The organism is Sphingomonas sp. BL-S-28 (assembly GCF_055521515.1).
Genome location: NZ_CM145483.1, coordinates 862,501 through 1,092,583, shown reverse-complemented (window position 1 = coordinate 1,092,583; position 230,083 = coordinate 862,501). Strand labels below are relative to the sequence as shown.

Annotated in this window: 197 protein-coding genes and 2 pseudogenes (1 of these 199 cut by a window edge); 115 read left to right on the top strand and 84 right to left on the bottom strand. The window is 61.8% G+C overall.

Translation table 11 applies throughout. From position 1 onward, the window contains the following. Together ACZ1JC_RS04685 and ACZ1JC_RS04680 are read right to left on the bottom strand one after the other, a co-directional pair. Positions 1-3,109, bottom strand: the 5' portion of a protein-coding gene (locus ACZ1JC_RS04685; RefSeq protein WP_465139075.1) for a glycosyl hydrolase. Its footprint begins 227 nt before the window's first position; only the first 3,109 of its 3,336 coding nucleotides appear in the window; it begins with the start codon at positions 3,107-3,109; its stop codon lies beyond the left edge, outside the window. Between the two features lie 197 nt (positions 3,110-3,306). Then, positions 3,307-4,101: a sterol desaturase family protein gene (locus tag ACZ1JC_RS04680; RefSeq protein ID WP_465139076.1), complete on the bottom strand. Its 795-nt coding sequence runs from the start codon at positions 4,099-4,101 to the stop codon at positions 3,307-3,309. A 262-nt stretch (positions 4,102-4,363) separates the two neighbouring features. Here ACZ1JC_RS04680 and ACZ1JC_RS04675 point away from each other — a divergent pair, with 262 nt between their 5' ends. Then, positions 4,364-5,200: a LytTR family DNA-binding domain-containing protein gene (locus ACZ1JC_RS04675; protein ID WP_465139077.1), complete on the top strand. Its 837-nt coding sequence runs from the start codon at positions 4,364-4,366 to the stop codon at positions 5,198-5,200. A 28-nt stretch (positions 5,201-5,228) separates the two neighbouring features. Here the strand turns inward: ACZ1JC_RS04675 and ACZ1JC_RS04670 are convergent, their stop codons facing one another. The 9 genes from ACZ1JC_RS04670 to ACZ1JC_RS04630 form a co-directional block, all read right to left on the bottom strand. Beyond that, positions 5,229-5,903 (bottom strand): TetR/AcrR family transcriptional regulator, encoded by a 675-nt coding sequence (locus tag ACZ1JC_RS04670; RefSeq protein ID WP_465139078.1) that lies wholly within the window; start codon positions 5,901-5,903, stop codon positions 5,229-5,231. Positions 5,904-6,087: 184 nt separating this feature from the next. Then, positions 6,088-7,260 carry a family 43 glycosylhydrolase gene (locus ACZ1JC_RS04665; protein ID WP_465139079.1) on the bottom strand — a complete coding sequence of 391 codons (1,173 nt, stop codon included), beginning with the start codon at positions 7,258-7,260 and terminating at the stop codon, positions 6,088-6,090. Positions 7,261-7,360: 100 nt separating this feature from the next. Next, positions 7,361-8,137, bottom strand: coding sequence for a FadR/GntR family transcriptional regulator (locus tag ACZ1JC_RS04660; protein WP_465139080.1), 777 nt, complete (start codon positions 8,135-8,137; stop codon positions 7,361-7,363). Positions 8,138-8,161: 24 nt separating this feature from the next. Beyond that, on the bottom strand, positions 8,162-9,382 hold the full coding sequence (locus ACZ1JC_RS04655; RefSeq protein ID WP_465139081.1) for a phytanoyl-CoA dioxygenase family protein: 1,221 nt from the start codon (positions 9,380-9,382) through the stop codon (positions 8,162-8,164). A gap of 267 nt (positions 9,383-9,649) precedes the next feature. Then, positions 9,650-10,465, bottom strand: a complete 816-nt coding sequence (locus ACZ1JC_RS04650; RefSeq protein ID WP_465139082.1) for a helix-turn-helix domain-containing protein — start codon at positions 10,463-10,465, stop codon at positions 9,650-9,652. 135 nt (positions 10,466-10,600) lie between these two features. Continuing rightward, on the bottom strand, positions 10,601-12,991 hold the full coding sequence (locus ACZ1JC_RS04645; protein WP_465139083.1) for a TonB-dependent receptor: 2,391 nt from the start codon (positions 12,989-12,991) through the stop codon (positions 10,601-10,603). A gap of 219 nt (positions 12,992-13,210) precedes the next feature. Further along, a complete protein-coding gene (locus tag ACZ1JC_RS04640; RefSeq protein ID WP_465139084.1) occupies positions 13,211-14,686 on the bottom strand; it encodes a GH39 family glycosyl hydrolase in 1,476 nt (491 codons plus the stop codon). A gap of 47 nt (positions 14,687-14,733) precedes the next feature. Then, positions 14,734-15,783, bottom strand: coding sequence for an alginate lyase family protein (locus tag ACZ1JC_RS04635; protein ID WP_465139085.1), 1,050 nt, complete (start codon positions 15,781-15,783; stop codon positions 14,734-14,736). A 191-nt stretch (positions 15,784-15,974) separates the two neighbouring features. Beyond that, positions 15,975-17,540 carry a glycosyl hydrolase family 79 N-terminal domain-containing protein gene (locus ACZ1JC_RS04630; RefSeq protein ID WP_465139086.1) on the bottom strand — a complete coding sequence of 522 codons (1,566 nt, stop codon included), beginning with the start codon at positions 17,538-17,540 and terminating at the stop codon, positions 15,975-15,977. 187 nt (positions 17,541-17,727) lie between these two features. Here ACZ1JC_RS04630 and ACZ1JC_RS04625 point away from each other — a divergent pair, with 187 nt between their 5' ends. Further along, positions 17,728-18,423 (top strand): TetR/AcrR family transcriptional regulator, encoded by a 696-nt coding sequence (locus ACZ1JC_RS04625; protein WP_465139087.1) that lies wholly within the window; start codon positions 17,728-17,730, stop codon positions 18,421-18,423. 38 nt (positions 18,424-18,461) lie between these two features. Here ACZ1JC_RS04625 and ACZ1JC_RS04620 read toward each other — a convergent pair whose 3' ends face one another. From ACZ1JC_RS04620 to ACZ1JC_RS04605, 4 genes are all read right to left on the bottom strand, one after another. Next, the gene (locus ACZ1JC_RS04620; RefSeq protein ID WP_465139088.1) at positions 18,462-20,387 is read right to left on the bottom strand and encodes a sulfatase family protein; all 1,926 of its coding nucleotides are present in this window, start codon (positions 20,385-20,387) and stop codon (positions 18,462-18,464) included. A gap of 298 nt (positions 20,388-20,685) precedes the next feature. Beyond that, entirely contained in the window at positions 20,686-22,062 is a 1,377-nt protein-coding gene (locus ACZ1JC_RS04615; protein ID WP_465139089.1) for a sulfatase family protein, read from the bottom strand. A 26-nt stretch (positions 22,063-22,088) separates the two neighbouring features. Next, entirely contained in the window at positions 22,089-24,497 is a 2,409-nt protein-coding gene (locus tag ACZ1JC_RS04610) for a TonB-dependent receptor (protein ID WP_465139090.1), read from the bottom strand. A gap of 243 nt (positions 24,498-24,740) precedes the next feature. Beyond that, positions 24,741-25,934, bottom strand: coding sequence for an ROK family protein (locus ACZ1JC_RS04605; protein WP_465139091.1), 1,194 nt, complete (start codon positions 25,932-25,934; stop codon positions 24,741-24,743). Between the two features lie 93 nt (positions 25,935-26,027). On the opposite strand from ACZ1JC_RS04605, the gene ACZ1JC_RS04600 reads away from it, so the two are divergent. After that, positions 26,028-26,210 (top strand): antitoxin Xre/MbcA/ParS toxin-binding domain-containing protein, encoded by a 183-nt coding sequence (locus ACZ1JC_RS04600; RefSeq protein ID WP_465139092.1) that lies wholly within the window; start codon positions 26,028-26,030, stop codon positions 26,208-26,210. Between the two features lie 100 nt (positions 26,211-26,310). On the opposite strand, the gene ACZ1JC_RS04595 is transcribed toward ACZ1JC_RS04600, so the two are convergent. Then, complete coding sequence (locus ACZ1JC_RS04595) at positions 26,311-27,375, bottom strand: SDR family oxidoreductase (RefSeq protein ID WP_465139093.1); 1,065 nt, start codon at positions 27,373-27,375, stop codon at positions 26,311-26,313. Between the two features lie 100 nt (positions 27,376-27,475). Here ACZ1JC_RS04595 and ACZ1JC_RS04590 point away from each other — a divergent pair, with 100 nt between their 5' ends. The 4 genes from ACZ1JC_RS04590 to ACZ1JC_RS04575 all read left to right on the top strand — a co-directional run bounded on the left by ACZ1JC_RS04590 (position 27,476) and on the right by ACZ1JC_RS04575 (position 32,703). Beyond that, entirely contained in the window at positions 27,476-27,874 is a 399-nt protein-coding gene (locus tag ACZ1JC_RS04590) for a winged helix-turn-helix transcriptional regulator (RefSeq protein WP_465139094.1), read from the top strand. Positions 27,875-28,124: 250 nt separating this feature from the next. Next, entirely contained in the window at positions 28,125-29,090 is a 966-nt protein-coding gene (locus ACZ1JC_RS04585) for an alpha/beta hydrolase (RefSeq protein ID WP_465139095.1), read from the top strand. A 291-nt stretch (positions 29,091-29,381) separates the two neighbouring features. Next, positions 29,382-31,649 carry a TonB-dependent receptor gene (locus ACZ1JC_RS04580; RefSeq protein ID WP_465139096.1) on the top strand — a complete coding sequence of 756 codons (2,268 nt, stop codon included), beginning with the start codon at positions 29,382-29,384 and terminating at the stop codon, positions 31,647-31,649. Between the two features lie 136 nt (positions 31,650-31,785). Next, positions 31,786-32,703, top strand: a complete 918-nt coding sequence (locus ACZ1JC_RS04575) for an SDR family NAD(P)-dependent oxidoreductase (protein WP_465139097.1) — start codon at positions 31,786-31,788, stop codon at positions 32,701-32,703. Positions 32,704-32,807: 104 nt separating this feature from the next. Here ACZ1JC_RS04575 and ACZ1JC_RS04570 read toward each other — a convergent pair whose 3' ends face one another. Next, the gene (locus ACZ1JC_RS04570) at positions 32,808-33,557 is read right to left on the bottom strand and encodes an SDR family NAD(P)-dependent oxidoreductase (protein WP_465139098.1); all 750 of its coding nucleotides are present in this window, start codon (positions 33,555-33,557) and stop codon (positions 32,808-32,810) included. A 146-nt stretch (positions 33,558-33,703) separates the two neighbouring features. Further along, entirely contained in the window at positions 33,704-34,879 is a 1,176-nt protein-coding gene (locus tag ACZ1JC_RS04565) for an FAS1-like dehydratase domain-containing protein (protein WP_465139099.1), read from the bottom strand. Between the two features lie 198 nt (positions 34,880-35,077). Here ACZ1JC_RS04565 and ACZ1JC_RS04560 point away from each other — a divergent pair, with 198 nt between their 5' ends. After that, on the top strand, positions 35,078-35,950 hold the full coding sequence (locus ACZ1JC_RS04560; protein WP_465139100.1) for a LysR family transcriptional regulator: 873 nt from the start codon (positions 35,078-35,080) through the stop codon (positions 35,948-35,950). A gap of 75 nt (positions 35,951-36,025) precedes the next feature. Here ACZ1JC_RS04560 and ACZ1JC_RS04555 read toward each other — a convergent pair whose 3' ends face one another. Both ACZ1JC_RS04555 and ACZ1JC_RS04550 read right to left on the bottom strand, forming a co-directional pair. Further along, positions 36,026-36,871, bottom strand: a complete 846-nt coding sequence (locus tag ACZ1JC_RS04555; RefSeq protein ID WP_465139101.1) for a sterol desaturase family protein — start codon at positions 36,869-36,871, stop codon at positions 36,026-36,028. A 333-nt stretch (positions 36,872-37,204) separates the two neighbouring features. Next, positions 37,205-37,981 carry a LysR family transcriptional regulator gene (locus tag ACZ1JC_RS04550; RefSeq protein ID WP_465139102.1) on the bottom strand — a complete coding sequence of 259 codons (777 nt, stop codon included), beginning with the start codon at positions 37,979-37,981 and terminating at the stop codon, positions 37,205-37,207. 355 nt (positions 37,982-38,336) lie between these two features. Here ACZ1JC_RS04550 and ACZ1JC_RS04545 point away from each other — a divergent pair, with 355 nt between their 5' ends. The 7 genes from ACZ1JC_RS04545 (at position 38,337) to ACZ1JC_RS04515 (ending at position 50,348) form a co-directional block, all read left to right on the top strand. After that, positions 38,337-39,152, top strand: coding sequence for a helix-turn-helix domain-containing protein (locus tag ACZ1JC_RS04545; protein ID WP_465139103.1), 816 nt, complete (start codon positions 38,337-38,339; stop codon positions 39,150-39,152). A 345-nt stretch (positions 39,153-39,497) separates the two neighbouring features. Beyond that, on the top strand, positions 39,498-42,281 hold the full coding sequence (locus ACZ1JC_RS04540; RefSeq protein WP_465139104.1) for a TonB-dependent receptor domain-containing protein: 2,784 nt from the start codon (positions 39,498-39,500) through the stop codon (positions 42,279-42,281). 80 nt (positions 42,282-42,361) lie between these two features. After that, entirely contained in the window at positions 42,362-42,967 is a 606-nt protein-coding gene (locus tag ACZ1JC_RS04535) for a TetR/AcrR family transcriptional regulator (protein ID WP_465139105.1), read from the top strand. A gap of 845 nt (positions 42,968-43,812) precedes the next feature. Beyond that, entirely contained in the window at positions 43,813-44,556 is a 744-nt protein-coding gene (locus ACZ1JC_RS04530) for an RNA polymerase sigma factor (protein WP_465139106.1), read from the top strand. Between the two features lie 28 nt (positions 44,557-44,584). Next, positions 44,585-45,544 (top strand): FecR family protein, encoded by a 960-nt coding sequence (locus tag ACZ1JC_RS04525; protein WP_465139107.1) that lies wholly within the window; start codon positions 44,585-44,587, stop codon positions 45,542-45,544. Between the two features lie 143 nt (positions 45,545-45,687). Beyond that, positions 45,688-48,192 (top strand): TonB-dependent receptor domain-containing protein, encoded by a 2,505-nt coding sequence (locus tag ACZ1JC_RS04520; protein WP_465139108.1) that lies wholly within the window; start codon positions 45,688-45,690, stop codon positions 48,190-48,192. A gap of 5 nt (positions 48,193-48,197) precedes the next feature. Further along, positions 48,198-50,348, top strand: coding sequence for an Atxe2 family lasso peptide isopeptidase (locus tag ACZ1JC_RS04515; RefSeq protein WP_465139109.1), 2,151 nt, complete (start codon positions 48,198-48,200; stop codon positions 50,346-50,348). Here ACZ1JC_RS04515 and ACZ1JC_RS04510 read toward each other — a convergent pair. The 7 genes from ACZ1JC_RS04510 to ACZ1JC_RS04480 all read right to left on the bottom strand — a co-directional run bounded on the left by ACZ1JC_RS04510 (position 50,335) and on the right by ACZ1JC_RS04480 (position 55,231). Then, positions 50,335-52,020, bottom strand: coding sequence for an asparagine synthase-related protein (locus ACZ1JC_RS04510; protein WP_465139110.1), 1,686 nt, complete (start codon positions 52,018-52,020; stop codon positions 50,335-50,337). The two genes, ACZ1JC_RS04515 and ACZ1JC_RS04510, sit on opposite strands and share 14 nt — an antisense overlap. Positions 52,021-52,076: 56 nt before the next feature. Continuing rightward, positions 52,077-52,748, bottom strand: a complete 672-nt coding sequence (locus tag ACZ1JC_RS04505) for a lasso peptide biosynthesis B2 protein (protein ID WP_465139111.1) — start codon at positions 52,746-52,748, stop codon at positions 52,077-52,079. A 65-nt stretch (positions 52,749-52,813) separates the two neighbouring features. Then, positions 52,814-52,933, bottom strand: coding sequence for a benenodin family lasso peptide (locus ACZ1JC_RS04500; protein WP_465139112.1), 120 nt, complete (start codon positions 52,931-52,933; stop codon positions 52,814-52,816). Positions 52,934-53,033: 100 nt separating this feature from the next. Further along, positions 53,034-53,633 (bottom strand): GntR family transcriptional regulator, encoded by a 600-nt coding sequence (locus tag ACZ1JC_RS04495; RefSeq protein ID WP_465139113.1) that lies wholly within the window; start codon positions 53,631-53,633, stop codon positions 53,034-53,036. A 150-nt stretch (positions 53,634-53,783) separates the two neighbouring features. After that, positions 53,784-54,038: a hypothetical protein gene (locus ACZ1JC_RS04490; RefSeq protein WP_465139114.1), complete on the bottom strand. Its 255-nt coding sequence runs from the start codon at positions 54,036-54,038 to the stop codon at positions 53,784-53,786. After that, entirely contained in the window at positions 53,999-54,346 is a 348-nt protein-coding gene (locus tag ACZ1JC_RS04485) for an acyl-homoserine-lactone synthase (protein ID WP_465149793.1), read from the bottom strand. Before ACZ1JC_RS04485 ends, ACZ1JC_RS04490 begins: the two co-directional genes overlap by 40 nt. A gap of 111 nt (positions 54,347-54,457) precedes the next feature. Next, a complete protein-coding gene (locus tag ACZ1JC_RS04480) occupies positions 54,458-55,231 on the bottom strand; it encodes a LuxR family transcriptional regulator (RefSeq protein WP_465139116.1) in 774 nt (257 codons plus the stop codon). A 176-nt stretch (positions 55,232-55,407) separates the two neighbouring features. On the opposite strand from ACZ1JC_RS04480, the gene ACZ1JC_RS04475 reads away from it, so the two are divergent. Further along, a complete protein-coding gene (locus ACZ1JC_RS04475; protein WP_465149060.1) occupies positions 55,408-55,746 on the top strand; it encodes a transcriptional regulator domain-containing protein in 339 nt (112 codons plus the stop codon). Continuing rightward, positions 55,712-56,221, top strand: coding sequence for a DNA -binding domain-containing protein (locus tag ACZ1JC_RS04470; RefSeq protein ID WP_465139118.1), 510 nt, complete (start codon positions 55,712-55,714; stop codon positions 56,219-56,221). The genes ACZ1JC_RS04475 and ACZ1JC_RS04470 overlap by 35 nt, the downstream gene beginning before the upstream one ends. Positions 56,222-56,256: 35 nt before the next feature. Here ACZ1JC_RS04470 and ACZ1JC_RS04465 read toward each other — a convergent pair whose 3' ends face one another. The 4 genes from ACZ1JC_RS04465 to ACZ1JC_RS04450 form a co-directional block, all read right to left on the bottom strand. After that, on the bottom strand, positions 56,257-56,757 hold the full coding sequence (locus ACZ1JC_RS04465) for a Ros/MucR family transcriptional regulator (RefSeq protein WP_465139119.1): 501 nt from the start codon (positions 56,755-56,757) through the stop codon (positions 56,257-56,259). Positions 56,758-57,041: 284 nt separating this feature from the next. Then, the gene (locus tag ACZ1JC_RS04460; protein WP_465139120.1) at positions 57,042-57,560 is read right to left on the bottom strand and encodes a lipocalin family protein; all 519 of its coding nucleotides are present in this window, start codon (positions 57,558-57,560) and stop codon (positions 57,042-57,044) included. Positions 57,561-57,918: 358 nt separating this feature from the next. Then, entirely contained in the window at positions 57,919-58,320 is a 402-nt protein-coding gene (locus ACZ1JC_RS04455; protein WP_465139121.1) for a hypothetical protein, read from the bottom strand. Positions 58,321-58,388: 68 nt separating this feature from the next. Next, positions 58,389-59,066, bottom strand: coding sequence for a heavy metal-binding domain-containing protein (locus tag ACZ1JC_RS04450; protein ID WP_465139122.1), 678 nt, complete (start codon positions 59,064-59,066; stop codon positions 58,389-58,391). 97 nt (positions 59,067-59,163) lie between these two features. Here ACZ1JC_RS04450 and ACZ1JC_RS04445 point away from each other — a divergent pair, with 97 nt between their 5' ends. Continuing rightward, positions 59,164-59,355, top strand: a complete 192-nt coding sequence (locus ACZ1JC_RS04445) for a DUF6771 family protein (protein WP_465139123.1) — start codon at positions 59,164-59,166, stop codon at positions 59,353-59,355. A gap of 171 nt (positions 59,356-59,526) precedes the next feature. On the opposite strand, the gene ACZ1JC_RS04440 is transcribed toward ACZ1JC_RS04445, so the two are convergent. Together ACZ1JC_RS04440 and ACZ1JC_RS04435 are read right to left on the bottom strand one after the other, a co-directional pair. Further along, a complete protein-coding gene (locus ACZ1JC_RS04440) occupies positions 59,527-61,596 on the bottom strand; it encodes a radical SAM protein (RefSeq protein ID WP_465139124.1) in 2,070 nt (689 codons plus the stop codon). Between the two features lie 31 nt (positions 61,597-61,627). Next, the gene (locus ACZ1JC_RS04435) at positions 61,628-62,095 is read right to left on the bottom strand and encodes a Nif11-like leader peptide family natural product precursor (protein WP_465139125.1); all 468 of its coding nucleotides are present in this window, start codon (positions 62,093-62,095) and stop codon (positions 61,628-61,630) included. Between the two features lie 713 nt (positions 62,096-62,808). On the opposite strand from ACZ1JC_RS04435, the gene ACZ1JC_RS04430 reads away from it, so the two are divergent. From ACZ1JC_RS04430 to ACZ1JC_RS04415, 4 genes are all read left to right on the top strand, one after another. Then, complete coding sequence (locus tag ACZ1JC_RS04430; protein WP_465139126.1) at positions 62,809-63,900, top strand: ArdC family protein; 1,092 nt, start codon at positions 62,809-62,811, stop codon at positions 63,898-63,900. Further along, a complete protein-coding gene (locus ACZ1JC_RS04425; RefSeq protein WP_465139127.1) occupies positions 63,897-64,301 on the top strand; it encodes a DUF2958 domain-containing protein in 405 nt (134 codons plus the stop codon). The genes ACZ1JC_RS04430 and ACZ1JC_RS04425 overlap by 4 nt, the downstream gene beginning before the upstream one ends. 103 nt (positions 64,302-64,404) lie before the next feature. Beyond that, positions 64,405-66,297, top strand: a complete 1,893-nt coding sequence (locus tag ACZ1JC_RS04420; protein ID WP_465139128.1) for a ParB/RepB/Spo0J family partition protein — start codon at positions 64,405-64,407, stop codon at positions 66,295-66,297. A gap of 167 nt (positions 66,298-66,464) precedes the next feature. Continuing rightward, entirely contained in the window at positions 66,465-66,689 is a 225-nt protein-coding gene (locus tag ACZ1JC_RS04415; protein WP_465139129.1) for a hypothetical protein, read from the top strand. 72 nt (positions 66,690-66,761) lie between these two features. Here ACZ1JC_RS04415 and ACZ1JC_RS04410 read toward each other — a convergent pair whose 3' ends face one another. Beyond that, positions 66,762-66,983 carry a hypothetical protein gene (locus tag ACZ1JC_RS04410; protein ID WP_465139130.1) on the bottom strand — a complete coding sequence of 74 codons (222 nt, stop codon included), beginning with the start codon at positions 66,981-66,983 and terminating at the stop codon, positions 66,762-66,764. Between the two features lie 112 nt (positions 66,984-67,095). Next, entirely contained in the window at positions 67,096-67,296 is a 201-nt protein-coding gene (locus ACZ1JC_RS04405) for a hypothetical protein (protein ID WP_465139131.1), read from the bottom strand. 543 nt (positions 67,297-67,839) lie between these two features. On the opposite strand from ACZ1JC_RS04405, the gene ACZ1JC_RS04400 reads away from it, so the two are divergent. From ACZ1JC_RS04400 to ACZ1JC_RS04385, 4 genes are all read left to right on the top strand, one after another. Then, entirely contained in the window at positions 67,840-68,160 is a 321-nt protein-coding gene (locus ACZ1JC_RS04400; RefSeq protein ID WP_465139132.1) for a DUF736 domain-containing protein, read from the top strand. Between the two features lie 97 nt (positions 68,161-68,257). Next, a complete protein-coding gene (locus ACZ1JC_RS04395; protein ID WP_465139133.1) occupies positions 68,258-69,163 on the top strand; it encodes a HEPN domain-containing protein in 906 nt (301 codons plus the stop codon). Between the two features lie 71 nt (positions 69,164-69,234). Next, complete coding sequence (locus ACZ1JC_RS04390; RefSeq protein WP_465139134.1) at positions 69,235-70,134, top strand: nucleotidyltransferase and HEPN domain-containing protein; 900 nt, start codon at positions 69,235-69,237, stop codon at positions 70,132-70,134. A 49-nt stretch (positions 70,135-70,183) separates the two neighbouring features. Then, on the top strand, positions 70,184-70,468 hold the full coding sequence (locus ACZ1JC_RS04385; protein ID WP_465139135.1) for a cold-shock protein: 285 nt from the start codon (positions 70,184-70,186) through the stop codon (positions 70,466-70,468). Here the strand turns inward: ACZ1JC_RS04385 and ACZ1JC_RS04380 are convergent. Further along, complete coding sequence (locus ACZ1JC_RS04380; RefSeq protein WP_465149058.1) at positions 70,440-70,835, bottom strand: hypothetical protein; 396 nt, start codon at positions 70,833-70,835, stop codon at positions 70,440-70,442. The two genes, ACZ1JC_RS04385 and ACZ1JC_RS04380, sit on opposite strands and share 29 nt — an antisense overlap. Positions 70,836-71,177: 342 nt before the next feature. Between ACZ1JC_RS04380 and ACZ1JC_RS04375 the strand changes: the two genes are divergently transcribed. The 5 genes from ACZ1JC_RS04375 (at position 71,178) to rlxS (ending at position 75,432) form a co-directional block, all read left to right on the top strand. Further along, complete coding sequence (locus ACZ1JC_RS04375) at positions 71,178-71,408, top strand: helix-turn-helix domain-containing protein (protein WP_465139137.1); 231 nt, start codon at positions 71,178-71,180, stop codon at positions 71,406-71,408. 74 nt (positions 71,409-71,482) lie between these two features. Beyond that, on the top strand, positions 71,483-71,971 hold the full coding sequence (locus tag ACZ1JC_RS04370) for a S26 family signal peptidase (RefSeq protein WP_465139138.1): 489 nt from the start codon (positions 71,483-71,485) through the stop codon (positions 71,969-71,971). A 5-nt stretch (positions 71,972-71,976) separates the two neighbouring features. Next, complete coding sequence (locus tag ACZ1JC_RS04365) at positions 71,977-72,609, top strand: lytic transglycosylase domain-containing protein (protein WP_465139139.1); 633 nt, start codon at positions 71,977-71,979, stop codon at positions 72,607-72,609. Between the two features lie 233 nt (positions 72,610-72,842). Next, a complete protein-coding gene (locus ACZ1JC_RS04360; RefSeq protein ID WP_465139140.1) occupies positions 72,843-73,205 on the top strand; it encodes a hypothetical protein in 363 nt (120 codons plus the stop codon). Between the two features lie 259 nt (positions 73,206-73,464). Then, entirely contained in the window at positions 73,465-75,432 is a 1,968-nt protein-coding gene (gene rlxS, locus ACZ1JC_RS04355; protein WP_465139141.1) for a relaxase/mobilization nuclease RlxS, read from the top strand. 338 nt (positions 75,433-75,770) lie between these two features. Here rlxS and ACZ1JC_RS04350 read toward each other — a convergent pair whose 3' ends face one another. Further along, a complete protein-coding gene (locus tag ACZ1JC_RS04350; protein ID WP_465140298.1) occupies positions 75,771-76,424 on the bottom strand; it encodes an SOS response-associated peptidase in 654 nt (217 codons plus the stop codon). 296 nt (positions 76,425-76,720) lie between these two features. Here ACZ1JC_RS04350 and ACZ1JC_RS04345 point away from each other — a divergent pair, with 296 nt between their 5' ends. The 7 genes from ACZ1JC_RS04345 to ACZ1JC_RS04315 all read left to right on the top strand — a co-directional run bounded on the left by ACZ1JC_RS04345 (position 76,721) and on the right by ACZ1JC_RS04315 (position 85,889). Further along, positions 76,721-77,482, top strand: a complete 762-nt coding sequence (locus ACZ1JC_RS04345; protein WP_465139142.1) for an ImuA family protein — start codon at positions 76,721-76,723, stop codon at positions 77,480-77,482. Further along, complete coding sequence (locus ACZ1JC_RS04340) at positions 77,397-78,932, top strand: Y-family DNA polymerase (protein WP_465139143.1); 1,536 nt, start codon at positions 77,397-77,399, stop codon at positions 78,930-78,932. Before ACZ1JC_RS04345 ends, ACZ1JC_RS04340 begins: the two co-directional genes overlap by 86 nt. Positions 78,933-79,100: 168 nt before the next feature. Further along, complete coding sequence (locus tag ACZ1JC_RS04335; protein ID WP_465139144.1) at positions 79,101-79,700, top strand: hypothetical protein; 600 nt, start codon at positions 79,101-79,103, stop codon at positions 79,698-79,700. Between the two features lie 278 nt (positions 79,701-79,978). Continuing rightward, positions 79,979-81,064, top strand: coding sequence for a DNA polymerase IV (gene dinB, locus ACZ1JC_RS04330; RefSeq protein ID WP_465139145.1), 1,086 nt, complete (start codon positions 79,979-79,981; stop codon positions 81,062-81,064). A gap of 28 nt (positions 81,065-81,092) precedes the next feature. Further along, complete coding sequence (locus tag ACZ1JC_RS04325; RefSeq protein WP_465139146.1) at positions 81,093-84,368, top strand: error-prone DNA polymerase; 3,276 nt, start codon at positions 81,093-81,095, stop codon at positions 84,366-84,368. 525 nt (positions 84,369-84,893) lie between these two features. Continuing rightward, positions 84,894-85,163, top strand: coding sequence for a hypothetical protein (locus ACZ1JC_RS04320; protein WP_465139147.1), 270 nt, complete (start codon positions 84,894-84,896; stop codon positions 85,161-85,163). 324 nt (positions 85,164-85,487) lie between these two features. Then, positions 85,488-85,889, top strand: coding sequence for a hypothetical protein (locus ACZ1JC_RS04315; RefSeq protein WP_465139148.1), 402 nt, complete (start codon positions 85,488-85,490; stop codon positions 85,887-85,889). Between the two features lie 93 nt (positions 85,890-85,982). On the opposite strand, the pseudogene ACZ1JC_RS04310 reads toward ACZ1JC_RS04315, so the two are convergent. Then, a pseudogene (locus tag ACZ1JC_RS04310) lies at positions 85,983-86,090 on the bottom strand (IS6 family transposase); the annotation flags it as partial. 20 nt (positions 86,091-86,110) lie between these two features. Here ACZ1JC_RS04310 and ACZ1JC_RS04305 point away from each other — a divergent pair. Next, positions 86,111-86,929, top strand: a complete 819-nt coding sequence (locus tag ACZ1JC_RS04305; protein WP_465140299.1) for a hemagglutinin repeat-containing protein — start codon at positions 86,111-86,113, stop codon at positions 86,927-86,929. A gap of 317 nt (positions 86,930-87,246) precedes the next feature. Beyond that, entirely contained in the window at positions 87,247-89,937 is a 2,691-nt protein-coding gene (locus ACZ1JC_RS04300) for a glycoside hydrolase family 3 C-terminal domain-containing protein (RefSeq protein ID WP_465139149.1), read from the top strand. Between the two features lie 248 nt (positions 89,938-90,185). Here the strand turns inward: ACZ1JC_RS04300 and ACZ1JC_RS04295 are convergent, their stop codons facing one another. The 3 genes from ACZ1JC_RS04295 to ACZ1JC_RS04285 form a co-directional block, all read right to left on the bottom strand. Then, on the bottom strand, positions 90,186-91,523 hold the full coding sequence (locus ACZ1JC_RS04295) for a family 1 glycosylhydrolase (RefSeq protein ID WP_465140300.1): 1,338 nt from the start codon (positions 91,521-91,523) through the stop codon (positions 90,186-90,188). 70 nt (positions 91,524-91,593) lie between these two features. Further along, positions 91,594-92,619, bottom strand: a complete 1,026-nt coding sequence (locus ACZ1JC_RS04290; protein ID WP_465139150.1) for a nucleoside hydrolase — start codon at positions 92,617-92,619, stop codon at positions 91,594-91,596. Between the two features lie 237 nt (positions 92,620-92,856). Next, entirely contained in the window at positions 92,857-93,783 is a 927-nt protein-coding gene (locus ACZ1JC_RS04285; RefSeq protein ID WP_465139151.1) for a LysR family transcriptional regulator, read from the bottom strand. A gap of 105 nt (positions 93,784-93,888) precedes the next feature. Between ACZ1JC_RS04285 and ACZ1JC_RS04280 the strand changes: the two genes are divergently transcribed. Further along, on the top strand, positions 93,889-94,920 hold the full coding sequence (locus tag ACZ1JC_RS04280; RefSeq protein WP_465139152.1) for a Rieske 2Fe-2S domain-containing protein: 1,032 nt from the start codon (positions 93,889-93,891) through the stop codon (positions 94,918-94,920). Positions 94,921-94,975: 55 nt separating this feature from the next. Here the strand turns inward: ACZ1JC_RS04280 and ACZ1JC_RS04275 are convergent, their stop codons facing one another. Next, a complete protein-coding gene (locus ACZ1JC_RS04275) occupies positions 94,976-96,307 on the bottom strand; it encodes a glycoside hydrolase family 1 protein (protein WP_465139153.1) in 1,332 nt (443 codons plus the stop codon). A gap of 12 nt (positions 96,308-96,319) precedes the next feature. Next, on the bottom strand, positions 96,320-98,650 hold the full coding sequence (locus tag ACZ1JC_RS04270; RefSeq protein ID WP_465139154.1) for a TonB-dependent receptor: 2,331 nt from the start codon (positions 98,648-98,650) through the stop codon (positions 96,320-96,322). Between the two features lie 171 nt (positions 98,651-98,821). Between ACZ1JC_RS04270 and ACZ1JC_RS04265 the strand changes: the two genes are divergently transcribed. The 9 genes from ACZ1JC_RS04265 (at position 98,822) to arsH (ending at position 106,050) form a co-directional block, all read left to right on the top strand. After that, positions 98,822-99,457: a TetR/AcrR family transcriptional regulator gene (locus ACZ1JC_RS04265; protein ID WP_465139155.1), complete on the top strand. Its 636-nt coding sequence runs from the start codon at positions 98,822-98,824 to the stop codon at positions 99,455-99,457. A gap of 159 nt (positions 99,458-99,616) precedes the next feature. Continuing rightward, positions 99,617-101,383 carry a DUF1963 domain-containing protein gene (locus tag ACZ1JC_RS04260; RefSeq protein ID WP_465149055.1) on the top strand — a complete coding sequence of 589 codons (1,767 nt, stop codon included), beginning with the start codon at positions 99,617-99,619 and terminating at the stop codon, positions 101,381-101,383. A gap of 127 nt (positions 101,384-101,510) precedes the next feature. Next, a complete protein-coding gene (locus ACZ1JC_RS04255; protein WP_465139156.1) occupies positions 101,511-102,074 on the top strand; it encodes a hypothetical protein in 564 nt (187 codons plus the stop codon). Positions 102,075-102,123: 49 nt separating this feature from the next. Continuing rightward, the gene (locus ACZ1JC_RS04250) at positions 102,124-102,678 is read left to right on the top strand and encodes a hypothetical protein (protein WP_465139157.1); all 555 of its coding nucleotides are present in this window, start codon (positions 102,124-102,126) and stop codon (positions 102,676-102,678) included. A 308-nt stretch (positions 102,679-102,986) separates the two neighbouring features. After that, on the top strand, positions 102,987-103,316 hold the full coding sequence (locus tag ACZ1JC_RS04245; RefSeq protein WP_465139158.1) for an ArsR/SmtB family transcription factor: 330 nt from the start codon (positions 102,987-102,989) through the stop codon (positions 103,314-103,316). Between the two features lie 10 nt (positions 103,317-103,326). Then, positions 103,327-103,740: an arsenate reductase (glutaredoxin) gene (gene arsC, locus ACZ1JC_RS04240; protein WP_465137965.1), complete on the top strand. Its 414-nt coding sequence runs from the start codon at positions 103,327-103,329 to the stop codon at positions 103,738-103,740. Further along, the gene (locus ACZ1JC_RS04235; RefSeq protein ID WP_465137966.1) at positions 103,737-104,273 is read left to right on the top strand and encodes an N-acetyltransferase family protein; all 537 of its coding nucleotides are present in this window, start codon (positions 103,737-103,739) and stop codon (positions 104,271-104,273) included. The genes arsC and ACZ1JC_RS04235 overlap by 4 nt, the downstream gene beginning before the upstream one ends. 5 nt (positions 104,274-104,278) lie before the next feature. Then, entirely contained in the window at positions 104,279-105,307 is a 1,029-nt protein-coding gene (gene arsB / locus ACZ1JC_RS04230; RefSeq protein WP_465137967.1) for an ACR3 family arsenite efflux transporter, read from the top strand. Continuing rightward, complete coding sequence (arsH, locus tag ACZ1JC_RS04225) at positions 105,304-106,050, top strand: arsenical resistance protein ArsH (protein ID WP_465139159.1); 747 nt, start codon at positions 105,304-105,306, stop codon at positions 106,048-106,050. Before arsB ends, arsH begins: the two co-directional genes overlap by 4 nt. 38 nt (positions 106,051-106,088) lie before the next feature. On the opposite strand, the gene ACZ1JC_RS04220 is transcribed toward arsH, so the two are convergent. Continuing rightward, positions 106,089-106,748: a cation efflux transmembrane domain-containing protein gene (locus ACZ1JC_RS04220; RefSeq protein WP_465139160.1), complete on the bottom strand. Its 660-nt coding sequence runs from the start codon at positions 106,746-106,748 to the stop codon at positions 106,089-106,091. Between the two features lie 65 nt (positions 106,749-106,813). Between ACZ1JC_RS04220 and ACZ1JC_RS04215 the strand changes: the two genes are divergently transcribed. Beyond that, complete coding sequence (locus ACZ1JC_RS04215; RefSeq protein ID WP_465139161.1) at positions 106,814-107,215, top strand: MerR family transcriptional regulator; 402 nt, start codon at positions 106,814-106,816, stop codon at positions 107,213-107,215. A 626-nt stretch (positions 107,216-107,841) separates the two neighbouring features. Continuing rightward, positions 107,842-108,825: a hypothetical protein gene (locus ACZ1JC_RS04210; protein ID WP_465139162.1), complete on the top strand. Its 984-nt coding sequence runs from the start codon at positions 107,842-107,844 to the stop codon at positions 108,823-108,825. Between the two features lie 425 nt (positions 108,826-109,250). On the opposite strand, the gene ACZ1JC_RS04205 is transcribed toward ACZ1JC_RS04210, so the two are convergent. The 3 genes from ACZ1JC_RS04205 to ACZ1JC_RS04195 form a co-directional block, all read right to left on the bottom strand. Then, positions 109,251-110,147 carry a 3'-5' exonuclease gene (locus tag ACZ1JC_RS04205; RefSeq protein WP_465139163.1) on the bottom strand — a complete coding sequence of 299 codons (897 nt, stop codon included), beginning with the start codon at positions 110,145-110,147 and terminating at the stop codon, positions 109,251-109,253. A 168-nt stretch (positions 110,148-110,315) separates the two neighbouring features. Then, complete coding sequence (locus ACZ1JC_RS04200) at positions 110,316-111,458, bottom strand: Ros/MucR family transcriptional regulator (RefSeq protein WP_465139164.1); 1,143 nt, start codon at positions 111,456-111,458, stop codon at positions 110,316-110,318. 73 nt (positions 111,459-111,531) lie between these two features. Beyond that, on the bottom strand, positions 111,532-111,873 hold the full coding sequence (locus ACZ1JC_RS04195) for a hypothetical protein (RefSeq protein ID WP_465139165.1): 342 nt from the start codon (positions 111,871-111,873) through the stop codon (positions 111,532-111,534). Between the two features lie 196 nt (positions 111,874-112,069). Here ACZ1JC_RS04195 and ACZ1JC_RS04190 point away from each other — a divergent pair, with 196 nt between their 5' ends. The 13 genes from ACZ1JC_RS04190 to ACZ1JC_RS04130 all read left to right on the top strand — a co-directional run bounded on the left by ACZ1JC_RS04190 (position 112,070) and on the right by ACZ1JC_RS04130 (position 124,212). Continuing rightward, positions 112,070-114,136 carry a conjugal transfer protein TraG gene (locus tag ACZ1JC_RS04190; RefSeq protein ID WP_465139166.1) on the top strand — a complete coding sequence of 689 codons (2,067 nt, stop codon included), beginning with the start codon at positions 112,070-112,072 and terminating at the stop codon, positions 114,134-114,136. Positions 114,137-114,138: 2 nt separating this feature from the next. After that, complete coding sequence (locus tag ACZ1JC_RS04185; protein WP_465139167.1) at positions 114,139-114,537, top strand: CopG family transcriptional regulator; 399 nt, start codon at positions 114,139-114,141, stop codon at positions 114,535-114,537. Continuing rightward, positions 114,534-115,535 (top strand): P-type conjugative transfer ATPase TrbB, encoded by a 1,002-nt coding sequence (gene trbB, locus ACZ1JC_RS04180; protein WP_465139168.1) that lies wholly within the window; start codon positions 114,534-114,536, stop codon positions 115,533-115,535. Before ACZ1JC_RS04185 ends, trbB begins: the two co-directional genes overlap by 4 nt. 4 nt (positions 115,536-115,539) lie before the next feature. After that, positions 115,540-115,893 carry a TrbC/VirB2 family type IV secretion system protein gene (locus ACZ1JC_RS04175; protein ID WP_465139169.1) on the top strand — a complete coding sequence of 118 codons (354 nt, stop codon included), beginning with the start codon at positions 115,540-115,542 and terminating at the stop codon, positions 115,891-115,893. Beyond that, positions 115,890-116,162 carry a VirB3 family type IV secretion system protein gene (locus ACZ1JC_RS04170; protein ID WP_454798652.1) on the top strand — a complete coding sequence of 91 codons (273 nt, stop codon included), beginning with the start codon at positions 115,890-115,892 and terminating at the stop codon, positions 116,160-116,162. Before ACZ1JC_RS04175 ends, ACZ1JC_RS04170 begins: the two co-directional genes overlap by 4 nt. Further along, complete coding sequence (trbE, locus tag ACZ1JC_RS04165) at positions 116,156-118,585, top strand: conjugal transfer protein TrbE (RefSeq protein WP_465139170.1); 2,430 nt, start codon at positions 116,156-116,158, stop codon at positions 118,583-118,585. The genes ACZ1JC_RS04170 and trbE overlap by 7 nt, the downstream gene beginning before the upstream one ends. A 52-nt stretch (positions 118,586-118,637) precedes the next feature. Next, positions 118,638-119,408, top strand: a complete 771-nt coding sequence (gene trbJ / locus ACZ1JC_RS04160) for a P-type conjugative transfer protein TrbJ (protein WP_465148471.1) — start codon at positions 118,638-118,640, stop codon at positions 119,406-119,408. A 167-nt stretch (positions 119,409-119,575) separates the two neighbouring features. Continuing rightward, a complete protein-coding gene (gene trbL / locus ACZ1JC_RS04155; RefSeq protein ID WP_465139172.1) occupies positions 119,576-120,877 on the top strand; it encodes a P-type conjugative transfer protein TrbL in 1,302 nt (433 codons plus the stop codon). 3 nt (positions 120,878-120,880) lie between these two features. Next, positions 120,881-121,672, top strand: coding sequence for a conjugal transfer protein TrbF (trbF, locus tag ACZ1JC_RS04150; protein WP_465139173.1), 792 nt, complete (start codon positions 120,881-120,883; stop codon positions 121,670-121,672). Further along, positions 121,669-122,487 (top strand): P-type conjugative transfer protein TrbG, encoded by an 819-nt coding sequence (gene trbG / locus ACZ1JC_RS04145; protein ID WP_465139174.1) that lies wholly within the window; start codon positions 121,669-121,671, stop codon positions 122,485-122,487. Before trbF ends, trbG begins: the two co-directional genes overlap by 4 nt. After that, positions 122,484-123,758 (top strand): TraB/TrbI/VirB10 family type IV secretion system protein, encoded by a 1,275-nt coding sequence (locus ACZ1JC_RS04140; protein ID WP_465139175.1) that lies wholly within the window; start codon positions 122,484-122,486, stop codon positions 123,756-123,758. Before trbG ends, ACZ1JC_RS04140 begins: the two co-directional genes overlap by 4 nt. After that, a complete protein-coding gene (locus ACZ1JC_RS04135; protein ID WP_465139176.1) occupies positions 123,755-123,970 on the top strand; it encodes a DUF2274 domain-containing protein in 216 nt (71 codons plus the stop codon). Before ACZ1JC_RS04140 ends, ACZ1JC_RS04135 begins: the two co-directional genes overlap by 4 nt. Then, positions 123,970-124,212: a helix-turn-helix domain-containing protein gene (locus ACZ1JC_RS04130; RefSeq protein ID WP_465139177.1), complete on the top strand. Its 243-nt coding sequence runs from the start codon at positions 123,970-123,972 to the stop codon at positions 124,210-124,212. The genes ACZ1JC_RS04135 and ACZ1JC_RS04130 overlap by 1 nt, the downstream gene beginning before the upstream one ends. A gap of 261 nt (positions 124,213-124,473) precedes the next feature. Here the strand turns inward: ACZ1JC_RS04130 and ACZ1JC_RS04125 are convergent, their stop codons facing one another. The 4 genes from ACZ1JC_RS04125 to ACZ1JC_RS04110 all read right to left on the bottom strand — a co-directional run bounded on the left by ACZ1JC_RS04125 (position 124,474) and on the right by ACZ1JC_RS04110 (position 132,518). Further along, complete coding sequence (locus tag ACZ1JC_RS04125; RefSeq protein WP_465139178.1) at positions 124,474-126,405, bottom strand: UvrD-helicase domain-containing protein; 1,932 nt, start codon at positions 126,403-126,405, stop codon at positions 124,474-124,476. Next, entirely contained in the window at positions 126,402-128,453 is a 2,052-nt protein-coding gene (locus ACZ1JC_RS04120; RefSeq protein WP_465139179.1) for an ATP-dependent nuclease, read from the bottom strand. Before ACZ1JC_RS04120 ends, ACZ1JC_RS04125 begins: the two co-directional genes overlap by 4 nt. Before the next feature lie 350 nt (positions 128,454-128,803). Continuing rightward, the gene (locus tag ACZ1JC_RS04115) at positions 128,804-131,308 is read right to left on the bottom strand and encodes a S8 family peptidase (RefSeq protein WP_465139180.1); all 2,505 of its coding nucleotides are present in this window, start codon (positions 131,306-131,308) and stop codon (positions 128,804-128,806) included. A gap of 13 nt (positions 131,309-131,321) precedes the next feature. Further along, a complete protein-coding gene (locus ACZ1JC_RS04110) occupies positions 131,322-132,518 on the bottom strand; it encodes an AAA family ATPase (protein WP_465139181.1) in 1,197 nt (398 codons plus the stop codon). A gap of 454 nt (positions 132,519-132,972) precedes the next feature. Here ACZ1JC_RS04110 and ACZ1JC_RS04105 point away from each other — a divergent pair, with 454 nt between their 5' ends. The 3 genes from ACZ1JC_RS04105 (at position 132,973) to ACZ1JC_RS04095 (ending at position 136,459) form a co-directional block, all read left to right on the top strand. After that, on the top strand, positions 132,973-134,193 hold the full coding sequence (locus ACZ1JC_RS04105; protein ID WP_465139182.1) for a PDDEXK-like family protein: 1,221 nt from the start codon (positions 132,973-132,975) through the stop codon (positions 134,191-134,193). A 461-nt stretch (positions 134,194-134,654) separates the two neighbouring features. Further along, positions 134,655-135,815 carry an AAA family ATPase gene (locus ACZ1JC_RS04100; RefSeq protein WP_465139183.1) on the top strand — a complete coding sequence of 387 codons (1,161 nt, stop codon included), beginning with the start codon at positions 134,655-134,657 and terminating at the stop codon, positions 135,813-135,815. Beyond that, positions 135,812-136,459: an HNH endonuclease gene (locus ACZ1JC_RS04095; RefSeq protein WP_465139184.1), complete on the top strand. Its 648-nt coding sequence runs from the start codon at positions 135,812-135,814 to the stop codon at positions 136,457-136,459. The genes ACZ1JC_RS04100 and ACZ1JC_RS04095 overlap by 4 nt, the downstream gene beginning before the upstream one ends. 416 nt (positions 136,460-136,875) lie before the next feature. Here ACZ1JC_RS04095 and ACZ1JC_RS04090 read toward each other — a convergent pair whose 3' ends face one another. The 3 genes from ACZ1JC_RS04090 to pdxR form a co-directional block, all read right to left on the bottom strand. Further along, positions 136,876-137,616, bottom strand: coding sequence for a sulfite exporter TauE/SafE family protein (locus ACZ1JC_RS04090; RefSeq protein WP_465139185.1), 741 nt, complete (start codon positions 137,614-137,616; stop codon positions 136,876-136,878). A gap of 15 nt (positions 137,617-137,631) precedes the next feature. Then, on the bottom strand, positions 137,632-139,125 hold the full coding sequence (locus ACZ1JC_RS04085; protein ID WP_465139186.1) for an aldehyde dehydrogenase family protein: 1,494 nt from the start codon (positions 139,123-139,125) through the stop codon (positions 137,632-137,634). Between the two features lie 99 nt (positions 139,126-139,224). Next, a complete protein-coding gene (pdxR, locus tag ACZ1JC_RS04080) occupies positions 139,225-140,811 on the bottom strand; it encodes a MocR-like pyridoxine biosynthesis transcription factor PdxR (RefSeq protein ID WP_465139187.1) in 1,587 nt (528 codons plus the stop codon). 17 nt (positions 140,812-140,828) lie between these two features. Between pdxR and aptA the strand changes: the two genes are divergently transcribed. From aptA to ACZ1JC_RS04060, 4 genes are all read left to right on the top strand, one after another. Beyond that, a complete protein-coding gene (gene aptA, locus ACZ1JC_RS04075) occupies positions 140,829-142,163 on the top strand; it encodes an omega-aminotransferase AptA (RefSeq protein WP_465139188.1) in 1,335 nt (444 codons plus the stop codon). Positions 142,164-142,267: 104 nt separating this feature from the next. After that, positions 142,268-143,578 carry an amino acid permease gene (locus ACZ1JC_RS04070; RefSeq protein ID WP_465139189.1) on the top strand — a complete coding sequence of 437 codons (1,311 nt, stop codon included), beginning with the start codon at positions 142,268-142,270 and terminating at the stop codon, positions 143,576-143,578. A gap of 266 nt (positions 143,579-143,844) precedes the next feature. Continuing rightward, on the top strand, positions 143,845-146,031 hold the full coding sequence (locus ACZ1JC_RS04065; RefSeq protein ID WP_465140302.1) for a TonB-dependent receptor: 2,187 nt from the start codon (positions 143,845-143,847) through the stop codon (positions 146,029-146,031). Between the two features lie 16 nt (positions 146,032-146,047). Beyond that, positions 146,048-147,760 (top strand): amidohydrolase, encoded by a 1,713-nt coding sequence (locus ACZ1JC_RS04060; protein ID WP_465139190.1) that lies wholly within the window; start codon positions 146,048-146,050, stop codon positions 147,758-147,760. Positions 147,761-148,178: 418 nt separating this feature from the next. Here ACZ1JC_RS04060 and ACZ1JC_RS04055 read toward each other — a convergent pair whose 3' ends face one another. From ACZ1JC_RS04055 to ACZ1JC_RS04045, 3 genes and pseudogenes are all read right to left on the bottom strand, one after another. After that, positions 148,179-148,454 carry an HU family DNA-binding protein gene (locus ACZ1JC_RS04055; RefSeq protein ID WP_465139191.1) on the bottom strand — a complete coding sequence of 92 codons (276 nt, stop codon included), beginning with the start codon at positions 148,452-148,454 and terminating at the stop codon, positions 148,179-148,181. A gap of 146 nt (positions 148,455-148,600) precedes the next feature. Then, entirely contained in the window at positions 148,601-149,476 is an 876-nt protein-coding gene (locus ACZ1JC_RS04050) for a recombinase zinc ribbon domain-containing protein (protein WP_465140303.1), read from the bottom strand. A 3-nt stretch (positions 149,477-149,479) separates the two neighbouring features. Then, positions 149,480-149,722 (bottom strand): annotated as a pseudogene (locus ACZ1JC_RS04045) (recombinase family protein); the annotation flags it as partial. Between ACZ1JC_RS04045 and ACZ1JC_RS04040 the strand changes: the two are divergent. The 3 genes from ACZ1JC_RS04040 to ACZ1JC_RS04030 are packed head-to-tail and all read left to right on the top strand — an operon-like array spanning position 149,679 to position 150,629. After that, on the top strand, positions 149,679-150,032 hold the full coding sequence (locus ACZ1JC_RS04040; protein WP_465140313.1) for a hypothetical protein: 354 nt from the start codon (positions 149,679-149,681) through the stop codon (positions 150,030-150,032). The pseudogene ACZ1JC_RS04045 and the gene ACZ1JC_RS04040 overlap by 44 nt on opposite strands. Beyond that, the gene (locus ACZ1JC_RS04035; protein WP_465139192.1) at positions 150,022-150,402 is read left to right on the top strand and encodes an NAD(P)-binding protein; all 381 of its coding nucleotides are present in this window, start codon (positions 150,022-150,024) and stop codon (positions 150,400-150,402) included. Before ACZ1JC_RS04040 ends, ACZ1JC_RS04035 begins: the two co-directional genes overlap by 11 nt. 5 nt (positions 150,403-150,407) lie before the next feature. Beyond that, complete coding sequence (locus tag ACZ1JC_RS04030; protein WP_465139193.1) at positions 150,408-150,629, top strand: S-adenosylmethionine decarboxylase family protein; 222 nt, start codon at positions 150,408-150,410, stop codon at positions 150,627-150,629. A gap of 1 nt (position 150,630) precedes the next feature. On the opposite strand, the gene copC is transcribed toward ACZ1JC_RS04030, so the two are convergent. Continuing rightward, positions 150,631-151,014: a copper homeostasis periplasmic binding protein CopC gene (gene copC / locus ACZ1JC_RS04025; RefSeq protein WP_465139194.1), complete on the bottom strand. Its 384-nt coding sequence runs from the start codon at positions 151,012-151,014 to the stop codon at positions 150,631-150,633. Between the two features lie 191 nt (positions 151,015-151,205). Here copC and ACZ1JC_RS04020 point away from each other — a divergent pair, with 191 nt between their 5' ends. The 3 genes from ACZ1JC_RS04020 to ACZ1JC_RS04010 are packed head-to-tail and all read left to right on the top strand — an operon-like array spanning position 151,206 to position 152,489. After that, positions 151,206-151,481: a hypothetical protein gene (locus ACZ1JC_RS04020; RefSeq protein ID WP_465139195.1), complete on the top strand. Its 276-nt coding sequence runs from the start codon at positions 151,206-151,208 to the stop codon at positions 151,479-151,481. A gap of 3 nt (positions 151,482-151,484) precedes the next feature. Further along, entirely contained in the window at positions 151,485-151,922 is a 438-nt protein-coding gene (locus ACZ1JC_RS04015; RefSeq protein WP_465139196.1) for a Spy/CpxP family protein refolding chaperone, read from the top strand. A 6-nt stretch (positions 151,923-151,928) separates the two neighbouring features. Beyond that, positions 151,929-152,489 carry an RNA polymerase sigma factor gene (locus ACZ1JC_RS04010; protein ID WP_465139197.1) on the top strand — a complete coding sequence of 187 codons (561 nt, stop codon included), beginning with the start codon at positions 151,929-151,931 and terminating at the stop codon, positions 152,487-152,489. 61 nt (positions 152,490-152,550) lie between these two features. Here ACZ1JC_RS04010 and ACZ1JC_RS04005 read toward each other — a convergent pair whose 3' ends face one another. Next, complete coding sequence (locus ACZ1JC_RS04005) at positions 152,551-153,357, bottom strand: glycine zipper 2TM domain-containing protein (RefSeq protein WP_465169063.1); 807 nt, start codon at positions 153,355-153,357, stop codon at positions 152,551-152,553. Positions 153,358-153,557: 200 nt separating this feature from the next. Continuing rightward, positions 153,558-154,793, bottom strand: coding sequence for a glycosyltransferase family 4 protein (locus ACZ1JC_RS04000; RefSeq protein WP_465139199.1), 1,236 nt, complete (start codon positions 154,791-154,793; stop codon positions 153,558-153,560). 621 nt (positions 154,794-155,414) lie between these two features. On the opposite strand from ACZ1JC_RS04000, the gene ACZ1JC_RS03995 reads away from it, so the two are divergent. Genes ACZ1JC_RS03995 through ACZ1JC_RS03980 form a run of 4 tightly spaced genes read left to right on the top strand, consistent with a single transcriptional unit; the run spans position 155,415 to position 161,808 of the window. Further along, a complete protein-coding gene (locus tag ACZ1JC_RS03995; protein ID WP_465169066.1) occupies positions 155,415-156,827 on the top strand; it encodes an efflux transporter outer membrane subunit in 1,413 nt (470 codons plus the stop codon). Further along, entirely contained in the window at positions 156,824-157,915 is a 1,092-nt protein-coding gene (locus tag ACZ1JC_RS03990; protein WP_465139200.1) for an HlyD family secretion protein, read from the top strand. Before ACZ1JC_RS03995 ends, ACZ1JC_RS03990 begins: the two co-directional genes overlap by 4 nt. A 16-nt stretch (positions 157,916-157,931) precedes the next feature. Then, positions 157,932-160,667, top strand: a complete 2,736-nt coding sequence (gene rbbA / locus ACZ1JC_RS03985; RefSeq protein ID WP_465139201.1) for a ribosome-associated ATPase/putative transporter RbbA — start codon at positions 157,932-157,934, stop codon at positions 160,665-160,667. 1 nt (position 160,668) lies between these two features. Beyond that, complete coding sequence (locus ACZ1JC_RS03980) at positions 160,669-161,808, top strand: ABC transporter permease (RefSeq protein ID WP_465139202.1); 1,140 nt, start codon at positions 160,669-160,671, stop codon at positions 161,806-161,808. A 319-nt stretch (positions 161,809-162,127) separates the two neighbouring features. On the opposite strand, the gene ACZ1JC_RS03975 is transcribed toward ACZ1JC_RS03980, so the two are convergent. Further along, positions 162,128-162,454, bottom strand: coding sequence for a UrcA family protein (locus ACZ1JC_RS03975; protein ID WP_465139203.1), 327 nt, complete (start codon positions 162,452-162,454; stop codon positions 162,128-162,130). A gap of 295 nt (positions 162,455-162,749) precedes the next feature. On the opposite strand from ACZ1JC_RS03975, the gene ACZ1JC_RS03970 reads away from it, so the two are divergent. Continuing rightward, positions 162,750-163,811, top strand: a complete 1,062-nt coding sequence (locus ACZ1JC_RS03970) for an NHL repeat-containing protein (RefSeq protein WP_465139204.1) — start codon at positions 162,750-162,752, stop codon at positions 163,809-163,811. Beyond that, positions 163,811-164,764 (top strand): MBL fold metallo-hydrolase, encoded by a 954-nt coding sequence (locus ACZ1JC_RS03965; protein ID WP_465139205.1) that lies wholly within the window; start codon positions 163,811-163,813, stop codon positions 164,762-164,764. The genes ACZ1JC_RS03970 and ACZ1JC_RS03965 overlap by 1 nt, the downstream gene beginning before the upstream one ends. Positions 164,765-164,835: 71 nt before the next feature. On the opposite strand, the gene ACZ1JC_RS03960 is transcribed toward ACZ1JC_RS03965, so the two are convergent. Next, positions 164,836-165,531, bottom strand: a complete 696-nt coding sequence (locus ACZ1JC_RS03960) for a hypothetical protein (RefSeq protein WP_465139206.1) — start codon at positions 165,529-165,531, stop codon at positions 164,836-164,838. 93 nt (positions 165,532-165,624) lie between these two features. After that, entirely contained in the window at positions 165,625-166,617 is a 993-nt protein-coding gene (locus ACZ1JC_RS03955) for a sterol desaturase family protein (protein ID WP_465139207.1), read from the bottom strand. Between the two features lie 324 nt (positions 166,618-166,941). Here ACZ1JC_RS03955 and ACZ1JC_RS03950 point away from each other — a divergent pair, with 324 nt between their 5' ends. From ACZ1JC_RS03950 to ACZ1JC_RS03935, 4 genes are all read left to right on the top strand, one after another. Next, complete coding sequence (locus ACZ1JC_RS03950; RefSeq protein WP_465139208.1) at positions 166,942-169,416, top strand: TonB-dependent receptor; 2,475 nt, start codon at positions 166,942-166,944, stop codon at positions 169,414-169,416. Positions 169,417-169,869: 453 nt separating this feature from the next. Further along, entirely contained in the window at positions 169,870-170,211 is a 342-nt protein-coding gene (locus ACZ1JC_RS03945; protein WP_465139209.1) for a 2Fe-2S iron-sulfur cluster-binding protein, read from the top strand. Between the two features lie 204 nt (positions 170,212-170,415). After that, a complete protein-coding gene (locus tag ACZ1JC_RS03940; RefSeq protein ID WP_465139210.1) occupies positions 170,416-171,930 on the top strand; it encodes an ATP-binding response regulator in 1,515 nt (504 codons plus the stop codon). Next, a complete protein-coding gene (locus ACZ1JC_RS03935) occupies positions 171,914-172,873 on the top strand; it encodes a response regulator (RefSeq protein WP_465139211.1) in 960 nt (319 codons plus the stop codon). The genes ACZ1JC_RS03940 and ACZ1JC_RS03935 overlap by 17 nt, the downstream gene beginning before the upstream one ends. Positions 172,874-172,954: 81 nt before the next feature. Here ACZ1JC_RS03935 and ACZ1JC_RS03930 read toward each other — a convergent pair whose 3' ends face one another. Then, complete coding sequence (locus tag ACZ1JC_RS03930) at positions 172,955-174,154, bottom strand: mechanosensitive ion channel family protein (RefSeq protein WP_465139212.1); 1,200 nt, start codon at positions 174,152-174,154, stop codon at positions 172,955-172,957. A gap of 309 nt (positions 174,155-174,463) precedes the next feature. Here ACZ1JC_RS03930 and ACZ1JC_RS03925 point away from each other — a divergent pair, with 309 nt between their 5' ends. Together ACZ1JC_RS03925 and ACZ1JC_RS03920 are read left to right on the top strand one after the other, a co-directional pair. Further along, positions 174,464-176,164 carry a thiamine pyrophosphate-binding protein gene (locus ACZ1JC_RS03925; protein WP_465139213.1) on the top strand — a complete coding sequence of 567 codons (1,701 nt, stop codon included), beginning with the start codon at positions 174,464-174,466 and terminating at the stop codon, positions 176,162-176,164. Positions 176,165-176,217: 53 nt separating this feature from the next. Next, positions 176,218-176,475 (top strand): hypothetical protein, encoded by a 258-nt coding sequence (locus ACZ1JC_RS03920; protein WP_465139214.1) that lies wholly within the window; start codon positions 176,218-176,220, stop codon positions 176,473-176,475. 171 nt (positions 176,476-176,646) lie between these two features. Here ACZ1JC_RS03920 and ACZ1JC_RS03915 read toward each other — a convergent pair whose 3' ends face one another. Beyond that, entirely contained in the window at positions 176,647-177,333 is a 687-nt protein-coding gene (locus ACZ1JC_RS03915) for a hypothetical protein (protein ID WP_465139215.1), read from the bottom strand. Between the two features lie 159 nt (positions 177,334-177,492). Further along, entirely contained in the window at positions 177,493-178,422 is a 930-nt protein-coding gene (locus tag ACZ1JC_RS03910; protein ID WP_465139216.1) for an alpha/beta fold hydrolase, read from the bottom strand. A 249-nt stretch (positions 178,423-178,671) separates the two neighbouring features. Between ACZ1JC_RS03910 and ACZ1JC_RS03905 the strand changes: the two genes are divergently transcribed. After that, the gene (locus ACZ1JC_RS03905) at positions 178,672-179,778 is read left to right on the top strand and encodes an NAD(P)/FAD-dependent oxidoreductase (protein WP_465139217.1); all 1,107 of its coding nucleotides are present in this window, start codon (positions 178,672-178,674) and stop codon (positions 179,776-179,778) included. Between the two features lie 37 nt (positions 179,779-179,815). On the opposite strand, the gene paoC is transcribed toward ACZ1JC_RS03905, so the two are convergent. The 3 genes from paoC to paoA are packed head-to-tail and all read right to left on the bottom strand — an operon-like array spanning position 179,816 to position 183,615. Then, the gene (paoC, locus tag ACZ1JC_RS03900) at positions 179,816-182,005 is read right to left on the bottom strand and encodes an aldehyde oxidoreductase molybdenum-binding subunit PaoC (protein WP_465139218.1); all 2,190 of its coding nucleotides are present in this window, start codon (positions 182,003-182,005) and stop codon (positions 179,816-179,818) included. A 6-nt stretch (positions 182,006-182,011) separates the two neighbouring features. After that, entirely contained in the window at positions 182,012-182,962 is a 951-nt protein-coding gene (locus ACZ1JC_RS03895; protein ID WP_465139219.1) for an FAD binding domain-containing protein, read from the bottom strand. Beyond that, entirely contained in the window at positions 182,959-183,615 is a 657-nt protein-coding gene (paoA, locus tag ACZ1JC_RS03890; RefSeq protein ID WP_465139220.1) for an aldehyde dehydrogenase iron-sulfur subunit PaoA, read from the bottom strand. Before paoA ends, ACZ1JC_RS03895 begins: the two co-directional genes overlap by 4 nt. A gap of 231 nt (positions 183,616-183,846) precedes the next feature. Here paoA and ACZ1JC_RS03885 point away from each other — a divergent pair, with 231 nt between their 5' ends. From ACZ1JC_RS03885 to ACZ1JC_RS03875, 3 genes are all read left to right on the top strand, one after another. Beyond that, positions 183,847-185,682, top strand: coding sequence for a GGDEF domain-containing protein (locus ACZ1JC_RS03885; RefSeq protein ID WP_465139221.1), 1,836 nt, complete (start codon positions 183,847-183,849; stop codon positions 185,680-185,682). A 65-nt stretch (positions 185,683-185,747) separates the two neighbouring features. Beyond that, positions 185,748-187,340, top strand: a complete 1,593-nt coding sequence (locus ACZ1JC_RS03880) for an EAL domain-containing protein (protein WP_465139222.1) — start codon at positions 185,748-185,750, stop codon at positions 187,338-187,340. Between the two features lie 277 nt (positions 187,341-187,617). Then, a complete protein-coding gene (locus tag ACZ1JC_RS03875; protein WP_465139223.1) occupies positions 187,618-188,031 on the top strand; it encodes a hypothetical protein in 414 nt (137 codons plus the stop codon). 90 nt (positions 188,032-188,121) lie between these two features. Here the strand turns inward: ACZ1JC_RS03875 and ACZ1JC_RS03870 are convergent, their stop codons facing one another. After that, positions 188,122-189,198, bottom strand: coding sequence for a DUF2252 family protein (locus tag ACZ1JC_RS03870; protein WP_465139224.1), 1,077 nt, complete (start codon positions 189,196-189,198; stop codon positions 188,122-188,124). A 39-nt stretch (positions 189,199-189,237) separates the two neighbouring features. Between ACZ1JC_RS03870 and ACZ1JC_RS03865 the strand changes: the two genes are divergently transcribed. The 3 genes from ACZ1JC_RS03865 to ACZ1JC_RS03855 all read left to right on the top strand — a co-directional run bounded on the left by ACZ1JC_RS03865 (position 189,238) and on the right by ACZ1JC_RS03855 (position 191,148). Further along, positions 189,238-189,375 (top strand): hypothetical protein, encoded by a 138-nt coding sequence (locus ACZ1JC_RS03865; protein WP_465139225.1) that lies wholly within the window; start codon positions 189,238-189,240, stop codon positions 189,373-189,375. Next, positions 189,350-190,306, top strand: coding sequence for a LytTR family DNA-binding domain-containing protein (locus ACZ1JC_RS03860; RefSeq protein WP_465139226.1), 957 nt, complete (start codon positions 189,350-189,352; stop codon positions 190,304-190,306). Before ACZ1JC_RS03865 ends, ACZ1JC_RS03860 begins: the two co-directional genes overlap by 26 nt. Positions 190,307-190,497: 191 nt before the next feature. After that, positions 190,498-191,148 (top strand): hypothetical protein, encoded by a 651-nt coding sequence (locus ACZ1JC_RS03855; RefSeq protein WP_465139227.1) that lies wholly within the window; start codon positions 190,498-190,500, stop codon positions 191,146-191,148. A 9-nt stretch (positions 191,149-191,157) separates the two neighbouring features. On the opposite strand, the gene ACZ1JC_RS03850 is transcribed toward ACZ1JC_RS03855, so the two are convergent. Beyond that, positions 191,158-191,850: a pentapeptide repeat-containing protein gene (locus tag ACZ1JC_RS03850; RefSeq protein ID WP_465139228.1), complete on the bottom strand. Its 693-nt coding sequence runs from the start codon at positions 191,848-191,850 to the stop codon at positions 191,158-191,160. A gap of 255 nt (positions 191,851-192,105) precedes the next feature. Between ACZ1JC_RS03850 and ACZ1JC_RS03845 the strand changes: the two genes are divergently transcribed. Further along, positions 192,106-193,707, top strand: a complete 1,602-nt coding sequence (locus ACZ1JC_RS03845; RefSeq protein WP_465140305.1) for an inorganic phosphate transporter — start codon at positions 192,106-192,108, stop codon at positions 193,705-193,707. Positions 193,708-193,723: 16 nt separating this feature from the next. Here the strand turns inward: ACZ1JC_RS03845 and ACZ1JC_RS03840 are convergent, their stop codons facing one another. Next, positions 193,724-194,836: an ROK family protein gene (locus ACZ1JC_RS03840; RefSeq protein WP_465139229.1), complete on the bottom strand. Its 1,113-nt coding sequence runs from the start codon at positions 194,834-194,836 to the stop codon at positions 193,724-193,726. A 147-nt stretch (positions 194,837-194,983) separates the two neighbouring features. Here ACZ1JC_RS03840 and ACZ1JC_RS03835 point away from each other — a divergent pair, with 147 nt between their 5' ends. From ACZ1JC_RS03835 to ACZ1JC_RS03825, 3 genes are read left to right on the top strand one after another with little or no spacing between them, the layout of a single operon-like run. Beyond that, positions 194,984-197,482 (top strand): TonB-dependent receptor, encoded by a 2,499-nt coding sequence (locus ACZ1JC_RS03835; RefSeq protein ID WP_465139230.1) that lies wholly within the window; start codon positions 194,984-194,986, stop codon positions 197,480-197,482. Next, positions 197,482-198,663, top strand: coding sequence for a YdcF family protein (locus ACZ1JC_RS03830; protein ID WP_465139231.1), 1,182 nt, complete (start codon positions 197,482-197,484; stop codon positions 198,661-198,663). The genes ACZ1JC_RS03835 and ACZ1JC_RS03830 overlap by 1 nt, the downstream gene beginning before the upstream one ends. Before the next feature lie 19 nt (positions 198,664-198,682). Next, on the top strand, positions 198,683-199,666 hold the full coding sequence (locus tag ACZ1JC_RS03825) for a phospholipase C/P1 nuclease family protein (RefSeq protein WP_465139232.1): 984 nt from the start codon (positions 198,683-198,685) through the stop codon (positions 199,664-199,666). Here ACZ1JC_RS03825 and ACZ1JC_RS03820 read toward each other — a convergent pair. Continuing rightward, entirely contained in the window at positions 199,635-201,008 is a 1,374-nt protein-coding gene (locus ACZ1JC_RS03820) for an MFS transporter (protein WP_465139233.1), read from the bottom strand. The genes ACZ1JC_RS03825 and ACZ1JC_RS03820 overlap by 32 nt on opposite strands. 597 nt (positions 201,009-201,605) lie before the next feature. Between ACZ1JC_RS03820 and ACZ1JC_RS03815 the strand changes: the two genes are divergently transcribed. The 5 genes from ACZ1JC_RS03815 to ACZ1JC_RS03795 all read left to right on the top strand — a co-directional run bounded on the left by ACZ1JC_RS03815 (position 201,606) and on the right by ACZ1JC_RS03795 (position 207,304). Further along, positions 201,606-202,130, top strand: coding sequence for a hypothetical protein (locus ACZ1JC_RS03815; protein WP_465139234.1), 525 nt, complete (start codon positions 201,606-201,608; stop codon positions 202,128-202,130). A gap of 151 nt (positions 202,131-202,281) precedes the next feature. Then, on the top strand, positions 202,282-202,896 hold the full coding sequence (locus tag ACZ1JC_RS03810; RefSeq protein ID WP_465139235.1) for a hypothetical protein: 615 nt from the start codon (positions 202,282-202,284) through the stop codon (positions 202,894-202,896). Between the two features lie 58 nt (positions 202,897-202,954). Next, complete coding sequence (locus ACZ1JC_RS03805; RefSeq protein ID WP_465139236.1) at positions 202,955-203,743, top strand: fimbria/pilus periplasmic chaperone; 789 nt, start codon at positions 202,955-202,957, stop codon at positions 203,741-203,743. A gap of 4 nt (positions 203,744-203,747) precedes the next feature. Beyond that, positions 203,748-206,348: a fimbria/pilus outer membrane usher protein gene (locus tag ACZ1JC_RS03800; protein WP_465139237.1), complete on the top strand. Its 2,601-nt coding sequence runs from the start codon at positions 203,748-203,750 to the stop codon at positions 206,346-206,348. Beyond that, complete coding sequence (locus ACZ1JC_RS03795; RefSeq protein WP_465139238.1) at positions 206,345-207,304, top strand: hypothetical protein; 960 nt, start codon at positions 206,345-206,347, stop codon at positions 207,302-207,304. Before ACZ1JC_RS03800 ends, ACZ1JC_RS03795 begins: the two co-directional genes overlap by 4 nt. A 12-nt stretch (positions 207,305-207,316) precedes the next feature. On the opposite strand, the gene ACZ1JC_RS03790 is transcribed toward ACZ1JC_RS03795, so the two are convergent. Continuing rightward, positions 207,317-207,751, bottom strand: a complete 435-nt coding sequence (locus tag ACZ1JC_RS03790; RefSeq protein WP_465139239.1) for a hypothetical protein — start codon at positions 207,749-207,751, stop codon at positions 207,317-207,319. A 617-nt stretch (positions 207,752-208,368) separates the two neighbouring features. On the opposite strand from ACZ1JC_RS03790, the gene ACZ1JC_RS03785 reads away from it, so the two are divergent. From ACZ1JC_RS03785 to ACZ1JC_RS03775, 3 genes are read left to right on the top strand one after another with little or no spacing between them, the layout of a single operon-like run. Next, positions 208,369-208,707 carry a hypothetical protein gene (locus tag ACZ1JC_RS03785; RefSeq protein WP_465139240.1) on the top strand — a complete coding sequence of 113 codons (339 nt, stop codon included), beginning with the start codon at positions 208,369-208,371 and terminating at the stop codon, positions 208,705-208,707. After that, positions 208,704-208,946: a hypothetical protein gene (locus tag ACZ1JC_RS03780; protein WP_465139241.1), complete on the top strand. Its 243-nt coding sequence runs from the start codon at positions 208,704-208,706 to the stop codon at positions 208,944-208,946. The genes ACZ1JC_RS03785 and ACZ1JC_RS03780 overlap by 4 nt, the downstream gene beginning before the upstream one ends. Positions 208,947-209,004: 58 nt before the next feature. Further along, complete coding sequence (locus tag ACZ1JC_RS03775; protein ID WP_465139242.1) at positions 209,005-209,280, top strand: hypothetical protein; 276 nt, start codon at positions 209,005-209,007, stop codon at positions 209,278-209,280. A gap of 56 nt (positions 209,281-209,336) precedes the next feature. Here the strand turns inward: ACZ1JC_RS03775 and ACZ1JC_RS03770 are convergent, their stop codons facing one another. From ACZ1JC_RS03770 to ACZ1JC_RS03760, 3 genes are all read right to left on the bottom strand, one after another. Beyond that, positions 209,337-210,341 carry a dipeptide epimerase gene (locus tag ACZ1JC_RS03770; protein ID WP_465139243.1) on the bottom strand — a complete coding sequence of 335 codons (1,005 nt, stop codon included), beginning with the start codon at positions 210,339-210,341 and terminating at the stop codon, positions 209,337-209,339. 1 nt (position 210,342) lies between these two features. Then, entirely contained in the window at positions 210,343-211,362 is a 1,020-nt protein-coding gene (locus ACZ1JC_RS03765; RefSeq protein WP_465139244.1) for a DUF1611 domain-containing protein, read from the bottom strand. Between the two features lie 123 nt (positions 211,363-211,485). Further along, positions 211,486-212,373, bottom strand: coding sequence for a LysR family transcriptional regulator (locus tag ACZ1JC_RS03760; protein ID WP_465139245.1), 888 nt, complete (start codon positions 212,371-212,373; stop codon positions 211,486-211,488). Positions 212,374-212,505: 132 nt separating this feature from the next. Between ACZ1JC_RS03760 and ACZ1JC_RS03755 the strand changes: the two genes are divergently transcribed. The 4 genes from ACZ1JC_RS03755 to ACZ1JC_RS03740 all read left to right on the top strand — a co-directional run bounded on the left by ACZ1JC_RS03755 (position 212,506) and on the right by ACZ1JC_RS03740 (position 218,488). Further along, the gene (locus ACZ1JC_RS03755; protein WP_465139246.1) at positions 212,506-214,860 is read left to right on the top strand and encodes a GH92 family glycosyl hydrolase; all 2,355 of its coding nucleotides are present in this window, start codon (positions 212,506-212,508) and stop codon (positions 214,858-214,860) included. A gap of 189 nt (positions 214,861-215,049) precedes the next feature. Next, entirely contained in the window at positions 215,050-216,399 is a 1,350-nt protein-coding gene (locus ACZ1JC_RS03750; RefSeq protein ID WP_465139247.1) for a dienelactone hydrolase family protein, read from the top strand. Between the two features lie 86 nt (positions 216,400-216,485). Then, complete coding sequence (locus ACZ1JC_RS03745) at positions 216,486-217,151, top strand: response regulator (protein ID WP_465139248.1); 666 nt, start codon at positions 216,486-216,488, stop codon at positions 217,149-217,151. After that, on the top strand, positions 217,148-218,488 hold the full coding sequence (locus ACZ1JC_RS03740; protein WP_465139249.1) for a sensor histidine kinase: 1,341 nt from the start codon (positions 217,148-217,150) through the stop codon (positions 218,486-218,488). Before ACZ1JC_RS03745 ends, ACZ1JC_RS03740 begins: the two co-directional genes overlap by 4 nt. A 421-nt stretch (positions 218,489-218,909) precedes the next feature. Here the strand turns inward: ACZ1JC_RS03740 and ACZ1JC_RS03735 are convergent, their stop codons facing one another. From ACZ1JC_RS03735 to ACZ1JC_RS03705, 7 genes are all read right to left on the bottom strand, one after another. Continuing rightward, positions 218,910-219,086 carry a hypothetical protein gene (locus tag ACZ1JC_RS03735; protein WP_465139250.1) on the bottom strand — a complete coding sequence of 59 codons (177 nt, stop codon included), beginning with the start codon at positions 219,084-219,086 and terminating at the stop codon, positions 218,910-218,912. Positions 219,087-219,092: 6 nt separating this feature from the next. Beyond that, a complete protein-coding gene (locus tag ACZ1JC_RS03730; protein ID WP_465139251.1) occupies positions 219,093-220,313 on the bottom strand; it encodes a PepSY-associated TM helix domain-containing protein in 1,221 nt (406 codons plus the stop codon). Between the two features lie 309 nt (positions 220,314-220,622). Next, positions 220,623-222,203, bottom strand: coding sequence for a tannase/feruloyl esterase family alpha/beta hydrolase (locus ACZ1JC_RS03725; RefSeq protein WP_465139252.1), 1,581 nt, complete (start codon positions 222,201-222,203; stop codon positions 220,623-220,625). Beyond that, a complete protein-coding gene (locus tag ACZ1JC_RS03720) occupies positions 222,200-223,396 on the bottom strand; it encodes a lactonase family protein (RefSeq protein ID WP_465139253.1) in 1,197 nt (398 codons plus the stop codon). The genes ACZ1JC_RS03725 and ACZ1JC_RS03720 overlap by 4 nt, the downstream gene beginning before the upstream one ends. Positions 223,397-223,419: 23 nt before the next feature. After that, the gene (locus ACZ1JC_RS03715) at positions 223,420-223,881 is read right to left on the bottom strand and encodes a nuclear transport factor 2 family protein (RefSeq protein ID WP_465148473.1); all 462 of its coding nucleotides are present in this window, start codon (positions 223,879-223,881) and stop codon (positions 223,420-223,422) included. A 5-nt stretch (positions 223,882-223,886) separates the two neighbouring features. After that, the gene (locus ACZ1JC_RS03710) at positions 223,887-225,095 is read right to left on the bottom strand and encodes a PepSY domain-containing protein (protein ID WP_465139255.1); all 1,209 of its coding nucleotides are present in this window, start codon (positions 225,093-225,095) and stop codon (positions 223,887-223,889) included. Positions 225,096-225,171: 76 nt separating this feature from the next. Then, positions 225,172-227,568, bottom strand: a complete 2,397-nt coding sequence (locus tag ACZ1JC_RS03705; protein ID WP_465139256.1) for a TonB-dependent receptor — start codon at positions 227,566-227,568, stop codon at positions 225,172-225,174. 246 nt (positions 227,569-227,814) lie between these two features. Here ACZ1JC_RS03705 and ACZ1JC_RS03700 point away from each other — a divergent pair, with 246 nt between their 5' ends. Together ACZ1JC_RS03700 and ACZ1JC_RS03695 are read left to right on the top strand one after the other, a co-directional pair. Continuing rightward, entirely contained in the window at positions 227,815-228,480 is a 666-nt protein-coding gene (locus ACZ1JC_RS03700) for a response regulator transcription factor (protein ID WP_465139257.1), read from the top strand. Between the two features lie 10 nt (positions 228,481-228,490). Further along, on the top strand, positions 228,491-229,855 hold the full coding sequence (locus tag ACZ1JC_RS03695) for a sensor histidine kinase (RefSeq protein ID WP_465139258.1): 1,365 nt from the start codon (positions 228,491-228,493) through the stop codon (positions 229,853-229,855). The last annotated feature ends 228 nt before the right edge of the window (positions 229,856-230,083 follow it).

Here is a 230,083-nt window from a genome sequence, read left to right as displayed (position 1 = left end):
GATAGGGAGCATGCCAGAGCCCGCCGACGTAATGGCCGTTTACGGTGACACTTCCGACATCTCGTAGATCCCCCAGGTCTATCCAGGTTTTCATGCCGGGGCGCCAATCCGAAGGGGCGGAAAAGCTTTGCGAATACGTGGCCACACCGGAGAAGTAACGCACCCCCGGATCCTGGCTTTCGCTGAGCGATACGAGGTGCTCCAGACTGATTGATTTTGGCGCGCCGCGATCGGCTTGGAAGCCGACTTTCCACGGCCCGCTGAGCTCTCCTAGCATCACAGGAGCCGGAGATGACACCGTGCGAGCTGTCGTCGTTGTCGGTTGGCGAAACACGATGAAGACGGCGTCTTCCTCTGCCAACTGCAGGGGGACAATCGTTTTCCCTTGCTCGATACGATACGAGAGCGGCTCCGTCTTACCGGTCGTCGCTCGCCACAGCTCGGGGGCCATGCCGGTGACGCGGAAGCTTGCCTCGACAGTTTCCGGTCGGTTTTGCCGGTTTGTGACGAAGTAGGCGTCACCATCGTGAAGTTTGCGATGTAGGAAAAGCAGCTGGGTGTCGGCGAGAGGGGACTTGTACTCGAAGTCCGGCACGAGCCCCAGGGTGCTGAGCGCGCCAGCGACGTCAGATCCAGTGATGACCTGTCCTTTCCCTACCCGCGTGATCGGTGCGCCCGACCATAGTCTTCGCACCAAGAACGCAAATTGGGCGGGATCATCTGCAAGGCTGGGCGAGCTCGTGGGTCGAGTGCCGATTATGGTGGCGCCCTCTGCTGCTAAGGCAGCAATTCGCTTCAGAACTGGAAGAGTCATTCTGGAGCTCGAGCCGCCGAGATAGAGCACGTGGTATCGCGCACCGGTCGGCGTGATCAGATCCTTTCCGTCGACTTTCAGGAGGCGCAGCACGGCATCTGGATTGACGAAATCGTACGCGTATTGGCGAGGGACCTCGGAGGGTAAACCGCCCGCGAAGAGGCTCGTGAGCGGCGCTTCTTCGCCATAGAAATAGGCAACGTCGGCGACGTTGCGTCCCTGCTGAAGCAACAGGGAGCTTCGAGAGATGTAGTCGATCCAGGGCCGTGCCATTTCAGCCCAGGTTTCGTGGCGAGTAAAATACTGGCCGAACATGCCAAGCGACAAGCCCGGTACCTTGTCGTCAACGGGCTGATGAACGGAAGTATGGATGACCGGCCGGTTGATCCCGAGCACAAATTCGAAATCGATGATCCGCTTAAGCTCGTTAGGCCCCGTGGCCCAAGGCATCATGATCGAGGTGAGCGATTCTGCCGCTGCAATGTTCTGACCATAAACGTGGGCGACGGACGCAGCGCCTTTCACATCTGCAATGAACGGGCCAGGGATGGATGCGTTGCGGGGGACATACCACATGGCGGACATGGGGTAGTCTGTGAAGCTGCGCATTCGCATGTCGTCGCCCAATGTGCTTCGCGCATTCTCGAGGGCTTCCCCGTAAAGCTTGAGGCCGTTTTGATGACCGACCTCGGCGATCGTGCCGTAGTGCGCTGTAGCGTGGAGTTCCCCGATTGTGCGGCGGAAGTCGTAGAGGAAGGCGTCGGTTTGTTGGCGTGATCCAACAATCGCTCCAGTCAATGCAGGAAGCCACGGCGTAAGGTCATAGCCGCGCAAACGGCGGAATTCGGCGGGCAATGCCGGGGTCCAATTGAACGGTCCAACCTCAGTGGAGTCGTTGACTAGTGCCCGGACGCCGGCAGATCCAAACAACTGGCTGCCTGTGGTTTCCCGGTAGGTTCCGAGATAGTGGTCGAGATAGCGGCGCACGGCTGCGGGGTCGAGCTTGTCCACCTCTAGCCCGGTCGCCTCAGGGCTGGCGGGGTGGTTCGTCTTGCCGATCAAGGACCACCCCAGCCTCACAATTCGCCACGTCCCGGAGAGGGGTTTCCAGTCGACCGTGCCGTCCGATTTGACCCGTTTCGTTAAGTCGACGATATCTGAGGCCGCGAGGCCCTTCGCGTCCTTATCTACCCCAGCGTCGAGCGCGTAATAATCGGGTACCGTGGCGAAACCGGCCTTCGCTTGAAACAGATTGACTCGGCTCTCCCCCGACAACGTAAGCTGCCGAACCTCGAGCTTGCCCGGAACACCGCTGCCGAAAGCGCTGCTGGCACCGGGTCGTTGTGCGAAGATCACGCGAAAGTGCGCACCGGTCACAGGCGCGAAGCTTGATGTGCTGGGGGCATCGCTGACCGGGATGTCGATCACTTTCGTCCAGGCCTGCCCGTCCTCGCTGACCTCAAGGCGAGGAAGGAGGCCGGGCCCGCGGGGGTTGGGGGCTATGCCGGGTACGAAAAGGGTGAGCGATCGCACGATCTGAACGGACGGGAAATCGATGTTGATGGTACCAGGAGCCTCCCGCGAGCCTGCCTTCAGCGGCGCGAACGACGTGAGGCTGTCATCGGCAAGGGCGTCGCCGTTAAGCAACTGACCGTCAGCGGAATGATAGACCGGCACCGGGAGAGAGTTCGGGTGGTTCACGCGGTAGGCAAAGACGGCGATATCACGGTACATCGTGGCCGCGTCGGCCGTCTCGGCCGACAAGTGTTGATACGGACCGGTCGTCTCTGCAGGTGCTGGAAGCTGGATAGGGCTGCCGGCTCCCGCAACGATCAGCTTTTCCGACCATGACAGCTTCTTCATTGCGTCTGCCGGAGGTACCCATGGTCCGCCGGTTTCCGACCAGCCCGGCGAAGATGCGATAGCGAGCTCCAAGCCGGACGCCTCAGCTTTTTCAGCGGCGAACTTGAACGCATGTCGCCAGTCCGGGGAAATATAGGGGAGACGTTTGGCGACGATCTGGGGGGTATCCTGGTTTGCATCGAAGTTCTGCAGTCCACCAAGCCCGATACGCTGCATCCACTCGATGTCTTTGGCGATTCCGTCTTCTGTGATGTTGCCGTTCATCCAGTGCCACCAGACGCGCGGCCGCGCAGCGGCGGGTGGATTTTCGAACTCTTCGTCGAGAGCAGGCCTATCGGACTGAGCAGGTTCTGCCCGCGAGGCATGAGCGTTGCCGAGCACTGCGATTGAACCCGCCAACATGAGCGCCGCCCGTATCCGCAACCCGGTCATTCTTCTCTCCCTGCTAACTTGAATTTTGTAATGTTCTGGCACTGGCATTGGACGCCCGAGCACGCTGTGCAGCGCGCTTATACGTTTCGGTAGGCGACTGTTTTTGCGTATGATTCACGCTCACAGCGAGGATCGCAGCCGATGTCGCATCGGCGGCAATCCTCTTTGTTCATCACCCGGTTCTTTCCGGGTCTACGTCATTCGGCCGCTGCAGCTTGAGTTGCCACTGGGGCATCCAGGGGCGGCCGAACCGTACGGGACCGGTCCTTGATCGCAGCGAAGTCCGCCTCATACTTCTTGCGTACCGTACCACACAGATGGTCCCAGATCGTCGTGTAGCCGCCGTAGTTGCCGTTGAAATAGCGATGGTGCTGGTCGTGGAAGGTCGTGGTGATGAACCACTTCGTTGCCCAACTTCGGTTCCACCAGCGCGGCAAGAATTCATAGCCGGTATGGACGTAAAGACCCATGATGATGTTGGTCGGCGCAATCAGCGCCATTGTTGCGTCGTGCACCGTGAAAAGGGTCAGGAACAGCGGTACGAAGCCACCGTTGATGAGCGATTCCAACGGGCTGACCGACAAAGTGGTCAACAGGTTCGGCGATGTGGAACGGTGATGGAGCTTGTGAACCCACGTGTAGAAAGGTTCTTTGTGCATCCAACGGTGAAGCCAGTAGAAGTAAGTGTCGAATAGGAAAAAATAGAGCGCATATTCCAGTGCGATCACCCACCAACTCGCGGGGCTTGAGGCAAACGTGATCCAGCTTTGTGCTTTGAGCCAACCGGTGGTCGGCCCCAGCAGAAACGCGGTGACAGTCAGGTTGACCGTTGCGAACAACACTTCGTTGCGGAATGTCTTCCACTTGAAGCCCCTGGGCTGAATTTTCCGGGCTTTGAAAAATCCGCTGGCAACCCCCCAGACGAATCCCGTGGCCAGGAATGCCCAAAGCCACAATGACAAAGCATGTTCCGCGCTAAACCAGGAAAACATTTTGGACCTCAGCTCAGAGCAATCGCGAAGGCAACGATATGAGCAACGACAGCAAGGGTGCCTGCGAACAAAACGGGGCGATATTGGGCGGTAGCCATGATCAAATCTCCATTGCCGAACCGAAGTGTTCAGCTGTTGGCGACTAAGTGGCATGCCGCGATTGGCCCGCAACCGGGTTTACGTTACGGTAGCAAAAATGACGTGAAATCGGCGCCGTATCGGTATTTTCCGGTTCGCGCATCGCCAATCGGCAGGAGAAGACGTGAACAGGATACGCCGCATTGTGATTGAACTCTGGGCGATGATCGTGTTCGCGGCGATTGTCGGATTCCTCGGCCCCTTCGGGACATACCTTCAAGCCGATTTTCCCGAACGGGTCCTAAACTGGTGGATCCATTTAATGGGCGCCTACGTTCTCGTTCGGCCGTCGATCGTATTGTGGAGCATGGTCGCCTCAGCGATGGATTTACCCAAGAGCACTCTTGTTTTCTGGGGCGTGGCTATCTCGAGCTTCCCTCTCGCATTGATATGGAGATGGGGCGCCAGCGTATTTTTTCGGGAGTTGGGAGGGTTCATCGGAATTCTCCCCTTTGCGTTGCTCAGCGCGATGACGGTGCTTGTCGTCGTCTGGTGGGCCAGACGTACGGATGCCCACCTTTCAGAAAAACGACCAGCTGATCGACCAAATGTTATGCTCCCCCACAGCCTTGCAGAGCCGGTTGGGGAAATACAAATCGTCGCCCAGGAGATGTCTTCAACCTCGGCCGCACTCAGCGAAACGCGCCTGATGAAGCGTCTGAGTTCAAAGTTTCAAGGGCCGGTCAGCGCCATTCAAAGTGAGGACCATTACGTGCGAGTCCACGGTACAACGGGCAGTGAGCTTCTATTCATGCGGCTGCGCGATGCTATCGCTGAGATGGAGGGGACGCCTGGCCAGCAAGTTCATCGGAGTTGGTGGGTTGCCGATTCCGGTGTTTCAGAGGTCAACGTCGACGGACGCAACCGCACCATTCAATTGCCAAATGGCGAGATAGCACCGGTTGCCCGCGATTCCGTGGCGCGTCTCGAACGGCTAGGATTCCTGCCTGTGGCTAGGTAGGAACGAGCCGCACTGCAGATCTGACCCGTCACCAGACTTCGGCACCCTGCATAAGAATGCCGACGATAAACTCGGCCTGCTCGCGGGCTTGTGCCGCGGTCAAAGGCCGGTCAATTCCCTGGATATTCAACCATCCGGATATCATCGCCATGATCGCCTGCCCGACCTTTTCGGGGTTTTTGGCGTTGATGTTGGCCGCTGGGCCGTAGGTTACGACTTCATCTCGGAGGTATGCGACCATCTCGATATAGCCGAAAAACTCGGCGCTAATGCCGCTGTTGCCGCGCCCCACGGCGCTTAGTGCCAGGCGTGTGAAGTCGCGAACCTCTTGTTTCGTGGTCCACACCAGCATGGTGGTCGTGTGATGGATCAGCCGTTCGCGCAGGTCGCTGCCCAATCGCGCGGACTGCTGGGTCGTTTTTCGAGACCAGGTTGCGATCCTGGAGTGGAGTACGGCATTGAGAACGGCCAACTTATCCGGAAAACGCTTGTAGAGCGTCGTTTTGGGGACAGGGACGGCGAGCGCTATGGCGTCCATAGTCGTCGCGTCGAAGCCGTCCGTGAGAAACATCTCAGTGGCGACTTTTATGATTGCTTCGGTAATTGCAACTGATTGCGCGCGAGACGGCCTTCCACGACCCGTAGGCCGTCCGTCACTCCGAGTCGGCGTGGCGGTGGGTTCGGCCTGTGTTGCGTCGATCACGTTTCAATCCTCTCGCGTCCCCATCGCTCGTCTCACCCGATCGTGGGGCATGACGAACGGCACCGGAGGGATGAGATCGGTTAAAACGGTGCGACAATCCAGCGATGCGGGGGGAAGCGGCCTCCTGTCAAGATCAACGCCAGACCGGACGCCGTGCTAGACGGCGTATGTTTCCGCCGAGGACCTACGCAAATTCATCCAGCGACCACTGCGTGCGCCACGCGATGGTAGGGCGATCACCCTGGAAGATCAGAGGCAACCAGACGTAGCGGGCTTTCGACGTATCCACGTTGGCCGTCAGTATGGGCATTACCCGGCGTTCTTCGGCAGTCAGTTCGCCGCGCGGGCGTTGCATGGCCTTGGTTATGGCACTTTGAAGGAGAACAGAGGTCTCACCGCTCGTGAAGGCGACGCTATCTTGTGGCCCCATCCAGCGGTCCGCCATCGCAATGTACAGGTCCTGTTTGGATGGGACCTTGAAGATACAACTGATCTGCGAGTTGAAGGAGGTCCGGGATCTATCCTGGGGGTGCAGATCGCCCAGGTTGGCCCACGGCCCGTGATATGTGTCCGCGATCGCGATCTGCGAAGGGTTGGGGAAGTAGCCGGAGGTCCCTGATGTCGCGAGATAATATTTACCTCGACGCGCGAAAAACGCAGGACCTTCCCGAACCAACGGTGGTGCACCGTAAGGGAAATGTGTCGAATAATAGCCTGTCACGTCCGTGTAATCGTCCGTCAGATCTGCGCAAATGAGTTCGCTGTGAACCCGTTCGAAGTACATATAGGCTTTGCCATCGGCGGGATGAGCGACCAGATCGAAATCGCCCGCGCTCATGCCTAGCGGCCGTAACTCGCTGCGGACGATCGTGTAGGGGCCCGTGATCTTGTCCGCCGTCAGGATTGTGCGTGTTTGGTCCGTCTTGCCCATGATCTTGAGCCAACACACGAATTTGCGTGTTCGCTGATTGTAGAGGATGTGTGGGCGGTCCAGTTTGACGGTTCGCGGGTTGAGAGGTGAGGCGGGGTCGTGCTCATCAGGCGCGATGATCAGCCCTAGGTCCTCCCAGTTGTAGAGATCCTGCGAGCGGTAGCAGCGAACGCCCCACGTCCAGACATCGCCGGTTGCGCTCGTGAATTCCTTGTTTTCGCCGTACCAGTAGAATGCGTCGCCGACGCGCATGACGGAGCCGCCGTGGGCCTGGATGGGTTTGCCGGCCGTGTCGAGCCACTCCGCACCGGGTAGAAATGAGCTGTTCCGTGAAGAAGTTCGGGGTTGCGCGAGGACAGGAATTGCCTGGCTCGCGGCGATTGCGGCGCCGCCGGCGAGCACCCCACGGCGAGACAGGTTCCTCATCTGATCTATCCTCTCTTAAGCGCTCTGTGGCGATGCAAACAAACAAGGTTGGAATAGCTGCGGCACGACACCGAAGGCGTATGAACTGCCCCTCTTTGGATTATCTTGGAATCGCCGCATCAGCCAAAGTAGCCGATGCGCTGCGTGTATCTTCCAAGGCCCGCTCAATTAACCGCTTCATATGCGCATGTGCTTGTTCTGGCTCTCGAGCTGCAATGGCGCGATATACGGCCACGTGATCCGGGATCGAGTTTCGCGGCAAGACCGTGGCCCGTTCTTTGTAACGGGTTGTCCATGTGATCACCGCATCGATGCTGGCTTGCAGGCCCAGCAGGGCTGAATTGCGGGTTGCACGAAGTATCGCGTGGTGAAACTCGCGGTCGGCGGTGCGCCCCCTCGTGCCAGCCATCGACTCTCGCATTACCGCAAGAGCGTTCCGCATTGCCGTCAGGTCCTCACTGGTCCGGCGCTGTGCGGCCAATTGTGCGGCCGCTGGTTCAACAGCGCCCCGTAGCTCGAAAATGTCACGAACAAGCTCCTGATCGGGTTCTACCGAAAAGGCCCAAGCGATGACTTCGGGATCGAGAATATTCCACCGATCCCGCGAGAGGACGCGGGTTCCGCATTTGGGCTTGCTCTCGATCAGCCCTTTGGAGGCGAGAACTCGCATCGCCTCACGCACTGCCCCCCGCGAGATATCCAATTGATCTGCCAAGACCAATTCGCCAGCAAGAATACTGCCTGCTGGATAGTGGCCCGAAATGATATCTTGGCCGATCTTGTGAATGACTGAGCCTTGTAGGCGCCGTCCGGGAGAGCGGAGAGACGGCGCAACACTGCCTTCGTCTAGCCCCCCTTCGATGTTATGTGCCCGCATGGTTACCCCTCCCCGGGCAGCGATCTAGTTGCTTGAATCGCGAATTAGATCGCTGACCTGTTCCCGCAACTCACCGACGCTGGTGTCGATCAAACGGCCATCGTCTTCCCGGAGCGGAATTTCGGTGTAGAGGACGCGGCGCTCCGAAGTGAGCGGCGGCGTCGCTTCATGCAATGTGCAAGAGAGGTGAACGGTCAGATCGCCGGGCGCTGTAACAAGGGCGACAATCGGGAGGTACGGGGCGCTTTTTGCTACTTCGACCGGCATTGCGAGCCGGTGGGAACCCGCTGCGACGCGAAGCTGGCCGTTTTCAGGGCTGGAGGCGCTGATAGCTACCCCAACCGTCATCCGAGCGCACGCATAGCTATGGCGCCCCAGATGGCAGTCACGGTGAAGGGACAGGTCTGAAGGCCCTGATACGACACCTACAGGCTTGAACAACGCTTCAATGATGCGCCCTTCGGCCGGCTTACGGGCGAGCGCGTCGTTAGCTTCCAGAACGGTTATGAGCCGTTCCCAAAGTTCGCTCGTCAACAACTCGCGAGTGGATGGTGAGCGCTCGACAAATTCCTGCAGGCGCACGCAAACGCGTTGGCCATCGGCGAGCTGCGCCCACCACGATTTTCCATCACCCTCCGCATAGGCGCTTCGCGCTTCATCCATCTCCCGCGAGATTTTCTCGATTAGGCTTGGCGGGACCCAGCCTCGGAGGTGGACGAACCCTGCTTCTCTTAGAAAATGACCAATTTCCTCAGCGGAATCTTCCGGTCCAAAGCTGCGCTTCAAATCGAGTGTGGCGCCTCGCTGATCCCGGAAGCCAAGCTCGCCGGAGACCAATGGCCACCCTTCGAGTATGGAGATCCAAAGGGAGTCCCAGATTGACAAATCGAGCAACGAGCCGCCTTCGAATTGTAGCGCGCGAGCGGTAAGCAAGCCGTTGAATGAAATCTCATTTTGCGCAAGCTCGGTAAATTGCTGAGCCGTCAGCGTGACAATCAAGGCATCGCTGGTTTCCCCGGGTTCGACGACAATCCGCTCGCCCAAAAAAGATAAGGACAGCGTCCAGGCTTCATCCGCCACTCTGATTGTCAGCGCACGGGGGCTCATCGCTTGATAACCAGCGGTAGCAACATCACCATGAAGCTCAAGGAGCGCCGGCAAGTCCTCGCTAAAAAATTGGCCCGGGGCGATGGCCGATTTGCGATCCTCGTCGCGACGGGTGCGTCGGTCTAGTTGAAAGCTCATAACGTCCTTACCCAAGCTAGCTTATATTTCTTGATCTCGGTCGGGCCAATTCGTCGGGGGAGGGCATAAAACAGCCTGCCGGTTCCCTCGACCAAAAACTACTAACAGTTTCTTTTATGGAGCAGGCCGCGTCTGTCAATTGCGATCCATCGGTGATCGCGGTGGCGGCCTCGATCCAAATTCGGAGCCAACCGAGAACCATTCTCAAGATTATCGTGCGAGGTTGCAGCTTGAATAATCTTCTCGATCTAATGCATGTTGGAAAATTCAACGATCAATCAGAAACTCAACCGAGCCACCATCGTCTGGATGAATAGAATGACCATGTTCATTTTTAAGACATTCTTGGATCGAATTATCAAGGACATCGAGTAGGTCTTGGATTTCTGCCACTCCTGATTTGTCTGGCAGGATACTAATTACCAAAGGGTGTTCGCTGTCCTGCTGCGGGATCAAGCGCGAGACTGAGTTCGCAGATATTCCATAACCAGCTGGTCCCACGCAGTAGCCGTTCGCGCGAACGCGTGAGATCCTTCCCAACATTTCCGAGATTTGGAATTTGGTTTCGGCCGTTGCTTCATGGTTTAAGCGCCGGAGCAATCCTTCCCAGGTCCCCTCCGCTGAGGCCGCGAGCATTAACCATCCCGGTGCATTGTTGGAAAGACGCTCCTTTACTCCATTGGTGATGCCTCGATTTATCGCGACTGAGCGCTCCCCATGCCGGCAGGCAATAAGCTGCGCGTCGATTCCAACGCGTGAGCTGAGCATGACCGTCAGGCCGTTTTGCTCAACGATGTGGTCGATGAGGCGAACGATCCGTCCATCACGGATGATTCCCGATTGACCGCAGGTTCCCATAATTGCCGCCCGGGCAGTCAGTCGATAGGTTCGTAGCTCAGGATCTCTATAGAGTAGTCCAAGCTCGACGAGGCTCGTCAGCAGTTCTGACGTACTAGATTGCGGACGGTTATAGCGTCGAACGATATCCATCACGGTCAAGTCACGATGTTCGGCGTCGAAATATTCCAGGACTTCAATAAGCCGGCGCGCGATTTTAGCCTTGTTCGAGCTTTGCAAATTCATGCTTCAACTCCCTTCAGGGGCTCCAGATCTAAGTCCGTCCAGCAAATTAGTGTCAGCTGTGGCAAACAAAAAATGGCGGGGCCGCAAGGGCACCCGCCAAGGTTGGGAGCTCGGAGGGAGCTCATTCAAAACTAGTTAGCGCGAGCCGAAAGCATAACGGACGTTGATACCGAACTCGCGAGGCGTGGTCGTCGTGACGCCCGTATAGGTGCTGGTTGCCGTAGCTGCGACCGTGGACGTGGCGCCCGTGGGGATCAGGTAGCTCGTGAAGAGCGGGTTGGTCCGCGAGAGCGTCTTGGTCGTGCCGATGATGTTCTTGGCGAACAGCGATACTTCCCACGCCCCCTTCGGATCACGGATGCCCGCGAACAGGTTGAGCAGGCCGTAAGCACCGACATCGTCGAACCTGTTGGTCGGGTCGGTTTGCGAGCTGCCATTGAAGCTGAACAGACCGCGCAGGTAGGAGTCGACCTTGTCCGAGATTGGCAAGGTGTACTCGCTGGTTACCGACGCGCTGAACGGAGCCTGGAAGCCCGAACGCTGAGTGACCTTGCAGGAGGCCAGATTGTTGGCGCCGACTGCGGCCTGCAGTTGAGCCAAGCTAGGCGCCGAGGTAACCGAGTCCGGGATGCCGTCGCCGTTCAGATCGTTGCACGGCACGGTGCCGTTTTTGATCTTACCAAGCGAGTAGCTGCCGACGACCCCGATCGACCACTGCGGTGTCACGCTGAAATTGAGGTCGCCTTCCAGGCCGTTCACTTCGACGGGAACTGCGCCGACGAAATTGAACTGCGAAACCTGCTGCGCGATACCAGTTACGGCGCCGGCGGCATTCCGGACGGCCACGGTGTTGACGAAATAGACGCCCTGACCGCCAACGCGGTACGGGTAGTTTTTGAACTTCTGATGGTAGGCGGTCAGGTTTGCGCGGAGCCTACCGTCGAGGAAGGTGCTCTTCACACCAACTTCGTACGACTTGGAGGATTCCGCCGGAAGATTGGTGAACGAGTTCTCAAGCGCCGAGCGGGCGAGGCTGAAATCGCCGACGACATTGATCCCCGGGCGCCAGGAGCTTCCCGTGCTCGCGTAGACCATCAGGTCGCGATTGATATTGTACTTCGCCGACGCGGAGTAGATCCACTTCTTGGCATCCTGCCCGTCCGTGGAAATGGTGGTTCCGTTGACGATCGTCTCGTCATGCGAGGTGTAATCGATATGACGCAGGCCACCGGAGAGCTCGAAAGCATCGCCGATATGGCCGGTCAGGTTGCCGAAGAACGACTGCTCATGCGAGTTGCCGACGCGCGCGACGGGCGTGTAGACAACCGTAATCAGCCGTCCAGTGGGCAAGCCGATCATCGTTGGGCTGGTCAGCTCGGTTGGCGAGCTGTTCTTATAATCGAAGAAACCTGCCACGTAGTCCAGGAAGCCGAACATGCGTTCGCTGTTCTGGAGGCGCACTTCATGTGAGGTCGAGGAAGGGTGCGAGAACGTGGTCTGCCAGACGTCCCCCGGGAAGAAGTTCGCACCGTCCTGGTTGGCCGTAGAGGAGATCTTCTGAGTGTAGTGCTGACCCTGATAGATCAGGTTCTGGCCGGCGAACGTTGCTTCTGCACGCCAGTTGTAGATGTCATAGACCTGATGGATGCGGCGGGCGGTTTCCTGATTGGAAAGGCGATCCTTAGTCGAAATGAAGACCGGGCTCGGCAGAGCGTCCGGGTTGGCTTCGCTGAACGAGGCAACCTGGTCGTAGGCGTACGACAGTCGGTCGAGGCGCTGATAGAGCGCTTCAGCCTTGAACCAGTCAGTCGGCTGCACGAGCGCCGAAATGCGGCCGCTTTTGGTGCGGGCATATGGATCGCGGCCGCTGTAGATGGTGCGCACGCGGTCGCCGTCACCTTCATCCCAGACGCCGGCCGCGCGGATGGCGGCGATGCCCTCGATGATCGGGATATTGACAGCACCCTTGAAGTTGGTCGTGCCGATATTGTTGGCGGTCAGGTCCACCACACCGCCATAGGAATAGAGATCCGGCTTCTTCGCGGTGACAGTGATAGCCCCCGACGGTGCCGCTCGTCCGCGCAGGGTACCTTGCGGGCCGCGCTGAACTTCGATCTGCCCGATATCGTACATCTGCTGCAGAATGACGCCGGCGGTGATCGGAGCATCGTTGAAGTAGAATTCGACGGTGGGATTGTTGCCGCTCGCCGTGATGTCGAAGTTCACGCCGCGCATGCGTGCATTGCCGCCGGTGCCGTTCGATTCCGTGGTCAGTTGGAGACCCGGAACGATCGACGAAACATCCTTGAAGTCGCGGAGGTTGAGTTTGGCGACTTCCTCAGAGGTGACAGTGTCGATGACAGCCGGAACGTCCTGCACGTCCTCGTCGCGGCGTCGTGCCTGGACAATGATGACATTGGTCGGATCGGCTTCGTTGGCGACAGGCTGTGTCTGCTGCTGAGCCATTGCTGGCGTGGTGAAACCCGCCATCGCGGCTGAGCACAGCCATAGCGTATGGACCTTCATTCAATCCCTCCCATTTATTGTACGATTAGTGTAATTGGTCTTGGCCAGATGCCCCCGAGAGTCAATTTTTTGTACGACATTTGGGCGTCGAACCGTCTGTTTTTCGCTGCGGCGATGGACGAGCAGTTCGGGGCAGGCGGAATGCCTGAGAGCCTTAGGAAGGTTAGGATTTTGGCGACGCTATCGCGGGCTCGACGGCATGTCGTCTGGTTCTGGAACCTATTTGGATTCGATGAGGGCGATGCCCTCTGGCGGCAGTGTCAGTGACAGCTGCCGAGCGCCATTAAGCCGGTAACGCTGTGGGGGCGGAAGCTGGCCCGCCTTCCGCAGTGCTGCGATTTGAGCAGAGGTCGGAAGTTTGGGTGATCCCATTGCTCGCCAAGCAGGGAACGGAGATCCTTGCGTTTGGTCGACTTGGGTGACCAGGAGTTCCTGTCCCGGCTTGAGGTCTTCGATTGTGATCTGCAACTGCTTCTGCGTTCCCACGACATTGCGCGTTGCATCGGCCCCAGGGATGCCGGCTGCTTGCGGAACTTCAGCCAGGTTCCAGACCAGCGCTGCAAACGATCCATTCGACTTCCGCGACGCCAGCGCCGGACCTTCGGAGAATACTCGCCTGTCGCCCAGAGCGTGGAGGAGGCGGTAGGTGTTATATCCCGGTCGCGGGATCCCGCGCTGCAGGAGGGACCAACCCATAGCGCCATCCTGCAGCAGATAGTCTGCCGGGCCAAGCTCCTCATATGTCCCGCTGAGAACCCAATGGGACATGATCTGCGCTTCTCCCAAAGCGCTCTTTAGGACATGGGCGATCATAGCCGGGCTGTCTGCCGACCATTCACTTATATAGAGGGGCAACTTGGCCATTTTGCTGGCCGCTATCGAGGCCCGTGCGCTTTTGATCGCATCAGGAATGATGTCGTTGACGGAGAGACCGGGGGCACCCTCCTTTTCCGGGCCGATGCCACCGGCATAACTATGGGTTGAGACGAAATCCACTGGCGCATTTTCGGCCGCGCAGAAGTCTAGGAACTCAGGAATCCACTTAGTGCCCGACGTCGCGGGCCCGCCCACGCTAAGCCTCGGCGACACCGACTTCACTGCGACGGCGGCGTGCTTGTAGAGCTCGAAGTAGTCGGACTGTTTGCCGGTGAAAAAGAATGGCAGGTCGGGCTCGTTCCAAATCTCGATCGGCCATTTCGCCACGGCTTCAAGGCCGTACCGATCGACGATAAAACGGGTGAAGTCACCGATGAACTGGCCCCACGCCTCCATCGATTTCGGAGGTGTAATGTTGCCCTTATAAAACCCGAACGCAGCCGTGCCTGATGCAAGTTCGCTGGGCATGAAACTGAGCTCGACGAACGGTGACAGCCCGCGGTCAACCAAGCCGTCATAAACCTCAGCGACATCGCGGAAATTAGCGGTACCGGACCGATGCTGCGGATAGCGGGTGAGTACTCCGAGCTCATCATTGAGAATGCCATGGAAGCGAACCTGTCGGACACCGATTTGCTCCCGCGCCAGGTCAATATCTTCCCGCCAGCTCTCTCGCATGGTGATCGCGGCTCGGTCCGAGCCGACGCAGCTCCAGATATGTGGCAGATCTCCAATGTCCTCACGAGATCGGATCCGGATTGGCACTGTCTCGAGAGGCAGGGCAGCCAGCGCAGGAAACGATGCGGCAGTTGCGGTCACTGCGGATCCCACAAGGAAGCCTCGCCGTCCTATGGTCATGTCGTCCCTCACCTTTGAGCTTCCCTTTCCAGCACCATCAGCCACTCGCCTGGACCGTCCTCATCCTGATCCGGGCCGGGCGTTACGGCAGCCTGACGCGCAAGTTGGGTGGCCAGTGCGTCCCATTTAGGGTCAAGGCAGGCAGCCATCAGGTACGCGTGGCTGGCGGTCGCCGGATTCCACGGCTTATTCTGGTAAGTTTCTCGACCGGCAGCGGCACGCTGCCGGTCGAACGGGACAACCGACTTCACGAATTCGATGTGGGTTTCGGCGCCGCTCGCGAACTGGCTCAACCAGTTGAGAGTGGTCGGCAGATTTCGGCCATCGGCGCCGTGGTAACCGAACCAATCCTGCCCGTGCGCTTTGCCAGCCAAGGCGGCGAGAAGCTGGGAAGTGAGGCTGTAACTCACATAATGCAGTGCATCCCGCTGGGCGAAATCGAGTGTGGATCCGTCAGGACGAAGATTGGCGTCGACGTGCCGCTCAAATAGTTTGTGCGCGCGTTCAACCAGATCCGCATCACCGATTTGAAAGGCAGCCATCGCCGCGAGCTTGATGCGGTGGCTTTGCCAGTTGTTCGTCAGGGTGGGCTTGATTGGGACATTGCCGGTCTCCATGGCGTCGATGTAGCCGACAGCCATGTTACGCAGGAACGTGTCGACTTTGGTGCGCGTCGGACGAGGCAGATCTCTTTCGACGAGATCGTACGCGAGGATCAATCTGTCGAAGCGACCCTCGTCGATGGGATTAAATGACAGCTCGTAGGTGGTAACCCAAGCATCAAGATAGCGGTCGGCCTGCTTGAGATATGCCTTCTGACCAGTGAGCCGCCAGGCGAATGCCAGATCGAACATGATCGGCATGTCCTCAAGGCTATCCCGGGCATCCCTGATCGCTCCCACGTTCGAAGGCGCCGGATTTGCGGCCCCCGGCGCGGCTGTCTGACCAGAGCTTACGCCTTCGATCCGGATATGCGCCGCAGGTCGAGGTGGGCGATTGAGATAGCTCTTGGCGCGCGCCAGCACTGTGGCCTTCAGCGCGGGATCGATAGTGCCCATTCCGAATGTCGGGGGAAGCACGGCGAAGTCTGGTGCCGCGGTACGCGGTTCGCGCGCGGCTTGGTGTGCCTTCGCCGGTAAGGGCGGGCAAAAGATGAGGGTTATCGCCAACATTGCGGTTACCGTCGCAGTTGTGCGTGGCACCCGGCGATTGCGAATGGGGAGCATCGGCATGTGATCCACCCCAGGCACTAACGACAAGCCGGATTTCGGGCATCCGGGATTTGCAGGAAGGAGATGCTCGTTGCTGGCAGCGTTGCCGATCCCCTGCTTAGGCCCAGAGGGCGTAGCGACGGAAGGCTGTCTTCACTGCCAAGTTCGAGCGCCTTGCCATTCAGGAGGACCGACTTCGATTGTAGTTCGGGTGCGGTCAGCGTGTAGATTTGGCTCCCCTTCGAGACCTGTAGCGTTTCCCCGGCACTGCTCGCGTTGATTGCCACCAGGGTCACGCCGCCTTTGCTTTGAGCCGAGCAATGAGCGTAGACGTGCAGACCCGGTTTCTGTTGGTCGCCAGCGTCGAGGACAGTCGATCCGACGAGCCGATTCCACAACAAAGCGGCCCAATAATTCGGGCGGGGTGCAAACGTTTCGGGTTCGAGCAGGCCGTAGTTGCCGCCCACAAGTGTCTGGTGGAACACCACATCTGCCCCGAGTTTCGCCAGTCGCCCCAACTGGTCGACATAGCGGAAGCTGTCCACGAACGTGCTGCTCCAAGGAGCCCCGCTGCAAGCGGCTCCAGCGGTCTCGGTATTCCAGATCGGCGCTCCAGGCGCGAAGCGGTCTCGCAACGCCTTGTGCTCAAGGAACGACTTCTCCGTTCGCGCGAACCATGCGTCCGTCATGGAAAGTTCCGGGGTTGTGCTCACCGGGGTGTCAGCAGGGGCGCACCTTGGCGCCACCGCCGGATAGAAGTGGTAGGATATGACGTCGAACTTGGGAGTTGGCGTACCCGACATGAGCGCGCTGGCCGTAATGTTGCCGGGAAGTGGCAGATTGGCGACATTCACGTCGCCCGGCCCCACAATCTTCATCTTCGGCAGCGTTTTAGCGACAAAGGCGTGGAACGCGACCTGATCGCGAGCAAACCAGCTTCCATCGTAGCCTTTGGGGGCGCCGCCGTAGTTGGGCAGATTAGGCTCATTTACGAGTTCGGCGGCGTCAATTTCTCCACCGAGGCTGTGCGTGTAATCAGCCAACGGCTGCGCAAGCAGTGGAGTCCAGGTGCCTTGGGCATCCCTGACAGCCGAATTGATCGTGAACGACATGAGCAGCTTGGCGTCGACAGCCTTGGCAAAGTCGATCACGCCCTTCCATTGCTGGCGGGTCAGGACGGTGTTGTAGCCGGTAGGGGGAGGGGACGCGGGCTTGTCGTCGTTCTGGAAAAACACCGAGTTCGCCGAGGTGCCGCTCGTTCGCAGATATGCTGGGCCAAGGCCGGCTGCGAGGGCACGCAAGCGGTGATTGTACAAATTGAGCGGTTCTTCGAGTTTGACGCCGCTCATCACGGTATTCACGCGCTCGTCGCTATGGTCCGCGTCTGAACTGCCCTTGGGTGCCGCCTTTGCGGGCTGGCTCGACATTCCCGTGATGGCAATCAGGTCAAGGTTGTAGGATTGGTAGCGCCGGTCGACCTCACCGATCTTCTGCATTTTAGCCGCGTTCAGGGGTGCCTGTTGGGCTGCAAGATTGGCAGGACAAACTGCGACCGCCGCGATGCAAGTCGTCAGAACCACCGGTTTGCGGAGCGACATCCCCATTAAACTCTCCCTGCATTTGTATCGCCACATCCGCTCATCGCGGATGGCTCGCTGCTCTCGTCAGCATTGTTCTTGAAGGCTGATAATCTGAACGACAGGGCTCATCGTCAATTAAATATACCGTCGGTATGATTCCATCGCCACGGCGCTTGCTTGACACTGATGATCGGTCCAGTGATCGAGGAGAATGGAAAACAGTCCGCAATTAGAGCTCGAAATGAAACCGAAGGATCCCGAGAATGGCCGTTTGGCGGGAGCAAGCCGTTCTCGTGGCCGTCCTTCACGTGCCGAGGCTGCGGCCATCGACAAACGGGTTCTCGATGTCGCTAGAAGTAGCTTTTTGGCCGACGGAATTTCGGCGACGACTATGGACGCGATCGCCGCAAAGGCCGGTGTAACAAAGGCCACGCTGTACCAACGCTACGATGACAAGGCTGCGCTTCTGCGTGCCGTGATGCATGACCGTGTAGCGGCATGGTCAGCGATATCTGATGCCCGGCCACAACCTCGCGGGGATACACTTCGGGAACGCCTGCAGCATTATGCGCGCTCCTTGACGCGCTGGAGGCGAGATCCGGAAGTCAAAGCTTTCGGCGACTTGATCCGAGAAGCTTGGGGCAATACCCGCGCGGTGGCTGAGGAAATCCAGTCGATCCGCTACAATCGGATGGTGGATGTGATCCAGAGCGACATCGAAAAATTCGGTGCTCTCGACGGCATGAACGTTTTGAATTCGCGCTTGGCATCCGAGATGTTCCTAGGACTCATCGGCGGAGTACATAGCTATCTCGCCGATCGTGATGATCTGGAATTGGAAGGCGAAACGGCCGAGCACCTTGAGCGGGCCGTGGACGTATTTTTGGCAGGGAAGAGCATCTGGTAGAAGGCCGCAGACAGCAGCGTCTGCGGTGGCAGCCGGGGTTAGAGCGTTGGCGGCGGAAACTTTACCGCGGGCCACTTGCCGAACACGGGACTATCGGGCTTGTAGGTACCATCTAGTACGGCCACCAGATAACGGCTCGCGATCCCGATATAGTCGTCAACTCCGCCTGCGCTTGGCGGCGGCGGCGTGGTAGCCGCCCGGCGCAGTGAGGGCAGCGCCGTGCGAGCGGGGGAGCCTATCAGCGTTAGTGCGTCGAGTGCCTGGAGCCGGACCGGCACAGTTTCATCGCTGTCGAAAATCTGGGTCAGCAGCGACACACCGGCTTCGGCCTCGCCGACTTCAGCGACCGCATGCGCAGCAGCTATCCTCGCATGGACACATGCGTCGGCGTTAGCCATTTTCGTAAGGCCGCTAAGGGCTTGGCCAGCGTATTTTGCGAGGCCCCGTAACCCGGTAGCGCTCCAGTAGCGAACCAGCGGGTTCTTGTCGTTCAAATTGGCCATGAATTCAGCAAGGTTGGCAGAGTCGCGCTTGGCGCTGCGCTCTGCCAAGCGCATCAGCTTTTCTAGCGGATAGACAGATCGGTTCCGGCTCTCGAAGTAACCTTCTCCGGGCGCCCCCTCGGGGATGAAGCCATTATCATTGATCTCCAGCATATGCCGATCGAGCGCGCGCCGCATTTTGGCGATCCGTGATTGGTGTTTTGGATCATCAATCAGATTGCTGAGCTCATCCCGATCCGTGTGAAGGTCATAGAATTCCTCGAACGGTCGAACTTGGAAGAAGCTGTCCTGGGCCGTATTAAGCCGTCCCTCTCGGTGCTCCAACTCCCATGACTGGTAGCTTTTCATGAGCCAGGCGAAGGCCTCGTTGATGCCCGAAGGACGATCCGGATTGTAGTTCCTAATCAATCTGAACCTGCCGTCGCAGACTGTGCGGACAAAGTCGTACCGTTCATCCATGCGGTTACGACTTCCAAACGCGAATTCTTCAGGTTTCCCCTTGAAGGGGCCCAACAACGCGCGGCCCGGCATGTGGGGGGCTTTGGGCTGACCAATCAATGACAAGAGAGTAGGGACAAGGTCGATGTAGCTCACCGGCGTGAAAATTTCACTGCCGGGAGGGGCCGGAGCCAAGTGCTGCCATTTGGGAGGGACGTAAACAATAAGGGCTGTACGGAAGCCCTCATCGTAGGCAAAATGCTTGCTACGCGGTGCGATACCTCCGTTATCCGAATAATAGAAGACGATTGTATCGTCGGCTACGCCCTGCTGTTCAATCTGGGCGAGCCTGTCCCCGCAGTTCTTGTCCATGATCTCGATGCGATTGTAGTAACTTGCAATATCGCCCCGAACTTCCGGCGTGTCTGGCAGATAGCCAGGAACTCTTACGTCTTCGGGCTTTACGCGGCCAGGGGTCGTATAAAAGACCTGCGATTCGTGGGTCGTGAAGTCATTATACACCGCCATGAAAGGCTTTCCGGAAGGACGATTGTACCATTGCGCCTTGCGACTGGACTCATTCCAAATCCGCTTCGCATCGACGTCACAATTGTAATCTTCCTTCCAGTTATTGACGCAGTAGTAGCCTGCATCTCGAAGGAACTGCGGATAGGTTTTGAGTTGCTCCGGCAAATGCGCGTTTGCCCTCATGTGCTGGGCTGGCGAGCAACTTTCCGCATATGCTCCGGTAAGAATGCCGAAGCGTGAAGTCGCGCATACGGGACCGTTGGAAAACGCATTTCGATAAACGACGCCCTTCTTTGCGAGGGCATCGAGATTCGGAGTGTGGGCTAACGTGTCGCCGTAAGCGCCGAGGAATGGATTGTTGTCCTCGCTCACAAGCCACAGGATATTGGGCAAATGCTGCGTGCCTGCCGCCGCGGAGCGTTCAATCCCGGCGAACAAACCGGCAATCAGGGCACCTGACGCTGCGACTACCGCACGCCTTCTGGTTATTTCCATCGCAATTCTCCTCCTCTGGCAAACCAAAGTCGCTTCGCTCAATTAGCGCCCATGTGAGAAACGGGCCGGGCAGCACGACAAATGAGGGGAAAACCGTCACTTTTGGCTGCCCGGCAAGGTAGTCAGCGGGCTTGCGGTTCGCACAAGCAAAGGAGGGAGGTCCTTGCTGATAGAACTACGAGTAGTACATTTAATTCCGCTGTCAATGCGGCGTCGAGCCTACATCTTCGATGTTCGCTTCCATCGCCGAGGCGCTTGGAATAGTGGCGAAACAAAACATAGGCTCGAAGCAAATCTATTAGTCCTGTTGACGCGACGTCCCCACGCGCGCGGGCCCGCTAAACGAGGGCATACCTCGTTTGAGCGGACCAAAGGTAGAGCGCGCCTCGGCCAGTCTATTACGCATCTCTGCCAAGACCTCGGGGTAGCGCTGGTGTACGCTGTAGTTCTCTCTGGGATCGGCGACGACGTCGTAAAGCTGGGGGTATTTGCGATCGATTGGCAAGATGTGGCCGTGGTAGTCGGCATGGGAAATGCATTTCCAACGCTGCGTTCTTATGCCGGTCACTTCTTCATCGTCGAATAGGAACAGAGCGTCGTGCGGGGATGGTTCGCCACGCTTTAGGAGGCCGCTGATATCCTTGCCGTCTAGAACGACCGAGGCCGGATTCGCCGATCCTGCCATTGCGCAGAAGGTGGGTAAGAAATCGATGCCCATTGCGATGGAATTGGTGCGGCGGCCAGATGGTACGGTCCCCGGCTGCCAGGCGATGCATGGCACGCGATAGCCGCCGTCATAACCTGCACCACCCTTGCGGTCGCGCAGCACGCCAGAGGAGCCTTCGAAGAACGGGCCGTTATCCGACGTGAAGATGACGAGAGTGTCCTTCTCCAGCCCTAACTCGCGCAATTTTGCCAAGAGTCTGCCGACGATGCCGTCGATCTCCTCAACCACCTCGCCGTATGCACTCGCCATTTTGGGATCGCGGTACTTGGCGTTTGGATAGTTTTCAATGTGCGGCGCGCTGAGGGCGAGTTCGACGAAGAATGGGCGGTCTTTGTTCGTTTCGACGAACTTGATGGCCTCATTGTAAAATCGCTGCTGCAACTCACTGAGGTCTGCAGGCTCGAAAACCGGCGGCACATCCGGGCTCGTATCAGTGATAAGCGATAGCGGCGCCATGTCGTGGCTATATGGAATGCCAAAGAAATAATCGAAACCGTGGCGGTTCGGCTGCCAGTCCGGTCCTTGGTGGCCCAGATGCCACTTTCCAAAGAGACCAGAAATGTAGCCCGCGGGCTTCAGAGCCTGCGGGATGGTAACCTCGCTGGTGGGAAGAATACGCTTGTCGTTCTCCATGATCACACCCCACGCCAGGCCGCTGCGGATCGGGTAGCGGCCCGTCAGCAGACCGGCACGCGAGGGGGTGCAGAGATTTTGCGGCGCATAATAGTCGGTGAGGACCAAGCCTTCTCGCGCCATCCGATTGAGATTGGGAGTGGGTATAGTCTTGCCACCCGTTGGCTGGATGTCCCCGTAACCAAGATCATCGCACAAGATGACGATGAAATTCGGTTTGCGAGCAGTCCGCGCCGACAACAGGTTCGGCCTAATCATAGCGGACAGGGCGGTCGAGCCGAGCAGTCCAAGCATAATCCTACGATTGACCAACATATCCATCTCCCAATTTGTTTAGCGGATCACCAACTGAAGCCCACAGTCCCGCCGAAGTATCGGTCGGCATTCTTCGGCCGGAAGGCGTAGACATCAATCAATGCAGGGGTGAGCGGGTTCAGCGCGGTAGGCGACACACCCGTGTAATAGTTTGTGTCGAAAAGGTTTTTGACAAAAGCTGCGGCGCTCCAACCCTTCTTGCCTTGCCGAACTCCGACGGAGAGATCGACGAGCGCGACGGCATCGGTCCGCTGCAGCGGGTCCTGTTCCAAGGCGAATTGCTGACCGCTCTGGAATGTCAGGTCGAGTTGGGCGAAGCCGATCAGGTTATCATCAAACGCTCGCTCGTAGCCCGGCGAGACATTGATCCGCCATTCCGGGGATGCCGGCAGCGTCCCACCGCGCACATCCTGCACCGGTCCGCTCGTCAACAGTGCGCCAGCAGCGTTGCGATACTGGTAACGATAGCAGCTGTTGATGGGGCGGGCCGCGCCAAAGGCGATCGTCGGCGCCGTGGCCTGGAACTGTGAGGGGCAATTCAGCCCATCGATATCAAAGTTCGCTTTCGTGTAAGCCAGGCTGGCATTGACCGAGAACTCGCGACTGGGCCGTAAAGTCGCTTCGATTTCAAAGCCCTCGGATTGCGAGGATCCGGCGTTGGTCGGCACAAAGGCGATGACACCGCTGACGGCGTCCGATCGGTTTGTCTGCACTTGGAGGTTGGTATAGTCAGCCAGATAGACGGCTGCGGCAAAACTTAAGGTTCCGTCCGATGTTTGCCCTTTGAAACCGACTTCCCATGCGTCAACGTGTTCCGGGCGCACCGGCGCCTGGCTGGCGAAATTTGTTCCAATGTCGGTGTAAAGGCCGAGCCCCTTGTAACCACGGGTATAGGTTGCGTAGAGCTGAGCGTCATGGCTGAATTTATACTGCAAGCCCGCTTTGCCGCTGAACCCCGTGTTCCTGAACGATTGACCTGCCCAATCGCTAGGCACCCCACCGAAGTAGCTATCGCCTGCGACGATCGGACCTAGGGTTTGCCCATAGACTGAGAGAGTTTCTCGCTGGACGCGAGCTCCCCCGATGACGCTGAGATTACCGACAACCTTAAGCTCTGCCTGCCCGAAGCCGGCTATGCTCTTGTTCGAGAGTTCGGAGAAGCTGGCAAGCGATTGGAAAGCTGGAGCCGGGCAGGGCTGTCCGAATGTGCCAGTGGAGCAAACCGCTCGGCGCCGCGCGAAATAGCGGTCGACCGAGAGATCGTTGTAGTAGACACCAAAGACGTAGGTCAGACGATTGCCTTGTCCATTGGACGCGAGGCGCAGCTCCTGGCTGAAGTTATGAAGATCGGTCGTACCGAAATTCAGGCTCATTTGCGCGGTGGCGAACGGGCTTATATAGATCGGCTTCTCGTAGCCCATGTTGTCTACCTCCAGGTTTTGGGTGAGGTGGTAGATTTGATAAGCGGATATCGATGTGACGGTGGAACCACCGAGATCCCAGTCAGCTTTGAGCGAGTACGTTTGCTGGGTGCTGTCAGCCAAGGTGAGGTCGTTATTCCAGACCTGCCTGTTGTCGGGGCCGATTGAGACGGGGCCGGCCACCTGTGGCCGCAGCGGATTGTTCGCTTGAACTAGGACCGGCTGGCAACAATTTGCGTCAGATTTTCGGTAATCGGCCGAAAGCAACAACGTCAAAGTGCTGGTTGGGCTCCATTCCACCTTGCCCCGGACGCCCCAATTGCGCTCGCTGTTGGCATCGTGCCCGGTGAGAACGTTATCGAGATTGCCACCGACGTCGTTGTAGTAGCCAGAGAGGCGCACGCCTAAATTGTCTGTGATTGGCCCCGAGACGGTTCCGGAAAGCCGATATTCGCCCATTTCCGCCACAGTAGCCGATACCTGTCCCTCGAACTCTTTCGAGGGCGCGCGGGTGATGATGCTGATGACGCCGGCAGTGGCGTTCTTGCCGAACAGGGTGCCTTGGGGCCCTCTCAAGACTTCGATGCGCTCGATATCTGCAAAATCTGAAAAATTTTGCGCCTGCCGAGCACTTACTACCCCATCCATTACCAGGGAGACGGCCGGCTCTGTACCGAGGCCAAATAGTGACGTACCGACGCCACGAATACGAAAGCTGCTGGCGACCGGATTGGCGGCCTGCTGAAAGGTCAGCGATGGTACCGCGAGCGTCAGCGCTCTTGTATCGTTGATTTGCCTGGCTGCGAGTTGATCGCCTGACAGCGTGGCAACCGCAAGGGGGACGTCCAGCAGGCGCTCGCTGCGCTTTTGCGCTGTCACAACGATATCAGGGTTGGCCATTGGGAGCTCTGTTTGTTTCGCGCGCGCAGGTGCGCTGAGCATGGCAAGCGCGATCACCGAAGACGCGGCGAGAGCAGTGTTGTTTTTGAGATTTCGGTTGGCTGCAGGCAACATTGCGACTGATTTTCCCCTGACCGCATACAGAGCGCAATTCGGTGCCCGCCGGTGGAGGCGAGTAGATCGATGCGGTCTGAAGCTGAATGCAGAGTGGCGTTGTCGCCTCCGTCCGCTGCGTTTGAAGACGAATTACGCACCGCGTGCGTGGGTATTCACCCACGTATGCGATGTGCTCACTTCCTAAACGGGAGCATTTAGTGAGGTCAACTCACAAAATAGCTTTGAGGGGCTATAGTTGAGCTATCGGAGCGTTCCGCGCTCGCGATAAATATGCTCCAAGGCCAAGGCTGCCGTACCCTTCCAGTAGTCGCTCTGGGATAGGAGTCGAAACTCAATCCTCGTTCGCTTTAATATCGGCGACAAGCACTCACGTTCTACCGCCTTCATTACAGATTGGCTGAACAATCGTGGGATTTCCGGCATGCTGCTGGTGATGATGACGCGGCCGGGGTCGTGCTCATTGATATGGCTTGCGACCGCAACCCCAAGAATTTCTCCGGCAGAGCGAAACGCCGCGCCTGCGTCCTCGACACCCGCAATGGCTTCCGCACAAACCTGCCTGAGCGCTCCTGCCCGCTCCGAAGGCGGGGGAGAAGGCAGTCCTCGCTCTTCAAATAGCGCCGTCACGATCCCGTTGCCTCCGACATAAGTCGTCAAGCACCCTGAGCCACCACAACTGCAGGTCCGTCCGCCCGCAAACGCGACTTTGACGTGGCCGAATTCGACACTCATTCCGTTGTGCCCGGTCTGGAGCAGTCCATTGCGATAGCGCGCCGCGTTGATTCCCAGGTCGAGCAGCGAAATGGCGGTGAAAGTGTCCAGATCACTGTCATGCCCGAACCAATGTTCAGCCCGTGCAATGGTCGCCGTCCGGCTATCTATCGTAACTGCTATGCCGAACCGATCTTCAATCATCTGCCTAAGGGGAATGGCCCCCTTATCCTGAAAGGCTGGCAACCAGTGGACGATCCCTTTCCGATGGTCGACCAAGGCAGGTAGGCCGATTCCGATGCAGCTAATGGATTGTCGGCGTACGGAGGTGCTCTGCAGAGCTTCCTCGAGAGCCTCGCTTATCCTGGCGGGTAACGTTTCCAACCCATTGAGGCCGCCAAGATCGATACTGTGAGATGAAACGGGTGTACCCTTCAGATCGACGATATCGACTGGTGTCGGCCCATCGAGGACGGGGAATAGGCTTAGGGCAAAGCCGGCCTGGGCGTTGATTTGCAGCGCCGTTTTGGGACGGCCCCTGCCCAGCGCGACGGTGCGATCTTCGATTACCAGGCCTCTATCGATCAGGTCACTGACCAAACCTGTAACCGACGTTTTAGTGATTTCGAGCGCGGCTGCGAGTTCGGCACGGGACATGCTCTCGGATCGGCGAATGAGCTTGAGGGCGCGGAGCTTGTTATGATCTGGATCGAAGTAGGCCATGATCTATCAAGCATAGTGGATACTAAGCACAGCTCCATAGGGGAGATTGGCCACCTCACGGGCTTTGCAGAGCTGCTTTCGTAGTTTGAAACGATGGTCGAGGAGACGGGAAATCCCGAGGGCTTCGACGCAAGGGCTTGCCTCCTCGATTGGTTTGATCGGCCTGTCCCGGCCCTAGACGGTTTGCCTGTCACGCTCCTTCGCACTGAGGAAGGGCGTAAGCTCGTGTCGAAGTTGCTTTTACAGACCAGGCTTACGCGTAAACGCTGGTTATGATGAGACGCCACCACGCCCGGTCTCGATCAAAATCCCGGCATGGCTATTAGCGCCAGGGGACGCGAGGCTAGCAGGCCTTACGCCCCCCTGCGGCCGGCCGCTATGGGACCAACCGATCGGCTTTCAGTCGCTCGAAGAGCCGGAAGAAAGCATCGTCAGTTGGCTGATATGCCGTAAAGCCCAATCGCCGGCTCTTCGACATGTCGGTGACCACCTCAATCGGTCGACCAAGATCGGCATCGGTGTGCCATGGTGAGGCTAACCGTCCAATATCCATCTCCGCGAGACGCTCTCGTTCCGCGATGTGGCGCCAAACGGCAGAATCCTGTGCCATCTGCTTTTCCAGCGGAATGATCTTGCCGTCGAATTGTGCAGATTCCAACCCGAACCACGCTGCAATCCGCTCCCACATCCACTTCCAGCGGAAGACGTCGCCGTTGACGACGTTGAACGCATGATTGGCTGCCAAAGGCGTTTCCACGGCCCAAAGCATGTGCCGCGCCAAGTGAGCAGCATCGGTCATGTCAGTAAGGCCCTCCCATTGGGCAGCCGAACCCGGGAAACGGAAAGGTCGCCCCGTTTCACGACATATCGTCGCATAAACCGCCAAGGTGGTTCCCATGTTCATCGCATTGCCGACTGCTTGGCCGATGATGGTGTGCGGACGATGCACGCTCCAAGTGAAGCCATCGCGCTCGGCGGCAGCGAATAGCTCGTCCTCTTGCGCGTAGTAGAAATTGTCGACATCGAGGCGCCCCTGTTCTTCGCGAAACGGAGTCCGCGGGAGAACGCCCTGGCCGTAAGCCTCGAACGGCCCGAGATAATGCTTTAGCCCGGTGACAAGGCAGACATGACGCGGTGCCGCGCAATCAGAGCGTAGTGCCTCGAGCAGGTTACGCACCATAGCCGAGTTTACGCGTATGTTGTCCGCTTCGTTTTCCTGTCGCAGCCAGGTCGTGATGAAGACTACGTCCGGGCGCAGGCCGGCCAGCGCGACCCGGGTTGCCTCGGCATCCTGCAGATCAGTTGGAATGGGCTCGACGCCGGTCTGCTGCACGGGCCGCCGCGCCAAGCCGTGAACTAACCAGCCCTGTTCGACTAGCAGCGCCGCCATCGCACTCCCAACGATTCCGCTCGCGCCCACCACCAGTGCCGTGCTGCCCATACAATCAATCTCCAGTTCGATTACGGCGAATAGCTAGGCAAGCGCAGCCGATCGTACTAGACGGCACCTTTTTGGAACATAGGCACCATAAGGTAACCACGTGGACGCTTCCTTTATCGATGACAGTTGGCGCGAAGACTGCGCACCGCGCCGCGTGCTGGAACTGTTCGCCTCGAAATGGACCAGCATGCTTCTGCACGTTCTTCACGTCCGTCTGGACGGCAAGGCGAGGACCGGCGTGCTGCTCCGCAGTGTGCCTGGGATATCGAAAAAGATGCTTACCCAGACGCTGCGAGAGATGGAGGCGAGCGGCCTGGTTACCCGCCATGTGCAAGGCACTGTTCCACCAGCGGTGGAATACCGTCTCACCTTGCTTGGCAGGCGGTTCGTGGAGCCGATCGAACTGCTCTATGCTTGGGGCTACCAAAATGCAGATGCACTCGATCAACTCGGCAGCCGGCCGAGATCTCGTCGTGCAGGACTTTCGCCCAACAGTTGATGATCGCAATCATCTATCGAATATCGTGGTGGGCGAGGTCTGTGCTGTGTCTACCGAGCTAGCGATAGGCGGACGGCAGACGCAGCATCTCTCCCGAGGGCGAGACTGTTATCGCCATCTCACACCGCTACCTTTGATTGTGCGGTTATAGACCGGGCTTCCTGGCCAGTCGATTTTCCGACTTCATCAATGGTGCCAACTACCGCATTGATGTGGGACAGCCCGATGGGTCAGTTGAAGGAGCAAGGCCATGATGCTGCACGTTCCCGCCCGCGACGTACCCGTACCGACGGGGATTAGCGCCGAAGCGCGCGCTATCCTGACCGCTCCGCCGCGCGTCTTTCCCGATTATCCCAAGGTGACCGATCTCGAGAGCTGGCGGCGGTATGCCAATGCAGTGAACCAAGCAATCATCGGGCCCATGCAGGCGCGCGCCGCACAAGTTGACGCCACATGCATCGACAGTGAGATCGAGGGCGTCCGAGTTTACGATGTCGTGCCCGCCAAGCGGGATCATGCCGACCCGCGCATTTTGCTCGACATTCATGGGGGGGCATACATCATCGGGTTTGGCGAAGCCTGCCGAGCCCAGGCGATCGGGGTAGCAGGGGACCTCAAGATCCGGGTGTGTTCGGTCGATTATCGCTCTCCGCCAGATAACCCCTATCCAGCGCCGCTAGATGATTGTCTTGCGGTCTACCGTTCATTGGTCGAGCGCCATGGCGCCGGCAATATCGTTGTCGGCGGTGCATCGGCGGGTGCCAATTTGTCAGCTGCGCTGATGCACCGCGCGCGCGCTGAAGGTTTGTTGCTTCCGGCGGGGCTGATCCTTCACACGCCGCATCTCGATATGACCAACGGAAGCGATACGCTTTATGCCAATCGCGGGCTAGACGCTGTCCTCACGGGAAACGATCTTAACGCGATCACCACAATCTATGCACCTGGGGGGGACTATAGGAACCCGTATCTCTCGCCGCTGTTCGGGGAACTTGAGGATTTTCCTCCCACCTTTCTGAGTACGGGAACGCGAGACTTATTCCTATCCGATACGGTCCGGATGCACGCTAGGCTGCGTGCAGCGGACGTAGAGGCCGAACTTCACGTCACCGAAGCGGCTTCACACGGGAATTTTCACGGAGCTCCGGAGGAGCATCACATCACGCGGGAAGTGCGTAAATTCATGTCGAGGCTCTGGTCTGACGGGAGCCATTGATGTCGGGAAGGACGGACTTGGGGAGGCAGGTTTGGACGTATTGCCCAATCTACTCGTAAAGCCCGTAGCATCGCGTCGGCGAAGTTCGACGGTAGGTGTCAATTTGTCATGATCGATCAAGATTTAGGCCGAGTGACCGTTTCATCTGAGCGAAACGCCAAAGGCGGATCGCGAGGCGCATAAACGCGTGCAGAAACCCTCGCGCATCGACGGGAGGATTTCATGATTGGTATCACTGCGCGATCAGCTTCGCTTTTGGCGGTCGCTTGCGGGCTAGTGAGCAGCCCCCAGATGGCGCTAGCCCAACAATCAGACAGCGACCCCGGCAGGCCGGTAGCGTCCGAAATTGTGGTCACCGCTCAGCGCCGCTCGGAAGCATCCCGCGATGTGCCGATCAGCGTTACCTCGCTGGCCCCCGAACAGTTGGCGACAGCCAACGTGGAGCGCTTGTCTGACACGGCGAAGATCACTCCTGGCCTGCGGTTCGATACGCAAGGGCCGGCCGTCCAGCCGACCATTCGCGGTGTCGGCACGGCGATTACGACCTCCGGTGGCGGCCCCAACGTCGGCATTTACGTCGACGGGTTCTTCCAGGCCAACACCTACATGTCGGACTTCGACCTGCTCAACGTGCGCAGCATCCAGGTCCTGAAGGGGCCGCAAGGCACGCTGTTTGGCCGCAATACTACGGGCGGCGCGATCATCGTCACCACTGCCGATCCCAGCACCGAGACGAGCGGAGAGGCGAAAATCAGCTATGGTCGTTTCAACGCGCTGAACGCACAGGCTTACGCCACCTTCGGGATCAGCGACCGGGTCGCGATCGATGTCGAGGGGCTCTATCGGCGCGGGGACGGCTACTTCACGGACCTTTCGAACGGCAACGACAACATCGGCAAGTACGAGGACTGGTCGCTTCGTGTCGGTATGAAGGCCGACCTGACCGATGATGTTTCCCTGCTCTTGCGCTGGGTCCACGCGGAGACCAACGATCCCACAACCCAGTTGGTCAACGCCGATGTCGACAAGACCGGTAGTGCCGGCTTCTTCGACAAGGTTTCGGTGGCCGGTCAGGCAATCTATGGAACGTCCAGTTCCAAGGGGCTGCCGCTCGTCTACTTCTACGCGCCTTCGGGCACTTATGCGACCAAGCCGGGCGATGTGCTGCTGAATACGCCAGTGAGCTTCCGGTCGAATTCCGATGCGCTTCAGGCGACGCTGAAGGCTGATCTGGGCTTTGCGGACTTCACCTCGTACACGCAGTATCGCAAGGATCTATCGCCCTATTACGGCGATCTCGATGCCACTGCGATCCCGATGTTCAACATCTATGTGGGCGTGAATGACGAAACCTGGAGCCAGGAATTCCTGGTGAATTCCAAGCCGGGATCGCGGCTGCAATGGACAGCAGGCCTCAACTACTTCCAGATCCGCGACACCTGGGACATTGGTGCCAGCTTCGGCGGATCGCCTTATCTGCCGTTCGGCGGCTCCAGCACGACGACGAAGTCCTACGCGGCCTTCGTCGACGCGACCTATGAGGTGAACGACAAGCTGTTCCTGACGCTGGGCGGCCGTTACAGCCACGATACGGTTGGGGATGCCTTCTTCATTACCAATTTCACCACCACCGGCTACACCGGGCCCAATGGCGAGGTGGTGCCCTGGACAGGCGGCGCCGGCGTCCACATCCCGGTCGCGACGTTGAAGAACGACAGCTTCACGCCCCGCGCGGTGATCCGTTTCAAGCCCAGCGAGGAATCGAGCGTCTATGCCTCGTACACCAAGGGCTACAAGGCGGGCATCCTCAACGTGGGCGGCTATTCGCAGCAACCGGTAAAGCCTGAGAAGATCAACGCCTTCGAAGTGGGCTACAAGTACGACGACCGGGTGTTTTCGGCCGATCTTGCGGGTTTCTATTACGACTACAAAAACCTTCAGGTTTCCAGCTACCAGAACGGCACTGCGCAAATCCGAAATGCCGCCTCTTCGGAAATCTACGGGATCGAGGCGCAGCTGCGCTACAAGGTGAGCAGCGCGTTCTCGCTGCTGGCTGGCGCATCCTGGACGCATGCCCGCTACAAGTCGTTCGCCAACGCGCCCTATTACAGCTACTGCGATCCGGCGGTCATCGATCTCACCAACTCGATGGCCTGTATCCCGACTTCACTGGGCGGTTCCGGACCCGGCGCATTGACGCAGACCTCGACCGATGCCTCGGGCTTCAAGATGCAACGGGCGCCCGAATTCACCGGCAATATCGGGGCGAGTTACGGCCTTGACCTTGGCGGCGGCAAACTCACGCTATCGGGCAACCTCTACTACACTTCCAGCTTCTACTTCGATCCTGCCGAGCAGTTCCGCCAGAAAGGCTACGAAGTCCTTGCGCTGCGGGCGGAGTGGACCGATCCCTCCGATCGCTACACGGTCGCAGTGTTCGGGGATAATGTGACCAATCGCCGCTATCGCTCGCAGGTCCTGTTCAACACGCTGGGCACGGGTTCCGTCTGGAACTCGCCGGTTACTTACGGCATCGAATTGGGCGCGAAGTTCCGATGACAGCACTGTGTCTGGCTGACCAACGGATCGGCGGCGATCGGCTCGAACTAGGTCAAAAGCGCCGGGTGATCGCGACGTTCGTAATGGACCCGCAAGTCGGGACGCGGCCGGGCGGCGACACAACTTGGAGAGCATCATGAGTGAACGTCGTTTCGATGAGCGGGTCGTCGTCATTACCGGCGGCGCGCGCGGGCTCGGCCGCACTTATGCCGAACTGTTCGGCTCGCTCGGCGCAAAGGTCGTCATAAACGACAATGGCAGCGCCTTGTCGGGCAGCGGATCGGACGCCGGACCTGCCGAGGAGGCAGCCCAGGCCCTGCGCGATGCCGGATATGAAACGGTTGCCTCGACCGACAGCGTGGCGACGCCGGAAGGCGGCAAGGCCATCATCGAGGCCGCATTGGATGCTTTCGGCCGGATCGACGTGCTGATCCACAACGCCGGTAACAACCGTTTCGCGATGCTGGACGAGATCAGCTACGAGGACTTCCGCGCGGTGGTGGATGTCCACTTGCTCGGCGCCTTTCACGTCGTTCGCCCGGCGTTTGAACGCATGACCAAGGACGGTTATGGACGCGTCGTTCTGACGGGATCGATTGGCGGGCTCTATTCGATGCCCAGCGTGGTGAATTACGCGGTTTCAAAGTCCGGCATGATTGGCCTCAACAACATCGTCGCGATCGAAGGCGCGGCGCGGGGGGTGAAGTCCAACATCATCCTGCCCGGCGCGGTGACGCGCATGGCCGAGGGCCTCGACATCTCGCGGTACCCGCCAATGGGGCCCGAACTCGTGGCGCCCGTCGTCGGGTGGCTGGCGCATGAGAGCTGCTCGGTTACAGGCGAGATGTACGTCTCGATGGGCGGACGCGTCGCGCGCGCCTTCATCACCGAGACGGAGGGGCTCTACCGGCCGGACTGGAGCATCGATACCGTTGGCGACAATATCGACGCGATCCGTGATAGCGAGCGTTTGTGGACGTTCCATCCGGCAGAGGACGGCTTTTCGGAGCACATGGAAAAGAGCTTCGCGCTTGTTCGCGAGTGTCAGGTTTGAGGATCAGATTTCGCCGATCGCAAACCGACCGGCAGGACCAAATAGGGCCCTCTGATCGATCGGTCTTGTCGCCGAGCAGAAGGCACCAGTCTGGATTCTAGATGTTAGGAGGGGATGCGGCCTCCGTTAACGCCGAGAGTCTGTCCAGTGACATAGCTGCTGGCGTCAAGGCACAGCCACGAACAGGCATTGGCAATGTCTTCAGGCTCTCCGGTGCGGCGCACGGGGATCATGTTGCGCACGGTCTCCAATGGGATCGGGAATTTCTCCTTGTTCGCTTCCGACATCACCGTGTTCATCACTATGCCCGGCGGGATGTTATTGACGGTGATGCCAAGCGGACCGAGTTCAGCCGCGAGAGTACGCGTGAGCGTGATGATCGCCCCCTTTGACGACGAATAGGGCGCCATGCCCGCCGATCCGGTCTGCGCACTGGAGGATGACATGTTGACGATGCGCCCCCAACCGGCATCGATCATGTCCTGCAAGACTACCTGCGTCACGATGAAAGTGCCCTTCACGTTGACCTCGTAGATACGCTCCCAACGCTCGTCGGTGATCTCAAGAAACGGAGTGGTATCCGTTATGCCGGCATTGTTGACGAGGACCGTGATCGGCCCAAATTCGTCACGGATCCGCGCGACGGCGGATGTCACTTGCGCGCGATCGGCAATGCTCGCCTGAACCGCGATCGCCTGGCCGCCCTCAGCGACGATTTCGTCAGCGGTCTTTTGCGCGTCGTCGAAGAGAATATCCAGCACGCCGATCGCCATCCCGTCGCGGGCGAGGCGCTTTGCGCAGGCCTTGCCGATCCCTGATGCCGCTCCGGTTACAAGTGCTGTTTTGCCGGTCATCTCTCTCTCCTCGATGTTGCGCTTTTTTCTTCCCGAGCCGGACGTTGCTTGGCTGATCCAACGTCCAGCTCAGGGGTCTTCATTTCAGGTCCGCCGTCCGGTCACCGAGCCCTGATAGCTCATGGCATCGGCATCAGCGGCTCCCGTCATCGGTTGTCCGGCCGTTTGGGCAAGGCGATCTCTGCAGTGCCTGTCGCCATGGTGACGCCTTTCTGATTTGCCATATGATGCTTCACATGGATGAGGTGTCGGCCACGATCGTCCACGGTCTTGTCGACCACCTCGGCAGTTTGGATCGTCACATCGCCGGAGAGGGCGGGCCCTCGAAAATTGGCAACCGAGTGTACGACCATGCCGTGCTCGCCTGCCCAACCGGACAGGAAGTCAATCACCCAGGCACCCATGGCTCCGCCGTAGCCGTACGCGCGCGGCATGCCGATCTTGCGGGGATATTTGGGGAACAAATGCCCACGCGAGGGCCCGTAGTAGGCACCGTCGGTAATCTCGGGGTTCTCGAGCAACATGTCGGGATCGTTCTCGCATCCCGCCATCTCGGGGGTGAAGCCGAGAGCCACCATGTCGATCTTGCGGACCTGCAGCGCCCCCCAAGTGTTGATGATCCAAGCGCGCCATTCAGTTGAGAAGCTGGCGATGGAATGAGGACCGAACACGCGCTCATCGAGTTGGTCGCCCACCTTCACGTCATCCCACCAGCGCTCTTGATGGCCCAGCTTACGTAGCATCCGGATCCATCCGAGCTTGCGCTCCTCCAGCGCTTCGATTTCGTCGTCAGACCATTCGGGTTCCTCGAATTCGCCTTTGTTGACGTTGTGACCGCCGGCTTCCGCATTGTAGCGAATCGCTGTCGAGCGCTGCTTGGCCAGCAGCTGGCCATGCTGGTTAGTGTAAAAATTGTCGCCGCGCTGGAAACAGGTCGGGCCGGCAAGTTTGGTTTCCTTGACGACGTAATCCAATGGAATGCGCTCATTGTAGACCCAATCTCCGCCAGAAATGCGGAAGTCCTCGAACCACCATTCCTCGCCGCCGAACAGCAAGTGCGAATTAGGGATTCCGCCAACGCAGGCGGGAGATGTGCCCATGCCGTCATCCACTGCACAGGCAAAGCTCTGTGGTGCAACGATCTTGGCCCAGCGCGTGGCCTGCGCATAGGTGGGGTCATAATGGGCTAGGTTGGGATAGTGCATGGCGTGCGCCCAACGACGGATGTCGTTGTTGGCGATCGGTTCGCGCAGGCGCGAGGATGTGATCGCCTTGCCGAGGTACTGGTCGATATCCGAGCAATCGAGAATTGGGGAGCCCATCGTGATGATCCTTGACGTCGTGTGAAGCGGTGCCGCGCCCAAGTTACGCAGCGAGATCGTGCGTTGGGTTCGACACCCGGTTTCCTCTCGACCCGCCGGCCTCGCAAGACAGAGCCGTTCGCGGGTTTGCAGGGCGACTGGATGAGTGACCCAATGCCTGTCCAATGCCGAATTTTCGTATACCTATGCACAATGGTTATGAACGTATCCTCCAACAAACTTCAGCAGGTGATTGCCGTAGCCCGGTGCGGCAGTTTCTCTCGCGCTGCCGACGAGCTGCACATCAGCCAACCTGCGCTAAGTCGCAGCATTTCGACGATCGAGAAGCTTCTGGGCTTTGCGATTTTCACCCGGGTCGGCCACGGCGTTGTCCCCACTGCAGCCGGTGCGCAAGTCATCGCGCTGGCGGAGCCGCTGCTGCAGTCTATGCGGGTTTTTGACAGCAACATGGGGCTGCTCGCCAATGGCCAATCAGGATTTCTGAAGATAGGCCTGCCGCCACTCCTTGCGAGCCAGCTTGCGGCAGACCTCGCCTCGCACTTCTGTGCCGGACCTAACAAAATTGACTTGTGCATCTCTATCCGCAGCGCTCCCGTCCTGTTGGAAGAGCTGAAAGGCGACCAGATCGAGTTCCTGCTTTTTGCAGAGACTCAGCTTGACCCCGGTGATGACGTCGATCGCGTGCCGCTCGGTACGATCTATCCAACTTGCGTGGTAAGGGCAGGGCATCCACTGGCACTAAAAAAGGGAAGCTTATCCAATGAGGATTTGGCAGTTTTTTCGTGGGCCAGTTCTGTCGATCTGCCAGCGATGGGCGATTTACTCAATCCAGTCCGGTTCTTCTGCGACAATTACCACGCTTTACGCGACGCGGTGATGCGAACCGATCTCATATGCATTTGCACCCGAGCGTTTGTCGAAACGGAGCTCGCGCAGGGCAGTCTACAGGAAATCCGCGTTCCCGGATTTCTGCCGAGCGCGTTGACCGTTTATGCAGCGTCACTGAAAGGGCGTATGTTTTCGCCACTTGCCGAACTGGCCATCAAACGCATTACGACACTTCTTGAATAGCACCATGCATTGGAGCGCTGAAGACGCCCGGACATCGGGAGCCGGCCCAATCCGATTTAACCAGGCCTCCACTGTCTATTCGGCAGGGTCCATTTTGCTGCCGCTTCGGGATTTCGTCGCCACAGCCCAACTACCCACGTTGAAAGGCGCAAATGCATCGTCGGCCCAGTGCGGATTGGCCCCCGGAATCCCGTAGCGGAACGGCCTGCCTTTCGGGGTGTAGAGCGTTCCGAACATCCAGTCGTAGATGCTGAGGAAAATCCCATAATTGCGGTAATTGCCGCCATCTTTTCCGTAGCCATGATGAGAGTGATGAATGCCGGGCGAGATGAGGATATGCTCCAATCCGCGAAAGACAGGGCCGGCAAAACGATGGCGGCGAATGATGTCATCCCAGCGGAAGTCGCTGTGCGTGAATATGCCCCAGAAGGAAAACGCAGCGATGGCAAAGCCTGCCGCTTTGGCCTGGCCCACATAGATTGCCAGTGACATCACCCAAGTCAGTCCGGACAGGAAGCCCCAAAAAAGGCTGATTCGAAAATTGAGCATGACGTTGACATATTTTGCGGTGTGATGCGTGCGATGCATTCGCCACATCCAGTCGCGATACCGCTTGCCCTTAGATTCATGCGAAAGCCGATGGACCCAATAGTTTGCAAATTCTGCCAACAGGATGATTGCAAGCAGCGACGGCAGGAACGGCGCTCCGGCCAGTGCTCCTTTTCCGTTCGGCGCGACGGCAGCGATAAGATACGCGACAATCACCGCGGACAGTGGGCGTACTGCCGCACCCACCACAATGCAGATAAAGTTCACCAGATGATCGCTGCGGCTGTACACCTTTTTGTGACGGCCCGTCGCAATCTCTGCGATGAGAATGGCGCCGGTGACGCCCAACACCCAAATGCCCAAATTGCCCATTGTCGCGCTCCTTATTACCCCAAGAGTTGCAGAGGGCATTTGGGCTGTCCAATGCATAACAGGGCCATGTTTGATTTGCTTTTGACATAAGTTCAAGTCGGTCACAGAGGGACGACATTGCCAATCAGGCAACCGAAATTAGAGGTTCCCTCGGCGTGGACATTTGAGCGCAGTCATCTTTCGTAGCGCAGATCAGCACTCCCAAGCTGACCGTATTGGATTTCCAAGCGCTTTATCTGACGCGACAGGCTTTCTTTGAATTTTCGCGCCGCCGGCGACAAAGATCTGCGCTCCAGCGAGTAGAACATCATCCGTAGCCGCGGGCTTTCTGCTTCACCCGAGGTGGGCAATTCCTGCAATTTTCCTGCTTCGAGTTCCGGGATGGAGGCAAACGGAGAGGAAAGCCAGATACCGTCGCATTTGAGGACAAGCCGCGATAACGATTGGTAATCCTCGACGATATGGGGGGGCGCCCCGGAACCAACCCCGGTTATTGGTCACGAGGTCGCTGCTTATTCCCTTGCGATTGGCCAAGAACAGCGGAAATCGACTCGCTGCAGGCGGCGTCTCCAATAAGGGGTGGCCCTGCCTGACGATAAACGCGAGGGGAAAATAGCCGAGCACTTCGCCGCGAATGCGCACATTCTCTGGAATCTGCCCCTCTGCAGCGACTATGAACTCGATCTCATCGGCAATTAGCAGCGGCCAGAGCACCTCCATATTGCGAACCAAGACTTCATTCGCAACGAGCGAACCGCTATCAATTCGCTCGGCCAATACGGACGACAGAAGGGCATGAGCAGGCAGAGGCGCCATACCGACCCTGATATGTCCACCGTCCCCATTGGCCGCCAAACGCGCCTGACGTTCAAAATCATCGAAGTCAGCTACGAGAGCGGTAGCCCGCTCAATGATCGAGCGACCTTGAGTGGTTGGGCGAACGCCGCCGCGGTCACGATCGAAAAGACGTACGCCTAACTTCTGTTCGAGCGCTTGGATTGTTCGGCTAAGCGAGGGCTGGGACATCCCCAAGTCATCTGCTGCTCGGGAGAAATTCAATCGGCGTGCCAGCACGATCAGGCTGCGGAGGCTACGGATGTCGGTGGTCATGCGGAATTGCTATCAAAAAACCTTTTGAAATTCACTGCGCGAACATTTCGCGCCAAACCTGGCGTTCGTCAGGACCCTGCTCAGGAGCGTAAGCGTGCCTGTATGCAAACCCTAACGATGACGGCCGTCCGGGCCTCTTAGGCCCATGGGCATGGGAGCGGCTGGCGATTGGCCCCCACTGACCTCGACCACCGCCGATCGCATCCCTCTACCGTGTCGTCGAGCCCTCAGCGATGTGGGGCTTGCTTTGACTTTGCCTATATACTAACCATCCTTAGTATAAAATGAGATATGCTCGTTTTTTGTATTCTCTCGGGGGCCAAGCGAGCAACCTGATTGTGGAGAGGAAAGACCGATGAATGGATCATCAGTGCCGTCCCATTTGGCGAACAAATCAAAGATCGCCCGCAGAGTGGTCGAGGTCCTCGAATATTTCGATGACACGCACCGGGAGGCGACGGTCATGGACATCGTCCGCCGCTATGACCGCCCCCAATCAAGCACGTCTGAACTCCTGTCATCCTTGGTTGAACTGGGTCTGCTACGCAAGGACCCTGCTGCACGCACCTATCAACCTACACCTCGTGCGGCATTGATCGGCACGTCCGGCCAGCCTGAGTTTGTCCGCGATGGTCGCATTGTGCGACTTATCGACATTCTGGCTTCCAGAACGGGGTTGTCCGTGGCTCTCTCTGCGATGGTTGGACTGGATTGCCAGATCGTACACTGGCGCCACTCACCCTACGCGATGGCTGCCACGCGGGAACTCTCAGGGGGGCAGAAGGATCCTGTCCAGAACAGCGCGGCAGGATGGATGATGCTCTCCACCTTCCCAATGCATCGCCGCGAGGGAATGCTTCGGCGCTTGAACGCAGAGGCACCTGAACACGGCAAGTTTCACGTGGCCGAATTGAACGGCCAGATCAATGAGGCTGGTGACCGCAGGTACGTCATGGGCCCCGTCGGATTTGGGACGAAAGCGTTCGGCTTTTCCGCGCTGGTTCCGCGTCAACCGGCGGGCCGGCCGATGGCGATCAGCCTGATTTGGGGCAAGCACGAACTCGTCAACGAGGCCGAACTACTACGGGCTGTGAGTGAGACCATGCGTGAATGCCTGCCGGACCCCGTCCCACTCGAAGCGTCCGAATTTCCTCAGTCATTGGATCAGTAAAGCGCGATCTAACAGTAATGTCGATTTCACCGGACCCATTGGTTTTTGTGCTGGCGCGTATCTCAGCCCGAGGAGATTGACCGCCGCGCGGTCAGGCTGAAAGACCCGACCGCGCGTACCGCCGTGCGCTCTACTTGACCAGCGAGGATATTGGCTTGCCTGCAGATGATATGACGCAAGCTCGACTTGACGTGCAATTGCGCTCAAGCAACCATTCGGTTGGTAGGTGCGACTACATCCAATCCCATCTTAGGTTTTTCATTCCAGCTCAAAAGAACGGCCTGAAAAGCCGGGAGTGAGTTCATCTCACCTGCCAGTTTTATAAAAACAAAACAGGGAGAGAGTATGAGCGTGAATTCTTCACGATTGAAGCGCTGCGCGTTGGCGAGTGTCGCCTTGGCCGCATTGCTCCCGGCAGCTGCATGGGCTCAATCATCAGACGAACCGCCGCCGAGCGAAAAACCCGCTGCGACTCGCGAAACCGAAATCGTCGTCACTGGTACCCTGATCCGAGGCATCGCGCCGGCAGGCTCGAACGTTATTGGAATTTCGGGAGATGAAGCGAAAGCAACCGGCGCGGCAACGACCAACCAGCTACTGTCCAGCCTTCCAACCGTCGGCAATTTCTTCAACTCTGTTCAATCCGGGGTTTCCGGCGTTGCTGGCTCCAATGGCAGCATCCCCATCGCCCGTCCAAACCTTCGCAACCTTCCCGGCGCCAATACCAGCGGCGGCGCGCAGACGTTGGTGCTTCTAGACGGTCACCGGGTTACGCCACTTGGCATCAGCCAGCTTGCTGTCGACCCGGATTTCATTGCTCCGCTCGTCATCGAACGCGTGGAAGCCATGACCGACGGCGGTTCGGCGGTTTACGGCTCGGACGCACTCGGCGGGGTCATCAATTTCATGACGCGCAGTCGCTTTGACGGTGTTCAGATCGATGCCAAAGTCGGCTTTGCGGACAGCTACACTTCGTATCAGGCGGGCGGCATCGCCGGTAAGGATTGGGGCACGGGCTCGGCCTACATCGCCTATCGGTATTCGAAGAACGATGCGATCTTTGGATCCGATCGCGACTATGTGCATCGCACCGACCCGCTGACCGGCATTCCGACCGGTCGCAACTGCGCGGAAGGCGTCAATGTTGCAGCGGGGAGCCGATCGTACGTACTGAATGGTTCGAGCTTGGTTGCAGGGGGGCCGGTCACCTGCGATTACGCCCAGGACGTCGCGATCTATCCCAGCGTAAAGTCGCAGAACGTCTTCGCCAGCCTGATGCAGAACCTGAATGACGACCTTCGCATTGATGTGAAGGTCTATTACGCTCAGCGAAACATTCGCGGGAACAATGGCACGCTCGGCAACGGACAACTCGGTACCGGCTCGGAATCGATGGTGACGCTCGCCCCTTCGAATCCGAATTATCACCCTTTCCCGGCGGGGGACCCCAGCTTCGGGATGAGCCAGACCGTCCGCTTCAGCCTTGCCGATGCTTTGGGGCCACGCTCGAGCACGCAGAACACCAACTTGGAAACCTGGAATATCACCCCGCAACTGACGTGGAAGATTGGCAGTGATTGGCAGCTGCGGGCGCTTGCCAACTACGGCGAGGGAACGGTTGATTACCGCAATGCGCAGCTCGTGAATGCGCGGGGGAACTCTCAACTGCAGAATGCCGCGAATACCGGCGCGCTCAACCCTTACAATGTAGCCGCCACCAGTCAGTCAGTGCTCGACAGCATCGTTGGTTACGATGTTGGAATCGGCCGGAACCAATATGCTGACTTCCGCGCCATTCTTGACGGTCCTATCCTGTCCCTGCCGGCAGGCGATCTGCGCGCGGCCGTAGGAGCGGAATATTCGACCGATACGATGCGGCAGCGCACCTCCAACGTCACGACCTATGTGCTGCTTCCGCCCAAGTCCTATACGCAGACAGTGAAATCACTGTTCGGAGAGCTGCAAATCCCCGTCCTGGGCGGCGGTGACAGCGATATGTCCCTCGTCGTGGCGGCTTCGGGACGGTATGACAAGTACAACGACTTCGGCGATACCTTCAATCCGAAGGTTGGTGTCACCTTTGTCCCGTTCAGCATGCTGACGCTTCGCGGAAATTGGGGCAAGTCGTTCAATGCAGCCACGCCTGCCGATCAGCTTGGCGTGTTCTCATCGATCGCCCAGCAGATTCCCGGCGCTTTTCTGCAGTTCCCGCCAACCACTCCGGGAATCTGCGGAACGCCAGGCCTTCCGGCTTGTGCTTCCGCGACGGCCGCAGGCGTCTACCTCAACGGCGCAGTTCCAGATCTGCAGCCTCAGAAAGCGACAACCTGGTCGGCGGGCTTCGACTTCCGGCCAGTTGATCAGATCACTTTGAGCGCGAGCTATTACAATATCGACCTCAAAGGTACGATCGGACGTCCGGTCACCGGATCCAATCTGACCGATTTCTACACCGGATATCCCGACCTCTGGCTGTTCCAGCCATCGGGCCAACAAGTCGCTGCCATTCTGGCCACAATCCCTTCGACGGGTGTCGGAGTGGCACTGGCCAATCCCACCTCGACCAGTCAGGCGCTTCTCCTCGGGGCTGGCGGATCGACGACGCCCGTCCAGGTCCTTTTGGACACGCGTGCCCAGAACCTGGGCCGAACCAAGCTGTCGGGCATCGACTTTTCTGCCAACTTCAACTTTTCGACAAGTTGGGGGGCGATCGACGGCCGCGTCGCCGGTAATTATCGCCTGACCCAGAAGAACCAGTCGCGCCCCGGGATTGCTTGGTTCGATGTCCTGGAATTCGATAACTCGAAGTACAGAATTTCGACGAACCTTGGGACCACGGTCGGCCAATTCCGCGCGCAAGCAACGTGGAACCTGACGCCCGGTTACACGCGCAGCGCGAATGTGGCGGGTCAGAAGAGGGTTTCCGATTTCAACATCGTAAACCTCTACTTTGGCTACGATTTCAAGGGCGATGGCCTCACCAATGGTCTCAGCCTGACCTTAAACTTTGATAACATCTTCGATGAAGACCCGCCGGTTTATCTCGATTCCGGGCAGCCGGGCTATCTTCCCGGTGGCACGTTCTCGCTTGGCCGATTGGTCCAACTGGGCCTGACAAAGAAATTCTAAGCTCTGGCCGAGATTGCATCCGAGGACCCGCCCGATAGTTCTGCGGGGCGGGTTCTCTTTTTCCTCGAGGCACAACGTAAATGAAATCAGGTCGCAAGATTGTGCGCATCGACGGTGCCATACGCCGTGTGCAGATCATGGACGAAGCGCAGCGCCTCATCGGCGAGCGAGGATACAACGGTTTCGCCTTGCAGGAACTCTCCGATCGCTGCGGGCTGACGAAAGCGGGGCTCCTTCACCACTTCGACAGCAAGGAGCAAATTCTTATCGAACTGCTGCAGGACCGTACCGAGCGTCACTTGCGCGACATGAAGACGTGGATTGCCCGGCGCAAAGCCTCTGCGACAGATCGGCACGACCGAGCGGCCTTTATAGACTCGCTTCGTAAGGTCATGGAAAGCGACACTGCCGATGTCGAAATGGTGCGGATGCACATCATGCTGCAGGCCGAGACGCTCAGCGCGAACCACCCGGCGCACGACTACTTCATCGCGCACGAAGCCATGCGACAGGACAGGCTGGCTGTTGCACTCCAGCACTTTTGCGACGACCCAGCTTCAACTGCCCGCAGCATATTGGCGTTGATGGATGGTTTGACCGTTCAATGGCTGCGCGAGGGCATGACTTTCGATCTGGCCTCGCAATTCACGGCGGCGATCAGGCTCCAGATGCCGCTTGCTGGGTGAAATTGCCCAAATCGCTGCCGGCTTTGCGAACCTTACGCATGTTCGCGCACGCTAAGCGAGTAGCCCAGATTCTCTACACTCCGCCGCCCGCCGGCACGATCGGCGGGCGTCTCACCTAGAACGCAACCAAAGCCTTTCTGACAGGCGATGTGTTTGAGGTGCGGGGATCCAGACGCAAAGCGGTGTGGTTTTCCGGTACGCTCGCGTTCGACTGGCAGCCAGGCGGGGTCGGTTATGGCCTTTCCCAGACTGGGACCGCCGCTTGGCGGCTGAATCCACCCGCTTAAATGTGCCGGAACAGATAACATAAATTATGTTAATCGGCTGAAATCGGATGACAGAGACAGTAAAATGCGAAGTGATCCGAAGCCAGAATATGCTCAACAATATGTCGTAAGCAATTGCCATAATGCCCGAAATCCAGCATCGAAAATGGATACCGAGGCCCCCTGCAGGCGGTTTCAAAAAATTAATTCTGTGTGCGCCGTTTTAAGAGGCATGATATTATTGGTCGAGGCGGCGACCCAAACTCAATAACGTTGAGAGCGTTTTGCGTCGCGCCGGATGGAAATGGAAGCTGCCATCAAAAACGATCGCGTCGCCGAACGGTCTGGAATTGTCCGGGTGGCCGAGACGTATGTTCAGGTCCTCTGTGGCTAAAGGTCTTGGCCCTTGTCTCAAGACAATGGTAATCCCTCACGCCCGGCATTTTTCATCATAACTGCGGCTTGCCTTGAAGGGTTCCATCCGTAAGATTGCAAACGCGCCCTGCAAAGGGCGTGAAGGCGAACCAACTGCCTTGCAGGAATAATCGCTCGGTGCGTGCATCCGGGCCGCTGGTGTGAATGTCCAGGCCTCAGGCTAAAGACGCCGGTAATCGATTCCAAGTGTTGGCCCCGCCCGGCGTTCGCCGTGCGGTCTCCGGCTGGAGAGTTGCCCGTGGATTTGGGCAAGATGAGCGCGCCCTTGATGCGCGCAGTCGAAACCTGTTTCGTGACAGGTGGGGCGATTTCATGCGCCTGAATATTGATGAGGATTGTCTGCCAAGGATCGCGGACGGTGACCCTTTGCCACCTGAAGATCGGGTTCAATTCCCGAAAGGAAACTGGATCGACCGGCTCTACCGTTCCCATCGCGCCAAGCTTGTGCGCTTTGCAATGCTGCACACCCAGCCTGATCGCGCTCCGGACATCGTCCAGCAGCTGTTCGCGCGGCTGGCGGCACGGGGGCAGGCAAATCCGTTGGAGGTGGAGGCGCCCGACGCATACTTGCGCCAGGCGACGATCAATCTGATCCGGAGCGAGGCGCGTTACGACCGGCGTCGCTGTGCAAACCTCCATGTGTGTTCGGATGATGTCCCGATCGCCGACGTTGATGGCGTCGCTTCATCCGAAGCGCGCGACATGCTTGCCCGGCTAGAGGCGATCATGGCGGAACTGGCGCCACGCACGCGCGAAATCTTCCTCGCTCACCGCTTCGATGGCTTCACCTACGGAGAGATTGCGGCGCGGACGGGGCTGAGCGTAAAGACCGTCGAGAAGCACATGAGCCGGGCGATCGGGCATATCACTCGAAGGCTCGAGCCATGATGCCGGGCAGGAAATCAATGGGGATGGAATGAGCCTCGAGCAGGAAGCCGACGACTGGTTCATTCGGATGCGGCGATCGGACGCAGAAAGCTTCCGCGCCGAGTTCGATGAATGGCGTGCTTTTCCCGCGCATGCAGAGGCATATGATCGCAGGGTGCGGTCATTCGACACGACCATGTTTCTTGCCAGCACCGGCACTGTCCGCAACAGGGATCTTGGTATCGCGACACCTTGGCTGTTGCGAACTTCATACCGAAAATACGCGGCAGCTGCCGCCGGCGTCATACTCCTGGGGGTGCTTGTTCCCGTCCTCAAGCATCGCAGTTGGGACGTGCCGGACGCGGTATCCCGAATGGAGGTGGCTTCGCTGGAGGAGCCCCCGCGGCATGTATCTCTTCCGGACGGGTCGACGGTAATCCTGGACCGGGGTGCGCGGATGCAGATTTCCTTCGATGGGCAGCAGCGGCGTTTGCGGTTGCTTGCCGGGAGGGCCCGCTTCTCCGTGGCACACGAAAAGGCGCGGCCATTCGTCGTTGAGGCAGGGGCGGGGAGGGTAATTGCCCACGGTACACTCTTTGACGTGGAACTTGCGCAGACTGTTGTGAGGGTCACTCTGCTACAGGGCGCTGTCGAAGTGCGCGATGCCGGCGGCGGGCATGGTCGCAAGCGTGAAGAACTGGCAGCCGGCCGGAGCATCGCGATCGAAGGCGGTTCTGTCGGAGACGCCACGCCGATCGTCGTTGCCGATAGCCAGTGGCCCAACGACATGCTTGTTCTCGACGGAGTGGAAATCGGTCAGGCCGTTGCTGCCTTCAACCGCACTGCTCCCACTCCTGTCCTCTACGAGGCATCATCGACCCATCCCATGAAAGTCACCGGCGCCTTCAGGCGATCGGATCCGGAAAGCTTTGCTCGGCAACTGGCAGGCACCTTCGGTCTTGGCTTCGAAACGCGCGCGGACGGCAGTTTTGCGATTGTGGGAGCATGACCTGCGGGCTTGCAAAAAAAATTTCTCACGAAGCGTAGGGTGTTTCTTCAAGGACGGCGCTTCGCCTCCGAAGGGTTCTGCTGAGAGCAGTCCTCGGGGACGGAGGTACACAAGTGCGTTATCACCTACTGGCGTGCTGCAGTATGACTGCGGCCGCAACGATGATCTGTGCGCCGGCTGCTGCGAAAGCCGATACGAGGGTCGAGGTCCATCTTCCGGCGCAAGCGCTGTCCGCATCACTGCGCGACATTGGGCGCATTTTTGGCCGCAATGTCAGCGCCGATGATGCGGTCGTCAGCGATCGGCTTGCAGGCGCCGTTGATGGCAACCTGACCTTTGAGGAAGCGATCGCCTCTGTCCTTGCGGGCACAGGTCTGAAGTTCAGTCCATCTGGCGGCGGCGTGATCGTCAGCAAGCGTGCCGCAAGCGATGCCGATGATAGCGGCATTGTCGTGACGGGATCGCGCATCCGCGGCGCCCCGGTGGCCTCGGTACAGCTGACTTACGGACGGGAAGGGATGCGCGATGCCGGGCAGTCGAGCGCGGCCGACGTCATCCGCGCCATTCCGCAGAACTTCTCCGGCGGTCAGAATCCCGGCATTGGCGGCAATGTAACCGGCGGCAAGAGCGCCGACATGGGAGGCGGCGCTTCCATCAACTTGCGCGGGCTCGGCAGCGATGCCACGCTGACATTGCTCGATGGCCGCCGCATGAGCTTCGATGCGGCCATCCAGAGTGTCGATGTTTCGGCGATACCGTTCGGCGCCATCGAACGGCTCGATGTGGTGCCTGACGGTTCCTCGGCCTTGTTCGGTTCGGATGCGGTGGCGGGGGTCGCCAACATCATCCTACGCCGCAATTTCGACGGCCTCGAGACAACGGCGCGGATCGGAAGTTCGACCGATGGCGGCAATTTCCAGCAGCAGTACGGAGCGACGTTCGGTCAGGTCTGGTCGTCCGGCAGCGCGATGGTTTCCGCCGAATATGGAAGCAATTCCGGCATCTGGTCGAGCCAGCGCTCCTATCTGCAGAACCGGTCACCAGGGCTCGAAGTCTATCCGGCCATGCGCCATCACAATGCGGCGATCACGGTGCAGCAGGAACTGGCGCCCGGCCTGACCTTCGATCTCGACGGCATCTACAACAAGCGGCGGCGCGAGCAGACGATGCCGCTCAATGCCGCGGGTGACCTTTCTGTGAGCCGGTACGACTTGTTGCAGAAAGCCGAGTCCTGGGCGGTCGCTCCTTCGCTTCGGCTTGAACTACCCGCCGACTGGGAAGTCACGCTGGGAGGAAGCTACGGCTGGAACAGGGTCTACTACGAGGGGACCTTCACTTATGGCACCTCGGCGTCGAACGCCGGTTACGGGTTTTATCGCAACGAGACCGCCAACGTCGAGCTGAGCGGCAACGGCAAGCTTGTCGATCTGCCGGCGGGACCGCTGAAGGTCGCGCTTGGCGGCGGCTTTCGCCAGGACAAGTTCGTTCGCAAAACCTACCGCGGCCTGACCGAGCATGTCGACGAGACGCGCGACAGCTATTACGCCTTCGGCGAGCTCAGCATTCCGGTCATCGCGCCGGTTCAGCAATCAGCCTTGGGCAAAAGCCTCGATCTGAGTCTCGCTGCGCGCTACGAGCATTATTCCAACGTCGGCTCGGTCACCACACCAAAGCTGGGCCTCATTTACGCGCCGCTGTCCGCTGTCACGCTCAAGGCCAGCTGGGGCAAGTCCTTCCGCGCGCCGACCTTCTACGAGCAGTACATGCCGATGCCCGGCTATCTCTACAGCGCCGCCACCTTCGGCGGCACGACGGGAACGGCCATCTATGTTGTCGGCGGCAATCCCGATCTCAAGCCCGAGCGCTCGACCAACTGGTCGGCGACCATGGCCTTGCATCCGGCGGCGCTGGACGGAGCGGAACTCGAGGTAAGCTATTTCAACAATCGCTACCGGAACCGGATTGTCACGCCGATGGCCTATCCCCGGCTGGCTCTGACCAATCCAGCCTACGCGGATTACGTGACGCTCAATCCCGATGCCGCGACGCAGGCCTCGGTCATCGACCGACTGGTGTCGTTCACGAACGCGACGACGTCAGCCTACGATCCCGCCAGTGTCGTCGCAATCATCGACAATTCCAACATCAACGCCGGGCGGCAGAACATCTACGGTATCGATGTCCTGGGACGCTATAGCTTCGATCTCGCCGAAGGTCGGCTGACCGCCGCGATCAACGGCAGCTATATCCACAGTGAGCAGCAGATCCAGGCGGGGCAGGCCTTCACCCGGCTCGCGGGTACCCTATTCAATCCGCCGCATTTCCGCGGGCGCGGCGAGCTCGGCTGGGCGAGGGGAGGCATCACGCTCACCGCTGCTGTCAATTATATCGGCTCGGTGGAGGACAAGCGTACTGCAACCCCGGTGAACGTTGCGAGCATGGCACCGGTCGATTTCACGGTGCGGTACCGAACGGGCGAGGAACATGGCCTGCTTGCCGGCATCGACGTGGTCTTCTCGTTGCAGAACGCCTTCAACGACAAGCCTGATACGATCGCCACGAGCAGTTACATGGACCCGCCCTACGACAGCACGAACTACTCGCCTTTCGGGCGCGTCGTCAGCCTGACGGTCACCAAGAAATGGTGAGGACGATGACCAGCCTGCTCGCGCTTGCCATCGCGAGCTTTGCTGCAGAGCCGGCGCTCGCTTCCTGCGAAGACGTGTTGCCAGCCCAAGCCCAGGCAGCAGCGAACGAGCATCGCGACGTATCGCCCGAGGACCTTGTCCGGGTCCGCGGGATCGGCTTTCCGGATGCCATATCCGGAAAGGTCTCGCCGTTCGCGCTTTCGCCGGACGGACGGCGTCTCGCCTTCGTGGTGACGCGCAGTGAGCCCACCAACAACACGATCTGCAGTGCGCTTGTGGTTGTGCCGGTGGATGGAAGGAATGTCCGCAGCCGGGGGCCAGCGCGTGTAGTGGAAATCGGAGGCGCTCTCCCTTTGTCGAGAGGCGTCTATCGCGGTCTCTACATCACTTCGGGTGTCTCCGAACTGATAACTCCAGTCTGGTCGCCCGACGGCAAGAGCATCGCCTTTCGCAAGAAGGTGGACGGTGTGACGCAGATCTACCTCGCGAAAGCCGATGGCAGTGAAGCTGTTGCCGCGACGCATTCCGAGATCGATGTCGAAGATTTCTCCTGGTCGCCCGACGGGTCGCAATTAACCTACCTCGCCAGGCCAGGAGAGCTCGAGTCTAGACGCCGGACGGAGGAGGCTGGTCGCTCCGGATGGCTCTATGACTCGAGCATTCTCCCCAACGAGTCCTGGGATCCACGCGCCTGGGTTCAGGACATTCCGCCCGTGGCGTTCACGGTCGAACTCCTGAGCGGTGCGACGAGGGCGGCAAGCGAGGACGAACGCTTGCGCGTGATCCCCGCGCCCGCTGTCGGGGGCTTCTATGAGGTGGAAGAGCGCGCGGCAAACGGCGCGTCGGCATGGACCGAGCGCGTGGGCGCCAATCCGGGAAGCGATCAGAGGCTTTGGGCTGTGCTTCCCGGAAGTGAGAAGCAGCCTTGCTCGCAGGCAGAATGTGCTGGACGCATCGTTCAGAGCTGGTGGGACAGCGCGGGTACTTCTTTGGTGTTCCTGCGCCGCCAAGGGTGGAATAACGAAGAATGGGCGCTCTATCGCTGGACGCCGGGGGCAGGCCGCGTGAGTTTGATCACGCGTACGCTGGATGCTCTCACCGGATGCCTCCTCGCGGGACGCGAACTGGTCTGCGGCCGGGAGAATGCCGTTACGCCCCGGCGTGTCGTTGCGATCGATCTGAAGTCAGGCAAGAGCCGCACCGTGTTCGATCCCAATCCCGAATTTGCCCGGTTCAGGCTGGGCAAGGTTCAGCGGCTGCGCTGGACCAACGATCGCGGGCTACCTGCCTGGGCGGACCTCGTGCTGCCGCCGGGCTATGATGGGAAGTCGCGGCTGCCCCTGGTCATCACACAATACCACAGCATGGGATTCCTGCGCGGTGGCACCGGGGATGACTATCCGGTCTTCCCGCTTGCCGCCAAAGGCTTCGCTGTCCTGAGCTTCGAACGCCCGCCGAGCGTGTCGACGATAACCCCCGGCGTGACGGATTGGGACGAGGCCCTGACCGCACAGTTCAAGGACTGGGCAGAGCGGCGCAGCATCTTCTCCGCGCTGGATCGCGGTGTCGATAAGGCCGTCGCGACGGGTTTCGTCGATCCTGACCGGATCGGCATCAGCGGGCTCAGCGACGGGGCTTCGACGATCGAATTCGCGCTCGTCAATTCGCGGCGCTTCGCTGCGGCCGCGATGAGCACCTGCTGCGACGACATGCTGAGTTCGATGGTGCTGGGCGGCTTCGCGTGGGGCGATCACAACATCAAGATCGGTTTACCGCCATCGGTAGACAACGATCGCGACTATTGGCGGCCGGTGTCGCTTTCGGTGAACGCGCGCAAGATCGACACGCCGATCCTCATGCAGCTTGCCGATCGGGAAAGCCATCTGGCCCTTCCTGCGTTCGGAGCCCTTCGGGAAGCCGGCAAACCCGCCGAGATGTTCGTCTATCCCGACGAGTACCACGACAAGTGGCAGCCTGCGCACCGTCTGGCGGTCTACCGGCGCAGTATCGACTGGTTCGCCTATTGGCTCCAGGGACGGCGCGATCCCGATCCGGCGAAGCGGGACCAATATGCACGCTGGGACAAGCTTCGCGCGGCACGGGATGCTGGAAATGGCGCCGCCAAAGGTACGGCCCGTGCGGCTAACTCGCCATGATCCCCCGCGCCCAGGATTCCGCGTCGACCAGTTGCAGGATCCGCCCGTAGATCGTTCCCTTCAGGCGCTCCGTGTCCCTTAGCGCTCTGGCGAGTGCGGCCGTGTCGATCACGCCCGCGCTCGCCAGAACACCGTCAAGAAGATGCTCGGTCATGGCTTTCCTGTTCCTCTCAAGGAGCCCGAACAGGAAGCTTTCGGGATTGCCTTTGCCATGTCGCCACGCGACTACGGGCGGCAGGACGCTCTCGAAGGCGCTCCGTACCGCTGCGCGGTTGTTGCCACGTGCAAACCAGTGCCAACTGGGAATGGCGAGGCAATGCTCGATCAGGGGCTGGGTCACCAGCGGAGCTATGCAGTTCATTTTGGTGCCGTGTGGGCCATCTTCGACGTAGCCTTGTGCGGCAATAAGGATTGCAATGTGGGCACCGCGCCCCGGGAGCGCGTCATCGGGCGGCAAGAGCCAGGGATGGCTCTCGTTTTCGGTTGCTTGTGGTTGAAAGTCCCGCGCCAGCAGGCGGGTGTCCGCTTGCAACTTGTAGGGGCGAGGTCCCGCCCATGCGCGTCGCCGCGCTTTCCAGCCGATCCGCCAGCGCGACACTCCTGCCAGCTGCCCGATATCGCCGCATACCCTGCGGAAATGGCGCAGCCCGCCCGGATCCATGAGGCAGTCGGCGGCGAACGATACGGAACGCAGTGAGCAGAACACATTATCGCCCCCGCCGCCGTCGATAATGCCGTCGCATTCCAGTTCTTCGGCCACCTGCGAGGCCATCTCGAAGGCCAATTGCTGATAACCTCTCGCTACCGCCCGGGGCGTGCGTGCAGCACCGATGCGCGTGAAGTCGTATTCGGGGACCGCCATTGGTCGTTCCACGAGCCGGCGATCGATGTGTCCGGCAACCCTGCGGGCAAAGTCCCTTTCGTCGCCGCCATGATCCCGTGTTGCCAGGTTGAGGCAGGAGAAGCTGCGCCCGTCGGCGGCAAGGCTCGCAGCAAGGACCGAGGAATCGAGCCCACCTGAAAGCATCAGGAGAGGATTGGAGAGCCGCGAAGTCTGCGTGGCGACCGAAGCTATGCAAAGCTGTCGAAGTCGGCGCGTGGCATCCTCGAGATCGTCGATACTGCGCCTCGCCGTGACGAAGGACCAAGGCGACCATATATCCTCAAGACGGATCCGGGCTTGCTCTATGAGCAACCGGGATCCGCCCCGGAGCTCCTCGATCCCGTTGAGCGACGTGGTATGAAGGCGCATGTCGGCAAACACCAATTGCCGCCCGATCGCTTCGAAATCGAGGATGAAAGGTTGCCCGTTTGCGGCGCTGATCAGGTCGATATCCGATCCGGCGATTGCACCGGAGCCGGAGCGCATAAACAGGCAGGGCAGGGCGCCGAACGGAGCGCGTACCAATGCAGCGCCGCCCTGAAGTCTTACGATGCCCAGGTAGGCGCCCCAGAACGCCTCGAACAACCTCGTGCCCGCGGATTTGGCAATGGCGCGATGCGCTTCGGCCGAGACCGATTGCAACGCCTGGTGTGTGCCGGACTGATAAAGCGCTCCAAGGATTATCCCATCTTCGCCGAGGTCGGTAATCGATGTCGAACTGCTAGCCGCAACGATCACCTCGGGCGTTTCGAAAACGATTACGAGGTCGTTGGCGGCAGCGGCGGCCAACAATCTTTGGCGTTCAGGCTCTGCAAGCAAAACGCCGGCAAGGAAGCGACCGGACCTCATACGATCAGGATCGGCGTGAACCTGTCCGTCCTCTCGGGGCGCTCGTTGATCAGGGTTCCGCCCACTTGAACCCACGCATGTGCCGCGAATGGGGTCAGGCGTACGCCGAGCACCAGTAGCGGCTTTATTTCGAGGGAAAGCAGGCGATGCGCGATGGCAAGGGACCAGACAAGGCACCGCTCATGCGTGTCGATGAACGCCGATGCCGTTTCGAATGAGCCGGCGACATGGGAGAGTTTGCGCTTGAAGCACGCCTCAGTAATTTCGCTGGCGCAGTCCTCTTGCAAGGATGTCTTGCGCTGCGCCAGATGCGCTATCGTTCCAGCGAGGCCGAGCAGCTTCAACTGCAGCCTGCTCCTCAATATCCAGGAGATGGCGACGAGGCTACCGCGCGCTGTCGAACTCTCGTTTTCGCCAAAGAGCGTGCTCGTGACAGGCGGCGCATTGCACTCGGTAATGGCGCCCACACACTCTCTCGAGATGGTCAGGTTCCCGACCTGCAAGGGCTGCGAAGTGATATCGTGGGCTGGCGGCTCTGCGATGCGCCTGCGAAAATCCGCTTCGATTGCGGGCGAAAGGCAGAAATAGCGATCGGAGGGAAGATCGAGGAAAACGAACCTGTCTTCGGTGATGCAGAAGGACAGGCCGCCGTGCAGTGCAAAGGCCATGACGATGATCCGACAGTCAGGGAATGCCGAAAGGGATGCGTGACCGTATCACGCATCCCTCTTGCTCAGTCTTCGGCGAGACCCATGACCGGATCGCCGATGCTGAGATCCGGATTGAGGCCGCCGTGGCCCTGGGTTTCGATGCTGGCGGTGCCAAGCTCGATCACGTCGTCATTTCGTTCCATGTCACTTCTCCTCGTTCAATCACCGCGGGATTGCGGTAACGAGAAGTTTATGGCGCTCTTGTGAATATATGAAATATATATCGCTAATATAGATCGAATGTTATTTGCGAGATTGGGTGATTTGAAAAATCGAGGTTATTAATTTTGGAACGATTGAGATCCTGGCCTTGTGGTACTCGTGAATTAGCGGTTTAGTCGACCTTGTGCTTTGGCTCAGGGCTATATTGATGGCCCGAATCTCGCCGGCAGTGTCTTCGACTATGCTCGATTCGATCTGGCGAACATAGGCGAGCCGGGCATTGGCCAATGCGACCTGCATGACGATCTCGGCGTTTCGCGATCTCGCCGCAATGGATGCGAACACGTCGGCTGCGTCGACCGGATCCGTCGGGGGACTGAGCGGCCGGTATGATCCCTGGCTCAAGCGCAGGGCGGTTCGCACGAGTTCGTCGTTCCACCGGTAAAGATCGCGCAGGCCGATCTCGGTGACGGCCGGCACGTGAAAGCCGTCGCTCGCGCGCGTTTCGACGAGGCGTTCGCCAGCCAGGCGATGCAGCGCATCGCGGATCGGCGTCGCGCTGCTGTTGAACTCCTGCGCAAGGCGGGCAGGTTCCAGCCGCGCGCCGGGGGCGAGGGAGCCGCATGCCATCGCGTGCTTCAACCTGTCATAGACCCGCTCTCCCGTGGCGCCCGCGTTCATGAGAGCAGCCTCCGGCCAGCGTAGACGAGATACTCGAACCTGTCGTAGGCGTCGCGCCATATCAGTTGATCGCGAAACCGAATTCCTGCTTGTTCCCCGGGGCGGCGGTCAGCTCGCTCGAAATCCTGCCCTGCCTCGCGGGGCAATAGCTCAGTGAACATGGTGCGTGCCCCCATGAACTGCCGGAGCCGGGGCGCAGATGCCGCCGCGCTCGAGCAGGGTCGGGGTGTCCTCATCGATGTCGATGAGCATCGCACCGAGCGTCTTGCCGTCCACGATCTTGGGTGCGCCGAGCGGGCGGCATCGCCAGCCGAAAGCCAGGATCTGGCGCAGCCAGGGCAGATCGGCGACCCCGCTATAGCGTTCTATGCCGTTTGCCAGCGCAAAGGCGACGAGCGCATGCACGAGTTCGTTCCTCGCTTCGCGCCGCTCGGCGGAAGTGGAGCGGCGTTCGAGGCAGAACCGCGTGATTTCCAGGGTCGTGGGACCAGAGGGAATGGCCTCGTCGCACAGGCCGGGAACAGGGTGCCGAGTATATGCGGCCTGGTTGTCGGCAGCAGGCGCGCCGATGCTCGGTGGGCGCCATCCTTGTCGGAAAGCACGATGTACATCGCCGCTTCGTTGTCGAACTGGTCAAGTTCGAACCGGCCGGCAAGGACGGGCAGGTCCCAGCGCAGAAGGTCGATGAAGACGCGCTTGCGAGCCTCGAACATGTTTCGAAGGACGGCGTGCTGGCTTACGTTCGGAGTGTTGGACAGGCAGTGGATCATTGCGGACCTCCTTTGAAAAGGTTCGCAAAACTGCCCTACGAAATTCGCCCGGCGCTATGCACGCTTCCGTGTATAGGGGCCGCACGGCACTTCGGGGTAACTGATCACTCCGCTCCGACATGCGAGGAAAGCCAGCAATGGTCTGTTCAGCGCTCCCAGCCTTCTGCCGGCCTCGTTGAGATGGCGCCGGACCGTCTGATGGCTGATCCCGAGGATTTTGCCGGTCTCCCAATCGGTCTTGCCGGCCATCATCCAGATCAGGCACTCGCGCTGGCGCTCGGTCACCAGCGGAGAGTTGATGCATTGCATCACTTCGGCAAGGCCGACCAGCCGCCGGGCGGCGGCGAAGACTTCCGGCGCGATCAGGCGGGCGAGGATGAGGCCATCCTCGTTGAGCGAACGTCCCGGCGCCGTGGCGAACGTGCACGAGCCCAGGAATTCGCCGGGTACGTTCGAGGGAACGGTAAACCCGTCATAGACCCCATGATGCCGCGCAAGATTGAGGAAGCGTTCGTCGTTGGCACTGTATTCAACGAGTTCTGCCGCTTCGCGCCAGAGGAAGGGATTTTGCGTGCGGCCCGACGCCCGGTGCACGAAATCGCGGCCCACGAAGCCGTTGCGATCGTAAAAGTCGATCCATTCCTTCGGGTAGTTGAGCAGCCGAAAGGCCTGCAATTGACCCGATCCCCAATCTATGTGGTGGCCGATCGCGTAGTAGTCGCAGCCGACATCGCGGGTAATATTGCAGAGAGTGAGGTCCAGACTGCTCAAGTTTTCGGCCGTCTGGATGAGCTCCTTGTATTTCCGGTACGCAAAAGTGACGCCCATGCGCTGACACGGCTCTTCGCGGCGTCTCAAGCCGCCAGGACGCGTCGAGCCGTCCTTTCCGCTTTGGGGCGAAACCGCCTCGGGCCCTCATTCCCTTGGCGATCCGCGATTCTACGTAGCGTGCAAGCTATCGTAGGGTTACCGCGCCGCAATGTGATTTGTGTCACACAACTGTCATGCGTGCAGCGGGTGGGCCGCCCCTATCTATGACGGGCCACGACAGCAACGCGCCGAACTGGCGGGATGCTGCGCAATACCGCCGCCTCGCCAAGCTCGATCGTGCTGCCCTGATGTGGGAATGGCTGCGCCGCGACCCTGCCTACGTGGAATGGTATGCCTGTGCGAGTGAGGCGACCCGGGAAGGGGCTGATGGGGAGGTGACCCGAAAATGGGGACTTCACTTTCGCCGAGAACCCCGCAGTCGGCGCCTGCGGGGCCAAGCTTATCTGGAGCGCGCAACTCGATCCCGGAGCAATTCCGGTGGAGGCGCAGCTTGCACGCGTCGGCGACCCTGATGCCGTCGACCCGCTCTGGTTCCGTTCTTGGTTCAGTTTGGTTGCGGGCCCGGGAGGCTGCGAGCACGTTGCTCTGACGGACGGCAGGTGCCGGATACGGCTCGATGTTCTTGCCGGGACCCTCCAGGATGGGCCGGTCGTCTTACATTACGGCTTGGCGGGCTTGGCTTCCCTGCGCCCCCGGATCCAGCCACTCAGGCGTCTGCTGGCCCTGTGCACTCACAGGCGCTTCGTGCGTTCGCTGTTTCCGCCGGATCCCCGGATGGGGCGCTTCGCAGACGCGCTGCGAGTTGGCGATGCGCTTGCCGAAGGCGCAAGCATCGCGCAGATCGTGGAAGCCTTTTACGGGGCCGAGCGTGCCGGGCGAGACAGCGGATCGGATTCCCTCAAGTCTCGGGTCCGCCGCCTCGTCCGCGATGCACGGTCGATGGCGGCGGGGGAGTACCGATCATTGATGGGCAAGGACATCGGCTGAACGGCCAGGACCGCCGGCTCGCTCTCCGATCGCCCTCAGCCGGCCTTGATGCCAAGCTTGCGCTTGGTCTTGCCTTGGGTTGGGCTTGCCACCTCGCTGTCGGGCTTGTCGGTGAGGGGCATGGGCGTTTCGCCCTGCTTTTTTCTGCCGCCCTTGCTGCCAAGCCCGATGCTGTGTGCCATCTGGGAGCGCTTGGCCGCGTAGTCGGAAGCAACCAGCGGATAGTCGGAAGCAAGCTTCCAGCGCGCGCGGTATTCCTCTGGAGAAAGGCCGTGCTGCGCCATGAGGTGACGCTTCAGCGTCTTCTGCTTCGCCCCGCATTCCAGGCAAGCTACGGCATCGGCCTTGACGGAAGACCTGATGGGGACCGCAGGGACGCGTTCTTCCTCGATTGGCTCCGCCGGCTGCCCGAGCCGGTCGAGCGACCCGTAGACGGCTGCGATGATCTGCGGCAGCTGGTCGGCGGAAACGGCGTTGTTCGTGACATGCGCAGCGACAATGTCGCTCGTCAGCTCCAGTAGAACGTCCTTCATCATTTTAATTTGCTACCCGCGTGAAAATGTGAATCGCACCTGCCGCACGGCAACCACCAATGCGCTCGAAGCGCAAGCTGAAATCGATAATTGAGATCGTTTTCAACAGTATGATGTCGCCGTCTCTATCCGCCCTTGCAGTTCCTTTGTCCGTCTCGCGGCTTTACTGGTAGCCGAACGCCCGTTTCTCATCTGCCTTGATCGGATGGATCATGGTTGTCATGCGGTTCCGGTGCGTGGCTATTAGAACCGCAAAAGTCGTGCCTGCCTGTGCTTGAACAGCTTGGTCAATCCACGAATGCGCTGGCGGGGACGGACGCTCCGCTTTGCTCGGTCCAGATCAGTTTGGACAAGTCGAAGCCCATGGCGGTGGCTGTCCCGAGCATGCCTTCAACGGTTTCCGGGTGCGGGTGTGGTGTCCGCGACAGAACCCAGAGATGATGACGGTCCGGCGTGCCGACGAGCGCGGTCTCGTAATCGGGCGTGATCGCCAGTACCCAGTAGTCGCCCTTGGTGAAGGGAATCCAGCGCAGATACTCGGGCAGGAAACTGACCTTGAGCTTTGCGTTGCTCGCGTCCGTGGCCTCGGCTTTTCCGATTGCTCGGTCGGGTTTTCCATTCTCGTCGAGGAGCCGGTTCTCGACGCGGACGGTGCCGTCCTCGTTCAGCGCGTAATTGGCGGTAATATCGGTTGCCTTGGCATCCTCGTATTTGAGGGGAAGGCGGCAGATTTCGAACCAGGTGCCGAGATATCGGCCGAGATCGAGTTCGGAAACAGCGCGGACATCGGTATTTTGCTCGGACATGGAAAAGACCTCCTTCGCTTCAACCGGTGAAAGCGGGGGAGGGTTCCATGTGCGTCGTCGCGCTGGTGTCGGGACGGATTGGACCGCGAAGAGGCGGGGTAAGGGACGGCGGCGGCTCGGGGGTCGAATGAGCTGCCGCCGTTGCTGGGTTCGGGTCGCACCTTCCAGCCCCTTCTCCCTTTTGGGGAGAAGAGCACTATGACCGGTCGCTGCCCGCGTGCAACCATCAAAAGTGGTTATCGGTCAGTGTTTTATGGGCACTCCTTTGTTGCCCTGCGTAAATTGGGGGACCGGCATTCCTCACGCGCTTGCACGCGGGAGCCAGACAGGCGCGTTCTCCCCTTTCGGGGGGGTGGGTTCAATAAACGCAGATTTTTCGATCGCTGCCCTGGACCCAGCAGGCTGGATCGCGCTTGCTGCGCGTGAACGAGCCTTGTGGAACCATCCTGGCGCCATTGTCGTAGTCGACGATGATCTCGCCGGGCGAGACCTTGTCGGCATAGTAGGCCATGCCTTCGACATCGATAGCAAAGCTGCCGTCTCCATTGCGAGGGTAGAACGTGCAGACTTGCGGCGCATCGCCGTCCAGCACGCATTTGGCCGGGCGGCCGGCGCTGATCGTGCCGCCATTGTAGTCAGCTGCCGGTTTGGCGGGCAAGCCCACGCGCAGGGCATTTCCGTGGCTGTCCTTCACCTGCGCGGAGGCCGGCGAAATCACGAGGCCAAAAGAGGCGAGGGCGGCAATATGAATGGGGCGCATGGGACGATTTCTCGCAGGTCTGGAGGTTTTGGGGAGGGTGCGCCGCAAGTCGGCGGGCGTGCCAGATCCTATGCGGGCACGCTGTCAGGTGTGACATCGCCGGCCAGCCAGCGGCTGATTTCCTGGGCGCGCGCCAGCGATGCCTCGAAAAGCCTGAATTTCTCCAGCACGTCCTCGTCGAGGATGGCCTCGAGATTGCGAATGACGACAGCGGTTCCCTGCATGTTGACCGTGGCCGCATTGTTTGCGGTCGTGCCGTAGTCGACATCGACACCGATGATGCAGTTGGCGCCCATTGCCATCGCCTTGGTGACCAGGATCGAGCGGGCGGTCGCTTCGCCGCTGTTGACCTTCAGTGCCATGCCGGAATTGACGTTGGTCGCGCCGAACATGTCGGAAAACCCCTGGCTGAGTTCGCTGAACATGCCCGTGCCGACCGTCACGTTAGCGGTCACCATGGATTTGATCTTGCAATCGGCGCCGGGCGGGATTTGCGAGATCGTCATCATCGGAAAATCGACGACGTTCGCTGTCATGTAATCCTGGCACTTCTGACGTTCGCCCTTGAGCTGCCAGATGGCAGCCTCGTACTCGCCCTTGCCGCACTTCTCGCAAATTTCCGTGTAGTTGGTTCCGGAGAGGAAGTTCAGGATCTGGGTCTGCTGGTCGCTGTACCGGCGGTTGGGTCCCTTGATGATCCCGCCGCTGGTGATTTCCGCGGCGCAATTTCCGCATGTGTCGCTCATGTAACCCCCTGATTTTGCTAGCAGCGCTCATGTCGCTTGGCGTGACGGCGCGCAAGGGGACTTGCATTGCGTTCCTATTATGTTCTATTTTTGAGTCATGGAGAGACTCGACCCACAGCAGCTATCGGAGGCTATCCTGACCGCGCCGGCCTGGGCGCGGGTCGGGATCACCATGCGCGATGAGCGCATGCGGCTTAAAGCCGCGGCGGAGCTGGCCCAGTCGATCGTGGAAAGGCTCGAGGACTATCCCGGCATCGAGAATCCTGATCAGCTCAATCTGTTTCCATGAGCGAGAAGGGGCGGTGTCGTCGGCGGTCACTTGACGGTGGCCCGGGTTGGCGAGGGAGACGGCGCGTAGCCGGTTGTCCATGTCTGCTGCACGCGGGTGCGCGTGTCTGGCGGGCATCCGTGCCGCATTGGGGGATTATCGCCGCCGGGCCGTCCTGCGGCTGTTGGAGCCTCAGAGTGCGTCGGCCGGCACAACCTCCCGCCTTGCTTGCTGCGCCAGCTCCTGCGGCGCGAAGAAGCCGATCATGTGAAGGGCAAGATCGGGCGAGGTCATGCCGAGCGTGGTCGCATCGTGGATGAGGTTCTCGGTGGGAGCGATGTACGCTTCGCCTGGTTCGATTGTCAGGCGCACGACCGGATAGTTCGGGAAGGCGCGCAAGAACGCATGGCCCAGATCGCTGCCGTAGTAGGCTGTCCCTGCAAGCAACGTCCCGTGAAGGACGGCGTGCATGCGCGCCAGCGAGAGGTTCACGAACAGGAATCTTCGGGGGCTGTGCCCAAGATTGACGCAAATGCGGTTCTGCGCGCGTTCTCGCTCCGCCAGCGGCGATTCTGTCCAGGAATCGACATGCATGCCGACGTAGTGCTCGCCCTTTCGACCTCTGACGGCATCCTTGGTGACCGTTGTCTTGCCGGTTTCGGCACTGCCGAGGCGCACGACGCGCGGCTCGCCGCCATCAAGCGAGTGATGGGCGGCGATATGGGCGCTGAGCAGATCATACGCTGTGTGCCAGTCCGGATGCGCAGTGTGATCGCGGTAGTTCGCAAGGCTTTGCGAAGTCCCGAAATCGGCAAAGACCCGGCTGAGCGGAGCGACGACACATTCCGGGATTCTGACGATCGCGATATCGCGGCCGATCTGCCACTCGGCGTCCGGCTCTGCGAGAAGCAATTCGCTTTCGCGGGCGGTGGCGGGGCGGAACGGCAGGAGCGGTACGATCGCTTCGGCAATGTAGCAGGGTCCATCGCCGACTGCAGGCGTCCGGTCCGTCGTGCCTGCACTCAGCGCAAAGCGTGCCTGTGGGGAGAGCCTGCTTTCCGTATCGAGGCGGATCCGAACATCGCGCTGCAGCAGTAGCTGTTCCGGGCGAGCGTGGTGCGGCGCGATCGATGCGGGCAGGAGCGATGGCGGCTGGAGCCGCATTGCCGGTGCCGCCGGGTGCTCCTCCTGCAGGCGCCGCTCGATATATTCAAGCATCGGCCGATCGATGTTGCAGCCCAGCGGCGCACCGCGTCGCTGCTGTAGCGCGGCTTCCTCGGCCATCGGATATCCCGAACAGCTGCCGAGAAACCGGCATGACGTGCAGATCGAGTTCATGCGCGCTTCCGCAGTTTCGATGGCCCGGGCATGGCCTGACGAGCGCAGGATTTCATCCATGGGCTGGCGGAACACGTTGCCATGCGCAAATTCGCCCTCGTAGGCGTTGCCGTAGCTGTAGAGTTCGCCATTCGTGTCGACGAGAAAGACGCTTTCCCAATCTGCCTTGTCGTAGATCATCGGCGCGGCGCCCGGGGTATGGTGATGAACCACCTGGCGCATGTAGCCGGTGAGCGGTTCGATCAGCAGCTCTGATCCGAGCGTGCGAAGTTCCTCGAACGCCTCCTGGAGCGCGGTGACAATCTCTGCGGGACCGAGGTCGAATTCCTCGTGCTGATTCTCAAAAGCACCGTCGATCAGCCAGAGCAAACGCACCGAGCGCACGCCGAGCTGGTGATAGAAGCGCACGATCTTGCGGATATGCGGCGCATTGCGCGCCGAGAGCACGGTGATGCACCCGTAGTCGATACCGGCGGCCTGGAGGCGGTCCATGTTTGCGAGGACGCGGCGTGTCGAATCCTCCCCCCGCAGGTTCGTGCGCAATGCCCCGAACAGGTCGATTGACACGCCGACCCGGTCGAAGCGGCGCAGAAGTTCGATCCGGCTGTCGTCCAGCAGGGTAAGGTTGGTCTGGATCGTGTTGTGGACGCTGGTGGCCGATCCGAAGATCGCGCGCTGAGCATCGAATGTCGCCGCGAAATAGTCGGGTCCGTTGAGCAGCGGTTCTCCGCCATGCCATACGAAATCGATCGCGGTCGGAGCGGCGAAGCTCTCCCGCCAATCTGCAATATGGCGATACATGCGCTCGAGGTCCTCGGGCGCCATGCGCTCGCGGCTCGCAAGATGTTCGAATTCATAGCAGTACCGGCAGCGCAAGTTGCACAGCTTGCTGGCCTTCACCACGAATTCGACCCGGCGCTGCACTGGTCCTGCTGGAGGCACGGGCGGCGGCCTGCTAGAGGCTGTCGTAGAGATCCACCGCCGACGGGCGGCCTTCCTCCTCTATCCCGCTCTCGTTCCGGCCGCCCATTACCTGGACCCAGGAGGGCCCCGGAATGGTCATGCGAAACGGCGCCGCTTCCCTGAAAGGATCCCAGCCGGATTGCACTTCGATGCGCTTCCAGATGTCCGATTGCCGGAAATGTTCCCAGAAATCCCGGGCCATTACATGTTCGACGATCCGCTCGAGCTTGCCTGTGCCCGGCTGATCTTCGGCGAGGCCATTGCCGACCTTGTCGCCGTCGGCCAGAGGTACGCCAAGGGCCTTGCCGACATCTTCCGGGTCGACCTGATAGCCCCGCGCACGGGCGATCTGGGCAACGATCTCGGGAGAGGCGGCGGCGAGCGCGTGATGGAGCTGACCCTGGAGGGTCTTGTCGAGGAAGACTTCGCGGAAGAATCCGTAGGCCTGGTCGGTGCTCATGGCAGTTCCTTCGTTCCCGCGGCATCGCTTCATGCGGTGCCGGTTACGCGATCCGAGCCTTTAAATTGTTGTGAATATTCGTTGTTATAAAGATGAATGGCGATTCAGCTTTAGTCAACATTGCTGCGATGAAATGCAATATTCTGATTTCATGAAAAATAATCGGGTTATTCGTGAATCGGATCGGGTTTGTCGACCTGTTGCGTTTATAATCTCGGGCGCGATTTGCGTGAGGTTGTGGGTCGTGATTCCGTCTTGCCATTGAGGCGATGCCTGGCGCCTCGCGCCTGCCGGCGCGACCGCGCTCTATGCTGCGTGCGGGGCTGAACGCCCTTGATGGCCGCGCGCAAGGCACCGAGCCCTTACGGTCTCGGCCATTCGGTGAGGATCGCTGGCGCAGAAGACCGGTCCATCGAGATGGACCGGTGACGCGGACGCGCGCTTTCGCGCGCGGCGTCTTTTGTTGAGCCTCCCTCTCGGAGCGCGGGTGGGCTCGGCGCCCGTCTAGGCCCGCCGGCACCGCCTGCAAGCCGCACATGCGTGCGGCTCCTCCGACTTCGCTCCGGCCCTTGCCACCCCGATCCTGTTGGATCGGGGCCCCGGCTGCGCGTGCAGGCGCTGCCCTGCAGCGGGCCTTGCGGTCGCCCGTGCCGCCCACCCCCGCTCCGTCGGGGGAGGCCATGGTGGTTTGGGGCGGGGTATGGAGGTGAGACATGCGCAGCAATCGCAAGGCTCCGTCATGCGCGGGGTCGCAATCGGGAGGCGCGCTATCGAAGGGCGCGGGCTCGGGAGCTTCGGGATCACGGGACACGGGTCGGGGAACGGATCGGGCCTCGCTCTATGACGAGGTCACGGCCCGGATCATTGCCGAGCTGGAACAGGGCCGAGTGCCATGGGTGCAGCCTTGGAGCAGCGAGACCGCCAGCGGCCCGGTGGCAGGGCTTCCGATCAATGCCCTGACCCGTCGCGGATACTCAGGGATAAATGTTCTCATTCTTTGGGGCGCGGTCATTCCGGGCGGTTGGGCCTCGCAGGGCTGGCTGACTTTCCGGCAAGCGCTCAGCGCTGGCGGCAATGTGCGCAAGGGTGAGCAGGGCACATGCGTTGTCTACGCCGACCGCTTCACGCCCGAGGCCGAAAAGGACAAGGCGCGCGAGACGGGTGGGGATGCTCGTTCGGTTGCGTTCCTGAAAAGGTTCACGGTTTTCAATGTCGCGCAGTGCGAGGGCCTGCCGGATGATTTCATGGCCGGACCCGTAGCGCTGCCCGAGCGGGAAATCGTGCCCGTGGCCGAAGCCGCCATTGCCGCGAGCGGTGTCGATTTCCGGATCGGCGGGGACAAGGCCTTCTATGCGCCGGGTGCGGACTTCGTGCAGGTGCCGCCGCAGCCCGCGTTCCACGATCAGGTCAATTACTACCGGACGGCGCTGCACGAACTGACCCACGCGACCGGGCATGTCTCCCGGCTCGACCGGAACTTGACGAACGGCTTCGGAAGCAAGGACTACGCCCGCGAGGAACTGATCGCGGAAATGGGTTCGGCATTCCTGTGCGCCTCGCTCGGGATCGTGCCGACCGTCCGCCACGCCGATTACATCGGGGCATGGCTGGAAGTCCTGCGCGAGGACAACCGCGCGATCTTCCGCGCGGCCAGCATGGCAAGCAAAGCCGCCGACTGGCTGCTTTCCCGCTACGAGGCAAGCGTGCCGGGGAACGAGGAAGCCGGTCACCCAGACGCCCCCGATGACGGCCACGATGAGGGCCACGATCACGGCTGCGATGACGGGGGGAGGGCCGAGGCATGACCCTCCTTTCCCGCTCCATCCGCTCGATGCTCTCGGCCAATTTCGAGCATTGCATGCAAAACCCCAAGTTCGATCCGCTGCCGCTGGTCCGCCTGTTCAATCCTATGGGGCGTGCGGTCTGGCTGGTGACCGAAATCTATGCCGATGACGACACCCTCTTCGGGCTGGCGGACCTCGGTTTCGGCTGCCCTGAACTCGGCATTTCCTCGCTTCGTGAAATCGAGGCGATCCGTCTGCCGATGGGGCTCACCATCGAGCGGGATATGGGCTTTTGCACCCGGCACCGGCTCTCCGTCTGGACGGAGGCCGCGCGTCTCGCGGGATCGATCCCCGATGCCGCTTTGCTTCTTGACCGGCTCACCCGCGAGGACCCGTCCGCCATCAGGCTTCTGCCCCGTTGAGGGGCCGATGACGCAGGCGGTCGTTCACCGTCAAATCCTAAGCCGGTCCACCGTATCGCATCACCAACCGGTGGACCGGCACTCTCAAATAGGAGTGCTACCCATGAAACTCGAGTTCATCGCTCTGAGCAACCTTTCCGTCAGCAAGGCGAACATGCGCTATGCACGCAAGGCCCCCGATGTGTCGGATATCCTGCCGACCGTCAGGGCGCGCGGCGTGATCCAGCCGGTGATCGTTCGGCCCAATTGTGAACCGGGCCATTACGAAATCGTCGCGGGATGCCGCCGCTTCCACGCCGCGCAGATCGTTGCTGCGGAAAGGCTGGCCGCCTGCACCGAGGCGGGCGAGCCGGACCCCGAAGCGGCCTTGCTGCCTTGCGCGGTGCTGGACGATGCCGACGATGCCAGCGCTGTCGAGGCCTCGCTGATCGAGAACATCGCCCGGCTCGATCCCGACGAAGTCTCGCGCTGGGCCTGCTTCACCCGGCTGGTCAAGGAAGGACGATCCATCGAGGATATCGGCCTCATCTTCGGTCTGCCGAACCTCTCCGTGAAGCGCATTCTTGCCCTCGGCAATCTTCTGCCCCGCATCCGCGAGATGTACCGGGCCGAAGAGATCGACGCGGCGACCATCCGCCATCTCACCATGGCGTCGAAATCGCAGCAGAAGGCATGGCTGGCCCTTGCCGACGACCCCGACAGCTACGCGCCGCGCGGGTTTCAGCTGAAGTCGTTCCTGTTCGGCGGGCAGTCGGTTCCGACCGGCCATGCGCTCTTCGATGTCGAGACGAGCGGGCTCGCCACGGTTTCCGACCTCTTCGGAGAAGACGCATATTTTGCCGAGACGGACGCGTTCTGGGACCTCCAGAATGCCGCCATCGAGGCGAAGCGCACGGGCTTCATCGAGGCGGGCTGGGCTGATGCCGTCATCCTTCCTCCCGAAACCCATTTCCATTCGTGGGAGTATGACAAGACCCCGAAGCGCAAGGGCGGGCGCGTCTATCTGGACGTTCGCGGCAATGGCGAAGTCGTCATCCACGAAGGCTATCTTTCCGCGAAAGAAGCGGCGCGGCTCGCCAAGGCCGAGGCGGTAGAGGGTGGAGCGATGGCAAAGGCAGTCCGCCCCGAACTGACCTCGATCACCCAGACCTATATCGACCTGCACCGTCATGCCGCCGTTCGTGCCGAACTGCTGGGACGGCCCGGCATTGCCTTGCGGCTCATGGTCGCCCACGCCATTGCCGGGTCTGCGCTATGGCGGATCGTGGTCGAACCGCAGGTTTCCAAGAGCGATGCGGTGAAGGAAAGCGTCGAGAACTGCCGCGCCGAAGCGGTGTTCGATGCGCGGCGGCGCGAAGTTTTGGCGCAGCTGGCGTTGCCGGATGACGAACCCACGGTGATCGGCGGGACCGGCTATGGCATGCGGGGCGGGCTGCGCGCGCTTTGCGGCCTGTTCGCTCGATTGACCGAACTTGCCGATGCGCAGGTCATGGACGTGCTGGCGCTCGTCATGGGCGAGGCGCTGGAGGCCGGGAGCCCTTCGGTGGAAGCGGTGGGGCTCGCCATCGGTGTTCCCATGGCGGATTGGTGGGAGGCTGACGAAGCCTTCCTCGAGACGCTGCGCGACCGTGAGGTCCTGCTCGCTATGGTCGGTGAGGTGGCCGGAAAGCTGGTGGCCGAGGCCAATGCCAAGGAGAAGGCCAAGACCTTGCGCGCGATCATTCGCGATCATCTGGCGGGGAACGGCGGGCGCGAGAAGCGCGAAGGCTGGGTGCCGCGCTGGATGGCTTTTCCGCCATCCGCCTATACCGAGCGAGGCGGAGTCGGGACGGTCGAGGCGCACGCCCGCGCGGCCATGCAAGCCGACAGACAACCGGCGGAAGAGGAGGGCGGCGAGGCTTGGGGCGAAACCTATGATTCGCGCTCAACCGAAGGGGCGGGGCCCGAGGACCTCACGGAGGATGCCGGACCGCAAGGCGACCGGCTGGCGGCCTGAAAAATGATCGGAGGCGGAACAATCCGCCTCCGATCCAACTTGTTGCGGCGAGGGAAAATTCCGGCCTCGGACCCGCGCCCTGATAGGCGCGGGTCCGCGGCTGACACCAAAACTTCATTGCCGTGGTCCTATCCCGGTGGCACGCAATCGGTGACAGGAAAAACATCATGACTGCAATTCAGACCGACGCGCTTCACACCATCGAAAAGCTTGTTTCCCGGCTCTCTCCCGATCCGATCTGCGACGAATGCATCAACCAGATCCTCGGACTCTCGCCGCTTGATCACGCCGATCAGCTTGTGCGCGAACTGGCAGGGGCTAATGGGTTCGAACGCAACAAGGATGCCTGCAGCCTTTGCGGCGAAACCCGCCTCGTGACGCGCCGTCGCTGAACTGATCCCGGGCACCATCGAACCGACCGACGCACCAAAGGGCGGCCGTCGACAGTGACCGCCTGCGAAGGTTCAGGCCATCTGGCGGCGCTGCGAAAAGACAGGGACTTCGTTCTCGTTCGCTTCGCGCCGAATGGTGCAGAGCTTGGTTGCTCCTTCCCAAAGTTCAGCCGTCCTTCGATTCGCCTCGCGATGGGCAATGATAAGCGCGGCGGTGAGGTCCTCGGCCTTGAATTCGATGCGCCTGGCGAGACCCTCGCCATCGTCCGAAAAGTGCAGCGTGTAGATTTTCATGTCTCTCCTCCATCGTTCTTCCGGACGCTTGCGGACTGACAAACTGCAACAGCCGCTGAAGAGTTCCCGGCCGGCCAAGGCCGTTCGGCGCCGGGGCGCGACGACCGGCGGATCACGCCTTGAGTTCCCACACACCGCTACCGCTCTGCGTGAGCGTGCAGATCTTTCGCGCGCCGTCCCACAATTCGGCGGGGCGCTCGGGTGCTTCTTTCTGGGCAAACAGGAGGGCGGCGCCTGGGTCTGTCGCTTCGAACCGGATATCCTTGGCAGGGCCGTGGCGGTCTTTATGGAACTTGAGCGTGTAGATCGTCATAGCGTTCTCCATGCGCGGGCAATGCCCCGCTTCACTAAACGACCCGCGAATTCTCCAATCGACGGGCGCCGCGATCCATATCTGCTGCGATAAATCGACGCTCTTCTGCGGCAAGCTGCGAGCTCGAGTGGGGGCAGAAGGTTCAACCCGCGCTTCGGGAGTGTCGACGGGTGGACACGGGGTTGCCCTCTGATCGGCTCGGTTTCAGACAGAGCAAGGCAGGTTCCATCGAGGCGACGTCGGTGCCTTTTGCGTTTCCAACTGCGGCTTTGACAGCGTTCCCGTATTGGTCGCCAGGTCCATTCCGGGTTCGGGGCATTGACCTGGAACAGTCGCGGTCCCGCGCAAACCATCGCCGAACGGCTTCTTTCCCCGCCCGCCAAGGCGGGCTCCTCGCGGCCGCTGACGCTCCAAACAAGCCGCCGGTTCCGGTCCTTCGCTGACGCTGCGGCCTCACGGTTCGCGGGCGCCGCTGTGACTGTCCCTTTGGTCTGCCCATCGCCCGGGAATGGTTCTCGCGGCGACAGATCAAGGAGAATTATCATGCCCGCAATCGGATACGTCACGCGCGATGGGCGCAGCTTCAAGGGTCAGCTTCGCACACTCTCTATCCGCGCCGAGATCGAGATCGCGCCCAATACCCGCAAGACCGGCGACACCCAGCCGGATTTCAGGGTTACGTCTTCCGGCGTCGAGGTCGGTGCCGGATGGCTGCGCCGCAGCGAGGCCTCGGGCAACGACTACGTCTCGCTGACGCTGGCGGCACCGGAATTCGGACCCCGGCGGCTTTACGCGAACCTCGGTCGCGCTGCCGGCAAGGACGATGAAGACAGTTACGCGATCATCTGGAATCCCGCAGACTGACAGCCGGTCCCCGCGCCGAAAACGGCGCGGGGATTTCCTGTGCGTGCAGCAAAACGAGTGTTGTTCTTACCCCGAACTCGTCTAGAATCAGCCGATTATGAAGACGGATCTCGATCACCTTCCCGAAGAAAAGCGCCGGGACCTGAAGCGTGTGGTGGAGATCGTCTTTGCCGAATTCGAGGACGTTCTCGGTCTCGCGACGCAGGGCTGGAAGAAGCAGGGCCGGATCATGAAAGTGATCCTCTACGGCTCGCATGCGCGCGGCGATTGGGTCGCCGATCCTGTCGGGCGGTACTATTCCGATTACGATATCCTTGTCGTCGTGAACGACGAGCGCCTTGCGGATGAGGCCGAGTATTGGGGCAAGGCGAAGGACCACCTCAACCGCGCCTACGACATCATGAACCTGATCTCGGCGCCGGTTGGTCTGACCGTCCATTCGATGGCGGACGCGAACTTCCAGCTATCGCGCAGCCGACCGTTTTTCATCGACGTCGTGCGCGAGGGCATCGTGCTCTACGAGCTCGAAGCCCAGCAGTTCGAACTGCCCAAGCCGCTCGATAGCGCGGTGGCGCATATCGAAGCCGAGAACCACTTCAACCAGTGGTTCGAGAGCGCCAGCCGATTTCTTGCATTCGGAAAAATGGGGGTGAAGGAGGGCTGGAATAATCAGGCGGCGTTCCAACTCCACCAAGCCACCGAGAACTTCTACCACACCGTGCTGTTGGTCCTCAAACTCTACAGCCCCAAGTCGCACAACCTGAAGTATCTGCGCGGCCGGGCGGAAGACATCGCGCGCGACCTGATCCCCGTCTGGCCCCGCGATACCAAGTTCGGCAATCGCTGCTGGGAGCTGCTTTATCAGGCCTACGTGAAGGGCCGGTATTCGCCGCATTACGTCATCCGTGACGTCGAACTTGAGTGGTTGGTCGAGCGCATCGAACTGCTCGAAGTGGAAGTGAAAGCGATCTGCGAGAGGCATCTGGGCAAGCCGCTGGATTAAAGAGAAGTCCCGCTGGGGGTGTTTTCGATAATCGGCGTCTCTGGACCGGACTTTTCCAAATCCGGGGGACTATGAAGACCGATCTCGACCACTTGCCCGAACAGCATCAGCGCGACCTGGAACGGGTCGTGCAGATCATATTCTCGCAGTTCGAGGACGCCATTGCGCGCGCCACACAGCCGTGGAAGCGGCGGGGCCGGATCCTGAGCGTCATTCTCTACGGCGCCTATGCGCGCGCCGACTGGGAGGCACATCACCTGGACGGTCACGCGTGGGATTACGATATCCTGGTCATCGTCAACCACGAGCGTCTGGCGAACGAAGTCGCGAATTGGAACAAGGCGAAGGACGCGCTGGCGCGCGAATATTCGATGGCGAGGCGGATATCGGCGCTGCCAAATCTGGTTGTCCATTCTCTGGATGATTTCACCCGGCAACTTGGTCACGGACGCCCGTTTTTCGTGGACCTCCTGCGCAAGGGGATTGCGCTCTATCAGTGCGGCTCGACACAGTTCGAGATGCCGAAGAGGCTCCCCCGAGAGGAACTTCGCCAGCAGACACACCAGCTTTTCCATCAGTGGTTCGATAACGCCAGGATCTTCCTCGATACGGCGGATTTTGCACTGTCGCGGGGAGCGAACAGCCATGCTGCGTTCCAGCTTCATCAGGCCGCCGAGCAATCCTATCAGGCAGTTTTAGCGGTCAAGACCCTCCATTGCCCGGGGACGCATCACCTCAAGTTCCTTCGCAGCCGGGCCGAGGAGGTCGCGCGCGAACTGATCCCGATCTGGCCGCGCGAGGACAAGTTCGCCAGGCGGTGTTTCGAGCTTCTCCATCAGGCATACATCAAGGGGCGATATTCTCCCGAATTCTCTATCGGCGATGCCGAATTGGACTGGGCTTTCGAGCGGGTGCAGGAACTCCAGACTGCTGTTCAAGGCATCGCCGAGAAGCGGCTTTCCAACATCTGACGCCCAAAATCCGTCCCGGTTTGCGACACCCCCTCTATACGGGGGAACTGTGTTCACTTGTGCAATTTCTGATCTCGCCCGCACCGTGCACAACCTCAGTAACGTGGGGGCAGGGGCGATGCCGAGCGGGCGGATCAAGTTTTTCGATGCGAAAAAGGGCTATGGCTTCATAGCGCCCGATGACGGAGGACGCGATCTCTTCGTCCACGTGTCCGTAGTCATCGCTGCCGGAATATGGAGTCTCGAGGTCGGCCACGCCATCAAATATGACGTGCTCGTAGCCCGGAACGGCAAGGTCTCGGCGATCAACTTGCGCGGCATTTCACGCGGTTGAGCGTGTAGCTCGCAAACGCTTCCTCGCCCTTTTTCGGATCCTGCGAGACAATCTGCCATGTGAGCTTGTCGCCATTGAAACGCCAGCGATTGAGGAAGGCGCCGTCCTCATATTGATAGCTCATGTCGAAGCCGTCGGGCCTGCTCGAACCGGATCCCGTAGCGGTCATTGCGCCGCCGAAGCTGTCCGCCCAATAGCCGACCAGATCCGGCGCGCTTCCCGGCAGAACCATGGCCCCGCCGAGCACCAGATGCGCTGAATAGCGATCGGAGGGATCGGCAATGGTGTGGCTCTCGGCATCAACCGTCAGGATGGCGCCGAGCGCGACCGGTTTACTGACAAGCGCGATCGTCACCGGCTTTTTCATGACCTCCCCGGTGCCTTCCCAGCATCCTTGGAGATGCGAAATTGCAGTCGGAATTGCCGGCGGCGCAGGCTCGGCGGCATGGGCTGCCCCCGTGCCTGCCAACACTGCCAAGCCCGCAAAAACCGATAGTCCGCGCATAGATAACCCCCGTCGACAAGCCCGCGTGGCGGTGTGGCAAGTCCGGCGCTTCGGCGCAATTGCAAAGAGCGGTTCGTGGGCCAACCGACGCGGGGAGTCGAATTCGCCTATAGCCGAATCCGACTCTGCCCGGGCCATGGATTGTCCCTCATTTGAGTGTCCCCGAGGGCGACTGGGTGTCGCCCGATGCACGGAAGGGACACCATGGAAAACTCCGACGAGATCGATCGCGCCCGGGCTGCCAAGCGCGGATCGCCGTTTCTCAACACGCCCCAGGCGGCAGCCTATCTCGGCATCTCGATCCGCCTGCTCCTCAAGTTTCGGCGCAACGGCGGCGGCCCCATCTTCCGCCGCCATTGCCGCTTCATCCAGTACCATATTGACGATCTCAATGCCTGGAGCGAAGCGAACTCCGGCCGGGCGTTCCGCCTGTGAACGGGCCCGATATCCCCGGCGGCGATGTGTCGCCCTGGCAGTCCAAGGGCGACCGTTATCGGAAGGCGCGGACCATGACGTTCGGCATCGCCATAGTGGCGAGCCTGCTGAGTGCAACCTTGGCCTTTCCGCCTGCACCACGCCTCCTTTGGAATGCCAGTCCCAGCGCGCCGATGGGCCTCTACCTGGTATCGCCGGGAAGCGATCCCCTGCCGGGCGATATGGTGATTGCCCGCATGCCCCGGCCGTGGCGCGACCTTGCCGCCTCGCGCCGCTATCTTCCCTCGAACGTACCGCTGGTAAAGCGCGTCGTCGGCTATCCGGGGCGGGAAATCTGCGCGCTGGGAAACGAGATTTTCCTCGACGGCGTGCCACTGGTCGTTCGCAAGGCACACGATGGAAAAGGACGGCCCATGCCGCGGTGGGAAGGATGCCGGGTGCTCGCTCGCGGCGAGTATTTCCTCCTCATGACGGCCAGCCCGGATTCCTTCGACGGGCGGTATTTCGGGATAAGCCGCAGCTCGGACATCATCGGTCAGGCCTATCTGCTATGGGAGCGCTGAGAGCGATGATCGTCGCCGCGACGATCATCGCGGCAACCCCTGCCTGCGCCCAGGATCTGGAGCGCTGGCAGCCCCATATCGAAGAAGCCTCGTCCCGTTTCGGCGTGCCGTCGGCCTGGGTCAGGAAAGTGATCTGGGCCGAGAGCAGGGGGCGTACGCAGATCGGCGGCGCACCGATCCGCAGTCCCAAAGGCGCCATCGGGCTCATGCAGCTGATGCCGGGCACCTGGGCGGAGATGCGCACGCGCCTGTCGCTCGGCAACGACCCGGATAACCCGCGCGACAACATTCTCGCGGGGGCATATTACCTGAGACTGCTCTACGATCGCTTCGGATATCCGGGGCTGTTTGCGGCCTACAATGCCGGGCCGGCGCGCTATGAAAAGTATCTGTCCGGCATACCGCTGCCCGCCGAAACTGTGGCCTACCTTGCGGGGATAAGCGGCAGTGACACCTCCGTTTTGCCCCAAGCGCCGCCGCTCTTTGTGGGCACTTCGCAGTCTGCCCCAAGCCCTGTGGAGAACCCGGAGGACAAGTCGGGGCAAACGCGTGGGGAAGTGGTGGAAGGAGATGGGAAAAGTCCCGTCCGTCCTCCCGAACGCGATCCTCTGTTTGCCGTTCGCCACAACGCCCACTGAGAGGTCGTGCCCAGAGGAGAGGTAAGAATGCTCGTCTGAGATGGTGCAGTGTGACGGGCGCCGAACAGTCTATCAAGGCCCGCGGGTACCCCCCAATTTGCTTCGCAAATCGGTTCCCCCCACGTCCGCTTCGCGGCGCAGGACTAAAGCCCTGCGGCCCTGACAGACCGCCCGGCGCCCGTCTTCGAATGGTCGTTCTCAGTCACGGGAACGGTCACGCGAGGAGCTTCATCATGCAGATCGATCGCACCATTGCCGCAAACCATCACGATGTGTTCGCCAGCCTCGTTCACGGGCTCGAAATCGAGTTCGGCAAAGGCGCAGGACGCGCCCTGGCACAGCGCTTTATCGAAGCGGAGGAAAGCGATTTCCTCTGGGACGCACGTATCTCGGAGCGCTGGCTCGGGCGCTACGAAGGCCTTGGCGAGGACGATGCGGTCGATCTCGATCGGGTCGCCGTCCTGGGCCGCCTGGGCCGCCGCTGGTTCGCCGCCACGCTCATCATTGATGGAGAGGGCGATCCGGTCGGCCTCATTGCCCGGCGCGATTTTGCGAAGCGCGCAGCAGCTGAGAAAGCGAGTGCGCAGGCCCATTGAGCTCTGCGCAATCGATGGGGCAGTGCCGGACGGTGCTGCCCCATCGATTTGCCGGTGAATCATTGGCGTCTGGCAACTGGGTTGGATGGGAGGGGTCGGATTTGGTTGCGGGGAGGGGGGAGGCGGAAAAGTGGCGGACGACAAGATTGAAGGCGTGTCTCGTGACACGCTTAAGTTTCTGTCTGCACATCGTTTTTCTGCGAGACTGTAGGGTCGGTGACGAGACTGTAGCGAGACATGCCTTTTCGGGAGGCTTTGCATGGATTTCGACGACGATTTCGAGCCGCGCCTTGGGCGGCAGCGCGATGCGGTCGCAAGAAAGGGCGGCAGGAAAGCGATCAAATACGCGACCCGCGTTGCCGTCGCAGCGGGGCTGATCGGCACCGGGAAGAAGGGCGGCAAGTTCGTTGGTAGCCGTATCGGTCGGGGTGCGGCGCTCGGGCGCGCGCTTGCGGGGCGGGATCGACTGGGGGGATACCGGGCCCGCCGCGTTGTCGTGAAGACGAGGCTGGTGAAAGTTCGCAGCGGTAGCGCCAGCGCCCTCAAAGCCCACCTCCATTACATCCAGCGTGACGGCGTCACCAGGGAGGGCGAACAGGGAGTGCTTTATGGCCCCGACAACGACCGCATGGACGGCGCCGAATTCCTCACACGCTCGAAGGACGACCGGCACCAATTCCGGTTCATCGTCTCGGCCGAGGACGGCGACCAGTATGGGGACCTTAAGCCCTATATTCGCCGGCTCATGAACCAGGTCGAGGAGGACCTTGGAACCAGGCTGGAATGGGTTGCTGTCGATCACCACAACACCGGCCATCCACACACGCATATCGTGCTTCGTGGGATCGACGATCGAGGCAAGGACCTCGTCATTGCGCGCGATTATATTGCCCATGGTTTCCGTGAGCGCGCCGTTGATCTCATGTCGCTCGATCTCGGGCCGCGCGCAGGCCACGAAATCGAGGCGCGGCTGCGTCAGGAAATGGAGCAGGAGCGCTTCACTGGCTTGGACCGCCGGCTCATCGGACGGATGGATGCCGATCGGTGCGTCTCGCCGCATGATCGCGATCCGTTTTTCCAGGCACTGGAGACGGGACGCCTGCAGGCTTTGAAGCGCATGGATCTTGCCAGCGAACTGGGGGACGGGCGATGGCAGCTTGCCGATAGGCTCGATGAAACGCTTAGGGCTATGGGGGAGCGCGGCGACATCATCCGCCTGATGCAGCGCGAGGTCACGCGCGCCAGACTGGAGCGACAGGACCAGCGCATCTATGCGCCGGACATTGGGCCGCTTGTCGGCAGGGTCATTTGTCGCGGGCTGGCGGACGAGCATCACGATCGTCATTTCCTGCTGGTCGACGGCATCGATGGACGTTCGCACTACATCGACATTGGACCCTCGACGGCCGTTGAGCCGTTGCCACGCGATGCGGTGGTACGGGTGATCCCGCGAATAGCGGAGGTTCGGGATATCGATCGCAATGTTCTGGAGGTGTCGCAGGCGAACGAGGGGCGGTATTCGATCGCGCGGCATTTACGCTACGACTGCTCCGTCACCCAGGCTTTCGCCGAGACCCACGTGCGCAGGCTTGAAGCGATGCGACGAGCGCGCTCCGATGTTACCCGTGAGGCCGATGGAAGCTGGCGTATTTCGTCCGAACATCTCGAAGTCGCAGAACGCTTCGAGCAGCGAGATGTCGCTTCCCGGCCTGTTGCAGTCGAGGTCCTGGGCTCGGGCTCGGTGGAGCGAATGTCCGGCATGGAAGCGGCAACATGGCTGGATCGTGAACTCGCCTCGCCGTCAGGACTGGCAATACGCGATGCAGGGTTCGGACGCGAAGTGCGCACGGGCCTGGATCAGCGACGGCAGTGGCTGGTCGAGCAGGATCTGGCCGATGTTTCACCGAGCGGCGTCAGATTGCGGCAGCATACCCTGGCGTTGCTTCAGCGGCGCGAATTGCTCCGGATCGCCGAGCGCCTTTCCGGGGAGCTGGGGAAGGAGTTCTCGGAGGCCAAGACCGGCGACTGGATCGAAGGCAAGGTGAGCCGCAGGATAGATGGTATTTCGGGGCGCTTCGCGCTCATCGAGCGCAGCCACGAATTCACCCTGGTTCCATGGCGGCCCGTACTCGAGAAGCAGCTTGGGCAGCAGGCCGGCGGGATCATGCGCGAGGCCGGTATCAACTGGCAGTTTGGACGTGGACGTTCCGGGCCGGAAATTTCTTGATCGGGGCTTGTTGGCGGGCAACTTTTGCGGGCGTTGCTTATGCAAAGCGCCGCCAATCCGGATGCATCAGCGGTCGCGCTTGCTGACGGGCGTTCTACATGCCCTCCATGAAAAGCGAACGTACAGCACAACGCTATCGGCAGGCCGTGAATATTGCCGGAAACACGCAGGCCATCGAAAGGGCGGGGCAGGCCCTCATCAACGCGTTATGGGCGGAGGGTTTTCGCCCGACGTCCGAACGGCGGGACCGTTTCCATTGAAGACATATATCGAAGCTGGTCTCCTGGCGGCAGCGCTTGCGCTTCCCTGGTTGGTGCGTCTGATCGCCTGATTTTCGGCTACAGCGGCAAGGACAACTGCGGTGAGGGTGCCGGCGGCTTGTCCATTTGAGACTTGTCGGACCATGGCTCGTCGGATGGCTCACGCAGCAATTCCCGCTCCCATGGATTGCAAAGTCCGTGAGCGGCGGTTGGCGAGCCGTCGGTCCAGGTCTTCCAGTTTTCGCGGCGCAGGATCACTGGCATGCGGTCGTTGAGATCCAGCATGGATTCGTGCGCGGGAACCGTCATCATCGAGAAAACGTGCCCCCATTCGTCGCTACGCCGCCAGATGCCCGCGACTGCAAAAATCTCCTCGCCGGGTACCGAGAACCAGGTCCGGGTCATCTTTCCTTTTTTTCCTTCCGGTTCGGCCCAGGCGTTTAGTGGAACGAGGCAGCGACGCCGCGCAAAGCTCCCGCGCCAGAACCTCGATCCGATCTTGTCCGCACGCGCATTGTAGATGGGGTGAGGCTTCAGCATCTCGCCGGTCAATTTGCTTGGATCGGTACGCGGGAAGCCCCAGGCCATCGCCCGGACTTGGCTTTGGGAAATTACCAAGCCGGGGTCCGTCGGTGCCACCACCTCGAGATAATTGGCCCCGCTCGACGGCTCGGTGTCGAAAAGCGCGGCGATGGCGCTAGCAGGGGTGGTCAAGCGATAGAGGTTGCAGATGGGAGCATCCTTTCAAAACCATACTACGCCCGCAGGCAGGTACAACAAAGGGTGAGCAACGCTTCTGAGGGCGGGCGCAGGCTGATTCGCTCGCCCGCTAGCCGCCACTGCCCGCTCTGTCCGGCACGGGAAGCAGCGGGTATCGACGAGGCCCAAATTTGCTCAACCTTTTTATCTGAATTCCGGGCCCTTTCCTGCCCGCGCGTTGCGATGTTCAAGGCGCGGCGTTGACTCTTAGATGAAATGGAACAAAATAAGAACGAAATTTCCATCGCAGAGCCACAAGGAGGCCCTTCATGACGGAGCGAGGGTCACCATCTCGCATTGATACCCTGCGCGCCCGGATCGCCGAGATCGAAGGCGGGGACAGGCGCGCGCGCGAGGTATTGCCCTTCGGTCTTGAAGCGCTCGATGCCAAGCTACCCGGCGGAGGGCTTGCGCTGGGTTCACTGCATGAAGTGGCCGGCGGCGCCCAGGGCGTGACCGACGGCGCGGCGGCTGCACTGTTCGCTGCCGGGATCATGGCACGCGCCGAAGGCAAGATTCTCTGGTGCATGACCAAGGCCGATCTCTTCGCACCGGCCATCGCCCAGGCCGGGCTCGATCCCGACCGTGTCATCTATCTTGAAGCGCAGGATGAGACTTCGGTGCTGGCCTGCTTCGAGGAGGGACTGCGCCATGGCGGGCTCGGCGGTGTGGTTGCCGAGGTGTCACGGCTCTCGATGCCGGTATCTCGCCGCCTGCTGCTGGCTGCGGAAAACAGCGGCGCGATCGGGATCGCGCTGCGCCGTTGGCGTAGGCGCGAGGATGCGGCCGATTTCGGGCAGCCGACAGCGGCTGCGACGCGCTGGCGGGTGACGGCGGTCCCGTCCGAGGCCTTGCCGGTCCCCGGCGTCGGGCGGCCGCGATGGTTCGTCGAGCTCATCCGGTGCCGGGCTGGCGAGAGCGCCGATTTTCTTCTGGAATCCTGCGATGCGACAGGTCGTCTCGCTCTTCCTGCCGACCTGGCCGATCGACCGGCTGCGGCGCAGACTTGGGCGACAAGCACCGCCGCCTGACGCGCCGCTGGTCCTGGCAGGTGTGGAAGGGCGCCGCCGCGTGTTGACTGCGGTGAGCGCGCCGGCCCGCGCTCTCGGCCTCCACGTAGGCATGGCGGTAACCCAGGCGCAGGCGCTGGTGCCCGATTTGCTGCTTATGGATGCCGACCCTCAAGCTGATGAGAAGGCGCTGGAGCGTTTGGCGGTCTGGTCGCTGCGCAAATACTCGCCTCTCATTGCACTCGATCCGCCCGAAGGCTTGATGCTCGATGTGACCGGAGCAACCCATAGCCATGGCGGGGCCAGAGGGCTGCTCGCCGACATGCTGCGCCGGCTCGCCGAAGTCGAGACCGCCGCGCGCGCCGTCTGCGCGCCGACCTACGGGGCTGCGCATGCGCTTGCCCGCTTCGGCGGCGAGATGTTGTGCCCTGAAGGACTTGGCATTGTCGATCCGGCAGACCTTGTCGAAGCTGTCGCGCGGCTACCGCTTGCGGCCCTTCGATTGGAGGCCAAGACAATCGAGAACCTGGCCGCGCTGGGTATTGAGGTGATCGCGGAATTGGAGGCAATGCCGCGCGCCTCGCTCGCCTTGCGGTTCGGTTCCGATCCCGGCCGGCGGCTCGACCAGATCTTTGGGAGGCTGTCGGAACCTTTCGAACCGGTCGAGGCGCCGAAACAGATCGAAGTCGAGCGCCGCTTTGCCGAGCCGATCGGCGCCCCGGAGACGATCGCGCGCTACACCCGCAAGCTGGTCGATACGTTATGCGAATTGTTGGAGGAGGCAGGGCTCGGTGCGCGCCGGCTCGATCTTCGTTTCCACCGCGTCGATAATGCCGTCCAGGCCATCCGCGCCGGTCTTGCCAAGGCGAGCCGGGAGAAGAAGCAGCTAGCCCGGCTGCTCTGCGACAGAATCGAGACCGTCGACCCAGGCTTTGGTATCGAACGCATGGTGCTGGCTGCACCGGTGATCGAGCCGCTGGGTCTTCGGACCATGTCGAGCCTCGGCGACAAGCCCGTTCCCGATGTCTCGGCGCTCGTCGATATCCTCGGCAATCGGGTCGGCGAGGAGCGACTGTTCCGCGTCGCCGCGCGCGAGAGCCATATCCCCGAGCGCTCGGTCATGCGTATCGCACCGATGTCGGATCCGACGTTGCTCCGCTGGCCCGAGCGCTGGCCGCGCCCGGCACGCCTTTTCGCAAGGCCCGAGGCGATCGAGACGATGGCGCTTTTGCCCGACCATCCGCCGGTTCATTTCGTGTGGCGCGGCGTGCGTCGGCGTGTGAAGCGAGCCGACGGGCCCGAGCGCATTTATGGCGAATGGCATTTGAGCGAGGCGGAATGGCTAAGCGTGCGCGACTATTTCCTCGTCGAGGACGAGACAGGCGCACGCTACTGGGTCTTTCGGCAGGGCGACGGCATGGACGCCGCCACCGGCGGGCAGGACTGGTTCCTGCATGGAATCTTTGCCTGAAAAACGCGGGGGAAAGGCCGAAATCAAACGAATAATGCCCTGCAGTAAGCAATCCTCGATGGGGGGATTGCTTTGAGATAGCAGCAGTTTTTCGTTTTGTTTTAGGTCGTATGTTGTACCGCGTACGACAATCGGGCGCGGCGGATCAGGCGTTTTTTTGGGGGGAACATGCAAGCTAGGTGGTACAAGTGGGGTTCTCGTGTCGTACGTTTGCTGCAATTTGGCGCGGCGGGTGTTGCAGCGACGGTTCTCGTCAACTTCCAGCCCGACGTGGTTGTCGGCTTCGCGATCGATGGCCCGAACAGCCCCTGGCAGATCGACGAGCATATGGACTGCGAGGCCGAACCCGCCTCACTTAGCAGTAGGCATCCTGGAACAAGTGAATTCGAGGACATCCAGCGCATGGCGGGCGGAATCCCCATTCTTGCGCGGCTGTGTTTGAAATCGCGCGTATCAGATCAAGGCGAAATGCTGATCCCCGTCAGCGAGGAGGGGAGCGGGTGGACCGGCTGGCCCAAGGACAGCCCCGATGCCACGCGGTATGCCCAAGGAATGGCAGCCGGTTTCGATCCAACCTCCGACGTCGATCGACAGGCTGCCGTGATCGCAGAGAAGCAGTCGTATGATATTTGGCGGGAGCGGATTCTGGATACGCTCGGTGCCGCTTTAGCCGTTATAGCCGGACTCGAAGTGTTCTGGCGACTGGCGGCCTGGCTCGTAGATGGCGTTGCCGGCATTCCAAAACGAAAGCAATCCGAAGCCGCCTGATCCGTCTGTTCGCGGCCAGAATATTGAGGCAGCAAAGCGTGCAGGACGAAAAAAAGCCGGCCACGAGGGCCGGCTTGGAAAGTCTTTGGGAGAGGATGCCTGAAAGGCCCCCGGCATATGTGGGCGAACGATCTCTAGAGCAAATGCAAGGAGTGCAACCAGTGTTACCCAATCTGATTGCGCTTTATAAAATTGAGCGCAAGCGCGACGCTTGGATACGGCACTGCGCGAATATCCAGAATGTTCCCTAAATGTTCCATTCGTGCTAACCGCAAGGAATGGCCGAGTCTCCGCAGCGAAAGATCATCCACGTCGACATGGACGCCTTCTTCGCGTCGGTCGAACAGCGCGATGATCCTTCGCTGCAAGACAAGCCGGTTGCCGTCGGCTACCCGGCGGCGCGCGGCGTGGTGGCAGCGGCGAGCTACGAGGCGCGAAAGTTCGGTGTGCGTTCGGCGCTGCCTTCCGTCACCGCGAAGCGGCGTTGCCCTGACCTCATCTTCGTGCCGCCTCGTTTCGACGTTTACAAAGAGGTCTCGCGGCAAATTCATGCGATCTTCGCCGACTACACCGATCTCATTCAGCCGCTCTCGCTCGACGAGGCCTATCTCGATGTGACCGCCAACCGGCGGGCGATTGCCACCGCCTGGCTGACCGCCAAGGAAATTCGCGCACGGATTCTCGATGAGACCGGGCTCACGGCGTCCGCCGGCATTTCCTACAACAAGTTCCTGGCCAAGCTTGCGTCCGACCAGAAGAAGCCCAACGGCCAGTTCGCCGTGACGCCCGACACGGGCGCCGCTTGGGTAGAGAGCCTGCCGGTGAAGCGCTTCTATGGCGTAGGCCCGGTCACCGCGAGCAAGATGGAGGCGCTTGGCATCGAGACCGGCGCCGATCTGCGCGCCAAAACGCTCAGCTTCCTGCAGGAGCATTTCGGCAGCTCGGCGGAATGGTACTACCAGATTGCACGTGGCATTGACGAGCGACCGGTCAATCCGGACCGGGAACGCAAGTCGTCGGGCAGCGAGACGACCTTCGACCGCGATCTGGTCGCGGATGCGGAGATCGAGGCAGGCGTGCTGGGCCAGGCCGACGATGTGTGGACCTGGTGCGAACGGGCGCAATCCTTTGGACGGACGGTGACCGTGAAGGTCAAATACGCCGACTTTCAGCAGATCACGCGCAGCAAGACCTTTCCGATGGCCGTGCGCAGTCATGCGCAGCTGCGCGAAGCAAGCCTCGCACTCGTTCGCCAGGTGCTGCCGACCGAAAAGGGCGTACGCCTCGTTGGTGTGACGGTATCGGGCTTCGAGCAACAGGAAGCGGGCGCCGCGCTGCCCCTGTTTGCGGATGGGCTCGCCTGAGAAAGCCTTGCTGAAGGGCTGAAGTGCCATGCGCTACGCCGAACTCCAATGCGCCTCGCATTTCTCGTTCCTGCGCGGGGCTTCGAGCTGCGAGGAACTGTTCACCACGGCGGCGGCGCTTGGGCTTGAGGCGCTCGCCATTACCGACCGCAACAGCCTCGCCGGGATCGTGCGCGCCTACGATGCCGCGCGATCGACGGGTGTCCGCCTCATCGTCGGCTGCCGTCTCGATCTCATCGAAGGGCACTCGCTTCTCGTCTATCCGATGAACCGGACAGGCTATGCCCGCCTTTGCCGCCTCCTCAGCCGGGGCAAGCAGCGGGGCGGGAAGGGCAAGTGCCTCATCGGCTGGGATGATGTCGCGGATCATGCCGGAGGCCTGCTGGCGATTTTACTTCCGGGTGAGATCGAGGAAGCGGAGCCTGTAATTGCCCGCTTCGAACGCATCTTCTCGGGCAGGTGCTATCTCGCCCTGACGCTGCATCGTCGGCCCGGCGACCAGATGCGCCTCCATACGCTTTCCAATCTGGCTGCACAGCATGGGGTGGCGACGGTCGTCACCGGAGACGTGCTCTACCATCATCCCCATCGGCGCGTGCTGCAGGAGGTCATGACCTGTATCCGCCATCGTTGCACGATCGACGAACTTGGCGCGCGGCGCGAAACCAATGCCGACCGTTTCCTCATGCCGCCTGCCGAGATGTACCGGCTCCATGGCCGGTACGAGGCGGCATTGGCGCGCACCGTCGAGATCGCCGAGCGCTGCCGCTTCTCGCTCGACGAACTGCGCTATCAATACCCCGAGGAAACCGCGATTCCCGGGCTGACTTCGCAGCAAGGCCTCGAAAAACTGACCTGGGAAGCAGCCGAGCAGCGCTATCCCGAGGGCCTCCCGGATGAGGTGGCGCGGCTGCTGCGGCACGAACTTTCGCTGATCGGCGAGCTTGGTTATGCGCCGTATTTCCTGACGGTCAATTCGATCGTCCGCTTCGCGCGCAGCCGTGAAATCCTCTGCCAGGGCAGGGGCTCGGCGGCCAACAGCGCGGTCTGCTATGTGCTCGGCATCACTTCGATCGATCCTGCGCGCTCCGATTTGCTGTTCGAACGCTTCATCAGCCAGGAGCGGAGAGAACCACCTGACATCGACGTCGACTTCGAGCACGAGCGGCGTGAGATCGTCATGCAGTGGGTCTTCGAGACTTATGGCCGCAATCACGCCGCGCTCTGCTCGACGGTCATCCGCTACCGCGCCAAGGGCGCCATCCGCGATGTCGGGAAGGCGCTCGGCCTCTCCGAAGACCTCATCAAGTCGCTGTCCGGCCAGATGTGGGGCTGGAGCGAGGACGGCGTCGAGGACCGTCACGTCAAGGAATTGAACCTCAATCTCGGCGATCGCCGGCTGCGGCTCGCGATCGACCTTGCGCGTGAGCTGATCGGCACACCCCGGCACCTGTCGCAGCATCCGGGCGGCTTCGTGCTCACGCATGACCGGCTCGACGAACTGGTTCCGATCGAGCCGGCGGCAATGCTGGACCGTCAAGTCATCGAATGGGACAAGGACGATATCGACATCCTCAAGTTCATGAAGGTCGATTGTCTCGCGCTCGGCATGCTGACCGCCATGAAACGCGGCTTCAATTTCCTCAGCCAGCACAAGGGCATCGAGATGGATCTCAGCTCCATCCCGCCCGAGGACCCGCGCACCTATGCCATGATCCGCGCAGCCGATACGCTCGGTGCCTTCCAGATCGAAAGCCGAGCGCAGATGGCGATGTTGCCGCACATCAAGCCGCGCACGTTCTACGATCTGGTCATCGAAGTCGCGATCGTCCGGCCGGGGCCCATCCAGGGCGATATGGTCCATCCCTATCTGCGCCGGCGCGCGGGCAGGGAGCCGGTCCATTACCCCAAGCCCGAACTCGAAAAGGTCCTCGGTAAGACCCTGGGTGTCCCGCTGTTCCAGGAGCAGGCCATGCGCGTCGCGATCGAGTGCGCGGGCTTTACCCCGACCGAGGCCGACCAGCTGCGCCGCGCGATGGCGACATTCAAGTTCACCGGCGGCGTTTCGAAGTTCAAGGAAAAGCTCGTCACCGGCATGACCGAGCGCGGCTACACTGCCGAGTTCGCCGAGAAGACCTTCGGCCAGCTTGAGGGCTTCGGCAGCTACGGGTTTCCCGAGAGCCATGCCGCGAGCTTCGCGCTGATTGCCTATGCGTCCTGTTGGCTGAAGTGCTGGCATCCCGATGTGTTCTGCGCCAGCCTGCTCAATGCCCAGCCCATGGGCTTCTATGCTCCGGCGCAGATCGTGGCGGATGCCAAGGCGCACGGTGTCGAGGTGCGGCCGGTCTGCGTCAATGCCTCGCGCTGGGACTGCACTCTCGAGCCCACCGCGAGTAGTGACGAAGATGATCTCTTTGCGGTGCGTCTTGGCATGCGGATGGTGCGCGGGCTTGCGGAGGCAGATGCCGCGAGTATCGTCGCCGCGCGCGCGGACCAGCATTACACGAGCGTCGAGGAGCTGTGGCGCCGCGCCGATGTTCCAGCGGCCGCTCTCGGTAAACTCGCCGAAGCCGATGCCTTTCGCCCCTCGCTTCGGCTGGCGCGGCGTGAGGCCCTTTGGGCGATCAAGGCGCTGCGGGATGAGCAATTGCCGCTCTTCGCTGCCGCGGAGGCGCGCGGCGACGGTTTCATCCATGAGATCGTCGAGCAGCCCGTTCTCCTTCGCGCCATGACGGAGGGCAGGGAGGTGGTCGAGGACTACGGCCACGTTGGCGTGACGCTCAGGCGCCATCCGGTGGCGTTTCTCCGAGAGGACCTCGACGCCAAGAAGATCGCGCCCTGCCGCTCGCTCGAGAGCATTCGCGATGGGCGCCGTATCTCGCTTGCAGGTCTCGTACTGGTGCGCCAGCGTCCCGGCTCCGCCAAGGGCGTGCTGTTCATCACGATCGAGGACGAGACGGGCATCGCCAACCTCATCGTATGGCCGCGCATGTTCGAGGAGAACCGCCGGATCGTCATGGGCGCGCGGATGCTCGGCGTCGAGGGCGTAGTCCAGCGCGAGGGCGACGTGATCCACGTCATCGCAAAGAGGCTGGCCGATCTGACGCCACTGCTATCGGGTGTGGGACGTGAGCGCGGCAGTACTCACGACACGTTCTCGCTGCCGTTCGGGCGCGGCGATGGAGCGAAGAATGGCGGCGGTCCCGATCCGCGCGACCCGGTCGAGAAGCATCCTGCTGCGCGCAACATTCTGATCCCCGATTTGCACATCGACACGTTCGGAAAGGGGCGGAATTTCAAGTGAGCGAGAATGACGGCTTGTGGCCGTTTGCTGCCCGTCCGGTTTCGGGTTTCAACCTAGGGACAGCAGCCATTCAATTGCCATCACGCATCGAGCGGCTCGCACTTCTTCTAGGCAGTGACACTGCCCCACCATCCGCGGATCGGCTTTAAACGATGGGCGGTTATCGAAGCAGCACGCGGAGCCTTCGGGATCACTGCGTTTTTGATTCTGTCTGTCCAACCGGTTGCTAAGCGCTCAACTCGATTATTAGCTTATCAAGCTTACGTGCGCCTTAAATCGGGCGCAGTCTGGCGCCAATTGGACTGGCGGCTATTTTGCGAGTGGTGCCGATGCGCTGACTGTGGCCAATTCGGGCGAATTTGGTGCCGTTTTGCAGGCGCCCGGAGCGCCAGCTCACATGGTGACAATATCGCCGGTCGCAGGGTCTCCGGGGCAATTTTTTGTCCAAGACACGGGAGCAGGCGCCACCTACAACGTGAACTCGGCTTGGATTGAGCAATATGTCGCTGGTGGAGTGTGGGGAAAATGACGTATATTCCAAACGGAAATATAAAATACTTGAGAAGCATAATTTACATTGAGAAGGGAATTTATAATATTGATCTTGAATCCCCAGACGGAGAAAAATTGCATACTATATGCAGGGTGGGTGAGGGATCAATTGTAAATATAACATTCGATTCTGATGATTTTAATAAAAAAAGTTGGACAGGAGAGATCTATGTTCCTCCGATCAGTCAAGCTGTTGCGCTGTTTCATAAAATTTCAAACGATCCGTTTTCCCGTTCCGGATAAACCGCTCTGCTTCAATGTGCATCACAGCCCATCGAGTGCGAGTGCTTGAACAGAGGGCATGGTAAGTTCGATTCAGACGCCGAGGTAAAGCGGTACTTTACAGGACTCGCTGGACAGAAGCTGCCGGATCTACAGATTATTTCTGCGTATACGAAGGCAAATGGACAAGTGGTTCCAGAGGGGATGCTATACTATTAAAGCTCCAAACGGCAACTTCACATTGCGTAGCACATCTACTTCTTCTGGTGAGACTGGAGCAAAGTGGACTATCGATGTGCCGGCATCGGTCGCTGGAACGCCCAAGAAAGCGGAAATTAAATTTAGATGAGAAAGAGCGACTTTGAAAATCTGATACTCCAAGATTTCGCATGGATATCTGCGCGAGAAGGCGCTTTCGGACTCTGGATAAGTGCCTTGTGGCCAAGTCGCCTCGATTTATCTTATGAGCAGAAAATGGAGGTTTTCTATTTTTTACTGAAGAGGTTATTAGATAACGAAAAAGTCTATCTTGAAGAACCTGCTGACGCAGAGTACGGATCGCGCGAAGTCTTGGGTGTCGATGTGTGGGCCGCTCCCCACGCTCACATGATCGAGCACATTCGCCGCTATTGGCCTGAAGGGATAAGCGAAGAGAACGATATCCGGCTAACCAACTTTTGGTACGACATTCACTGCCCCAAAATTCTTTGGTTTGACGAAGAGAAACGCAAACTCGTGGGCAGCTAACGGAGAGGTATTTGTTGAGTTTCACCGAGAACTGACCCGGGAGGCTGTCGCAAACTTGGATGTCGACCGGAATTTGATCTTCGAAAGGGTATGTTATGCAGCGAGGCTGCTGACCTGATCGGCCAGAGACGGATTCCGGGCGTCGTTTGCGCAAATCATCTGACCTTTGCTGATCATATGGGTGAGCTCGATGGCGCCGAGAGCGCGTCGCGGACGCGGCGATCAATGCCCCATCGGACCTGCAGCTCAGCGCCGGCAACGACATTCCCCTCAACGCGGCCGCCCTGACGTCCGGCGGCGACGTACTGCTGGCCGGTAAATCCATCGACATCACCAATGCGCTCGACGTTACCGATACGACCCAGACCTCCAAGTCCTCCAGCTTCGGGCTCAGCATCGGTGCATCCAGCCAGCTTCTGCAGAACGGCGGCAACCTGGTGGACGCAGCCAAGATCGCCTCGACCAGCGATAACGACCGGGTAACGGCCGTGGCCGGGCTTGCCGGCGGCATGGCAGCGGTCAATGCCTACGATACCGGCAAGGATGCTGTGAGCGCCATCAAGATGGGTGATTTGTCGAAGCTTGGTGCCATCACCGTAAGCCTTGGCATCAGCAAATCCTCCTCGGCAAACACAAGTCATGACGAAACCGCGGTCGGCTCTTCGATCGCCGGTAACAACGTGGCGCTGGTCGCGACCGGGGAGGGGCAGCTGGGCTCGATCGGGATAACGGGTTCGAGCATCATGGCTGCGAACTATTTCAGCCTTGCCGCCAACGGCGCGATCACCATCGCTTACGCGCAGGAGGCCGGCACCCAGGGCGGCAAGTCGAAGAGTTCCGGCTTCCGCGTAAGCGCATCGACCAACGGCGATATTGCTGCGGCAGCCAACACGGGCAAGAGCAATTTTGCCGGCACCGATGTGCAGAACGTCGAAAGCACCCTGGCTACGACCACGATCGTAACGCCTGTTTGGTGCGGACGGTCAGCCAAGACTGACGGTCGGCTTTGGGGATCGTCGAAGAGGTCGCCGTATGGCTGAATTGCGGGCGTTGTTTGGGTCAACACGCACGGCATGAATGATCCTTCGGCTCCATTGGGCGGCGTGAAGGAGGCAGCATGGGGCGGGAAGCGAGTGAGGACGATGTCCTTCACTACACAGAAAGCAAGACCGCCACAGTGCTACTTAACTCGTAATCAGGCGGGCGATTTTCCATAGCTAGAGCCTATACTGTCTACAAAAATTGCGATTTGTTTTAATGGCTCACCGGCAATATGCCGATTCCCTAAATAGATAGCGCTACCAAGCGATCTCTCCGTTCGCCGGAGCCTCGCTTGATACGCAACGAGGGAGAGAGCATGAAGAGAAAGATAGGTTCCCACGGGACATCTGCCATTTGGCTCACCATTGCGCTCATGGCGAACTCCGGAGTGCTGGAGGCTCACTCCGAAGTCTCCCGGTCGAGCGGCGAGCAATCGTCAGACAGGGCAAACTCGATGGCAGCGGCTCTCGTCGAGCGCATGACGATCGACGAGAAAGTCGAGCAACTGATCAATGCCGCGCCGGCCATTCCCCGTCTCGCTGTCCCGGAATACAACTGGTGGACGGAGTCCCTGCATGGTGCGCTGGGCACAGTCCCCACGACCAACTTCCCGGAACCTATAGGCCTGGCCGCGACGTTTGACGATCGGCTCGTCAAGGATGTGGCCGGCCACATCAGCGTCGAACTTCGCGCCCTTCATACGCTCGCACGCAAGACCGGGCGCATGGACAGGATCGGTACCGGGCTCAACACCTGGTCTCCCAACATCAACATCTTCCGCGACCCGCGCTGGGGCCGGGGGCAGGAGACGTACGGCGAGGACCCGTTCTTGACCGCGCGCATGGGCGTGGCGTTCGTTACGGGCATTCAGGGACCGGATCCGGACCGTCCCAATGTCATCGCGACGCCCAAGCACTTTGCCGTTCACAGTGGTCCGGAATCTACCCGCCATAGCGCCAACGTCTTTGTTTCGCGGCATGATATGGAAGACACCTATCTGCCTGCATTTCGTGCGGCCATCGTCGAAGGGCGGGCGGGCTCGATCATGTGCGCCTACAACCGCATCGACGGACAGCCGGCGTGCGGGAGCGATTTCCTGCTCAAGGAACGTCTGCGCGGCGCCTGGGGGTTCAAGGGCTATGTCGTTTCGGACTGCGACGGTGTGAAGGATATCGCGGACACGCATAAATATGCGCCCGATGCTGCGACGGCCGGTGCCGTGGCGCTGCACGCCGGTGTCGACAGCGAATGCGCGAATGGAACCGTGGTCAATCTGCCCGACCTTGCCGCACGATATCGCGATGCACTTCAACGCGATCTGATCAGCGAGAACGATATCGACCAGGCGTTGATCCGGCTTTTCTCGGCAAGATACCGGGTCGGTGATCTCGGCGGACTTCGCGCGCAGCCCGATGTCCCCTTGTCGGAAGTCAACAGCACGCCCAGTCAGGAGCTTGCGCTCAAGGCAGCGGCAGAAAGTCTCGTGCTCCTCAAGAATGACGGAATATTGCCCCTGAAGGCGGGGACGCGGGTCGCCCTCATCGGGCCTCTCGCCGATGCGACGCGGGTTCTGCGCGGCAACTATTCGTCCAGTCTCTCGAAACGGCCGATTTCCGTCGCCGAAGGCCTCAAGGAGCAACTCGGCTCGGCGAACGTGTCGCTTGCCCCGTTCGGCGAGAGCTACACCGATGGCGACCGTGTTCCGACTTCGGCGCTGCGCACGCCGGATGGCAAGCCGGGGCTGCTCGCGCGGTACTACAATGTCGACGAAGCCGCTTCGAAAGCGGTGAAGCCCGACGGCATGCCCGAGTTCTTGAAACCGCTGATCGTTCAGGCGAAGCCCGCCGCAACCCGGATCGAACCGGATGTCGCCGGCCGCAGCCTCGATCTGGCGAGCGTCACGAATTATCACAAGGTCGAATGGTCGGGGTTCCTCGTTCCGCCCGTCAGCGGAACCTATCGTCTCGGCCTGTCGGGCTTCAACGGTTCCATGACTTTTCAGGGCAAGACCTTCGTCGAACTGGGGCCGGATTCGTTTGGTGCCCTGCCGAAATTGCAGACGGTCAAGCTCGTCGCCGGACAGAAATACCCGCTCACGGTCACGGGACAATCGCGCAAGATGGGCGGGCTCGACCTGGTCTGGAAGCGCATTTCCGACGATCCTGAAGGTGATCTGAAAGCCGCCGCAGCCAATGCTGATGTGCTCGTCGCGGTCGTCGGGCTGACTTCGGATATGGAGGCAGAGGAAAGCCGGGTGCAGATCCCCGGCTTCAAGGGCGGCGACAAGACCACGCTCGATCTGCCGCAAGACCAATTGGCGATGCTCGAACAGGCCCGTCGGACCGGCAAGCCGCTGATCGTGATCGCCATGAATGGCAGTCCCATCAATCTCGAATGGCCCAAGGACCATGCCGCGGCGATCCTTGAAGCCTGGTATCCAGGGCAGTCGGGTGGCCGGGCAGTCGCCGATGCGATGGTGGGCAAGGCGAACCCGTCGGGCCGCCTGCCGCTCACATTCTATCGCAGTGTCGACGATCTGCCGCCCTTTGACGATTATCGGATGGAGGGGCGCACCTATCGCTACTTTCCGGGCAAGCCGGTCTACCCGTTCGGCTATGGCCTGAGCTACACCACTTTCGATTATGCGCCGCTCGTGGTGACGCGCTCGAACCAGGGCGACGCCGTCACGATCACGACGCAAGTCCGGAACACCGGCCGTGTCGCGGGCGGCGAGGTTGCTCAGCTCTATCTGAACTTCCCGGAGGCGAAAGGGACCCCCAGGCTGGCTCTCCGCGGCTTCCGGCGCATCGAACTCCGACCGGGGGAAGCCAAAGAGATTTCCTTTGCGCTTTCCCCGCGGGACCTCAGCAGCGTGACGCCGGAAGGTGTTCGGGAAATGCTGGCCGGACACTACCGGGTAAGCGTCGGCTCCGGCCAGCCGGAAACCGGGGTGCCATTCCAGAGCGCTGCGTTCGACATCAGCGAGAGCGTGGTGATTCCGGAATGACCAGGATCTCGAAATCCATCCCGCTGTCATAAAGGTTGGCACGGTGCCGACCTTCCAATGACTGTCTACGATTTTGGAAAATGCGGCATCAAGGGAACGGAGCGTCTTCGCTCGACGTGACACCTTAGTTTGCCGGCGCAAACGGAAGCATTGGCCGATTGGCCGATGCTTCGTTCAAATACAGGGGTAGCGAGAACCGAAGTCTTTGCTACCCCCCTTTATTCATTCAATCTATCTCGCTTGGATATTCAAAGCGAATTCGGCTGAGCGATCGCCTTCAAAACCAGGGCGCTCGGCTTGGGAGACCGCTTGAACGTAACCGGATCGACGCTGGCAAGCCCAAATGCGCCATGCCCGACTCCCGCTCCCCATTCGTAATTGTCCATCAGCGTCCAATGGATATAGCCCTGTACCGGGACCCCTTCGGCCATCGCCTCGCGAAGTTCCCGTAAGCCGTCGCGGATAAGGTTGGCGCGGATCGTATCGTCGTCGGTTCCGACACCGTGCTCGGTCACCAGGACCGGCTTGCCGGTCGCCTGGTGGGCGTATCGGGCCGCACCGGCCAAGGAAGGAGCGTATACTTCGGCACCGCGAAAATTGCGCGGCGTGCCGGCAGGCGCCGGCAAGCGGCCATCCTTGCCCCACAGGATCCGTTCGTAATTCTGGATGGCCACGAAATCGTCGTCCCGCGCCACGGCCAGCCAGTCTCCGTAGAGTTCGGCCCGCATCCGGTCTCGGATCGAATTCGCGCCGACGGCCTGGTCGTCGGCGATCGACAGGGTGAAGCCGACGGGAAGATCGGGGCGGACGGCCTTGATCGCGGCGCGCGCACTTTTGTGGCCCTTGATCATCGCCGCGGTCAGGGCGGGGACGTCCTCCGGCAAGACGGTATTGGCCACCAGATAGCGCGGCACGCCTGCCGCCTTTGCGGCTGCCGCCAGATTGGCTCGCAAGCCACCCATGAACTGCGGGGGCAGAACGAAGGGCAGAAGCCGGGGCAGGTTCGGCTCGTTCAAGGTCGTCGCGATGGCGATCCCGCCTGCCAGATGCTTGGCCGCCCGTTCGCAGAAGCGGGTGAACAGGTCGCTCGCATTGGGATGCAACCATCCGCCCTGGGCGGCGAACCAGCGCGGCGTGGTGTAGTGGTTGAAGGAGACGACCGGCGCAATGCCGCGTTCCCGGCAGCCATCGATGATGGCTTTGTAGTGATCGAGCATGGCGCGCGAGAACATCCCCGGCTCCGGCTCGATGCGCGGCCATTCGAGGCTGAAGCGAAAGGCATTGAGCCCCATGCCTTTCACGAGATCGAGATCGTCTCGCCACAGCTCGAAACTGTTGACGGCATCCCCCGAGGGCGCGCCGGTGATGGTGGGTTGCACATTCTCGAGAAGCCACTGGTCTGAATTCGTGTTGTTACCCTCGATCTGGTGGCCGGCAGTGGCCGCCCCCCACAGAAAGCCGGAAGGGAAGCTGGACGATCCTGACAAGGCTCGCCTCTGGGCGGGAGCGGCGGCGGCCTTTCCGGCAAGCGTAGGCGCCGCGGCGAAAGCGGCAGCACCGGCGATGAGTGAACGTCGGTCGATCATAGGGAGTCCTTGGTGAAAAGGCGGGCGGGCATGCCCAGCCATGAAATCAGATAGGCATTTGTTCCGGAGCTTATGCGGCAGAATGAAGCCTGAAACGCGCCAGCATGTCCCTGAATGTCAGCCCCGCATCGAGATAGGTATAAACCCGCATGGGACGTCCACCCGGACGTTCTTCATAGCTTCCGTTGTCGAGCAGCCTTGGCGTTGGCAGCAACTTGTACCGGCTCGAAGTAGGATCTGGCTGCATTGGCGGAACCAGCGCGGTCAATGTCACCAGCGGACTGTCGCCCAGGACGTAGGCGTCGGTCATGGCCACTGGGGGGACGCCCGGTATCTTGGCGAACATCTCCGGTATCGCATCGACCCTGGCTTTCAGGTAGGCGCCCAGACGGCTCTGCGCGCCGAGTTCTTCAAGCTCGGCTGTGCTGAACAGCATCTGGCAGTAAGCATCCGAGGGCACTTGCCAGATCTCGATATCGGATTCGTTGAACAGCACTTGCGCCGCTATCGGATCGATCGAGAAATTGAATTCCGGCTCGCCCGGCTTGGCCCCGGGATTTCCAAAGCCGGCGTGAGTGTTTCCGCCGATCCAGATCAATTTCATATGGCGACCAATGCGCGGCTCAGACAACCAGGCGAGCGCGAGATCGGTTAGCCCTGCGCCGGCCGCATAGATCAGAGGCTCGGTGGCGTCTTCGCGCATGGCCTCGCGGACAATTGCAGCCGATGCCGCACTGGGTTTCCAGGTCGTGCGCGACGGGATCGGCCTCTCGGATCCGGCCATGACCTTGTACTTGTCGGCAAGGTTCATGAGATCCAGAACTTCGCCAACCCGACCAACGGCATCCTGGGCATCGTGTCCACTTCCGAACTTGGCAGGAAGGTGCGATCCGATGATCAGCGGAATCTTTACCGACGAGCACAGTACGTGATGGGCAAGTTGGAACAACCCGTCCGGGTCGCCGGCGAAGTCGTTGTCGAGGATTACACGCGCCAAGGCAGGCTGTTTGCCGAATACACTTCCGGGCATGGCGAGAGCGCTAGCGAGCGCCATCGTCGACCCGACAAAGCTTCGGCGACCCATTTTATGGGGCAATCTACCTCTCCTGTTTGTTTTCTCGCGTTTTGTTACCCATTCAAAACATCATGTAAAATAGGTATTTTTTGCAGAAGCATAGGCTCTGCCTATGCTCGAAGTACGAAACTGGGAACACGCGACTCCGGACCTGTAGCCAAATCGAATGGCTGGTTTTTGGATTGGCTGACAACGCAATCAACGTCTGCGAAGGGGGCGGGAACTGCTATGAATTGCTCCGCCGCGATTGGCCAATGACTATGCCTGCGGTGACGGATCTCGACCGAGAAACAGATGTGCGATAAGACCGCGAAGCCATTGCACGGCCGGATCGTCATGGACGCGGCGGTGCCAGAATTGCTGCAAGCTGATTATGGGAAGCGGCAGCGGCGGCGCGATCAGGCGCAAGGGTGCCATCGTCGCGAAGATGGCGCCCACCGCAGCGGGTACCGTGCTGATAAGGTCTGATCCCGCCACCAGCAGCGGCACGCTCATGAAATGGGGTGATTGCAATTGGACGCGCCGGGAAAGGCCCATCTCAGCGAGACGCGCCTCGAACAGTTCCTGGCTGCGTCCGCGCTGCGCCACGACGATGTGCCCCTGCCCAAGGAAAGTTTCCAGCGACCACCCGCTGCAAGCCTGCGGATGCCCATCCCGCGCGATGCAGGTAAAGGGATGATCGAACAGTTTCTGGGTCAGGAAATTGCTTCCGACCAGATCGGGGAAATACCCCAGTGCCAAGTCGACAGCGCCATCGGCCATGGCCCCTGCCAATTCGTCAGGACTCATCGAACGAGATTCAAGGGTTACGTCCGGTGCGCGGGACGCCATTTCGGCCATCAGTCTAGGGAGAAAAACCAGTTCGCCGATATCCGATGTGCTGATGACGAACTTTCGCTTGGCCGTCGATGGATCGAAACTGCGCGTCGCAAAGATTTCTCCTTCGATGCTCGACAACATCTGCCGAATGGGGTGCCGCAAGGCCGCGCCGAGAGCGGTCGGCTGCATGGTGTTACCGCTGCGAACCAGCAGTTCGTCGCCGAATTGCGCTCGCAACTTGCTGAGCGCAAAGCTGACATTGGGTTGGCTCATCCCCAAACGGCGCGCGGTTGCATTGACGCCGCGTTCGTCAAGCAGCGCATCCAGGACGACCAGGAGGTTCAGGTCGAAACGACGGTAGTCCACGCCAGCATATTCCTGTTTCTGATAAGCTATATCACAACAAACACTCCTGCCGATCAAGCCGGTGCGCGCTACCCTGCGTAGACAAAGACGATAAGGAGAGGCCGGATGGGCGAGAGGCTGTACATTGAAAATGCCTGGTATGTGGCCGGCTGGAGCAGCGAACTTCAGCCGGGCGGCCGCATTGGGCGCACCTTTCTCGAACGGCCGGTGGTGCTGTGGCGGGCGGCAGACGGTGTTGCTTCGGCGCTGGAAGATCGCTGCATACATCGCGCCATGCCGCTGTCGGCAGGCGTAGTGGATGGGATCATCCTGCGGTGTCCCTATCACGGGCTCGAATTCGCCGGAGACGGTCGCTGCTCGCGCATCCCGGCGCAGGACAGGATTCCCGATACGGCCCGGGTCAGGGCCTATCCGCTGGTGGAGCAACAGGGCCTACTGTGGATATGGATGGGCGACGCCGAGCAGGCCCTATCCGTGCCCGTTCCCAACTATCCGATCCATGAAGACCCGGATTACGCGTGGCGCAGCGCCCATTTCCCGGTGAATGGCAACTGGCAACTGCTGGTCGACAACCTGATGGATCTTTCCCACTTGCCCTACATCCACGCCAACACGATTGGCGGAAATCCGGAGCTTCACTTCAAGACCAGAACCCATTCCGAAAAGCTCGCCAACGGCGTCCGGGTGACGCGTCACATGCCGGATTCGGATCCTCCGCCCACGTATGTCGATGCCGCAGGCTTTGCGGGGCGCATCGATCGCTGGCAGGAAATCGAGTTCGAGCCGGTGCTGATCCGCATCCATACTGGTGCCTGCGATGCCGGCACCGGCGCGTTCGAGGGCAGGCGCGAACACGGTTTCTCCATGCGCGGGTTTCACGGGATCACCCCCGAGACTGCCACGACCACGCACTATTTCTGGTCGATGGCCACAAACATCCTGCGCGACGGAATCCCTGACGAGGTGTTCGAACAGACTGCGCGGACGTTCCGTGAAGACCAGGACGTGCTGGAATTGCAGCAGCTGCGAATTTCTGCTGATCCGGGGCATGCGATGATCGATATCGCCAGCGATACCGGTGGCCGGCGCACGCGGCAGTTCATCGCACGCCTGCTGCGCGAGGAAGAAGACGCATGATGAGAACCGGCACCCGCCCCATCGCGCGCGCGGGTGCCCTCTCGTATGCGAAAGCTCAGAGCCGATTGCCCGCTGCGTACCTTCCCAGATGCAAGGCGCTGGGCTTGACGGTTCGGGCAAAGCTCTTCCGATCGACGGCGACGAGGCCGAAGCGCGCGGTGTAAGCGCGGTTCCATTCGAAATTGTCGAGCAGCGACCAATGAATGTACCCGCGCACATCGGCGCCGGCCGCCATTGCTCGGCCGAGACCGGCGAGGGCGCGATCGATGTAGACGATGCGGCGGCTGTCGTCGTCGGTGGCAACGCCGTTTTCGGTGACGATCACGGGGCGTCCTGTTGCCTTGGCAACCCATTTCACCGTGGCTTCCAGTGCTTCGGGGTAGAACTCCATTCCGGTCTGGGTGCGTTCGACATTGGCTGGGGGCGGGACATCGGCGTCGCTCCCAACGATATTGCGGCCATAAGTCTGGACGCCGACGAAGTCGTCTTGCGCGACGGCAGCGAACCACGGCGCGTAGACTTCCGCAATCTTGCGCTGCAATGCGCTGCTGCCATTCAACGCCTGGTCCTCCGCCGCTTGTTCATCCGCCATGGCGAGGCTCAACCCCAATTGCAGGTCAGGCCGGATCGACTTGATCGCCTCCGTAGCGCGATGATGTGCGGCAATCTGGTTGGGAACGACGCGCGCCGGGGCGGCAGTCAGCGTCGAAGAAAAGCGATCGGATCCCACCTGTTTTGCAGCAGCCGCATTGCCCATCGCGAATAGCGACATGGCCTGGCGGAAATCGGGTTGCCAGGAAAGCTGCGCGGCAAGGTTGGGTTCGTTGAACGTCAGGGCGTGACTATACCCTGGGCCCAGTGCCCGCGCCGCTTTTTCGCAGAACCGGACGAAAAGATCGATGTTGGCGGGCTCTTCCCAGCCACCGGCTGCGGCAAACCAGCGGGGAACAGTGAAATGCGAATACGTGACCATCGCGCGCAGCCCGAGCTGCGCGCAATAATCCAGCATCCGGCGATAGTGCGCGAGCGCGGCGAGTGACCATTCTCCGCGTTCGGGCTCTATCCGCGACCATTCGATGCCGAAGCGATAGGTGTTGAGGCCGATGCGCTTGACGATATCGATATCCTCTTGCCAGCGGTTCCAACTGTCGCAGGCATCGCCCGATGGTTCGGCGAAAGCGCTGGGCGTAAGGTGCTCCGAAACCCAACTGTCCGAATTGACGTTGCCGCCCTCCACCTGATGCCCCGCCGTGGCCGCCCCCCAGAGAAAATCAGGAGGCAAGCGGCCGCGGTTGATTGAGGCGCCAAGCAGGGGCGCGGCAGTGGCGGCAACCACCCCCGCGCCCGCGGATTGCAACAGGCTACGACGCGACATGCGATCGATCACGCTGCCCTCCCTTCAGAAACGGAACTGAATGGAGGCGCCGATGGTGCGCACGGAATCGAAACCGAACTGCTGCTGATAAGTGGCTATGCCTGCGACGGAATCGCCGGAATCGAGTCCGATGAAGTTCGGATTGTACCGGCTTGTGCAGTTCTTGCAGAACACCGAGATGCGCATGCCATTATCAAGGCGGACGCCGGCGCTGGCACCGATCAGGTCAAGCGTGGGCACGCTGGCGCCGGGCGCGCGGTTAATCAGGTAGTTGATCGAGGAACGGTGGTACCAGTTCGCCTCGATAAAGGGGTGCCAGCTGCCCGAAGTCTGGAACTCGTACATACCTTGAAGCGAGGAGGTGAATTTCGGCGCGGTGGGCGTGCGATAGCCCTTGGCGTTGAACGATCCCGTTGCCACGCAGCTGGCATCGCTCTGGCCCGGATAGCATTCGGCGCCGGCAAAATCGCCGAATTTGGAATCGAGCAGCGTAGCCGAGGCATTGATTGTCAGGCCAGGCAGCGGGGCCGCATTGATGCTCGCCTCAATGCCCTTACTGGTGATCGAGGCCGCGTTTTGAACCACGAAAGCCTGCAACGCCGTGTCGAGCGATTGCACCTGGTAGTTTTTGAACTTGGTGTGGAATGCCGAGACGTTGAACACCAGCTTGCGCTGGAACCAGCTGGTCTTGAAGCCGATTTCGGCCGTGTCGGACGTTTCGCCGCGAACCAGCAGATCTGCATCGGCGGAGGCCGCCGTATCATTGAAGCCTGGCCCCTTGTAGCCGCGACCATAGGACGCGTAGACCATTGCGTCTCGGGTCACCTCGAATTGGCCCCCGGCGCGCCAGCTGAAGTTCGTATGACCATAGTTCTGGGCGAAACTGCCCGGAACGCCCAGAGGCACGAAGTAGGCATCCTGGATCTGGACGAGATCGATCGATATCTCGTCACGTGTGACGCGGCCGCCGGCGAAGACCTTGAGCGCGTCCGTAACGGCATAAGTCAGTTGCCCGAACGCCGCGTAGCTGTCCGTCGTCATGCGATAGCTGTTGTCGCGGCCGAGAAAATAGCTGTTGCTCGTCGCGCAGCCCGTCGCCGCACTTCCTCCCACACAGAATGGGAAACTGGGCAGAAGGAAGTCGGGCAGATAGTTGTTGCCCGCGATCTGGCCCTGCTGATCGATGGTCGAATGGAAGTAATAGAGGCCGGCCTGCCCGGAGAGTGGGTTGTTGGCCGGCAGGGCAACGCGCAGTTCGTTGGAGAACTGGTCGTAATCGGCGTGAGACCAGTTGCGGCTGGCGCCGTTGCTGCTGGTGAAGTCCGTGTCCAGCTGGGCATCGTAGTTGTAGAATTTCCACGCCGCGATGTCGCTGATGACGACCCCGCTAGGGCTGGTCCATGCCAGCGAGGCCTGTGCGCCGCCGAGCTTGAGATCGCGCCAGAACCCGCCATCGCCCGCAAATGTAAAGTTGTCGTCACCCGGCACGATGCCTGAAGCAGCCAACGGCGCAGCGTTTGCGCTGCCGGCTCCGAGCGAACGGTAGGTCCGGTCGTAGATCCCGGCGATCCCATGGGATTCCGCATAGTCGCCGATCACGTAGAGTTCGAGCGAGGGGGTGACCTCCTGCAGGTACTTGGCCCGTACGCCATACTGTTCGCGATCAAGATCGTTGCGAACCCCGCGCAGGCCCACGAAAGAGGTACCGGGCTCTTCGTGCGAATAAGTGCCGTTGATACGCAGGGCGCCGCTCTCGCCGACGGGCACGTTGATCGTCTGGCGCGCAATCGCCGACCAGGATGCCGCCTCGCTTCCGGGGGTTTCGCGGTTGTCCAGTTCCAGGCTGGTCTCGCTTTCCAGCATTCCCAGCTTTGGTCGGACGGACACGACATTGAGCAGGCCTGCGGAGGCATTCTTGCCGAACAGTAGCCCCTGCGGGCCGTTGAGCACTTCTACGCGCTCGACGTCGTTGAACAGGCCTTGCGCGAGGAAGGGCCGGCCGAGATTGACCTCGTCGAGAGAGGTGGCGACGCTGGAATCGATGGTGGTCGCGAAAGCCTGGGTACCGACCCCGCGAACGGCAAAGGTGTTGTCACTGCCCACCTGAAGACTGGGCGCCGCCAAAGCGACTTGTGTCAGATCGTTGACGTTGCGCGAGCGCAGCGTGTCGGCGCTCAGTGCGGTGACGCTGACGGGAACGTCCTGAAGCCGTTCCGTCCGGCGCTGCGCGCTAACGACGATTTCGGGAACGCCGCCGTCCTGCACTGCAGCCACGCTGTCACTCGCGGATTGGGCCCATGCCGGGGTGGCTGCGGCGATGAGGCTGACGCCCACGAACAGTGCTGCCTTGCTCATTCAAAATCCCTCCCAAAGGATGCGCCGATTGGCCGGCGCTTGACGCTCGGGATAAGGATCGACCATACAAACAGTCAAGCATGAATGTTTTTAATCACTGGCTATCGGTTTCGCGGTTGGATACCCCCTCGAAGCTGGAGAGGCGGGAATGCAAGGCGAACACGAAAGCTAATGACGGGCATCGCCAAATCACGGCGCACTCAGGAAGAGCGCACGGCGCAGACGCGCCTCGCACTGATTGAGGCTGCGATCGCAACCATTCACGATCTGGGTTACACCGGCGCAGTCACCGCGATCATTTCCGAGCGTGCCGGGGTTTCGCGCGGCGCGATGCTGCATCATTTCGGCACGCGCGCTGCTCTTATGGCAGAGGTGGTGCGGCACGTCTTCGAACGCGAAATGGCGGAGTATGAGGAAACCCGGATCGCAACCGGACTCGGGGATCGCCTCGATGATTGGCCAAAGGTGCTTTGGGCAGTTTTGAACCGACCCTCGGGTTTGGCGGTGCTGGAAATTCTACAAGCCACGCGCAGTGATGCCGAATTGGCTGCCTTGGTTGTGCCAATGCAGGAAGAGGTGGAGAAATCCGCTCTTGTCGTGATGCGGGGAGCTTTTGGCGGCGACGAGATGCTTGCGCGCTCGGTCATGAGGCTGATGGTGTGGTCAGTACGTGGTTTATCGATTGCCGAGCGCTATCTCCCGCATCGGCAGGAAAATGAAGATGCGATCGAGCTGCTGTCTCGCCTCATCAAGCTCGCGGCCCCGGATGGCACAATGGCTCAACTAGGTTCCTTGAGGGAAGCATAACGGGCATACACTTTCTGGCGCCGGATTTAGCGGCCGCCTCTCGGTCGGCGGCTTTCAGGTTCTCCCCTCCCTGTGCTGAACGACCGGAATGCGGGCGGCAAGCGTCATTGCGACACGAGGAGCGGATTGTGATAATCCGCAATTAACCCAATATTTTCCATGAGTGGTTCAGGGTTAGCTTTCGGCGAGCAAGGCCCGGGGGCGAAACATACCATGAAATTGTTCTGGGAAATTATGGGATTTCTACCGCTGCTGCTTTACGGCGGAGCTATCTATTTCCTTCTCGTGAAATTGCCACGCTTGCTCCGAGGTAGAGGTAAGGCGGCTCATGCGTCCGGCAACGACCGGCCGCAAAAGTCCGTCGGGCCGGAGCACGTCCGACGCAGGCCCCTCGTAACTCCTGATATGATAGCCGCCGAGCAAGAATTGCAGCCCCAAAGCACTGCTTCAGCGGTAGCTCGGCGGGATCGCCCCGCACCGAGCGAGAACGAGAAATCGGCCGGCGCAGTGCCCGAAAGTGTCAGCGTGGTCTTGCGGCGACAGATTCCGCCAAGGCGAACGGCGGAGACGCGTTCATGGCTCGGCGGCCTCCCGAGCATGCCTGACCATGTCGCATGGCCTCGTTCGGTCAGCGCTGAAGATCCGGGTAGAGGCGAGCGGCCATTGCACTTCCTTGCGCAGATCTGCTGTGCCGATTTGCCGGAGGAACTTTGGCGGGGTCTCGGTCCGCGAGAGGGCTGGTTGCTGGTGTTCATTGATCCCAATCAAGGCTGCCCCGACGGGCCTGATGCCTTTCGGATTCTGCACAACCTTGAGTTCGGTGTGGAGCGAGAGCCGCCTTCGGATACAGGTCCAGTGCACGATGGGGTTTATTGTGGCGGAAGTTATCGCGGCCTCGAGCCTGCCGATATTCCACCATTCTGGCGGCGCTGGCCGGTAGATCTGGTCGCGTTTCCAAACGAAGTGCATCGCGATGGCCAGCGGAGTTTCGCAACGCCGCCGGGCTTCGCCGAAGTACTTTACGAAGGGGCGGCGTATTCCTCATTCCGTGATTTGCAGGAGATACGACCTTACTCCCACAGCCATGCTGTTGAGGCTCTGCGGGAGCTCGCACGGCGAATGCGCCAGGAACCCAGGCAGGTGATGAACGCAGCAGCTCGCGCTGCGCTTCACGCCGAGGGCGGTCTCACTGGATTGCGCGAGGAAATGATAAAGCAGAAGGCTGAGATCGACGCGCGTGGGCAGAGCGAACACAGCAAGCGTTTACAACTCCAGGTTGAGCATTGCCTCGCTCTTCTCGACCGATGTGCCACACCGGAGGATCTCGAGGGACAGCTTGTAGACCTGAATGCAAGCCACCTGCAATGGCGAGCAGTGGCGGCCCAGGCCGCTGACCTCCTCGCCGAGCAAGTTCAGTCAATGGCCAGTGAAGCTCCACTGTCGGATGCAGAGTGGCGTGACATGCAGGTGAAATTCGAGGGGCATGCATTCAACACACTTGAATTGCGTCTCGACTTCGATCGCTCGACAAAGCGGCGCCTTTCCCTGCGGGAACGGACTGATAAGGCGGCACTTACCCCGCCGTCAGGCATGAAAGAATGGGCTCTTCTGGATTGGCTTGATAATGACAAGCGAGCGTTGGTTCCGGCGGAATACCACCCAGGCATCGAGGCCGCGGCGCGTGGACTCACCTCGGACCGGCCGCACCGAATGGGCGGATATCATGACGGCGTACAGAGCGACGCACTGCCTTATCCGGAACGGGAAGGGTCCACGGACCGCAAAATGCTGTTGCTGCAGGTCGCGTCGGATGATGCGATGGACTGGTGCTGGGGGGATTTGGGAGCCTATTACTTCTGGATCAGTCCGGACAAGCTTGATGCCTGCGACTTTTCCGACACCGAGATGTGCTTGGAATGCCACTAGAGGCTATATCCGCTTCGGTGGTTGAAAGCGGATAATCGTCTGCGAGCCGCACAGGCAGTCTTAAGAAATGCCGTCAAAGCCACGGGCCGGATATTGGCGGTGCCGACATGGGAGGAAGACAGTGGGATTGTTCGGACGCAAGAAGCCAACTGGCGGCGATAATCGTTGGGCTGGATGGCCGGACTCGCTCGACGTAAATAATGCTGACGACGTGGAGTGGATCAAGCAAAGCCACGATCCCCTGGTATGGCATACAGCGGCAATGGCCTGTCTGATCTTTCGTGGAGATGAGCATGGCCTAATCGCGTGGCTTGTTCGGCAGGCTTCCCTCGACAGAGTGACCGCCGCAGCACTGTTCCTGCATCGCGGCAACGGCGTCCGTTACCTCAATGGAAGCCCCATTGAGCACGTACAGATGGGGCGAGAGCAGATAGAGGAAATGATTGCGCTCATCTGCGCGCTCGATGGGGTTAATTCGCTTGCCGATAACGGGATTGGCATGGATCCCGCGTGGGAACAGGCGAGACTCGATGCGTTGTCATCGTTGGCGCGTAATGCACAGATGCCGCTTCGATTTCTGCAAAACGCTTTAGACCAGCCAACTGCGTCGATGCCTTACACGGACATAGGTGAAGGTGATCTGGTCTCGGACAGGTTCATGCAGGAGAACATGCCGTTTCTGTTCTGCTGACATCGCTAGAGCGCAAAGTTCGGGGCATTGTTTCGGGGGGATTGGTGTTGTGTCTATTGGAATGAAGGAATGGATAAGCGCAGGTCTGATTGCGGCCATGACTGTGCTTTACATTTCCACTCGCGCGATCGACGATCTGCTTCTAACTAAGCTTGAAACAAACCTGTTTTTTCTTGCCTTTTTCGGAGGAGCGGCGATCGGCGGGTTCATCGGCTACACTACTTTTTCCCATATCAACAATCGCTTAGTGCGCAGACTGGTCTTCCTCACCATTCTCGCGCTGGCGCTTTACGCATTCGAAAGCTCGCTTCGAGCTCTGGCGGTATCGCAGCTCTTCAAGGGAGAGGTCCAGCGACACGAAGTGGCACTTGCTATTTCCTATACTAAGGCCGGCGAGGTTGGGCTGCGCTCGCCTTACACCGGGACAGTGTTTTACATACCTGCTGGCCTGTCGGCATCGTCGAACTCCGAGCGAATGGCTCTGTTCGGCTCCTGCGTACGGGTACTGGTAGAGGAAACCTCAAATGGCGCCATCCGAATTGCGCCAGATCAGCCGGCGATCGCCGATTCTGACGTGGTTCGCTGCCCTGGGGATCAGCCGTAAGCACCGACTATTCATCCGTTTCGCGTTAGCATGTCACCCTAAGACTCGCGTCCGCCCTCTGGCCGTCGCAGCCATAGGCGCCAGTTGGCCCGTTCACCACTTTCACTGCCTAAGAGAAAGCGGACAGGCGGCTTCCAGGATCGCTAAAATGCACGTCGAACGACCGGCATGGGGGCGTTTGGCGACCAATCTGACCCGGTTGAGTCCGGGCCGGCGAGGGCGCTGCTTCGTTTGGTCAAAGTTATAGAAGTATCGGATATATCCGATGCGTTATTGACAGCCCAAAATACATCGGATAATTTCGATACATGAACACCGACGATGCCCTCTCGATTCTCTCCGCTCTCGGCCATCCGACGCGCCTCGATGCATTCCGCCTGCTGATCCGGCACGAGCCTGAAGGTCTGTCGACCGGCGAACTGGTCGAGGCCTCGGGGCTCACGCAAAGCACGTTTTCGACGCATCTGGCCGTGATGGCGAAGGCCGGGCTGGTGCTGTCTGAGAAGCGTGGCCGCCAACAAATCCAGCGTGCCAACCTCGACGCGCTGCGCGGACTGATGGTCTATCTGGCCAAGGATTGCTGCCAGGGGCGCGCCGAACTGTGCGAGCCGCTTCTGGCCGAACTTACCTGCTGCTGAAGAGGCAACAATGACCGATATCGTGATCTACCATAACCCGCTTTGCGGGACCTCTCGTAATGCCCTGGCCATGATCCGCAATGCGGGCATAGAGCCTCATGTCGTCGAGTATCTGAAGACGCCGCCAAGTCGCGCGCTGCTGATCGAACTCATCGCGCGGGCCGGCATCACCCCACGCGCTCTGCTGCGCGCGAAGGGTACGCCTTATGCCGAACTGGGCCTCGGCGACCAGACCTTGACGGACGAGGCCCTGATCGACGCGATGATGGAGCATCCCATCCTCATCAACCGGCCGCTTGTGGTGTCGCCGCTGGGCGTGAAGCTCTGCCGCCCTTCCGAAGAAGTGCTGGACCTCCTGCCCACCGAGCAGCGCGGCACTTTCGTCAAGGAAGACGGCGAAGTCGTGGAAGCGACCCGGCAATGACCCTTTCGGTTCGCAGCGCAACCGTCGACGACGCACAGGCCATTGCCGCCATCTATGCGCATCACGTTCTTCACGGCACGGCGACCTACGAAGTGGTACCGCCGACCGAGGACGAGACCGTCGAGAAGATCTTGATGGTGACCGGCCGAGGCTGGCCGTTCCTCGTCGCCTGCGATGGCGATCAAGTGGTCGGCTATGCCTACGCCACGCAGTTCCGGGATCGCCCCGCCTATGCCTATGCCTGCGAGAACAGCATCTACGTTGCGCACGACCGGCGCGGTGGCGGCATCGGCAAATTGCTGCTCAAGGCCCTGCTGGAAGCCTGCGAGGCTCACGGGTTCCGCCGCATGGTCGCGGTCATCGGCGGGGCGGAACCTGCCTCGGTAGCGCTCCACGGTTCCTGCGGTTTTGAGCACGCTGGACACTTGACCGGCATGGGCTGGAAGGCCGGCCGCTGGCTCGACACGGTTTACATGCAGATCGCCTTGGGCAGCGGTATTTCGACCGCGCCTATCGCTCCTGGGAAGGGCTGACGACCATGTCGCTGTTCGAGCGCTATCTCTCGCTATGGGTGGCCCTGTGCATCGTAGTCGGGATCGGTCTCGGCCATTTGCTCCCGGGCGCCTTCGAGGCGATCGCAGCACTGGAGATCGCCAACGTCAACCTCGTGGTGGCGGGCCTGATCTGGCTGATGATCATTCCAATGCTGCTGCGGGTCGATTTCGGCGCGCTCCATAGCCTTCGACAGCACTGGCGCGGCATCGGCGTCACCCTTGTGGCGAACTGGGCGATCAAGCCATTCTCGATGGCGCTGCTCGGCACGTTCTTTCTCGGCTATCTGTTCGCGCCGATGCTGCCTGATGGCGCATCGTCGTCCTACATTGCCGGGCTGATCCTTCTGGCTGCAGCGCCTTGCACCGCGATGGTCTTCGTCTGGTCCAACCTCGTCGAGGGCGAGCCGAACTACACCTTGAGCCAAGTGGCGCTGAACGACCTGATCATGGTCTTTGCCTTCGCGCCGCTGGTAGGTCTGCTGCTGGGTGTGGCATCGATCACCGTGCCGTGGAACACGCTGGCGCTGTCGGTGGGCCTCTACATCGTCGTCCCGGTGCTCATCTCGCAACTGCTCCGCCGCGCGCTCCTTCGCAGCGGTGAGAAGCGGCTCCAGCATTTCCTGTCCACCATCGGCCCAGTCAGCCTTGCCAGCCTGCTGCTCACGCTGGTGCTGCTGTTCGGCTTTCAGGGCGAGCAGATCATCCGGCAACCGCTGGTGATCGCGCTGATTGCCGTGCCGATCCTGTTTCAGGTCTATCTCAATGCCGGCATCGCCTACTGGCTCAGCCGCCGTTTCGGCGTGGCATGGTGCGTCGCCGGTCCTTCGGCTCTGATCGGCGCCTCCAACTTCTTCGAACTGGCTGTGGCCGCTGCCATCAGCCTCTTTGGCCTCAGTTCCGGCGCCGCGCTGGCAACGGTCGTAGGCGTGCTGGTCGAAGTGCCGGTGATGCTGTCGATCGTCACCTTGGTGAAGCGGACTCGCCCCTGGTACGAGAAAGGTATTTCCGCATGAGACTGCGCGAACTCGCCGTCCCCGATCATCTTCCTGCTTTGGACAAGGCTTTCGCGCTGGCTCGTCCCGCCGCTGGCCTTGGCCCGGACCAACCGCCTCCGCGCATCCTGCTGCTTTACGGCTCGCTGCGGGAACGCTCGTTCTCGCGCCTCGCCGTGGAAGAGGCGGCGCGCCTGCTGCAATTCTTCGGCGCCGAGACGCGCATTTTCGATCCTGGGGATCTGCCGCTTCCCGATCAGGTGGCGGGGGACGATCACCCGGCTGTTCATGAATTGCGCGAGCACGCGCTGTGGTCGGAAGGCATGGTCTGGTGCAGTCCGGAGCGCCACGGCCAGATCAGCGGCATCATGAAGACGCAGATTGATCATCTGCCGCTCCAGATGCGCGGGATGCGACCGACGCAAGGGCGAACGCTTGCAGTCATGCAGGTGTCCGGCGGATCGCAATCGTTCAACGCCGTCAATTCGCTGCGCCTGCTGGGCCGGTGGATGCGGATGTTCACAATCCCCAATCAGTCCTCGGTGGCGATGGCCTACAAGGAGTTCGACGAGGACGGCCGGATGCGGGCGTCCAGCTACTACGAGCGCATCGTCGATGTGATGGAGGAACTGGTGCGCTTCACGGTGCTGATGCGGCCGCATGCGGCGCAACTCGTCGACCGCTACTCCGAGCGCAAGGAGGCGGGCATTCCGGTCGATGCGACCAAGGATCTCTCGGCGATCGCTATCGCGCCCGAGAGTTGAAGCTCGTCGTCTCGACTACTCTCATGTTGGCCACGTCGTCATTTCAGCACAGCAGTTTGCGCAGCAGCTGATTTGGCGGCGTCCCCGTCTCCAAGCTCACCCCATGCTTGGCGGATGATCTGCAAACCACCGGACACGCCGAGCAACGCGAGCACGCCAGCAACGATTATATCCGGCCAGGCCGTGCCAGTGCCGAACACGCCGAGCGCGGCAAGGACCACGGCAACATTGCCGATGGCGTCGTTGCGTGAGCAGATCCAGACCGATCGCCGGTTGGCGTCTCCCTCGCGATGGCGCCACAGCAGCAGTGCGCACAGCAGGTTGGCTGCAAGGGCGAGCACGCCGATCACCCCCATGGTCTCAGCCTTGGGGAGCGTCCCGGTCGTTGCCATCCAGATAGTGCTGCCGATCACCCATAGCCCGAGCAGCAAAAGGGAGGCCCCTTTGGCCAGCGCCGCGCGGGCGCGCCACTTGAGAGCGAGGCCGGCCACACCAAGGCTGATCGCGTAATTTGCCGAATCCCCGAGGAAGTCGAGCGCATCAGCCTTGAGTGCGGCAGAACCCGCCGTCACACCGGCCGCGATCTCTACCGCGAACATTGCGGCGTTGATGACGAGCGCAATCCAGAGCACGCGCCGCCATGCGCGGTCCTCAACTTTGCGCGTTGTCTCTGCGCATCCACAGCAGCCACCGGCCATCTTGCATTCCCTTTTTGCTCGCCGGCGACCTATATGGACCCTGTAGCAACTACAAGGTCAAGAGCATGGCGCTGAGCATCGGCGAGCTGAGCAAATCTACGAACACGAAAGTCGAGACGATCCGCTACTACGAGCGGATCGGATTGCTGCCCAAGCCTGCCCGGACGGGCGGGAACTATCGCGCATATGGGCACGCGGAGCTTGGCAGGCTGTCCTTCATCCGACGCTCGCGGGACCTCGGCTTCTCGTTGGATCAGGTCCGAGCGCTGCTGCGGCTCTCCGACGACCGCGACTGTGATTGCGCGGGGATTGACCGCATCGCGCGCGAGCATCTGATGGAGGTGGATCGCAAGCTGGCCGATCTCACGGCAATGCGTCGGGAGCTGAAGTCGGTCATCGATTCCTGCGGCGGCGGCGTGGTTGCCGATTGTCGGATCATCGAGGCTTTGGCACCGGAAACGATGTGAAGAGATCGAGCTATTTACGAGGCACTGGACCGATGGACTTATGTCCGCTTTCCAGAAAACAATTATCGGCAATAGACGTCTGGAATGGGGGCGTTTGCAGGCTGACCGCCTTTCAAGGATTTAACCCGAAACCGGCCGCACGGTGGTCGATGATATTGTAGACATTCACGATATGGCTGCAGTTCTCAGTAACGGTTGTTTCTGTCCGGCTCGAGGCAAGGTCGAATTGATTGATCAGATCAACATCGTGTGTATTGTCTCACGTCAACACGGGAGCTGAAATGTTCACTGATATTAAATAAGTTAAATCTTATAAAACCACCATCCGGGCATCGGTCGGACACTTATAAGGTTGGGTTGACTGGTCCAATTATAGAGGTCGGTTGAGGGTGCGTAAATTTAAAATTGGGTGCAGATCTCTCTTAGCGCTCTCATCTCTGATGATCGCGAACTGCCAATGGTCAGAGCACAAAAATGTGCCGCGCTCTCTTTGGTTCCGTTTCACGTTTAGCATGGAATATGGGGTCGAGCCGGTTCTCATTGAACAATACGTCAAGTGCGGGATGCCAGCGCTTACGCTTGGTGGGCGCCCGGACGCACCAATTGTCGAGCAAAGAGGCCACCCAATGACGGTTTCACGCCGTTTGAATGATGGGAGCTATATCGTTGTCAAGATTCCGGACTTTTGTAGGTTCAACCGCTCTCAGCCTGGAATGAACGATTACGGCGATGGGAAGGGCTGGCTATTGACTGCGCCCGTCGACGTGTTGCCGCTCGTGGCATGGAATGACCGGCAGCCGTTCACAACGCTAGCCGAAGCCTATTTGGCGCCTGCTTACTATCTTCGGAAAGACGCGCGCTTTCGTAATCCGAAAGGCCGGATCGAGTTCCTGAATGGCGGGCCAGGGCTGGCGAATGAAAACGAAGTTCTTTCTCAGGTAGATGAGCCCCCCTTCATTCCCGGCCCGACCAATCCTAACGCAGATGGGCATTTTAGTCGGAGGACTGGCCAAAGCTTGTTCCAAGACGGACGATTGTTTGGAAGCGCCCTCATCCCCAGTGAGGACATTAGGGCGCTCGAAAAAAAGTACGGTGAATCTCTATTAGAGGACGATCCTATCGCGGCTTCGGATGATTTTGTTGTTTATGAAGCTAAGGAACCCCGCAATCCGGCAGTCATTTCGCAAGATTTAATGTACATGGACCCGCGCCAAGATCTATATCGATGCTGGCGAGATTTCGCTGCGGGTGGATACTATTTTTCGTCGTTTCCAGCAAAGCCAATCCCGGCGCCACTTTTGCGTGACGCCGCGCCTGACCGTCCACGCAAGCAGGCGCGCCGGGCAGCTTGCCATGAACGACTCTCACATCTGATACCATTTCGGCGGACTGAACGAGGGTTAGAGGCGAATTCTCCCGAGGGTGTTATTGTTTACACTTCGATTGCAATTCGTACGGGTCAAATTGGAATTGATTCACGTTATTTAGAGGGCAAAAAATTGCCCGAATTCAATGATGGATTTTTGTATATTCATGATGTGAAAACTGCAAAATGGTATGCAATGTTTCCTATAATAAACGTTTTATTCATCGATGCCCAATGGGGTTGATTAATACTAGGCACGGAACTTGGCATCAAACAAGCGGCGTCCCAGCCAGAGGTTGGGAAGAATACCCTCCACCCGAAAGTGCCCGGATCGTGCATGCTATGAAGTCGGACTGTCGGCTTGCTGGAACATTGAATTGGCGCCGGAGCGACTGGAAGTGGACGGAAGTCGGGCGCCAACTTTCTTGGATATAATTCAGAAGCCGCCTGGCAGCAGTTCGCGCCAGAGCTGAAGGTCAGCTTGTAGGATCACCCAAATGGTTGCTGAACGACCGGTTTGGGGGCGTCTGCTGACCGGTTGCTTTGCAGGGATTTATCCTCGAAACTCACCGGGCAGCTGCCGTCATTGCGTGCACTGAAGCATTGTGTTGTCTGAGATGGAGTGCGGAGTTGGCACGCTTCGCACAGCACGGCATCAGGCAGGTTGCATTACATTTTGCGGTATCGTTCGCTCGCAGTAACCGGAAAAATGCCAGCCTCCCCGTATTCGGTATAGATTTCCTTTTTCAACCAATCGCGCTCTGCATCATGATCGGCTTCGGGAATTTCCTTCGACCAAAATCGGAAGCTGCTATTCCACCGGTAGCCGCGTGCCTTGAGGAGATCCTTGGCTTCGAAGGGGGCATCGATTGCGTTGAAGCGATAAGTCGGGCGATCTGAGGCTGCGGCCAGCTTGGCAAGAACTGTCTCTCCGTCCGGCAGGTCATGCGCCAGGAGATAGATCAGTGCCAGGATGTCGTTCTCGGCGCGGTGTCCTTCGTAAAACCATCCGCATTGCGAGACGAGGTGGGCAAGCGCCTTGCCGTCAAAGCCGAGTTCGAGCCAATCCACTTCTGCCATCGAGCAGGCCCAAGGCTTGCCGCCGATCGCCGGGAGCCGCTTGTCAACGAACGGGCGGTCGAAGCTCGCGTTGTGCGCAACGATGATATCGGCAGACGAGAGGATTTCTGTGGCAAGCACGTTATCGATTGCCTGGCCTGTGAGCCCCTCGTTTGTGTGTCCAGTGAGTTTCGTGATCCTTGGATCGAGGGCAACTCCCGGATCCTCCCGCCACACGCGCGGTTGGCCAACCTCGACGATCCGACCAGCCTTGTCGAACCGGAAGCGTTGGATAGCCAGTTCGATGATCTTGTCCGTTTCATGATCGAGACCGGTCGTCTCGACGTCGAGGGCAACGCCAATACGGCTGGGGACGTCCGATCTCGGTTCGTGAAAGCGCACGACCGGGACGAGGCGCCGAAGCACCTTGTAGTCGGCGCTCTGGGCGAGAAACTGAGCTGCGCGGTTGAGGTCGACTGGTGATGGAACGTGCATGCTGGATGCCATAGCCGGTCAGCGAGCCTCGGAGAAGGCAGCCCCGGACCTTGGTGTTTGCAGCTCTATACTTTGGGAATGGTGCGCCATCTCGGCGCGCCGATTTCGAGCAGGACGACGAATTTTGACAATCTGCCAGATTGAGGCGGCCTTCCTTTCGGAAAGGCCGCCTCAAAACGCTTAGGCCTTGGTTTCTGCAGGAGTTTGGTTGGACTGCGCTTCGAGAGCGGGCGCCGAAGATATCGACCCGGCGGCTGTCGAGGCTACGTTCTCTGCACTGGGAACTGCGATGCCCAGCTTTGCACGGCTCTTCTTTGGGGCCAGCGACTTGGCGGGCGCTGCAGCCTTGGCCTTCGGCTTCGGTGCTGCAGGCTTCGCCGTCTTTGCGGCAGGCGCTGCAGCTTTCGATTCCGCACCTGCAACTGCGGCAGGCGCAGGCTTCGAGGCCGAGGGCGCCGGAGTGGTAGCCTTCTTCACTGTCTTCGCCCCCTTCTTGGGAGCCGTTGCTGGCTTCGCGGAGCCTGTCGCACCGGGATCGACGGCAGCCTTGCCTGGCGTCCGGGCCATCCGGCGAGCGGGCTTGCTGGCAGCTGCGGCAACGGCAGTCGGCTCACTCTTCGCCGCGGCAACCTTCTTTGTTTCCGGCTTCGATTCCGTGGCTACGGCTGCGTTGCCAGAAGCCTTGGGCACAGGCTTGCTGACTGACTTCGCCGCTGCCTTTGTGGCATTTTTCGGCTTCGCACTGGAAGCCTTGGCTGCCGGCGTCGTTGCGGAAGACGGAGCTGCAGGAGCCTGCGCTGCCTTGCTAGACGGCTTGGCTGCCACCGCGGTCTTCGGAGCTGCCTTCTTCGCGGCTGCCTTGGTGGCTTTCGCGGCTACGGGAGAAGCGGCTTTGGCGGGCACAGCTGTGGCGGCGCTGGCACCCGCTCTACTGCCGCCAAGTCCTGCCGCTTTAGCGAAGGCCCGGCGCTGTTCGGAGTAGCTTGCCGAAACCATCGGATAGTTGGCCGGAAGGTTATACCGCGCGCGGTACTCTTCAGGAGTAAGGCCGTTATTGGCAAGATGCCGCTTCAATGCCTTGTAAGGCTTCCCATCGATCAGGCTGAGAATGTGATCAGGGGAAGCAAGGCTCTCTTCAACCGACACAGCCGGCTTGAACTCCGGTTCTTCGATCTGCCCCTTCCCGGTGTCTCCTGCGAGCGCGCTGCGCGTCGCCTCGATCAGGGCGGGAAGCGCATCGCTGGAGATGGTGTTGTTGGAAACAAATGCGCTGAGCAGTTCAACTGTCAGGCGGGCGAGCTCTGGTTGCTCGGTGTCGGGCATGGAAGATCCCTCTTGGGAGGTTTATTGGAGGAGGCCTTTGTCTTCCCAATTCCGCATCAAGTAAAGGCGATTTTCAGGGGGCATAAGGCACAGCTAATCGGGCTTCGACCTGTTCGTTACAATACAGCGGTCCATTCGGCCCGGAATGGATCAGATGATCGCCCGCCTCCTCAAGCTGTCCTTCATGGTTTCGATCTAGGGTGAGGCGGCCGGCGTTGAGGCTGGTGTGGTCGGCGATTAGAAAATCGTCCGCGTCCTTCTGGCTGAAGGTGCCTCGGCCCAATTCTGCGTCGGCCAGCGAATTGCGCCAGTACTTGGTAACCTTCTGAGTATCGCTCGTCATGATGTGCCGCATGCCTTCGTGGGGCGGCATTGTCATGATTAATGTCGAGTAATCAACCGGCGGATCATTCAATCATCCAATACGGCGCGGAATTGGACGTCTTTGTCGCCCCGCTCATCGCGACAGCAGGTCAAAACAACGCTTGTCGGTTCTGAAGTGCACTCGAAAGACACCTGGGTGCACCAGACAGGCACTGTGATCTCTCGTGGATTTCCGGGAGTCTTGCCCCCACGCCAACGGATACGATCCGCGGCGTGCGGAGGCTTTCATGACACCCACGAAACTCCTCATCGGACAGATGATGATCGTGTTCGCGATCGTCCTTGCCGGTGTCTGGTTAGCGACCCAGTGGACAGCGGCCGAACTTGCATACCAGCCCGAACTGGGGAGCCCTTGGTTCGTGCTGCTGGGGCGCCGGATCTATGCGCCTTGGACGATCTTCATCTGGTGGTTCGAGTTCGATGCCTACGCGCCGGTCGTGTTCGACGAGGCCGGTGGCATTGCGGCATCGAGCGGGCTCGTCGGCTGCGCTGCGGCTATCGCCGGTTCGGTATGGCGCGCACGGCAGCGCAGCAATGTCACCACATACGGATCAGCGCGCTGGGCCAATCGCAAGGATATCCGCAAGGCCGGGCTCTTGGCCGATGAGGGCGTGTTCCTCGGTCGGGTCGGTGCTGACTATCTGCGTCACGATGGCCCCGAACATGTCATGGCCTTTGCGCCGACGCGGTCGGGCAAAGGCATCGGTCTTGTCATTCCGACGCTACTGGGTTGGTCGGGGTCTGCCGTGATCCACGACATCAAGGGCGAGAACTGGCAACTGACTGCTGGCTGGCGCGCGCGCTTTTCGCATTGCCTGCTGTTCAATCCAACCGATGCGCGTTCGGCCCGCTACAACCCGCTGCTCGAAGTTCGCCGCGGCATCCACGAAGTGCGCGATGTCCAGAACATCGCCGATATCCTCGTGGATCCCGAAGGTGCGCTCGAACGGCGTAGCCACTGGGAAAAGACCAGCCATTCCCTTCTGGTCGGCGCCATCCTCCACGTGCTCTACGCCGAAGAAGAGAAGACGCTCGCGCGCGTCGCGACCTTCCTCTCCGATCCCGCGCGCAGCTTTGCGAGCACACTCCACGCGATGATGTCGACCAACCACTTGGGTACGCTCGAAGCACCGCAGGTTCATCCGGTCGTGGCTTCGGCGGCCCGTGAAGTGCTCAACAAGTCGGTCAATGAGCGCTCCGGCGTGCTCTCGACTGCCATGTCGTTCTTGGGGTTGTACCGCGACCCCACAGTCTCGGCGGTGACGGCAGCTTCCGACTGGCGCATTGCCGACCTCGTCGATGGAAAATACCCGGCCTCGCTCTATCTGGTCGTTCCGCCCTCGGACATCAGCCGCACCAAGCCGCTGATCCGGCTGATCCTCAACCAGATTGGTCGGCGGCTTACCGAGGAACTGCGTTTCGAACATGGTTCCGACCACCAGGGTAGCCGCCGGCACCGGCTGCTCATGATGCTCGACGAGTTTCCCGCGCTCGGCCGCCTCGACTTCTTCGAAACGAGCCTCGCGTTCCTTGCCGGCTACGGCGTCCGCGCCTTCCTGATCGCGCAGAGCCTCAACCAGATCGAGAAGGCTTACGGCGAGCACAACTCGATTCTGGACAACTGCCATGTGCGCGTTGCGTTCGCGACCAACGACGAGCGTACCGCCAAACGCTTGTCCGATGCCCTAGGAACCGCGACCGAGCAGCGCGCCATGCGCAACTACGCGGGGCACCGTCTCGCGCCCTGGCTCTCGCACGTCATGGTCAGTCGCCAGGAGACGGCACGGGCACTACTGACGCCGGGCGAGGTCATGCAGCTCGATCCGCGTGAAGAACTCGTGCTTGCCTCTGGCACGCCGCCGATCCGGGCCAGCAAGCTGCGCTATTTCGAGGAGCCCGCTTTTGCGCAGCGGGTAGTCGCGCCGCCGCAGCTCAGCACCAATGGTTATGCGGACACCCCGCCTGCACGAAAGGACGACTGGTCTGGGCAGGTTCGGGACATCGACGAGAGATTGGCGCCGCCTGCCAGTGAGTTCGCGGAAGAAGAGCCACAGGTCAAAAAGGTCGTCACCGGCGGCGTGGACCAGGCTCCTGCTGTCGAAGCCGGCCCGGAAATCGACGGTCCTCCTCAGGAACCGCAAGTCGCCACCGACCCGCTGGGCCTCACCGCCGATGACGACGATCCGGCCTCGGACAAGCGTGTCCTCGACCAGGCCGCCCAGCAGCGGCTCGTACGCGTCACGTATGCGCTGGGCTCCGCCGAACGCGCCGACCAGTTCGACCTGGAGCTCTGAACATGACGAACAAGGTCCGCTATCAACTGTTCCTGCCCGAACCGCTGAGTGCTCGTCTCGTCGAGGAAGCAAACCGACCGGGCGTCACCAAGTCGGATATCCTGGTCCAGGCACTGACCCTGTGGTTTGACAGGCGGGGCAAGATTGAACTCGATGATCGGTTCGGCCGGAGGCTGGATCGGATTGCCGAACTGCTTGAGCGCCTCCTGCGCGACAGTCACATCGAGCTCGAAACGCTGGCGTTGTTCATCCGCTACGAGCTCGCGATCAATCCACCGCTCGCGGAAAACGATGCTGCCGGCCGCGCGGCAGCTTCGCTGCGCTTCGAGGCGTTCCTGTCCCAGGTTGCCCGAGAAGTAGGGCGGGGCAAGCGTACGCTCGACCAGGAGGGTGGGCGATGAGCGGCGAAGAAACCGCCGCGCGTCGCCGCGCCATGCTGCGCACGGCCATGGGTCCCGCGATCGAGGAGGCCCTCAGCGATCCGCGCGTCATTGAGATTATGGTCAATCCCGATGGAGCGCTCAGGGTCGATGTGCTCGGCGAGGGCAGGGTGGACACGGGCGTGCGCATCGCGCCCGAACAGGTCGAGCGCATCATCCGCCTTGTCGCCAGCCATGCCCGCGCAGAAGTTCATGCCGACAGTCCGATCGTCTCGGCAGAATTTCCACCGCACGGCGAAGGTGCGGGCGAACGCTTCGAAGGTGTGCTGCCGCCCGTCTCGCTGGCACCATGCTTTTCCATCCGCAAGCCGGCAGCGTGCATTCACACGCTCGCCGACTACGTCGCGGACGGCATCATGCCGGTTGAAGCCTCGGACATGCTGCGCGCCGCCGTCCTGGACCGCCGCAACGTGCTGGTCGTTGGAGGCACCAGCTCGGGAAAGACCACGCTCGCCAATGCACTGCTCGCCGAGATGGCTGCGCTTGATGAGCGCGTGGTGCTGATCGAGGACACGCGCGAACTGCAATGCCCGGCGCCCGACACAGTCGCTCTGCGCACTCGTCAGGGCGTCGCGACAATTGCCGATCTCGTCCGCTCGACCCTGCGCCTGCGCCCCGACCGCATCATCGTTGGCGAAGTGCGCGGGCCCGAAGCGTTAGACATGCTCAAGGCCTGGAATACCGGCCATCCCGGTGGAATCGCGACGATCCATGCCAATGGCGCATCGGCGGCGCTGCACCGGCTCGAGGGGCTGGTGCAGGAGGCGGTCGTCACGGTGCCGCGCCACCTCATTGCCGAGGCCATCGATCTCATCGTCGTCATCTCAGGCCGGGGCTTGGCGCGCCGGATATCGGCCATCGCCAGCCTCGACGGCTTCGATCCAGTTAGCGGCGAATACCGCCTGCACGAGCTCTGCTTCCCGTCCGTCCGCTTCCCTTACACCAAGCAAGGAGAATGACCCCATGAAAACGTCACGACTTCACCGCCTCGGCCTATGTGTCGATCCACGGACCGCCGTGCTCGCCGCCGCCGCTATGGCAGCGTCGCTCTCCGTCACCGCGCAGACCTGGGCGGCCGGCTCGGGCATGCCCTGGGAGGAGCCGCTCGAACAAATCCTCGAATCCGTTCAGGGTCCTGTCGCCAAGATCGTCGCGGTCATCATCATCATCGTGACCGGTCTGACCCTGGCCTTCGGCGAGACGTCGGGCGGCTTTCGCCGGCTGATCCAGATCGTCTTCGGCCTCTCGATCGCGTTCGCCGCCTCGAGTTTCTTTCTTTCGTTCTTCAGCTTCGGCGGCGGAGCGCTGATCGCATGAATGGGGCCGGCCAGCACATCGAGGGCTTCGAGGTCCCGATCCATGTGAGCCTTGGCGCTCCGATCCTTCTCGGCGGTGCGCCGCGCGGGATCGCGATCCTCAACGGAACGCTCGCCATGGCCGTCGGCCTCGGGCTTCAGCAGTGGCTGGCCGGCCTCTTCATCTGGGCGGCGGGACATAGTCTCGCCGTGCTCGCTGCCCGGCGCGATCCCGACTTCGCGCCTGTGCTTCTGCGCCACTTGCGCCAGAAAGGATATCTCGCGTGCTGAACCTCGCCGAATATCGCAGCAAGGCTGGGCGCCTTGCCGACCATCTGCCCTGGGCTGCGCTGGTCGCGCCGGGCGTGGTGCTCAGCAAGGATGGCAGCTTCCTGCGCGTCCTCGAATTTCGCGGGCCCGATCTGGAATCGGCGACCGAGGCCGAACTGGTCTCGATCGCAGCGCGCGCCAACAATGTCCTGCGCCGCTTCGGCTCGGGCTGGGCGCTGTTCTTCGAGGCCGAGCGGCGCGAAGCGGCCAGCTACCCTGACGATCCGTTTCCCGATGCAGCAAGCTGGCTGGTTGACCGCGAACGCCGGGCAGCTTTCCTTGCCGAGCGCAAGCACTACGAGAGCGCCTATTACCTGACGCTGACCTGGCTGCCGCCTGCCGACAGCGAGGACGCCGCCGGCCGCCAACTGGTCGAACGCGCTGATGACGAGAAGGGCCGCGACTGGCGAGCCTCGCTTGATGGCTTCATCGCCGAGACCGACCGCGCCCTCGATCTCTTCGACGGCTTCATGCCCGAGATCCGTGCGCTGGGTAGCAGGGAACTGCTGACCTATCTGCACACGACGATCTCGGATCGCCGCCATCCGGTGCGGGTCCCAGAGACGCCGATGTATCTCGATGGCCTCCTCGTCGACACGCCGCTGGTCGGCGGGCTCGAACCGATGCTGGGCGACCGCCATATCCGGACAATCTCGGTGCTCGGATTTCCGAACGTCAGCCGCCCCGGCATCCTCGATGCGCTCAACCATCAGGACTTTGCCTACCGCTGGGTCACGCGCTTCATCGCGCTCGACAAGTCCGAGGCGACCAAGGTCCTGACCAGCCTGCGCCGGCAGTGGTTCAACAAACGCAAATCGCTGACCGCCATGCTGCGCGAGGTGATGTACAACACGCCGGCGCAGCTTCTCGACAGCGATGCCGACAACAAGGTGGCCGATGCCGATCTAGCGCTTCAGGCCTTGGGCGGCGATCATGTTGCCTTCGGCTACCTGACGACGACGATCACCGTCAGCGACACGACACGCAGCGCGGTCGACGCCAAGATGCGGCAGGTCGAACGCGTGCTGGGCGGGCTCGGCTTCACCACGATCCGCGAACGCGTCAACGCGGTCGAGGCCTGGCTCTCCACCATCCCTGGACACGTCTACGCCAATGTCCGGCAGCCGCTCGTTCATACGCTGAACCTTGCACACCTGATGCCGCTCTCGGCCGTCTGGGCCGGACCGGCACGCAACGATCATCTGGGTGGCTCGGTCCTGCTTCATGCCAAAACCTCAGGCTCGACACCGTTCCGGCTGTCGACGCATGTCGGCGATGTCGGGCACATGTTCGTCGCGGGCCCGACCGGGGCCGGCAAGTCGGTACTGCTGGCGTTGATGATCCTGCAGTTCCGCCGCTATGCGAATGCGCAGGTCTACATCTTCGACAAGGGGCTGTCCGCGCGGGCGGCGGTGCTGGCTTGCGGCGGCACGCATCACGCGCTCGGGCTTGGCGGCGAGAACGGTTCGCTGGCGTTCCAGCCACTGCGCGACATTGATGATCCCGCGCAGCGCGCCTGGGCGGCGGAATGGATTGGCGCGATCCTGGCGCAGGAGAACGTCACCGTCACACCGGAAGTGAAGGATCAGGTCTGGCTGGCGCTTGGAAGCCTTGCGAGCGCGCCGCCGGCCGAACGGACGATCACAGGTCTTACTCTCTTGCTGCAATCGAAGGCGCTGCGCACCGCGCTGGGGCCTTACACGATCGATGGGCCCTATGGCGGCCTGCTGGACGCCTCGGAGAGTTCGCTCCATCTCGCCGACCTCCAATGCTTCGAGACCGAGGCACTTATGGGGCATGGCTCCGTCGTCGGCCCGGTGCTGACCTATCTGTTCCATCGGCTTGAGGAACGCTTCGACGGTCGTCCGACCTTGCTGGTGCTCGATGAGGCCTGGATCTTCCTCGACCATCCGCTCTTCGCCGCGCGCATTCGCGAGTGGCTCAAGGTCCTGCGCAAGCGCAATGTCTCGGTTCTGTTTGCGACGCAGAGTCTGGCCGATATTGCCGGCTCGCCGATTGCGCCCGCGCTGATCGAAAGCTGCCCGCAGCGCATTCTGCTGCCCAACGATCGGGCGGTCGAACCGCAGAGCCGCGAGATCTACGAGCGCTTCGGGCTCAGCGAGCGGCAGATCGAGCTGATCGCGCGCTCGACCCCGAAGCGGCACTACTACCTGCAATCGGCTCGCGGAAACCGGCTGTTCGAGCTGGGCCTGGGCGATGTGGCGCTGGCACTGTGCGGCAGTTCCGACCCGATGACTCAGGCGAGGATCGATGCCGTGCTCGCCGAACATGGCCAGGACGAGTTCTTCGCGCGCTTTCTCGCTGGAACGCACGCTGCCTGGGCGGCCGATCTGATCGGCACCTACCCAGGTCCGGAGAACTGACCTGACAGGGCGAAGTGAACTCTCGTGACCACGAACGTGAAGGAGAATGCTGATGAAAATCTCGTCTCGCCCACAGGCTCCAAATCCGCCGCGGAAGCTGGGTGCTGGCATCGGAATGCTCGCTTTGGTGGCCGCCGGCGCCATCGTCTTCGACGCAATGATCACCAGCCCACCTGCGCATGCGCTGGTGGTCTACGATCCCACCAACTACGCCCAGAACGTCCTGACGGCGGCGCGCGCGCTGCAGCAGGTCAACAATCAGATCAAGTCGCTGCAGAACGAAGCGCAGAGCCTCGCGAATGAGGCGAAGAACCTCTCGACGGTCAGTTTTCCGGAGCTTCAGGCGCTGACCCAGACGCTCCAGAAGATCGATACGCTGATGGGGCAGGCCCAAAACATCCAGTTCAAGGTCGCGAGCGTCGACCAGCAGTTCAGCAAGCTCTATCCTGATGCCTTCGGTCAGTCGCTGAAACTCGACGATTCTGTGACTGCCGCGCGTTCGCGGCTCGATACGCAGGTCGCCGCCTATCGCCAGACGGTGACGATGCAGGCGCAGATCGCCGAGAACGTCGAGGCCGACGCCACGACCATGAATGCACTGGTCCAGCGAAGCCAGGGCGCCGAGGGCACCTTGCAGGCACTGCAGGTCACCAACCAGCTGCTCGCGTTGACGGCCAAGCAGCAGTTCCAGATCCAGCAGATGTTGGCCGCTCAGTTCCGCGCGCAGGCCGTGAGCGACGCCAATAGCGCCCAGTCCGAGAGCGAAGCCGACGCGGCGACCAGGAAGTTCCTGGGCACCGGCTCGGCCTACACGCCGAACTAGACCGCAACCCCATCCCGACAGCGGCGGCGGATCGCCTCTCCTGCCGCCGCGCCCGCGGGGCACGTGCAATCGGCCCCGGCCGTGCCCCGCGGGCACCCACCACCTCAGCGCTGCGCTGAGCGCGATGTCGCGCGCTTGGCCCGCTCGCCCAGACAGGACGATCGCACGTGGACGACCTCAACATCATCGATCAGTTCATGACCGCTTTCATCCGCTATATCGACAGCGGCTTCGGGCTGCTTGGCGGCGATGTGCGGTTCCTTACCGCAACGCTGATCGCGATCGATGTGACGCTGGCCGGTTTGTTCTGGTCGCTTGCCGGCGAGGACAATGTGCTCGCCAAGTTCATCCGCAAGGTGCTCTATGTCGGCGCCTTCGCCTTCATCATCAACAGCTTCTCGGCGCTGGCCGACATCATCTTCCATTCCTTCGCGCAGGCCGGGATCACGGCCGGTGGAGGATCGCTCACTGCGGACGATCTGCTTCGTCCCGGGCGTCTGGCCGGCACCGGGTTCACGGCAGCATGGCCGCTCCTTGAGCAGGCTTCGAAGCTCCTCGGCTTCACCAGCTTCTTCAAGAATTTCCTGACGATCGCCGTGCTGCTGATCGCCTGGCTGCTGGTGATCCTCGCCTTCTTTATTCTCGCGGTGCAGATGTTCGTCTGCATCATCGAGTTCAAGCTGGTGGGACTCGCCGGCTTCATTCTCGTTCCCTTTGCGCTGTGGAACCGAACCAGTTTCCTCGCCGAGCGCGTGCTGGGGCACGTGGTGAGCTCTGGCATCAAGGTCATGGTGCTGGCCGTGATCGTTGGGATCGGCTCGAACTTCTTCGATCAGTTCACCCAAGCGCTGCAGGGGCAGGAACCCGACATCGGCCAGGCCATGAGCCTGGTGCTGGCGAGCCTGGCGCTGTTCGGTCTCGGCATCTTCGCGCCATCGGTCGCCAGCGGCCTTGCTTCGGGCGCACCGCAACTGGGGGCAGGGGCGGCTGCAGGCACGGCGCTTGGTGCGGGCGGCATCGCCATGTTGGCAGGAGGAGGGGCGATGGCCGGCGTGCGTCTTGCGGGCACGGCGCTGGGCGGTATTCGTGCCGGAACTTCAATGGGCAGCAGTGCGGCCGCCGCAAGTTCGGCCAGCCATGGCGGCGGGGCTCATGCAGGCTCGACGGTACGCCATTCGGCGACATCGGCCTCGGCCGGCGATCATGCCGGTCCTTCAGCGTCTGGGCGCTCCGCCTCGCCAGCTACTTCCGGCGGAGCCGCACCCTCCTCACAATCCGATACCTCGCCGCCTTCATCTTCCGCGCCGGACGCGTCCGCCAAAGGCGGAGAAGGCGTGCCTGCCTGGGCCAAGGCCATGCGCGCCGAGCAGACAGCTCGTCATCGCCGTGACGTTGCCATCCACGCTGTCCAGCAGGGCGATCGCGGCGGCGGCTCGACCACTCCCGACATCAGCGAAAGGAATGACTGACCCATGCGCTTCAAACGCAGCGTCCAGCTTTATGGGCGAACACCACTTCCCGAAACGCCCTTTCAGCGGGCCGCGCAGCTTTGGGACGAACGGATTGGCTCCGCCCGTGTCCAGGCTCGGAACTGGCGGATCATGGCCTTCGGTTGCCTCGGGCTTTCCTGCGGTATGGCGGCCGGACTCATCTGGCAGTCGCTGCAGAGCCGGGTGGTGCCCTATGTCGTCGCGGTCGACAGGCTAGGCGAGCCCCGCGCTGTTAGCGAAGCCGAGGCCGGTTATCAGCCGACCGATCCGCAGATAGCTTGGGCTCTATCCAAGTTCATCGGGCATGTCCGCGGGCTTTCGCTCGATCCGGTCATCATGCGCGATGGGTGGCTCGAGGCCTATGACTTCTCGACCCAGCGCGGCAGCCGGTTCCTCAGCGAATACGCGAGGGGCTCGGGCGCGCTAACGGGGGTTGGGGAGCGGACAGTCTCGGTGCAGGTCACCAGCGTGGTTCGGGCTTCGGAGAGAAGCTTTCAGGTCAAATGGATCGAGAACGCGTTCGAGCGCGGAAGCGCGGCCGGAACCAGCCACTGGACCGCGATTCTGACCATCGTTCAGCAGGCGCCGCGCGACAGCGAGACACTGCGCAAGAACCCGCTCGGGATCTATGTCGATGCCATCGACTGGAGCAGAGAGCTCGAAACGTCGGCTCCGACCGCCGAAGGTCCGCCGGCAAGTCCTGCGGGCAACGCGCTCACGTCAGAAGCGTCCGCACTTCCCAATTCCGAACAAGCCAAGGAGGTACTGCCATGAAGACGTCGTTACTGGCTGCGGCGGCCTTTGCCGTCGGCGTTCATCCGGCGGACTTGCCGGCGCGGGCGAAGCTGCCGACCAGCGGCATGAGCCGCGCCAGTGTCGAGCCGTCGCCGAATGCCTGGGTCAACGCCCGGCAGGTCTACCTCTGGTCCGATGGCACGGTGTACCACGCCTATACGCAGCCCGGCATGATCACCGACATCGCATTGCAGCCAGGTGAGGGACTTATCGCGGTTGCGGCCGGTGACACCGCGCGCTGGGTGATCGGCGATACCTCCAGCGGAAGCGGCGAGGACAAGCGCACGCATGTCCTGGTGAAACCGTTCAGCACCGGGCTCGCTACCAACCTCGTCATCACTACCGATCGGCGCACCTACCATCTGCTGCTGACCAGTCGGCCGAGCGCGGGAATGTCTGCACTGTCGTGGAATTATCCGCTCGATGAACTCGTTGCGGTTAAGGTCGCACAAGCCGCAGCGGAGGCCGCAAAGCCGATCGCCGCCGGCTTGGGTGTCGACCAACTTTACTTTGGCTACGTAATTACCGGCGATACGCCGACCTGGCGGCCGCTCAGGGCTTTCGATGACGGGCGGCAGACGTTCATTGAGTTTCCAGCGTCGATCGGCGTCGACGAAGCCCCGCCGCTGTTCCTGATCGGCGCCGACGGGGCGGCCGAACTGGTGAATTACCGGATGAAGGGCCGCTTCTATGTGGTCGACCGCATCTTCACCGTCGCAGAGCTCCGGCTTGGGACGAAGAAGCAGCAGGTTGTGCGCATCACCCGAGGCGGCGAGGGGAGGGGGCGGCGATGAGCGAGGAGCTGGAAGCAGGCGATGCCGTACAGGTTCCGCGCCTCGTAGCGATCTCGCAGGAGGTGCAGGCCGAGCCGTGGGAGACGCCGACGTCAACGCCGAAGCTCGATCCCGAGACGCTTGCGATCCGGGCCCGCACGCCGCGTGTTACCCGCTTCCGCAAGGAAGTGATTATCGGCGGGAGCGTTCTGGCTGCGATCGCAATTGTCGGCGTGGCGTGGATTGCGCTTCAGCCGCGGGTTATGAGCCGCATCGCTACCGACAGCGGAATGTCCCAGCCGGATCGGAAGCCTTCGGACGACGCGCTGGCAGGTCTCCCCAAGAGCTATGACGATGTGCCGAACCTGGGGCCTCCGTTGCCCGGAGATCTTGGGAGGCCGATCCTGAAGGCGCAGCAGCGCCAATTGGCGGGCGCTGGTATGGAGGCGCCCGCCACCTCTCACGTTGACGAAGCGCGGCAACGTCAGGCTGCGGAACTCAAGGCAGCGAGGCAGTCGTCGCTGCTAATTCAGGGCGCACGTACGGAAACCCGCACACCGGCCGTCGCCGCGGCGACTGCACCTGAGCCTTCGATTGGTTCGGGACAGACTGCGGTTGCCGATGCATCGAGTTCGGCGACCGACGACCGCAAAACCCAGTTCGCCGAGAAGCTCGACGAGCGCGGCGATGTGAACCCGCACAATCTGGCGGCTCCGCTTTCGCCCTACATGGTTATGGCCGGCAGCGTCATTGCGGCGAGCCTCGTCACGGGCGTGAATTCTGATGTGCCGGGGATGGTGATTGCGCAGGTCACGCAGAACGTTTTCGACAGCGCGAGCGGTCAGACCCTGCTCATTCCGCAAGGGTCAAGGCTGGTCGGCAAGTATGACAGTGTCGTGGCCTATGGGCAGAGCCGAGCTCTGGTCATCTGGCAGCGCCTCATGATGCCAGATGGCAAGTCGGTTCGGCTCGATAACATGCCGGCGGCTGATCCGTCGGGCTACTCGGGGCTCTCTGACCGGGTGAACTACCATTCCGGACGACTGCTCAAGGGTGTGGCGATCGCAACGCTTCTTGGCGTTGGCACGGAACTTTCGATAACCGGCGAGAGCGATCTGGTGCAGGCGGTCCGGGAATCCGCGCAGACCAGCGTGGCCCGCGCGGGGGATCAGATTACCCAGCGCAATCTCGATGTTCAGCCCACTATCGACATCCGACCAGGTGCGCCAGTGCGCCTCGTGGTGAGGCAAGATTTGGTGCTGTCGCCATGGGACGGGGAGGGGGCACGATGAGCACGATCAAGCTGGCGAGGCTGCCGGACAAGACCCCGGTGAAGCTCCCAATCATGGTAACGCCCGATCTCCATCAGGGCTTGCAAGATTACGCAGCTGTCTATGCAGCCACCTACGGCATTGACGTGCCCATTGCGGAACTGGTCCCGGCGATCCTGAGTGCCTTTCTGGAAGGGGATCGTGGGTTTCAGCAGCACCGGAAGGGGAAGTGATGATGGATCACGAATTTGATATCCGATCGCCTTCTGGCGGAATCGAGCAGATCAGCGTGCGAATTTCCGACGCTGTACGATTGACTGGGCTCAGCCGAACACGAATCTACCAGATGATTTCTCGTGGCGATCTGGAAGTGGCAAAGGTCGGTCGATCGACCGTGGTCATCGCTGCAAGCTTGCGCGATCTTGTCATTTCAAGGCGAATACCGCGCGCGCCGCGCCATGCTGATGACTGCTGAGTTGGACAGTCCGGAAAGTCTCCTATCAGGACGCAGCATACGAAAAGCTGTCAGTCGTTCATCGAGACGCGCTGAGCGTGATCGCTGTGCAATGGGGACAGCAGCATTCCCACTTCAGCTGGCCGGGCCGTGACGTGGTGGTTCGGCATGATCCGCGTGGTGACTGGCGGGCACCGAAGGAAAACATGCGGACGCGGAGACGGTCAACCTATTCCATGCCGACCGCCAGGTTTCGTTGAAGTCGGGCTGGCCATGGAAAAGTTAGATGCGCTTCTCGCTGATGCCGGCCTGTGCCAGCAATGCGAATATCTCGTCTATCCTGCTCGTCCCGTCGTGGCTGCAACGGGTTAGTAGCAAGCGCTCGCGTGCGCGGGAGGCCGCGACGAAAAAGAGCGAGTGACCTTCCTCAACGTCGCGGTTGAAGCTCCACCATTCGTTGTCGTTCAGTCCCAAGAGAACGACCAAGTCGTATTCCAGGCCCTTGCTCTTGGTGATCGTGAGCAAGGGAACTTGTCCGGCACCCCGATATCGATCGATCGCCAGTTTCCAAGAGGTCGTGAGCGTAGCGCATTCCACCAGGAACTCGATCGTTGCGCTGCGAACAGTGGCGAAGAGATCACCCGTTGCGTAGTGCGGTGCTAGGCTGCGCAATCGATCAAGGCCGATTGCGGACTCAATCGCGGAGACAATAAGCCGCACGTCGGCGGCATCTGGCTGCATATCGGGATCAATCCGGTTGGCCTGATGAAAAGCGTCGACATGTTCCGCAAGCGCGCGCTCGGCGGTTTCGTCGTCGCGCAGTTCTATTCCGCGTGCGGCAGCGAAATGGACCATGGCAACCGACCAAAGCGACCCGCCGTGCTTGCGGGAGCAGAACTCGACGAGGTCGAGAACGACCCGGGAATAGACTTCCGTCATCAGGTCCTGGATCGTGGCGCCGCCGATCTTGCGATCCTCGTTGCGAAAGGCAATTCCGGCGCTGGAGAACTCATCCTTGATCCGCTCTTCCCAATTGCCGGCAAGTTGGCGGACCAACAAGCCAATGCTGCGGGGATCGGTGCCTGACGAAATCGATTGGCCGACGATCTGCGCGATGCCTAGTGCTTCTGCGCGCGTGTCGCTGGCGACGAGCAGTGAGAAGATTTCGTCATCGGGCAAATCAGGGGGTGGCCGAACCGCAACGAAATCGGGTTCAGTAGGCGCAATTCGTGCCTTCAGCACATTGAGAATGGAGACGATCCGCTCGTTGCTGCGATAATTGCGCGCTAGGGTGAGCTGAGGAAGCGCGTCGGGACTACCGAGAAAGTCGTGCTCGAACGCTTCGAGCACGTTCCGTTGGGCCCCGGCCCAGCCCATGATGCGCTGCTTGGCATCGCCCACTGCGGTTAGGACACAAGCCGAACCGGCAAAAATTGCTTTGACGAGCGCGTACTGGACCGAAGTCGTATCCTGGAACTCGTCGAGGAAGACATGGCTGTACGTTGCACGGATGGCCTCACGTATCGCCGGATTGGCGGCGATGATGGCGCTTGCAAGGCATCCGATTTGCCCGAAAGTGAGTTCGGGCGGGGATTGTGCGATGCCGCGGCGTAAGGCCACAAGCTGAAGAAAGGACTTTGCATCTGGGACGTGTAACGGTTCGAGTCTCAACCGCTGGAGACCTTCGGTATACTGGTCGAAAGTCATGCCGAACACGTCTTGAGCCTGGGGAGGCGTCGGAAAAAGTGATGCGGCCCATCCGGCGGGCTCTAATGGAAGGTGAAGTGTATTGGCGACTTCGTGCTGGAACTGGCTGAAACCATTACGCGACGGATGGGGAAAGCCGATCTGGTAATCACCGGTGAGGGCCCAGCGCTGAGGAAGCGCACGCCAGAAGCGATCGAGCAACTGCTTGGCGAAGGCATCGAAGGTCATCGAATCCAGTTGCCGGACAGCATCGCCACCGCAGCGGCGCTCAACGCGGTCGCGCAGGTTGGTCGCAGCATCGCGCTTGAAACTGATGGCGAGGATTCGGCGCGGGAACGGGCAAATCCCTGTCTGTAGGAGATACGCTGCGCGCTGACCGAGCAGTTCTGTCTTCCCGGTGCCGGGGCCGGCCGTGACCAGCGTGTTGCCGCTTGCTTTCACAGCGGCAAGAGCGGTTGCTTCGAGAGAAGCGACCCCGATCGGCTGCCAATCTCCCGGGCAGATCACACCATACCCTCCTCGAGCTTGCCTTGCACATAGGCAATGAGCTTACGCAACAGGGGTGGTGTCTGCGCCGCGAAATCGATTGTCTTGTCTTCCTCGAGTTTCGACAGCGCGAACATATGCGTGGCAGGCTTGCCGCGGTCGCCGAGAAACAGGTACTTATACCAGACGAACAGTTTTCGGACTTCCAGCCCGTCGTAGCAGGCCGGCCCATAACCGTCGTCGCCGAGAACGATCTTGACTGCTTTCTCAACCGCTGCAGCATCATCGGGCTTGCGCGGACCGAGGGCACCCTCGGGAAGGATCTTGTAATGCTTGGGGAAAGCTTGGAGCATCAGCATATCGAGGTCGATTTCGCTCGACATGAAAATTCCGAACTGTTCAAACCAGTCCTTCCATTGCCGGATGCACTCCAGTGTCCAGTCGTCTTCGGCCCATTTCCCACGTGTGAAATGAATGGCGCGCTGAAGGTTGCCGATCGTCGCCGCGTCATGGCCGCCGCGCTCCAGCAGCGCAGAGGCTAGCGTCTTGAACGTCACGACGTCGCCGCTGCTTCGTCCGAGGTCGAGATCTACCAGAGTGGTATGGGGAATACCGAGTTGCTCGACGAGCCGCCAGAAATGCTGGACGTGTCGCCCGCCGATCGGAACGATGGCGACGAACGAACGGTCGACCGGAACGCCCAGCTTATCGGCAACCCAAGGAATAACGATCTCTTCCGAAGCGCCTTCGCCGAAGATGGCGTGTCGCGCGAAGTAGATCTCCGGATGTGCGCGAACCGCCTCGCGAACGAACTTGGCGGCCTCGGTGCCGTCGGTCGGAAGGCAAAGCGCCGAGATCGTCGAGATACCGGTCTTCTGCGAACGCCGGATGTGCCTGATTGCCTTGGGTTCGATGCGGCTAACGATTGCCGGCGCATGGCTGGTAATGACGCCTTGAACTCGGTTAGTGGTGGTCAGCCGTTCGAGCTGGGTCAGCAGGCGCGCGAGATAGTACGGGGCAAGATGGTTCTCGGGCTCCTCGAAAGCGAAAACCGTCAGTGCAGGCGCCCGCGCGAAGGTCTGCTCGAATGGCGGTTCCTTCTTCTCGCGAACCTCGGCCTCGAGTTCGAGCTTGAGATCGAGCAGGGCTTTGACGAGCGCGAAATGGAATAGTGAGCGCTGGCCGTCGCTCAATTCCTCGATGCCCATTGTGCGGCCAAGCGAAGATGGGGTGAGCTGGATGCTGGCAGAGCGAATGATCTGCTGCAGATCCGGCGTTAAGACCGAAAGACGGGCGCTTGTCCCTGTCTCGGCGGTATTGAGTTCGCTCCAGCAATTGTTGATGGAGGCATTGACGCGTCCAAGCGCAGCCTCGGTGTCAAGTTTGTCGGCAGCATCCTGAATGAGCTTCGAGATTTCATCTTTTTGCTCCCATACGACCGCATTCATCAGCGAGCGTCCGAGGCTCTTCACGGTAAGTTGGGTGAGAGCTGTGACATCGCGCGAAGCCGGAATGTAACGGACCATGATGTTGCTGCGCTCAGCCGGCGTCACCCGCTTCTTGAGCGCCGGATTCTGGTCGCCCAACCCAATACTGTCTATAGTGAGGATCCAGTAGAGCTTCTCCTCGATCACGCCGTCGAGTGTTCCGCCCTGTTCCCAAGTTGCTTCGAGCCGCAGTCGCGCATGGGGTGTTTCGCCAGGGCCGGTGACGATCATGTGACGAAAGACTGAGGGGATGGTCTTCTCCGCATCGGCGCCTGGCGTTTCGAGCTCTGGGAAGGCAATCAGGGCTTCGAGAAAGAGCTGGCGTTCAGACTGGCTTTCAAGCCGCTGTCCGGGCGCAATGAAAAAGTCGGCCGCCTGGATTGTACGCTCTTCACGGGTTTCCCCGAAAAGCCGAAGCAGTGCCTGAAGAAGTGCGCTTTTGCCCGCGCCATTGCGTCCGATGAAAATGGTCGTATCGGCAGCAAGATCGACGGTAACGGGATAGTGTCCGAACATCTCGAGGCCCGGTTCGGTCGAATGGAATCCGCGGAAATTCCAAAGCTTCAGCGTTTTGATATACACGGTAGTACTTCATCCCCCTTGTTGCGGGAGGGCATAATCTTTTTTGAGTGAGCTGTCTTCCGCCGCGCTGCATTGTCGCCGGGTTATATACGACTTTGTCATAATTACTGGGCGATGCGAAGGGTAAGCTTGTGTCAATGTCACGCGTTCGCGTGAAGTCTGCATTCAGCCGATCTCCGCGTAGCTTTACAGGCGCGTGAATGGTGTACCGATTTTCCTGCGAAGACACGCTAATCGAAAAATACCATCAATGCCAGCCGAGGGGATTCGGTGAGAAGCCGGTGAGGGCACGCCGGGGGGGGGGGGCAGTTTGAAGTATATTTGAACTGCGAAACCGAGCGGCGTACGTGTCAACCTCCGCTGGCCCTAATACGCTGGTGCGTGCGCAGTTCCTCAAGTTGCACTCGCCCTGTCTGAAGCGCGCGTCGCAATTGCTGGAATACAGGCTGTACACCGTCGGGATCGCGGATAGTTACCACAAGGCTAAACGGGATGCCTTCCTTGGGGAAGCGTGCTTCGGCTCGCCTCACAGCTGAAACCTCGATCCGCCAGCGCGACATCTCGCCGATGCCGCTCGCGGAAATTTTTGTGCGGTAACGCTTTGTGGGCCACCATTTTAGGCCCTGTTTTATCAGCTCTTTCTCGGGAACCGGTTGGTTTGCGGTCTTGGGTAAGAACGCCTGCTCGAATCGATCAAGGTAGCTTGGAAGTCCGTCCTTGCGATCCTTCGGTTGCCGCTGTTGAAGCTTTGCGTCGAGGTTAACCCGCACAAATTCGGCACCGTAAGCGTTGTCCACCGGTGGATCATACACGAGCGTGGCAGTCGCTTCACCCAGACACGCACCGGTTGCTGGATCGACCAGTGCTTGGGGCCAGTCGAACTCAAAGCGGAGGACCTTAGGGCGCTTGTCATCATCAGGGATGCAGCTCGAGAATACTAGCGTGATCGAACTGTCATCGGTCACTAGCATTTCAGTAGTTTGCACTGGCACACCGAAGCCAACAAATTGGCGTGCCAGTGTCGAGAGTCCACGGGATGTCAGCGCATCCGGCGGTGAACAGCCGTGAATCATCAGCGCACGCAACGTATGGGCGGGCAGCCGGCCATCGATCGCATTCTCGAGGGTTGCGAGTGACTTTGCGACCAATGGCGCGGCAAAACTTGTACCGCAGCTGGTAATAGTGGCGCCAGTAGGTGTAATTGATACGAGGCGATGATTGGCACCAGACGCACTTCCGTCGTTACCTCCAAAATGAGCTACGTCAGGCTTGCATCCGACCTTGAGGCCAGGGCCTCGGCGCGTGTAGGTGGTAGGTAGTCCGCCATGATGAGTAGAGCAACCCGGGGGGTTGATCGCGCCGACCGAAATGGTGCGATGACTTTCGGTCGGCACAAAAATGGTGTCCGGCTCCACCCGAGCGGCGAAATATTTGACGGCGTCACTAGGCCGTTTTGGCCACGGCGCGCGAAATGCACCGGGGGCCAAATTGCCCGCGGAATTGACGATGATGACGTCATGCTTCCCTGCGATTTGGTCCAAGCGGGCAGCATAATAACTGTAATGATCGGCATCGACCGCCGCGACGGCATTTATGCTGAGATTAATTACTCGCACGCCGTGCTGCTGCACCGCCTCGCCAATTGCCTGATCCATCTCGGCGAGGAAATCGTCAAACCCATTGGTATAGGTGTCTAGGAAATCCCCCTTCGGGAAAAGCGCTAGATCGATAAGTTCGCAACCATCGGGTTCGAGCGCGGGCAGGTCTGGATTGAGGCCCGCCGCACCGACGATCAACCCTCCAACGAATGAGCCATGTTCGGCATCGACTTCATCAGGCTCGAGAAAATCGTGCCGTCCGATAGTCCATGATGCCAGAGCAGTGCCAAGTCCTGAGTCAACGACTCCGACACGAGGGTAACGTGAGTTTTGAGATGGTTGCGGAAGCGTGAAGGCCGTGTTCGACGTAGTGGCGGGCACATCGGAAAGCTCAATCCGCAGCGGAAGTGAAATGCGGCGCACTGATGGATGTTGTGCCAGCCGTTGGAGTGCCGCTTCGTGCCGGGTCGCATCGGGATCAATTCGCGCGACGGTTGTATCGGGTGGACGGCTGCTCATCAGTAAGGCCGGTGCGGGACGGACTGTTAACCGAAGTGCGATCGGTGTTTCACCACCCGCTTCGGGCAATCTCCAGGCGACAATACCGGTACCGAGCTCCTTGATCAGGTTATCAAGGCTTTCCGAAAGGCTTCCGTCGTTTTGGGCAATTCGCCGCTGAGCAGCCGCGGGGTTTTCGAACAACTCGAGCAAGTAAAACCCGCCTGTGCGTGGATCGGAAAGCCAGCTCACCGCGGTTTGTGCGTCGAACCGGCGTTTCGCGCTCGGGTCGGGGATCGAAATTTCCTCTATTGCTCCGACATCTGAACGAATAACGCTCGGCCGCGCCTCCATCTCGCCCTTGTTGTTTTCCACCCAATGTGTGTCCCGCTCAGCTTCAGATATCCTATCAACGAGCTTCGCCAGCACATCGGCCTGCGCAAAATAGAAGAGTTCTCCGACACCCGAGGCTCCGACGCAGGGAAAACTGTCCGGAGTGAACAATGCCCTTACCGGGCGGTGTGTTTTTGCTAGTGCTCGCTCGCGGAGGCGTACGCGAACGTAACCCATGCCGCCTGTCTGCTTGGCCGCAAGCAGAGCTGCGGCCTTCTGTACTCCAGCGGCGATCTTTGCCTTGTGTTTGATGAACTCGTCATCCTTGCCAGCGAAGAAGTCGTACGGCGGTCCGCCTGTCTTTCCCTCCGGTGCGACGACATAATCGCCATCATTCAGAACAATTTGGACCGGGTTGTTCGCCATAATTCACAAGCGGCTACGCCGCCTCCTCCTTGACCCAGCGGCCGATGGTTGACTGATCTCGACCAAGCAATTGTGCTACAGATGCCTGTGTGAATGAACTGCCTTCGCTTTTGAGGAGCATCCGGGCGATCGATCGAGGTTCCTCGCGCAAAGCTGCCAGACGTGTACGATCCTCTAGGTTTGCACTCGTCACATGATAGCGCCGCAGGGCGGCGAGCGCGTCGCTACCATCTAGTTGTAGTTGTTCAGAGCCAGCCTTCTCAAGCACGAGATAGCGCTTAACCGCATGGGCCATCGAACGGACATCCGAACCGCTCGCCCCGTCCGAAGCCCAGGAAAGCAGATGAAGTGCGCTGTCGTGAACCGTTACGGGCGCGAGGAATTCCACTATCAAGCGCTCACGGGCCGTTGTGGGTGGAAGCGGCATTTCGATTTTGACTTCAAAGCGGCGCCAGATTGCCGGATCAAGCAGATTGGGGTGATTGGTGATGGCGATCGTCAAGCCCAGCGGCCCACGCACATCTAGGGACTGCAGCAATGTGTTTACGACACGCTTGATCTCGCCCACTTCCTGTGGGTCGTCGCGAAGCTTGGCCAACGCGTCAAACTCATCGAGAAGTAATACACAGCGGTAACGATTGGCGAACTCGAACAAAGTGCCAATGTTGCGTGCGGTCGTGCCGAGAAACGAGCTCATGATGCCGTCGAGCCTAGCTAGCACTACCGGAAGACCGAGCCGCGCGGCCACATGCATGGCAGTGACCGTCTTACCGGTGCCCGGTGCGCCGAAGATTAGGCAACTATGCGTGGGTGTTATGCCGAGCGCGCGCAATTTGTCATCGTCGATCCATTCACGAATCATCGACTCCAATGCGTTCTCAAGCTCGTCGGTCAAAACCGGCGGCAGGGCCGCATCTCCAGGGGTGATGTAGATTTGGGCAAGCGGGGCGCCGCTCTCCTTATCGAACGGGGGGTTGACTGCAGCGGTCAACCGTTCACCGGCAAGGCTCCGCGACAGTTCAATTCGGCTCGGTTGAAGAGTCGTCGCTCGCAGCCCTGTTGCAAGCAGACTCTCGATCACATCAGCCGCCTCGGCGTCATTTGCCTTACGCAAGCGGTCGCGTAACCGCTCCACTTGCTTGCGGAACTTCTCATCCCCAGTGGCCAGTCCGACCCGGCAGAGAGATTGAACGACCGCTAAATATTCCACAGCTATGCATATCCTTTGTATATAGTGCTTCTATATCTTGAAAAATTGCATAATGGCAAGTGAAAAATGCATAATTTGTCGCAAATGTCGATCGGTCCCACGAGCGGATTCCCGAGCATCTCAGCCTCCAATCAAACCGAGACCGTTGCTAAAATTGCAAGAACATCCTCAACGCTAGCTCGCGAGAGATTGAGCGGGGTCGGGTTCGCAACTCATGGACGTCGCCTGTTGCTGCTGTAGCTTTCGGGGGCCAAGCGTTGGAATGGTCACGATGGCGGCGATCCTCAGCGGGCGCCCAAATCTCGGTGAACGGAGGAAAGCCTCCCGGCCGCACAGATGAGGTGACAGGCGTCGGCTATGTCAGCGAACTTTGTCAGCGCCTTCTCTCTTCCTGGTTGACCTTGGCTCAGATGTTCCCTCTATCGTTGGCCCACGGGGAATTGCGGGGCGATACATGATTGATGACCGATTGAGTGCGCTGCTCGACGCCCCGGAATTCCACGAAATTCAGGGCCGGATGAGCCGCTTCAACCTTTTCGAAGCCTTAGGAGCGGTGCATGGCGAGCTCAAGCATTCCAACTTCCTGGGCTATCTCCTCTCCCCAAGTCGGCCGCATGGTCTTGGTTCCAAGCCACTCGAACGGATTCTGCGCCACGCCCTGGAGGCGGTCCCGGCAGAGGCCCGACCGATCAGCACTTTGGCTCTCATTGTCGGCGATCTTGACAACGCCGTCGTGCACCGTGAGCGTTACGCTATCGATCTCTTGATCGAGGTTGAGGAATTGAAACTAGTCGTCGTCATCGAAAACAAGGTTCACGCCAAGCCGGGCAACGGTCAGCTTGTCCGCTACCGCGAGAGGGTCGCTGTCGAGTATCCCGACTACCGAAAGCTCTATCTGTATTTGACCCCCGCCGGTACGCCGGCTGATGACGACGCTTATTGGCCGCTGAGCTATTCCGCCGTCGCGCAAACACTGGAGGCAATCGCGGCCGAACCCACCGCTGGCGATGCCACTCGCCTGATCATCGAACACTATGTCGATATGCTGAGGAAGAACATCGTGGACGATGACCATCTGCGTGACCTAGCTGCCAAGCTCTATGAGCGACACAAGGAAGCTCTTGACTTTATCTTTGATTGCCGCCCGCAGACCGGTAATCTCGTAGAGTTCATTTCACAGCGGGTGCGCTCGGTGGACGGACTAATCCCCGACACGGATGGACCATCAATGCTCCGATTTCTCCCCGTGCAATGGGAGGGCACGTTGGCTCACAAGACCGATCCCAAGGACTGGAGCCGCACCGGGCGCGGACTCTTATTCGAGGTGAAGCGGGATTCCGCAAAACCCGGACGACTTATGCTTTCGCTGGTGATAGGGCCAGGTGTTGCTGCTGGTCGGTCGGCTCTCTACGAGGGGGCAAAGAGACGGCCGGAGCTGTTCGTCGGGTTAGTGAAGCCAATGGGTGTCAAATGGTCAACCATCTTCAGCCGCGACCTCATGACCGCCAAGCTTGCCGAAACCCTCACGGCTGAGCAGCAGGAAGCCAATGTCGGACTTGCTTGGTCCGACTTTCAAGCGACGGCCTTGCCCGCTCTCATCCAGGCGGTCCTTGAGATCGATGCGGAGATCGCTGCTGTCGATGGGCATAGCTCGTCGTCGCCCACTGCCTCTTAAGCCGCAGCCGCTGCGAAGCAGTCATGGGGGCCTTCCAGCGCTGCCACTCGAAAAGCTCTCAGTACATCACACTCCGCAAAACGCCTAGTTCGCGGTTGAATAGATAAACAAGGTGGCAGCTTCCGAGAGGCACGGACGCAACGGCTGGCGAAGCGGCTTCTTGGGCCGCGATCTCTTCAGCCAAGTCTATCTGGAACAGCGGGAGATCGCCTCTTCGTGAAGACGGCGCGAACCGGGTGAACAATTCGCTGTTGCCTCCAAGGGAAAGCTCGCTCTTGGCCAAAGATCGTGTCGAGAATTGCGAACATGGAATCCACAGATTGCCGAGTGCAGGCGCCCCTGCGTCACCGAGGACTTAATGCCTGACGAGCTTCTCCGCGATATGCTGATAAGGCATGGACGACTGATCCCGCAGCCGATTATTACGGCTGCTCTTCCCACCTCGATAAAGGAACTGCAAGATGCTTCGCTCGGAGCTTGGTCTGGAGGCTGGCCTTCGCAGAGGCGAGGAGGTCGCCATCCTCGTCGGACCCAATGGGGCTGGTAAGAGCACGCTGCTACGTAATCTGGTCCAACGCAATCACGGCTATTGCGAGGTAATGGTCATCTGTAACACCGCCTTCGACCGCTTCAAAGGCATGAAAGGTATCCAGCGCATATCCGCAGGTCGAGGTTATCAGTCGCCCATCGCGGTCATCAAGCGGGCAGTACGCGCAAGTTTTGGTGCAAAGGACTCGCGCTCGTTCCAGATGGGATCGGTTCTCGAATACTGCAATTATGCACCCGGTTTCGCTTTCGTGGTTCGGCTGGCGCAGAACGGAGAACGCAAGCTCTCCGACCTGTACTTCTCAAACGATACCTATCGCGAACTGGTGGACCGGCTCGAAAATATGCCGGACGGAACCATGATCTGGATCGATGTCTCATCATCTTATCCGCGCCAGCCTCCAGGGATAAACCTTCACGAGTTACTTGTCTTCGAGCCGCAGCTCAGGAAAGACAAGGTGCTGCGCAGCGTCGATGTCGAACTGGCGATCAAGAACAGTGGGGACCGTATCGAGATTCACCGGGCTAGCTCCGGAGAACTCTCGCTGATCTCAACCATGCTTTTTCTGGTCGCGAACCTTCGCGACAACGCGTTGGTGGTCATAGATGAGCCAGAGAACAGCCTTCATCCGGCGTGGCAACGTGAGTACGTCAATACGCTCATGACGACGTTGCGCTATCACAGCTCGACGGTCGTGATCGCCACGCATTCCCCTTTGGTCGTGACAGGGGCAAGGACGCAGAACCCAGGGAGTGTCGGCGTGTTTCAGGTTCGGAAGGGCATACCAAGCCGTATCGAACTCGACGAAACAGGGGCAACCGAAAGCATCGAAGCGTTATTGTGGAAAGCTTTTGAGGTGGTCACGCCGGCCAGTCATTTCGTTAGCGAAGAGCTCGTCGCGGCCGTTACCGATTTTCAGAAGGGCAAGAGCACGAGGGCTGAGGTATTCGCCCTCATCGAGAATATGAAATCGGCCAGTTTCGATCCGAAGCAGCAGGGCTTCTTCGAGGCCGTGGCTCGGCTTGTCCTTAAGATCGAGGATGGCCTGTCCGCTTCGGATGGGCCGCGCGCATGACGGATGCTTATACGCCTCTGCTTGCTGATTTCGTGTTCACGCTGGAAGAAAGCGCGGCGATCGCAGCGGCCATGCTCGACGATGATCCGTGGAGTTACGAGGCGCCATCTCACAAGGCGGCTATCCGCAGTGCGAAGAAGCGTATCTTAGAATACCATTTAGAGCGACATGGCCAGCAGTGCTGTTACTGCCGTACGATTCTGCAAGGTGGCGGCTACTTCATGATCGACCGCGAGCACATCCTGCCGAAAAAGAAGTTCAAACCCTTCACGTATGAGCCATGGAACCTTTCGGTTTCATGCAAGCGGTGCAACATGCAGTTCAAAAAGGATTGCATTGCGTTTCTGATCGACGAGGCTGCCGCCGGGCCTAGCGATACCGGTGCGAACTATGCCTTCGTCCATCCCAATTTCGATTGCTGGGATGATCATTTAGAGCGGTACGCAGTGCAGGGTCCCGGGTTCAATCTGGTTTCGATCGTGGTCAAGAACGGAAGTGCGAAGGGAGCGTACCACTACAACTATTTTTCACTCCAGGAGCTGATGATCGACAGCTTTCACAAGCTACAGGGCAAGGAGACCGCTCAGGGGCCGATTGCTGATGCAATTCAGGCGCTCGCACGCTCTTATGGGCAAGCGAACTGAACCGGGAGGCGGTGCAATCTTCCTGAGGTGCAAGAGTCCCCCGAGTCTCATCGCTGTTGATGCCACTGAGAAGTGGCTCGGGCAGGTCACTGATCTCGGACTGCGTAGCGACTGGGCAATGACCGCTTCATTGGCTTTCTCTCCCAATGCCGCCTACCGGCTAGGCCCCAAATCGAGTTGTTCAGGTTCATTTGCACCTCAGTGAACCGATGGCAGCTATCAGGGAGCCGAGATGAGGTGGTCTATGACCGCTACGTCGGCGAGACTCGAGCTGAACTGATCGCGCAACAGATGACATGTCTGCATCCGAACGGATGGGGCCGCCTAAACACATGTCGTGTGCCGGGCTGCGGTAAATCTGCCGAGCCTTGTTGCCGATATCTCTGCGTCTCCGTTCGGCGAGCTTGGGCAGCGCACTAACGGATAGCAGCGAGCAGGCTCATCACGGCAATCAGACCCAAAGCGGCGAAGGCTGCTTTGCGAAAGGCGACGTCCGGTGCCTTGTTGAAGATAAGGCCCCCCAGACAAGTGCCCAGCATCATTGAGGGAGCCAAGAGAACTGCTTGAACGACGATTGCCATGGTGAACAGTCCCGCAATTGCCGCCGAGAAGAGCCCCACTAAACCGGTCATCAGAAAGATCAGGATCATTGAGGCTCGCGCGCGCTGCGACTGCGTAGAGCTGGAAAGGTAATAGGAAATGATGGGCGGGCCCGACATCGCGCACAGCCCACCCAGTAGGCCCGCAATTAGCCCAGACGCTAAGGCAATCCGCCGTTTTGGTGGGTTCCCAAGTTGGAAGCCTGCCCGGAGCGTTGCCAGGCCGGCGAGAGACACGAGCGCAATTACTACACGGGCGTCGTCCGCGGCGATAATGGTCAGCAGGCTGACGCCGATTGGCGTCGTGATGCAGGCTGCGAGGCCAATCCACCATGTCGAGCGGTGATCGTGATTCTGCAAGGTTGCCGGCAGCCCAATCAGGCTGGAGCCGACTTGCAGCAAAAGCACCGTCGGCACCACTTGCGCGGGTGGCAGCAAGAGCGCCAGCAACGGCGTTGCCGCAAGAGCAAAGCCGAAGCCGGTGAACCCGCGCAGAAGGGCGGCGACGAAAACCATCGCGCTCGTGGCTAGCAGGGTGAGGAGGTCGAGGCCGCCCATCGTCGATGCTCTGACTTATCCAGCGAACACGATGGTTTTCTTGCGGCTGAAATGCTCCAGCATGGCTTCGAGCGAAGCCTCTTTACCGAGCCCTGACTTGCCGAAACCGCCGTAGCTGAGGTTGGGCTGGATGGTCAGGTTCTGATTGACCTGAACATAGCCCGCGTCGAGCCTGCGCGTGGCGTCGAGCGCCTTGGCGAGGTCGTTGGTCCAGACGCTGGCGGCAAGGCCGAACTCGCTGTCGTTGGCGGCTTCCAGCACGTCTTCGTAATCGCTCCAGGGCACCACGCAGGCGACCGGGCCGAAGATCTCCTCACGCATCAGCGGGCTCTCGTCGGGAATGTCGGCGAAGAGCGTGGGCAGGGCGAAGAGGGCGGTATCGAGGTTGGCGTCGTCAGGCGCCGTGCCGCAGACGATCATACGCACGTTTGGCGTTGCGCGGCCGATGGCAATGAACTGGGCGATGCGGTCCATCTGATCCTGCGAGATGATGGTGCCTATATCGGTCGTCTCGTCGAGAGGATCGCCGATCTTCAGCTTGCGCGTTTCGGTTGCGAGACGAGTGAGAAAGTCCTCGTAGATCGTCTCATGGACATAGATGCGGCTGGCGGCGGTGCAGCTCTGCCCTTGCCGGGTGAAGCGCATGCCGGCGATTGCGCCTGCGACCGCCTTGGGAAGATCGGCATCGGCCATGACGATCATAGGGCTCTTGCCGCCCAGTTCCAGCGATACTGGGATCAGCTTGCGCGCTGCGCTGGCATAGATCATCTCGCCCACCGGCTGCGAGCCGGTAAACGTCACCTTGGCGACAAGCGGATGCTCGACCAGCGGCTGTCCGCATTCGGGGCCGAAGCCGTGGATCACGTTGAGCACGCCGGCGGGTAGTTCGTCGGCCAGAATCCGGGCTGCCATGAGCGTCGCGAGCGGGGCTTCCTCGGCAGTTTTCACGACCACTGTGTTGCCGGCGACAAGGGCGGGCGCGATCTTGAGCATCATCAGCACCAGCGGAACGTTCCACGGTAGGATCGCAGCGACGACGCCCAGCGGTTCGCGGATGGTGAGCGAGAGGAGGTCCGGCCGGAAGGGCAGCGTCTCGCCCTTCAGTTCGGAGCCGAGCCCGGCGTAGAACGTACCGATATCGGCGGCGGTCAGGACTTCGGGGCGGCATTCCGTACGGATCGCCTTGCCGGTTTCTAGCGCCAGTAGGCGGGCGATCTCCTCGGCCTGTTCGAGCAGGCGGGCGGCACCTCGGGCGAGCTTCGCGCCGCGCTCGCGGACGGGGACGGCCGCCCATTGCTGGCGGGCCTCAGCTGCTGCGGCGACGGCTTTTTCGGCATCGCGCGCATCGCCCAGCGCGGCACGGCCTACTTCGCGGCCCGAAGCGGGGTTGATGACGGAAAACGTTGCACCGCCTGCTGCTGCAACCACCTGTCCGGCGATGAAATGGCCGCCCGCATAAGTTTCGTTGGAAAGGGCGGGCTGGATCAGGTCTGCATTGTCGGCAAGCATGGCGTAACCTCCTGTTGGTTACGCTTCACTGCCTCGCGGTAGTTCCAGTGGCGTAGGGCCAGTTAGCGCATTCCGGTGAGCCACGCCGCTTGCGGGCGGTCAGCCTCCGATGGCTTGTGCAAGCAGCCGCACGCCGGTTTCGATCCGCGCTTCGGGGATGACTGAATAGCCGAGGCGAATGTGCGAGCGGCCTGCGCTACGATCGTCGAAGAAGACATCGCCGGGTTCGAACAGCAGTCCCTCGCTGCGCCATTGGGGGGCGGATTCGGCAGCGTTGAACCCCTCTGGCGCTTCGAGCCAGATGCACGAACCGCCGGTCGCCGGGCGGAACTTCGCGGAAGGAATATGATGGCCGAGGGCATCGCCGAGAACCCGTGCGCGTTGGCGGTAGAGCCCGGTCAATCGGCGGATCAGCGGTTCGTAGTGCCCCAGCGAAAGAAACAGCGCGATGGCCCGTTGGTTGTTGAGCGGCGGGTGGCGCACCATCAGGCGGCGCAAGGCGCGCAGTTCGCGGATCAGCGCCGCGTCGGCCACCACGAACCCCAGCCGCAGCCCGGGCGCAAGGATTTTCGACAGGCTGCTCACATAGATCACCCGTCCGCTGCCATCGAGGCCTTTGAGCGCGGTCTGCGGCGCGTTGTCGAAGCTCGTTTCGCTGTCGTAATCGTCCTCGATCAGCACTGCCCCGCTCTGACGGGCATAGTCCAGCAGCTCGCGCCGCCTTTCCTGCGGCATTGTCACCGTGGTCGGGCACTGGTGGCTAGGCGTGACATGGACATAGTCGCAGGTCGAAAGGTCCGGCTGAGGGATCAGCCCGTGCCCATCCACCGGCAGCGCCTGCACGCGCGCGCCCTTGATCCGGGCGATATTGCGCATGTCGGGATAGCCGGGATCTTCCAGGCCAATGACAGTCTTTTCGCAGAACAGTGCTTCGGACAACAGGAACAGCGCTTGCTGCGCGCCAAGCGTAATCATGATCTCCGATTTGTCAGCCCAGATGCCGCGCCGGGGCAGGATACGCGTCCTGATCTGCTCGATGAGTAGGGGATCATCCTCGTCGATGGTGTCGCGTCCCCAGTCGCTCAGTTCCAGTACGCCCAGCGCCTGACGACAGCACTGGCGCCAGGCATTGATCGGGAAAACCGAGGAATCGAACTGGCCGTAAAGGAATGGATATTTGTAGGCCTGCCAGTTGGTGGGCTTCTCGATGCTGCGATAGCGAGAGGACTGCGAACGAAGCCGGGTTTCCCAATTCAGGTCCTCGGCGAGCGGCGGCCGGAGCCGCGTTTCGACTGGAGGCGCGACGCGCCTTTCCTGCGTCTGCGAGGATACCACGAATCCGCTGCGCTCGCGCGCGAGGAGGAACCCGTCGTCGACCAATTGTTGGTACGAGAGGATGACGGTGTTGCGCGAAACTTTCAGCTCGGTGGCCAGTTTGCGGCTGGATGGCAGCGGTGTGCCCGCAGGCAGAGTACCGTCGAGAATCGAATCAACGATCCGACTGCGGATCTGGAATTGCAGCGTGCGGGCGCTGTCGTCCTGGATGCCCAACAGCGGCGCCCACATCAGCGGGTCGGATCGTTGGCGTCGTCTTTTGGCCGTTTGGTCAAGCACGTGGATGCGTCCCCTGTCGCATCTGTACCCATCGTTTTGTTGCCGTCTGGAACTACAAATGCTGCGCTGCACAACCAATCATGATTGCCATGGATACGCAAGCACCGCTTTCCGGAGACCGGCCGGACCTTTCGCATCACTGGATGCCGTTCACGGCGAACAGGGATTTTCATCTCGAACCCAAGATGCTCTGCCGCGCCGAGGGCTGTCATTATTACGGCGAGCAGGGCCAGCAGATCCTAGACGGCTGTTCGGGCCTGTTCACCACGCCCGCCGGGCACGGACGGACCGAGATCGCCGATGCCGTGCGCGAGCAGTTGCTGACGCTCGACTATGCGCCCAGCTTCACGCGCGGCCATCCGCAATCGTTCCGGCTGGCATCGCGCATCGCCTCGCTGACGCCGGAAGGCATGGACCGCATCTTCTTCGGCAATTCCGGCTCGGAAGCGGTGGAGACTGCACTCAAGATCGCGCTGGCCTATCACCGGGCACGGGGCGAAGGCGGACGGGACCTGTTCGTCTCGCGGGAGCGTGCCTATCACGGCGTGAACTTCGGCGGCGTGGCGCTGTCGGGCATGGTGCCGAACCGGCGCGCGTTCGGTCCAGCAGGGCCGCGCGTCGTGCATATGCGTCACACCTTTTTGGAGCAGAATCGCGGTACGATGGGACAGCCGGTGCATGGCGCCGAACTGGCCGACGATCTCGAACGTCTGGTCGCGCTCCACGGGGCCGAGAATATCGGGGCTTGCGTGGTGGAGCCGATTGCCGGTTCGACCGGGGTGCTGGTGCCGCCGCAGGGCTATCTCGAACGGCTGCGCGAACTCTGCACGCGCCATGGCATCCTGCTGATCTTTGACGAAGTGATCACCGGCTTCGGGCGGCTTGGCCACAACTATGCGGCGCAGGCTTTCGGCGTCGTGCCGGATATCATCACCATGGCCAAGGCGATCACCAACGGGGCCCAGCCGATGGCGGCGGTGGCAGTCTCGCGCGAGATACACGACACTATCGTCGACAAGGCGCCGGAAGGGCAGGTGGAGTTCTTCCACGGCTATACCTTCTCCGCCCATCCGGCCAGCTGCGCCGCCAGCCTTGCCGCGCTCAATATCTACCGCGACGAGGGACTGTTCGATCGCGCGCGGCAGACATCTGCCTACTTCCTCGACCGCATCGAGGCCTTGCAGGATCTCGCGCTGGTCACCGACGTGCGTGGTTACGGCATGCTTGCAGGCGTCGATCTGGCACCATCGGAGCGGCCGGGGCTGCGCGGCCATATCGTCCAGAAGCGTCTGTTCGATGCAGGCCTGCACCTCAAGACCACAGGTGATGCCGCGATCATTGCGCCGGCCTTCGTGATGGAGACCGGCCAGATCGATAGGTTGGTGGATACCTTGCGCGATGTGCTGACCGAACTCGCCGATTGATCGTCATGCAGGCGCGGGCCGCGCAGATGGGGGTTGCCTTGATACACGATGTACCTGTTCCGGAGGCGCAGCCCGACCTGCGTCACACGCTCAAGCAAAGGCACATGACGATGATCGCGCTGGGGGGCGTGATCGGTGCGGGACTGTTCGTTGGCAGCCGGGTGGTGATCCAGTCGGCCGGGCCAGCGGCCAGCATTTCGTTCCTGCTGACCGGGCTGCTGGTCATTCTGGTCATGCGCATGCTGGGCGAGTTGGCGACGGCGATGCCGACGATCGGTTCGTTCTACGAATACGCGCGGATCGCATTGGGTGACATGGCGGGGTTCCTGACCGGTTGGATGTACTGGTATTTCTGGGTCATCGTCGTCGCGCTGGAGGCGATCGCGGGGGCGGACCTTATCCGCTTCTGGCTGCCCGAAGTGCCGCAATGGCTGCTGGCTCTGACGCTCATGCTGGCCCTGACAGCGAGCAACCTGTTTTCGGTCCGCTCCTATGGCGAGTTCGAGTTCTGGTTCGCCTCGATCAAGGTGGCCGCCATTGTGGTTTTTCTGGTGCTAGGCTCCCTGTTCGTTGCGGGCATGTGGTTCACCCCGGGGCCGGGGCTCGCCAATCTGACCGGACATGGCGGTTTCGCGCCGAACGGGGTCTTGCCGGTGCTGACCGGCGCCGTTGCGGCGACCGGGTTTTACTTCGGCGCCGAGATCGTCACCATCGCCGCCGCCGAAGCCGACGAGCCTGCCAAGGCCGTCGCGAAAGCGACCAATTCGGTGATCAGCCGCGTGCTGCTGTTCTATGTCGGCTCCATCGTGCTGGTCGTGGCGATCATCCCGTGGAACTCGGCGACGATCGCCACGCCTTACGTCAGCGCCTTATCCGCGATGAAAATTCCGGCGGCGGCGCAGATCATGAATGCGATCATCCTGACGGCCGTGCTTTCCGCGCTCAATTCGGGGCTCTATGCCTCCTCGCGCATGCTTTTCGCGCTGACCCGCAACGGCCATGCCCCGGCGTTTCTGGCACGGGTGAGCGGGAACGGCGTGCCGGTGGCGGCGACGCTGGCGGGCAGCGGTTTTGGCTTCGTCGCGGTGTTCATGTCCTATGTGTCGCCGGACACGGTCTTCGCGTTTCTGGTCAATTCCTATGGGACGGTCGCGCTCTTCGTCTATCTGCTGGTTGCCTTCTCGCAATTGCGCTTGCGCCGGCGGCTGGAGGCTGAAAGCCCTGAGCGACTGGTCGTGCGGATGTGGCTGTTCCCTTGGCTGACTTACTTGGCGATTGCGGGGATGCTCGCGATCCTGGCGGCGATGGCGTTCATTCCCGACCAGCAGCTGCCGCTCCTGATGGGGGCGGGAAGTCTGGCGATCATCTCGCTCGGCTATGGTCTGGTTCGAAGGCGGCAGCCGCTGCCTGCATAGCCTTTCTGGCCATTTTGCACCGCAACATATTTCAAGGGCGTTCGCATGACGAACGCCCTTGTTTTTATTGTATTTTACCGAATTCTGGAACTATCGTTCGTGGCCGACTGGACCAAGACTTTGTGCTGTGGTGCGGCATTATCGACCCATAACGAACGGGTCGGCGGGGATGCCGGAACTCCGGGTGAGGGTGCCTCCAGAAACTTTCCATGGGGGTGATGGCAATGAATTGTTTCACGAAAAAGTCGGTTCGCCCTTGCTTGAGGGTGGTAGTATTCCTGGGTGCTTCGGCGCTCGCATTTCCGGCGCTGGCGGCAGAGGCACCCGCTTCTGACGAGGCCGTGCAGGACGGTATCGGCGAGATTACCGTAACGGCACAAAAACGGACCGAGAGTGCACAGAAAGTGCCGATCTCGATCCAGACCTTCGGCGCCGCGACGCTGGCCGAGATCAATGCTTCCAAGCTTCAGGATATCGAGATCGCCGCGCCTTCGCTCACGTTCGGCGACGGCAGCGAACAGGGGCGTGCGGGCATTCGCGGGGTGATCGATTACTCGCGCAATGCGGGCTACGATTCCCGTGTCGGCCTCTATATCGACGGGGTCTATCTCAGCCGATCATGGATGATGAACCAGACGCTGCTGGGCATCCAGCAGGTGGATGTGCTGCGCGGCCCACAAGGTACGCTCTTCGGCAAGAATACCGATGCGGGGGCGATCAGCATCACCACCCGCCAGCCCTCACACGACGCCAACGGAGAGTTCGAGGGCGAGTACGGCAACTTCGGCCACTGGAAGGTCGCCGCGCGCGTCAATGTGCCGCTGGGTGCCGATGCCGCCTTGCAGCTTTCCGCCACGCACCTTGAGGACAAGGGCTATTACCACAACGACTATCTGGGCACTCGCAACCAGGGCGTGAATTCCGATGCCTTGCGCGCCCAGCTTCTGGTCGAGCCTGCGGCAGGCGTGCGGGTGACGATTGCTGCGGACTATGTGGCGGACCATAATTCCACGCTGCACTATACCTACGTGCCGACGCCGGGGACGAACCCCTATCACTTCAATTCCTACTATGATGACCGCGCCAACCGGAAGATGGGCGGCATTTCGGTAACCGGTGAAGTGGAGCTTGGCGGCGGCTACGATCTGACTTCGATCACCGCTTTCCGTTCGGGGAAGCAGGATATCGATTTTAATAACGAGACCGGTACGGTGCCCTATCTGACCGTCCACTTCAAACCCAGCACGGACCAGTTTTCGCAGGAACTGCGCATCGCCTCGCCGGTGGGCGAGCACTTCGATTTTGTTGCCGGGCTTTATTACTTCTGGGGCCGGAACGTCGACCGCACGGTGTCGTCTTATGGCGCGGGGCTTGCCTATTTCGGCTATCCATATTCGCTCTATGCCGGGCTCGACATGCCCTCCTATGCTTCGGTGACGACGAAGTCTTACGCGGGCTTCCTCAATGCCAATTACCGCATCAACGACGTGATCGAATTTTTCGTCGGCGGTCGCCTCACCTATGAGAAGAAGACACTCGACAACCTGACGACCTTCGATCCATACGGTATCTTTACGACGCCGTTGGACGGCTATTCGCAGAAGATGGGCGATACCTTCTTCACTCCCAAGGGCGGTGTGAACCTACATCTGTCGAACGACGTGCTGGTGTTCGGCGCCGTGGGCAAAGGCTTCAAGAGCGGGGGTTTCAACACCGAAGGCACTTCGGCTACCACGTTTGCCGCCGGGATCAATTTCAAGCCGGAAACCGTGGTCAGCTATGAACTGGGCCTCAAAAGCCAGTTCTTCGGCCGCCGCGCCCGGCTCAACGTCACCGGATTCTATCAGAAGTTCGACGACTATCAGGTCTTCACGTTCGTTGAGACGCAGTTCGCCGGTGCCACGCGCCTGACCACCAGCCTTAACAATGCCGGCAAGCTGGTGTCGAAGGGCGTGGAGGTTGACGCCACGCTGGTGCCGGTCACCGGCCTCACGCTCTCGGGCAACTACACCTACAACCTCAGCGAGTTCACCAGCTATCCTGGCGGCGGCGGCATGTACAACGGCATGCTGCTCGATGCCGACGGCTCGCAGGCGCCCTATGCGCCCAAGCACAAGGCCTACCTCTCGGCGAGCTATACCACAGCGCTGGGCATTGCCGACCTGAAGCTCACCGGACATTTCGGCTATAGCGTCGTGTCCTCGCAGAACTTCGATCCCAAGGTGGTGAACCCGCTCTATCGGGAAGCCTATTCGATGGCCGGTTACGACCTTGCGGACGCCAATTTGACACTCGCCGAACAGGGCGGCGATTGGTCCGTGTCGGTCTGGTCCAAGAACCTGTTCGACAAGGATTATATCAAGTTCGCCAATGTGACGGCGCTGCTGAGCAACCGGGCGCTGATGTACGGTGAGCCGCGCACGATCGGTGCAACCTTCCACTACAACTTCTGATGAAAGAGGCTCTCGCATGAACGCCAAGACCACGTGGACGGCGATCCGGGGAACTGCGGCGCTCTCGCTGGCGCTGCTGGCGAGCGGCACGGCGCTGGCCGCGCCGGGCCCGGTGGCGGACATGGTTTTCCTGCACGGCACGGTCATTCCGATGACCGCGCCCGATGCGAAAGCCAGCGCGCTGGCGGTCAAGGACGGTAAGATCCTGGCCGTCGGTAGCGATGCCGAGGTCGGGAAGTTGAAAGGCAAGGCGACGCAGGTTGTCGACCTTGCTGGGCGAACCCTGCTGCCCGGTTTCATCGACGCGCATGGCCATATCACCATGCTGGCCCAGCAGGCGGACCTTGTCGCGCTGTCGCCGCCGCCGGTGGGCGGGGTGTCGAGCATCGCCGGGCTTCAGGAAGCCTTGCGCGCCTATATCACGGCGCATCCCCAGGGCTGGATAATCGGCTCCGGCTATGACGATGCGGAACTGGCCGAAAAGCGCCATCCCACCCGGCAGGAACTGGACGCAGTGTCGACGGATCGGCCGATCCTGATCATGCATGCTTCCGGCCATCTTGCCGCCGCCAATACCAAGGCGCTGGAGATGGCCGGACTGCTCCACCCGGACAAGGACCCGCCGGGCGGCGTCATTCGCCGGGAAGCGGACGGCAAGACCGCTTCGGGCGTGATCGAGGAAGGCGCGCTGTTCAAGCTCTACGGGCTGATGCCGCAGCCCACGCTCGATCGGCAACTGGAGCAACTGGCCAAGGCCCAGCAGGTCTATGCCAGCTACGGGCTCACCACGGCGCAGGACGGGGCGACCATGCACGCGGCCTGGGATCTGCTGCAGGCCGCCGCCCGGCGCAAGGCTCTGTTCCTCGACGTTCATGCGCTGCCGCTGCTCAACCAGCCGTGGGACGGCTTCGATGCGATCCCCTTCAACGCGCCTTACGTCGATCACTTGCGCGCTGCCGGTGTGAAGATCATCGCCGACGGCTCGCCGCAAGGTCGCACCGCATGGCTGAGCCATCCCTATCATGTGCCGCCCGAAGGCAAGGGCGCGGATTATGCCGGTTATCCGCAGTTGAAGGACGAAGCGCTGCGGGCGATGCTGGCCAAGGCGGACGAGCATGGCTGGCAGGCCTATATCCATGTCAACGGCGATGCTGCGATCCAGCAGTTGATCGATGCCGTTCGCGCGGTGGGCCAGCAGAGCGGCACACCCATGCGCCGGACCATCGCCATCCATTCGCAGACGGCGACGCTGGACGAACTCAAGGAGATGAAAGCGCTCGATATCGAGCCGACTTTCTTTGCCTCGCACACCTATTACTGGGGTGACTGGCACCGCGAAGTGACGCTTGGTTCGGCCCGTGCAGACCGGATTTCGCCGCAGCGCGATGCCTTCGACGTTGGCCTCAAACCGTCGATCCACAACGATTCCCCGATCGTTCCGCCCGACATGATCCGCCTGATCTGGTCCGCGGTCACGCGACGCACGCGTTCGAACGATATCCTCGGCCCGGAGCAGCGGGTGACGCCTTACGAGGCGCTCACCGAAGTGACGCGCAATGCCGCTTACGAAATCCACGAAGAGGCCGCCAAGGGTACGCTTGAGCCGGGCAAGATCGCGGATCTGGTCATTCTCGACAGCGATCCCCTGACGGTCCCGCCGGAAGACCTACTCAAGGTAAAGGTTCTGGGGACCGTCAAGGACGGCCATTATATCTTCGGAGAACCCTGAAGGGTCGCAAAGGGCGCAGATATGTAGCCCCGGGCCGGGCTGGAGCCGTTTGCGTACCAGCCCGGCCTCAGATTTTTGAGGCCGTCTCGACCGCAAATCACGACAATTGGAAACGACAAATCGTTCAGGTTCATCCGAAACTGGGTGAATGGACGGCCGCTAATCGGGGATATGAAACGACCTGCTCTAGGGCGGCTCTGTCGGCGGACATCCTCGGCGGGGTAGGGCGGTATTGGCAGTTCGCGAACCTGTGAGAATCTCACCGATCGAGGTAGTCGTCCCTGAGCAACTTTAGACTGATTGACGGCGGCAAAGCGGATGCAACGGCGAGATGCGGTGGTGCCGATGCTCTAGGCACATGGAATAGGACGGCATGCCGCTTGGAGATGACCTGCCGTCCTATTCACACAGCGTTGCCTTAGCCGTTCAACTTGTCCTTGATGGCCTTGGCGGGGGCGAACGCCAGCTTCTTCGAAGCTGCGATCTGGATGGTCTCGCCCGTCGAAGGATTGCGGCCTTCGCGAGCCGGGGAGTCCTTCACTTTGAACTTTCCAAAGCCGTTCAACGAAATTTCCTCGCCCGCAGCCGCGGCTTCAGCAATCGCAGCGAAGATCGCATCTACAGCCTTCTTTGCATCAGCCTTCGTGCCGCCAGCTTCCGCAGCCAGCTTATCGGCGAGGTCCGAATTGTTCATGGTCGTATTCTCCTGCTGTGATGACTGAATTCCGCTGAGAGAACTATAGCGAGCCACACAGGTCAGCAATGTCATCCCGCCAACGGCTGTGCACAGTTCACCCGAGCTTTGTGGCTAGGCATACGTCCCGCTGCGGCCCAGGATGGTTAGATCACGGCAGTGAGCGAATGTCGGGATCGGCCAAATCCAGCCCCCGCAACCACCGATACCGACATTGGCGTAGCAACAGATCCGGATATGAAGGCCATTCCGGCCGTTTCGTGTTGTGATGCCCATTCCATAATAGCTCCGAACTCGCCGTGAAGCGTGGCAGTCATCTCGCCGCGTTTAGCTCCGGGAAACAGCATGACGCGCTCGATCAGACCGCGAATGGCGCATGCGGCCTCGTCTCGTTCAGAGGAATGACGAAGCGCCTCGGATAGGCGCTCAACTTTCTTGTGGTAGAACTTGGCGATGTTGGGATGGATATCCGGGGCAACATAAGGCGCATCGCTCATCCGCGCCCGTATGGCATCTTCCTGCGCTTCCAGCGCTAATAGCTTGTCGACCAAACCTCGGGTGGCATCGCCATCGGCTGCCATGTTCACCAGGCGCTCGATGGCCTTCACGACCTTTTTAAGTTCCGCCTTGTCAGCAGCTCCGGCTGCGCGCTGCTGTTGGTTCAGGCGATTGGTCTCCTCGACATAGGCATGGACTGCTTCGGCGACTATTTCCGGGGCCATCAATCGGTGGCGTAGGCCTTCGAGAACCCGCGCCTCCAACACTTCGCGATTGATGGTGCGAGCGTTTGTGCACGAACGCCGACGTAAATGCGCCGAGCACCCGAAGCGATTCTGTCCGCGCATTGAGACTGGACCATTACATGTGCCGCAGACCAGCAGACCGGATAACAGCGACTTTGGACGGCGCTTCATCTGGAGTTCCGCTCCCAGGTTTGCGCTTTCGTAGTCAATTCGCTGCGAGGTTTGGCGCGCCTTCACGGCTTGCCACAAGTCGTCATCGAGAATTCGCAGCTCGGGCACTTCTGTTGTAATCCACTCGGATTCGGGATTGAGGCGGGAGACGCGCCGACCCGTCTGAGGATTCTTGAGATAGCGCTGACGATTCCAGATGAGCCGGCCGATGTAGAGTTCGTTGTTAAGGATGCCAGTTCCGCGCTTGGTGTGTCCGCGTAGTGTAGTGGCCCCCCAGAGCTTACCAAATGGGCCGGGAACTCTCTCTGCGTTGAGCCGCCTCGCGCCCGAGGGGGTGATGACGGTGCGGAGCACATCGCCGCTGATCGCCCCGCGTTCCTATTGGACGGTGGCGAGCACGCTGGAAGCGGCCGGGCTCTCCGCGCGCGGATACCATGCCTATGTACCCAGCTTCGGCGAATGGGGCTTCACGCTGGCGGCGCATCGCCCGCTGACCGACGCGGTGACGCTGCCGCATGGCCTGCGGTTCCTGACCGCGTCGAGCGAACGCGCGATGTTCGACTTTCCGCCCGACATGGCGCGCCGCCCGACCCCGGTGAACCGGCTGGACAATCAGGCCCTCGTGCGCAGCTTTGCCGAGGAATGGGGCAAGTATGAAGGCTGAGCCGACCCGGCGGCAGCTATTGGCCGGTGGTACGCTTGCAGCCGGAGCGGCGATGCTGGGCGGTTGCGGCGAAACGGCTTTCGCAGGCGACCTCAGCGGAGCCGACTGGCAGCGCGGCCACTTACTGCGCGACCGGCGCTTGCCCTCGCCTGAGGGACCGGTGGAGGAGATCGACGTCCTGATCGCCGGTGGCGGCGCGGCTGGCCTTGCGGCAGGCTGGCGACTGGCCGAGGCGAGGTTCGATCGCTTCGCCCTGTTCGAACTGGAAGACCACACAGGCGGCAATGCGAGGTGCGGCCGCAATGCCGTGAGCGCCTATCCGCTGGGCGCGCATTACCTGCCGGTGCCCAATCGCGAGGCGAAGGCGTGACGGGCGTGGCTTTGCTCGCGGAATCGCACATCTCGATCCACACCTGGCCGGAACACGGCATGGCGGCGGTCGACCTCTTCGTCTGCGGCGTGGAGGCGGATGCCGAGGCGGGGCTGGCGGTGATCCGCAGACTGCTGCACGGCACTATCCGCCGCCAGCAGGCGATTACCCGGTTCGGGCTGCCGGTTCCGCGCGAGCCGGGGGCTCACGCAGAACGGGTTCCATGAGTCAGCGGACGGTGAAGCTATAGCTGCCCTCTACGCGTTGCTGGTCGGCGGCGGCAGCGTGCCACGTCAGCTGGTAGGTGCCGGTCGGCAACGGGCGCGGCAGGGCGATGGTCAAGGTCTTGCCGTTGGCCTTGGCGGCGATGCCCTTGATCGGCATCGGCTTGTGGTCCGCCATGCCGGGCATGGCCGTCATCACCAGATCGATGCCCGAGAGCGGGGCCACAAGGTCTTCGGAGAAGGTCAGCGCGATGGAGGTGGGCTTGGTCACGGCCGAATTGGCGGCTGGCGTGGCGCTCACCAGCCCCGGCTTGGCAAACGCAGCCGAGGGCAGGGCGGCGAATGCAAGCAGGGTGGGGGCAAGCAGGGCGGGGGTAAGGCGGCGCATGGGAGAAACTCCGGTTTCGTGATCCGGGTGAACCAGCTTGCCCGGACTTGCAGGAACCCATACGCAGGGCGGCACGGCATCCCTTGTGCGCCCCGCGATTTTTTTTGCGTGGGTGGCCGAGGGATGCGGGCAGGCCCATGCGTATGGGCAGCCGAGGCGGCCGTAATGGTCAGGCAGACGGGAAAGAGCCGATGAACGAAGTGGACGAAATGTTCGCATTGCTGCGCGGCGAACCGCTGCCCGCATCGCTTGGTGCGATCGACGATGCGGTCCTGTCTGGACTGGCCGCCGGGCGCGATCGCATGGTGGGGCGGCGCGGGCTGGCACTGGCTTGCGGCGTGGCGGCGGTCGTCGGGCTGGGGGGCGGTCTGGCGCTTCCGGCGTCGGCGTTCCAGCGGGACCATGCCGATACCGAAACGCTGTTCGGCCTGCCGGCGGCGGCGCCGTCGCACCTGCTGGCGTCCTGATCCATGCGGAATCTGCGCGGGTACGTTCTGGTCGCCCTTGCGGCCTTTCTGGTCGCTCTAGGTGCACTTTGGGTCGGGCAGAAATTGCGGGCGGACAAGCCCGAGGAAAGCCGGATCCACACCCTGCTTCATCGCGAACTCGATCTCGATGCCGGGCAGCGGCAGCGGATCGACGCGCTGGAACAGGGCTTCGCCGCGCGCCGCAGCCAGCTTGAAGGCGAATTGCGCGCCGCCAATGCCGATCTGGCCCAGGCCATCGACCATGAACATGCCTACGGCCCCGACGTGGAAAAGGCGGTCGACCGATCGCACGTGGCGATGGGCGAATTGCAGAAGGCGACCTTGCAACACCTCTTCGCGATGCGCGCGGTGCTGCGGCCCGACCAGACCGCGCGCTTCGACAAGGCCGTCGCCGAGGCCCTGACCAAGCCGCAGGACTGAACGGGCGTGGCCGCGCCGGAACTGGATGAGCCCGCGGCGGTCTCGGCGGCGCTTGCCGGGCGCCAGGCGGGTTTCATCGCGCTGATGGACGGCCATCGCGATGCCGTATTCCGCATGGTTCGGGGTCACCTCGGCAACGAGGCGGACGCTCTGGACGTGACGCAGGAAAGCTTCGTCGCCGCCTTCCTCGCGCTGCGCCGCTATGATCCGGCGCGACCGTTCCGGGCCTGGATCCTGCGCATTGCGCTCAACAAATGTCACGATTGGGCAAGGCGTCGCAAAGTGCGCCGCTTCTTCGCCTTCGCGCTGCCGATGGAGCACGCCGGTCATGTCGCCGACGAGGGGCAGGATCCCGAACAGACGCTTGCCTCGTGCGATGAGGTCGCGCGGATCCACGCCGGGATTGCGGCGCTGCCCGCCGCTCTGAAGGAACCGTTGCTGCTGTGCGCGTTGGAGGGGCTGACTCAGGAAGCGGCCGCCGCGATCCTTGGTATCAGCCGCAAGTCCGTGGAAACCCGCATCTATCGCGCTCGGCAGAAATTGTCGTACCTGACGGCGCGAGAGTGATCCGCGTGAAAGTGCGGCATCCACCGCACCTTCACGCCAATTGGCACCGCTGCGATTTCGCTCAGCGGCGATGGTAACCGTAAGGGCCGTGATACCCGCCGCGATAGCCACGGTAGCCGCGGGGATAGCCGTATCCCGGACGGCCGTAGCCATAGTGGCCGTAATACCACGTGCGATAGGGATAGGGCCGGTAGGTCCACCGGTTGTCGATGAAGATCCAGGGGCGATACCAGGCCGGTGCGGCATAGTAATAGGGGGCGCCGTAGCCTTCGTAATAGAAGGCGGGGGCCTGCGCGCGCACGACATATCCGGGCGGGCAGCCCGGGCTGGTGTCGCCGCCGCTCGTGCTGCCGACGGCCGCGCCGCCGACTGCGCCCATGGCGCCGCCCACCACGGCGCCCGCGCCGCGATCATGCCTGCCGGCCACGCTTGATCCCAGCAACGCGCCCAGCAGGCCGCCGATCAAGGCGCCCGAGCCGGCATTGCTGCCGGAACGTATGCAATAGCGCTGCGCCCAATCCTCGGCATGGGCTTCGTAGTAGCGATCCTGATCGATCTGCTGGGCATAGGCCGGGTCCGGCTGGTAGCCCGGCGGCGGTGGCGGCGGCTGCGATCCGTCGTATCCGCGCGGGGCGACCGCGGCGTAGCTGTCCGGCGGCGGCGGTGCAGACGGCGCATAAGGCTGGCCGTAATCGCCCTGATACTGATCCTGATATTGGCCCTGATAGGGAGAACCGGGAGGCGGGGGATAGGCCTCCGGCGCTTCGGGCGGCGGGTAGTCCTGCGCCGAAGCGGCGGCAAGCGGCGTCGCAACCGCAACCACCGCCATCATCACGTATGCTCCCGCTTTTTGCAGACTGCCAGCCATGTCACTTGTCCCGTCGAGTTTCTAACACCGAATGTGTCATTTCCAGTGTGAACTGCCGCTGACGGGAGATGCGATGGAATGTTCTAAAATGTAACGAAATGTCGCGGTTGCCGCTTCCCTGTCCGCTATCGCCGGAACGCTCACGCCGGGACAGGACTCATGCCGAACGGCAATGTCCCGGAACATAGCTTCAATGGGCTCTAAATCCCCGGAATCGCGCTGTTGATCCGGCTGATGGGAGCGACGCGCCGGGACATCTCGCTGGTGCCGCTGTCCAGCGCTTCCACCATGACCTTTTCCCAGGCATCGACCACGCTGCTGGCGGAAAACGATTCCGCGATCGCTCTGGCATTGTCGGCAAGGCGCCGGCGCAATTCCGGATCGCGCATCAATTCCCGCATATTCCGGGCGAGCGCTTCGATGTCCTCGGGCGGAACCAGCAATCCATTGACGTTCTGGTCGATCAACTCCCCCGGGCCCCATTGGCAATCGAAGGAGATGGATGGAATGCCGGCGGCCAGCGCCTCGGCCAAGGCATTGCCCCAACCTTCGTACCGCGAACTCATCACGAAGATATCGGTATGGTCGACCCATCCGCCCGGACGTTCGCTGACCCCGGCAAAACGCACGCGGCCGTGCAGGCCCAGTCGATCCGCCATGTCTTCCAGTTTCGCCCGCTCCGGGCCTTTCCCCCAGATGACCAGGTTCCATTCCGGATACTCGCCGGCGATCTCGGCAAAGGCATGGAGCAGCAGGTCGAAGCCTTTCTGGTGCACCAGGCGGCCAACGGCGGCGATAGACTTACCGTTTGGCGCGGGCGTGTTGTGGCGTTCGAAGCACAGCACGGGATTGGGTATGACCCATTGGCGCGGGCGCATGGCCGGGGGGAAGCACTCCATCGCGCCTTTGGTCATGGTCACAAGCCCGAAGGCGCGCGGATAGAGCCGCGTTCGCAACCAGGACCAGACAGGCCCCACCGATTGTTCTTTGGGATTGTTGCGCTCCGACACGATGATGGGGGTTTTCTTACCCAATCCGGCGAGAAGCGTGAGAACGTTGGTGCGCGTCAGGAAGCTGACGACCACATCGGGCGCCGCCGCATCCAGCGCCCGGCGAAGTCGCAAGGCGCGCCGGATTGCCGAGACTTTGCTGGCCAGGGCCGACTGCCGCCGCGGCGGAAGGTCGAGCCGTACGACATCCACATTGGCGGGGTAGCGGTAGTATGACGGGCTATCCGATTCCGCGAAGCAGATCACGCTGATCTGCCAGCCACGCCGGTCGAGTACATCGGCAATGATGTTCGCAACGCGTTCGGCCCCGCCAGCGGTCAGTCCGGAGAGCACCAGGGCAACCCGCTTGCGTTCCGGAAAGGCAGGATGGGCCCCGGGTTTTGTGGCCGCATTCTGAATGCCTTGCGATGGGTACGTCATTGCCATTGTCGTTCGGAACCTCCCCTAGCTTCCAGGTCGGCCGCACGTTTTCGTGCGATCCGCACTCAGCATTGCTCGGCCGAATGCCCTATTTACACCCGAACGGGCCGATTATTCGTTGCCGCCAAGAGAGTTACTCCGCTTTATCCATGGTAGTCCCCTCTCGGCATCCCGTACGGGCCAAGGCGGCGATAAAATCCTTTACGCGGGAGCGAACGGCGCATTCAAATGAGCGGCTGGACAAATGGCTGCCGATTGTCATGCCGCTTGTCTCAGGGCCGATGCAAGTTGGTGTGAAAGGATGCGTCCCGCTATTGTGTCGATGTGAAGTATCGATTGACGGTGCGATCCGCTTACTCCTATAAATGCCATGCAATCCAGAGCGATGACGGTCTGTTCAAGACCATTCCGGTAATGGTTCGCGTCATTTCTCAGATCCCATAAGCGCCGTTTTCGGCGTTGTCTTGCATGCAGCGCAAAAAGGGGATTCTGGTGCTTTTTAACTTGCGGGCACCTTGGAGACCGTCCGGAAATTCGCGCGACGCGTATTCAGCAGTGCCGAACGAAATTAGCTTCCAGGGCATTTCCCAGACCGTCCCCAACAGGCTTCAGCCTGCGCGGGCCGCGGTGGTGCAATTGGCGCTTTGCATTAGCTTGTCCGCATGTTCTTTCGCGCCGCCTTACGCGCAGCCGCCATTGCCGGTGCCGGAACGCTTTCCGGGCAATGCAGAGGGACGCTCCATCGCTGCGCTCGATTGGCATGCCTTCTTCCGTGAACCGCAATTGCAGGCGCTGATCGGGCAGGCCTTGGCCAACAATCGCGATATCCGCCTGGCATCCGCGCGCGTGGCCGAGGCGCGCGGTGCCTGGCGGATCGAAGGGGCTGCGCTCTATCCCCAGCTCGACGCCGTGGGCAGCGGCACGCGGGGGCGCACGCTGGTGACGGGCACCGATCAGTACGCCGATCTGAAGCAGGTTACCGCGCAGCTCAGCGCCAGTTGGGAAATCGATTTCTGGGGCCGCTTGCGCAATCTGCGCGATGCAGCGCGCGAACAGTACCTCGCCAGTGAGGAATCGCGCCGCGCCGTCGCCACCGATCTCGTCTCGCAAGTGGCGCTGGGTTACCTGCTGGAGCGCGAGTACGAGGAACGCGCCGAACTCGCCCGCCAGTCGATCACCACGCGCGAGGAAACGCTGCGGATCATGCGCCGCCGTTATGAGGTGGGATCGGGCAACAAGCTGGACATGGCGCAGTCGCAAGTGCTGCTGGCGCAGGCCCAGACCACGCTGGACGCGCTGGAGCAGGAGCGGGGCGTCAACCGCAATGCGCTGGCGCTGCTGGTCGGCGCGCCGGTGGAGATCGCGCCGGGATCGCTGGGGCTGACCGGCGATTTTCCCGATTTCACCTTGCCGACCGGCCTGCCGTCCGAATTGCTGGTGAACCGGCCGGATATCGTCTCGGCCGAACACCAGTTGCGTGCCGCCAACGCCAATATCGGCGCGGCGCGGGCGGCGTTCTTTCCCAATATCAGCCTGACCGGCGCTTTCGGCACCTCCAGCTCGGACCTCGCGGGATTGTTCGCAGGCGGCAGTCAGGCGTGGAACTTCGCGCCGCAGATCGTCATGCCGATTTTCAACGCCGGGCGGCTGAAAGGCAATCTGGATGTGGCAGAGGCGCGCCGCGATCAGGCGGTGGCCACTTACGAAAAGACCATTCAGTCCGCCTTCCGCGACGTTTCCGACGCGCTGGTGCGGCGCCAGCAACTGGCCAAACAGATCGTCACCACGCGCGCGCTGGTGGAGGCGCAGCGCGAACGCGCGCGGCTGGCGCAGCTTCGCTTCGACAACGGCCGCTCGACCTATCTCGAAGTGCTGGATGCGCAGCGCGATCTTTTCGATGCCGAACAGGCGCTGGTGCAATTGCGCCGCGCCGAACTGGCGAGCGTGGTCTCGCTCTATTCCGCGCTGGGCGGCGGCTTTCCCGCCAACCGGCCGTTCGAGACGCCCGCCGCAACGCCGGCCAGCCAAGAGGGGCAGTGACGATGAACAAGACCTGGATCGTCAGGGGGTTGATCCTCGCGGCCGTGATCGCGGCGGCTTTCGCACTCTACAAGCTGCTGACGCCATCGGGCCTGCCGGAAGGCATCGTGGGCGGCAACGGGCGGCTGGAGGCGACCGAGATCGATATTGCCAGCAAGTCCGCCGGGCGCATCCGCGATATCGTCGTGGATGAAGGGCAGACGGTAAAGGCCGGCGACGTGATTGCCCACATGGATGTGGACGTGCTCAACGCCCAGAAAACCGAGGCGGAGGCGCAACTGGCGGAGGCGCAGAACACCGTGCTGGTCTCGCAGACGCAAGTGGCGCAGCGGCAGGCCGAGAAAGCCGCCGCCGATGCCGTGGTGCGCCAGCGGCTGGCCGAACTCAACGCCTCGCGCAAGCGGCTCGGCCGGTCCGATACTTTGTCGCGCGAAGGGGCGACTTCGGCGCAGGAGCGCGATGACGATGCCGCGCAAGTGGAGGGCGCCTCGGCCGCCGTGGAGGCCGCACGGGCGCAAGTCGCCTCAGCCGAAGTGGCGGTGACCAATGCGCGCAATCAGGTGATCGGCTCTGCCTCCCGCGTGGAAGCCACGCGCGCGACGATCCAGCGGATCGAGGCCGATATCAACGATGCCACCTTGCGCTCCCCGCGCGACGGCCGCGTGCAGTTCCGCATCGCTCAGCCGGGTGAGGTGGTCAGCGGCGGCGGCCGCGTGGTCAGTCTGGTCGATCTGACGGATGTGACGATGACCTTCTTCCTGCCCGCCACCGCGGCCGGACGCCTGGGCATCGGCAGCGAGGCGCGGATCGTGCTGGATGCCTTGCCCGACAACCCGATCCCGGCGCGGATCAGCTTCGTGGCCGATGTCGCCCAGTTCACACCGAAGACCGTGGAAACCCAGAGCGAGCGCGAGAAGATGATGTTCCGCGTGCGCGCCCGCATCGATCCTGCGCTGCTGCGCCGTTACATGAGCCTGGTGAAGACCGGCCTGCCGGGCATGGCCTATGTGAAGATCGATTCCAGAGCGGAATGGCCGGCCTCGCTGCAACTCAGGGGCGCGCTGGCGCCGCAGCAGAAGGGCCCATGAGCGAGGGAGCGTGAGCATGGCCGCTCCACCGGGTTCCGCCGAACCGGTCGTCCGCGTCAGGGGCGTCTGGACGCGCTACGGCAAGACGGAGGCCCTGCGCGGCATCGATCTGGACATTCCCGCCGGCCTGATGATCGGCATGATCGGGCCGGACGGCGTCGGCAAGTCCAGCCTGCTCTCGCTGATTTCAGGTGCACGGGTGGTACAGCAGGGCGAGGTGCGGGTGCTGGGCGGCGACATGCGTGATCGCAAGCACCGCCTCGATGTCTGCCCACGCATCGCCTACATGCCGCAGGGGCTGGGCAAAAACCTCTACCCCACGCTTTCGGTGGAAGAGAATCTCCAGTTCTTCGGCCGCCTGTTCGGGCATGACGGGCCGGAGCGCCGCCGCCGGATCGACGAACTGACGCGCGCGACGGGGCTCGATCCGTTCCTGGCGCGCCCAGCGGGTAAGCTGTCGGGCGGGATGAAGCAGAAGCTGGGCCTGTGCTGCGCGCTGATCCACGATCCGGACCTGCTGATCCTGGATGAGCCGACCACCGGCGTCGATCCGCTTGCCCGCGCGCAGTTCTGGGATCTCATCACCGATATCCGCAAGACGCAGGCGCAGATGAGCGTGATCGTCGCCACCGCCTATATGGACGAGGCGCAGCGTTTCGACTGGCTGGTGGCGATGGACGACGGCAATGTGCTCGACACCGGCACCCCGCAGGAAATCTTCGACCGCACCGGCACCACTTCGCTGGAAGAGGCTTTCATCGCGCTGCTGCCCGAGGAGAAGAAGCGCGGGCACAGCGCAGTGGTGATCCCGCCGCTGGAGGCGGACGAGAACGACATCGCCATCGAGGCGCAGGGGCTGACCATGCGCTTCGGCGATTTCACCGCGGTCGATCACGTCAGCTTCCGTATTCGCCGGGGTGAGATCTTCGGCTTTCTCGGCTCCAACGGCTGCGGCAAGTCCACGACGATGAAGATGCTCACCGGCCTGCTGCCCGCCAGCGAGGGCAAGGCCTGGCTGTTCGGCAAGGAGGTCGATTCCAGCGATATCTCCACCCGCCGCCGCGTCGGTTACATGAGCCAGGCCTTCTCGCTCTATGGCGAACTGACGGTGCGGCAGAATCTGGAACTTCACGCGCGCCTGTTCCATGTGCCCGCCGCCGAAATTCCCGCGCGCGTCACCGAAATGGTGGAACGGTTCGACCTGACCCATGTGCTGGAGGAACTGCCCGAAAGCCTGCCGCTGGGCATGCGCCAACGCCTCAGCCTTGCCGTCGCCATGGTCCACAAGCCGGACCTGTTGATCCTGGACGAGCCGACATCGGGCGTCGATCCGGTGGCGCGCGATTCCTTCTGGCGGCTGCTGGTGGAACTGTCGCGGCGGGACAAGGTGACGATCTTCATCTCCACCCACTTCATGAACGAGGCGATGCGCTGCGATCGCATGTCGATGATGCATGCAGGCAAAGTGCTGGACAGCGATACGCCGCAGCGGCTCATCGACAAGCGCGGGGCGAAGGATCTGGAAGAGGCGTTCATCGGCTATCTGGTGGAGGCAGGCGGCGATACCCGCAGCCCGCAGGAAGGCGCGCCGGCGCTGTCCGGAGAGCCATCGCATCCCGATACCGGCGGCGCCTTCAGCCTCCAGCGCTGCCTGACGTATGCCTGGCGCGAAACGCTGGAATTGCAGCGCGATCCGGTGCGCGCCACGCTGGCGCTGGCGGGGTCGCTGATCCTGATGCTGGTGATCGGCTTCGGCATGACCACCGATATCAACGAACTGTCCTACGCCGTGATGGACCGCGATGGCAGCCTGCTGAGCCAGAACTACGCGCTGGATATCTCGGGCTCGGACTACTTCAAGGAACACGCGCCGATCCGCGATTACGACGATCTGGAGCGGCGGCTGCAGAATGGCGAACTGGCATTGGGAATCGAGATTCCGCCGGGCTTCGGGCGAGACGTCCGCGCGGGGCGCGACGTGACCGTGGGCGTCTGGTTCGACGGCGCCAATCCTGGCCGGGCGGAAACGGTGCAGGGCTATATCCAGGGCCTGCACCAGCACTGGCTGACCGAGCAGGTGCGCAGCCGCACGGGATCGACCAGCGGCGTCTTCTCTCTGGAAAACCGCTTTCTCTACAACCCCGATGTGCAGAGCCTGCCGGCCATGGTGCCTCTGGTCATCCCGTTGCTGCTGCTGATGCTGCCCGCCATGCTGACGGCGCTGGCGGTGGTGCGGGAGAAGGAGATCGGATCGATCATCAACCTCTACGTCACCCCCGTTACCCGCAGCGAATTCATGCTGGGCAAGCAGGCGCCATACGTGGGGCTGGCGCTCATCAATTTCCTGCTGATGGTGCTGATGGCGATCTTCATCTTCGGGGTGCCGGTGAAAGGCAGCTTCCCCACACTGCTGCTGGCGGCGACGATCTATTGCATCTCTGCCACCGGCATGGGTCTGCTTGCCTCCGCCCTGACGCGCAGCCAGATCGCGGCGATGTTCCTGGCGATGATCGGCACGATGATTCCGGCGACGACCTTTGGCGGCATGACCGATCCGGTCTCTTCGATGGAGGGCGGTGCGCGGTTCATGGGCGAAATCTATCCGGCCAGCCACATGTTCACGATCAGCCGCGGCGTCTTTGCCAAAGCTCTGGGCTTTTCGGACCTTGCCGGATCGTTCCTGCCGCTCGCGATATCGGCGCCGGTGATCGTCGGCGTCGCCATCATGCTCCTCAAGAAGCAGGAGGCCTGATATGCCGGGGCGCCTTTTTTCCAAGATTTCCAACATCTACCGGCTGGGTGTGAAGGAGCTGTGGAGCCTTTGGCGCGATCCGATCATGCTGGTGCTGATCGTCTTCACGTTCACCGTATCGGTCTACACATCCGCTAATTCCACGCCGGAAACGCTGCACAACGCCGCCATCGCCATTGTGGACGAGGACGATTCCCCGCTCTCCCAGCGCATCGTCGCCTCGTTCTATCCGCCGCAGTTCGTGGTGCCCAGGATGATCGTGCCGCAGCAGATCGATCCCGGCATGGACGCAGGCGATTTCACGTTCGTGCTGCACATTCCCCACGGCTTCCAGCGCGACGTGCTGGCGGGGAGAGGCGCGGAAATCCAGCTCAACACCGATGCCACGCGCATGAGCCAGGCCTTCACCGGCAGCGGCTATATCCAGCAGATCGTCAACGGCGAGGTGAACGAATTCGTCAACCGCTACCGCGCGAACACCGTTCCGCAAGTGGACCTTGCCATTCGCGCACGGTTCAATCCCACGCTCAACAAGTCATGGTTCGGCGCCTTGGCGCAGATCATCAACCAGATCGCCATGCTTTCCATCATCCTGACCGGCGCCGCGCTGATCCGCGAGCGGGAGCACGGCACGATCGAGCACTTGCTGGTAATGCCGGTGACGCCGTTCGAGATCATGATGTCCAAAGTCTGGTCTATGGCGCTGGTGGTGTTGCTGGCTTCGGCGCTTTCGGTGAATCTGGTGGTGCGGGCGCTGATGCACGTGCCGATCGCCGGATCGCTGCCGCTGTTCTTTGCGGGCGCGGGGCTGGTGCTGTTCTCGACCACATCGATGGGCATTTTCCTGGCGACTATCGCCCGCAACATGCCGCAGTTCGGCATGTTGATGATCCTGGTACTGCTGCCGCTCCAGATGCTTTCCGGGGGCAGCACGCCGCGCGAATCCATGCCGAAGCTGGTGCAGGATGTGATGCTTTTCGCGCCGACCACGCACTTTGTGGAACTGGGGCAAGCGATTCTGTTTCGGGGTGCAGGCTTCGATGTCGTCTGGCCCCAGTTCGCTGCGACCGTCGGGATCGGCGTGGTGTTCTTCGCGATCGCGCTGGCCCGTTTCCGTTCGACGATCAGCGCGATGGCCTGAGTATCTGGGTTTCCTGTACCCGCCATGTGCGGGCCGCGGCGAAACGCGCCGTCCTAGGCCGCGCCGATGATCGAACCATAAGGCGTTTGACGTAGAGTGCCGGATGGCAGGATCGCTAACATGATCGCAGTGGAGTTTCCCGGATAGGTCGTTCACCGCGCTTCGCCCTCACGAAGCCGGGCGGATTGCCTGCCACATTTTTGGATATTCCCACCCAGACAAGACTACGGGGGTTCGGGTCTATCGCCCGAACCTCCGTTTTTTAGCCGGCAGCAATTCGATCGTGGTCAGCTGCGACCAACACCGCCTTGCGGCACGGTCATCTCGATTGGGGCGAGGGGAGGGGCTCCGACATCGCGGTTTGCTGCTCGATCCGCGACCGGATATCGGCCTTGACCTCGGCCTGGCATTCCCGGCTTTGCGCTTCGAGTGCAAGATGGATCGTCGAAAGCCGCGATCCGCAAACTTCGCGCGCCGCCTGTCCCATTCTTATGGCAAGCCGGCGCTGACCATCAACCGTGGTCAGGTCCAATCCGCTTAGGCTCATCATGACGCTGCTCTTGACCAGCGGATTTACGGGTTCGGCGGCGTGCAGGGCAGGGGCGATCGCACAGGCGGCCAAAACCGCCAAGGTTGCCTTCAGCATGTTCATCTCCGGCGTATATCCGGCCGATCTGTGGCGGCCTTGGTTAACACATAAACTTTCGGGCGCCGGATGGCAACGGCGCGCCGGCGCCGCGCGGCCGGCGGCCTCATCGGGCGCCGATAGGGGGTGCTACGTCAAACACCGTATGGAGCGACGCGATAGGCTGCCCGACACCCGGCATCACGATCGCGCATGGCGCCCCGCGCACTTGGCCAAGTCCGGCGAGTGCGACGGATCCACGTGCGTAGACTGTTTCCCCGCACTCGCCGGACAAAACGACAAAGGAGCGAATGTCTTGAGCAGGTCCCGTATTTGCCGTTACCTCACGAACTCGATCGGCAGGGGCCTTCTCCTCGTTGTCCCGCTGGGGTGCGCCGCCGGTGCCGTGCAAGCGGCCCCGCCACAATCGGCGGTCGACGCTCATGCACCGGGCGTCGTATCGCGCCCCACCGTCCATGCGATGTCGGATCTTGTTATCGATGCGACCATCAAAGTCGGCACCACCGCCGATTGGGTGACGATCACTGCCGACAGGGTCTGGGTCGGCAGTACGGGGCCGAATGCCGTGCACGAGATCGATCCCAGGACGAATGCGGTCGTCAGCATCGCTCTGCCAGGACGTCCTTGCGCTGGGCTGTCCGCCGATCGCCGCAGTATCTGGATCCCGCTGTGCGGGCCGACGCCGCAACTGGCCAAAGTGGACCAGAAGACGCGGCAATTGAGCGCCGTGTTTACCGTCGGCCCGCCAGCCGGTGAAGGCAGCCTGGCCATCGGCGCCGGAAGCCTCTGGCTCGTTACCGACAGGAAAGGGTCACTGGCACGCATCGATCCGAAGACCGGAGCGGTCGTTCATGTCATTCAGGTGCCTGCCGGGTCCTACAATCCGGTGTTCAACAAAGGGCTGATCTGGGTGACCCATGTGGACGGGCAGGATGTCTCCGTGGTCGATCCCGGAACGAATGCGGTTGTTGCCAGCATACCGGTAGGTCCGAACCCGCGCTTCACGGCAGCAGGGGCCGGGGCGGTGTGGACCTTGAACCAGGGGGACGGCACGCTGACCAGGATCGATGCGAAGCGCCGCGAAGCGGCGCCTGCGCAGGCGCTCGATACCCCGGGCCATGGCGGGGACGTTGCTTTTTTCGAAGGGCGGGTCTGGACCACCATGATGAAAACGCCGCTTAGCGCAATCGACGCCCGCAGCGGCATGCCGCTGTGTCAGTGGAAGGGGGAAGGCGGCGATTCATTGGGAGTCGGCCATGGCGCGGTGTGGCTCACCAATCTGCGCTCGGGCACCGTCTCGCGCATTCCGCTGGCGAAGTTGCCCGCAGACTGTTCGGCCGAAAGGGATGCGAAGTGATGGCCGCGCGGGCTTCGGCCAGCGGCACCGGCCCATTCCTTTCGCCGCGTGGCCGTAGAGCTTTGCGCGCCGCGTTCCTGCCGGCGGCCGCCGCACTTCTTGTGGGGGCAGCACCGCAATCCTTCAAACCGCCGCATTTCGCGCCGTGGATCGATGGAACGACGGCCAACGAACCTGAGACACAAGTGCAGATGATCGACGCGGACACCGCCGTGATCCGCCAGTCGGTCCGCACGAATTTCGAGGCGCCGTTTCTTTACCTGCTGTTCGGCCAAGATCGCGCGCTGTTGCTGGACACGGGGGCAGGCGGGCTTCGAATTCGGCCCACCGTCGATCGCCTGATAGCGGCGTGGCGCCAGCGGCATGGCGGCCGCCCGGTCCAGCTCATAGTCGCGCACTCGCATGGCCACGGGGACCATCACGCCGGCGACGCCGAATTTGCCGATCGACCCGATACGACGCTCGTCGGCCTTGCGCCAAATCAGGTCGCGGATTTCTTCGGCATTGCCGACTGGCCCAACGGCATCGGCCGTTATGATCTGGGCGGGCGCATGCTGGAGATCGTGCCGACGCCGGGCCACGAACCCGCGCACATCATGGTTTACGATACAAAGACGCAGTTACTGTTTTCGGGAGACATGCTCTATCCCGGGCGCCTGTATATTCCCGCAGAGCACTTTGCCGAGTTTCGCGCCAGCGCAGATCGGATCGCCGCCTTTGCCGAAACGCATCGCATCCGTGCATTGCTGGGCGCGCATATCGAAATGACCGATTCCCCGCAGCAGGACTATCCGATGCGGGCTGCTAGCCATCCATCGGAACATGCCCTGCCCCTTTCGCCGGCCGTCATCGGTGAGCTTCAGCAGGCACTCGCCAGCGACGGCGCAGCGAAGACGATCGACCGGCACGCGGATTTCGTCGTCTATCCGCTTCCGCCCCGACCCGCCCGATGATCCTCGGCTGACTTGGGTCGGGATCGAGGGGCAAGAGGGCTCGATGCGCCGCGCGCGTCGAGCCTTATGCTTTACCCTGCAGTCTGCGCGGCATTGGTCATTGAGTATCCGCTGTCCTGCGCGGAACGCGCCGACTTGGCGGGTTCAACCCGGGCCGCGTCTGCACCCGCCAAGCGCTTGCGGAACCGGACGTGGATGAGCCGGTGTTCGAGGATGCGTCCGGCAATCCACAGCGCAAAGAAGATGCCCATGTACGTGTAGGCGGTGGTCATCGAGGGCTTGCGGTTGCGCTTGCCGATTTCCTCGCCATCTTTCTTCTTCTCCGGCGTGGGCGCGCCAAGGAACTTGTCGACCGGATTCATCGGCACGTCCTCAGCCTTTACCAGGGACCGCTTCTTGGCCGCTTCGGCCTTGGCCTTGGCGACTTCGGGCGGATTGCGCCACTGGTCCAGGGAAACGCCGACGTAACCCAGCGCGTAGAAGAAAAGCGGCGCCAGAAAACATGCCAGCAGCGCCCGGCTGGTAATGCTGTAGCGCAGAACGCCATTGGAAACGCGCAATGTGCCGCCGTCGAACGCGGACATCTTATCCTGGGGAAGCGCGTCCTTCTTGCTGAAAGTCAGTGTGTCACCATCGACGCGATAGGTCGTGCCCTTTTCCTCGAACATTTCTTCGAGTTTGCCGAAGGCGTTTGCGGCGGTTTCGGTCGGCGGGATCGGCAGGCTGCCACGCATCCGCCAGATCCAGTCGATGTAAGATAGCTTCACGAAAGGTTCCTTCGCATGCCGCTCGAGCGAATTCGGCGTTGTCGGTTCCGCCGGGGCCGGTTGCGGGCTTCGCTCATCCGGGCGCGGTTGTGATCACTCCGCCGGGACGGCCGTCATCTGCTCGCGCGCCGCCCACTTCTGCCTGAGCAGCTTGTACGGTTCGGAGAGGGTGTAATGCATCGTTTCCCAGATCGACATCCGGCGGCCGCCTTCCTGGCCCAGCAGTTCCGCCTCTCCATCCAGGCAGGTGCCGTGCATCCGGTCGATGAAGATCCAGGTGCCCGAATAATTGCTGCGGGTGGCCTCATAGTCCTGCGCGTGATGCAGGCTGTGGTGCTCGGTGGAATTGAAGATCTTGAACCACCACTTCGGCGTGTTGAAGCGGATGTTGCAGTGCTGGTAGCTGCTGACCGCCATGCCGAAAGCCCCCGCCAGCAGTGCGGCGCGCGGCAGGAAATCGAACAGACCGCCAATACCCAGCCCGATCAGGAAGATCTCGATCGGATTGCCGACGGACCCCTTCTGGACGTTCAGCTGCGTGACGAAGTGGTGCGGGGCATGGGTGATCCACAGCGGGTACCAGTTGTGCATCCCGCGATGCATCCAGTACTGGAAATAGTCGCCGATGAACGAGATCGCGAAAGCCTGGATCAGCAGCGGCAGCCCCATGAACCAGGCGAACTTGGCAAGGTCGAACGTGTCCTGGAACCAGGTGATGATGGCGTCGCTGTTGATCGGTCCGAACACCACCCGCACGAACATCGCGCCCATGGCGACATAGAACGTGTCGCAGGCCAGCTCTTTCCAGGTGTGCTGCCAGCTTTTGTAGCGGGGTGAGATCCACTCCATCGACAGCATCATCACCTTGACGCCGTAGCCGATCCACAGCGTGACCGACGGTTTGATCCATGCTTCCGGCGCATAATAATAGAATGCGATCACGATCAGCAGGAATGCCGGCTGAAAATGGGTGAAGAACAGCTGCTTGAACGGGCCGCCTTCTACCCGGCCGAGATTTTCGAGCCCTCGGGTAATGGGGGCGCTGACCATGTAGGATGGCCTTTCGGCCGCGACGGTTTGGCTCATGGCAACCCCTGAGTAGAATGTTGGCAGTTCGGGAATCTCTCCGCACAGCGTAACGCAGGGCGCAGATCACCGCCTTACGTCGTTTGACGTACACTGCGCTTTCCCGGCCGCGGCACGACCTCCCGCCGGCGCGGTACGGGCGGATTTCCCTCACGAACGGCCCCGGTTTCAGGGAACTACGTCAAACAACACATATTACCCGGCCCGTACGGCCCATAGCCTGACGATGCCGATGCGACATGGGCCGGTGCAGCCGCAAAGCGTGCGCACCCGCATCGGCGGTCATGAGCCCGCGTCGCCGGGGTCAGCACATAGGGGGCAAATATGACAAAGCGTAAGCGGACGCAGCTTCGGCTGCTTTCGGCAACCTTCCTGGCGGGCGTCATCGCCACGCCTGCACTGGCACAGCAGCAGGCTGATGCCGAAACGGATCAGGGGCAGGGCCTCAATGAGATCGAGGTTACCGCGACGCGGCGTACCGTCTCGTTGCAGACCGCACCGATCAACATTTCCGCTATCGACCAGGGATCGCTGGAAGCCAAGCGGCTGGACGACATCGGCGATATCGGCCTCTACACGCCGGGCCTGACGGTACCCGACACCGGCCCGCGCACTGCCAACAACATCATCATGCGCGGTATCACCTCAAGCGGCCCGGGCGGTTCCAACCGCAGCACCGCGGTGGGCGTCTATCTCGGTGAAATCCCGCTCTACGTCGATTTCAAGTTCCTCGACATCAACCGCGTGGAAACGCTGCTTGGGCCGCAGGGCACGCTTTATGGCCTTGGCACGCTGGCCGGCGCGATCCGCTACATTCCCAACCGTCCGAATTTCAGCAAGTTCGAGGTGGAAGCGCATAGCCGCATCTATGACGTCGCGCACTCCAGCGGCGTGGGAACGGTGTTCGATGGCACCGTCAACGTGCCGATCGTGGCCGACAAGGTCGCGCTGCGCGTCACCGGCGGCTACTTCCGCGATCCCGGCTTCATGGATTCGCCCTATCTGGTGCGCCAGCTGGGCGTCTCGCTGCCGCAGCCCGATTTCAACGATCCCGCGGCGGTGGCGGCCAACCTCTATCGCGGCAAGGATCTCAATGACGAGAACACCTACTCCGTCCGCGCGCAGCTGGGCTTCGACTTCGGCTGGCTGCGCCCCACTTTCAGCTACATCCGCCAGCAGACCAAGACCCACGGCACCCAGACCAATGGCGGCTATGGCGCGACATATACGCTGAATCCGAACGGCGTCCCTTTCCCGGACGGCGAATGCGTCTATGCCGACTGCCGCGGTGTCCTTGGCACCGGCAAATACGAAAACGGCGCCCGCGTTCCGCAGCCGGCAACCCGCAAGACGGAGATGTTCGCCGCCGAAATCGAGGCCGATATCGGCGATATCGCCCAGCTCGTTTCCGCCACCGCCTATTCCAAGCAGCACCTTTATAGCCAGAGCGACATCGCCGACCTGCTGCTCGATCTGGACTACGATTACGAACTGTTCCCGAGCTTTGCGGGCACGACCACTTCGGACAGCGATCCCAAGCAATTCAACCAGGAACTGCGCCTTGTCTCCACCCACGGCGGACCGATCGACTGGCTGATCGGCGGCTTCTACAACCACTACAAGGCTTACACGTTCAGCGCTGAGCGCCTGCCGGGCTATCCCGAATGGGCCGGCATCTACCGTCCGGACGGCCTGGAATATATCTCCTTCACAGACACTTACACCAAGGAAGCCGCCGGCTTCGGCGAAGTGACCTGGCACATCACGTCCAAACTGCAGGTCACCGGCGGTCTGCGCTACTACAAGTACAAGTCCTATATCTCGGGCGCGACCGATACGCCGCTCACCTCTGGCGGGCGCCGCCGCACGCCTTATCCGCTGATCCAGTTCGATCCTTCGCGCATTCGCAGCGGTTCGACCAAGGACGACGGTTTCGTCTACAAGCTGAATGCGTCTTACGAATTCAGCCCCGAACTGTTCGCCTACGCCACATATTCCACCGGTTACCGCATCGGCGGCGTCAACCGCGTGGCGCCCTGTATCGTCCCGTTGCCCGCAGGCCAGAACGTCTGCGCGCTGCCGAACGAACTGTCTTACGGGCCGGACGAAACCAAGAACTATGAAGCTGGCATCCGCTTCAACCTGTTCGACAAGATGCTGCAGGGCACGGTGGACGTCTACAACATCGACTGGACGAACCTGCAACTGGCCAGCCAGACGGCGAACGGTGCGGTCGGCATCACCGCCAACGCGGGCGGCGCGCGCAGCCGCGGTGTGGAGGCCACGCTGGCGTTGGCGCTTGGCCGGTTCAATCTCTCGGGCAACTATACCTACCTCGACGCCAAGCTGACCAAGGATGCGCCGGGCCTGATCGGCGGCCTCAGCAACGGTTTCGATGTTCCGGGCGCGGGGGATGCCTTCGCCGGGGATCGGCTGCCCGGCACGTCGAAACATGCCGGATCGATCACCGCAAGCTATGCGGTGCCGCTTGATGACGATTCCGAACTGGACCTGATGTGGAGCACTGCTGCCCGCAGCAACACCTATTCCACCACCGGCCTGCGCGGTTATGGCGAGGTGATCCCGGGCTACTCCACCAGTCGCGCCTCGATCACCTACAAGACGGCCGATCTGGAACTGTCGCTCTTTGCCGACAATATCTTCGACAAGTATGCGGTCACCAGCGTCTCCAACGATTACACACTGGCGCGCTCCAATGACGGCGTGCTGATCCGCTCTTATGGCTACGGGGTGATCCAGCCTCGTACCATCGGCGCAGAACTGCGCGGCCGTTTCTGAACCGCAGCACATTCCCGCAGCCCATTCGCGTCGCCGGATAGGCGGGAAAACGCTCTTGACGCCGTCCGGTCTCGTGACCGGGCGGCGTTTTGCGTCATGCGAACAGGAACTCCCGCCTTCGCGGCAGCTGAGCCGCGTCAGGATCGCCGCGCGGCGCCGTATCAAATCGGTGCAAGGCGAGTATTACCATTGACATGAAAGGTAATAATATTCAGTATCCATGACGTGAAAAACGCGTCGCCCGCCAGCCTTGCGCGTCTCAGCATGAGACTGCCGAGCCAGCTTTTCTGTCAGCTCGATAGGATCGTGGCGGAGTTTGTCACGACGCAGGTGCTTCTGCCTCCCCTTCATCAACAGGACGATGCTGCAAGGAGGAGCGCGTAGGAGCCGAGAATTCTTCCCCCCGGAATATCGCTCCGGGGTCAGGTCGCCAATAATTGGAGAAACGTAGCCATGACAGTGAATTTGCAGCAGGACACGGTACAGATTGTGGTCACCGATCTAGCGGGCAACGATCGCAAGATTGAGGGTGAGGCCGGAAGTTCCCTCATGGAAATCATCCGCAATGCCGGGATCGACGATATTCCAGCGTTTTGCGGTGGCTGCTGTTCCTGCGCAAGCTGCCACGTCCATGTCGATCCCGGCTTCGTGTCCTTGCTGCCGCCGATGTCCGAAGACGAATTCCAGTTGCTGGAAGATTCGCCCCATCGGGCGGACGGTTCCCGCCTGTCGTGTCAGGTCCGGGTTTCGAACGAACTCAGCGGACTGCGCCTCGTTATCGCGCCGCAGGAGTGAACCCGGCGCGGGACTGATTCAGGAGGAAGCCATGGGCATGCAAACGATTGGAATCCTGTTCGAAGTGGCAAGCCGCAGAGACGTGCCGCTGCCCCAGGGTTCCATCATGAGGGCCCTGGCTTCCAGAAGGGCGGCCGCCGGGATTCCGCGCCCCGCCCACGGGTGCCGCGATATCGAATTGATCAGGCAGCTATGAGTTTGTTGATGGTGAGGTCAGGCGACAGTCGCCGCCATCCGGACGGCCAATCAATTCCGGACGAGTCTCGGGATCGGAAGGTTGGCGCGGATATCTCGCCGACGCTTGCGGCACCTGCGGAACCGCCCATCGCGGAACTCCAGCGCGCCAAGGCGGCTGCCGAAGCGGCCAATGAGGCCAAATCCCGATACCTTGTGGCCGTCAGCCACGAAATCCGGTCGCCGTTGAACGCAATTTACGGATACGCACAGCTGTTGGAACGCGGCGATGCGGTAACCGGCGCAGAGGCCGGTGCCGCGATCCGGCGGTCGGTGGATCACCTTACCAATCTGGCGGAAAGCCTCCTCGAAATCTCCCGGATCGAGAGCGGTGTCCTGAAGATCAGATCGGGTGTGATCGACATACGGGCCGTGCTGGGGCAGATCATTTCGATGTTCCGGGCCCAGGCGATCGCCAAGGGGCTCGATTTGACGCTGAGCGTCGGCAATAATCTTCCCGCGTTGGTCAAGACCGATGAAAAGCGCCTCAAGCAGGTGCTGATCAACCTGGTTTCCAACGCGATCAAATACACCGAGGCCGGCAGCATCGACGTCGCGGTTTCCTACCGCAACGAAGTTGCGACCATCGATGTGGTCGATACCGGCATCGGCATAGAGCCCGCCGACATGGAACGGGTGTTCGAGGCATTCGAAAGAGGCAATTCGAGCAGCGTTCAGGCGCAGCCCGGAATAGGACTTGGATTGACCATCACCCGCGTGCTCGCCCAAGTGCTGGGCGGGGACGTTACCGCGACGAGCACGCCGGGGCAGGGCAGTCGTTTCCGATTGAAGCTGATGTTGTCACCAACCACCCCTGCCGGGGACGAGGCGGCATCGCGGCTGATCGACAGCTATCAGGGACCGAGGCGCACCGTTGTGATCGTCGAGGACGATCCCGAGCAACGCGCCGCAACGAAGTCCTTGCTGGAATCGGTGGGCTTCGTCGTCCATGTCGCCAGAACCGGTGAGGAGGGGCTCGATCTGGTCAAGCGATGCTCGCCGGACATCGTTCTGCTCGACGTCGAGATGCCAGGTATCGATGGCTGGGAAACCGCAAGAAGGTTGCGCCGTGCCCACGATGCGGCGCTGAAGATCGTCATGGTCTCCGCCAACGCGATATATGCAGACCCCGATGGAGGCGAGGGCGATGCCTACGATGCGTTCGTCGGCAAGCCGATTGCCTTCAAGGCCCTGTTCGCAACGCTGCAGCAGCAATTGGGGCTGCAGTGGAACTATGCCGCGCCTGTTCCGCCGCCAAGCGATGCGCAGGGCACCGCTTCTGTTCCGCCCGAAGCGCGCCCTTATCTGGACCGGCTTAGGCGATCCGCACAGATCGGACATGTGCTGCGGTTCGAGAAACAGCTTGCCGAACTGGAGCAGGCAATCCCGGCTGCCTCCTGGTTCGCCGCGACATTGCGGGAGAGCCTGACGAATTTCGACTTCGGCTCCATCATCGAGAAGATCGAAAATGCCGGACCGGGATGATCGCGACGATAGAAAGCCGACGATTCTCGTCGTTGACGATACGCCTGAATCGTTGCGGTTTCTGACGACTACGCTGTCCCTTGCACACATGACGGTGCTGGTCGCGAAGGACGGTCTGGCTGCCATCAACGCGCTGCAGCATGTGACACCCGATCTGATCCTGATGGATGCCTTGATGCCGAAGATGGACGGGTTTGAGACGACCCGCCGGATCAAGGCCAATACGGCGTTTCAGCATTTGCCGATCATCTTCATGACCGGATTGACCGAGACCGACGATGTGGTGCGGGCACTCAATTCGGGCGCCATCGACTACGTCAGAAAGCCGATCGTCGTCGAGGAATTGCTCGCGCGCATCCGCATTCACCTGTCGAACGCGCGCGTAGCCCATGCCAGTCAGGTGGCACTGGATACCAGCGGCCGCCCTGCTCTGTCGATCGATCCCTCGGGCGTTCCGCATTGGCTGACGCCCATGGCACGCGAGATGATGGAGCGGTTGTTTCCGGAGTGGCTGGCGAACCCCCAGGCCTTGCCGGCCCCGTTCCGTGTGGCGGTCCAGCAGTTTCAGGGCAGCGACGCCGCGCCGGGGACCTGCATCTCGGTCAAAAGCGGGGAGAGCACGCTGGAGATGACTTTTTTGCGGCGCACGTCTGCCAATCATTGGCTGTTCCGTCTTGCCGAGCGCCGCGAAGGAGAAGAGCAGCGCATATTGGCAACCCGATTGGGCCTGACATCGCGGGAATCCGAAGTTCTCCTGTGGATCAGCCGGGGCAAGCAGAACCGGGAAGTGAGCGAGATTCTGGCCATAAGCCCGCGGACCGTCAACAAGCACCTGGAACAGATTTTCGAGAAGATGGGCGTGGAAAATCGCGCTTCAGCCACGGCGATCGCGGTCACGACATTGGCAAACTCGCTCGACGGTTCCGGGGGCGTATTCGTGTAACGGACGAACGGCCCGGGCTGGCAAACGGACCGGGAAAGCTAACTCCACCGGCTCGTCTGCCTGTCCACTCATCGGCCCACATCATCTGGCAGAGAGCCCTTGGCGCGGACGGTCGTGCGTGTTCACGGCCTCTTGTGGTCGGTCGTCCGGATAGGGCAGCACCAGGTGGCCGTCCGGCGCAGCGGTGTAGGAGGTTTGCGTCGGATAAGGGATCGTGATGCCTTCCTGCGCAAACCTGCGGATGATTGAAACCATCAGTCGATCGCGCAGCGGGTGGGCGATTCCCCAATCCTTGCCGGGAACGTCGACCAGCAGGCTGAAGTCCAGCGAACTGGGGCCGAAGCTTTCAAATCCGGCGCGCGCGGCCTTGCCGCCTGCGGCCTCGGCAAGTTCTGCAAGGATCGCAGGTACGCGCGCCAAGGTGTCGGGCGGCGTTTCGTAGGCCACGCCGATCGTGAACGGGAGGCGGATGTGGTCCCTGCCACTGACGTTCAGGATTTCCTTGTCGAGCAGGTTCTTGTTGGCGATGATCCGCAATTCGCCGGTATAGGCGCGGATCCGTGTGGATTTGAGCCCGATTGCCTCGATCGTTCCCGAGCTGTTGTCGAAGCTGATCTGGTCGCCCTTGTTGAAGGGCCGATCGAAGATGATGGCCAGCGCCGCGAACAGATCGGCGAATATCCCCTGAGCAGCCAGGCCGATGGCAATGCCGCCGACGCCAAGACCCGCGACCAGGCCCGTGACGTTTACGCCGATGTTGTCCAGCAGGACCACTGCGGCGACGGCGAAAACCACGACACTGACAAGCAGACGGATCAGCCCCATGGCATTGATGATGGCCTCTCCGCGAAAGTGATCGGCAGAGGTCTTGTGTTCGATCAGGCCAAGAATGCATTCGCGGGCCCAGATCGCACCCTGGAGGACGGCCGCCACGGTGAACAGAAAGATGATCACCCGGTCCACCGCGGCAGGTGTCTGGGCATAGCCATCGACCGCACGGACGGCGACCATGATGATGAAATAATTGGTGGTCTTGGTAATCACCCGGCCGACGATCGTCTGCCACTCGCCGCGCCCCCGGTTCGGGCGGCACAGGCGCCCGCCCAGACGGCGCAAGGCGTAAAGACCCGCCACGATGCTTGCGGCAATCGCGGCTGAAATGATGATCTGCAGCCAATAAGTGTGAACCCAGGCCTGACTGCCGGCCCATAGCTCGTGCGCCTGAAGCTCCAGTTCGGCATTGGTCTGCGGCGAGGAGGGTGGGGTAGTGCCAACGCTCATCGGGTGTTCGTCATCCTGTGCTTGAGGCTATCGACCTGGGGTGGATCGCACCGCGCGCGATCATGATGAGGAGTCAGGCGCTCATGGCGCCGGACTTCAAGCTTCTTGGCAAGATCGCCGCTACGTGTCGATCTTCGTGATTCCGCTGGCTTTACAACGATCGGGCCCCCGGCAAGGTTCCGCGTGCATCGCCCCACAGGCCGCGATCGCCGGGCTTATCGGAGTTCCGGGACGAGAAGCGGCAGAGTGAGGGAGCGTATGGCGCGATAGCGCGTTTCCACGCCGTAACGCCACGAAAGAGGTTTCTCCATGTCGCGAACCGTTGCCGAATTGCTGGTCGATACTCTTGCGCAACTGGGCGTTCGCCATGTGTTTGGCGTGGTGGGCGATGCCCTGAACCCTTTCACCCATGCCCTCGACGCTGCGGATGGGATCGATTGGATCGGGGTGCGTCATGAAGAAGGGGGCGCGCTCGCGGCCACCGGGCAGGCGAAACTGACCGGACGGCTGGGTGTATGCTGCGGAACGACCGGCCCCGGCGGCAATCACCTTGTCGCCGGACTGTATGAAGCACGCAAGGATCATGCGCCCGTCCTTGCGATCACCGGCGGTGTGCCCGCAGAGAAGCGGGGAACCGACTATCTGCAGGAAGACGATCCAGCCCTGCTGTTTCGCGACGTGGCGGTTTACAGTCAGGTGATCGGCGCGCCGGAGCAAGCCCCCGCGGTCATTCGCGAGGCCATTGCCGCCGCCTATGCCGAACGCGGCGTCGCCCATATCAACGTTCCTCCGGACGTGTTCGCTGCAAAGGCGGCAAGCGATGTGGCGAGCTTGGCCGTGCTCCGACCACGGCCGGAAATTGCGCCGGACCGGGGCGACATCGCCGAAGCTGCGCGGATGATCGGCGAGGCGAAGACCGTCGCCGTCTTTTGCGGGCATGGCTGTCACGGCGCGAGCCCGGAACTGGAACAACTTGCCGATCGGCTGCAAGCGCCCCTGATGCATACGTTCCGGGGGAAGGACATTCTTCCCTTCGATCATCCCAACTGGATCGGCGGGGTGGGCCTGATCGGTTCCAGGGCCGGGGTAGACGCCATCAACGGCGCGGATCTGCTGCTCATGCTGGGAACCGATTATCCCTATTCCGAATTCCTGCCCACGCACGGCCGTGTCATCCAGATCGATGAGCGGGCTTTGGCGCTGGGAAGGCGTGCGCCTGTGGCGCTGGGCATCGTGGGATCCGTGCGCCCCGCATTGGCGATGTTGCTGGAGCAACTTCGCGCCCGCACCGACAGGGCATTCCTCGAAAAGGCACAGACCGCGCGGGACGAATGGAACGCGATGCTGGACAAGCGTGCCGATGTCGCGCGCACCCCGGGCAAGCTTCACCCACCGGCGCTGGCGCGCGCGATCAGCGATCACGCCGCCGACGATGCGATCATCGTCACCGACACCGGCGAAGTGACGCTCTGGGCGGCAAACTGGTGGCGCCAGAGCGGCAGACAGCGCAACACCGGTTCGTTCAACAATGCGGCTGTCGGCACGGGGCTGGGTCTCGCCAACGGTGCGCAATTGCTGGACCGCTCAAGGCAGGTAATCGCGCACATCGGTGACGGGGGCATGACGATGCTGCTCGGCGAATTCATGACCAGCGTCGAGCATCATTTGCCGGTCAAGATCGTGGTCTATGACAATGCCGAATGGGGGCTGGTGCATCTCGAGATGGAGGCGGCCTCTTTGCCGGCGGCCAAAGGCACGACATTTCCGAACATGGACTTTGCCGCATTTGCCCGGGCATGCGGCGCGCAGGGGTTCACGGTTCGCGATCCCGCGCTGCTCGATCAGACGGTCGCCCAGTTCCTGGCCGCATCCGGCCCGGCCATCCTTCACGCAATCGTCGATCCGGACGAGTTGCCGATGATGCCGCATATAGACCCGGCCCAGGTTCTGCGTTTCGGCATAGCCAAAGTCCGCGAGGCCTGGCGCGGCATACGCAATCCGCAGACCTGAGCGCGCCGTGCGAGACCGCGGGCCGCTGTTAACTAGTAAAGCAGGAGCGAACGATGCCGAAATACATGTTCGAAACGCCCGATGGCGATGAGGTAGAGATCAATTCGGTCGAGGTCGTCGACCTTGCCGATGGGCGTGACGATCAGGTTACCATCATCGAAATGGAAGATGGCGAGGAAGTGTCCGTCCTCGCCACGCGGCGAGAGGTCGTGACCCATCTGGACCTCGATCCGCTGCAATTCCTCAGCGGGGAATACGAAGGCGACGATCTGCCGGAGGATTTCGAGGACGACGATTACGAAGACGAATGAGATGCCGTTCGAGAATGCGCGAGAGGGCAGTTCTTGAGGTGGCCCCGCCCGCCGCCCGTTTCCCGCCACCACCCGGCGGCGGTTCCTGCCCCGGGAGGCTGGCGGAGCGGGGCGGTGCCGCGAATTTCGCTTTTGGCCGGCAACTATGGCCTGCGTTTATGAGTATATGGCCTAATTGGCGGCGGTCGTCGTCGGCCCCCAGCCGCCCGCGTTCGCACCGTCATCGGTCATCGATTGAGAACTGCCGCCCATCGACGATTGTGCCGGCCTGAAATCCCGCCCGTTGCCGTTGACAGGGCATCCGTTGCGTCGCAACTCGGCCTCGACAGCCTGCATCCGCATGATCGCCTTTGCCGTTCCGCCGACCGCTTGTGACAGATCATGGGGCCGCTCGATCCCTGCTGCTTCGTTCGCCCTCTGGAAATCGGCGATGATCTGGTCGCACGTCGCCACATTGTAGGAATGGGGTTGGACCAACTTGTTGAGTTCGTCCTCCAGCGCCATTCCGAACAGCCCCATGGTCAGCCCGCGTGAGCGAAAGGCCGGGGAGACGAAATCGTCGGGCGCGTCGCCACGTTCTACACTGGTGGTGACGTGGGTTTGCCGGCCATTGTCGAACGGTTCGAAATGCGCGGTCATCGCGGTGGCCACCTTGTCGCCGCTCATGACGTACCATGTCATGTGGTCGGCCGCCCTTTCCAGCCGGAAAGTCGGCCGAACGCCACCCGCCTGTTCCGCCGTGCTTCCCGGTGCGCCGGGCTGCGCGGTAATGTCCAGATCCGTCAGCGCGGCCATGACTTCGCTTTCGGGCCGGCTTACGTCCCGCGAATAACTGCTGGGGCCAAGCGCCCCCAACATATAAGCGCCGCCAAGTACAACTGCCGACGCAGCCACCGTCCGCTTTATCATCTCGCCCCCTACCGTCGCACTTATTGGCGGAGGGCTAGGTCGCGCTTCTTAACAATTCGTGGTTGCGCCGATGAAAATAGATTAATCGGTGCAGCCTGTTCGGTATCGTCAGGCCGGGTTCTTGCGCAGGAATGTCGAGATGGCATCGACCGTCTGCTTGGGCTGTTCTTCCATCAACCAGTGACCGGAATCGGGGACGACCAGTTCCGTCACATTGCCGGCGGCGGTACGCATGATGGCTGCCATCGTGGAACCGAGCGAGTGGCCGCCGCCGATCGCCAGCACCGGCATCGGCAAAGGACCGCGCGCGACGGAGGCGCGGTTGTCGATCACGTCCTGATCGAAAGCCGCGAACTGCGAAAAGCCGGCGTGCATGCGCCCGGGGGCGGCATAGAGCTTCGCGTAATGAACGCGCGCGCTTTCGGGAAAGGCGGTGCGGCTTGCGGCGAAATCGTTCCAGAAACGGTCCAGGTAGATACGCTCGCGGCCGGCCACCAGCCGCTCCATGTCAGGTCCGCCAAAGCGAAAGTGCCAGAGCAGAGGGTTTTTCAGAATCTCGTCCCAAGGGCCCACTCCGGGCACGGGCGCATCCATCATGACCAGGCGCGACGTGCGATCGGGATGCGCTTCCGCGAAGGCGAATGCCACCATGTTGCCGATATCGTGGCCCACGACATCGGCCTTTTTGACACCAAGCCTGTCGAGCACGCCCGCCATGTCTTCGGCCTGGTTCTTCTTGGTGAAGCCGGCGGTGGCCGTCGCAGACAGGCCCAGGCCGCGCAGATCCGGCACGATAACCGTGTGGTCGCGCATCAGCGCGGCCGCCAGCGGCTGCCACATGTCGCCGGTATCGCCATAGCCGTGGATCAGCAGCACGGCCGGGCCTGATCCGCCCACCCGCACGTGCAGCGTGGTGCCGTTGGTGGCGATCTCTTCCGTTCGAAATCCGGCGGGGAACACGAAGTCCTGCGCCGATGCCGGCAATATGGCGCAAAGCGAGAGAAAAACGGCAAGCGTAGCGATGGTCGCGCGTTTCATTCTGTTCCCCCTTGAATGTGTCCCTGTACTGTCGCTGATCTTGGCCCGGTGGTCGTGTCTCTTGCGTCCATGTCGGCTGGGCCATGCAGATAACAACGACTGACATCTTTTCCATCATGATGCAATCTCTGTTGAAATATCCATGACTTGGGGCTTGTCATCGGGGATCGATCTCTACCTTCCGTTGCAAGACGGCATGGCCAAAGGCGCAAGAATTGGCTCGACCGGATCGGATCACAGGGTACTGTGATGGGCATGGAAGATACGGGCGCGATCGTGATCGGGGCAGGGGTTGTGGGGCTTGCCGTGGCGCGGGCACTGGCGACCGCCGGGCACGAGGTATTGGTCTTTGAACGCGAACGGCAGTTCGGAACGATCACATCGTCGCGCAACAGCGGGGTGATCCACGCGGGACTTTACTACGCAGACGGATCACTGAAGGCGCAGCTTTGTGTGGAGGGCAAGCACCTCCTTTACGATTTCTGCGAAAAGCGCGGTGTGGACCATCGGCGCTGCGGCAAGCTGATCATCGCGACCGCCGAGGCGGAACTCGCGGCGCTCGCCACGGTGATGGCGCGCGGCGCCGCTGCCGGGGTGGACGATCTGGTTCGGCTCGATCCGGCACAGGTCCGTGCGATGGAGCCGGAGCTGGTGTGCCTTGGCGCGATCCATTCGCCCTCCAGCGGGATAGTCGACCAGCATGGGCTGATGCTGGCGCTGCTAGGCGAGGCGGAGGCCAATGGCGCGATGCTGGTGTGCGATGCGCCGGTTGGCGCCATCGTACGAACCGCGTCCGGGTGGGAGGTCGCCGTGGGTGAAACGCGCGTGCGTGCGCCGATCCTGGTCAATGCCGCAGGGCTTGGGGCCCAGACGCTCGCCCGTGGGATCGATGCGCTCGACCCCGGGTTGGTGCCGCCGCTGTTCTTCGCGAAGGGCTGTTATTTCACCTATAACGGCCGGGTGCCGTTCACGCGGCTGATCTATCCCGTTCCCGGGCCGGCCAGCCTTGGCACGCACTTCACTCTGGACCTTGGCGGGCAGGCGCGCTTCGGGCCGGATATCCATTGGGTCGACGAAATCGACTATACGGTGGACCCGGCGCTCAAGGGCGAATTCCTGGCGGCGGCGCGGCGGATCTGGGCGGGTGTGGAGGAGGACCGGCTACAGCCTGCCTATGCCGGCATCCGGCCGAAGCTTTCCGGCCCCGGCATGGCGGCGGCAGACTTCGTGCTGCAGGGTGAGGACGTTCACGGGCTGCACGGGCTGGTCAACCTGTTCGGCATTGAATCGCCCGGGCTTACCTCCTCCATGGCCATCGCCGCACGCGTGACGGCCATGCTGGGCGCGCCAGCCTGAATGCGCCGGTCTGCGACCGGCGCCCGATCATGCGCCGCTACGCCAGCCGGTCCAGATATTTGTCCAGGGTGATCGGATAATCGCGCACCCGCGCGCCGGTGGCGTTGTAGAGCGCGTTGGCGACGGCGGCGCCCGGCCCGCAGATTCCCAGCTCGCCCACGCCCTTGGCCTTCATGGGCGAAACGATCGGGTCCAGCGTGTCCAGAAAGATCACTTCCTGGTGCGGGATGTCGGCATGGACCGGGACTTCGTATCCGGCAAGATCGTGATTCACGAAGAAGCCGAACCGCTTGTCCACCGCCAGTTCCTCCATCAGCGCCGCCCCGGCGGCCATGACCATCGCGCCGATGACCTGGCTGCGCGCGGACAGCGGATTGAGGATGCGCCCTGCGTCGCATACCGCAAGCATCCGGCGGATGCGGCATTCGCCGGTATAGGCATTGACCGCCACTTCGCAGAAATGGCCGGCATAGGTGCCGACATCGTAGTCACGCTTGAACGCGCCGAACGTGATCGTGTCTTCGGCCGAGACTTCGCCGGCGTCCGACAAAGCGAATGCGCGATTGCCCGCCATGATCCGCCCGCCCGCAAAAAGCGCGGCATCGCCATCGAAACCCAGCTTCTGCCCGATCGTCCGGCGCAAGTTGACGCAGGCGGCGTAGACGCCGGCCGTCGAACTGGCCGCGCCCCATTGCCCGCCCGACCCCGAAGAGGCAGGCGATGCGGAATCGCCCAGCGTCACTGTCACCTTGTCGAGCGGCAGGCCCATGACTTCGGCGGCGGTCTGCGCGATGATCGTGTAGGACCCGGTGCCGATATCGGTCATGTCGGTTTCCACCGTCAGCCGGCCCGCAGCGTCCAACCGGACGCGGGCGCCAGATTGCATGGTGGGGGCGCCGCGATAGCCAGCAGCAACGCCCATACCGATCAGCCACTTGCCTTCGCGCACTTGCCCGGGGCGCGGGTTGCGGCGGGACCAGCCGAAGCGTTCCGCGCCTTCCTTCAGACAGCGCACCAGGTTGCGGTCCGAAAAGCGCTTGCCGGAGCCGCCGGGAACGACTTCCGGTTCGTTGCGGATGCGCAATTCGATCGGATCCATGCCCAGCTTTTCGGCCAGTTCGTCCATCGCCACTTCCAGCGCGAGGTGGCCCGGGGCTTCGCCCGGCGCCCGCATGGCATTGCCTTCGGGCAAGTCCAGCGTGGCAATGTAGTTGGCGACAAGCCGGTTGGCGCCGGCGTAAAGCTTGGGCGTTTGCTGGGTGCCGTTCTCGCCATCCTCACCATTCAGGTTGCCCGACCAGTTCTCGTGCGCGATGGCGGTGATCAGGCCGTCGCGACCGGCGCCGAGGCGCAAACGCTGGATCGTGGCATGGCGATGCGTGGTGTTGTTCGCCATCAGCGGGCGCTGCAGCGCCACCTTGACCGGTCGACCGGCGGCGCGAGCGCCCAGCGCAGCCAGCACGGCATCGGCGCGGACGAACAGCTTCCCGCCGAAACCGCCGCCGATATAAGGCGAAACGATGCGCACCTTGGCCGCGTCGATGTCCAGGATGGTCGCGATGCTGCGCTTGGCCCAGGCGATCATCTGGTTCGACGTCCACAGCGTCAACTGATCGCCCTGCCAGGCGGCGATGGTGGCATGCGGCTCCATCATCGCATGGCTTTCGTCGGACGTGGTGTAGCGGGCGTCCAGGGTGATCGGGGCTGCGGCGAACGCGCTTTCGAAGTCGCCCAGCGTCTCCTTGTCGGGCTTGCCGCCGTCACCTTTCGCCAGCGGCGCAGTGGGTGCGGCGCTGGCCAGATCGAAGCTGCCTTGCGCATGCTGGTATTGCGTGCGGATAAGCGCGGCGGCAGCGCGCGCCTGCTCGAAGGTTTCGGCTACGACACAGGCCACGGCTTGGTGGTAATGCGATATCTCGCTGCCGCCGAACAGCGGGGCGTTGTTCGATATGCCCTTGCCCACGGGCTTGGTCTCGGGCGCGGCAACCACTGCCAGAACGCCCGGCGCGGCGCGGGCGTGCGACGTGTCCATGGCGACGATGCGGCCTTTGGCGATGGCGGCACCGACGATGTAGCCATAGGCCTGATTCTCCGCCACATCATGCCGTTCATAGGCATAGGGCGCCGTGCCGGTCGTTTTCAGCGGGCCATCAATGCGCGGGGTTGACTGGCCGACGACCTTCGAGCGGTCGAAAAGATTTTCGCCTGCGGCAGCGTCGAATTTCATGACGGATCAGCCTTTCGCTTCGTCGATCACGCCGGCCAGGGTGCGTTCCGCCAGGGTGACCTTGAACCGGTTTTGTGCAGTGGGTCGGGCATCGGCGAAGACTTCGGCCGCCACGGCGCGCGCGCCTTGCGGCATCTTCGCTTCGGCAGCCTCCACTCGCCAGGGGCGCGCTGCCACGCCGCCGAAGGCGACGCGGCCGGATCCGTCCGGGGCGATCACCGCCGCCACCGACACCAGGGCGAAGGCGTAGGAGGCACGGTCGCGCACCTTGTGGTAGACATGCGTGCCGCCAAGGGGCTTGGGCAGGGTGACGAACGTGATCAGTTCACCAGGCGTCAGCACATTGTCCCGCTGGGGCTCCTTTGCGGGAAGGCGGTGGAACTCTGCGATGGGGATGGTGCGGGCCGTGCCGTCCGGCCTGATTGTCTCCACCGTGGCATCCAGCACGCGCAGCGCCACCGCCATGTCGCCGGGATACGTGGCGATGCACGCGTCCGAACTGCCGATCACCGCAAGCTGGCGTGAAAAGCCCTCGATCGCGCCGCATCCGGAACCGGGGCGGCGCTTGTTGCAGGGCATGTTGGTGTCATAGAAATAAGGGCAGCGGGTGCGTTGCATCAGGTTGCCCGCGGTGGTCGCCTTGTTGCGCAATTGGCCGCTGGCCCCGGCAACGATCGCGCGCGTCAGCACCCCGTAATCGCGCCGCACGCGCGGGTCGGACGCAAGCACCGTGTTGCTGACCAGCGCGCCGATCCGCAGCCCGCCCTCTTCGGTTTCCTCGATGCGATCGAGGTCGAGGTCCTGCACGTCGACAAGATGCGTCGGCGTCTCGATCTCCAGCTTCATCAGGTCCAGCAGATTGGTGCCGCCGGCCAGGAAGCGTGCGCCCGGGCGCGCCGCCACGGCCGCGGCTGCCTGCGCCGGACTGCTGGCGCGTTCATATGTGAAGGCCCTCATGCCTGCTTCTCCCCGGTTCCGATGCCGGCAACTTCGGCAATGGCCTCGGCAATGTTGGAATAGGCGCCGCAGCGGCAGATGTTGCCGCTCATGCGCTCGCGCAGTTCCATGTTGGTGGGGGCGGCATGGGCAACGATGTCGTCCTGCACATGACTGGGCACGCCCCGTGCGATTTCCTTGAGCACCGATACCGCCGAACAGATCTGGCCCGGCGTGCAGTATCCGCACTGATAGCCGTCATGCCGGATGAAGGCCGCCTGCATCGGGTGGAGGTGTTCCGGCGTGCCGAGGCCCTCGATCGTGGTCACCTCGTCCCCCTCGTGCTGGATGGCCAGGCTGAGGCAGGAATTGATGCGGTTGCCGTTCACGATGACCGTGCAGGCGCCGCACTGGCCGTGGTCGCACCCTTTCTTGGTGCCGGTAAGGCGCAGATGCTCGCGCAGCGCATCGAGCAGGGTGGTGCGCGTATCCAGCGTGAGGCGGACCTGTTTGCCGTTGACCTTGAAGTTGACCGGCATGGTCGGCGGGGCGCTCGGGCTGGGGGGCGATAGCGAAGCGCCAACCGCGCCGGGCGACGTCGCCATCGCAGCCGAAGCAGCGCCCGCCGCCAGCACGCCGCGGCGCGACACGTTCAATTCTCCGCCGATTTCCATCGCGTCGCCCTCTGTTTCTGTCTGGCCGTTGTTCCGCAGGTATCGCCTGCGCGTAGAGATTGTCGCAGATAACGCATGAATCTGCACGCAGTTCAACTGTGCCCTCTACATTGCAATCATGAGTTATCCTCATGAATAGCGGGTTGCCGCCGCGGCGGAGGCATCTCACCTCGCATTTGCGCAAGGCAGCGGCTATCAAACAAGACGACGGGCGTTTAGGAGAGGCGGAACTTGCGCATCGCGACCATCACCAACTGGGCCTATGCGGCAACGGTTGGCCTTACCCTCGCGGCCGGCGTCACGATGATCCTGGCGTCCAACGCCGATCGCGTCGAACGCGATGCCGTGCAGCAGCGAAACCGCTTCGACGAACTGACCACGCAGATCGAGAACGACCTTTCGGAGCTTACCGATCAGGCGCGGCTTTTCGCGGTTTCGGGCGATCCCAGCCATGAAATCGTCTATACGCGGACCGAGCAGGCAATCGGCTCCGTGGAACAGCGCATCGCCCGGCTGCGCGATCAGGGCGCGGGCGAGCAGGAGCTTCACTCGCTGAAGGATGCGCTGGTTCAGGCCGCCAGCCTGGAGGATGAGCAGCACGCCGCCATTGCCGCCATGCAGAAGGGCGATGCGGAGGGTGCGCGCCGGATCGTGTTCGGCCCGGAATACGAGCGGGAGCTTGAACGCGCGCATTTCCAGATGGAGCGTTTCCGGTACCTGCTCGATCAGCGGTCGGATCAGGCGGTGGATGAGGCGGGTGTCGCTTCGCAGCGGCTGCGCACCGTTTCCGAAATCATGGTCGGGATCACGGCCGCGCTGTTCCTGTTCGTGCTGGCCTTCATCCTGAAGCGGCGCATCCTGAAACCCGTCGTGCGGCTGAGCGATGTGGTGAACCGGCTGGCGGAGCAGGACTATGAGGTGGAACCGCCGCCGGTCGCCCATGTGGACGAGATCGGCGACATGGCCCAGGCCATTCGCATCTTCCGCGAGAATGGGCTGGAGCGGCAGAAACTGGAACGGCAACGCGATGCGGACTGGGCGGTGCGCGAATTGCTCGCGCGCATGGCGCAGCGATTGCAGGGGTGCGAATCGGTCGACGACTTGCTGGATATCGTCCGCCTTTTTGCGCCGAAGATTGCGCCAACGCTGGCAGGGCGGCTCTTCGTGCTGGACGCGCAGCGATCCAGCATGGCCTGCGCGGCCGAATGGCAGGGGCCGCTGGGGGGAGAGGTCGCCTTCGGCCCGGACGATTGCTGGGCCCTGCGGCGCGGGCAGATCCATTATCCCGGCAGCAAGCTGACCGATGTGCCGTGCCGGCATGTCGCGCCCGAAGCCGTGAGCGCGACGATCTGCGTGCCACTGGCCGCGCAAAGCGAAACCATAGGCCTGCTGGTCCTTCAGAATCTGGAGCCCGCGCACGAACCGGACGAGGCGATGATCGCCTATATAGAGCTGATGTCCGAAACGATCGGCCTGGCGCTTGCCAATCTCAACTTGCGCCAAGCGCTTCGCGCCAAGGCCCTGTTCGATCCCTTGACGGGGTTGCGGAATCGTCACGAGCTTGACGAGACCCTGGCGCGCCTGACCACCGAGGCCGATACCTCGGGAACGATGCTGGGCTGCATGATGCTGGACATCGATCATTTCAAGGCGTTGAACGATACCTTCGGGCACGATGCCGGCGATCTGGTGATCCGCTCGGTTGCCGGGGTGTTCGCCAGCGTGGTGCAGGATCGGGATCTCGTCTACCGTTACGGTGGGGAGGAATTCCTGATGTTGATGCCGGGCTTCGACGAAACGCAGGCCGTTACGCGTGCGGAGACGATCCGCGAACGATTGGCGCGCCTGAAACTCGCCTATCACGGGCAACCGCTTGGGCCTGTGACCGTCTCGATGGGTGTGGCCATCTATCCGGTCCAGGGCGGCGTCCGCAGCCTTATCGCCAGCGCCGATGCCGCGCTGCTTCGTGCCAAGGAAGAAGGGAGGGACCGCGTGGTCATTGCCGCAGATCGTCCGTCAGCGGCAAGTCCGATTGCCGCGATGCATCGGGTCACTGGAAATAGCTAACAAAACTCCATTTAGTAAGGCTCGGCAATTCTGACATAGTGGCGGCTATGCAACGGCTTAGGATCGTGATCATTGCAGGTCTCCTGGCTGTTCTGGCTGCACTGATTCCGCTTGTCGCAATTGCGGGTTATGGGCGTATTCGCGCGCAAAGGGCGGAACAGGCGCACCTGCAGGAATACAGCGACTGGACGCTGAAGCGTGCCGATCACAGCTTCGGCAGGGCGCGCGCGATCATGACCAAGCTGCAGCACGAAAACTGGCACGATTGCTCGCCCGCCCATATCGCCCGGATGCGTCTGCTGACCATCCAGTCCGGCGCGGTCGACGAGATCGGCTATTTCATCGACGGCAAGCTTGCCTGCACCGGCTGGGGGCCGGTTCCGGGGAACGTCGATATCCTCAAGCAAAAGCCGGAGATCATTCTGCCGGACGGGTTTGGGCTGCGCCTGAACGTGCATCCCACCGTCACCGGTGCAGCCCACATGCTGGAGATTTCGCGGGGGGACTACGCCACCCTGATCAGCCCGGATCGCCTTGTCGACGTTCTTACCGACACGGATATGACGCTGGGCCTGGCGACGCTGGATGGTCGCCTGATTGCCGTGAATGGGAAGATCGATCCTGCAGTTGCGCGTCGGATGGCGGCGGGCGGCATGTTCGATCGGTCCGATGCGCATGTCGCCTCTTCCAAACGCAACACGATGCTGCGTGCCTTTGCAATCACCGACCGTTCGCTGGTGGAGGACAGGGTCGATCGCGAAGTGTGGATGCTCATCCCGGTCGGGCTGGTCGTGTCGGCGTTGCTGCTGGGGCTGATTTTCTGGGTATCGCACCAGCGCCTGTCGTTGGAGCGCGAACTGGCGATCAGCATCCGCAAGCGCGAGTTTCGGGTTTTCTACCAGCCCATCATCGAACTATCGACCGGGCTGTGCGTGGGGGCTGAAGCATTGCTGCGCTGGCAGCGGCCGGACGGCAGTTCGGTGCACCCCGATTTCTTCATCCCGTTTGCCGAGTACCACGGGGTGATCGACAAGCTGACGGATCTCATGATCGAAACCGTGCTGAGCGATCTTGCACCGATGCTGCGCCGCGAACGCAGTGCGCATATCGCCATCAACATATCGTCCAGCGACATGCAGAGCGGCCGGTTCCTGCCAGTGCTGGATCGGGCCATGGCCGCGTCCGGCGTCGCGCCGCGGCAGATCTGGCTGGAGGCGACCGAGCGCGGCTTCATGAACGCCTCCGCCGCGCGGCGGACGGTGGACAAGGCGCGGGCGCGGGGCCATCTGGTCGCCATCGACGATTTTGGAACCGGCTATTCCAGCCTTTCGCTGCTGGAGCGGCTTCCGCTCGATACGCTGAAGATCGACAAGACCTTCGTGGAAGCGATCGGCAAGGCGGCGGCCACCAGCGTGGTCATTCCGCACGTGATCGAAATGGCGCATGGGCTGGATCTGCGCATCATTGCCGAAGGCGTGGAGACAAAGGAACAGGAAGCCTATTTGCGGGAGGCGGGAGTCGAGTTCGTGCAGGGCTGGCTCTATGCCAAGGCGCTCGCGCCGCTGGAGTTCGTCAGGTTTTTCGAGGACAAGAACCGCGGGCGTGAAGCCTCGTTCTTTGCGGCGAGAGCCATGGAGCCAACGGGCGCCATACCTTAGAGCCGACTGGAAAATGCCAGCGGGGCATTTTTTAAGCGGTACCGACCCTGTTCCCCGCCCTGCCGCCCGCAAGATATTTGCGATGGCGGGACAGCCCAGTAACGCGAAATTGGCGTTTCACGAATTTCCAACGAGACTCTTGGGTCGCGTGGATAAATTCGGGAGCGGAATATAAGAGATGCCAATCCGAAACAGCCATTCCGGTTTCGCCAACATTCACGTCGATCCCAAGATAGGTTAAGGTTCCCGTAGGTCTGACGCGATGATGTGGCCTCCGGTGAATAATCAAGATTATCCGCTCGAAGTGATCCGTTACCTCTATGAAGATGGCGCTAGAGATTATGTCTTTTTCGCGCAAATTCTAGGTGTCGTCAGCTACGATCAAAACGACAATAGCTATCAAAAAATTCCTATCCGCCGCCTTCAGGACGCCGTACTTCTTACGAAATACCTGATAAATGAGGGAGGCTTTAAGGCTGGGAAAAATATCAGAGGGGATGGTGGTAAAATAAATATACATCGTTACCCGGACGATGGCGGAGATCTGTTTTCTGACATAGGTCGAGATTTTGATCAGGGTGGATTAACTTGTGACGAGCTGACGTTTGGATATTGGCTGACGAAAATCGATATTGGCGCCGCTCCAGATGGCATTCCTAGCGAGATCCAGCAGCTTTTCTCTAAAGTCTAAATGTCCGGTACCCCGCATATTCTCCCATTCAGCGCGCGCTCCACGCGGCCTGGGTCTGCAATGTCGGCGAAGTTCCTTGGGGCACCAGCCTCAGCAATCAGTCTTGGGAGAGGCTGCGCGAAAGGCTTCGAACTCGCTCCCCGTCCATTTGGCCACCGCTTTGGCGGCCGCGGCCAGCCAGTGTTCCGGGCGCCGGTGCAGATCGTCGAGGACCGGCTGGCAGACGGGTTCAAGGCCCGAATGGATGTTAGCCAATTCACGCCCCATGGCCTCCAGCAGTTTTGCGCGAAGGGCAGCGTTCGGCTCGGCCATGTCGACTTTTCGGCTATTGGGCGCCAATCGGCGGACGACGTGGCGCTGCCGATAGCGCAGGAACGGATCGGGCGACCGCCACCGGCTTTCGGCCAGTTCCGCCGCCAGCCCCGGCGCCGTCCCGTCGTTGCCCGCCGCCACCCAGCATGACGGCATCAGCGCTTTGGCCTCAACCGCGATCGGCCCACCGCGATAGGACCCGAAAGCGGCGAAACGTGCGCGTCCAAGACTGCCGGTGCCGGCCGAACGGCGCGAATAGACGACCGATGGCACGGGTTCCGGCAGAGCCGTCACTATTGCCGCCTTCATGTCTGCGGTGGGGGCATCTTCCGCAGCCGCCGCAAGATCGGCCCAGAACGCCTGCCGCTTGTCGTCCGACGCGGCAAAGGCATTGCGCAGCCAGAGATGATCGCGTTCGAGCACGAAAGCCGCGGGATCGTCCAGTCCCCGGCGGTAGCCCTCAAGGATCGGCATGGCCGTATCGTCGGCGTCGGCGTCATCGTCGGCGAGCAGGACGCTGGCACAAAGGCGCACCAGATCCAGCGCATAGGGCAGCCGCGCCGCTTCGTCGAAGTCGTTGACGCCCCATACAAGCCGGGCTTCCGCATCGCGCCACAGTCCGAAGTTGCCGGCATGGGCATCGCCCACGGATGGAGCGGGCGGTGCGTCCATCAACTGGGGGCAGATCGAGGGTGCGGCCTGCGCCCAGCGCCAACAGGTGCCGCGCAGGAAAAGGAACGGACTGCGCGCCATCTTCCGATGTTTCTTCGCGATGTCCGGGGCATAGAACTCCGGCCCGAGGTAGGTTTTCATGTCCGCTTCGAAATCGGCCATCGATGTCGCGAAGTCTTTCATGCGCTATCGTCCCTGTCGCTGCGCCGATTGGCGGCGATCATGCAGGGGGAAGCGGCGCACGTCCATCCGCTCCGGCCGGCCTATGCCGAACTGCACGATCCGTTGTCGCTGCGCGCTATCGCCCCGCGCTGGAGCGAATTCGGCGTGGCGATTGGCCGGAACCTGCAATTTCGCTAAGAGGGGCAAGGCGTCGTCAAGACACGGGAAGCTATTGCAATTCCGGCTGGCGCGTCGTGAACCGGGAGAAGTTCTTGTGACCTGGCTGCGCCGAATCCTGATCGAGCTTTGGGCTATGGTCGTGTTCGCGGCGATCATTGGCTTTCTCGGCCCGTTCGGGACCTATTTCAACGGCGATTTTGTCGCGCGGTCCTGGCGCTGGTGGATGCAATTGATGGGGGCCTATGTACTGGTCCGCCCGTCCATCATGCTTTGGACCGCCATCGCCGATGCCACCTCGCTACCCCGCCGGCTCTTGGTCTTTTGGGGCGTGCTGCTGTCCAGCTTTCCGTTGGCGCTGTTGTGGACATGGAGCGCCAGCGCCTACTTTCATTCGCTGGACGGATTTGCCGGAATCCTGCCCTTTTCGGTGCTGAGCGCGATTGCCGTGCTGGCCGTGACGTATTGGGCGCAGCGGGCGGATGAACAGTTGCGCGATGCGCTGGGGAGTGGCGGTAGGCCCGGGCAGGCGGCGGAACGATCAGGTTTACCGCAGGGCACCGGACGATCGATGCCTGAGCGCGATGGAGATGTGAGGTCCGCTGATGCCTCGCCCGGCGATACGCCGGGGCCGCGTCTGCTCCGCCGGCTCGCCCCGGGTTTCAGCGAGCCAGTGATCGCGCTTCAGAGCGAGGATCATTACGTCCGCGTTCACGGCAAAGCCGGCAGCGAAATGGTGCTGATACGCTTGCGTGATGCCGTCGCGGAAATGGATGGCATGCCGGGCGAGCAGGTGCACCGCAGCTGGTGGGTGGCTCGCGACGGCATAGCCGAAGTGACGGCGGATGGACGCAATCGCACGATACGGCTCGCCAACGGCGCCGTCGCCCCGGTCGCGCGGGATTCGGTGCCACGGCTTGAACGGATCGGCTTCCTTCCCGAACTGTCCTGAAGAACCGCGCTGCCCAATACACGGACCGGGATGAGACGAAGCGACTATTCGCGCTGCGAAAACGGATAGACGCGCACGCATTCTATCGTATTGTCGCATCAAGAGAACAGAACGCACGATCATTCATTCCGGGCCGCAAACCGATCGCGTCAATCCATCGTCCTCATGTTTCTCAATCACAGGAATGCGTGATGTCCCGTTCAAGCCATGTTTCGATTGCGTTGCTCGGCTTCCTGCTTGCCGCCCCGGCAGTGGCTGAACCTTCGGGCCAGGCGCCCGCTGCCCCGTCTTCCGCGTCAAGTCCGGCATCCAGCGCCGTTCCGGAAGGCTTCGCGCTCGCGCCCGATGGGACGACGCTGATCCATGTCGCCAGCGGCCTGCGCTTCCCCGCCAATTTCAAGGGGTTCGAGCGGCTGAAGGAACAGGCCAACGATCCCAGCGGCCAGTACGTCGCCATCAGCTACGCCCACCCGCTGCGTGGCACCAAGGAGAACGTGGTGGTGCGCTTCGCCGTGGTGCAGATCGATGAAATGTCGGCGCGCGACCATTACCTGATCATGCGGCAGGCGGCGATGTCGCACTTCTCCGCGCCGACGATCGTTTCAGAAGGCGCGGTGAAGATTCCGAACGATCCCAAGCTGGATGCCTATCGCGGCACTTTCAGCGGCATCCGCGATAACCAGCCCTGGCGCTTCAGCCTGACGACGGTGGACTACGGCCATTGGAGCGGCCGGATGACGGCGGCCTATCCGGAACGCAACGCAGCAGAGGCCGAACAATACCTTGGCGTGCTGTTGACCGAAGTTCGCGCGCAGACGCCCAAGGCGCTCGGCAAGAAATAGGTCCTCATCCTAGAGGACGTTCAGGCCGAGTTGGGAAAGCAGTTCGGCCGCCTGCACTCGCGAGATGGTCGCCCCGCGGAACAGCCGGGCGTCCATCAGTTCGATGCCGCCGAGGTCTGCGCCGCGCAAGTCCGCCTGCTCGAAGCGCGAACCGGCAAGGGTTGCATTGCGCAGCGAACTGTCTTCGAACACCGCCATTCGGAAATCGGCCTTTTGCAGATCGGATTCCGACAGATCCACCCGTTTGAGAACCGCCTTCTTCAAGGAAATGCCGGGCAGGCGGGCGTAGGATAGCAGCGTTTCCTCCAGCGCGATGCCGATCGTGGAAGCATCGGTCAGGTCCGCCCCGGTCAACTTGCACCGTTCGAAACGAGCGGAGACCAGCCGCGCGCGGCGGAATGAGGCGTTGTTGAAATCGCCGCCGCTGATCAGCGCGCTGCCAAGGTCGGCGCCGACGAACGAGGCTTCGCTCCCCCGGCAGCCCAGAAACCGCGCGCTGGCCAGCGTTGCCCCATCAAACCGGGCGCCGCGCAGGGCGCATCGTTCCAGCACGATATCCTCCAGATCGAGCCCGGAAAAGTCGCCTTCGTCCAGATCGCAGTCCGTCAGCGTTCGCACACCTGCCGCCCAGGCCGAAAGCAGATCGTCGCGCCCCACGGCGCGGTCCGCCAGCTCGGGATGGATTTTTGCTGAATCGTTCATTGCGCCATTATGCGGGCCGCTGGCTGCGCGGCAAGCCGCTGCTGCCAAGATCCGGGGTAATGTCCCTGGGGCCTCACCCTAGGTATCATTCCGGGAATATGACGCGCCTGTCACAAGACGGCAGTGAATCGGTTCCAGACTTGCCGGCATCATATCTCGATGCGTCCCGGCCGCGCCCTTTCCGCATGAAACCGTCGTATGCAGAAGGAGGCCGTCCGGGCCCGGCCGGAGGCACGAATGCACAATACGATCGGCATGGCCCATCCCGATTTGCCGAACACGTCCAGCACGCGTCCCGATCTGCAAAAAGGGCTCGGCAAAGCTGGCGTGATCGGGTTTTCGGCAGCGATCCTGGCCTCCATCCTCTACGTTGCGTCCAGCGTGTTTCGCGACGCGCAGGCGGCGCATGTCCACCCCACGGCGCTGCTGCCGTTCATCCTGCTGTTCATCGCCCTGCTGATCGCGTTGGGGTTCGAATTCGTGAACGGCTTCCACGATACCGCCAATGCGGTGGCCACGGTGATCTACACCAATGCCATGCCGGCGACGACGGCGGTGGTGTGGTCCGGCTTCTTCAACTTTCTGGGCGTGCTGATGTCCAGCGGTGCAGTGGCTTTCGGCATCGTATCCCTACTGCCCGTGGAACTGATCCTGAAAGTGGGCTCTCAGGCGGGCTTCGCCATGGTGTTCGCCTTGCTGATCGCAGCGATCATCTGGAATCTGGCGACCTGGTGGCTGGGCATTCCCTCTTCCAGCTCGCACACCCTGATCGGATCGATCATCGGCGTCGGCATCGCCAATGCCTTCATGGAGGGCAAGTCCGGCACCGCCGGCGTTGACTGGTCGAAAGCGGCGGAGATCGGGCAGGCGCTGTTGTTCTCGCCGCTGATCGGCTTCGTGCTGGCGGCCCTGCTGTTTCTGGCGATGAAGCTTCTGGTGCGCCATCCCGCGCTCTACCGCGAGCCGGAGCCGGGCGTGCCGCCACCGCTGTGGATCCGCGCGCTGCTGATCTTCACTTGCACCGGCGTCAGCTTCGCGCACGGATCGAACGATGGCCAGAAGGGCATGGGCCTGATCATGCTGATCCTGATCGGCACCGTTCCCACCGCTTATGCGCTGAACCGCGCCGTGCCTGCGCAATATACCGAGCAGTTCCATGTGAACGCCATTGCCGCCGTCTCCGTGCTGCAGCCCCCGGTCGAGCCGATGTCTCCGCAGGCCGCGCGCGCCACCGTGACGCGCTTCATTGCCGACAAGCAATTCGGGCCTGACACCAAGCACGCCGTGGCCGAACTGGTCATCGATATCGACGATCAGGTGCGCCAGTACGGATCGCTGGCCAGGGTCCCGGCCGAAGCGGTCAAGAACGTGCGTAACGACATGTATCTGGCATCCGAAGCGATCAAGCGTCTGGAAAAGGAGAAGGCCGCCGGGCTTTCGGAGGCGGACACAGCCGCCTTGTCGCGCGTCAAGGACTCGCTGGACAAGGGCACGCGCTTCATCCCCACCTGGGTGAAGGTTGCGGTCGCGCTGGCTTTGGGCCTTGGCACGATGATCGGATGGCGGCGGATCGTCATCACTGTGGGTGAGAAGATCGGCAAATCGCACCTTACGTATGCGCAAGGCGCCGCGGCGGAACTGGTCGCCATGGGCACGATCATGGGGGCGGACACGCTAGGCCTGCCGGTTTCGACGACCCATGTGCTTTCATCCGGTGTGGCCGGCACGATGGCGGCAAACCGATCCGGCCTGCAGATGTCCACGATCCGCAATCTGGCCGTCGCCTGGGTGTTGACGCTGCCGGCCTCGATCGCGCTGGCGGCGCTGCTCTACTGGCTGTTCCGCATGGCTATCTGAATCTGGTCATGCCCTGTCAGTCGTCAGCTGACAGGGCGTGGATAGGCAGCAGCGCGGCGCCCAGCGTGATGGGTGAGCCGCGCAGGCCTGAGACGCGGACCGGCGGCCTTCGCACGCCGAACGTTGTTACAAGGTTCGCGCGGTCAAGCCTTTCGCCCAACCCCCGCAGGATCGCCGGCGGCAGCGGGCCGGCCAGCACGATCGCGCCCGGGTCCAGCCAGGCGAAGGCGGTGTTGCAGATCAATTCGAGCTGGCCTGCCGCCCGGTCCATCCACGCCTCGATCGTATCGCGCTGGTCCGCCGCTTCGGGATCGATTTCTCCCACCGATGTCACCGCGCAGCCGGCGGCGCGTAAATTGGTGAGCAGGTCCAGCGGGCTGGGGCGGGGATGCTCCATCGGGAACAGGCAGCCCACTTCGCCCGCCACGCCGAACTGCCCGCGCACCAGCCGGCCGTCGACGATCACCCCCGCGCCGATGCCATAGCCCAGCAGCACGACCACCACGGTCGAAAAGTCCTGCAGCAGTCCGTCCACGTAATATTCGGCCAGGGCGGCGGCATTGGCGTCGTTCTCCAGCCAGAGCGGCCAGCCCAGTTCGCGCGCCATGATCTCTCGCAAGGGCACGTCGCGCCATTCGGGCAGCGCGTCGACCACGCTCCAGCGCTCGCCTTCGATGGACATGGCAGGGCCCGGCACGGCCACGCCAAGGCCCAGCATGCGCTGGCCCAGCAGGTTGTGCCGGTCCACCAGCCCATGGGTGATGCCGCGCAGCTTGGCGGCAAATTCTTGCGGCGTGATCGGCGGTATCGTTTCGCGATGGGTGGCGATCACCCCGCCGGCCAGATCGAGCAGCGCGATATCCAGCAGTCCCTTGTGCGCGGTGGCACCCACGGCATAGCCGCCGCCCGGTGCGATGCGCAGCGGCACAGCCGGCCGGCCGCGCGCCTGCGCCTCTGCGCCGGTCATTTCTTCCAGAATGCCAAGCGCCATGAGCGAGCGGGACAGCTTGGTCAGCGCCGCACCGCTCATTTCCAGACGTATCCCCAGCGCGGAGCGCGACAGGGGCCCGGCCTTGCGCAGTTCGCGGATGATACGCCGCTGGTCCTTATCGATCAGGGGAAGCTGCATTTTGGAAGGATTCCGATGCGCCGAAAATCGGCTGGTCGCAGATATTAATTATTTTCTATAAAATATTTAAAAATGTCACCTTGAGCCGTCAAGTGCCCCCTCGTCGCCGCTTCGGGCGGCTTTCGAATTTTCGAATCGAGGGGCATCATGTTCAAGACCGTTCTTGCCGCCGGCACGGCGCTTACCGCCATCTGCACCGTCCTTGCGACGCCCGCCTATGCCGCGGACGAGGCCGCAGCCGCCGACAGCGGTGCGGGTGCGCCGGCAGGCGAAGCGACGTCCGGCGACATCATCGTCACCGGATCGACCCGCGCGCAGCGCCGCTTCGACGTGTCTTATGCGATCAACACGATCACGCAGGATGACATGGCGAAGATCGCCCCGGTCAACTTCGCGGACCTGATCGGCCAGCTTCCCGGCTTCCAAACCGAAATCACCGGCGGCGAAGTGCAGAACATCTACCGCATTCGCGGGTTGCCCAGCGACGGCGGTTTCGTCAGTTTCCAGCAGGACGGCCTGCCGCTGTTCCATGAGAACGACGGCGTGTTCTTCCGCGGTGACGCCCTGATCAAGCCGGACCTGATGACCGACCGCCTGGAAGTGGTGCGCGGCGGCCCGGCGCCGGTTTATGCCAGCTATTCGGGCGCGATCATCAACGCCATCACCGTCACCGGCAGCGACGTGGCGCGTGGCAAGGCGCAAGTGACGCTGGGTGACACGGGCCTCTATCGCTTTGACGCCTATCAGGCCGGCCCGCTGGGCAAGAACACCTATTACGCCGTGGGCGGCTTCATGCGCTATCACGACGGCTATCGCGACAACGGCTTCCCCAACGACAAGGGCGGCCAGATCCGCGCCAACATCAAGCATGACCTTGAAAACGGCTCGATCAAGCTGAGCCTGAACTACGTCAACGATCACAACGTCTTCTACCTGCCGATCCCGACCGCCGACCCGCGCGATCCCAGCGTCAGCCTGGACAAGTACATCGACTATTTCACCGGCACGATGAACTCGCCGGCGTTCCGCAACGTCAACCTGAAGTACCGTGACGGCGCGGGCGTGATCCAGAGCCGCAACAGCGATCTGTCCGACGGCCGCCACATGCAGATGGTGAACTTCGGCGCGCAGTACGATGCCGATTTCGATGGCTGGCTGGTCTCGGCCAAGGCCGGGTACACGCAGGGCAAGCTGGACTTCACGGCGTTCTATTCGACCACCAACCCGGCCGATGCCGATACCTTCGCCAGCAGCTATCTGGCGCGCGCGACCACCGCTTTCGGCGCGGTCGATCACCTCGGCTACGTGCTGGCCGGCACCAACACCGTCTACGATCCCAATGCCGCCTCCGGGCTTGTCATGCAGGGCCAGTACCGCGACATCCACTCGAAGTTCTATTCGGCGCAGGGCAACCTCTCGATCGCGAAGAAGTTCGACACTGGCATCGGCAGCCACGACATCAAGCTGGGCCTTTATGCCAGCGCCTATGGCGAAGACAGCAAGACGCTGTACCAGAACTACCTGATCGAAGTGGCGGGCAAGCCGCGCACGCTGGACCTCGTGGCCTATAACGCCGCCGGCACCGCGATCGGATCGGTCACCGACAATGGCGTGCTGAACTATGCCGCCACGCTGAACCAGGGCGATTCCGACGCCAAGATGTTCGCGATCTATGCGAACGACACCTGGGAAATCGTGCCGGGCCTGCGCATCGATGCCGGCATCCGCCACGAACGCTACAGCTACAAGGGCTGGGCGGCGCTGACCGAGCAGGTGAACCTGGGCGACGCCACCACGCTGGCCGACGATACCACGCGCGGCTTTACGGGCGCGATCGTCACCCAGAAGCTGAAGCCCAACGTCACCAACTGGACCGTCGGTGCCAACTACGATTTCAACAACCACATCGGCATCTACGGCCGCGCATCGCACCTTGAAACGCCGCCGAACGTGCAGACGGTGATGAGCATCAACCCGACGATCCTCACCACGATTGCCGATCAGTACGAAGTGGGTCTGAAGCTCGCCTCCGGCCGTTCGTACCTCTACGTCACCGGGTTCTACACCAACTTCGACCCGCTCAACGCCTCGTTCCTTGCTTACGATCCGACCACGGGCCGCAACGATGTGAACGTGCCGTTCGTGGGTGAAGCGCAAGTGAAGGGCGTGGAGTTCGACGGTGCCTGGTCGGTCACGCCGTGGTTCACGCTGAACGGCGCGCTGACGATCAGCGATCCGAAGTACAAGAGCTTCCAGAGCGCGACGGGCGCCGATCCGGAGCAGGTGGAAGGCAACCAGATCGTTCGCGAACCGAAGGTCTACGGCAATATCCGCCCCAGCTTCAACTTCACGACCGCTGGCACGGACGTGTCGATCTACGGACGCTACACCTACATGGGTAAGCGTTACGTCGATCTCTACAACGACACGGCGCTGCCGGCCTATGGCACGGTGGGCGCGGGCTTCACGCTCACGCGTGGCACCTGGCAGATGCAGGTGGTGGGTGACAACCTGTTCAACGCGCACGGGTTGACCGAAGGCAACACCCGCACCGACTCGCTCAGCGGGCAGGGCAGTGCAGAGGCGATCTACGGCCGCCCGATCTTCGGTCGGAACTTCCGTCTTATGGTGAGCAAGGCGTGGTGATGGCACTGCGTTCGCGAGGTCTAGCCGCCAGCCTCCTCATGGCGGCCATGCTTCCGGTCTCGACCGTCCCGGCTTCGGCCGGGGCGGCTCGCGACCGCAAGGTGGAACTGCTGTCCGACCATCTGTTCCCGATGCTGGGCGAAGTGGGCAGCGATGCCCGCGCGGTCGCGGCACTGAAGGCGCGCTATGACGTGGCCACGCTACTGGAAGCCCGCCGGGCGCGAGAGGTGGCTTGCGGCGAGGATGCACTCTGCGCCGCGCAGGCGCTGGTCTGGAGCGATGCCGAAAAAGCGACGCTGGGCACGGCCGCAGCCGGCCTCGTCACCACCCGCAAGGCCGATGACGGCAACTTGGCCGGACTGGATCGTGAGATCGACGGCATCAACATCGTGATCCGCACGTATGCGCTGGGCCTTGCTCCGCGCTATCCGCAGATCGACGGTTCGGGCCTTGCGCTCGATAACGAGGAAGCGAAGAACCGCACGATGGCTGCGCTGGCGCTGGCCCGCACACCGCGCGGGGGATCGGCGCAGGCGCTGGATCCCAGCATCGAGTTCGCGCTGGCGCTGCTGGATGCCAACGACCGCACCGACGCCATCGGTTACGAACCCATCAACGACGGCCTCAATGCGCCGGCCATGGCGCGCGCGAAGACCATCGACTGGAAGCGCTATCGCTATTCGGCGATGATCGTCACCGGCGTCGGCCCGGAAGTGCCCGAAATGTCGCTCAGCCCCCTGAGCAAGCTGCATATCCGGTTGGCGGCGAACCGTTTCGCGGCGGGGGACATCCCCATCATCATCGTGACCGGCGGCCGCGCGCACCCGCGCGCCACGCGCTTTGCCGAGGCGGAGGAACTGCGGCGCGGCCTGATCGAACGCTATGGCATTCCCGCCGATGCCATCGTGATCGAGCCCTATGCCCGCCACACGACGACCAACTTGCGCAACGCCACCCGCCGCCTGATGGCGATGGGCGCGCCGCTCGACCGGGATACGCTGATCGTCTGCAATCCGGCCCAGAGCGCCTACATCGAAACCCCGCTTTTCGCGCAGCGCAATCTGGACGAACTTGGCTATCAACCGGGTCAAGTGGGTCACCGCCTGTCCCCGACCGAGCTTGAATTTCGTCCTTCCTCCAAGTCGGCGCGGCTTGATCCGCGCGATCCGCTGGATCCCTGATAGGAAAGGCCATCCGAAGATGCGTTTTCCCGTGATCGCCGCTCTCGGCGTACTCGCCCTGCACCCTTCCGCCGCCTATGCCTGGGGCGGCACAGCCCACGCCGTGATCGACCGCGCCGCGATCGAGGCGATCCCCGCCGATGGCCCGGTTTTCCTGCGCAAGTACGAGGACTATATCGGCGCCTCCGCCTCGTTGCCGGACAGCTGGCGCGGGGATGACGAGAATTTCTCGAAGATCGAGGAAGACCCGAACCACGGCTGGTTTCGCGAACAGTTCACGTTTCTGAAGCCGATCCCGCGTTCGCGTTATGAGTTCGTCCTCGCGCTCTACAAGCATTACGAGACGATCAAGGACAGCGATCCCGCCACTGCCGCGCGCACCAATGTGCGGTGGACCGGCACGCTGCCTTATGCGGCGATGGAAGCCTACCAGCGCCTGATCACCTGCATGCGCTATGTCCGCAAGGCCAATGCGGAAGGTGGCGACGCTTCAGTGCCCGAACAGCACTGCGCATTTCAGGTGATCCGCCTGGGCCACTACATCGGCGACGGCGCGCAGCCGCTGCACGATTCGGTCAACAGTGACGGCTGGCGCGGTGACAACCCGCATGACTACACGCGTGACCGCACGATCCATGGCCGGTTCGAAAGCGGGTTCGTGGACGGCATGAAGCTGACGGTTGCCGATATCGCCCCGCGCATCGCCGCGCCAGGCCATCGGGAGGGGGACATGTTCGATGCGGTCCTGGCCTACCTCGACACGGCGGGCGACAAGATGGAGCAGGTCTACAAGCTGGAAAAGCGCGACCACTTCACCAACTTCGCGGACCGCGACACGCGCGAACTGGTTTACGCCCAGACCAGCAGCGGTGCCGCCATGCTGCGCGACATGATCTGCCGCGCCTGGGCCCAGAGCGCGACTCCGCCCGCTAAGGTGGTTCCCGCCCCGCTCGACTTCGCCAATCCCAGGTTCAATCCCGAGACCGGCTCCGCGCCGGGCTGAACCATCGGGTCGCACGATGGGCTGCGAGCGCCGCGAGCACACGCTCATGCCGCTCGTGGCCCATCCTCATGCGTGACAGCAGGGCCACGGCGGCAAGACTTCCCAGCATCGGCACACCCAGGCCAAGCGCGATCATTCCGGCCTTGACGGTGGCGGACTGCTCCGCGCCGGGCAGGTAGCCCAGCCATCCCAATGCAAGGCCGATCACGACGGACGATCCCGCTGCGCCGGCTTTCGCGACGACGAGATAGAACGCGAAAAGGCCCGTCTCGAACCTGCGGCCATGGCGCAAGGCCACGAAGTCCACGGCGTCGGCCAGAAGGCCCCAAGGCAGCATGAATACACAGCTCAGGCCGAAGCCCATCAGCAGGGCGCAGGCCGGCAGCAGGTCCGGCCGGTCCATCACCAAGGCGAACAGCGCGAAGCCGACGAACGTAACGGCATAGCCCGCCGCCAGTACGCGGCCCTTGTCGATCCGCGCGGCCAGCGGCGTCCATAGGGCGACGCCCAGGAATTGCCCCAGCGTCTTCGCCAGCAGGAGAGATGTGATCAATTCCGGCCGCTCGATCACGTAAGTCCCCAAATAGAGCAGCATCCTGTCGAATGCGGGCATGGCGAAGCCGGTGATCACGCCGATGGCCGCCATGGCCAGCACCAGCCGATCGCGCAGCGGCACGTCGATTCCGTCGCGATCCTGCGGCATCTGTGTCTCGGGAGCGCTGCTGCGCCGGTCGCTCGCAAGGCCGCAGGCGATCATCGTCAGCGCGAACAGGCAACCGGCTATCGCGCCGGTCAACGCGAGGCGGGGCAGATCGTGCGCGTGAACGGCCGATTGCACGGTGGGCGTCAGGATCGCGGCAACCGTCAGCGCACTGGCCGAACTGAAGAAGAACCGATAGCCGGAAACCCTGCCGCGCGCCCGGCTGTCGGCGGTAATCCGCGTCATCAGCGCATTGTGCGGCACGTCGATCAAGGCATAGGCGCCGCGAAACACCAGCAGTGAGAAGGCGAGTATCCACGCTTGCTCGATACCCATCGCCGGCATCGCGAACAGCAGTGCGAAGGCAAGGCCGCCGGGCACCGAGCCCGCGACGATCAACCAGCGATAGCCACGGCCCGAGCGGCGCAAGCGGATCACCAGCATCGCCGCCAGCAGATCGAAAACCAGATCGCCTGCCAGCGCCACCAGCATCAGCAAGCCGGAGGTCGTGCCGGAAAAGCCGAACAGGTCCGTCAGGAGATAGAGGAACGTCAGGTCCGCGCCGGCAAAGACGATGTTCTTGCCGAAATTCCCGGAGGAATAGGCAATCAAACGGGTTTCCGCGCCCAAACGGGTTTTCACGCCGCGCCATCCGGGAAATGCATTGTGCGGTCTGGCTGTTGGAGGCGAAGTCGACATCATCCAGCGCCCGTAGGGCAGGACTGTTTCAGTTCGCGGACAGCCGAATCGCCGCATAACGTACTGCGGGAAAGCCAAGGCGAACGCGCAAGCGTGGCCTGCTTGCGACCACCCATCGCGCGACAACGATGGCCATGAGCGTGACCTAGATCACGGCATCGCCGGTGCGCGCCGAAGCAGGCAACGCCAGCGCATTCGGGACAGTGGGAAGAAATCGTCCGCGAGAGCGATTCGCGCCCGGAAAACAGGGGATTCGACGAAGGTCGTTTCGGCAATCACCGGCAAGTGACGCGCAGAAGATAAGTAAGCATTTGGAATCGACATGTCCCAAAATGGACAATCCAGTTGTTAACTAACAATTTGCATTTGCTTGATCCGTGAACCCTTTCTAAGCCCCGGTTCACGGCAGAAACGCCGCAGATTCGATCGGCAGGGGGCTGATTGCGTCAGTAGGCATTAAGTGGGGGCTTAATGATTTCCGTTCCATTCCGGTGGATTTCGCGCGCTATCGTTGGCAGCGGTAGTGTCCTGACGGGGGTGATGCTGACGGTCGTTTCGGCCCAGGCACACACCGACTCGGTCGCGATCGACGTCACCGCGCGCATCAAGGAACGTTGCGGCTTCGCTGCCGCCGGCCCCGATGCCGTCGCCGCGCCGCGCGATCTGGAAAGCGCCGCGAATTTCTCTCTGGCGGTCGGGCTCGACTGCAACACCCCTTATGCTCTGGGCGTCACCTCGCAAAGCGGTGCGCTGCTCAATGTGGACAATGCCGACGACGGTTCGGGGTACGCTTTCAGCAAGCGCTACCGCGTTTCGGTGGCGCTTGAAACGGACAAGGGCGTGGTGCGCAGCGCGCGTTGCACGTCCGACGAAATGGAAGAGGGCGGCCGCTGCGCTTTCGCCAGCCTGGTTCCCGGGCGGGGGCTGAAGTCCGGCGCCGGCATCAGCGTCGGCCGCAATGCCGTGATCACCATCGATTGGCCCTCGCAGGCCGCCGCCGAGCCGCGGCTGGCAGCAGGGCACTACAAAGACACTCTAATTCTGGTGGTCGGGCCACGCGCATAAACGCACCCACCATCTGAAGGGCGGCGCGCAGGGTCGGCGCACCGTTCAGCCATCGGCAGCCGTCCGGCATCCGATGAAACGCATGGCCCGCGAAAGCGGTCTTGATTTCTCCGGCGTCGTTCTGCGCCAAACTTGTCTAAGGAGTTGAATTATGAAGCGTTCGATCCTCGCCGCCAGCGCGGTTGCTCTTTTCGCCGTTGCCGGTTCGGCCCAGGCTGCCACCACCGCCCAGATCAACATCAACGCCAAGGTCAACAGCAAGTGCGGCATCTCGTCGCAGACCTCGTCGATCTCGCTCGAAGACCTGACCGACGCCAACGCCAAGGTCCGCTCGACCGTGACCGAAGAGATCGCCCAGAAGCTGAACGCCGCCAACGTCGTCGCGTTCTGCAACAACGGCGGCAGCACCGTTAAGGTTCAGCGCGCTGTTCTCGCCCTTGACGGCGCGACCGGCAATGGCCTGGCCCAGGGCGACTTCGCCCAGTTCATCCGTTACAACCTCGACACCTCGATCAACGGCCTGGCCCTTGACTCGACCTCGACCCCGACCGGTTCGACCGTCGCCCAGCGTTTCGGCGGCCACGACAGCCTGAGCGAAGCTTCGACCCACGTCCTGTTCGCCAAGGCGAGCAGCGAAGGTGCCGCTGTCGCTTCGACCAACGGCGCGGACCGTACGGCTACCAACTGGAGCTCGCTCACCGATCGTCGGATGGCTGCTGGCAACTACAGCGGTTACGTTTCGATCGAACTGACCCCGGCTGCCTGATTTTATCCGGAGGCGGGCCTCGGCCCGCCTCCATCCTTTCCGGTCCAGGCATTTTCAGATGAGCAAGATGACTTCACGCTTCAAGCGCCATGGCGCCCGCCCGCTGCTGACTGCCCTGACGCTGTTCGGGGGACTGCTGGCGAGCACCGCACCTTCCTTTGCACTGAACGTGCAGCCGGTCGTGGTGGACCTGCAGACCGCAGGGCGCAGGACTTCGGCCATCGTCACCTTGCAGAATACCTTCCCGGACCCGGTTCCGGTCGAAGTCACCGTGCATCCCGTTCGCGTCGTCGACGGTGAACTGCGCGAGGCGGAGGACCAGGAAACCGACGATATTCTTGTCTTCCCCAGCCAGGCGACGCTGGGTGGAAATCAATCGCAGGCCTTCCGCGTCCAGTGGATCGGCGAGCCCAAGGCCGGTGAAAGCCAGCACTTCTACGTGACCATCGCCCAGTTGCCGGTCTCCATGGCGGGCAGCCAGAACACCATCCAGGTGCTCCATCGCTTCAAGGTGCTGGTCAGCGTCGGCTCGGCCGAGGATGCGGCTTCGCTGAAACTGGTGGAAGCGAAGATCGGTACCGATCCCAGCGGAAAGCCCCAGCCGATCGTCACGATTGCCAATGAAGGCACGACTTACGGCTATGTCGCCAATAACCGCATGACTCTGATCGAGCGTCGCGGTGACGGTTCGGAAGCGTTCCGCAAGACGTTCGAGCCGGAGGAAATCCGCGAGACCATGGGCCTCGGCCTGGTGCCGGCCAAGGCGAGCCGGGTGCTGCCGATGAATGTCGAGCTGCCGGATGCCGCGGGCACGCTGTCCATCGAACTCACGCCGGCCGGAAAATGACGCGGTGCCGCAGCGGATTTCTCTTTTCCTGCTAGGTTTGGCGGGGCTGGCCCCGCTCGGCTCGATGGCGCCTTGCCCGCGTGCCTACGCGGCCTCGCCCGCGGGGCTGATGGCCGGCACGGCGCTGGGCAGCGGCACCGTTGCGGTCACGCCGATGGGCACTGGCACGGGCACCGGCACGCCGGATGCCGATCCAGACGCCAACGCCGCGCGCAAGACGGCACCCACACCGACTTTCGGCGCGCAGCGCATCAACACCACCGGGCGCGACATCCCGATGGGCGGGCCGGTTTCGGATGGCGGCTTCGTATTGGGCGAAGTGTCCTACACGCTGACGGCCGACGACCGCATTCTGGTGGAAGTTCCGGACCTGTTGGAACTGCTGCGCAGCGTCCTTTCCGATGCCAATCTGGCCCGCGTTTCCGACGCACTGGCGGACAAGAAGGTCGTCTCGACGGCCGACCTGCCTCGCTTCGGGATCAATCTGGTCTATGATCCTTCCACCCTAGGCCTGCTGCTCTCGGTTGATCCGACGCTGCGCCAGCGGCAGTCGATCCAGGTCATGGGCGGATACTCGCAGGTTTCCGGCCCGATCCAGCCGGCCGAGGACGTTTCCGCCTACGTCACCGCCTTCATCAATAGCGACTACGTCTACAAAGGCTCCGACACGGGGTTTCAGACACCGAACATCGTCTATGACAGCGCGGTGCGGGTGAAGGGCTTCGTGCTCGAAAACGAAGGCAGCATTCAGGACAGTTTCCGCCGCGAAGGCACCCGCCTGGTCTATGACGACGAGCGCCATACGGCGCGCTACACGGCCGGCGATCTGGAGCCGGTGGCGCGCGGCTTTTCCGGCACCAGTCCGATGGCGGGCCTGTCGATGTCGCGCGTCTATGCGGATCTCGATCCGCAGCGTAACATCCAGCCGCGCGGCCAGCGGTCGTTCACGCTGACGCGGGCCTCCACGGTGGAGACCATCGTCAACGGCCAGACGGTGCAGACCACCCGGCTGAACCCCGGCACTTATGACATTGGCGATTTCCCCTTCGCGCAAGGGTCGAACAACGTTCAACTGCTGGTGCGGGACGACAGCGGCCGTGAAAACGTCATCTCGTTCTCGATCAATTTCGACCGCACGCTGCTGGCCGCCGGGCTCAGCGAATTCGGCGTCTATGCGGGTGTGAAGGCGCCGTTCCGCACCAGCGGCCGGCACTATTCCAACGATCCGATCGCCTCCGGCTTCTACCGCCACGGCCTGACCGACGAACTGACGCTGGGCGGCAACTTCCAGGCCCAGAGCCGCGGCGGCGTTGGCGGTGCCGAAGTCGTCTGGGCGTCGCCGATCGGCACCTGGTCGCTGAACGCGGCGGGATCGCATAACACCACGGCCGGCAACGGCTATGCGATCAATGTGGGCTACGAATTCTCGCGCGTGGGGAAGGGCGGCAATGCCCGGTCGCTGACGGCATCGCTTCAGGCGACGAGCAAGGACTTCTCGCTGCCGGACAATCTCACCGCCAGCAATCCCTACTCGGTGGAAATCGGCGCAACCTATTCGCAATCGCTGGGCGCGGACCACTATTTCAGCCTGGACGGTTACTACTCGGTCGGCCGCGGCGCCAAGAAGGACCAGTCCACCGGGCGCGTCACGTATGGCTGGCGCCCGAACCAGCGATTGTTGCTGACGGCGGAAGGCTATTACGAGCGTAACGACAGAGGCACCGGCCCCGGCGCCCGCGTCTCGCTGATCTATCGTTTTGACCGGAATTCCAGCGCGAATGCCGATTTCGACACCCGGAACGACCGTGCGCGGCTGAGCTACCAGCGTTCCAGCGGGACGGGCGTGGGATCGTACAACGCATCGGCCAATCTCGATCGTGTAGACGATTCTGTCGGCCTCAATGCGGCGGTGAACGTGCTGACCAACCGCGCCGAACTGGGTGCGGCCCATTACACGTCGTTCTCCAACAGCGGGTCGATCATCGATCAGCGCACGTCGGTGCGAACGGCATTGTCGCTGGCCTATGCCGGGGGCAGCGTCGCGCTGTCGCGGCCGATCTACGACAGCTTCGCGATTGTGAAGCCGCATAGCTCGCTGGACGGCAAGGCGGTCTATCTCGATCCGCGTGACGACGAATATATCGCGAAATCCGGCACCTTCGGCGGCGCGGTGATGCCGCAGCTTACCGCCTATTCGCCGCGCCTGATGACGTATGACGTACCGAAGGCGCCGGCCGGCTATGACATCGGTTCCGGCATTATCCAGCTGAAGCCGCCGTATCGGTCCGGCTCGCTGATCGAGATCGGTTCGGACTATTTCGTGACTTACACCGGCCAACTGCTGAAGCCGGACGGAACGCCGCTTGCGCTGGTCGGCGGCCGTGCGATCGAAGTCGCCGCGCCTGAACACAAATCCGCCGATCACAAGGCCGTGGACATGTTCACCAACCGGTCCGGCCGCTTTGCCGTTCAGGGACTTCGCGCGGGCAAGTGGCGCATCGAAATGCCAACCGACGAGGGTACGCTCGTCTATATGATCGACGTGACGACAACCAGTGCCGCCCTGCAACGCGGCGGCGCGCTGAAGCCGGAGGGTACACCATGAGGATCGCCGCCACTCTTCTGTCCTGCGGCATTCTTGCGCTGGCCCTGCCGCAAGCGGCCCAGGCAGCCTGCGCGGATTTCCGCGCATCCAGCAGCGAACTGAGCATGGACTACGATCCGTTCAACCGATCGGAAGTGGAACGCAGCTTTACCATCCACGTCCGCAGGCTTGATCCGCGTATCACCGCGGTCCGCGTCGTCCTGGCCAACCCCGGCGCGATCAATCGCGGCTCCGCGCTGGGCCGCAATGATTCGGTTCGCTACGACATCCGCTGGGTCCGCGACGGTGGCCGCACCATTCTGGTTTCCGGTGCGGAGCAGCCGAACGCGACCAACGGGGCGCTGGTGGAATTCGGCGCGGGCGCGACGGGGGACAACGTCAACGAAAGCTTCCGGATCCAGATTCCGGCGGGGCAGGGCATCGTCGCGGGCCGATATTACCAGCCGCTCGAAGTCCGCTTCGCCTGCATGGCCGGACGGGACGAGATCGATCGCGGCATGCAGCTTGGCAGCCAGGTCGCCGTTGATGTGACCGTGCCGGAGCGGATTTCAACTTTCGTGGGATCGGCCGGCAATCAGCGCGGACGGATCGATTTCGGGGACATCGACGGTTCCAGCGGCAATGTGACGCGCGGGCTGACGGTCACGGCGCAATCGACGGTGCCTTACGAAATCCGCGTGGACGAGGAACGCGGCGCGATGAAGCGTTTCGACAACGATGACGCTGCGCTGCCCTATGCCCTGAAGGTCTCGGGCTTTCCGGTGAACCGGCAATCGACGATCGCCTGTAGCCAAACCCCGGCGCCGGGCGGGCGCAGCCACGGTGTGCAGGTGGAACTGGCTGCGCGTGACTTGCAGCGTCTGCCCGCCGGTCAGTACGCGGACGTGGTGACGCTGACATTTTCGCCGCGCCTTGGCCTTTCGGGCGGGGATGGCTGTGCGCCCACCCGCCAGTAAGTAAGCGCGGTCTTAGTAGACCGCGCCCTTGGGTTCCGCCTCAAGGCTGAGGTTCAGCGCGGTGTCCGGCGTCTGGTTCAGCACCAGGCGCAAGGGCGTTTCGCGGAAGGCCGGGGTGCGCTTGTCCACGATCACCGTGTGCGTTTCGCCCGGTGAAATGGGAACGCGCACGCCGCCCACATCCACCCATGCGTCGATCAGGCCCGCCGGATGGTAAAGCGTGACGGTGTAGCCCGAAAGATCGTTGCAGAGTTCGCGCATGACGCCGAGGTCATTCGTGCCCGGCTGGATGGTTTGCACGGGTGACGATGCAAGGCTGACCTGGCAGACGGTCGGAACCCGTCCCGCAATCGAGATCGACGCGCCATCATAGGCATTGGCAGACGTTGCGCATCCCAGCAGCAATACCGCCGCCGCCGTGCCGAACTTCATTCCAGACCTGGACATAACAATCCTCCTGTCGAAGTACCCAATGGCGCATGCCGGCTAAAGTGCGGTTAAACGGCATGGTTAAAGCGCGTTAGTTATTCGCCCGCTTCCACGAATGATCCTTCACGAACGATCGCGCCGATTGTTCGAATTGCCGCTGATGGCCCCCGTCAAGGCGGTGCGGCAATCGACAGGCCATTGCCCGAGGCCCATTGGTCCAACGGCCATCTTCAATGTCCGCCGACGCATCGATTTGCGGCAGCAACGCGAAAGATGTGATCCGGTTCCCGCCTTATTTGATTGCGATTTGGCGACGCCGGAATGTGCGTTGCTGATCGGGCAGAAGCCGTACTTGCACGTTAAGCGGCGGTCGGGCGTTTTGGGGCCGCCCTCCCGCCGCCCTCCCGCACCGGGTCGCCGGCCGTGATAGAAAACAATGCCTGGCAATCTTGGATACAGGCGCACGAGTTCTTGGGCGTGATTGCCGCGACTTTGCAGTGACAAGTGATAGAGGCCTGTTCTTATGGCCAGCCTCCCACGGCCTGCGTTTGCGAAAGGGCGGCAACTGCGTCAGATCGTTCGAGTAATGCGACGCAATCGTAGCCGCATTTTTCCTGGCCAACCGTCTGCTGCCGGTGGGGCTTGATCACCGCGCGGATTGGGAAATCAATACTCTGTTCGCGGTATGGGGCGGCGTTTTCGTCTGGGGCATCGCGCGCGCCACGCGCGCCGGTTGGGCCGAGGCGATGGGCGCCTGCGCCATGCTGTGGATCGGGGTGCCATTGGCAAGCCAATTGACGACGGAGCGTGGATTGCTGGCGAGCCTCATGTCGCGCGACTGGGTCTATGTCGCGTTCGATCTGATGGCCTTGAGCGCCGCCTTCGCCTTTGCCCTCGCAGCCCGGAAGATTGCCGGCCATCAGCCCAAACGCCCGCCGCGCCACACGGCGCAAGCTGCGGAGGTTCTCCCATGAGCATGGTCGATGCGCTTGTCTTGCTGATGTCTTGCGGCGGGTTTGCGGCCTTGATGCTGGCAACGCCGCGCCATCATCAGGATTGGCTGGGCCGAAAGCTGCCCCTGGAAAAGGCCAGGTCCGGCGGGCCGGGGGCTTGGCTCTCCTCGCTGTCAGTGGCCTTGTGGCATGTCTGGACCATGGATACGGCTATGGGCTGGTGTTGGCCTGCGGATCGTGGTCGATGGCGGCCGCACTGATCGTCTTGGTCAATTGCAATCGCACGCGTCTTCTCAATCGATTTGGACGGACGCCGCGATGACCCGACTCTCCGTGCTTTCCCGCGTTGCTGCCGGCACGCTCGGCGCTTACGCCATTACGGCGCTGTCGACGATCGCATTGTCTCGCCTGCTGATAGGGGCGGGCATCGATCCGGTGGAGGCCACTTTGGGTGCAACTATCGCCTCCTTCGCGCTGTTCGCAGGCATTTCTATTGCGGTCTTCCACGTCCCGAAGCCGGGGTGGGCCTGGTTCTGGCTTGCCATGAGCGCGATCCCGATTGCCGCGGCAGCGTTCCTGCCCGCGATTTCCTAAAGGGTGTCCGCACCGGTATCGCCGGCGCATCGGGGATCGCGGTGTCGATCCTGAATTCAGGGTTGCCCCCAACCCAGCGCCGAGGGTGCTCGCAGCATGCCGTCCGCGACACGGCATCCGCCCGGAACGTCGCTTTCCAGCCACAACGGGCCATCCAGATCGACGAAGCGGCTCTGCGCTGCCAGCGGCCAGGCGGCAGCGACAGAGAGCGAGGAGCAGAGCATGCAACCGGTCATCACGCCCATGCCTGCGTCCCGCGCAGCCTGGGCCAGAGCCAGCGCCCCGGTCAGTCCGCCGGACTTGTCCAGCTTCACGGTGACATAGGCGTATCGGCGGCGAAGGCGCGGCACATCGGCGGCAACATGGGCGGATTCGTCGGCGGATAGCGGCACGGGGGAGGACAAGTCTTCCAGCGCATCGTCGGCACCGGCCGGCAGCGGCTGCTCGAGCAGTTCGACCCGCGCCGCCACCAGCGCGGGCAGGGCGCGTTCCAGCAGCGCCTTGTCCCAGCTTTCGTTCGCGTCGGCAATCAGCACGGCGCCGGGTGCGGCGGCGCGCACCGCGGCCACGCGCTCCTCCACATCGTGCGCATCCAGCTTGATCTTGAGCACGGGCGCCGGGCCATCGGTGCCGCGGGCGAGAGCCAGCGCGCGGGCGCGTTCGGCCATGGCGGCGGGCGTGGCGATGCCCACGGTTACGGCGGTGACCAGCATTTCAGGCATGGCACCCAGCCGTTCGGCGACCGACAGCCCGGACAGCTTGGCCTCCAGATCCCATAGCGCGCAATCGATGGCATTGCGCGCCGCGCCCGGCGGCATCGCGGCCAGCAATTCTTCCCGCCCGATGCCGGATGCGATCAGCGGGGCCATCGCCTCGATCCCGGCGAGGACGTCGGGGGCGAATTCCCGATATCGGGCGTTGGGTGCGGCTTCGCCGTGGCCTTCACGCCCGTCCTGCGCGATGGTTACGCGGACCAGATCGATCGCGTCGCGCGTGCCCCGCGCGATGGCGAAAGGCTGCGCGAGGCGGTGGTGCGCGATCCGGGCGGAGAGGCGGCGCACGTCAGCGGGCGGCGGCGACGAAGCGCGCGATCAGGCGGTCGACCACCGCGTCCATGCCGGTCACAACCGGATCGACACAGGGCAGGCCGGTCTCTTCGGCGATCCGTCCGCGCAAGTCCTCGGCTGCGGCGGGTTCCAGACCCGATCCGTTGATCGAGACGCCGACAAATTCGGCATCCGGGCTGGTGAGGCGCGCGCAGCGCAGGTTTTCCTCGATACAGGCGGCCACATCGGGGACCGGCATATGCGGCAGGCCGCGCATGTGCGGGCGCGATGGATCGTGGCACATGACCAAGGCCTGCGGCTGCGCGCCATGCAGCAGGCCGAGCGAGACACCCGCAAAGGAGGGATTGAACAGCGATCCCTGGCCCTCGATCACGTCCCACAGATCGTCTTCGCGCGCGGGCGAGAGCGCTTCGGCCGCGCCCGAGATGAAGTCCGCGATGACGCTGTCGATCACCAAGCCTTCGCCCGCGATCAGCACTCCGGTCTGGCCGGAGGCGCGGAAACGGGCGGGGATGCGGCGGGCCCGCAAGGCGTCGGCAAGGTGGAGCGAGGTGTACATCTTGCCGACCGCGCAATCGGTGCCGACGGTCAGGATCCGGCGACCGGGGCGCGGGGCGCCGGTGCCCACTTTCAGGTCTGCCGGAGCGGCGCGCACGTCGATCAACTGGCGGCCCAGCGCATCAGCCCGTTCGCGAATGCGCGGATCGCTGGAAAGGTGTTGGTGCAGTCCCGAAACGACATGGAGCCCGGCATCCAGCGCGGCGAGGACGTGGGGTATCATCGCCTCTTCCAGCCGTCCGCCGCTTGTGGCGATCCCCAGCACCAGAGCCCGCGCACCTTTCGCGGCGGCCTGCGCCACGTCCATGCGGGGCAGGCCCAGGGTCAACGGATTATCCGCATCGCGCAGTTCGCCGATGCAATCTTCCCGCCGGAAAGTGGCGAGCCCGCGTGAGGTCTTGATGTCGAGAGGATTACGCTTGTCGCCGATGTAGAGGAGGAAGGGGCCAGGGATCATGAAACTCGCTTTCCGTCTGTCGATGACGGTGCCGTAGCATGACCGATCTGCTTTGAATCATCGCGATGCAGGGCCTATCCATAAGGTTTGCTTATGGGGTGAGTTCGCCTCGGAATTTGCGTTTCATACCGGCCCGGAAAGGCGCCCACGCAGATGGTCCAGAAAGTCGAACGCCAGCTGGGAGGGCGGGCGCGCTTCCAGATAGGCGGCGTGGATCGTGTAGGGCTGCGGCGGATCGAGCGGGCGCAGCGCCATTCCCGGCGCGCGCATGGCCAGGGCCGTATGCAGGTCGACGATAGTGGCACCCAATCCTGCGCGCGCCATCGCGGCGGCAACGAAGAACGTTCGGGAGGCGCCCACCGGATCGGGTTCGATCGCCTGCCGGGCAAGCTCCGCCGCCACGGCGCGTCCCTGCGGGCCGCTTTCGGATGTGGCGATGAACGGGCGGCCGGCCAGGGCGGAGAGCGGCAGACGCTCAGCGGCGCCGGGAAAATCGGCCTCCCGGAAATAGGCGACCATCTCGCCGGTGCCGATGGGCGTGCTCGCCAGCAGCGCGTCGCGCGGGGGGGAGTAGCAGATCACCACGTCCGTCTCCCGCTCTCGCAGCTTGGCGGCCATATCGTCATGGTGGATCGTGTGCAGTTCGATCGAGACGCCGGGATGGTTCGAAAGATAGCCGGCCAGCGTCTGGGGAAGAATTTCCATGCCCAGCGCCGGCAGAGTGGAAATCCGCAGGATCGTGCCGCGCCCGTGGCGCATGTTGCGCGCGGTATCGCGCATCTGGCGGACTTTGTCCTGAATGGCGTCGGCCTGCTCGTAAAGCTCGTGGGCATCGGCGGTGGGGACCAGTCGGCCGCGCGAACGTTCGAACAACGGAAAGCCCAGCGTGCTTTCGGCATGGCGCAGCAGACTGGTGACTGCCGGCTGCGAGACATGCAGCAGCCGCGCCGCCGCGCTGACCGATCCGGTGGTATAGACCGCGTGGAAGACTTCGATATGGCGCAGGTTCATCGTGACGCTGGTTTAAACGGCACGATCGCGGTTTGAAACAAAATGGTTCGGACCACCGGCACTGTTCAAATGCGAAATCCTGCTTGTGGGCAGCGGTTGAACAGTTGGGGGCGCTCTGTCTATCCTGCCGCCATGAAGCTGTCATCTGCGGTTGCCGCCTTAACCTGTTTCCTTGCCGTTCAACCGCTTGCCGCCGCGCCGGAAGGCGCTCCGCTGCCTGATGATCCTCTGCACTGGGTGGATCCGATGATCGGCACTGGCCCGGAAGGCCACACCTTTCCCGGCGCCAGCGCGCCTTTCGGCATGGTGCAGCTGTCCCCCGATACGGACACGACCTGCCAGGTGCGCGATTGCTATGCCCATGCGGCGGGATACAGCTATCACGACAGCACCATTCAGGGGTTCAGCCATACCCACTTTTCGGGCGCGGGGCACTCGGACCTGGGCGACGTTCTGGTCATGCCCGCAATCGGCACGGCGAATGAAGTGCGGTTGGATCCCGGCAGCGCAAGCCAGCCCGGCTCCGGCTATCGCCAGCGCTTTTCCCATGACACCGAAGTCGCCAGCGCGGGCTATTATGCGGTGACGCTGGCCGACAGCGGCGTGCGGGCCGAACTGACCGCCGGCACCCGCGTCGGCATCCACCGCTACACGTTCCCCAAGGGCGCCGAGGCGCATCTGGTGCTGGACCTGCGCAGCAGCCTTTACGACTATCCGGGAAAAATCCTGTGGTCCGGCCTGCATCTGCACGAAGACGGCACCGTCACCGGCTTTCGTGAGACGCGGGGTTGGGCGCCGGGCCGCAAGCTGTTCTTCGCCATGCGCTTTTCCGCGCCGCTGAAGGACCACGCGTTTGTCGATCGCGATGAGCATGTGGCCTACAAGGGCTTCCGCGCCCCTCAGGCGCTGCCGGGGCGTGGCGCCGATGCGCTGGCCGAAAAGCTGGGCAAGGCGCTGGAGGCGCGGCTGGACTTCGGCGCGCTGGACCGGCCGCTGGAGGTGCGCGTCGCGCTTTCCGGTGTGGACGAGCAGGGCGCGATTGCCAATCTGGATGCCGAAGGGGCCGATTTCGACACCGTGCGCCGCCGCACCGAAGGGCAATGGCGGCAGGCGCTGGATCGCCTGAAGATCGATGCTGTGCCGGAAATGCGGACCAATCTCTACACCGCGCTCTACCACAGCCTGCTTGCGCCCAGCGTCTGGAGCGACGCGGACGGTCGCTATCGCGGCCCTGACGATCAGGTGCACATGGCGCAGGGCTTCACATTCCGCTCCACCTTCTCGCTCTGGGACACCTTCCGTGCGGAGCATCCCTTGCTCACGCTGGTCCAGCCCGAAAGCACCACGTCGGACATCGTCAACTCGCTGGTTGCCAGTCGCGAGCATAGCCCATGGGGCATCCTGCCGGTCTGGCAGTTCGCCGGGCGCGAGACCTGGACCATGATCGGCTATCATGCGGTGCCGGTGATCGCCGATGCCTATCTGAAGGGTTTCAGGGGGTTCGACGCGGCCAAGGCGCTCGACGCGATGGTGGCCAGCGCGGACTACGCGCCCTACGGCGGTCTGGGCGAGTACATGGCGCGCGGCTACGTGCCGATCGACAAGGAGCCGGAGGCGGCCTCGAAGACGGTAGAATACGCCTATGATGACTGGACGATCGCCCGCATGGCACAGGCGATGGGCCGCAACGATCTGGCTGCCCGTTTCGACAAGCGGGCCGGATACTGGCGCAACTCGTTCGACGCCAAGAGCGGCTGGCTGCGCGCGCGCAAGAGCGACGGATCGTTCCGCACGCCGTTCGATCCCACGGCGATCAATTACGGCTCCGACTATACCGAAGGCAACGCCTGGCAATACAGCTGGTTCGTGCCGCAGGATCAGGCCGGCCTTTTCCGGATGCTGGGCGGCGATCGCAAGGTCGTCGCGCGGCTGGATGCGATGTTCGACTTCGACAATTCGAAGCTGGACTACAGCCATGCCGAGGATATTTCCGGGCTGATCGGCCAGTATATCCATGGCAACGAACCCAGCCACCACGTCGCCTATCTCTATGTCCACGCCGGCGCCCCCTGGCGCACGCAGGAGCGGTTGAAGCAGATCGTCGAGAGCCAGTACAAGCCGACGCCGGACGGGCTTTCGGGCAATGACGATCTTGGACAGATGTCGGCCTGGCTGGTCTTCACCGGGCTTGGTTTCTACCCGGTTACGCCGGGCTCCAACCAATATGTGATCGGCCGTCCCTTCGTGCGCCACGCGGTGATCGCACTGCCGAACGGGAAGACCTTCACCGTGGATGCCGAGAACCTCTCCGATGCGAACCCCTATGTCGGCAAAGTGGAATTGAACGGTCGCCCGCTCGAACGCGCCTGGATCTCCGATGCGGAAATCCGCGCTGGCGGTACGCTGCGTTTCACGATGCAGGCAATGCCGGACAAGGCATGGGGGACGGGCTCGGCCCAAAGGCCCTATTCGATGTCGGCGCGCTGATCGCGGCAGAACCGAACGGCGTATGCTGGCCCACAATTTGTCGGGGTGCCGGCCGTAAACGGCTGCCTTGAAGAGGCTTCGGCGGCCGGCACGCGCATCTTGCTTTCCCGTGTTCATTTTCGGTTTGGCTAGCGGGGATAGGTCCGCAGCCACATGGCGTGAATTGCGCGATAATGGACGGGATGGTCGATGCACTGGAAGAAACTGGGGGCCAGCGCGGCCATGATCGCTGCGTTGGCAGGCTTTGCCGGCACTGCCCAAGCGCAGGCGATCAAGACCACCTTCGTTTCGCTGGAGCCCGGCGTGCCTGCCATGCTCTACGAACCCGCCAAACCGGGGCCCAAGAGTTCGACGGCCGTGTTCGTGATGCATGCCAATGGCGATTACCTGCAGTTCACGCCCTGCACCGAGCTGTCCAAGCGCGGCTACCGCGTGCTTTGCGCCAACAACAAGACCAACAAGGCGGAAGCCTATGACGAAGGCATGCTGGATGAAATCCTGCGAGAAGCGGGCAAGGGCGTCGCCTATCTGAAGGCCCTGCCGGGCGTCCGCAAGGTCGTGCTGCTGGGCCATTCGGGCGGAGGCACGGTGATGACCGCCTATCAGATGATCGCGGAGAACGGACCGGCCATCTGCCAGCAGGCGGATCGTCTGTCTAAATGCCCGGATACGCTTGCCGGTCTGCCGCGCGCGGATGGGTTGCTGCTGATGGATGCCAATTGGGGGCAGGCGGGCATGGTGCTGCTCAGCCTTGATCCGGCCATTGTCGATGAAAACGATCCGAAGAAGGTCGATCCCACGCTCGACCTGTTCCATCCGGCCAACGGCTTCGATCCCAAGGGATCGCACTATGGAGCGGATTTCGTTCGCCGGTTCCAGCAGGCGCAGGGCGCGCGGATGAACCGCCTGATCGCGGCGGCGCAGGAACGCGTCGCCCTGATCGACGCGGGGAAGGGCATCTATACCGACGACGAGCCCTTCACTGTGCCGGGCGGCAACTTCCTCGGCTTCTTCAACAAGCTGTTCCCGCAGGACATAAGCCTGATGGCGCATACCCGCGCGGCCCATCCGCTGGTCCACAAGGACGGTTCGGTAACGGACCAGATCGTCCATTCGCTGCGCCCCGCGCGCGGAGCCGCCCCGGCGCGCGGTTCCTACGATCGCGGCGCGCTGCGGACAACGGTGCGCAATTTCCTTTCGACGTATGCGGTGCGCACCACCCCCGAATACGGCTACGGCGCCGATGACCTCACCGGCATCGACTGGGGCTCCAGCTACGCCTTCACACCCGCGAACGTCTCGAACATCCACGTTCCGCTACTGACGATGGGGATGACCGGCAGCTACGAATATATGGCCGCGGAGAAAATCTATGATCGGTCGGCCAGTGCCGACAAGTCCATCGCCTTCATCGAAGGCGCCTCGCACAATTTCGCGGTCTGCAAGGAGTGCGAGAAAACGCCGGGCCAATATGGCGATACGGTGAAGACGGCGTTCGATTATGTCGATGCCTGGCTTTCCAGACCGGGGCGCTTCTGATCGCCCGCGACGTGCAAGGCACTTGCGCCTGCCCGATCCGATCGGGCAGGCTTTGCCGCATAACAAGACGATCGGGAGAATGACCAGTGCGCGTTCTGCTGGCTGAGGATGACCTGGCCCTGTCCAATCGGTTGGCCGATGTGTTGCGGGCGGAAAACTTCGCGGTCGACATGGCCGAAAACGGCGAAGACGCCGCGCATCTGGGCGATACCGAAAGCTATGACGCCGCCGTGCTCGACCTTGGGCTGCCGGGCATGGAAGGCCTGCGCGTGCTGGAGGAATGGCGGGCGGCGGGGCGCGGTTTCCCGGTGCTGATCCTGACCGCGCGCGACACCTGGACCGACAAGGTGGCCGGCTTCAAGGCGGGTGCCGACGATTATCTGACCAAGCCCTTCATCGCGCACGAAGTCGTCCTGCGTCTTCGCGCGCTGATCCGCCGTTCCGCGGGCCATGCGTCAACGGTCGTGCGCTGCGGACCGCTGACGCATGATACGCAACTGGGCAGTTTCGCGCTCGGCGGTGAGCCGCTGAAGCTGACGGCGTTCGAATGGCGCATCCTCTGCGCGCTGATCCTGCGCAAGGGCGTCGTGGTCTCCCGCGCGGCGCTGTTCGAGCATGTCTACGAGTATCATAACGATGTCGAATCCAATTCGGTGGAAGTGATCATCGGCCGATTGCGGCGCAAGATTGGCGCGCAGATGATCGAAACCGTGCGCGGCCATGGCTATCGGCTGGTAGAAATCGACGCATGATGGGGCGCCAGTCGCTCCACGCGCGGATCGGCGTGATCGCCGTGCTGTCGGCGCTGCTGACGCTGGCGGCCTGCGGGTATCTGTTCAAGTTCTGGGTCAGCCATGTCGTCAGCGAGAACGTCAACGACATGCTGGACGCGCAAGTGATGATGCTGCGCCGGGCGATCGGCCCGGATGGCACGTTGCAGAGCGGAAAACTGCATTTCGTTCCCGAACTCTACAAGCCGCACACGGCCTGGGGCTGGTCTTTCACCGCCCCCGGCCATGACGAGGGCGGCGGCACGCCGATCCGCGAGGTTTCACTGTTTCCCGGGCTCAACCAGTACGAGGACGGGATCTACAGCGCGCACGCGAAAAGCCCTGAGGGCCATCCGCTTCACGTTCGTCTCAAGCCGATCGATCTGGCCGGGCCGAACGGCACGGTGCGTGCCACGATCATGATCGCCGCGCCGGACGAACTGATCCTTGGGCCGGAAGCCGAAGGCCTGCGCCTCATCATCGGATCGCTTGCGATTCTGGCGCTGTTTCTTGCGGCTTCGACACTGCTTCTGGTCCATTTCGGCCTGCGCCCGGTGCGCACCTTGCAGCGCGACGTGGCGCGCGTGCGGGACGGCGATCTCGACCGGCTGCCCGAGGATGAGCAGCCGCGCGAGCTTCTGCCGCTGGTGAGCGAAGTCAACGCGCTGGTCGCCCAGAATGGGGAGCAACTGCGCCAGACGCGCCTGCATGTCGCCAATCTGGCGCATGGATTGAAAGCGCCGCTGGCAACCCTGGCGCTGGAACTGGAAACGGAAGGGGCCGGAATGACCAGCCGCGCGCTCGTCGCCCAGCTCGATAAGCGCATCGTCCATCACTTGCGGCGCGCGCGGGTGGCGGCCGCCGGTGTGGGCGATCGGGCCCGTGCCGATCTCGTCCCGGTCGGGCGGGACCTGGCTTTTACGATGGGCCGCCTTCACGGCGCGCGGGGGCTGGAAGTCCGCGTGGAGGCACCGGAAAGCTGCGAAGTGCCGGTGGACCCGGAGGACCTTGATGAAATGCTGGGCAACCTGCTGGACAATGCCTGCCGCCTTGCCGGCTCGATCGTCGTGCTCTCGATCGAGGCACAGGGCACGACGGCACGCGTTGCGGTGGAGGACGATGGGCCCGGTATCGCCCCGCACGACGTTCCCGTGGCGCTCACCCCCGGAATCCGGCTGGACGAGACGGGCCAGGGCTTTGGTTTCGGCCTCGCCATCGTACGAGAACTGGCCGAACTCTACGGGGGCAGTCTGGAACTGGCGCGCTCAGCGCAACTGGGCGGACTCTGCGCGATTTTGCAGCTTCCGCGCCGATCATGAGGGGACAATGATTCAGGTTCGGTTTGGGTAGGCCCGATAATCACGATCACAAGGATCGAAGCGGCGAGAAAACCGATCGATCCGGGGCCATACGGCGAACGAAACGGGAGAGGCTGACATGACAAGGGATAGGGCCCGCTAGAGCATTTTCGAGTTGACCGTTCACGGTCAACGGCCCGGAAAATGCGGGATCAAATGGCCAGAGCATTTTCGAGTTGACCGTTCACGATAAACGGCTCGGAAAATGCGGGATCAAAAGGTCAGAGCATTTTCGCTCAGCGGACAGGCGCCCGAGCCGCCAACCTGAAGACAATGCAGGAAATCTGCCGCGTCGGGCGCTGCCGGGCGTTGCGGCGGTCTGCGCCCGGAACGCATTTTGAACAACTTGCACATACCCGCCGGCGCCGGCGCGAAGCCGCGTTCATCGCCGGGTTTTCGCGGGGGGCAGCATGTCTGCCATGGCAGGCGGCGGCGCATCACCGGGCAACATCGCCGGATCGGCCGGTGCCGGTACGCGCGCCTGTGCGAATGCCTCGACAGGTACGAGCGCCAGCACGGTGAGGAGGCCAAGGGCCGGGCCGATAGCAGAAGCGCGCATCGGCCCCTACCGCTTCCAGAGGAATGCGGGCCGGCCTCCGGCGCGGCGCTTGCGCCACATGTCGAGGTACATGACGATCCCCGAAACCGAAAGGAACAGCAAGGCGACGCCGGAGAGCAGGTTCATCCACCGGCCGGGCATGCCCAGCAGGTCGCCGCGGTGGAAGCGTTTGATGTCCTCGTGCATTTGCACGCCGAAGGGAAAGCCGGAGAACGGGTATTCGGGCTCCGAGAGACTGGCGCGCTTCCCCGTGGCGACGTTGTAGACCAGCTGGCGCGGTTCGGCTTCGTCGGTGATCACCACGCCTTGAGCCATCTTCGCGAACTGGCGCACGCGCACCCGGCGCAGCGCAACGCCGGGCTGATCGCTTGCAAAGGCAGCCAGCGTCGCCTCGGTCATCCGTTCGACTTCACGATCGCCCAGCGGCTTCGACATGTCGCCATTCATGCCCCACTGCGCCACCGACATGCCGGGCACGGGGCCGGGCCGCAGGAAGTTGAACGAGGCGAAGGCACTTTCGAAAGCGATCAGGGTGCCGCTGCCGGCCATCATCACGATGAAGATCGACGCGGCAACGGCGATGGCGCGGTGCCAGGTGCGCATCTGCCCGCCCGCGCTCCAGAACGGCTGCGTCTTGCCGATCTTGCGGCGCAGCTTGTAGAGCCGCCAGTAGAATACGAGGCCGGTCACGATCAGCAACCAGAGCACCAGGCCGCAGGCAAGGTCTACGAAGGTGCCGACATTGGGGCCCAGCACCCACATCCGATGCCACTGCTTGATCGTTTCGCGCAAGTTGAGCGGCGGATGATCGGGCTCCAGACGGGCGATCGAGCCCAGCGGATCGCCGCTGCCCAGGGCGTAGAAATGGATTGCGCCGCCGGCATCGCCGACTTTGCCCACCAGAGTGCCGTCCCGCCGGGCAAGTTCGACGTAGCGCACCTCGCCGGTCGGATATTGCCGGTGATAGCCGGAAAGCACGGTGCCCATGGCCGCGTCGTAGTCGAGGTCGGCGGGAAGGGGGGCTGCGAAGAAATCCTCGGTCCGCTTGACGGCGTAATTGGGCTCGCCGCCAAGCCCCTCCCGGATCGAGCGCATGGTGGGATCGAGCGGGCCGGCCTGCGCATAGATCGCGCGCATGTCGAGAAGCTGCATCCACGTGCCGGTCACGCCGATGTACAGCATGATCGCGACCGACAGGATGGCGGAGATACGGTGGATCGTCCGCATGGCGTCGCCGCCGGCCTTGCGCTTTTGCGGCGGGCGTTGCGCCCTTGCAGTTTGGGGGGCGGCAGTTGGGGGAGCGGACGGCGTCCACGCTTTTGCCGCGATGGGTTCGGCGCTTGCGCCGGAACCGGTGTTCCTCTCCAATCGGCCCTCCTGATGCCCCGTGAATGCCGGGTCTATCGTTTGTTGAGCCGAACCTGATGGAAACAGCCCAACCGAATCTGAACGGCATTGTGGGGGCAGTCAAATAGGTGACCAAGTCAGCGCAACATGGCGTGGTCCCTTGCGCAAAGTCGAGCGCCACAGGCTCCGTCAGTCCTGCGGATCGCCGGGGTAGCGGCAAGCAAAGCTTCCCTCGCTGTCCGTCGATCCGCTGCCGGAATAGCGCGCCACGCGGGGATAGGCGCAAACCAGTTGGCTCCGCATCAGTTTGCCGTCGGCAAACTTGCGGGCGACGAACGATGCAGGAGCGCCGCCGCCGCTGGCCCAGCCATCCATCACGCCCAGCTTGTCGAACGTGTCGCAGCCGGGGCCGCCCTGGCAATGGTCCATGCCGGGCAGGGAGAAGAGGCGCAGCGCACCTTGCGCATCGATCCCTGCCGCTTTTGCATTGGCCAACACGGCATCGTGCCAGCCCATCAATTCGCCGGGATGGTGATAGTCGTTCCAGCCGATGTAGAGCAGCAGCTTGCCGCCGCGCCGCAGAAACGGGTTCAGGTCGGGCTTGACTTCGAACTTGCCGCCGGTGGCCGCACCGGCCGCCGCGACGTCTTTCGACCAGTCCATCTTTAGGGGCGACCATTCGGCCGACTGGAACGCGGCATAGCGGAAGAAGTCGGCGGCATTGGTGAATTCCTTGCCGCCGGCGAACATCGCCAACTGGCTTTCGGAGCCGAGTGCCGGTCCCGGAAAGATAAGCTTCCCATTCGCCGGATCGACCGGGCCGCGATAGATCAGGTCGAGAAATTCGACTTGCTGCGCGGTCAGGCAATCGGCCGAAGCACCCGGCTTGCACAGCAACTGGCGCGGGCGAAATCCGCAGGCGGCCGGGTTCTCGATATAGCCCTGCGCTTTGCCCACCGGGCCCGCGCAAGCCGCGATCGCCGCGCGCGTGACCATCGCATAGCCTTCGGCCGGGATATAGCGCTTGGGATCCTGCGCCAGCAGCCATTGCGGCCACATCTGCGCCGCGTTGAAGTTGGCCAGCGGGTTTGGCGGCGCGCCGGCAATGATGCCGTCGTAATCTTCCGGATAGCGCTGCGCCTCGATCAGCGCCTGCAACCCGCCCAGCGAGCAACCGATGAAGTAGGAATGGCTGGCCGCGCGGCCGAAAAAGCGCTGGACCAGCAGCTTGGCCTGTTCGGTCATCAGATGGTTGGCGCGGCCGGCGTAGTCTTCCAGCTTGTCGGGCTGGCCGAGTGCGAAGTGGCCGCCGTGGCCCATGCTCTCGTCATGGCCGGTGTCGTTGGCGGCCACGGCATAGCCTTGGGCAAGCCCCGTCCGCATCGTGCCGTAAGGGATCGATCCGCCCCAGCCGAAGTTGCCGAGGCCCAGAAACTTGCCGTTCCAGCCGTTCGCCGGCAGCCAGACTTCGGTGCGGATGGCAGAGCCTGCCGTGGGCTTCATCACAAAGGAAACCCGGCAGAACTGCGCGTTTTCCGGCAGGGTCGGCAGCCCGGCGATATTCATGCCCGGCGCGCGTTCCCAGTCGGAAGTCGGTAGATCGAGCCTGCCTTGCTCCACCACAGCGGCGCGAATGTCCGCTGCCGGAACCGTCAGCGTTTTGGCAAGTGCGGCACAAGGTGTGATCGACGGGGCCTGTGCCCATGCCGGCGTCGCAAAAGCGAGCAGGACTGGGATGGCGGAGAGAGTTAGTGCGGTGAACCTGCTCATGCGATCTCTCCAGCAAACAGCACGTGGACGGGTTTGGTCATGTCGATCCCGCCGCGCGTCGGCGTCACCCGGCCGGTCGTGCGGTCGATCGCGAAGACTTCGACCCGGTTCGAGCGCTCGTTGGCGACCAGCATCCACGACCCTGACGGATCAATTGCGAAATGCCACGGAAATTCGCCGAGGCAGGAGGTGCGCTGGAGCAGTGTCAGCTTGCCGGTAAGGGGATCGATGGCGTGGACAACGACCGTGTTCTCGCCGCGATCGGTGAGGTAGAGTTTGCTGCCGTCGGCACTGATCGCCAGTTCGGAGGCGCTTTTCTCTCCCGAAAACCCCGGCGTGGAGGTGGAGCGCGCATCGATCAGCGTAAGTTCGCCGCTCTCGCCGTTCCAGCGGAAGGTCAGCAGTTCGCCGCTCAGTTCGGTCAGCGCGAACATCAGGCGACCACCCGGATGGAACAGGACATGCCGGGGGCCGCTACCCGGCGCGGCGCGATAGTGGAGATCGCGGTCCGGCCTGTCGTATCGCAAGGCCCGCGCATTCCGGTCGAAAGCATGGACGAAAATGCGATCCGCACCCAGATCGGGCACGAGCGCGAAATTGCCGGTGGGATCGACCGCGACGCCATGCGGATGCGAATAGCTCTGCCGCTTCATCGGCCCGGACCCTTGCTCGACCAGTACGGACGAGACGGGCGCGAGGCTGCCGTCTGCGCGGATCGGGATCGTCGATACCGTGCTGCCGCCGAAATTGGCGGCGACGATGGTCATCGCTGGAGCGTCGAGATGGAGATGCGTGGTGCCGCCCCCTTGCGCGATGGTTTCGCCCATGCGGTGGAGGCCGCCGCTTGCACGGTCGATGCGATAGGCAACCACGCCGCCGCTGACGGAGCCGTCGTTACCGTCTTCACGGACGTAATAGAGTATGTCGGCACTTGGATGGCGCACGGCCCATGTCGGCGCGGACTGGTCGGCAACGGGGCCGATCATCGTCAATTTGCCGAACCGGCCATCGAAACGGGCTGCGTGGATCTGGTTTCCGTGCATGCCGAAATAGACGAGCATTTTGGATGTGGCACTGCCCCTGGCGAGCGCGCGGCCGGCGCCGGTCATTGCCAGTCCGCCTGCCACCAGTCCGCCCAGCAGGCTACGCCGCGATGCGGCAAGATCGATCATTCGCATAGTCTTGGGGATCATCCTCAATTCACATCGGCTGGCGGTCAGGCATCCGGGACCGGCGTCGTCTGCCACGAGACGAGTTGCCAGCGGCCATCGCGCCAGACGTAGACGCCCAGCACGCTGGAACGCAGGACGCGCTCGCCCACCTGAATGATCAGGTTGGCGCGGCTGGTGCCGACATTGCCGTAGACGTGGACCACGCGGTCGCTGGGTTCGATGCGGCGATAGTCGAGATTGCCATTGCGCAGCGCAGCCATATGGTTCGCGCGGGTCTCGCGCCGGCCGTTCGCGTGGCAATAGACCAGTTCCTCGCCAAGACTGGCCTCGACCGCCGCGAAATCGTGCTTGATCTGCGCCGCGAAGAAGGCGTCCTCGGCCGCGATCAGCGAGGCTTCGTCATGGCTGGCGCGTGCGTGGGAGGGCGCGGCGAGGGCTGGAACCGAAGGGATGGCTCCGCTGAGAAGAGCGGACAGCAGCAGCGCGTGAAGGGCATGTCGGGTCATGGTCATCACTTCCAGAACAGGCCGCGCCGTCCGCCCTTGGCGCGCTTGCGCCAGAGTTCGACGTACATGACGAGGCCGGAGAGAGAGAAATAGACCAGCGCAAAACCCGCCAGCAGATCGAGCCAGCGGCCCGGCATGCCGGCGATGTCGCCGCGATGGAGCAATTTGGCGGTTTCATGCGCCTGCCATCCGAACGGGAAGGGCACCGGGGGATAGCCCGGCTCGGTCAGCGCCATCGCTTTGCCGGTCTGGGCGTTGTAGACCAGCTGGCGCGAGTTCTCGCCGCCGGTCACCACCACGCCCTGATGATACCCGGCGTAGTCGCGCAGGCGCACGACCTTTACCGGATGACCGGCCATCTCACGCTCGGCAGCGGCCAGTGTCACCACCAGCATGCCGGGCAGGCGCTTGTCGTCCAACGGGGTCAGCGCACCGGGGCGCAGCGGATCGCCCATCTGCGGGCCAAGTTCGCGGATCTTGATGGCAAGGCCGGCGCTTTCGATAGCGAGCCACATGCCGCTGAACGTCACGATCATCAGCGGTACGGCCATGACGATCGAGGTCCAGCGGTGGATCTGCCGCCACTGGTCTCCGCCTTTCCAGAACAGGCCATTTCGCTTCATGCGCCGCCGCGCGCTGAGCAGGCGGAAATAGATCAGCAGCCCGGTGACGATCAGTGTGCCCAGCGCGATCGGGGCCAGCAGGTTCAACACCAGCGCCCAGTCGCCGAAGGTCGTCATGCGGTGGAGGTGCTTGAAGAAATTGCGCGTCGATCCCTCGGGCGCCTGATCGATCTTGTCCGCCGAAGTGCGGTCGAGCATGCGGCCGCTGGCAAGATCGATGGTGATATGGCCGCGCCCTTCGCCAAAGCGTGCGACCGGGCTGTCGCCGATCATGCGGAATTCGGCATAGACCAGCGGCACGTCGCCCGCCGCCCTGCGTACGTCCGCCAGACCTTTGGTGAGATTGGCGGCATAGTCGAAGTTCGCGGGCAGGGCCTTGGCCAGATAGTCCCGCGTCTGGCGGACCTGGAAATCGCCGGGGCCGTCGAAGCTTTCGCGGATCGCCTGCACGTCGAGATCGCTGGCCGGCGCCTTGCCGATCAGCTTGTACAGGTCGAGCCCCTGCATCAGCGTCCCGGTCACGCCCAGGAACAGCAGCAGCAGCGCGAAGAAGACGGTCACGAACCGGTGGATGGACTTGAGCTTGAGCATCTTATCCTGCTTGCGAAAGCACCGAAGGGGTGGCCCCGCCCCTCGGGAGGTTGAGCGGCGGGGCCATGGGAGGGGATCAGAACTTGTAGGCCAGTCGCACGCCGTAGAAACGCGGCGTGGTGGTGTAGAATGCCAGGTAATTGTCCGGCATCGGCCCCGGCGCATGATTGCCGACACCGCCGTAAAGGCCGCCGAAGTAGGATCCGGTGACGAAGCTGGTGCGCTGTACTTTGTTTTCGATGTTTTCGACGAAGACCTGGACCGAATAGCGCCCGCCATCGACCTCATAGGTTACGTTCGCGTCGCTTCGGGTATAGTCAGGTTGCTTGTAGCGCACCCCGTCCCCGAAATCGCTGAGGTAGTAGGATCCGCTGTACTTGATCGCCGCGTGCAGCTTCAGCTTGGCATTGCTGCCCACATCGAAGGCATGGTCGATGGCAGCGGTGGCGAAGACGCTGGGGGCAAGGTCCACCGGGTCGCCGGAGAAATCGATCCCGTCGCCCACGAAGCGGTTCACGCCGGCGACATAGTCCTTGTACTGGCTGTGCAGCAGCGAGAATGTGGCCGAAATCGTCGTCTGCGGGGCGATGGCGTAGCTTGCCTCGTTCTCCCAGCCATAGATTTCGACCGGCACCGTCTCGGTGAACAGCGCCTGCTGGCCATTGGGGAACAGCGCGATGCTGTTCACCTGATAGTCCGAATAATCGTAGTAGAAGGCAGAGGACGACAGCGTCAGACCCGCCAGCGGCCGGCCCTTGTAGCCGATTTCGTAAGCGGTGAGAAAGGCCGGCTTGTAGATGCCGATCCCGCCCGTGCTCTGGTCGTAATCGTTGAAGCCGCCTGGCTTGAACCCGGTAGAGACCGATGCGTAGATCAGATCACTGGGCGTCATCTGGAAGTTCGCGCCAAGGCGCCAGGTGAACTTGTGATCCTTCTCGGACCCGTTGTTCGGCCCGCCCACGCAGTCGTTGGGATAAGTGCAGATCGCGTTGCCCTGATCGTCGGGATAGGGCGGCGGCGGGAAGCCGGCGTCGAAATTGAACGGCAGCGTAAATGTGCCGACGCGGTCCAGCTTATTCTCGGTATAGCGGCCGCCGGCCACCAGGCCGATCCGATCCGTAATATTCACCGTTGCCTGCCCGAACACGCCATAGGACTTCTGCGTCGTCGTGTTCACCGGCCCGGCGTAATAATAGTATTGCGATTGATCGAGCGGCGCATCGATCTGGGCGTTCCAGGTCAGGCCGCTTTCGTCGTTCTTTTCCTGATAGTAATTGGCGCCAAGCACGTAATCGATGAAACCGGGTTCGGCGTTGGACGCGCGCAGCTCCAACTGCTTCGTCACCGAGCGACTGCGCTGAAGATAGAACTGGAAGGCGGGGCCGAACGCAGTGCCGGAGAATGTCGGCTCCACTTTCGAGTTGGCGTTGGCCGCCACGTCGTTGGTCTGCGTGCCCTGCTGTTCGAAGCGGAAATTCTGGTACGACCCCAGCAGATCGAACTGGATGCCGCCGGCCTTGGCCCTGATGCTGGCATCGTACATCTGGAAACTCGCATCGAGGTAGGCCGGTACCGGATTGGTCAAGGTGCGCAGTGCGTCGATGCCCCTGTCGTTATGCGCCTGAAGCTGGCTCTCCAGCGCATAAGTGCTGCCCGCGCCGCCCTGATGCCCGAAGGTTGCCGTCAGCCGCGCTTCGAGGGCATCGCTGGGCGAAACCAGCAGCGAGACGCGCCCTGCCGCATCCTTCTGGTCATTGCGGGCACGCGCTTGCGACTTGTCGAACGTATACGTCTGACCGTTGTAGTCGATGGTGGTGTCCATCGGCTTCGAATAGCCGTCACGGTCATTGAACGTGCCGGATACGCGCACGGCAGCAATGTCGCTGAGCGGGATATTGAGCGCCGCTTCGCCGCGCTTGGCATCGAAGTTGCCGTATTCGAGGCGGGCGTAGCCCTCCATCTCGCCCAGCTTCGGCGCGTTGGTGATCACGTTGACCGCGCCGCCGGTCGAACTGCGGCCATAGAGCGTGCCCTGCGGTCCGCGCAGCACTTCGACGCGGCTGATATCGAAGAATGCGCCTGAGCGGGCATAGCCGCGGCCGACGTACATGCCGTCGATATTGAAGGCGATGTCCTGCGAACCCTTGCTCGACGTATCGGTGGAGGAAACGCCGCGGATCGCCACTTGCAACCCGTCGCGCCCGGTCGAGATGGCGACGTTGGGCACCACGTTCTGAAGGTCCGCGGCGCTGTTGACGCCCTGTTCCTTCAACGCGTCGCCCGACAACACGGAGAGCGCTGCCGGCGTCTTCAGCGCGGTAGACGAACGCTTCATGGCGGTGACGATGATTTCCTGCGGGCCGGATGCCTCGGCTGCCGCTGCCGGTTCCTGCTCCTGCGCCAAGGCAGGCGACGCTGCCACGGCGATCGCCAGTGCGCTTGTGCCCGGCAGCATATATCTGGAAAAACCCATGCCCTGCTTCCCCTCCAAATACCTGCCAGCTTCGAGCCGGCTCGGCGCTTCTTCTGTTTCTTGCCGGCTTCGCGGCCGGTCGCTGAGGGGCCTAGGGCAGCAACCTAAACCGAAGACGAACGGGTGGGGGCATTATCTCGCACCGAACACGATTTGAATGTCGCGGGGTGAGCGATAAGTTCTAAGCTGGCCGGTACCGGCGCTTGGCACAGGGCGCTCAAGAACACGACGAAGGAGAGGACGACTTTGCGCCTGTTGCTGGTGGAGGACGACGCGCAGCTTTCGGACAAGCTGCAACGTTTCCTGACGGGGGAGGGCTTCGTCATCGATCTGGTGAGCGATGGAGAGGACGCGCTCCATCTTGGCCTGACGCACGAATACACCGCCGCCGTCCTCGATCTCGGGCTGCCCTCGCTCGACGGGATGAGCATTCTTCAAGCATGGCGGCAGAACCAGCGAGACTTGCCTGTCCTCATCCTGACGGCGCGGGACACGTGGCTGGACCGCATCGCCGGTTTCAAGGCGGGGGCGGACGACTATCTGGTGAAGCCGTTCCACCCTGAGGAAGCACTGTTGCGGCTGCGCGCGCTCATCCGTCGGTCCGGTTCGCATAACAGCGCCAGGATCGTGTGCGGAACGCTCGCCTACGACGGGCTGACCGGCGGTGTCGAAATGGAAGGGCAACCGTTGAAGCTGACCGCATTCGAACTCAGGCTGTTGACAGCGCTCATCACCCGCAAGGGCGTGGCCGTAAGCCGCAATCACCTGATCGCCAGCGTCTACGGTTATGACGAAGATGCGGAGGCCGGCTCGCTGGAAGTGATCATGAGCCGCTTGCGGCGCAAGATCGCGCCCCACGTCATCGAGCCCATTCGCGGCTATGGCTATCGGTTGCTGGGATCGCCGTCATGAGCTTCTGGGCATGAGGCTGCCGCTCTCAATCCATGCCCGGCAGATCGTTATTGCCGTGGTGGCGGGCATGGTTGCGCTGATGGTGTCGTGGCAGGCGAACAAGGGCGTGCTCGACATCGTCATCACCGCCAGCCTCAACGACAAGATGGATGCCCAGCTTGGCGGGATCGAGCGCGCCGTCGATCCCGAGGGGCGATTGCATCGCGACCGAATACTGTTTCTGCCCGACTACGATCGGCCGGACGCCGGCTGGGGCTGGGATGTCCGGACGGTTGCCGGTCACTGGCACGAAGGCCCGCGGCCGGCGCAATCTGCCTATGCGGACGGTACCATTCAGGTGGAGCATGGCGCTTATAGCGGGCGCGGCTGGAAAGCGGACGGCACAAGGGTGCATCTGCGTCAGCGCCGAAGCGGCACGCCTGACAAACCCGTGATCGTCACCGTCATTGCTCCGGATTCGCTAATCAAGGCCCCAATCCGCCACGCTCTGATACCCACGATCTCGGCATTGGTCCTGCTGGCGGTAATACTTGCGCTGACGGCGCTTCTGCAGCTTCATTTCGGCCTCAAGCCGGTCAGGCGCCTGCGCGATGATCTGGCACAGGTCCGTGATGGTACGCTCGATCGCCTGTCGGACAACCAGCCAGGTGAGCTGCGCCCGCTCGTGTCGGAGATGAATGCGCTGATTCAGCAAAACGCGACCAGCCTGCATCATGCGCGGCTACATCTTGCGAACCTTGCTCACGGCATCAAGACACCGCTCGCCACGCTGAGTTTCATGATGACGAACGATGGCGACACAAGTGTGGAAGCCCGCCAACTGTTGGCCTCGATAGACAATCGCGTCGCCCATCACCTTCGCCGTGCGCGGAGTGCCGCGATCGGCGGAGGTAATCGACTGAAATGCGATGCCTGGCAGATTGCGACCGATCTCGTGCAGGTTTTAGGCAATCTGCATCTCGAAAAATCCATCAGCGCGCAAAATGATCTTCCCCCGCAATGTGAATTGGCGGTGGATCCTGAAGACTTCGGCGAGATTCTGGGGAATCTGCTGGAAAACGCCTTTCGCCATGCCAAGGCATTCGTGCGCGTCTCATGTGAAAACGGTGAGGGACGCAATTTGCGCATCGTCGTTGAGGATGATGGTGCCGGCATTCCCGATCATGCCATGCAGGACGTGTTGCTGCCCGGGCGCCGACTTGACGAAACCGTTCACGGGTATGGCTTCGGACTGGCGATCGCCAAGGAGCTGACCGAATTGTACAGTGGCAGGATCGGCTTGCGCCGTTCGACGGCGTTGGGCGGGCTGGCGGTCGACATAGAGCTTCCTGTCCTGGCGTTATCGGCCGGCTCGCAAATCATCCGGCATTTTTGAGCTTTGCGAGTTGAGCGAAGGGCGATGATTCCCGATCTGACGGCGAACGGGCGGCCGCCCGTGGCGGTTTGCGGCGGTGTTCCCCCTTGATTCGCGTGGCTTGGGTACCCATCTTCCGGTCCGAGACGATCAAAACCGACGGAAAACGGCCGATTTTTGTGATCATGTCGTTTTTTTGAAAAAGGTGTGTTGACCGAATCAGAGGTGGGTCTTACAGGGCCTCTCACC

Excerpts from the sequence above, each read along its gene's own strand:
- ACZ1JC_RS04525 (WP_465139107.1), top strand. The coding sequence starts at position 44,585 with ATGAGCCTCGAGCAGGAAGCCGACGACTGGTTCATTCGGATGCGGCGA.
- ACZ1JC_RS04390 (WP_465139134.1), top strand. The coding sequence starts at position 69,235 with ATGAAGACCGATCTCGACCACTTGCCCGAACAGCATCAGCGCGACCTG.
- ACZ1JC_RS04300 (WP_465139149.1), top strand. The coding sequence starts at position 87,247 with ATGAAGAGAAAGATAGGTTCCCACGGGACATCTGCCATTTGGCTCACC.
- ACZ1JC_RS04660 (WP_465139080.1), bottom strand. The coding sequence starts at position 8,137 with ATGCGGGCACATAACATCGAAGGGGGGCTAGACGAAGGCAGTGTTGCG.
- ACZ1JC_RS04430 (WP_465139126.1), top strand. The coding sequence starts at position 62,809 with ATGCGCAGCAATCGCAAGGCTCCGTCATGCGCGGGGTCGCAATCGGGA.
- ACZ1JC_RS04665 (WP_465139079.1), bottom strand. The coding sequence starts at position 7,260 with ATGAGGAACCTGTCTCGCCGTGGGGTGCTCGCCGGCGGCGCCGCAATC.
- ACZ1JC_RS03915 (WP_465139215.1), bottom strand. The coding sequence starts at position 177,333 with ATGTTGGGGGCGCTTGGCCCCAGCAGTTATTCGCGGGACGTAAGCCGG.
- ACZ1JC_RS04130 (WP_465139177.1), top strand. The coding sequence starts at position 123,970 with ATGATGGATCACGAATTTGATATCCGATCGCCTTCTGGCGGAATCGAG.
- ACZ1JC_RS04000 (WP_465139199.1), bottom strand. The coding sequence starts at position 154,793 with ATGGCAATGACGTACCCATCGCAAGGCATTCAGAATGCGGCCACAAAA.
- ACZ1JC_RS04245 (WP_465139158.1), top strand. The coding sequence starts at position 102,987 with ATGAACACCGACGATGCCCTCTCGATTCTCTCCGCTCTCGGCCATCCG.
- ACZ1JC_RS04020 (WP_465139195.1), top strand. The coding sequence starts at position 151,206 with ATGAACGAAGTGGACGAAATGTTCGCATTGCTGCGCGGCGAACCGCTG.
- ACZ1JC_RS04400 (WP_465139132.1), top strand. The coding sequence starts at position 67,840 with ATGCCCGCAATCGGATACGTCACGCGCGATGGGCGCAGCTTCAAGGGT.
- ACZ1JC_RS04265 (WP_465139155.1), top strand. The coding sequence starts at position 98,822 with ATGACGGGCATCGCCAAATCACGGCGCACTCAGGAAGAGCGCACGGCG.
- ACZ1JC_RS03945 (WP_465139209.1), top strand. The coding sequence starts at position 169,870 with ATGACAGTGAATTTGCAGCAGGACACGGTACAGATTGTGGTCACCGAT.
- ACZ1JC_RS04545 (WP_465139103.1), top strand. The coding sequence starts at position 38,337 with ATGAATGGATCATCAGTGCCGTCCCATTTGGCGAACAAATCAAAGATC.
- ACZ1JC_RS04395 (WP_465139133.1), top strand. The coding sequence starts at position 68,258 with ATGAAGACGGATCTCGATCACCTTCCCGAAGAAAAGCGCCGGGACCTG.
- ACZ1JC_RS03830 (WP_465139231.1), top strand. The coding sequence starts at position 197,482 with ATGGCACTGCGTTCGCGAGGTCTAGCCGCCAGCCTCCTCATGGCGGCC.
- ACZ1JC_RS04205 (WP_465139163.1), bottom strand. The coding sequence starts at position 110,147 with ATGGCATCCAGCATGCACGTTCCATCACCAGTCGACCTCAACCGCGCA.
- ACZ1JC_RS04540 (WP_465139104.1), top strand. The coding sequence starts at position 39,498 with ATGAGCGTGAATTCTTCACGATTGAAGCGCTGCGCGTTGGCGAGTGTC.
- ACZ1JC_RS04370 (WP_465139138.1), top strand. The coding sequence starts at position 71,483 with ATGACGTTCGGCATCGCCATAGTGGCGAGCCTGCTGAGTGCAACCTTG.
- ACZ1JC_RS04620 (WP_465139088.1), bottom strand. The coding sequence starts at position 20,387 with ATGGAAATAACCAGAAGGCGTGCGGTAGTCGCAGCGTCAGGTGCCCTG.
- ACZ1JC_RS03815 (WP_465139234.1), top strand. The coding sequence starts at position 201,606 with ATGCTGACGGTCGTTTCGGCCCAGGCACACACCGACTCGGTCGCGATC.
- ACZ1JC_RS04325 (WP_465139146.1), top strand. The coding sequence starts at position 81,093 with ATGCGCTACGCCGAACTCCAATGCGCCTCGCATTTCTCGTTCCTGCGC.
- ACZ1JC_RS04365 (WP_465139139.1), top strand. The coding sequence starts at position 71,977 with ATGATCGTCGCCGCGACGATCATCGCGGCAACCCCTGCCTGCGCCCAG.
- ACZ1JC_RS03950 (WP_465139208.1), top strand. The coding sequence starts at position 166,942 with ATGACAAAGCGTAAGCGGACGCAGCTTCGGCTGCTTTCGGCAACCTTC.
- ACZ1JC_RS04420 (WP_465139128.1), top strand. The coding sequence starts at position 64,405 with ATGAAACTCGAGTTCATCGCTCTGAGCAACCTTTCCGTCAGCAAGGCG.
- ACZ1JC_RS04100 (WP_465139183.1), top strand. The coding sequence starts at position 134,655 with ATGCTTCGCTCGGAGCTTGGTCTGGAGGCTGGCCTTCGCAGAGGCGAG.
- ACZ1JC_RS04210 (WP_465139162.1), top strand. The coding sequence starts at position 107,842 with ATGACGGTTTCACGCCGTTTGAATGATGGGAGCTATATCGTTGTCAAG.
- ACZ1JC_RS04460 (WP_465139120.1), bottom strand. The coding sequence starts at position 57,560 with ATGTCCGAGCAAAATACCGATGTCCGCGCTGTTTCCGAACTCGATCTC.
- paoA (WP_465139220.1), bottom strand. The coding sequence starts at position 183,615 with ATGGAAATCGGCGGAGAATTGAACGTGTCGCGCCGCGGCGTGCTGGCG.
- ACZ1JC_RS03975 (WP_465139203.1), bottom strand. The coding sequence starts at position 162,454 with ATGCTGAAGGCAACCTTGGCGGTTTTGGCCGCCTGTGCGATCGCCCCT.
- ACZ1JC_RS04070 (WP_465139189.1), top strand. The coding sequence starts at position 142,268 with ATGACGATGATCGCGCTGGGGGGCGTGATCGGTGCGGGACTGTTCGTT.
- trbF (WP_465139173.1), top strand. The coding sequence starts at position 120,881 with ATGCGCTTCAAACGCAGCGTCCAGCTTTATGGGCGAACACCACTTCCC.
- ACZ1JC_RS03840 (WP_465139229.1), bottom strand. The coding sequence starts at position 194,836 with ATGCAGCTTCCCCTGATCGATAAGGACCAGCGGCGTATCATCCGCGAA.
- ACZ1JC_RS04505 (WP_465139111.1), bottom strand. The coding sequence starts at position 52,748 with ATGGCCTTTGCACTGCACGGCGGCCTGTCCTTCTGCATCACCGAAGAC.
- ACZ1JC_RS03905 (WP_465139217.1), top strand. The coding sequence starts at position 178,672 with ATGGGCATGGAAGATACGGGCGCGATCGTGATCGGGGCAGGGGTTGTG.
- ACZ1JC_RS04105 (WP_465139182.1), top strand. The coding sequence starts at position 132,973 with ATGATTGATGACCGATTGAGTGCGCTGCTCGACGCCCCGGAATTCCAC.
- ACZ1JC_RS03955 (WP_465139207.1), bottom strand. The coding sequence starts at position 166,617 with ATGAGCCAAACCGTCGCGGCCGAAAGGCCATCCTACATGGTCAGCGCC.
- arsB (WP_465137967.1), top strand. The coding sequence starts at position 104,279 with ATGTCGCTGTTCGAGCGCTATCTCTCGCTATGGGTGGCCCTGTGCATC.
- copC (WP_465139194.1), bottom strand. The coding sequence starts at position 151,014 with ATGCGCCGCCTTACCCCCGCCCTGCTTGCCCCCACCCTGCTTGCATTC.
- ACZ1JC_RS04375 (WP_465139137.1), top strand. The coding sequence starts at position 71,178 with ATGGAAAACTCCGACGAGATCGATCGCGCCCGGGCTGCCAAGCGCGGA.
- ACZ1JC_RS04575 (WP_465139097.1), top strand. The coding sequence starts at position 31,786 with ATGAGTGAACGTCGTTTCGATGAGCGGGTCGTCGTCATTACCGGCGGC.
- ACZ1JC_RS04570 (WP_465139098.1), bottom strand. The coding sequence starts at position 33,557 with ATGACCGGCAAAACAGCACTTGTAACCGGAGCGGCATCAGGGATCGGC.
- ACZ1JC_RS04235 (WP_465137966.1), top strand. The coding sequence starts at position 103,737 with ATGACCCTTTCGGTTCGCAGCGCAACCGTCGACGACGCACAGGCCATT.
- ACZ1JC_RS04200 (WP_465139164.1), bottom strand. The coding sequence starts at position 111,458 with ATGCCCGACACCGAGCAACCAGAGCTCGCCCGCCTGACAGTTGAACTG.
- ACZ1JC_RS04630 (WP_465139086.1), bottom strand. The coding sequence starts at position 17,540 with ATGGGGATGTCGCTCCGCAAACCGGTGGTTCTGACGACTTGCATCGCG.
- ACZ1JC_RS04475 (WP_465149060.1), top strand. The coding sequence starts at position 55,408 with ATGCGTGCAGCGGGTGGGCCGCCCCTATCTATGACGGGCCACGACAGC.
- ACZ1JC_RS03755 (WP_465139246.1), top strand. The coding sequence starts at position 212,506 with ATGAAGCTGTCATCTGCGGTTGCCGCCTTAACCTGTTTCCTTGCCGTT.
- ACZ1JC_RS03720 (WP_465139253.1), bottom strand. The coding sequence starts at position 223,396 with ATGATCCCCAAGACTATGCGAATGATCGATCTTGCCGCATCGCGGCGT.
- ACZ1JC_RS04140 (WP_465139175.1), top strand. The coding sequence starts at position 122,484 with ATGAGCGAGGAGCTGGAAGCAGGCGATGCCGTACAGGTTCCGCGCCTC.
- ACZ1JC_RS04270 (WP_465139154.1), bottom strand. The coding sequence starts at position 98,650 with ATGAGCAAGGCAGCACTGTTCGTGGGCGTCAGCCTCATCGCCGCAGCC.
- ACZ1JC_RS04380 (WP_465149058.1), bottom strand. The coding sequence starts at position 70,835 with ATGAAAAAGCCGGTGACGATCGCGCTTGTCAGTAAACCGGTCGCGCTC.
- ACZ1JC_RS04425 (WP_465139127.1), top strand. The coding sequence starts at position 63,897 with ATGACCCTCCTTTCCCGCTCCATCCGCTCGATGCTCTCGGCCAATTTC.
- ACZ1JC_RS04605 (WP_465139091.1), bottom strand. The coding sequence starts at position 25,934 with ATGGCCTACTTCGATCCAGATCATAACAAGCTCCGCGCCCTCAAGCTC.
- aptA (WP_465139188.1), top strand. The coding sequence starts at position 140,829 with ATGGATACGCAAGCACCGCTTTCCGGAGACCGGCCGGACCTTTCGCAT.
- ACZ1JC_RS03855 (WP_465139227.1), top strand. The coding sequence starts at position 190,498 with ATGTCCCGTTCAAGCCATGTTTCGATTGCGTTGCTCGGCTTCCTGCTT.
- ACZ1JC_RS04485 (WP_465149793.1), bottom strand. The coding sequence starts at position 54,346 with ATGTTCGAGGCTCGCAAGCGCGTCTTCATCGACCTTCTGCGCTGGGAC.
- ACZ1JC_RS04280 (WP_465139152.1), top strand. The coding sequence starts at position 93,889 with ATGGGCGAGAGGCTGTACATTGAAAATGCCTGGTATGTGGCCGGCTGG.
- rlxS (WP_465139141.1), top strand. The coding sequence starts at position 73,465 with ATGGATTTCGACGACGATTTCGAGCCGCGCCTTGGGCGGCAGCGCGAT.
- ACZ1JC_RS03790 (WP_465139239.1), bottom strand. The coding sequence starts at position 207,751 with ATGTCCAGGTCTGGAATGAAGTTCGGCACGGCGGCGGCGGTATTGCTG.
- ACZ1JC_RS03705 (WP_465139256.1), bottom strand. The coding sequence starts at position 227,568 with ATGGGTTTTTCCAGATATATGCTGCCGGGCACAAGCGCACTGGCGATC.
- ACZ1JC_RS04465 (WP_465139119.1), bottom strand. The coding sequence starts at position 56,757 with ATGATGAAGGACGTTCTACTGGAGCTGACGAGCGACATTGTCGCTGCG.
- ACZ1JC_RS04655 (WP_465139081.1), bottom strand. The coding sequence starts at position 9,382 with ATGAGCTTTCAACTAGACCGACGCACCCGTCGCGACGAGGATCGCAAA.
- ACZ1JC_RS03865 (WP_465139225.1), top strand. The coding sequence starts at position 189,238 with ATGCAGGGGGAAGCGGCGCACGTCCATCCGCTCCGGCCGGCCTATGCC.
- ACZ1JC_RS04495 (WP_465139113.1), bottom strand. The coding sequence starts at position 53,633 with ATGAACGCGGGCGCCACGGGAGAGCGGGTCTATGACAGGTTGAAGCAC.
- arsH (WP_465139159.1), top strand. The coding sequence starts at position 105,304 with ATGAGACTGCGCGAACTCGCCGTCCCCGATCATCTTCCTGCTTTGGAC.
- ACZ1JC_RS03870 (WP_465139224.1), bottom strand. The coding sequence starts at position 189,198 with ATGAAAGACTTCGCGACATCGATGGCCGATTTCGAAGCGGACATGAAA.
- ACZ1JC_RS04220 (WP_465139160.1), bottom strand. The coding sequence starts at position 106,748 with ATGGCCGGTGGCTGCTGTGGATGCGCAGAGACAACGCGCAAAGTTGAG.
- ACZ1JC_RS04585 (WP_465139095.1), top strand. The coding sequence starts at position 28,125 with ATGATGCTGCACGTTCCCGCCCGCGACGTACCCGTACCGACGGGGATT.
- ACZ1JC_RS04340 (WP_465139143.1), top strand. The coding sequence starts at position 77,397 with ATGCGACAGGTCGTCTCGCTCTTCCTGCCGACCTGGCCGATCGACCGG.
- ACZ1JC_RS04085 (WP_465139186.1), bottom strand. The coding sequence starts at position 139,125 with ATGCTTGCCGACAATGCAGACCTGATCCAGCCCGCCCTTTCCAACGAA.
- ACZ1JC_RS04455 (WP_465139121.1), bottom strand. The coding sequence starts at position 58,320 with ATGCGCCCCATTCATATTGCCGCCCTCGCCTCTTTTGGCCTCGTGATT.
- trbG (WP_465139174.1), top strand. The coding sequence starts at position 121,669 with ATGAAGACGTCGTTACTGGCTGCGGCGGCCTTTGCCGTCGGCGTTCAT.
- ACZ1JC_RS04500 (WP_465139112.1), bottom strand. The coding sequence starts at position 52,933 with ATGGAACGAAATGACGACGTGATCGAGCTTGGCACCGCCAGCATCGAA.
- trbJ (WP_465148471.1), top strand. The coding sequence starts at position 118,638 with ATGAAAATCTCGTCTCGCCCACAGGCTCCAAATCCGCCGCGGAAGCTG.
- ACZ1JC_RS04055 (WP_465139191.1), bottom strand. The coding sequence starts at position 148,454 with ATGAACAATTCGGACCTCGCCGATAAGCTGGCTGCGGAAGCTGGCGGC.
- ACZ1JC_RS04560 (WP_465139100.1), top strand. The coding sequence starts at position 35,078 with ATGAACGTATCCTCCAACAAACTTCAGCAGGTGATTGCCGTAGCCCGG.
- ACZ1JC_RS04645 (WP_465139083.1), bottom strand. The coding sequence starts at position 12,991 with ATGAAGGTCCATACGCTATGGCTGTGCTCAGCCGCGATGGCGGGTTTC.
- rbbA (WP_465139201.1), top strand. The coding sequence starts at position 157,932 with ATGGCCGCTCCACCGGGTTCCGCCGAACCGGTCGTCCGCGTCAGGGGC.
- trbB (WP_465139168.1), top strand. The coding sequence starts at position 114,534 with ATGAGCGGCGAAGAAACCGCCGCGCGTCGCCGCGCCATGCTGCGCACG.
- ACZ1JC_RS04650 (WP_465139082.1), bottom strand. The coding sequence starts at position 10,465 with ATGAATTTGCAAAGCTCGAACAAGGCTAAAATCGCGCGCCGGCTTATT.
- ACZ1JC_RS03735 (WP_465139250.1), bottom strand. The coding sequence starts at position 219,086 with ATGCGCGCTTCTGCTATCGGCCCGGCCCTTGGCCTCCTCACCGTGCTG.
- arsC (WP_465137965.1), top strand. The coding sequence starts at position 103,327 with ATGACCGATATCGTGATCTACCATAACCCGCTTTGCGGGACCTCTCGT.
- ACZ1JC_RS04260 (WP_465149055.1), top strand. The coding sequence starts at position 99,617 with ATGAGTGGTTCAGGGTTAGCTTTCGGCGAGCAAGGCCCGGGGGCGAAA.
- ACZ1JC_RS03805 (WP_465139236.1), top strand. The coding sequence starts at position 202,955 with ATGAGCAAGATGACTTCACGCTTCAAGCGCCATGGCGCCCGCCCGCTG.
- ACZ1JC_RS04060 (WP_465139190.1), top strand. The coding sequence starts at position 146,048 with ATGAACGCCAAGACCACGTGGACGGCGATCCGGGGAACTGCGGCGCTC.
- ACZ1JC_RS04295 (WP_465140300.1), bottom strand. The coding sequence starts at position 91,523 with ATGATCGACCGACGTTCACTCATCGCCGGTGCTGCCGCTTTCGCCGCG.
- ACZ1JC_RS04405 (WP_465139131.1), bottom strand. The coding sequence starts at position 67,296 with ATGACGATCTACACGCTCAAGTTCCATAAAGACCGCCACGGCCCTGCC.
- ACZ1JC_RS04115 (WP_465139180.1), bottom strand. The coding sequence starts at position 131,308 with ATGGCGAACAACCCGGTCCAAATTGTTCTGAATGATGGCGATTATGTC.
- ACZ1JC_RS04335 (WP_465139144.1), top strand. The coding sequence starts at position 79,101 with ATGCAAGCTAGGTGGTACAAGTGGGGTTCTCGTGTCGTACGTTTGCTG.
- dinB (WP_465139145.1), top strand. The coding sequence starts at position 79,979 with ATGGCCGAGTCTCCGCAGCGAAAGATCATCCACGTCGACATGGACGCC.
- ACZ1JC_RS03780 (WP_465139241.1), top strand. The coding sequence starts at position 208,704 with ATGAGCATGGTCGATGCGCTTGTCTTGCTGATGTCTTGCGGCGGGTTT.
- ACZ1JC_RS03895 (WP_465139219.1), bottom strand. The coding sequence starts at position 182,962 with ATGAGGGCCTTCACATATGAACGCGCCAGCAGTCCGGCGCAGGCAGCC.
- ACZ1JC_RS03850 (WP_465139228.1), bottom strand. The coding sequence starts at position 191,850 with ATGAACGATTCAGCAAAAATCCATCCCGAGCTGGCGGACCGCGCCGTG.
- ACZ1JC_RS04190 (WP_465139166.1), top strand. The coding sequence starts at position 112,070 with ATGACACCCACGAAACTCCTCATCGGACAGATGATGATCGTGTTCGCG.
- ACZ1JC_RS03775 (WP_465139242.1), top strand. The coding sequence starts at position 209,005 with ATGACCCGACTCTCCGTGCTTTCCCGCGTTGCTGCCGGCACGCTCGGC.
- ACZ1JC_RS04415 (WP_465139129.1), top strand. The coding sequence starts at position 66,465 with ATGACTGCAATTCAGACCGACGCGCTTCACACCATCGAAAAGCTTGTT.
- ACZ1JC_RS04635 (WP_465139085.1), bottom strand. The coding sequence starts at position 15,783 with ATGGGCACTATCGATCCCGCGCTGAAGGCCACAGTGCTGGCGCGCGCC.
- ACZ1JC_RS04595 (WP_465139093.1), bottom strand. The coding sequence starts at position 27,375 with ATGGGCAGCACGGCACTGGTGGTGGGCGCGAGCGGAATCGTTGGGAGT.
- ACZ1JC_RS04345 (WP_465139142.1), top strand. The coding sequence starts at position 76,721 with ATGACGGAGCGAGGGTCACCATCTCGCATTGATACCCTGCGCGCCCGG.
- ACZ1JC_RS03750 (WP_465139247.1), top strand. The coding sequence starts at position 215,050 with ATGCACTGGAAGAAACTGGGGGCCAGCGCGGCCATGATCGCTGCGTTG.
- ACZ1JC_RS03740 (WP_465139249.1), top strand. The coding sequence starts at position 217,148 with ATGATGGGGCGCCAGTCGCTCCACGCGCGGATCGGCGTGATCGCCGTG.
- ACZ1JC_RS04680 (WP_465139076.1), bottom strand. The coding sequence starts at position 4,101 with ATGTTTTCCTGGTTTAGCGCGGAACATGCTTTGTCATTGTGGCTTTGG.
- ACZ1JC_RS04555 (WP_465139101.1), bottom strand. The coding sequence starts at position 36,871 with ATGGGCAATTTGGGCATTTGGGTGTTGGGCGTCACCGGCGCCATTCTC.
- ACZ1JC_RS04530 (WP_465139106.1), top strand. The coding sequence starts at position 43,813 with ATGTCCAGGCCTCAGGCTAAAGACGCCGGTAATCGATTCCAAGTGTTG.
- ACZ1JC_RS03765 (WP_465139244.1), bottom strand. The coding sequence starts at position 211,362 with ATGATCCCTGGCCCCTTCCTCCTCTACATCGGCGACAAGCGTAATCCT.
- ACZ1JC_RS04600 (WP_465139092.1), top strand. The coding sequence starts at position 26,028 with ATGGTCGAGGAGACGGGAAATCCCGAGGGCTTCGACGCAAGGGCTTGC.
- ACZ1JC_RS03980 (WP_465139202.1), top strand. The coding sequence starts at position 160,669 with ATGCCGGGGCGCCTTTTTTCCAAGATTTCCAACATCTACCGGCTGGGT.
- ACZ1JC_RS03925 (WP_465139213.1), top strand. The coding sequence starts at position 174,464 with ATGTCGCGAACCGTTGCCGAATTGCTGGTCGATACTCTTGCGCAACTG.
- ACZ1JC_RS03715 (WP_465148473.1), bottom strand. The coding sequence starts at position 223,881 with ATGACCCGACATGCCCTTCACGCGCTGCTGCTGTCCGCTCTTCTCAGC.
- ACZ1JC_RS03725 (WP_465139252.1), bottom strand. The coding sequence starts at position 222,203 with ATGAGCAGGTTCACCGCACTAACTCTCTCCGCCATCCCAGTCCTGCTC.
- ACZ1JC_RS04450 (WP_465139122.1), bottom strand. The coding sequence starts at position 59,066 with ATGAGCGACACATGCGGAAATTGCGCCGCGGAAATCACCAGCGGCGGG.
- ACZ1JC_RS04005 (WP_465169063.1), bottom strand. The coding sequence starts at position 153,357 with ATGGCTGGCAGTCTGCAAAAAGCGGGAGCATACGTGATGATGGCGGTG.
- ACZ1JC_RS03795 (WP_465139238.1), top strand. The coding sequence starts at position 206,345 with ATGAGGATCGCCGCCACTCTTCTGTCCTGCGGCATTCTTGCGCTGGCC.
- ACZ1JC_RS03730 (WP_465139251.1), bottom strand. The coding sequence starts at position 220,313 with ATGCGGACGATCCACCGTATCTCCGCCATCCTGTCGGTCGCGATCATG.
- ACZ1JC_RS03695 (WP_465139258.1), top strand. The coding sequence starts at position 228,491 with ATGAGGCTGCCGCTCTCAATCCATGCCCGGCAGATCGTTATTGCCGTG.
- ACZ1JC_RS03760 (WP_465139245.1), bottom strand. The coding sequence starts at position 212,373 with ATGAACCTGCGCCATATCGAAGTCTTCCACGCGGTCTATACCACCGGA.
- ACZ1JC_RS04360 (WP_465139140.1), top strand. The coding sequence starts at position 72,843 with ATGCAGATCGATCGCACCATTGCCGCAAACCATCACGATGTGTTCGCC.
- ACZ1JC_RS04015 (WP_465139196.1), top strand. The coding sequence starts at position 151,485 with ATGCGGAATCTGCGCGGGTACGTTCTGGTCGCCCTTGCGGCCTTTCTG.
- ACZ1JC_RS03935 (WP_465139211.1), top strand. The coding sequence starts at position 171,914 with ATGCCGGACCGGGATGATCGCGACGATAGAAAGCCGACGATTCTCGTC.
- ACZ1JC_RS04615 (WP_465139089.1), bottom strand. The coding sequence starts at position 22,062 with ATGTTGGTCAATCGTAGGATTATGCTTGGACTGCTCGGCTCGACCGCC.
- ACZ1JC_RS04320 (WP_465139147.1), top strand. The coding sequence starts at position 84,894 with ATGACGTATATTCCAAACGGAAATATAAAATACTTGAGAAGCATAATT.
- ACZ1JC_RS04610 (WP_465139090.1), bottom strand. The coding sequence starts at position 24,497 with ATGTTGCCTGCAGCCAACCGAAATCTCAAAAACAACACTGCTCTCGCC.
- ACZ1JC_RS04215 (WP_465139161.1), top strand. The coding sequence starts at position 106,814 with ATGGCGCTGAGCATCGGCGAGCTGAGCAAATCTACGAACACGAAAGTC.
- ACZ1JC_RS03940 (WP_465139210.1), top strand. The coding sequence starts at position 170,416 with ATGGTGAGGTCAGGCGACAGTCGCCGCCATCCGGACGGCCAATCAATT.
- ACZ1JC_RS03710 (WP_465139255.1), bottom strand. The coding sequence starts at position 225,095 with ATGCTCAAGCTCAAGTCCATCCACCGGTTCGTGACCGTCTTCTTCGCG.
- paoC (WP_465139218.1), bottom strand. The coding sequence starts at position 182,005 with ATGAAATTCGACGCTGCCGCAGGCGAAAATCTTTTCGACCGCTCGAAG.
- ACZ1JC_RS04535 (WP_465139105.1), top strand. The coding sequence starts at position 42,362 with ATGAAATCAGGTCGCAAGATTGTGCGCATCGACGGTGCCATACGCCGT.
- ACZ1JC_RS04095 (WP_465139184.1), top strand. The coding sequence starts at position 135,812 with ATGACGGATGCTTATACGCCTCTGCTTGCTGATTTCGTGTTCACGCTG.
- ACZ1JC_RS03965 (WP_465139205.1), top strand. The coding sequence starts at position 163,811 with ATGGCCGCGCGGGCTTCGGCCAGCGGCACCGGCCCATTCCTTTCGCCG.
- ACZ1JC_RS03910 (WP_465139216.1), bottom strand. The coding sequence starts at position 178,422 with ATGAAACGCGCGACCATCGCTACGCTTGCCGTTTTTCTCTCGCTTTGC.
- ACZ1JC_RS04445 (WP_465139123.1), top strand. The coding sequence starts at position 59,164 with ATGGAGAGACTCGACCCACAGCAGCTATCGGAGGCTATCCTGACCGCG.
- ACZ1JC_RS04580 (WP_465139096.1), top strand. The coding sequence starts at position 29,382 with ATGGCGCTAGCCCAACAATCAGACAGCGACCCCGGCAGGCCGGTAGCG.
- ACZ1JC_RS04480 (WP_465139116.1), bottom strand. The coding sequence starts at position 55,231 with ATGGGCGTCACTTTTGCGTACCGGAAATACAAGGAGCTCATCCAGACG.
- ACZ1JC_RS04185 (WP_465139167.1), top strand. The coding sequence starts at position 114,139 with ATGACGAACAAGGTCCGCTATCAACTGTTCCTGCCCGAACCGCTGAGT.
- ACZ1JC_RS03845 (WP_465140305.1), top strand. The coding sequence starts at position 192,106 with ATGGCCCATCCCGATTTGCCGAACACGTCCAGCACGCGTCCCGATCTG.
- ACZ1JC_RS04410 (WP_465139130.1), bottom strand. The coding sequence starts at position 66,983 with ATGAAAATCTACACGCTGCACTTTTCGGACGATGGCGAGGGTCTCGCC.
- ACZ1JC_RS04170 (WP_454798652.1), top strand. The coding sequence starts at position 115,890 with ATGAATGGGGCCGGCCAGCACATCGAGGGCTTCGAGGTCCCGATCCAT.
- ACZ1JC_RS03930 (WP_465139212.1), bottom strand. The coding sequence starts at position 174,154 with ATGAGCGTTGGCACTACCCCACCCTCCTCGCCGCAGACCAATGCCGAA.
- ACZ1JC_RS04135 (WP_465139176.1), top strand. The coding sequence starts at position 123,755 with ATGAGCACGATCAAGCTGGCGAGGCTGCCGGACAAGACCCCGGTGAAG.
- ACZ1JC_RS04435 (WP_465139125.1), bottom strand. The coding sequence starts at position 62,095 with ATGAGCACCGACCAGGCCTACGGATTCTTCCGCGAAGTCTTCCTCGAC.
- ACZ1JC_RS04315 (WP_465139148.1), top strand. The coding sequence starts at position 85,488 with ATGAGAAAGAGCGACTTTGAAAATCTGATACTCCAAGATTTCGCATGG.
- ACZ1JC_RS03835 (WP_465139230.1), top strand. The coding sequence starts at position 194,984 with ATGTTCAAGACCGTTCTTGCCGCCGGCACGGCGCTTACCGCCATCTGC.
- ACZ1JC_RS04520 (WP_465139108.1), top strand. The coding sequence starts at position 45,688 with ATGACTGCGGCCGCAACGATGATCTGTGCGCCGGCTGCTGCGAAAGCC.
- ACZ1JC_RS03920 (WP_465139214.1), top strand. The coding sequence starts at position 176,218 with ATGCCGAAATACATGTTCGAAACGCCCGATGGCGATGAGGTAGAGATC.
- ACZ1JC_RS04515 (WP_465139109.1), top strand. The coding sequence starts at position 48,198 with ATGACCAGCCTGCTCGCGCTTGCCATCGCGAGCTTTGCTGCAGAGCCG.
- ACZ1JC_RS04550 (WP_465139102.1), bottom strand. The coding sequence starts at position 37,981 with ATGACCACCGACATCCGTAGCCTCCGCAGCCTGATCGTGCTGGCACGC.
- ACZ1JC_RS03810 (WP_465139235.1), top strand. The coding sequence starts at position 202,282 with ATGAAGCGTTCGATCCTCGCCGCCAGCGCGGTTGCTCTTTTCGCCGTT.
- ACZ1JC_RS04565 (WP_465139099.1), bottom strand. The coding sequence starts at position 34,879 with ATGGGCTCCCCAATTCTCGATTGCTCGGATATCGACCAGTACCTCGGC.
- ACZ1JC_RS04625 (WP_465139087.1), top strand. The coding sequence starts at position 17,728 with ATGGAAAACAGTCCGCAATTAGAGCTCGAAATGAAACCGAAGGATCCC.
- ACZ1JC_RS03825 (WP_465139232.1), top strand. The coding sequence starts at position 198,683 with ATGCGTTTTCCCGTGATCGCCGCTCTCGGCGTACTCGCCCTGCACCCT.
- ACZ1JC_RS04175 (WP_465139169.1), top strand. The coding sequence starts at position 115,540 with ATGAAAACGTCACGACTTCACCGCCTCGGCCTATGTGTCGATCCACGG.
- ACZ1JC_RS04035 (WP_465139192.1), top strand. The coding sequence starts at position 150,022 with ATGAAGGCTGAGCCGACCCGGCGGCAGCTATTGGCCGGTGGTACGCTT.
- ACZ1JC_RS04090 (WP_465139185.1), bottom strand. The coding sequence starts at position 137,616 with ATGGGCGGCCTCGACCTCCTCACCCTGCTAGCCACGAGCGCGATGGTT.